Origin of the sequence: Schaalia turicensis (genome assembly GCF_019380255.1) — a bacterium.
GTDB lineage: Bacteria > Actinomycetota > Actinomycetes > Actinomycetales > Actinomycetaceae > Pauljensenia > Pauljensenia turicensis_A.
Window position 1 is genome coordinate 1267555 of sequence record NZ_CP048928.1, and the last position, 230686, is coordinate 1498240.

The following is a 230686-nucleotide window of genomic DNA, read 5'->3' on the forward strand; positions in this document are numbered from 1 at the left end:
CCCCTTATGCCCCCGTCAGCGTAGGAAACTCCTTACGAAAACAAAAACCCGGAACCGCAAGGTTCCGGGATTCATCTGGGTGGCTGACGGGACTCGAACCCGCGACGTCCTGGACCACAACCAGGTGCTCTACCAACTGAACTACAGCCACCATTGAAGCGCTTAGCGCAACGGAGAAAACTCTAGCAAATAAGTCACCTCAAATGAAAATCATACTGGGTACTAGCGCGTGTCATTCGCCACGTCGCCCCCAACAAGCGCAAAGCCACACCAAGCAAGGCGCCACATCACCAACCGCACCCAACGCGACAAAACCGAACTTTTAGACCCACATCCGTCGCACCAAGCGCACCTGGGAACAGAAAAGACTCAGCCAGGCACCGATGCAATATCGGAATCAGACCCTTGAGACCCTAACCACCTAGAATTAAACCAGTCCAACTTCCGGGGGCTAGTTCACCAACTGCCGGGGGCTAGTTCAGGCCTTCGGGGCGTCCTCACTCAAGCGAGATGCTCACCAGTGCGCACGCACCGAGATTGCATCAGCAAAGTTTCCGAGCGCTTCCGGCGTTGCGCCCAGGTACAGGTCAGCATCAACCAAAGACACTTCCATGACCAAGAACGAGCCCTTACCGTCCGGCACCAGGTCCACGCGGTTGAACAGGAACTGTTCGTCGCGTCCAATGCGTTCCTTCACGTATGCGTGCAGGTTACGGCGGATTTCTTCGCCCCACTGCCATGCGACAGAGTCGGCTGCCTGAGCGGTGACAACTGCTTCGTGCATGCTCGGGTCGGTGACGGATGCGGGGTGCAGCTGCGCACGCTTCACCACAGCGTGCGAGACCAGACCATTGAAGAACACCAGCGAAATCTCACCGTTGGTGTCGATTTCTTCGAGGTAGCGCTGAACCATGACCGCACGTCCCTCGCCCAGCAGCTGCTGGACCTGCGCGATGGCGGCTTGACGCTGCGGGGTGGAAAGAGTGGTGTATCGGCCGATATCACGCACGCCGGACGAAACGGCGGGCTTGACAATGAACTCACCAGAGGCCGGGAATCGTGTGTGGATCTGGTGCTTCGACAGGTTCTGCTCAGGTTCCAGCCAGGTGGTGGGAATGGTGGGCAGACCGCGCTTCGCCAGCGAGCGCAGGTAGGTCTTATGCGTGTTCCACTCGAGAATGTCGGGGTGGTTCAGGATTCGCGGAACCTTCTTGGTCCATTCGAGGAAGGTGTCGCGTTGCAACGGGTAGTCGCTGACCGAACGAACGATGACCATTCCGGCTTCGTTCCAGTCCACGTCCGGGTCATTCCAAACTTTAATTTGGGGGTCGCATCCGCGTTCCGCGAGAGCATCCAGCAATCCTTCCTCACCGTGGTAGAGGTTCGGCATTGCAGATGATGTCACCAGCGTGACTTTGGGCTTGGTCGTCATAGTTCCAAAGATACCGAATCGGCGCATGCTTGTGGGAGTTAAGTCCTGAGAGCCAGCGCACGCCACAGTGGTCGTTTGTTCGCTCAGCGACGAGGCCGCCTCCACTTGGAAACCGTCTCACCACTACAGGGGCGGGGGCACACTCGCGTCTAAGATCAAGGAGGGGCGTACTCAAATCTGCGTACGCCCCTTCCCGTTGTCTTTATCGGTTCGACACTTATCGCAATCCGAGTTCCCGATCGAGCGCTTCTTCAAGAAGTGTGTCAATCAAGCTGGTGTAGTCGAGTCCTCCCTTTGCCCACATTTGCGGGAACATGGAGATCGGCGTGAATCCGGGCATGGTATTCACTTCGTTGATGATGACGGATCCGGTTTCTTCATTGTGGAAGAAGTCGACGCGTGCCAGACCTTCGCATTCCAAAGCGTCGAACGCGCGGGCAGCCGTGTCGCGGATCTTCTTTTCGAATTCGGGCGCCACGTTTGCCGGGCACACGAGGCCGATGGCTTCGGTGTCGACGTATTTGAGTTCGTAGTCGTAGAACTCGCCTTCGGGGACCTCGATTTCGCCGAGGGGCGCGGTGCGCGGGTGTCCCGTGGCGGATCCGAGGACGCCGCATTCGATTTCGCGTCCAACGATTCCGGCTTCGACGATGACGCGCGGGTCAGCGTTTTGCGCTTCCTTCATGGCGACTGCAAGCTCGCCCGCGGAATCGACTTTGGTGATACCGATGGAGGAGCCTGCGCGACAGGGCTTCACGAACACAGGGTATCCAAGTGCGCTCACGCGGTCGGTGCATGCCTTGGGGTCTTCTGCCCATTGAAGAGCGGTGATGAGTTCCCACTGCCCCACGTCGATTCCGGCTGCGGCAAGCACGGTCTTCGTCAGGTGCTTGTCCATAGAGATTGCGCTGGAGGTGACGCCGCATCCGACGTAGCGGACGTTCGCCATCTCGAAGAGGCCCTGGATGGTGCCGTCTTCGCCGTAGGGTCCGTGCAATAGAGGCAGGACAACGTCAACATGTCCAAGGTCTTCAACGCCGGAAACATGGGAATCTAAAGCCGAGGGATCGCCTTCGTAGGTGACGTCAAGCAGCGACCCAGAACCGGGAGCAAGAACAACGCGCGAGGCGCCGGCCGTCACGCTCTGGCCGTGTCCGTCTTTGAATTCCAACGCCGAAGGGTCATCGGCTACGCGCACCCATTCCCCATCGTGAGTAATACCGACGGGCAGAACATCCCACTTCTCGCGATCAATTGCGCGCAGAATTCCGGCCGCTGTCGCACACGAAACCTCGTGTTCACCTGAGCGTCCACCAAAAACGATGAGGACGCGACGCTTTTCAGTTTCAGTCATGCGTTAAGAGTATCGCCACCGCGCGCCCGTTCGACTACGCGGTGGCGGTGTGCCCGTTTACTCGCATTGCCGAAGCTGCGCTCGGCATATTTTCACGCTACGCGTGAACGCCACCCGAACAAGGGCGCGAATCGGACCCTCAGAGTAGCGAGATCTCCCAGCCATCCATCTTCTGCGGGCGCGCAAGGAGCATCTGCCCCATCTGTTCGATCGTGGCGTCACCGCTGACAACGGCTAGAACGGCTGCGCTGATCGGCATATCGATGCCCAGCGAATCAGCGACGGCAAGGATCGGCTCGGCAGAACGCACACCTTCAACAACGCCAGGTGACAACGCGAGGGCCTTGTCCAAACTCAAGCCCGTACCCATACGATGACCCAAGGAGAAGTTACGTGACAGGCGCGACGAACAGGTTGCCATCAGATCACCAATACCGGCGAGTCCAGCAAATGTGGCGGGGTCTCCCCCAAGCGCTTGACCCAGGCGAGTCATCTCAGCAAGACCTCGTGTAATGAGAGTCGCGCGGGTATTGAGCCCCAGCCCCATCCCCTCTGCAGCGCCAATAGCCACGGCAATGACGTTCTTCGTCGCGCCCGCGATCTCACAGCCAATAGCGTCCGTCGAGACATACGGCCTAAAGTACGAGGTGTGACACGCCTTCGCAATATCGATAGCCAACTGCTGGTTCGTTGAGGCAACGACTGTGGCCGTCGGCTGATGCTCGGCGATTTCACGCGACAGGTTCGGCCCGGAAATGATAGCAATACGATCTTGGCCTAGTCCCGAGGCTTGTTCGATAATCTCGTCGACGCGCAGATGACTTGCAAGCTCCAAGCCCTTCGCAAGAGACACGATCACAACATCATCACTCAAGCATGGGCGCGCAGCCTCCAGAGTCGAACGCACACCGGCAACCGGCACAGCGATAACGATCAGTTGAGCGCCGGTCACAACCTCTTCGATAGACGTCGACGCACTGATCTGATCCGACAGTTCAATACCGGGAAGATAGGTCGCGTTCTCACCCGAGTTGATGAAGTCAACCGTGGTAGCTTTCCGACCCCACATTGTTACATTGAGCCCAGCATCCGCAAGAATCTGCGCAAAAGTAGTACCCCAAGCGCCGGTACCTAAAACCGCCGCGCGCGTAAACACACGTTCCTTACTCATATGTGAGACCCTACTAGCACCTCGACAATTATGGCGGTGAAGATTCAATGATGTCTCGTAAGCGTGTGATTGGCGTTGCCCTGCTGGCATCCTGCGGTGTGATCTTGGGCGCATGCGCACCTCAAGCCGACGACACTATGAGTGATGGATCGACACCACAACCGATGCCCTCACAATCTGGCCAGTCAGGCCAGTCGGGTGATGCCACCCCAGAATCTGGCCCTGACGCACAAGAACAGGACACGCAGCCAATTAACGGCGACGCTTGGGTCAACGAGTTGGAAGACGCCCCGTCTCAACCTGGTAAAATCCCCGCAATCTTCCACGATATGCGTGTTGGCGAACACGACACTTTCTATCGCATTGTCGTTGAGTTCACCGGCGAGGCCACCCTGGGCTACCACCAATCGTGGGCCGACAAGCCGATCGAACAGGGACGCGGACAGGAATTGGACGTGGAAGGCGTCGCCTATCTTGATTTCGTCCTGACCGGAACATCAATGCCAATCATGGACGGACAACTCGAGCAGTATTATCAGGGGCCACAAAACCTGCAGGTTGGTCCCTTGGACGTACGCGAAGACGGAACCTTTGAAGATTCAACCCACATCGTGATCGGTATGGATCACGCGAGGAATTTCCAGCTCGGCTTCCTGACACATCCGCTTCGAGCAGTAATCGACATCCAGAAATAGCAAGCAGAGCGAGAGCCTCGGGAGCGCTTGTCTCCCCCAGCCTATTTGCCTGCCTTCTTCGCCTTCTTCTCTTCGAGCTTCTTACCTTCTTTTTCCCACCACGGGCCGGCCTTCGTCTTCGCCTGCCACATACGAGTCGGAGGTTCAAGGCCGCGCAGTTGTGCCACTCCCTTGGTCAGCGCAGTGTGCATGCGCGAAGTCGCTTCTTTCACTGCCTCGTGATTATCTGCCCCTTGGTCACTCATCAGATCCGACAGGTCAACAGGAGGCATGATCTGGTAGCGAATCGTGCGCCCAGGGCGGAAATCAATCTTCGACGAGTACGGGCCCTTGACGAATTGAGCACCCCATTGGGCAATCGGAACCACCGACACACCGGTGTCCAACGCCAGGCGCGCAGCACCCGTCTTGAACGACATCGGCCATTGATCGGGGTCTTGAGTGAATGTGCCTTCCGGCCAGATAGCGACAATATCGCCGTCTTTCAGAGCCTCGGTGGCAGCTTCCAAAGACTGAGCGGGATTCACTTCGCGGTCAACGGGGATCAGCCCCATGCCCGCAAAAATTGTGCCCATCACCGGCACAGAGAACATCGACTTCTTCGCCAGAAAACGAATCTTCGTCTTGCGCTTCATGTAGAACCAGCAGAGACTCAGCGGATCAACGGCTGACAAATGGTTCACAATCAGCAAATACGGGCCGTTTTCCGGGATGTTTTCGGTACCCTGCGCATCAATCTTCACCCACGGTGTCATGATCGGACGCAGGACGTTCTGGGCGAAGCGGTAGACGCCAGTGATCTTCGTGCTCATGGATCGAAGTCTAACGTGAGAACAGGCACTCACCGCGGAATGTCAGGGTGCTGTCCACCTGCACCTTTGCGTCTAAGGTCGGCGAATGGGTGCAAGAGCGATCCGCCACGCCTTACGCCGACTACGTTCCTCAGACCAGAACGTCGACGATGTGCGGCGCCGAAGTCACGGTGAAGGGAATCTCGGCCACCTTATCGCCGTCCGCCATGGCAACCATGCCAACGGGCTGGGTAATTTCAATCGACGAAGCCGGCTCCACATGGATGACCTCATGCCCCTGCGAGCGGCCACCCACAACCTTCGCCAAGATCGGAAGAGCCTTCAACAACGGGATGTCTTCAACGTGGCACAGTTCCATGATCCCGTCCGTCATATCGGACTGAGGAACAAGGCGAACGCCACCACCCAATCGTCCAGAGTTAGAAACGGACGTGATCCACCCAGTAAGCTCGCGTTCTTGCCCATCAATCTTCAGCGTAATGGTGGAAGGGCGATGGGTTGCGAGAGCAGCGAACGCTCCATAGCCATATGCGATAGGACCAGACGTAAACATTGACTCGTTCGCCAATAGATTCGCCTTCGCATCCAAGCCCAAAGAGACCAGGCCCAAAACCAGGGAATGAACAGTTCCGTCTGGGGTGGTCACCCACATTCCGTCCATCGGACGAATTCGCGAAGCAAATAGCTCGTCGCTTTCTTCGTTCACAAAACCCAGTTCTGCCAACTGTTTCGCGCGAGCTGACGCATCGGGGCTGATCCCAAGAGCTCGACACAGATCATTGCCTCGTCCGCCAGGAATCGGCGCGAACAAGGTGCCAGCTTCGTGGGCGCCTCGTGCGATCGCCGAAATGAAACCGTCACCACCCAGGGCGCCAATCACATCCTCGGTTGTTGCAGACGCAATCTGACAAGGGTCATCTGACGCTCTGGTGACGCTGACTCGGACCGCCCAACCGCCGCCACGTAAAATGCGGACAACTTCGGGGCCGACGTTCACTGAACGACCACCGGCTGACATAGAAGAAATCAGCAGATGGATTGATCGCCTCTCCGCCGTAGTGTGCGCAGTCATTGATTCGCTTACTTCACGTAGTCGACGCGAGCATCCAGCTGGTTCAGCTTCTTCGTAAAGTGCTCATAGCCTCGAGCAATCACGTCAATGCCAGCAACCGTAGACGTTCCCTGAGCGGCAAGCGCAGCAATCAGATGCGAGAAGCCACCGCGCAGATCAGGAACCTCGATGTCCGCACTATGCAGCGGAGTGGGGCCGGAAATAACAGCAGAGTGGAAGAAGTTACGCTGGCCGAAACGGCACGGTGTTCCGCCCAAGCACTCGCGGTAGACCTGAATATTTGCGCCCATCTTGCGCAGGGCCTTCGTGAACCCAAATCGGTTCTCATAGACGGTTTCGTGAACGATGGACAGGCCTTCAGCCTGAGTCAAAGCAACGACAAGAGGCTGTTGCCAGTCGGTCATAAAGCCCGGGTGTACGGCCGTTTCAAGGGCAATCGACTTCAGTTCGTCACCGGGATGGTAGAAGCGGATGCCGTCAGAGTCGATGTTGAACGCTCCACCAACCTTGCGGAAGGTGTTAAGGAAGGTCGTCATGTCGGGCTGGTGTGCGCCACGGACATAAATATCACCGCGGGTTGCCAGCGCAGCGGCGCCCCATGATGCAGCCTCAATACGATCAGGAAGTGCGGTATGGTGGTAGCCCTTCAGCGTGGGCACACCTTCGATGCGGATCGTGCGGTCCGTATCGACGGAGATGATGGCACCCATCTTCTGCAGGACGTTAATGAGATCCATGATCTCAGGCTCGATCGCCGCCCCCTTCAAGGTGGTAATACCTTCAGCACGAACAGCGGTCAAAAGGGTCTGCTCGGTGGCACCGACTGAAGGGAATGGAAGCTCAATAACCGCACCGTGCAAGCCCTCTGCGGGCTTCGTGATGTGGACGCCGTCAACACGCTTATCGACGTTCGCGCCAAACTTGCGCAGGCCTTCAAGGTGGAAGTCAATGGGGCGACCACCGATGTTGCACCCACCCAGTTCCGGGATGAAGGCTTCACCGAGCTGGTGCAACAACGGACCGCAGAACAGAATCGGGATGCGCGAAGCCCCGCCGAGGGAATCGATGTCAGAGCGCGACGCAACCTGAACGTTCGTCGGGTCCAGCGTCATCACACCGGTTGTTTGGTCGAAATCAACAGTCACGCCGTGAAGGCGCAACAGGTCCGACACAACATCAACGTCGCGAATCAACGGCACGTTCGACAGCTGTGACGGAGATTCACCAAGAAGCGACGCAACCATCGCTTTGGGCACGAAGTTCTTGGCACCACGAACAGTGATTTCACCGGTTAGCGGGTGACCGCCTTCAACGCGAAGCACGGAGGGCATGAATCAGGCTCCTCAAAAAGATGAATAGTCTGCCTCAACTTTAAAGCACGGCGTGCCGTGAGCGTCTGCAAAGGAGAGTCACGTCTCCCACAGATTCACTCACGGCACAACACACTCAGATGAAACCGAGTTTCGAAGTATTCAGTGATCCGAACTCATTCAGCGAGCGGACGGCATTCCCAGTCCAACAGGACGAGCAGGAATGACCTCTTCCTTCGGAAGATACTTCGCCGGAAGCGTCTTCGGCTTGAAAGAAGGACGGCTGGTTTCGTAGGCGTCGATTGCGTCTTCGTCGCGGAGAGTGAGAGCAATATCGTCGAGGCCCTCCATCAGGCACCAGCGCACGTAGTCATCAATCTGGAAGGACGCGGTGACCGGACCGGCGGTCACCGTCTTGTTTTCAAGCGAAACAGTGACTTCTGTGCCCGGCTCGTTTTCGAGGATCTTCCACAGGGACTCACAGTCTTCTTGAGAGATCACGCCAGCAACAAGACCCTGCTTACCCGCATTGCCTCGGAAAATATCGGCAAACTTGGCAGACAGGACGACGCGAAAACCGTAGTCCTTCAACGCCCATACCGCGTGTTCACGCGACGAACCGGTACCGAAGTCGGGGCCGGCAATCAGGACAGAGCCAGAGCGGTACGCATCCTGGTTCAAAATGAACTCGGGATCGTTACGCCAAGCAGCGAAGAGAGCGTCTTCGAAGCCGCTGCGAGTAATGCGCTTCAAGTAGACGGCGGGAATGATCTGGTCGGTATCGACGTTCGAGCGACGAAGCGGAACACCAACACCGGTATGGGTCGTGAACTTCTCCATGAGTGTTATCTCCTTCTTCGTTTCTTACAGATCAGCGGGGCTGGACAGGGTGCCTCGAACCGCAGTTGCAGCGGCAACCAGCGGGGAAACCAGGTGGGTGCGACCACCCTTACCCTGGCGACCTTCGAAGTTACGGTTCGAGGTGGATGCTGAACGCTCCCCTTCCTTCAGCTTGTCGGGGTTCATTGCCAGGCACATCGAGCAACCGGCATTACGCCATTCGGCGCCGAAGTCGGTGAAGATCTTGTCCAGTCCTTCAGCTTCAGCCTGCAGGCGCACGCGAGCAGAGCCGGGCACGACCAGCATGCGCAGGCTGTCTGCCTTCTTACGACCCTTGATGACGGCTGCCGCTGCACGCAGATCCTCGATACGACCGTTCGTGCACGAGCCGAGGAAGACGGTATCGATCGGGATTTCACGCATCGGAGTGCCCGCCTCGAGCCCCATGTATTCAAGCGCACGCTGGGCTGCCATCTTGCCAGTCTCATCGGTGAAGTCATCCGGATTCGGGACAGTGGCTGAGAGCGGCACGCCCTGGCCGGGGTTTGTGCCCCAAGTGACAAATGGTTCAATATCGGCTGCTTCGAGGATGACCTCGTTATCGAAGACGGCATCATCGTCGGATCGCAGAGTCTTCCAGTATTCGACTGCGCGTTCCCATTCTTCCCCTTCGGGAGCGTGCGGACGTCCCTTGATGTATTCGAAGGTGGTTTCGTCGGGAGCAACCATGCCGGCGCGGGCGCCCGCTTCAATCGACATGTTGCAGATCGTCATGCGGCCTTCCATCGACAGCTCGCGGATTGCTTGGCCTCGATATTCCAGAACGTAGCCCTGGCCACCGCCGGTGCCGATCTTTGCGATGACAGCGAGGATGATGTCCTTCGCAGTCGACCCTGCAGGCAGGGAACCGTTGACGGTGATTGCCATGGTCTTGAACGGAGCCAGTGGCAGGGTCTGGGTTGCCAGAACGTGTTCGACCTGGCTGGTACCGATACCGAATGCGAGTGCGCCGAATGCACCGTGCGTCGAGGTGTGCGAGTCACCGCAGACAATTGTCATACCCGGCTGAGTGATACCCAGCTGCGGGCCGACAACGTGAACGATGCCCTGGTCGGCATCACCCAGCGAGTGCAGACGAATACCGAACTCTTCAGCGTTCGAACGCAGAGTGTGAATCTGTGTACGGCTGGTCTCATCAGCGATCGGCAGGTCGATATCGAGGGTCGGGGTATTGTGATCCTCGGTGGCGATCGTCTGATCGGGACGACGAACCTTTCGCCCTGCCAAGCGCAGCCCTTCGAAAGCCTGGGGACTGGTCACTTCGTGAACAAGGTGGAGGTCAATGTAAAGAAGGTCAGGGGCGCCACCTTCGCCCTTTTTCACAATATGGTCTTGCCAGACCTTTTCGGCCATTGTGCCGGTCATGTTTCCCCCTTGCGTGCGTTCAAAATAGTCCTGAACAGCGCTTACTTACAGGCAAACGGTCACCGAGCGACTTATTCGCTTGCTGTTTCCTTGTTCATCGTCTGCCGTTTCAGCATGCGAAGAGTTGCAGTCTCATTGGTTGAGATGGCAAACTTTTGAATATGGAGGATTCAACGACTAGTGGAGTCGGAGTTCTTGACAAGGCAGCACTCGTTCTCGGCGCGCTTGAAGCCGGACCTGCTACCTTGGCTCAACTCGTCTCCGCGACAGGTTTGGCCCGACCCACCGCGCACCGTCTAGCGGTTGCCCTTGAGTACCACCGCATGGTTGCTCGCGACATGCAGGGACGTTTTGTTCTCGGTCCCCGCCTCCAAGAACTCGCTTCGTCTGCTGGCGAAGACCGTCTGCTTGCGGCGTCGATGCCCGTCCTGAAGGCTCTTCGGGATCATACGAAGGAATCCTCACAGATCTTCCGTCGCCAAGGCGACTACCGTGTCTGCGTTGCCGCATCCGAACGTGAGATGGGTCTGCGCGACTCCATCCCGGTTGGCGCAACTCTATCGATGTCCGCCGGTAGCGCAGCACAGGTTCTGCTTGCATGGGAAGAACCCGACCGCCTCCACCGTGGTCTTTACGGAGCCTCCTTCAACGCAACGACGCTCTCTCAGGTTCGTCGTCGCGGGTGGGCACAGTCTGTCGGCGAACGCGAGCCGGGAGTCGCGTCAGTTTCCGCTCCGGTACGAGGCCCCTCGGGTCGAGTCCTCGCTGCCCTGTCGATTTCCGGTCCGATTGAACGCATGGGGCGCCAGCCCGGTCGCCAGCACGGCCCGTCCGTCGTCGCAGCGGCAAACCGCCTGTCTGACTTCCTGCGTAGTGTCGAAGACGGCGAGCTCTAACCTCCTCTTCCGCCTTTAACCTCCAACGCATAAAAGTGTGAGTCCCAAGAAAACTCTTGGGGCTCACACTTTTGACTATCGAGTCGTCAGCAGTCCGTTGTCGTGTTCAGACGCAGGACACCGTAGGTCCAACCGTGTCGGTGGTAGACGACGCACGGTTGCTTCGTTTCCTTGTCAATGAACAGGAAGAACGGGTGGCCAACCATTTCCATCTGGTTGAGTGCTTCATCAACCGTCATCGGTTCGGCTTCGTGAACCTTTTGACGAACCAGGATCGGAGTATCGCCAAGCTGCTCTTCGCGCGCTTCACCAACCTTGAGGTCTTCCGCAGAGCGAAGTTTGAGCGGAGCGGCCTCTTCGATGGTATCTTCAACCGGCGCAGGTTCTTCGAGGAACTCGACCTCATCCATCTCGTGAGAGTAGCGACGACGATGATCCTTGGCGCGGTCACGCAAGCGACGGAGGCGTTCGAAGAGTTTACCGGCCGCAATATCTACAGCTGCGTAGCGGTCGCCGGATTCTGCTTCTGCTCGAATGATTGGACCCTTGCCGTAGACCGTGAGCTCAATTCGCTCGGCGGTATCTGCTTGGCGAGGATTACGTTCGTGTGTCAGTTCCACGTCGACGCGCTGAGCGCGCGGGTAGAACAGGGTAATCTTCGAGACTTTCTCTTCGACGTACTCACGGAAGTTCGGGTGGATTTCCGCGTTGCGTGCGACGACAGTGATGTCCATTTTTCCTCCATGGGAAGCTGGCGAGCTTCGTTGCTCGCGGGGTTGAATGTCCGATTGCCTCATCGCATCGGACGGTGATCGTAGCTATCACCCCCAGTCGCTGGGCAAAGACGCCATTCTTCGGGTCATCTTTGCTCTATCGGTTATACGCCTATCATACCCCTTTTGCGTGAGCTGCGTCATAGAAAGGCTAAACTCGGGCACATACGCCGACCGCGTCAACCCGTCCAACAGCGCGCGCCACCTCACGGCATGTCGCTCCTGTTGTCAACACATCATCAACAATCACTACCGCCACATTGGCGGGAATATGAAGCCGCCGGCGCATGGATCCGGCTCGATCGAGACGGCGGCCTCGTCCCCCACGACCCGCTTGAGAGCGCACGCCAAACCGCAAACGAACGGCGCCAACCACCCGCGCTGGCCGTCCACTGACCTGCGCAAGCCCTAACGCAACACCCCGAGCAAAAGCGCCGGTCACATTCTTACCGTGAAGCACTCGTTTCCAGCTCGACGGCGCAGGAATCACCCACCACGGCTCATCGCCTGGAAGCGCAGCGGCAAGACAACGCCCCACACTTGCGCCCGCGTCATATAAGAAGTCGTCGCCACGAAAGGTCGGCGAATGTTTAGAGGCGATGATGATGTTCCTCAACTCGCCGTCATACCTTCCGATAAACCCCATCGGCACGGTGGCGCCACTTCCGTCATTATCACAGGGCGCGCATGGCATTCCCGTTTCGCTCTCCCCTAAGGTGACGAGGCCGATCCGCTCTAATCGAGCGGATCGAAGCGCGATACTACGACAACGCGGACACACGACATGATCCCAGACCATACAACCCGCACATTGAGCAGGCATCAGTATTGACAGCAGGGACAAAACCGCGATGCGTAAACGCTGAAGAAACTCCATTTCTCCATCATGTGCCTCTGCTTCAAGGAGGGCGAACGGGGAATCTGCATTCTGTGGATAACCCGCCTCAATTTGCTACGGTGTTTAACAATTGTTCACTTTGACGTGAAAACGAAACTGAAAATGAATCAGATGCGCACTCTAGCCGGGGAATCGCACGTCGGCGAAAGTTGCGGGCATAGCCTGCCATAAAGCACCCGTTCGACACATGACGCTACCCGAACGGACCTTCACACACACATTCGCCGTCGTCAGACCAGCACTGACTGCTAAGGCCTGATCTGGAACCTCGGACTGGGAAACAAAGCCACCAATCGCAACTTCATCGAGTTCCATATCGTCACTATCAGCCGACGATTCAGCCGAACGAACAACCACATAGGACGACGAACCAGCCCACGAAAGATCAGCAATCTGCCCGTGAATACCGAGAATCGCCTGACCGTCTTCAAGGCCTAATGGCACACCGCTACTATCTCGCGCAACCGCGAACATCCAAGCGGTCGCGTTCGACGGCGTTCCAGACAAAACAAGAGCTCGCGCGCCATCGGGCGAAATGGCAACGCGAAGCACGCTCACAACACCTGTTTCATTCATGGGAACACGTCCAACCTGGCCGTCGGGAGTCGTTGCAATGATCGGTCCGCTTGTTGAAGCGGGCGACCAGACCCAGCCGAAGCGGTCAATCGAAGGAGCCCCGGCCTCGTTCCCCGACCCCACGTCCACCGACGAATGCGCGCCTTGAGCACCCGAGGCGGACACGACCAGCGAATTTCCTTCGCGCCATGCCACAACATCGCGGTTAATCGGTGACACCGCCGGATACGACGCGGAAGACGCAGGAGAAATCGGCAAGTCAAACGGTGTCAGAGTAGAGCCCGCCAGCGATCCAATGCGACCTGCCTGCAAAGCAATTCGCGTATCCAACGAATAGGAGGGCAACGCCGGAGTCTCGACCCCTTCAAGAGAAACCCCGGAAAGACTCAGATCCACTGTGGAAATCTGCGAATCCTGAAGGAGGGTTTCCGTCACCTCCCACGCAAGAAGCTGACGTGGGGTTCCCTCGCCAACCGTGGGGGCGCTCAGATCCACTTTCGCGATCTGATCACTGATTTCAACACCCTGAGCCGGGAACGTCGTTCCACCGGGAATCGCATTCGTGACCGCCGCTTCGATTGTTTGGCTCGGCCCAGCGATCAGACCTGAGAGCAGATGCGAGGCAAGGCGACGCGAAGGATACCAACGAGGATCCGCAACCAAGGCATCCCCGGTCCTCGCTGGGAAATAGAGGTTCGCTTGTTCATAGGCAGCGCTGAACGCCGTTTGAGAAACGATGAACGCATCTTCGGGGGAATCGATGCGCCACTGCCCGTCCTCTTGGACCAGGTTGAACGTCGACGAGATCATGGAGTCTTCGCTCCGCGTCATCACGCCTTCACTGTTCACTGACGCGACAGCGGGAACAGTCACCGTTGCTGTTAACGTTCCCGATCCCTCATCACCTTTAATTGAAATCGACGGCGACGAAGCAGTGTCATAGATCAGAGCCTCATCATCTGGTGCCCACGCCTGCTGGGAAGCAGCCGTTAAAAACAAGCGCGCAGTCGCAAAATCATCATTCGGTCCCGCAGCGCTTGCAAGAAGAAAATCAGAAATCAACGTCTGCGGATCAGAATTCTTCAAAGGCCCATCAGCAGCAAATTCAACGGGATCAACGTCAGGAACAGACACCTCAAAGGGCGCTGGATCCGATGCCAGAGGCAAAGCAATACAGCCGGCAAGGCCAAACATGAGGATTCCGGACAATAATCCGGACGCGCATCGTCGCTTGAGGGCACACCTCATCATGTGGCTTCCTCCCACAATTCAAGAGGAGTCGACACTACGGTCCCACCCGCCACCTTCGGCAGGGTCATCACGAACGAGGCTCCTTCGCCAATCTTTCCTGTCGCAACCAAAGTGCCCCCGTGAAGCGCCACGTCCTCTGCAGAAATGGACAGACCCAACCCGGTACCACCCGTTGTGCGTTTACGCGAAGAATCCGCGCGGAAGAAGCGGTCAAAAACATGGGAGGCTGTTTCCTCACTCATACCGGCGCCATGGTCACGCACTCTGACAGCAACGTCTGTTTGACTCTGAGCGACCGTAATATCAACCGGAGTTCCTTCGGCGAATTCAAGAGCATTCACGAGAAGATTGCGTAGCACGCGCTCGATACGACGCACATCAATCGGGCACGCGCACCGTTCTTCGCCCGCGTGAAGTGCGACGGGTACACCCAGTCGATATGCCAGCTCAGTATTAGCTTCAATAACCCTGGCAACAACCGTCTTCAGGTCCGTCATTTCAGCTTCAAGATCAGCTGAGCGAGCATCGTAGCGTGAGATCTCAAGCAGATCGGTAAACAGTGAATCCATTCGTTCTGTCTGATCGTGGAGAAGTTCAGCCGATCGTTTCGCCGGAGCGGGTAGGGCATCCCGGTTATCCCAGATGACTGAATCCGCCATCTTGATTGTCGTCAAAGGCGTTCGAAGTTCGTGGGACACATCGGAAACGAAGCGCTGCTGAAGCTGTGAGAGCTCGTCGTATTCTTCGATCTTTAATTGTAAGGATTCAGCCATCAGGTTGAAGGCCCCCGACAGCTGAGCCATTTCGTCACTGCCCTTCACGTCAAGACGAACGTCCAGATCACCGGTAGCAAGTTTCTTCGCCGCATCTGCCGTTTTGCGAACGGGACGAAGCAACTGAAATAGCATCCAAAACGCGCCAACTGGCAGAGCAATCATCAAGGGAGTGGCGGCGACCAAAAGGACACGCATCACCATATTCACCTGGCGCTGATCGGAGGCAAGGGAATAGACGATGTACAGTTCGTGCGTTCCTGCTCGAGGAAGACGCACCGTCGTTCCGACAAGGATTCCCGGATCCACGTGATCGCCGTTGGCTGGGATGGCAACAGACTTCCACTGAGCCTGTCCCCCGTTTTGCACGGCATCGCGCATTTCGGTGTCGATCAACGCATCAACATTCGCGTCGACGATCTGGTTGATACGGAACGTCGATGTCGAGGTCTGAGAACGCAAGAGAATAACAGAAACAGCACCCGCACCACCGGCAGATGTCCGAATGTTCTGAACAACCTGACGGGCAGCTTCCTGAACCTGATCGGGAGTTGAAGCCGTTGACTGGTCGAAAACAACCTGGGCGCTTGAAAAACGCAGGGCTGCGTCTTCGAGGATCTGAGTTCGACGCGACTCAAATGCGGTATCTTTCAACTCAGCAGACACGAGCAGTCCGAAAACAGTGATCACTCCGAGGGCTGCAACCGTGATCGCTAAAGCCGAACGAAGTGATAGCGAGGCGCGGACCGCGCGCGCAGGCCCAGAGCGATAGACGGCTGTGTAGACACGCGAGTTCGTCCACTTACGCACACGTGAACGAAGGCTCTGAACCCACTTCTTCAGCCACGGGTACTTGTGATAAGGCGTGTCAGGCGAGCTGGCAACATCGCTGGTTGAAGCCACCGCGTCATCTTGAACGAGCTCCGAGTCAGTGTCGCTTGCCACGCCACGGTCAGGCGCCTGCGCCGGCACGGTAGCCGACTCCCCTCACCGTGATAACAACTTCAGGCTTTTCCGGATCTCGTTCGATCTTCGAACGCAGACGCTGGATATGAACATTCACAAGACGCGTGTCCGCCGCATGGCGGTACCCCCATACCTGCTCAAGAAGTTCTTCTCGACTAAACACCTTCCACGGTGCTCGCGCCAGCGCGACAAGAAGATCGAATTCAAGCGGGGTCAGCGAAATTGCTTCGCCCCCACGCGTGACCTCGTGCCCAGGAACATCAATGTCAACGTCATTAATCGACAGCTTTTCGTCACCTGAGTCGTCACGCCCACGCAGACGTGCACGAATTCGAGCAACAAGCTCCTTCGGCTTAAACGGCTTTGCCACATAGTCGTCCGCACCTGCTTCAAGGCCAGCCACAACATCTGACGTATCCGTGCGAGCAGTCAGCATGACAATCGGAACATCTGACTCCAGACGAATCTGTCGGCAGACTTCAATTCCGTCGATGCCGGGCAACATGAGATCCAAGAGGATCAAATCAGGATTCGACGCGTGGAAAGCCGCGAGCGCTCCGCTTCCATCTGGGCAGGTGGCAATAGCAAATCCTTCGGCTTCTAATACGATGCCAATCATCTCTGCAAGGGCGACGTCATCGTCGACTACTAGGATTCGCGAAGTCATATAACGATCGTGTCACGATCGAACGGTTTTTGTGACTCGACTCGCCAAATGGTTCAACGTTACCCCTTTTCACTGCCCATTTTCCTTATCTTTTTATCGTCTCATGCCATACTTTTTTCATCTTCATTGATTGAAGTGACCTCCAGAGAGCCGTCATGACTGATTCAAACGACTTCCACCACCTCCACGTGGGTTCATGGGGAGAACCGGATTCTCCGAACACTCCACAGTTCCACCCACAGGACAATGCCACTGTGTGTGCCTCTCAAGATCCTTCGTCCACTCAGGGCTTCAATCAGCCTCCCATTCAGGCAATGAACTCCACGCCAATGTCGCCCGGTTCTCCCTCCCCAGTTCAGCCCGGAATTGTCCCCCTGCGCCCACTGGGCGTGGGTGATCTGTTTTCTGGAACGTTCGAGGCTCTTTCAAAGAACCCGTTCGTCTTGTTCATTCTTCCCGGAATCGTCACGATTGTTGCTGGGATCATTACGCTCGTCACGATCTATTTCGCGTTACCGAATTTCACGTCGCTTGTTGATTTTGACGGTCGCATATCGACCGATGACCTGTCGACAATCGGGATGACGATGGCGCTTCGTACTATTCCCTTCGTTCTGATTCTGCTTGGTCTAGCTGGCTTGTTCCCAGCGATCGTGGTTCCAAACGGTACGGCTGACGCGATCATCGGTAAGAAGCTATCTGCCGAAGATGCCTTCAAGCGTTTTAAGTCCAGACTGCTTGCCATGATCGGTTTAAACATTCTCTGGACATTCCTCTTCACCCTGATCGTCAGCGTTACGTTCGCCGTATTCTCGCTGGTCGCCCTAGGCGTGACAGGCTACGTCACCTACCGTAGCCACACTCAGATGATGATGGTTTTCTTGCTCTTCGGCTCAGTTGGAGCGATCACGACATTCCTTGTGTGCGTGTTCTTCCACGTTCGGTTCATTTTTGCTCAAACGGTATGCGCGGTAGAAAATCTCTCCCCATTTAAAGCGTTGAAGCGCTCGTGGAAGCTCACACAAGGCGTAGCGTTCAAGACTCTTGGACGCACCATCCTGATTGCAATGGTGATGGGCGCGATCGGAAGTATTTTCTCCGGAGTACTCTCCACATTCACTACGTTCACCATCAGTACCGACTTCACTTCATTCACCATCAGTACCGATCCGCAGATGTATCTGACCGCAATTCCGTTAGCGGCAGTAGCATCCACGATCGTGCAGATGCTTGTCATGCCTCTTTCACAGACATACATCGCGTTGATGTACGTCGACGAACGTATCCGCAAAGAAAACTTCGCGTACACGTTGATGGAGCAGATTCGTCACTGAGCCTGCTGAGCGCGTCCGTTTAGTGTGAGTGCGGAGCGTCAGAATCAGAAATAACCGTGAACTGAGCCCTGCGTTTCGCATACGGAGACTGCGGGTCAAGAGGGCTTGAAGTATCAGGATCGTGGGACGTAAACGGACCTCGTTCGCAGGCCTCGTAGGTTCGCGGTCTGGAACTACGCGATGGCGAATCCGTTGCCTGAGAGGCGGACGAACGCGGAGGAACTCCAGCCTGCGATGCTTCGGATGACGAGGTAGGCGTCTTGGCGGCCTGGCGAACCGCGTCCACAAGGGCAAGCAGATCGTCGCCCGAAGGCGGAACCGAATCAAAATGGGTGACAAGTCGGATGAGCTGCCAGTCCTGAGGCGGATTAAAGCGGTTCGCGTGGTCTTCGCACATGTCATACGCATTAGGTTGCGCATATGTTGACAGTGGGCCGAGGACAGCCGTAGCGTCCGCATAGTCATAGGTCAACGTGGCAACTGCCGGACGCGAGCATCCTGGCTTAGAACAAAGACGAGCCGAAATCACCCCCATAGCCTACGCCAGGATTACCCATTCGGGGCGTTGGCACTCTGGCTAAGGCGAAGCACGTTAATGTTGTGGGGTGCCTAGTCGAATTCATCATCCTCGTCGCGATCCTCATGGTCGTGGTGGCAGGGGTCCCGTCTTTTTCCCGGGAACACCCGCATGGCGAACCAGGCGCGAAGCCTTCGATGAAATGATCGGCGCGCACATCGTAGAGCTCACTCGACGCTGGCCCGAAGTGGCAACAATCGAATTCGCTACCGAGGATGTTCCTCCGTCAAATCCAGCTCCGTGGGAATCTCACGCTGAAGTGCTTGCGCGCATTTTCCACGCTGATCGCAGGCGAGGTCTTCGAGACAGAATTGTCATCTATCGGCTTCCGATCGTTCTTCGCGCAGGCGATCAGGACATCGTGAAGATTACACGTCAGATTCTGGTCGACAGGATCTCGCACATCTTGGCGATTCCGCCGGATGAATTAGACGAATACCTGCGCTGACAGGTTGAAGACACACTGTCAGCCGAACACGTTGTCAGCGCGTCGGCTAATATGCGTGCCTTACCTAGTTGAAAACACACTGCCAGCCGGGACGCCGTCAGGGGCCGACGTGGACCCTAGCTTGTTGCGTTGCCAACCCTCCGGTGCCGACATTCCACGTTGCATGCACAACACCATTCGGAGTTGTTGCGCTGACAACGATGGAGGCGTAAATCTGCTGATCAGATGTCACCTTGCCGTCATCTCTAGGAAGATCAACGACGGTGGATGTGCCCGCAGGAACTTGGACTTCCCGACCAGCAACGCTGACCGTAGCGTCTGAGGACGCATCCGTGAGAGGATTCACCAGTACCATCTGCGCAGTCACGTCGCTCACACCGGAGTTACTTTCCAGAGACGTTGCGCGCAGAGGCGTGGCACTCAGTTCCTTTGTTACCAGATCACTCAGGGTTGTTAGCCCTGGAATATCTGCCTTCGAGAGAGCGTTCGCAGTGGCGATACTCGACAGGATCGTCCACGTCTGATCCGTCTGCGCCCACTTTCCGCCATCCCACGATTGTTCAATGGCACTCACGACCGGCGCATCGGACGTGACCATAATGCCACTGGCGGCTGATGCGATACCCGTCAGTGGAATATCCAGAACGGTTTGGGCATCAATTTCCAGTTCTGTTCCTTCGACAACCTTTGACCCGTCCTCGCCGATCAAGGTGACCTGAATCGACGCGGGGTCTTCCCCGGGGACACCGATGCGGAGAAGAGACGCTGTTTCGCCACCAAGACCCGCGAACACTACTTGTGTCGCAGGTTTCGTCGACGCACTCCATGTGGCGCCAGCGGGGATTTCGCCATCCAATCGGGAAGTTTGAGCCCACGCGGAGATGCCCACCGAATCGGACTCAATATGCAGGGCGATTCTCTCTTCGTCGGGGTACCAGCCCGAGGGCACGACGGTGATCGTTTTCCCAGCGGGCACGGTGAGCGTGTGCGGAGCATCGTCCAGCAATCCAATCGGCCCATAGCCGGTCACGGAAACGGTTGCTGGGGTTGCGCTGGGATTGGCCAGAGCAAGAACAACGTCATTACCCGCATACGTCGAGCCCGTAAGAATCCATTGATCGCCGCTGGGAAGTGAGCAGCCCGTGGCTGACAATCCCAGTAGTTCTCCGCCACCTTGGCCAGTGATGACAACACCTGTAGGAACGCCGATTTCTTCATTTGGCGCCCCTGAGGCAGTGATCGATCGGGCCAGTTCATCACCGTCTGTGGGGGCAAGAGTCGACCAGATGTGTCCTGCAGTCGTGGTGGCAGGAGTCGACGCGAATGGGTCAATGATTCCCGGTGGACATGCAAGCGTCACCGATGACGGGGCAGCCGTGATGACGGGTGTTTCAATCGTCGTGGGTTCTTCACCGGACAGGAACGTTGTAGCGCTAGCGGCAAGCCCCAAGAGTGCAAGCGCACCAAGGGAAGCGAGCAGTGCGACCGGTTTGTTCATGCGTTCAGTCATGAGCGACGCTTCCTCCACGGCATACCGGCCAAGAACGCGAATCCTAGAGCCACCAGTGATGCGATCATCCACGGGAGTTGCCACCAGCTTTGATGCCACACGTGAAGCTCTCCGTCGGTAACCCCACTAAATGCTTGCGCCCAGCCATTGGAGGCCAGCTGCGGGGTGAGCTCGGTTCCGTTCACTGTTGCTTTCCAGCTGGAATGCGCGCGTTCTGCCAGCTGCACTGTCGCATTCGTTCCGGTGTTTTCAACCGTTCCACGCGCATCAAGCAAGCCGGAGTCGAGGCTGGCGACGGTGTTGAACGCATTCAGTGTCACCCGCGCAGGGGTACGGCCTTGCGGGCGGATACGCCACAGGTATCCCGCATCGGTTTCGCCAACGCGTTCAATGTCGGGGGCAGATGCCAGTGCTTGCACGAACTGCTGGACTTGTACAGAATCAGAGCGCACCAGAATCGAGTCGATTCCGTGCTCACCGATTGCCTGGACTGTAGAGGCGTCAGGGTAGGAAACGAGCGTGAGCACCAGCGTTTGAAGGTCTGCTGTTGCTGCGTCCGATGGTGCACCCGAGGTGGCCTCGTGGTAGGCGATCGCGCGGGTAAGCGCTGTTGAGTCGGTGAATGACGGTCCGTTTGCGCGCCACACGTTGGCATCAATGACGAAGAATGTTGCGTCTGCGTCCAGGACAAGAACGCGTCCTGCAGTTTCGGACGTTTGCGCCTGCTTGGACACTGCCGCGATCACATTCGGGTTGGCGACGACGTGGTCTGAAGTCAAGCGTTGAGTTTGCGTCAAGTCGCCGTCAGCGCCAAGCGCACGAATGTGAGTGAAAGCAGGAAGCACCCCACCGGCGACGATTCCGATTGTGCCGATGAAAGCGACCAGTTTCAGCCAGAACGGTGCTTTGGCGTCCCACGTCTTGACGTGAGAGGACGAAAGTGCAATGGCAACAAGCATGCCGACCGCGCCAAGCGAGAAGTAAGTGCCAGTCCAGATAGTTGTCGTGGTTGCTCCGCTCAGGCCTGCATCGAGTCTGGAGGCGAAGGGTGTCGACGCAAGAATCAGTGCACTGGTGAACACGATCAGTGGGACGACGCGGTTGCGACGGTGCGCGCTAAGCGTCGACGAGGTCATGACTGCGAAAGAGCATGCCACTCCCCCGATGATTAAGAATGCCGAAGGCGCGACCCAGATGCTCATTTCAAGAATCGACGAGGCCGCGCTTCCCAATCCGAGCACCGTGAACCACGAGGGCGCGGTCATGGAAGCAAAGGTTCCGCCCGAAGCGTCCAGCAAGGCTCGCCAGCCTCCGGGACTGGTCAGGGCGAAAGCGTAGAGCGGAGTGACAAGAGCGACCGAAGGAAGAAGAGCGAGCAGAGCGCGAACCCATGGCAGGCGCCGGGTTGCGGTAGCCACAATCAGTACGAAGAGCACTGCAAGAAGCCCGGAAGGAAGCGCTGCAACAAGGAAAGCCGAGGTCAACGCAAAGCGCGCTAACGCACCGGTTCGTTCTGACCTGAGCAGTTCCACGGTGCCTTGCGCTCCGGCAATTCGCAGAGGCTCTGGCGCAGTGAGAACGCGGAACCATTGGTCAACGGCAAGGGGAAGCAGGACGTGGAAGAGTGCCGGTCCGATACGCCCCTGCGAGGCGGCAAGGCTGAGGGACGGAAGGAATGCCCATGCGAGCGATCCCAGGGCACGCACTGCGATGGACTGAGTCAGACGACCGGTCAGGTGCCATGCGCTCAGGCAGGAAAGTGGCCCGGTGAGCATCGCAATGATGCCGATAACGGTAGTCGGTTCGATGCCGGCAAAAGAGAAAGGCCACGTAATAAGTGCGAAGGGAATCAACAGCGGATCGTTAGGGCCGGCCATACCATCGCCACCGGGGATCCATGAAGCCCATGCTGCGTCCCAAAGATCGCTCCACGACGAAGGGAGAGTACGCCACGCGCCACCACTCACTGACGAGGTACGTCCCCACCAGAAGGCCACGCCGAGGGCGATCGTGGCGAGCATGATGGTCGCGAAAGCTACGCGTGAGCGCGAACGATACTGAGCGCGCGATGCGGTAACCAGCGGGTCTTCGTCTTTGTCTTGACCGATTGCCTGACGTCGTCTGCGCGCACTGTCACGCACCTGTCGACCGCTTACGTACAGCTCGCGAAGAACCTTGACGGGAACGATACGACTACGTGCTGCACGGTGACGCGCTAAGAGCAGGTGCGGGGTTATCGCAATCAGAGCCAACCATGCCCGCAATTCAGGCCAGAACAGTTCACCGCGACCGCTGACTAAGCGCCCAAAAGCACGCGCGGGCGACCAGAAGGCAAGCCAGAGCGCCAAGAATGGCAAAGTGAAGACTCGCACGCCCTTTGCCCAGTTATAGAGCTGGGCAAAGCGACGCTGGCCAAAACTCATATCGCGGGGGACGCGCGCGGAAATGGAGGAAGGCTGGTTGAACAGATCGAGAACGCGGGCATCGTCACTCGCTGTTGCAGGCTGGTCGTCTAAAGACTCTTCAGTGTTTTCGCTGAGCGCCAGTAGTGTCGGAGGAATGTACGAGGTACGAAGGTGGCGAATCCTCGCTTTGGGCGCTACAACAACGCGATAGCCGGCAAGGTGCAACCGGCGGGAGAAATCGAGGCCTTCTCCGAACGGACCGAGAGCAGTGTCAAATCCTCCCACTGCGTTCCAGGCAACGGTGGAGACGAGCATTCCCGCAGTGCCGACGCCCAGGACATCAGAGGTTGAGTCGTATTGTCCTTGGTCGATTTCGCCACGGAGAATTCCGTCAGCTCGACGCGCGCTGGACGTTGCCTGAATACCGCATTCAATGATGTGGGACCCATCGGAGCACATTTGTTTTGGACCGACGGCACCGATGGTGCGTGAGCGGTCTGCATGTGCCCAGAGGGCATTCAAGCAGTCTGGTTCAGGAATGGAATCGGAGTGAAGGACCCACGCCCACGCGTAGGTGTTCAGAGCAGCGTCTTTATCGGCGAACGCCCGGTTGAGAGCCTGCGAAATGTTCTTGGCGCGGGGCGCGCTGATTCTGTGGGCCGTGGGAGCAATGCGGCCAATGAGCCCAGCAATTTCAGTGTCTGACGCTGGAGAACAATCAATAACATAGGTTGCACCAGGCTTCATTGTCTGGGCTTGAACAGCAACGAGGACGTCGCTGAGGATTTCCGTGGCCTCGTGAGCAACAACGAGAGCTACGAGAGAGGAGCTCACTGGAGAGTCATCTTTCAGATAGCGAGGCGACGCATACGACGGCGTTCGCGCTCTGACAGCCCGCCCCAAATACCGAATCGCTCGTCGTGGTCGAGAGCGTACTGCAAGCATTCTTCACGAACTTCGCAGGACTGGCAGACAGCTTTTGCTTCGCGTGTTGACCCGCCCTTTTCGGGGAAGAAGGCTTCCGGGTCGGTCTGAGCGCAGAGTGCGTGCTCTTGCCATGCAAGAGGACCGTCAATCGACGCGTAGAAGTCAGCATCGAGTGCTTCAGACCAAGAAATCGGTCCGTCACCGAGAATGTTCCACACGCGAATATCTCCTTGCAGTTTTACATCAATATAAGAATTACACGCGTGTCATCTTCATAAGTCAAGCCCGAGGGAGTAATTGAGAAATCCTTGCCTGCCAGTTGCAAGAAGTGAACTATTGTGGTTAGCCAGTATTTGTGCGCCTCAAGCAGGTTTTCGGCAGGAATCCGGCATTGTTATTCGATGAGCTTGGAGAACATCTGTCCACTACGATTCCACTTATGACCACTTTCCCGCAACTCATTTCGCTTCTGGCAACACGTCCATCCCCGCAAATGACGATCTATTCGCACGAACGCGTTGAGTTCAACGGACCGGTCATTGCCCGCTGGTTCGCGAAGGTCGCCAATCTTCTGGGAAGCGACCTTGCTCCGAACCTGTTTGATGGCCCCTTTGGCTTCGAAACTCCCTCGACCGTCTCTTCTGACTCCAACAATGAGACGCGCCAAACACTGTGCCTCGCCGTGGGCCCGTGGCAGAAGCTCACGTGGAGCGTTCCCGCGCTTGCTATGGGATTGAAGCTCTGCAGTGATTCAGCAACGCTAGGTGTTTCCGACATCCTTGTGACAGATTCGGTTGACGAGGCCTCACGCGACGCGCTGAAGCGCGGCGCGTGGGTGTTAGCCCAACCAAGCACCTACCTCACGTTTTCGTGGAATGGAGAGCCCCTGCCTGATGGAGTGCTCGATGCACTCATGGAGGTCGGCGCTCAAAGCGACGCACTCGAAGTACCCATTCCACAGCGGGCACCCACATCCGTTGAAGAAGCGTGTGGCATCACCCACCCGCTTCCACCAGACACCGCGTCTTCTGAATCGCAACGCATTGCCCTTTATCAGTTGGATCATTGCGCCCCCATCGCAGTCACGCACTGGTTAACTGGGCGCAGCCTCGTACTTATTGATCCGAAACTGTATTCCGAGCAAGAGGCACAACGAATCGCTCAGTCAGAAGGCGCATCGCTCCTTCACGACGGCGCGCACTGAACGCGACCGAACAATCGGCGACTACCACACGCCCAATACGTGTGCGAGCGCCAGCTGGAAACCTTCACGAGGCTTGCGTCGAATCTGACGCCAACGACGAGCGAACTTCAGACGACCAGAAACAGACGTGTCCTCAAGCTCGCCGATCAGTGAGCTCAGATCCGCCATCACCTGATCGTCGTATCGTGCCACCTGACGCACAGCACGCGCGACCGCCAAAAACTGACCACGATAGAAACCGCTACGCAGACGCGCAAAACGGTCGGCATACGCTCCCAATCCCCTATTCGCGCCCTGCACATTCGCTTCATGCTGACGATAATCCAGGGTCGGCGTCGCACTCACAATCCACTTGGCACCAATCGCACGCGAAATCGCATACACGTACCAATCGTGGACACCGATGGCAGAGTAGTCCAAAAGCTCTAGAGCATCACGAAGTTTTTCATGGAATTCCGGCGTAAAAACATAGGTCGACCCCGGTCCGGCAGCCTCAAAAATGTGGTCCCACCGTTGCATGGCACCCGCTTTATCAATCAGAGTCTTCTTCCCCGACTGATCGAAGCTCGTGACATTCGAGGATGTCACATCCGCATGTTCAGCTTCAAGAATCGCAATCTGTCTGGACAACTTATCCAGATGCCACACATCATCTTGATCCGTAAACGCAACATACGAACCATCCGGACGATGCGTCATGAACAGATGAAGGAAATTCCCCGTCACACCCGGCGTACCGTCGCGAGGCGGAAGAAGGCGAATACGTCGATCCTGACCAGCGCGCTGTGCAACGTGTTCAACAGTGCCGTCTGTTGACCCGTCATCAGAAACGAGCAACGTTACGTCGACTCCCCTCTGATCAAGGATTGAATCGATCTGTTCGTCAATCCACGTCCGACCGTTGTAGGTCGCCATTAAGACCGTGACGCGCGGGTTTTCACCCAACGCGCCACGTGCGTGGCTATCCACGAATCAGTGACCTTCAGCCGCGTACTTCGCTTCGACGGCTTCCTTCAGCGGCGCCCACCATGCTTCGTTATCGGTGTACCACTTGATCGTGTCGGCAAGACCCGAGCGGAAGTCCGTAAAGTGGGGCTCCCACCCAAGTTCTTCGCGGAGCTTCGTGTTATCGATCGCGTAGCGCAGGTCGTGGCCAGGGCGATCGGCGACATGATCGAAATCGTCTGCCGGGTAGCCCATCAGTTCGTTCAGGATCGTGACAACATCATGGTTGTTCGTTTCACCGTCAGCGCCGATCAGGTATGTTTCGCCGATACGACCCTTCATCAGGATGTCCCAGACCGCCGTGTTGTGGTCGCGAACATGGATCCAGTCGCGAACGTTCAGACCATCGCCGTACAGGCGCGGACGGACACCGCGCAGACGGTTCGTGACCATGCGAGGAATGAACTTCTCGATGTGCTGGTAGGGACCGTAGTTGTTCGAGCAGTTCGAAATCGTTGCTTCCACACCGAACGAACGCACCCACGCGCGAACCAGATGGTCCGAGCCGGCCTTCGATGCCGAGTAGGGCGACGAGGGGTTGTAGGGAGTGGTCGGCGTGAACTTAGCGGGATCGTCCAGTTCCAGATCGCCGTAGACCTCGTCGGTTGAAATGTGGTGGAAACGAACCTTGTGGCGTCGGACTGCTTCAAGCAGGGTGAACGTACCAACCAGGTTCGTCTGAATGAACGGCGACGGATCGTTCAGAGAGTTGTCATTGTGCGACTCGGCAGCAAAGTGCACGACAGCATCAGCTTTCGCAACGACTGAATCGACAAGATCAGCATCCGCAATGTCGCCTTCAATGACGCTCAGACGTTTCGCCATGTCCTCGGACACGTCGGTCAACGAGCCACGGTTGCCTGCGTAGGTGAACGCATCAAGAACAACAACATCCACATCCGGATGGTCTTCAAGAAGAGTGTGGACAAAGTTGGCTCCGATGAAACCAGCACCACCAGTAACGACGATTCGCACGATGAACTCCTAACGAATAAACAGTTATAGGCAATTATGCCGTACGAGGACAGTGAATGAACCTCAGACGCACCATCAATAGGAAAGAGAAGCCGAGGGAGGCACATTTCTTGATGCCGTGCCTGCGAGTAAAAGAAGCCCCGGCCCCGCGGGGAGAAACACGCCCTCCCCTGATCCCCATCAGCAAGATGTGCATCTCAGGAATCAAAGCTCCGCAGAAGATCACGACCGAACGCCCAGATACCCCGCGAATACTTCGAGTAGTTGCCTTTAGACGCCTCCCCCATAAGCGATGGGATCCGAGAAAGATGCCCTTTGGGCATGAGTGAACGAGCCTGCTGATGCTTCACAGCTTCTTCAAGGCGGTGTCGTTGTTCGGCTGTGCCACGCTGTGTTGTATTGACGAAGTGGGATGCGCTGAGGGCTCGCGTCAAGCGCCGCGCATCATCATCAGAGTCTGCTGAAATCTTGCGTTTGATCTGAACAAATAACGGTTCTTTTTTCGCGCCGATTTGGTTGTTCTCATGCTGGCGATAGTCCGTCAGAGCTTCTGGAAGAAGAACCAGCTGACAATCGAAAGCGGCAATGAACCCAAGCCACTCGTCGTGGATCCAGCCGTCAGGAACCGGCATAATACTGCGCGCGAATTCCCCCTTCACCGCAGCCGTTGCGCCCGTAACAAGGTTCCGCTTGAGTAGTACCGCGAGCGCATCGCCATCGACGAGGTTCCGTTTCTCCCACGCGCTGACGTTGAGCTCTTCAAGAAGCGCCGATCCCTTTGGATTCCCCTCAGCGTCGACAAGGCGGGCATCAGAATGAACGAGCTCTTTGTCGTCAAGAGTTTCAACTAGTTTCTCAACTTTGTCCTGATGCCAGACATCATCCTGATCGCACAAAATAATGACGTCACCGGTCGTCGCGCTGATTGCATCAGCAAAGTTACTCCTGACGCCAAGGCCGGGATTATGACGCCGGACCATGAGGTCGATGTTTGTTCCAGCAACACGCTCTTCAACGATCTGAACTGTGTTGTCACTAGAAGCGTCATCGCCCAGAACAATTTCATCCACCGGCATGGATTGAGCCAGAATCGACTCAATCTGCTGAGCGATAAATCGTTCGCCGTTATACGTACACAGGGCGACGCTGATGCGCGGAGAATCAATCATTGAAAGTAATTGTTGGCATCATCGCAATCGGCCCCGTACCTGCATAAGGCCCAGCAACGATCAAGTCCCACGCGTTGTGGCGATGATTGATGGTCCTCCCAAGTCCATCTGCAATCCCCGCATGAAGGCGATACATTCCATCCCCAAGAGGAAGATTAGGAATCGAGAATGTGACTCGATTCTGACCCGTAACTGAAGGCATCACCGATTTTGAGGCATTGGTATCAAATGTAAACAAGTGCTGACCAAGATTGGTCTCGAATGTAATACCAACCAGCCAGTCATCCATTTTCTCTTCAGTGGTGAAAACCATCTGGACTTTCATATCATCGCCAGTATTCAGGCGATGAACACGATTACCGTGTGCGTCCTCAATATAAACATCATCGAGACGGACTTTGCCAAACAAGTAATCTGAAGGATCGCTTTCCTTCTGTTCCCTATCGGCAAGCTCAAATGCTTCACGAAGAGCATGAACTGCTTCTTGCGTATTACCGTCAAAAACAACGTGTCCATGATCGAGAACAACACCGCGGTCACAGACCGCATTCACTTGATCTGCTGAGTGCGAGACAAGAAGAATCGTTCGTCCTTCACGTTGAAATTCGGAAATCTTATCCATGCACTTTCGTTGGAATGGCTCATCACCAACCGCAAGGACTTCATCAACAAGAAGAATGTCCGGATCCGAGTGAACCGCAACTGCAAAGGCTAGGCGCACATACATTCCGGAGGAATAGAACTTCACCTGAGTGTCGATGAAGCGTTCGATTCCAGAAAAGGCAACGATCTCATCGAACTGTCGTTCAGTCTCCACGCGAGTCATGCCAAGAACTGATGCATTGAGAAAGACGTTCTCTCTACCAGTTAAATCCTGATGGAAGCCAGCTCCAAGCTCAAGTAAAGCCGCCATGCGCCCACGTGTAGTCACCGTTCCTATCGTCGGACGAATGATCGAGCCCATGATTTTAAGCAGTGTAGATTTACCAGAACCGTTGTGTCCCATCAGACCGACTGTTTGATTCATTGGGATCGACAAAGAAACGTCTTCCAACGCATTAAACTCTTCGATATGAGCTTTTGAAGAATGGACGACTCGATCCTTTATCGACATATCTCGATGGATCTTAAAAGATTTTGACACATTATCTACACGGATAACATCTGGATAAGTCTTAGCCATTATCACAGCTCCTGTGCGAAGTTACCTTCGAGACGCACAAACACGCGGTGCGCTCCGAAAAGAAGAAGAATTCCGACAATCAAAGCAATTGTCATGCGGAGAATCATATGAGTGGGATAGGGAGCATCGACTCCTGCCGCCCACATTGTCCTTTGGAACCCAAGAATTGCTAGGGTAATTGGATTAGCCAGGTACAGTTCAAGAATCCATCCGGAAACTGTGTTTGCTACGAAAGAATAGGAATAGACAATAGGGGAAGCCCAGAATCCTAGAAATGTAATCACTTCAATCAGATGTTGAACATCACGCAAGTAAACATTTATTGCTGAGAGAAATAAGCCTCCAGCCAAGCCGTAAACGATAAGGAGAAGAAGGGCTAGCGGAAAGAATACGAGTAAATGCAGATGCGGGAATTGAAAAGTACATACGACAGCAATCAGGAGGATGATGAACTGAGTTAAGAAGTTAACAAGCGCATTTCCTGCAACAGATAGTGGGAATACCTCACGTGGAAGGTAAACCTTCTTTACAAGCCCGGAATTTGCGACAATTGATCCGGTTCCTCCATTAATGATGTCAGCGAATAGCGTCCATGCTGTCAACCCGGAGAAGACGAAGATAGCAAACTGCGGGATACCTCGCGCTGCTCCAAGAAAATGACCAATAACGATGAAGTAGATCAGCAATTGTGCCAGTGGCTTCACTAGCGACCAGGCAAAACCGAAAGTTGAGTCCTTGTATTTTGCTTTAAGCTCTCGTCTGACAAGGTAACCGAACAGTTCTCGACGTCGCCACAGATCTCGGACAGCCGTCCGCGTACCTTTGATAATTCCCGTCTTGTCCCCGAGCTCTTTAAGAGGTTCTTGAACCAGGCGTGCTTCCCGATCAGCAACGATCTTGTCGAGTGTTTCTGGTGTCATCCCTGATAATTCGGCTCCTGATTCAGAGGGGCTATGAAACTCTGAGTTCGCTCTTGTAGTCACTTCACTCTCCCCCTCATTCTCCATAGCGCTTCAACGCTGAACGCACTCCTCGACGTACGCCTCGCCAGCGCTGGACATGATAGGCCGGGTTCACAAGCAATCCGTGAAGCTTGCGTTTGGTTGTAACCTCGCGATCACGAACTAAACGAACAGCATCCCGAAGCACTCCACCAACAACAAGCTTTGCGACTGTAGGAATCGACGGAAGGGCTACATCAATCCCGACTTCGCGAAGGCCCTGCGTTTCTTCGAACATACGATCGTCGTATTCTAAGATCGTCATCTCGTTAGAGTGCCAAACGACAGCTCGCGGAGCGTACGCCTTAATATAGCCAGCATCAATGACATCTCGGCCAAGCAACTGATCCTCGGCATACGAAACATCGCGGTAAGGAATCTCGCCTGTGAGAACTGAACGACGAGCTGCCGAATTCACGTCGGAATAGAAGGTCACCGCATTACGCACGCCCTCGTCCTGAATGAAATCATCGTCGTAGAACAAGGTTGTACCGTGCATCGGCCCAAAACTGGCAAAGGTGTTTTTCACGTCGTAGCGCAGCAATGGGAATGCATCTGCACGAGGCACTTGAGAACCCATAACTGCAACAATGCGCTCGCTAATATCAAAGGGAGCAGTGATCTCATGAAGCCAGCGATCAGATGCTGGAGTCGCATCGTGAGTCAGGTAGACAACATAGCGCCCCTTAGCCAAGTGGGCACCAAGGTTGCGTGTTTTTCCATGACCAAACTCGCTATTCGGGATCTGATGAAGCCTGACCCACGGATTCTTCGCGATGATGTCGAGCGTCGAGTCTGTGGATCCCGAATCAATGACGAGCGTTTCAAACGTGCCACCATAGCGCTGAGCATGAACCGCATTAAGAATTTCCTCAAGGTGTTGCTCACCGTTATAGGTCAGAATGACGACTGTTGCGTCGAATTCATATTCTTTTTCAGAAGCCATGTTCACAAATCTCCTGCCACGTACGTTGAATACCGACCTCAAGTTCAGTCATTTCGAACGGTCCGAACTCGTTTTGGATGCGTGTCGTGTCAAGAACGCTACCGTGGACATAGGTGCTGGGAACGTCACGGTATTCGATAACAGGATGTCTACCCGTCACGTTGACCATCGCGTCGACAAGTTCGTTCACCGTAGTGCCACGTCCCGAACCAACGTTGTATACCGGCTGGCTTGGGCCCGTCGAAATCATCGTAGCGACGATATTCGCGAAATCTTTGACATAGATGTAGTCACGGAACATCGTTCCGTCTCCCATCACTGTCAGAGGCTTATTGTTCAGAATATTCCTCAAGAAAATCGGAATAATTCCCTGGCGCTTATGCGGGTTTTGACGAGTCCCATACGGGTTCGAAATACGGAAACTCGTTGAACGCAAACCATATTTCCGTTCAAAGAAACGCATGTAGTTTTCGATGGCAAGCTTTCCAATGCCATAGGGAGAAACTGGAAGCGTCAGATCCTCTTCGGAAAAGTTTTCTTGATCGCGGTCTCCGTAGATCGTGCCACCTGAAGAAGCAAAGTAGACATGCTCAACTCCCTCGTCAGCACAGATCTGGAACAACTCAACCGAGCCAAGAATGTTCGTGCGAATATCCACGATCGGGTCATTTTCTGCTGTTGCAGGATCCGTCGTCGACAGCATGTGAACAACAATCTGCTTGCCGCGAACCGCCCGTCGAAGATCAGCTATGTTCAGAAAATTTCCGTCAACGATATCAACGCCTTCCGAGGCCCAATGGGTAGTCCCCGAAAACATGTCGAATACGGTGACACGATGCTCACGCACTACGAGAGCATCCACGAGGTGGGATCCAAGAAAACCGTTTCCGCCAATGACGAGAATGTTAGCCACGCATTGCCTCCTCGAAGGCGGTGACAAATTGAGCCCCCGCATCGTCCCATGAGAAATCCGAAACGGACGAGGCTGCCTCGCAAGATTTTTCAATCTGCTGAGAATCATCGAGAATTTCAACGATCTTGTGCGCCAATGCCTTTGGCGACAGTGGCGTGTATGCGATATGCGGATTAGCTGAAACCAGACGGTTATTCTCTGCGTCATTGACGACCGGGATCGTTCCACACGAAAGCAATTCAAGTGGGAGCAACGACATGTTCGTCAGTGACATCACCAGAGCGGCCGCACATTTGTTGTAGAGAGGACTCAAATCACTGATACTCATCGCACCATGATCGATAAAGTCGAATGGCACATCCCAACCACCGAGAGGCCATCCTGCCATGTGAATCGTTGTTAGAGGACGTAGCCGTTTCACTTCAGCAAGAGTCATGACCCCCAGCTCAAACCCTCGACGAGCCGTCACTGGTCGCGCATAGAAGAACACATCTGATCGGCGCTGTTCATTCGTTCGCTTATAGAGTGAAAAATCTGCCGCAAAATCGAAGGGATGTGTTTTCATTCCGTAGTCAGTGGAAAGCTTCTTTGCAAGCCAGCGTCCAGCAGTGAAAGCTTCAAAGCCAAAGCGGTACGTATTTTCGGCAAGCACGGATTCGGAGCCAACAGAGTAGAACGACGGCTCGAAGTCCTGCACAAAGTAGTATCTGCGCGCATTCGAACGGTCGAGGTACGAGGGGTATGCCGTCTCCCAACCGGTGGAGAAGATCGCGTCGACTTCTTCGCCGACTCCAGCCGATGGCGAATACACCTCGATTGAAGCATTCAACTGAGGATAAGCAACCGAATCACGAAGTATCTTTTGGATGCCCTTGATGTTGATCGGCAGGGGGTTAGAGGAATAGAGAAAGATCTTGACCGTATGTCCGGCTTGTTCCAAGAAAGAAAGGAAACGGAATATATTCTGGTGTCCACCTGAATGCTCTCCGGGGGGAGACATAATCCAGGCAGTCGTAAATGGGCCGTCTCCGACCGATCGAGGCTCTTGTTTCCACTGCGGAGCTACTGTCCAGTCAGCAACCGCCGCGTCCTCGAACTTCACCAACGAAGCATTCCTTCGTCCGCTGAGCCCACCCGCATTTTTGGGAGAGGATAAGTGAGTGCCCACTCCAAGGAAGAGGCGCCCTACTGTCAGTCGTGCGCCGTTACGTTTGTAATACGAGGCGCCCAGCTTTGAATAGTTCGCGAGCTTCTTCATTCCATTCATACGCGTCAGTGTATATGTCCGAGGCCTTGATACAGGGCAGTACATACACAGGTCTGCCAGTTCCCCATCACACGACGTTGACGGGAAACTGACAGATCAGATCACTTCAACAGGTCCAGCAGGTACTGCCCGTAACCGGACTTCACCAGCGGTTCAGCGCGCTGACGCAGTCCTTCATCATCAATGAAGCCCATACGCCAAGCCACTTCTTCAGGAGCTCCAACCTTCATCCCCTGGCGTGCTTCCACTGTACGAACGAAGTTCGTTGCATCAGCAAGGGAATCAAATGTTCCAGTATCGAGCCAAGCAGTACCTCGAGGGAGAACCTCAACTTGAAGCTTTCCTGCTTCAAGGTAAACCTTGTTCACATCCGTGATTTCGTATTCACCGCGTACGGAAGGCTTGAGATTCTTCGCGATCTCTACGACGTTATTGTCGTAGAAGTACAGACCGGGAACCGCATAGTTCGACTTCGGATGAGCAGGCTTTTCTTCAATAGAAATTGCGGTGTAGTTATCATCGAATTCAACGACACCGTACGCGGTTGGATCTGCCACATGGTAGGCGAACACTGCACCACCATCAGGATCCACATGACGGCGAAGCTTCGTGCCCATACCGGGACCGTAGAAGATGTTGTCACCAAGAACGAGAGCCGCGGGGTCAGTTCCAACATGATCAGCACCAAGGACAAATGCCTGGGCAAGTCCGTTCGGCACTTCTTGAACAGCATACGAGATACTGACACCAAGCTGTGAGCCATCGCCCAGCAGGCGGTGGAAAGCTTCGGCATCATGAGGTGTCGTAATGACAAGGACGTCTTGGATACCTGCAAGCATCAGCGTTGACAACGGATAGTAGATCATCGGTTTGTCATACACCGGGACAAGCTGTTTTGACGTTCCCAATGTAATTGGATTCAATCGGGTTCCTGATCCGCCGGCAAGGATAATGCCCTTCATCGTTCCTCCGCAGGTTGAGTGCGCGCACTGATCGACTTACTTGTGCACCTTGACGCTCATTATGCCAAGACTTTTTCTAATGTTGCGCATCACACTCACACATGTACCAGAGTGCAACTGAGGAATATCACCGTCTGCTTCACCGATAAACGGCCCCCTATCACCTAAACTCGTTCCAGTACTAGTTTCCACTCAGCGCCAGCCATGGATGTAGGAGCACGATTCACGATGACGACAGCGACCCGAAAAGCTCTTGGCATTGAAGAAACCCCTATTCCTGGCTTCCTACGCATTGATCTCACCGTGCATGGAGACAACCGTGGCTGGTTTAAAGAAAACTGGCAACGAGAGAAGATGCTTGCTCTTGGGTTACCTGACTTTGGCCCCGTGCAGAACAACATTTCTTTCAACGATGAAGTTGGCGTAACACGCGGTATTCACGCTGAGCCGTGGGACAAGTTTGTTTCGGTCGCAACCGGCCGAGTCTTCGGCGCGTGGGTAGATCTGCGCGAAGGCCCTTCGTTCGGAACGGTTTACACGACTGAAATTGACCCCTCGGTTGCAGTCTTCGTTCCTAGAGGCGTGGGCAATTCATACCAGACTTTGGAACCAAATACCGCATACACCTATCTGGTGAATGACCACTGGTCTGCCGACGCAAAATACACCTTCTTGAACCTCAACGATGAAACTGTCGCAATTGATTGGCCAATTCCGTTGGAGGACGCGATTCTGTCCGATAAGGACAAAGCTCATCCCAAACTCGCAGATGTTATTCCTTTCCCTTCCCCAGATACGCGACGTGTTTTGGTAACCGGAGCAAATGGTCAGCTTGGACGCGAACTCCTCAAGCAACTCCCCGAAGCTGGGTACAACGTGACGGGTGTCGATCTTCCAGAATTTGATATTGCTGACGATGCCGCCATGGACGCGCTCGACTGGTCGCAATACGACATCATTATCAATGCAGCAGCGTGGACAAACGTCGACGGAGCAGAAACACCTGAAGGACGCCCGCTTGCTTGGCGAGCCAATGCCCATGGACCTGCGAATCTCTCTCGAATCGCAAGCAAACACCACTTGACGGTGGTGCATATTTCTTCCGAATACATCTTCGATGGTTCAGTGGAATTTCACACGGAGACCGAGAATCCAAGCCCTCTAGGCGTGTATGGTCAGTCGAAAGCTGGTGGCGATGCAGCAATTGTCACCACTCCCCAGCACTACTTGGTTCGGACCAGCTGGGTTGTTGGCGATGGAAAGAACTTCATTAAGACGATGAAGGGTCTTGCTGATGAAGGTGTTAATCCCACCGTTGTCAACGACCAAAAAGGGCGTCTTACCTTTACTACCGACCTAGCAGGTGGCATCATTCACCTTCTTTCAACTAACGCCGAATACGGAACATACAACCTTTCTGGTGGAGGTCCCGTTGTCTCGTGGTGTGACATCGCGAAACGAGTTTTCGAGTTAGTCGGTCGTTCGCCAGACGACGTTATCCCCGTAACAACCGTTGAGTATTACGCAGGAAAAGAACAGATTGCTCCCCGTCCTCTCAACTCGACGCTTGATTTGATGAAGCTTGAACAGACAGGCTTCACACCACGAAACTCGATGCAGGTTCTTACAGAGACTCTCAGCTGACCGCAACTTACGCGTTATGACCGCCCTGGATACCAAACCAAGTGAAGGCACTCGCACCATCATGAACATGAAACTGTATCGGGATGCTTCTGAGGCGCCACTGTGGGTACGAACTATTCTTTTGGCTCTTATCTTTACGGCGCTCTCAGCGCTCGTCGGTTATCGCTATATTTCGGAGCATAGTGCGATCTCCCCGCAAGACGAGTACGTATATATCGACGCTGTTGATAAAGCAATGCACGGCGAAGTTACTCGTCAATACTCTGAAACGGACGAATACGCGCGTTCGCTCATTACATGCGTAGGCATCGAGATTTACGGCCGGCAAGGTCCTGCCTGTGGTGACACCAATGCGCCCTCTGAAGATTATCCCTTTAAAGGCTATTCAACCGCTTCAGTTCACTCACCTCTCTATTTCTTTATCACTGCTTTCTTGACGAAGATTCTTCTCTTCCTCGCTCCCGGCAAACAGATGTATTTGTTAGCCAAGTTCACCGGTACTCTATGGCTCGGGCTGGGATTAACTGCGACATGGCGCCTTGCGCGATACCTCGGCGGTTCACGCCTTATCACGGCATCAGTGACCGCTCTTATGCTTGCAAGTCCCGCGATCAGGTGGGCGAACTTCTATATCACCCCTGACTCGTTCAGTTTGCTCGCAGGTTCATTCATCTTCTTATCTACGCTGAAAATGGTCCGCAAAGAATGGACTTCGATTCCCCTCATCGTTGCCTCGATTTTTTTTGGTCTGATTAAGTTCCAGATGCTCTTTGCAACGGGTGCAGCACTGCTGTTTATCCTCATCTATTTCATACGCGTTAAAGAGGAACGCTCTTCACTCAAGCGACCAATTCTTCTTACATTCTTGGCGCTACTTTTGGGCCTTGTCGCTCAGTTTGCCTACCAGCATTACAGGAACGTCACTGCAATCCACATCGCCGAAAATTATTCAATCGATGCGCATGTTCCCTTCTCACCGACTTTTGCGGTCGAGCAACTGGATAATTTCCTTACCTACCTTTACATGGGCCCTGTATCACTCAATGGCGGCTTAATCGGCGCAGTCGGGCTCCCTTATGCTTTCACAACGTTATCTTCCTTGCTTCTGGTTTCAGGTCTCGTTGGAGCAGCTCTCTTCGCTGTTAACACTGAAGTACTTAACCAATCATTCGCGCTTGCCCTATTGTTGGCCTCAATCTTCGTAGCCCCCGCGTTCTACATCTACCTGAACCTCACAATGGGTGTTGGGTTTGACCTTGCTCCGCGATATGGTGCCGCTCTTCTACCGGCTCTTGCGATAGGTCTACCCGTGACAGTAAAGTCCAAGACTTCTTCGGTTCTAGTGGCAGTATTCGCCGTGTTTGCACTCGCGTTTGCTCTGATTGCAAACAGTATTGTCTAGGTCAGTACATTCACTATGCACTTAACACCGACGAGCAGAAAGTAACAGATAATGGCTGAAGCAAAATCACGAATCTTGGTCATCGTTCCGGCATGGAACGAAGAAGCAGTCATCGGACCTGTGCTTGAAGAACTTCGTAGCGAAGTCGGCTCGATGGCTGATATAGCTGTTGTCTCTGACGGCTCCGGCGATCGCACAGCAGCAATTGCCAAAGAACACGGCGCGATAGTTCTTGATCTGCCAATCAACCTCGGTGTCGGAGGAGCGATGAGGACAGGTTATTCCTATGCTCAACGCAACAACTACGACTATGCTGTTCAGCTCGATGCAGACGGGCAACACGACCCCAAGGAGATCTCGAATCTCTTGGCATCCGCGAAGAAAACGGATGCCGATGTTGTGATCGGCGCACGCTTCGCAGGAAAAGGCGACTACACCGTTCGAGGCCCCCGTCATTGGGCAATGAAAGTTCTCTCCACAATCCTTTCGAGAGTATGCGAAACAAAATTGACTGACACAACGTCGGGCTTCAAACTAAGCAACCGAAAAGCTATCGCTTTGTTTGCACGGAACTATCCGGCTGAGTACCTGGGTGACACAATCGAAGCACTTGTCATCGCAAAACGTCACGGTTTATCGATTCGGCAGGTCCCCGTAGAAATGCGTCCCCGTGCTGGAGGAGAACCCTCACATAATCCTCTTAAAGCTGCTCGATTCCTGATTCGTGCATTCATTGCACTGTCCGTTGCCTTGACACGCCCCTCTGTTGGCTGACGAGTGAGAGAAACTGGAGATCAGAAATGACATCAACATACTGGCTCGGCATCCTTTTCGCGCTCGTCATCTTTTACGCAATCTTCATCAAGATGCGCAATGCTGGAATGAAGGAACGCTACGCGACGTGGTGGTTCGTCATTGCAATCGGGGTATTGATCGTTTCCTTGTTCCCGAAGGCCCTGAGCTTTGTTGCTCATCTCTTGGGTGTGCAGGTTCCTCTCAACCTTGCTCTAGTGACTGGAGCAGTTGTTTTCATGCTTCTTACACTTCGAATGAGCGTTGATCTTTCTCATGCCAGCGAAGAGCGACGAAAGCTCACTGAAGAAATCGCAATCCTCAACTACGAGCTCGAGATCATTAAATCCCAGCAAGTTGGAAAGCAATCAGATCACTAAAGCCATTCAACGTGTTATCTCGGAGAGCTAAGACCTCACTGGCAACGTGACGAGCACCAATCTTTTCGGTAAGAAGAACTTGAGATCAGTCAGGTAGGCTCACAACATGAATGTGCAGTTCCTAAGAGACTCCGTGCGCGCCACGGCGCTTTTTCTGTTTTCTCTGATCACAGTTGCTCTGTTCGGAATGGTCGTCAAGACCGGCATCGCCTTGGTATTCTGGACAGCCGTCATCGTTGCGCTTGCCCTTCTTGGCGTCGTCATCTATCGGAACTACCAGACACTGACTCGTCGGTCTTTCTTCACTGCACTCGCAATTCTTCTTCCCTCTCTTGTCGGTATCGCTTCAGTCGTCTATTTGCTCTCGTACTATGACGGTGGCGTTCCGGTTCAGTTCACGCGTAACGATATGGTGATGAATACCATCGAAGCGCTGACAATCCACCAGAACGGCGGACTAGGCTCCGGCGATGAGGTCAAACCTGTCTTCCTTACTTCGGTTATCACCTCAATTTTCTATGGGCCAGGTACTTCCTTCAGCCCGCTTCTGACGATGCTGTATGGCAATATCGTTGCGGGTCTCGTTGTATGTTGTCTCGCCAGTATGTTTACCGGCTGGTTGACGTGGGCGTTGTTGCCAAACGCTCCATGGCCCCTACGTACAGCTGCCGTGTTTGTTATCGGATGGGTCCCCTTTACTCGTAATATTTTTGGCGCGGTTGAATTTGATGGCTACCTCAACATCCCAGTTATCTATTTGATCTTGATCCTTTCGTGGATTACCTATCGGACCCTCCGTCCTGCCCAAGCACTCATTTGGCTTCCTGTGCTACTGGTCGCCACACTTGCTACGTGGTCTCCAGCTTCCCTGATGCCTGGCCTGCTGCTATTAATGGCACTTGTACGTTGCCTTCATAATCTTCCCGTTCATCACCCAACGTCACGAGAGTTGATTTGGATCGCACTGACTTGGCTCTGCGTTGCAGTATTCTTCTTCGCTTGGTCACTGCCAGCACTCCGCATCGACGGTGATTACCTCTCTGCTGGTCCCGGCTATTTTGCTGGTGAGATAAGCGACCACCTTACAATTGCCAGCATTCTTCTGCTTCTCCTGCTCTTCGTTTTCGTTGCCGCCTTTCCCCGGCATCGCTCGCCCGAGACAATGGGACTTGGTGCCTTTGCAGTTGGCGGTTGGCTCGCGACTTTCTTCCTCCTCTTAATGCGAGAATCTGGCGACTCTCGCTGGGGCTACTATCCCCTGAAGATGATGTGGATCTCAACGATCACATTTGCAACCATCATGACGATTGAAGCGCTCCGCCAAGCGTTTACCCATCGGTCAGCATCTGACCGACGCTCCTACGCATGGTGGCGAGGGCGTTTTGTTCAAGTCGCCTTCTTCGTTCTGTCGGTAGTCATCATGGGTGTAGGCTCTCTTCTCCCATTTGAACATTTCGGTCGGGGTGGGACTCTCTTCCCCACCCTTCCTCGCTACGCAACAATGCCCACAAATAAAGACCACACAATGCCGACCGCTGAGGAAAAGAAACTGTACGACCAGTTGGTTGAAGTTTTTGACGAAAACCAGGGCGCTCCTGTCGTATTTATTCGTCACGCGTCCAACCGCGCATACGATGGCGATCGAAATCGCTACCTTATTCAATTCTCAGCGCCTACCAGTTATGATGTGCGTATTCACGCATACCGCGAATGGCAAGGCGACTACTACGGAATGCTATGCCCACTCCTACGCGCTTGGGATAAAGAAGCGACTGTTATTACGTCCACTGAGGGCTACGAAACTACGCGTGAGCAGATTGACTACTGTGGCCTATCGGATCGCGTCAAACTCATCACCCTCGACAACTGATTCAGTCTTGTCTTTAGCTCTTTAGGAATCCATGCTCGATAAGCTACGAAAGACCTTCGTCCAAAAAGATCTCAGTTCTCGAGATAACTCGCTGAATTTTCTACGTTTGCTCTTCGCTCTACTCGTCGTCTTCTCCCACGCGCAGATTCTCACCGCTACAGGTGATGGCGTCGTTGTTCTAGGACAACACCTCGGAAGCTGGGCAGTTGTTGGATTCTTTGGAATTTCGGGTTACCTCATTACCGGAGCCCGAGTCCGAAGCGATGCGGGAAAATATCTGATTAACCGCGTCGCCCGCATCTATCCTGCATTCCTTGTAGCACTAGCATTCGTCGCTTTCGTGCTCGCTCCTATTGCCCACGTGATTGAAAAGGGCACTATTGACGGATATTTTGGTTCTTCCCCTACCCCACTTGACTACGTTTATAGCAATATCCTGCTGAAAGTCAGCTACTACCACATCGGTACAACCCTGTCAGATCATCCGCTTACGGCGTGGAATGGGTCGCTGTGGACGCTCTCATATGAATTCTGGTGCTACATCATCATCGGCGTATTCATGTCCTGGGCATTTATGCGCAAGCATGTCTGGCCAACTGCCGTTCTATTCGCAGTTTCAGTGTTGGCCCACGCTGGTATTGGACGCCTCAATCCCTACATCGATAGCAACTACGATTTGGGACTACTCATTTTCATGCTTCCCTATTTCTTGGGCGGTGCGCTGATTTTCCAGCTGAAAGACACTCTTCCAATGCGTGGTCGCTATGCACTGATCGCTGCTATCGCTTCAGTTGGCATCATCTATGCCCTGCCAGACTTCGGTAAGCAACTCGCCTCTCCACTCATGGCATACTTCGTTCTCTACCTAGGTACGATCGTGCCATCACCACGTTGGGTGAAAACACATGATATTTCGTACGGGATCTACGTATTCCACTTCCCCATCATTCAGTTCCTGATCACTCTTCACCTAGACAAACTCGGATTCATTCCATTCTTGATTGTCGCTGCACTTATCACGATGACACTGGCGACTCTCAGCTGGTTTGGAGTCGAACGTGCTGCGATGCGGTGGGCACGTGGAAAATCACCATGGGGTGGCCTAAAGAAGACTTCTTCTATTTCTCCGGTGCCAGCGAGTGAACACACAACCGAAGACAGCTCTGTTGTACGTTAGAATCTGCTTTCCCTCACCGGGAATCTAGCTCGAAACCACAGCTGAGATTCCAAAAGGGTACTCAGATCATTAGACTCGCCTTATGGGATCTCATCGCATTCGCTCTGTTGCGTCACTGTGCTTCGCGCTGACACTGCTACCTTCAATGGCACTTTCTTCCAGCGCTGCACCAACTCCAGCCTCCCAGGACGGATGGTCACTCCAGGACAATAGTTGGGTGTTCACCCGTTCGGGACACATTCTGCAGGGCTGGTTCCAAGATCGCGGTTCTTGGTATTGGGCTGACTCAGAAGGTCGAGCCGTCCTTGGATGGAAGCAGATCAATTCTTCGTGGTACTACTTCAGTTCCTCGAACGCGATGACTACTGGCTGGCAGTCCATCGGTGGCAAATGGTATTACTTTGCCACCAGTGGCGCCATGCAAACTGGGTGGCTCCACAATGGAAACACGTGGTACTACCTCGACTCTTCCGGAGCAATGGCCACCGGCTGGACCCTCGTCAACAACACCTGGTACCACTTCACCCAGAGCGGCGAAATGAAAACCGGCTGGGTCCACAATGGAAACACGTGGTACTACCTCGACTCTTCCGGAGCAATGGCCACCGGCTGGACCCTCGTCAACAACACCTGGTACCACTTCACCCAGAGCGGCGAAATGAAAACCGGCTGGGTCGACAACGGTGGCACGTGGTACTACCTCACCACCTCCGGAGCAATGGCAACCGGTTGGCGATCAGTGAACGGAACCTGGTATTACTTTGAAGCATCAGGCGCCATGAAAACCGGTTGGCTGGAAAACAACGGCACCTGGTACTACCTAGCCCCTTCAGGAGCAATGGTCACAGGCCAGCAGGACATTGATTCGGCCACCTACTACTTTGCCTCCGACGGAACGTGGTTTACTCCTACGCCGATCATGGGAGCCCCCCACACAAACCGTGCCACAACAATCCAAGCAATGCTGAACGCATACGCCCAATCGGGTCACTCCTATCCCTCGGGTGCACTCAGCATTGGGGGCGCTCCCACCGCTTTAGACTTCTTCTCGATCCTCTATGACGAGGCAATAGCCGAAGGCATCAACCCGGAAGTTGTCTTTGCCCAGTCCATGCTAGAAACCGCGTGGCTCTCATTCGGTGGCGACGTCAAGATCCAACAGTTCAACTTCGCAGGACTTGCCGCAACAGGTAACGGAGCACAAGGCAACGGCTTCCCCGACATGCGCACCGGTCTGCGGGCACAAGTCCAGCACCTACGCGCATACGCTGACCCACATGCAACTGAATCTAGTCTTGCCTACCCCTTGGTAGATCAACGGTTCGCCTACGTTTTAAGGGGAAGCGCGCCCATCGTTGAATACCTCGGCATTCAAGAAAATCCCCAACACCGCGGGTGGGCGACCGCCAAAAACTACGGGTTCCACATCGTTGCCCTGATGAAGCGGTCTTTCAGCTAAAAAGTGAACAGAGTGTACCCCGCGTTGGGATTGAAGTTGTTTCGGCTCTCACATACGACTACTGTTCGACGGCTTTCTTATCCCTGTTCGCCACCAGTACGAGTCCGAAGATCATGGAGAGCACGGTCATCGCTATCCCATAGGCAATCGAAGCACCCATAATCTGATAACGCGGGATCAGAATGGGAACAAGAGCTGCAATCGTCAACGCTGACACGGCGTACCCTACAAAGACCAGCTTCTGCTGGCGCATCGTCGTAATCGCGTAATAGAGAATCACACTGGCAGAGTTCATGGCTCCACCAAAGACAAGAACGATCAGCTCCGTTCGATATGGAGCAATATCTTTACCGAAAACAAGATTGAGAATCGGAACACCAATAAAGTAGGTCACAATCGCAACCGCGACAAATGCGCCCGCTGTAGCGGTAAGCCCGCGACGCACGATCCCAACAAATCCTGACCAGTTGTGGCGAACCCAATGATGAGCCATCTGTGTCAGAAGTGGTCTAAAGACAACCAATGCCAGCAAATTGATTGCTACCGCAGGCATGTAAAGAATTGCGAAAATACCCTGTTCTGTCAGGCCCAAGTAACGGTCAATACCGAAACGTGGAGCATTCGCAAGATACATGGAAATAAACGATGCAAGAGCAAGCGGTAGACAATCAATGAGGAGAGCAGAAATCTCGCGTTTTGTCCATAGCGGTTTGAAAGCAAAAAGTCGCACGCTCTGAGGAACAAATAGAACGATCATCGCTACGAGCGACGCAACCAAAGTTGCAATTACTGTTATCCAAAGGTTCTGCGTAATGACAAGCCCGGCGCTAAATACAGCTGTAGTGACAAAAGTACGCCAGAACCCTGCTGCACCAGCAATATCCAGATGGCCACTACGTTGAAGCTCGCAGTAGTAAACATCTTCGAACGCATCAAAGACGCGGATCGAGGCAACCAGGATCATGAGCATCACAGCGGAGAGCCCATCGCCACTCACAACCGCGTATCCTGCAATGCCAATAATCATTGCACCGACGGTCAAGATTCTAGTTGCATGATAGGTGCCGAAAGTAAACTTCCCCGACGCATCTGTCACATGGTACGTGCGTACTTCAAACATTCCCAGCGTCTGGAATTGTTGACCGACCGCAATTGCTAACGAATATAAGCCGGCAATCTCAATACCGAGAACACGAGTGACAACGATCAACATGACTACCGTCGCAGCAGACTGCATCAGAGAATATGCAGTATTCCAAAAGTAGTCACGTTTGAGAGAACTACTGGCACTGGCGTCCGACATGGACTCGTCCTTCTCTCAGGCGAGGCTTTCGTAGGGACCGAAATCGATTTCTACCGGCTTATGGTTACGGCGCTTCTCTTCCGGTGGCATCTGCATGTAGTCGCCGTACGAACGTGTCAGAACCGCGTCGTACTCGCGCTGGAGTTTGACCGTAATGTCTTCAAACGGAACATCCAGAGCTGGGAAGAGCTCCTCGCGAGTCACTGTCCAGTTCCACGGATCACGCATCGAAAAGTCAGCGTAGATCCCTGTATCAACCGATTCGAAACGACGAGCAGCCTTATCCCACTTGTTCTGCAACATTTGTGGGGTTACACGGAATAAACGCATAGCCCAATGAGCAAGCGAGGTTGCACTGTGGATCGCAAAACGCTTGAAGCCGTGTGTGTCAATCAAGTAGGGAGTCGGGGTTCCCTGTACGTAGAGCAGACGACCCCACACCCATGTTCTGCGACTCATTGCTTTAACCGCTGCAGGATCATCGCCCGGAACATTATCGAGAGGGAGTAGATCGATTGCTAGGCGCATCCGGTACTTCGAGTCCTTGCCAAACTCAGGAATGAAGACAGTTCCATCCAGCCCAAGTTTGGTAAACATGAAGGGATATTCTGGCACCGTACGCGTATTGTCGAAACGATAGTCTTTCGACATAATCTTCGGCGCCTCGGCAAGGAAACGCTCGTAATCGGCACGAGTCATAAGCACGTCAACATCATCGTCCCACGGGATGAACCCCTGATGCCGCACAGCCCCAATAGATGTTCCACCGTAGACCGTGTACTCGACCCCAAGCTCGCGACAGGCTTGATCAAAATCCTTCAGAATCTTTAGGAGAACTGCCTGAATCTTCGCAAGTTGCTCCGGATCTGAAAATGCATCAGGCGTTGCCATACGTTGTCCTTAAACTCGAGCATCATTCCAACTTGATCGTTACCCGATTATCGCACAGGAGAGTATTTCAGCCGAGAAACACATCGTGCTTCAACAATGATCCCAGACTCGTTACGCCACAAGAATTCACATGCACATCCACGTTGTTCACCGCTGTCGTAGGTTGCACACGAGAAACAAGAGTCGATCAAGGGGAGCCAGATATGCGTCCATTACACTAAGTGACCATGCATCTGCCCCAACCATATACGCGAGATCTTGGCTCTCGCGATAACGCCCTCAACCTCCTGCGATTAGCCCTTGCGTTTCTGGTTGTGTTTTCTCACGCCCAGATTCTGGCAGGTGTTGGAGATGGTGTTGTCTGGCAGGGACAACACCTGGGTAGCTGGGCAGTCGTTGGTTTCTTTGGTATTTCCGGCTTTCTTATCACGGGCGCACGAACTCGAAGTAATGGCGCACACTATTTGATGAATCGCATTACTCGCATCTATCCCGGATTCTTGCTGTCCCTCGTTGCGGTTGCTTTCATCTTCGCACCGATTGCCTATTACGTTGAAAAGCACTCGTTCGACGGGTTCTTCGCAACTCCGACTACGCCACTCCACTACATTTACTCGAATATCTTCCTTTTAATTAATCACTACGATGTCTCGGGCACTCTTGCATCGGTGCCTTATCCGTCGGCTTGGAATGGTTCCCTCTGGAGTTTGTACTACGAGTTCTGGTGTTACATCATCATCGGTGTCTTCCTGTCATGGGCGTTCACAAAGAACCACGTGTGGCCAACAATCCTGCTATTCCTCGTGTCGGTAGCAATTCACGCGAGAATCGGTTGGTTCCTTCCCTACGTTGGAAATAGTGGCGATTTTCAGCTACTCATCTTTATGCTCCCGTACTTCCTTGGGGGCGCGATTATCTTCCAGCTAGGCGATAAGTTGCCAATGAGATGGGAGTACGCTTTTGTTTCCCTCATCCTTGCGCTTGTGTGTATCTACGGTTCGGACGGTTTCGGTAAGCAAGCAGCATCACCATTTATGGCCTACGTGATCCTCTGGCTGGGAGCTGTTCTCCCCTCTCCGAAACTCATTCAGGTTCATGACATCTCGTACGGCGTGTATATTTTCCACTTCCCCGTCCTTCAGCTTCTTATCCTGTTCGGCGTTCACACGATGGGGTTCTGGTTCCTTTTAATGGTTGCCACGTTCATCACTGTCATCTTGGCGACAGCGAGCTGGTTGGGTGTTGAACGTGCAACGATGCGTTGGGTTCGCGGAAAATCCCCCTGGGGAGAGCTCTCCTTAGCTGCTCGTTAGTAAGCCTCAGCAAACAAGGCTTTTCGCTACAGAGAACTCACTTCCCTCATTTCCGCCATTGCCTTCCAACGAAGTGATAGCCATTCACTGAAAGAGGTTGGTGGGCGCTTTTCAGAAGCACCCACCAACCTCTTTCAGTGTGCTCTGACACACTACGAAATCACATGCTTCAGAAGTTGCGAGACAGCCGCGTTATCCTTCTGCTTCAAGGCTTGGGGAAGCAAAGTCAGAGCATGTGCTCTCGACGTTGAATGAATACGCGCAGCACGTGCAGCGCGCCTCCAGCCATTCTTCAATACGAGCTTCTCGGCAATCGCAAAGTAATCGCGTTCTCCTTGGAAACGACGGCCATCAAAAAGTGCAGTCGACGATGCAGATTCAGCGTGACGACGGTATGCAAAACATACATAGGGATCGAAGAGCAGAGAGCCTCCAGCCACGATGACATCCATGACAAGCGCAAGATCCTGAATAATCGGGAAACCCGGACGGAACTGCGTTGTTTCAAAAACCTCACGCTTGAAGACGAGCGAAGGCCAGTACAACCAATCGGCTCGCAACAGCGATACGGCAAGATCCTCACCGGACAACAGACGAGGCCGCTGCGCATCAGGTCGCAGTAGGGACTTAACCCGGTCGACAACAGGAGTGACCGCAGAGCTGCTCTCATCAATGATTCGAACTCCCGGCTGGATAATGGATGCAGAGGGAAATTCAGAGTGAAGCTTCAAGATTCGTTCGACGAAGTCGCGTTCTGGAACATCATCGCATCCAAGCAACATAATGAGCTCCGCCGAGGCAAGTTCAACGCAGTGCTCATAGTTCTGGGTGATGCCCAGATTGTTTTCATTGCGAATATAAGTCACGCGCTCGTCATCAAGGTGCGAGAAGTACTCGCCCACCTGCGGATCTGGGTAGCAGTCATCAACAACCGTCAACTTCCATCCGCCCACGCTTTGGTTACGAACGGCCTCTACTGTTTCAAAGAGGTACGACGGTTCGCCCCAAAACGGCAACATAATGTCGAGGGTATGCATAGCTCAATCTCTCAGATTCTTCGGGGGAAGGTAGACAACGGGTCTGGCTTCTACCTTTCAGATAACTCCATCTTAGTTGCTCGATTATTATCTCGGCAGAACCTACAGGGAACGCCAAGATAGTGCGCGAACCCTCACCTATATTTTTCAGCTCACGGTGTCTGATTTAGCTCGTTTTATACGAGGTAATGGCAAAGCCAACTGATACCATCACACCTATGCGAAAGACTGTTCTCGTTACTGGTGCCGGTGGCTATATTGGTCGCCATGTCGTCGACGCTCTGCTGAAGCATGACGTCAATGTTTCTGTCGTGGATTTGAAGTTTGACGGAATCGATGAACGCGCCAAACGTCTGAACGTCAATATCTTTTCAGGCGACGCTGACATCTACGAGCAGCTAGGCAAGCCCGATGTTGTGCTTCACATGGCCTGGAGGGACGGTTTCAAGCACAATTCTCAGGCGCATGTGGACGATTTGGCTTCCCACTACCACTTCATCTCAAATCTGCTTGAAGGTGGGTTGTCTCAGATTGCAGTGATGGGCTCAATGCATGAGGTCGGATATTGGGAAGGCGCTATTGATGCTGACACCCCCTGCCACCCCGCGTCCCTCTATGGAGTAGCAAAGAATGCTCTGCGTGATCTCACCGCTATTCGCGCTTCTCAAACTGGCTCATTGATGCAATGGATCCGTGGCTACTACATCGTCGGCGATGACAAATTCGGTAATTCCATTTTCAGCAAGCTTCTTCAGGCTGATGAAGAAGGCAAGACATCTTTCCCCTTCACCATGGGAAAGAATCTGTACGATTTCATTTCCGTTGATGGTCTAGCGCAACAGATCGCCGCGATCGTGACGCAGGATGAGTACACGGGCATCATTAACGCGTGCTCGGGTCAACCGATCTCATTGGCTGACCGCGTTGAGGCATACATCAAGGAAAACAATCTTTCTTTGACACTCGAGTACGGCGCCTTCCCCGATCGTCCTTATGACTCCCCCGGCGTTTGGGGCGATCCAACGATCATCAACCAGATCATGGCAAAGAACTGACTTCGCGTTCACATAGGTGTGGCCTCCCTACAGACAGGGAGGCCACACCTTTTTGACCAGGATCCTATGTGAACTGCGAACGCAGTTCCTTCCAGTTCGGCGTAGCAGCCAGAACCGTACCCACCAAGATAACCACACAGCACACGATCTGTAGGACGCTGGGAACGGTCCCTTGCAAAAGGAATGCGAAGATCACCGCCCACGCAGAGTAAGAGATGTTCAGTGCCATCCCTCGCGAGGCGCCGACTGTGTCGATGGCCTTGTAGTAGAAGAGATACGAAGCCGTTCCGGCGATTGCAGCAATCGCGATCACACCAGTTCCCACCGTCGGGATTGCACGGAGGGTAAACCCGACGACCCCAGCGATCGGAGCAACAACAATGACATACACGAGCGCCGATGTTGTTTCACGAATATGGAGGGCAGTCTCGTTGTCAACGGCATCGTCACGCATTCCCCACGCGAGAATGACAGCTTCGGAGCCCCAACCAAAAACACAGGCAAGAGCGGCAATGACGCCAAGGACAGGGTTGCCCTCGGTAACCGTCTGCGTGGACGAATAGCCGATCATCACAATGGCTCCAAGAGCTACGAGCAAAGCAATAATCTGCTTGGGGCTCATACGTTCTTTCAGGAATACGAACGCCAGAACGGTACCCACGGCCGGGTAGAAGGTGGAAATGATGGCCGTAAAGCCCGGCCCGATGTGATTGATCGCAATCAGGTACCCGGTCATACCGAACGGACCACCCAGCAATGCGCCGAGCATGACGGCTCGACCCGATCGAGTCTTCACCGCAGCTAAAGAGTCACGTAGACGACCTCTCAGGCCCATATAAACAAGCAGGACCAGGGCGGCCGTCACATCGTGCAGTAGCGCGGATGAAAGCGATGATTCTGACGCATCGAGGAACGGGACAAAGACTAGTGCGAGAGCCAGGATCGACGTGTCCAAGCCCCAGAGAGCACCCGAAAAAATACCCCACTTCATTGCGTGTCTCCTCTTCAGTTATCCAGCTCGGCGTTCTCGTACGCAGCAAGTAATTCGTTGAGCTTTCCGGTTGCGTGCGAGTAGTAGATGTACAGCCATTCACCGACGTTGTCGCCCTCTGCTTCCTTTACGAGGGACCAGATGTACCAACACCACCCAGCAAAGACAACGTATGACCAGAAGTGACGCTGTTCGGTTGGGGTGGGTGTTCGGCCAAAATAGTATTCGAGGGCTTGGGTAGCAAGCTCATCGGTGAGATCGGTCGCGCAAACGACCATTGTCCCGAAGTCAGCAGCGATATCGGACATCCCCGCGTATTCCCAGTCGATCAGGTCAAGATGCCCGTTCTGAGAAACAAGGAAGTTCAGGTTGAAGAAATCGTTGTGGCTGGGACCCAGCGGGAAGTTGTCCGCATCGGCGTGTGTCTTCAGCCGAAGGACCTTGGTGCGAAGCTCCTCATATCCAGGTACGTCGATGGGACCAAACTGTTTCAGAATCTCTTCGTATCGCAGACCTTCAGTGACGAAGTCAAAGTTGCGAGTGAGAGTCTTCCCACTGTCATGTAGGCGTCGGGACATCTGCATCGCGCGACGAAGCTCGTCGGGATTCGTCACGTCAAGGTTGCGACAATCGGGGATAAAGCGAGAGATCTTCCATCCTTGAATCGGGTTGGAAGCAAGGAATGTCGAGTCTAGTTCCAGTTCACTCGCCAGATTCAGTGCTTCGCTTTCGGCTTGTCGGTCCACGATCTTGTCAGTTCCCAGGCCCGGATGGCGATAGACATACTCTTTGTCTCCCACAGCAAAGTGGCATGACAGATTAGTAATTCCCTGCTTGAGGGGGTAGACATCCTGGATATCATTCACATCGCAGTTCAATGTTGCCGTGATGTTGTCAAAAATCTCGGAGTCAACATTCTCCATGAAGAACGGGTCAAAAGAGCGAAGTTCATCAAGAGAATCAAATTCGTTAATCAGGCCAGCAGGGTATGTGCGCATGACCATCGAGAACTGCTTGATGTTGTCGACATAGATCTGTTCCCAGAGCTTCGGGGTGGTTTCTGGAAGGTGATAAACGCGCTCGAGGATCTCCACAAACGTGGCTGAGAATTCACGGTCGAAGTAGACGTGGCCAAGCATGATCCACGCGTCATGTCCGCCAACTTCAACGCCGGTAATGCGACCGCCAGCGCCGGTTGTCAGACACCACTCATCGGTCTCACCTTCAACATACTGGGCCGAGTAGTAGGCGCGGTAAACGTGGGATTCGAAAGGATTCTCGGTGAAGTAATCGTCGGACGAGCAGACGTAGGTATTGGCCAGTTTGTCGCGTACCAGCCACAGCGAACCATTGTTGTTTCGCGTGGCGTATTCGGAGTTCACAACGATTTTCACGCCGTATTTTTCGACGAGGTAGAAGAAGTATTCCTTCCTGTAACCGACAACGACGGTGATGTCTGTAATTCCGGCTTCGTGGAGCTGCTCGATCTGGCGTTCGATCAGAACCTCTCCATGAACACGCAGGGTCCCCTTCGGTCGTTCATAGGAGATGGGGGCGAAACGTGATGAGAGACCTGCTGCCATAATGACTGCGTTATCGACAGCATATGGCGCGAGAGCTTCCAGGCCAGCGTCAGTGATCTGACGGGCCGCAAGATACCCGCTCGCTTCAAGCTCACGAACAGCCGAGTTCACACGTCCTAGTGACATACCCGTTATTGCTTGGATCTCACGCTGAGTGAGCGTTCCTTCGTTACAGTTCACTGCGTAAAGAACATCGAATTGCGCGTGTGACAGTGGTGCAGACATCAGCCATCCGTTCAAGAATTGTTTTCCGAGACTCACGTTCAAACATAAGCCTTGTGTAAATAATTATGAACATACAGCGTGGTGATGTCACGCATTTTTGCGTATTTCACATATTTTCAATCGACTTCAACGAAGCAAATACGTGCACTTCATCGACTTTCTGGCACGTTATTCACCAATAACGACGCGTGGCACCCCCGCCCACAACTCGGGTGAGGTCACGCGACGCCCATCGAGTAGCAGACGAATTCCTGGGCAATCCGCTGGGGTGAGCGTGCGGTACAGTGCATGATCGGCCTGAACAATGGCGCAGTCGCACGCATCAGCCCCCAGATGATACGGCTCCCACCCGAAGCCTCGTAACTCATCGTCTGAGTACATCGGATCATGAACGGCGACGTTTGCCCCGCGAGTGCGCAGAGACTCAACCGTGGCGAACACGCCGGAGAACGCCGTCTCTTTCACTCCCCCCCGGTACGAGGCGCCTAGAACCGCAACTCGTAGCCCCGCTAGCGAACCCAGCACGGACTCCGCGCGAGACACAACGTATTCCGGCATCGTCGCGTTGTAGGAACGCGCAGTGCGCACGATCGATGCATCCGGGTCGGTCGACAGGTAGAGGCGCGGGTAGACGGGAATACAGTGCCCTCCCACTGCGATCCCCGGACGGTGGATATGCGAGTAGGGCTGGGAATTGCACGCGTCGATCACTCGCTCAACATCAATCCCCACCTTGTCCGCATAGACTGCAAACTGGTTGGCCAAGCCAATGTTGACATCGCGGTAGGTAGTTTCAGCGAGTTTCGCCATCTCTGCAGCCTCGGCGCTTCCCATATCCCAGACTCCGTTGGGGGAAGGCAGGTCAGCGCGCTCATCGAAGTCGAGAACCGCTTCATAGAAAGCGATACCCGCTGCTGTTCCCGCATCGTTCAGCCCACCAACCAGCTTCGGGTATTTACGCAGGTCAGCAAAGACTCGTCCGGTCAGCACACGTTCGGGCGAGAAGACGAGATGGAAGTCTTGCTCTTCCTTCAATCCCGAAATCGACTCAATCATTGGCTTCCACCGGTTGCGGGTTGTACCCACGGGCAGCGTGGTCTCGTAGGAGATAAGAGTATTCGGAGTGAGATGCGTGGCCAGCGAGCGCGTCGCATCATCCATCCACCCGAAATCCGGCTCCCACGTCGTGTCATTAACGAAAAGCGGAACAACAAGGACAACAGCGTCAGCGCCGGGAATCGCTTCTTCATACGACGTTGTCGCACGCAAGCCCCCTGAAGCAACAACGTCGCGCACGTATTCATCAAGGTGCGCTTCACCTGGGAAAGGTTCGACGCCCTTATTCACCAGGTCAACGGTCGTTTCATTCACGTCGACGCCGATGACGTCATGCCCTTTCATCGCATACTGCACGGCCAGTGGCAGTCCAATTTTTCCGAGGGCAACAACAGCGATACGCACGGGTACTCCTTCAGGGCTCTGTTCGCCATCAAGTATGCGCTGAAGAAGCCGTGACTCTCTTGATTCACGCGCGGAGCGCCGGTATCCGTGGGCGCACACAACAGATAGATAGAATGAATTCCATGTCGCGTCCCCAAATTCTGGTCCTCTCATTTTCTCCGCTTATGCGCGATGCCCGCGTACTGCGTCAGCTCAGCGTCGTTGCTGAGTTTGGTGACATCACGACCTGCGGATACGGTCCTGCAACGCCCTATTCCACGCATCATGTTGAAATCCCAGCAGGCGCGGCCTCGTTGCCCCAGACTCCCCTGGGAGTTGCGTGCTTGGCACTTCATTGCCACCGCGCATCGGACTTGGCAGCCCCCGGCACGCGCGCAGTCATTGACGACTTACGGGCACGTCACTTCGACGCAGTGATCGCCAACGATGCGCGCGCACTTCCGCTTGCGTACGAGGCCGCCCAGTCTGCACCGATCTGGGCTGACCTGCACGAGTGGGCACCTGAAGAGCGCACCCACGTTGCAGCGTGGAGGATCCTTATTGCGCCGTGGATCGATTCGGTCTGTGAGCGTTATCTTCCCAGGGTCGCGAATGCGACGACGGTTGGCACAGAAATTATGAAGCTCTACGAGCGCCGTTATGGTGTTCGCCCGCAGCTCATGCGTAATGCCGCTCCTTTCGCGGACCTCACGCCATCAACTACTCCTACACACAGGCCACTACGCATCGTCCATTCGGGTGCGGCAGTGCCCGGGCGTAGCCTCGAAACAACGATCGACGCAACCCTGGCTACGGACGGCGATTTCAGCCTTGACCTGTACGTGGTGCCCGGTGGGGATAAGGGCGCTTATCTCAAAGAATTGAAGGCGCGAGCATCCGGTTCGGACCTCGTTCGTTTCCACGATCCTGTCGCTCCCGCTGACCTGCCGGCCACCCTGAACGCCTACGACATTGGTGCATTCTGGATGCCACCGGTGACAACAAACGCACGCCTCACGCTACCCAATAAGTTCTTCGACTTTGTGCAGGCACGTCTTGCCCTGGCAATTGGGCCGAGCATTGAAATGACCGCTTTACTCGAAAAACACGAACTGGGCGTCATCTCCGCCGGGTACGAGGTTCCTCAAATCGTTGATTCCCTGCGCCAGCTGACACCAGAAGTGGTTGACCAATTCAAACAGGCTTCGCACACCGCCGCACCCGAGCTCTGCTTTGAGAAGGAAGCTGAAGTCGCACGCGGAATCATGCGCGACATGTTGGGATGTTCTTAACGAATAGTTCGCTCCCACATCAGCACATTGAGTCGCAGGTTCCCCGAAGTGACCCCCTGTTGAAACTCAGCGTGAAGATTGAGCCACTTCCAGCACGATTGCGGTAGCTCGCGCAGATGAGACCGCAACCGATCGGTGTTCTACAACCCAGCGATGAAGGCGCGCACGATCACAGCGCGGATCATTGTCATCAAGAGTTGACAGCTCAACCATCGCATCACACACCGCATCGACATCTACATCAACTGCGCACCCCAGGTTTGCTTCCGCCACGTCGAGTGCAGCCTGCCCGGGACCAGCAAAAATAACAGGAGTTCCCGCTGAAAGGGACGATAAAATCTTCGTCGGATACGCGTAGTCGTAGGCGCCGGGCTTCATTGAGGCAAGCGACGCAGTGGCGAGCGCGTACCAGCGTTGGGCTTCCTCGGCGCTGACAGTTGGGTGGAATTCAATTCCAGCAATCCCGCGAGCGCGATCGCGCAACTGCGCCCACGCACTCCCCTGCCCTAAATAAATGAGGCGCGCCTCCGGAAGCTTCTCCTTCACCTTTTCGAACGCATCGATAAAGATCTCCGGAGCGAGCCACTGGGCGACTGTGCCCGCGTAGAGGAAGACGGGGCCTGAAGTTTGGGGGAATCCTTCGGGGACGAGGCCACGATCCCCGCTCAATTTGCCGTCGCTTGTTTCATCGCGGGTCGTATCAATGCCATTGGGGACGACGACTGCTTCCCGACCTGAAATGGCCTGGACTCGATCCGCGACACCCTGGGATACGGCGATGACTGCCGTTGCTCGCTTCATTGCGGTTCGTTCCATCCACGTCACCGCGTCAACGACAAGTCCAGTGGTTCCTTGGGCGCGCGCCGCGTCCGACACGATATCCGCCGCAAAGTAAATGTGAGGAATACGCCGTATACCGCATGCCATAGCGGTAACAAGACCGGTGGTCGGTGGCGGTTCGTTGACCACTGCATCTGGGCGTTTCGCCGTTAGCAGGCGGAAAAAGAGCGGAACGTCGAAAGATATATAGGGAACGTATCCGCGTACTGCTCCCGTTGCGTCACGAAGAACCGGCCAGCGCCTGACGTCGATATCGTTCATCCACGATGGGAGTGGGAGGCTCCGCAGTGATTTTTCGGGTTTTGAGGTGAAAACACTCACCTGAGCCCCGCGCGCATGCAGGGCACGAGCGAGAGCACTCAAGCGAAGTGCCGCGGCAGCTGGATCAGGCGTAAAAGTACGGGTCGCAATAACGACACGAGCCTTTGATCGCGATGGTGAGCGTCGTCGTTTCACTCTTTAAGTGTGCAGCACTCTCCCCTGATACTCCAAGCAGACACCGTAATGGCACAATTGCACGTATGGGTCCGTCTATCCTGCGTCGAATGCGAGCTGAACATCCTCAGCTGGCACATATTTCGACGCTTCTGACGGGAACCGTCATTGCACAGCTGATTGTCCTTGTGACAACCCCCATCATCGGGCGCCTCTATACTCCCGAAGATATTGGATCATTTGCTGCGTTCCTTGCTGTTGCGCAGATTGTCGCGGGCGTGAGTGCTGGCAGATACGACATGGCAATCGTGCTTCCCGACTGTGACAACGAGGCGCGACGCCTTGTCCGCGTTTCGCTCACGCTGACATCCATCGTTGCAGTACTGACATCCGTATTCTGTTGGATCTTTGCCCGCCCGATTTCCCGCGCTTTAAACCACGAGGAATTGGCGGGGATTCTTGGCTGGTCAGGCATTGTTGTCATGTGCCTTTCCGTCACGTCAGTGATGAATTACTGGCTCACTCGAGTCGAACGATTCTCAGTCATTTCATCAAATAGGGTGCTCAATTCTGCCGGTATTGAGTTGAGCCGCATCGGAGCCCCGTTTGCTGGCTTAGCTCCCCTAACGGGTCAGCTTTTCAGCCAGTTCTTCGGGCAGGTCCTCTCTACTTCTACTCTGCTGTATCGTGGCCGATCGAGCCTCGTCGCCCCCGAGACTGGCGGACGCACCACGAAGCAACTCCTGCGCCGCTATCGGCGAATGCCGTTACTTAACGCTCCCAATGCGTTGGTTGACGCTGTGCGAGTCAACGGAATCGTCCTGCTCATTGGCGTGTGGTATTCAGCTGATCCGCAGGGGCAGTTTGCCAAAGCGTGGCTCCTCATGCAAGCGCCCGTAGCTCTGATCACCAGCGCAGTTTCTCAAGTGACCTATCGTTCCCTCGCTGTTGCACCCCGCGGAACGCTGTTGATGACAGTCCGTAGATCGATCCGTTTATCCTTCTTCGCCTCCATCGGTCCCTTCGTTCTGCTTGCCTTGATCGCTCCTTCGTTGTTCCCCTGGTATTTGGGGGTCGGTTGGGAACAGTCTGGGCTGATTGCTCAAGCCCTCCTCCCCTGGCTTCTGCTCAATGTCGTGACATCGCCGATTTCAACGGTTTTCGTTGTCACAGACAGGCAAGGTCTGATGCTCGCATTCGCGTGCGTGTATGCGACAACTCCCCTTGGAATCATCCATATCATGGGTGGCGCAGGCTTTCCGATCGTCACCACGCTCTGGGTTGTCTCCATCGTCCAGGCACTGTTACTTGCCGGCCTCACCGCGCTCACGGTTCGCGTTGCTAGAGTCTGGGATAAGTCTGACAATACGGAGTCTTACCCCGTTACGCCACGCACTAGTGTCGTGGCGCCCATGACCGTTGAACAGGCAGATACCGAATGAAAGTCACACTGACCAAAGGCACTCTGTCGATTCCTCCCACGTATTTCGCCACCGCCCATGCGCTCGCAATGCCGGATATCGACTGGACCATCGTGACTCGTACGGCGTTCATCGATGATCCATCAATGAGCATTCCTGTTCTCCAGGTGGTTCCCGATCGTCTTGCCCCTACAGTTCAACGCGCTGCGAAATGGGCGTATGGGCACGCCATGACACGCATGATTGTTGCCAGCCACCCCGACATCATTCATCAACAGCAGGCAACGTGGTCTCTTCCAGCGGCTCGAGCATCACGCAAGCTCGGTGTTCCACTGGTGACAACCGTGCACGGCGGGGATGCCTATCATCATTCCAACCTTGGAATCCATCTTCCCTCTATACCGAGAAGAGCCGGCGCATATTGGAATGACCTCAATATTGAGGCTGCGTTCCATCAATCTACACAGGTGCTCGCCGTGTCGAGGTTCCTTGCTGACAAAGCTGTTCAATCTGGAGTAGATGCCCGCAAACTGACTGTTCATTACCAAGGCGTCGACACCAGCTGGTGGACTCCCGCCACTTCTTCCATCACCGGCGAACAATCTCCGCTTGCCACCGATGATCCAATCCTGCTTTTCGTCGGAGCGCTGAGCGAGCTCAAAGGGATCCCCGACCTGCTTTCTGCTCACGATTCCCTCTTAAGTTCGTACCCCCATCGCCTTGTCCTGATCGGAGATGGGCCGCTACGTTCTCAAGTCGACAAGGCCGCTTCCGCCGACCCATCAATTCACGTGCTCGGACGCGCAACAAAGGAAGAGGTCCGCAAGTGGATGCGTTGCGCGACCGGCCTCGTACTCCCCACCCAAACAACGAACGGTAGAGCCGAAGCCGCCGGACTTGTCCTTCTTGAAGCGCAAGCGTGCGGGACCCCCGTTATCGCGAATCGGGTCGGTGGAACTCCTGAAATGGTCGCACCATCGTGGAGTGAACATCTCGTAACGGAGCGCGATGTGCAATCCCTTGCATCCCAGATGACAGCCCTGTTGAGCATGAACGAATCTGAGCGTGAAGAACGCGCTCAGCATGCGTCACGCTGGGTCAAAAAGAATCGCAGTGTCACACGCGCAATCGAACAACTACGGGATATCTACAGTCAGCTCACACACTCAACAGCCTTCTGAGCGCGCGGAGTCCGAAAACACCGTGGGCGTTGTGAGGAATTCTCCTTTCGCGCCCACTTTGCTGTTTCTGGTCACCTACTTGCGCACATCCGGGCTTTCATGAGAACTTCGTCTGAAACAGCACCGGTTCCGCCTAGAGCGACAACCTTCTTGGGTTTAACGTCCTTCAAGTAGTCGCAGACACTGGAGGGCAGTGAAGCGGTTTCGGTCAACAGACGAGGACCATCCGTGAGGGTGCCTGATGCAACACCATCCATGAAAACATCGCCGCGGACAAGATAGACAATTGAAGGCTTTGTCGGATACGAATGACGCGCTGAAGCAACCGACGTGGAGTACCGGTCTGTCCCTCCGAGCGAGGTGGCACCAGCAGCTAGCGACACCGAGCCCAGCTGATACCTCTTTCCACCCAGCTTTGATGCCAAAGAAGCAGACGCACTATCCAAGCCAACTCCCGGCTTCGCCAAGAGAATCGGCCCGTCTTCGGCGTTTGCAGCAACCAGAGCGTCAGCTGAGCCAACGCCGTTCACACCCAAGCCATCTGCAACGTAAACCGCTGCGGATGTCGTGGGAAACACGTATGAAGCAACACGACGAGCAGTATCAAAACGATCAGTTCCGCCCAAGCGCACTCGAGAAACACCCGGGAGCGAGTTCCAGAGCGAATCTGGCAAGACTCCGGTTCCACCAACCATGACGACCTTTGAAACACCAAGGCGTCTCATTTCGTTGACTGTTTCAGGCTTCACTCCCCCGCGTGAAGCGAAGAGAATTGGCCCGTCTTTAACGACGCCGGCAGCCAAAGCATCAACCGGCGACAGGCGGTTCACCAGATAGGCTGTCGTCGCTCCCGAGGGGAAACGCGCTTGCGAAATGGCAATTGCGGTGGAATCGCGGTCTGCGCCCGAAAGACGTCCGCCTTCAGCGGGAACAGCTCTGGGAGTCTCCTGAACATTGCCTGCTCCGTCAATCCAAGCGTTGTTGCCTTTAACGAGGCTGGCAACAACCTTACGCAGACGCGGAAGCTTGTCATAGAACGCTTGACCTGGGCACTCTGTTCCCCCGACGTCACGGTGACCCGACAATGCTGGAATCCAACGACCACCGGCTGGCTGCCCCTGAACCCAGATGCCCTTGTAGGGATCCTCGATACCGATTCGTTTAAAGAGCCACGCAGCGAGCTTTGCCACGGAGTTCTGAGCTACATATGGCGGTTCTTCGTAGACGAAGTTTCCGACAACAGAAATGCCCAGCGTGTTCGTGTTCGCACCGTAGGCATGACCGCCTTCGTAGAAGCCAGTCAAAGATCCTTCGCGACCTTCATATACGGTGCCATAGCGATCAACGAGGAAGTGGTAGCCCACATCACCCCAACCATTCACGTTGGTGTGAAAATTCCAAATACCCTTCACCGTCGCCGCGGCGCTTGCCTTAGAGTAGCTGTTGTCCGAGGCAGTGTGGTGGATAACAACACCCTGAGGCCTAATCGCTTCAGGAGTCCAACCTGACGACCATGGCAGACCGTATTCGCCACGGGACAAAATATTCAGTCCCTGCATTCCAGTGTTGTACGAGGCGCCTCGTACACCAGTATTCACTGCACGCGCGCCCGGTTGCTCCTTGAAGTCAACCTTCTTCAACGAAGAATCAGAGCCAAGTTCATTTTCCTGGGTTTCGGTGTACACCACGCTCACATGAACGTTCCCCAGGGCCTGGACATCAGTATCAGTGCCAGGCGCCGCTTTCACGACAGCTTCGATTTTCGAGGCATCCTCAAGATAAATGGGATTCGTGCTCTGCGTCATTGTCTCAGCAACAGCATCCTCAAGTTCGACGTCTGTCCAGCCAGACCACATACCATCGGCTTCGCTTCGGTATGCGATCGTGACTGCGCCTTCTTTAATACCGTCTTCGAACACAACACCGGCAATAACAACACCTGAAGGAAGATCAGACGCGACGTGCAGAACAGATTCTTCATTCTCTTCGGGAACTACTTCGGAAGCATTGTGAAGAGAGCGCTGTTCAACCTCAACAAGGAACGGATCTTCACTTTCACCAGTTCCGTATTCACTTGGAGCGACTTTTTCTTCCATGGGAGCTTCAGCGATGTCTTCCATGCCATGAATATCAGCAATGGAAACCGTGGCAGGAGCAACATCCATGTCAGAGGGAAGAACTAAGTCAGTAGCAGTCGAAGGCGTCGATGGCTGAAGGGCAAGAGCAGCAGCTAACGCGCCCACACTCAGAAGCGACACAATAGACAATCGGCGCACAATTACTCCAAAACGCGGTGACAGATGTTGCTAGTGTGACACATGTTGTTAATGGAAACAATGTGAATTCACCAGTATCACGCCATTGAGCCCCTATTTGTTACAGGGTCACCGCGTACCCTTCGCGCGCAGACTCCAGTATCGCTTCCGTGATTCGTAGGGTCTCTAAAGCTTCACGCATCGAAACATGATTCGCCCCTATACCGTTGATCGCATCGCGGAAGTTCTCCTGTTCAACAACAAGAGGTTCACGCTTATCAATCGCATAGCGAGTCACTGTTCCCTCACTGACACCCCTAAAAGCTGCCACTTGATCCCACTGAACGCGTGTTGAGCCGTTTTCGTAGAACGTCAGGTCCGCCATCGCAGTATCGGCGACCAGGGCCCCCTTCTCTCCAACGACAATCGTCGTGCGATCTTTATAGGGAGAAAGCCAGTTGATCTGGTGGTTGACCAAGATGCCATTATCCAAACAGCCCGAAGCAACCAGCATGTCTTCATCTTCGCGCCCCGAACGATACGCCGTTTGGGCAAAAATTGTCCGATAGCTACTCCCCGTCACCCACTGCGCAAGATCAATGTCGTGCGTTGCCAGATCCTTCACTACACCGACGTCGGAGATGCGCGCCGGGAAAGGTGATTGCCTCCTGGTTGAAATCTGAAAAATTCTTCCAAGCTGACCGCCAGCGATGCGCTGACGCATTTGCATGAGCGCAGGGTTACAGCGCTCAACGTAGCCAACAGCACCGATAACACCAGCATTATCGAATGCTTCAACGATCTTCTTGCCCGCTTCGTATGACGTGGCAAGTGGCTTTTCAACCAATGTGTGAACACCAGCGTCAGCAAGGCTCAGTGCCACTTGCTCATGGAACACCGTCGGTACAGCAACGATCGCCGCATCAATACCTTGGGAAATCATGTCATCAACGCCAGGCAGAACTTTCATGCCATTGCCGACACCAAAGCGATCTCCTGCTGGATCAACAAGGGCAACCAGCTCAACTCCATCGGTTTGTCGAGCAATGCGAACGTGATGGCGCCCCATTGAGCCAACGCCAACGATACCCAAACGAATAGTCATCGAAACCTCACGCCCCAGCGCGAGCAAGCGTGTTCACGGCTTCAACGATGCGTTCACGTTGCTGGTCGATCAAGGATGGATATACGGGCAACGACAATACCTCGCGCGCAGCGCGAAGCGTATTGTCGAGTTCGGTCGATGGCGCATAGGGTTTCAATGACTCAAGCCTATGATTCGGAATCGGGTAATACACTCCGCTTCCCACTCCCCATTCCTCAGCCAATGCCTTCATGAAACGGTCTCGATCAGTATCAATCAGACGAATCGTGTACTGGTGATATACGTGAGTCGCTCCCTCAGCGACACGAGGAACAATTACTCCTTCTAAATGAGTGTCAAAGAATGCGGCATGAGCTTGACGTTGCTTGGTCCACTGTCCAACTTTCGTCAATTGCACCCGCCCGATTGCCGCATGGATGTCGGTCATGCGGTTATTCAAGCCAACCAGCTCATTCGCATACCGTTGTTCCATACCTTGGTTACGCAAAAGACGAACGTTTCGTGCAATCGTCTGATCCGTTGTCGTCACCATGCCACCCTCACCGGATGTCATGTTCTTCGTCGGATAGAAACTGAAAGCTCCAAATGCTCCAAATGTTCCAACGAATTGACCATCAAGCTGAGCCCCGTGTGCTTGGGCCGCGTCTTCAAAGAGCATAAGCGAGTATTTGTCCGCGAGCGCTTTCAGCTCATTCATCGGCGCCGGATGACCATAGAGGTGAACCGGCATAATGGCTTTCGTTCGCTCAGTGATTGCATTTTCAACCGAAGCGGGACTCAGACAGAACGTATCAAGATCAATGTCAGCAAAAACAGGCGTTGCTCCGGCGAGTACAACTGCATTGCCCGTTGCCGCGAAAGTAAACGACGGAACAATAACCTCGTCGCCGACGCCGACCCCCGATGCAAGAAGACCCAAATGAAGCGCAGAAGTTCCTGAATTAACGGCAACGGCATTGGCGCCACCAGCAAGCTGAGCTGAAAACTCGTTTTCAAATGCGGCGACTTCTTTACCCTGGGCAAGCATTCGAGAACGTAGAACTCGGCAAACAGCGTCTACTTCCTCTTCGCCGATAAGGGGATGGGCGGCAGGAATCATTGCAGGCATCAGTCATCGTCTTTCGTCAGGACAGTATCGCCAACGACAGTGTAGGTTTCACCCGTCTTGGGGCAACGCAAACGCGACGGTTGTCCCTCAATCTCTTTCAGTGGAACGCCAGCCGTTCCTACCCAGCCAACCTGTCGGGCAGGAACACCAGCGACAAGGGCATAGTCTGGAACATCTCGCGTAACAACAGCGCCTGCTGCAACCATCGCCCAACGACCAATTGAGACGGGAGCAACCACAACAGCTCGCGCGCCCACCGAAGCTCCATCACCAATTGTGACGCCGACAGGTTGCCAATCATCAGCAGATTTGATGGAGCCATCTACGTTCACTGCTCGTGGAAAATGATCGTTTGTCAGGACGACTGCTGGCCCAATAAAAACTCCGTCACCCAATAGGGCAGGTTCGTACACCAAGGCATAGTTCTGAACTTTGCAGTTAGCTCCCAGCCTGACACCTTCGCCGATATACACGCCGCGACCGATGATGCAGTTCTCGCCCAGAATCGCGGCCTCGCGAATCTGAGCGCAATGCCAAACCGCGCACGAAGGCGGAACTGAGGCGTTCTCGCTCACATCCGCGCTTGCTTGAATACTCACCGGTCATCCTTTCATAGGCAACACTCCTACTGTACCGGCGACGTTTCTTTCCTCTCAATGCTCTTCATCCCCATACACTCACGTCGCCACGCTGCATATAAGAGTGCGAGAATAGCGGTCATGAGGATTGATGACGATACGTGGATCATCATCCCTACGTACAACGAGGGACAGATGATCGGCACCGTTATCGATGCTTTGATGCCTTATTTTTCTCGGATTCTCTGTGTAGACGACGGGTCAAACGATGATTCTGCCAAGGTCGCCCGCTCACATGGAGCCACTGTCATTACCCACCCGATCAATCTTGGTCAGGGCGCAGCTCTGCAAACAGGAATCGAATGGGTGAAGACTCATACATCGGCGCGCTGGATTGTCACTTTTGATGCTGACGGTCAACACGATCCGAAAGATGCTCGTTCAATGGTGGAATACGGGAAAGAGAATCAGCTGGGTTTCGTGCTTGGATCTCGTTTCTTAGGAAGACACGGCAAGTCCGTTCCGCTACTACGTCGCGTTGCGCTAAGAACAGTGGCATTCATTTCCGGTCTACTCGGGGGGCTTCGTCTGTCGGATGCACACAACGGGCTTCGAGCTCTGAACCGTGATGCTTTTAGCCACGTGCACCTGCATCACAACCGCATGGCACACGCCTCGGAGATTAATTCTCAGTTGGCACGCACTCACTTGCCTTATGCTGAGTACCCGGTCCACATCACGTATTCGGACTATTCGCAAGCTAAGGGACAATCCCTTTTAAACGGCGTCAATATTCTTGTTGATCTTATGTGGGAGCGATGATGACAGAGTATTTTCTTATCCGCGCCCTACTGATCATCGGTCTTGCCCTTGTCACGTGGCTACTGGTTCGCCCAGTTCAAAGCCAATCGCATCTTGCCGCCCAACGGCTACTGATCCTCGTCATCGTTATCTTTGCCATCATCACAATTGTGTATCCGCCACTTCTGAACCAGATTGCGCGGGTTGTCGGTGTAGAACGGGGCATTAACCTTTTGGTCTACGCCCTCATTATCTGTGTACTCGCCCAGATGAGCGCGTCGTATCGCAATTCCATGGCGCTGGAAAAACGAATCACTCTTCTTGCCCGCCAAGTCGCGCTTAGCAACGATCCGCCTTCGCAGGAATCCCCTGTGACGACGCATACTCACACCAACGACGACTCTGGGAATCCTTCAAATGAGACAAGTAGCACTCTGCACAACACGGGCGATTAAAAACGCCACTTTTGGGTGCCCAACCGCCGAAAACGCTTCTATTCACGCTACGATCGACACCGATGAGTAAAAAAACGTTGAAGAATCGGGCAAACCTGGTTCAGCATGCCGCACGGAACCCCTTCCGTTTTGGTGTTCTGCGAACCGTGCTCGCATCTCTTTTGACCGTGACGCTATTCGTTGGCTCCACTGCGGCTTTCGTCTATCGGAGCCTTGCCAATCAGGTAAAGAACGCGTCGCTGGATATTTCCGCGCTTGAGGCACCTCAATCCACCAAACCAGAACCAATGAAGCTCATCGATGCTTATGTGGGACAACCGATCAATATTCTTGTCTCCGGTGTCGACTCACGCTATAACCAAAGCTCTGACTACGGTGACGCCGAAGAACTGACGACGATTCAGTCCGACACGACGATGATCGCCCATATTTCCGCCGATCGTTCGGAAGTCACATTTGTCTCCATTCCTCGCGATCTTCTGACCCATATCCCTTCGTGTATGCGTTCAGATGGTTCGATTACGTCGTCGTACTACGGAATGTTTAACTCAGCATTTGCAATGGGTGCCGGCACAAACGATCTGGCAGGTGGCGTTGCCTGTACCAAAGCAACGGTCGAAGAACTGACTGGTTTAACGATTGACGGATTCATTGTTGTTGACTTCACCGGCTTTAAAGGGTTGATCAATGCTGTCGGTGGCGTGTGGCTAGATATTCCTGAAGAAATGTACGATCCCGCGTCCGGTCTCGATCTTGAGGCAGGGTGCCAGTACCTCGACGCGAATAGCGCGCTAGCGTACGCGCGCGCTCGTAAAAATGTCGGCGACGGTTCAGATATCTCTCGTATTGGACGCCAGCAACAGCTGATCGCGGCAGCGCTTCGTGAACTTTTGTCCCGAAACTTTATTACTGATTTCCCCGCCCTGATTTCTTTCGTTCAGGCAGCAATTGCTTCTCTTACAGTGTCACCGAACTTCGGCGACATTAACGCTGATGCCGGTCTGTTTGCCTCCATGCTGAAGTTGCAGGCATCGAACATTCGCTTCACAACGATGCCGTGGGCTGAAGCCCCCGAGGATCCCAACCGAGTGATTGAGATTGAATACCTTTCGCGACCATTGTGGCAGGCATTAGCAACTGACACTCAGCTACCGGGAGGTACAGAGTACACCGACGGGACCGGGGCTCAAATGACGATCCCTTATGAAGACGCACCTGCTGATTCCACTCAATCAGTTGCTCAGGCTTCTTCCTCCTCTTCCGGCGGAGTCATTGAAGAACAAGATGAATCTGACACGACTGCCGTGTCAGGTACTGCATCATCTGCTTCCACCGACACCGCTCAACCTGTCCCTGCAACCTGTCCCCCGAACCGATGAGCACCGAACCTCCCTCTTTCGTCCCTTCATCTGGTCGAAAGCGTCCTACACGCGCGGATGTAAAGAAGGTGAATGGCGAGACACGCCACCCTGATTCTCCGGGCATTCCTCGCCTCTCTGTCGAACAGCGAGCTATTTCGTCCTCAGAATCGGGAGCAGATTCGAAGGATCAGGTTCTTCAGCGCCCCGTTATTCGGCTCCGTGAACGCCCTCGTGTCAGCGGTATTGCGGCAGACGATGCCGAACCGCATGCGTGGCGAATCGGATCAGAATCAGCAGATGAACAGATGCCGAAGCGTTCTTTGCTCCCAACAACCGCTGACCAACCTGCTGAAAATCTTCCTCCATCTTTTGCTCCCGGACGCAAACATCGCGTGGGGCGAAACTCAGATTCAAGCGAGCATCGGCAAACAGCAAATCCCCCTGCTTATACTCCGGGTCGCACGATGTCGAAGCCTAGCGGGATCACTCATACTCCACCTACTCAGGAATCTCGCCAACGTGGAATGTCAACAACCACGTCTTCTGTTCAGCGCTTTCAACCACGGGGTCAATCAACGAACGCTGTCTCTTCGAAAGCGTCACTTCGTCACCCTGTAGCACCAAAGAAACGTTCTGCTCATTGGGGACGCAAACTCGTCTCCCTTGTGGTCGCCCTTCTTGTCCTGATCGTTGCGTGGGGAGCTTTTTTGGTGTGGGATGCTAATTCTCACCTTGGTCGAACAAACGCTTTGACAAGCGGAGCGAACACGCCCGGTACAACCTATCTTTTAGCGGGATCTGATTCCCGCGCAGACGGCGCAGTGCAGGATGATTTTGACGGGAATGATCGCTCGGACACCATTATGTTGGTTCACGTCGCTCAGAATGGTCAAGCAACAGCCCTCTCCATCCCGCGCGACAGCTACGTGGAGATCCCCGACTATGGCTGGGACAAGATCAATGCTTCTTTCGCATATGGTGGAGCAAATCTGCTGACACAGACAGTTGAAAATCTGACCGGATTGCACGTTGATCACTATGTTCAGGTCGGCATGGGTGGCGTTGCGAATATTGTCGATGCCGTTGGCGGAATCAATGTATGTTTCGACGGTGATGTCAGCGATGATCCTTCTGGGCTTGTCTGGCAAGCTGGATGTAGCGACGTTGATGGGATGACAGCCCTCGCCTTCTCACGTATGCGCTACTCGGATCCGAAGGGCGATATTGGTCGTGCTGAGCGGCAACGTCAGGTGATTTCAAAAGTTATTGACAAGTCCGCAAGCACCGAAACATTTGTTAACCCTGCACGTACTTTACGCCTTGAGCGAGCTGGCTCTGAGTCCTTCACTGTTGATGAGGATTCGTCCGTTGTCGATGTTGCGAAGCTTGTTTTGGCCTTCCGCTCTGCATCGAATAACGGATTGATCGGTGCGCCCCCAATCGACGAGGTTAACTATCAGACTGATATGGGTACCTCTGCTGTCCTTCTTGAAGGAACAACAGCTCCTGATTTCTTTGAGAAGCTGCGTTCAGGCGCACTCTCCATCGAAGATTTCAATATCATCAACGGTTAATTCTCAGTTTCAAGCTGAAGATAATGCAACGGTGTGTGGGGGATGGTCGTAACGACCATCCCCCACACCGCAAGTAATCGAAGACTTACTTCATATACTTTGTCACGTCGATACGGCGAGGTCCGGCCTGCCAGCCGGAAAAACTTGACTCCAAAATATCGTGAAGCGTATGGCGTGCTACCCAACCGAGTTCTTCACTGATCCGTGTTGCGTCCCCAACAAGGACGGGGGGATCACCCGCACGCCGCGATTCCTCAACGACTTCGAAATCCCAACCGGTAACACGGCGCAGTCCGTCAATGATTTCGCGGACAGAAGTGCCCCTCCCGGTTCCAACGTTGAAGACGTTATGTTGAAGTGGACGAGAATCAGCAAGAGCATCGAGGGCAGCGATATGAGCTTCTGCAAGATCTCGAACGTGGATGTAGTCGCGAACGCATGTACCGTCCGGAGTCTCATAATCCGATCCGAAAATCCTGGCGGGCTCATCGCGTTCAACACGATCGAGAACCATCGGAACCACGTTCAAGATTGCCAGATCTGCTAGATCATCCCAGCCAGCACCGGCAACATTAAAGTATCGCAACCCGATCCATTTGAGGCCCCATGCGACCTCGCAGTCATGCATCATCCACTCGCCTATAAGCTTCGTTTCACCATAGGGATTAATCGGATGGCATTCGGTATCTTCGCTAATGATATGAACGTCCGGCATTCCGTAAACAGAGGCTGACGATGAGAAGATGATCTGTTCAATACCAGCATCGTTCATGGCGCGAAGGAGATTCGCGAGGCCACCAATGTTCTGCTGGTAGTACCACATGGGGCGTCGAACCGACTCCCCTACCTGCTTTCGTGCTGCACAATGAACAACGGCAGTGACGTCTTCATCCAGCATGACGTTCGCAAGATCTGTGCTTGCGCTATCGGTAGCGATATCAAGAGTGATGAGTTTTGCGCCTTCTACCCTTGATGCTGTGCCCGTTGAAAGATCATCGACAACGATGACCTTTTCGCCTCGTTCCAATAGCAGTCGGACTACGTGGGATCCGATATATCCAGCGCCACCAGTGACAAGAATGCTCATGCTCTCATCCTAGTCACCGTATAGCCGCCTCAAAGGACTTCGTCGGTTTCTTCCGCCTTTGTCCACCTATTGGCGAGGCCCAGCTAGGTCGTACTTCCGTCACACACAATGCGAGCCACGATGCCCGCGGGAATCTTGCGGAGCCACGTTTGTCTTGGCGTTAATGCTTAGCTCAACGAAGCTTTCACTGTGTCAGCTAGGGCGCTCCCCTTTGCCGTTGCAACGTCGCGCAGAGCAACTTGGAATTGACGCATTTGGGCGCGCAGTTTCTCGGCCTGGGCTCCTTCACCTGCTCCAAGGATTCGTGCTGCCAGAAGGCCAGCATTGCGCGCACCGGCAATCGAAACCGTAGCAACGGGAACGCCTGCCGGCATCTGGACGATCGAGTGCAGGGAATCGACACCATCAAGGTGTTTGAGAGGAACGGGAACACCGATGACTGGAAGTTCCGTAAGGGCTGCGAGCATACCCGGCAGGTGCGCCGCACCGCCTGCGCCAGCGATGATGACGCGCAAACCTCGAGCAGAAGCGCTTCGCCCGTACGCAACCATGTCTTCGGGCATACGGTGTGCAGAGACCACACCGACCTCGCAGGCGATAGCGAATTCTGCGAGCGCAGCAACAGCGGGTTCCATGGTGGGCCAGTCGGAATCGGATCCCACGACGATACCGACTGCAGGGTTGTCTCCGGTCTTTGTCAGAGTGATATCGAGCTGGTGTGTTTCGGTTGTCATCGATGGTTCCTTCACTAAAACGGTCAATGGGTCATGTATGCGGGCATGATTACGGATCGGGGGTGTGAGTGCCGCCCGGCCTCGTCGGTGACGAAGAACGAGAGGCGAAATATGTGAGCGTTAGCCACGCAGAGTGGCGACAACGGCTTCAGCTTCGGCGCGCGCAACGGCTGGGTCCTTGTCGACGACGGTGACGTGACCGAGTTTGCGCCCGGGGCGAACCTCTTTGCCGTAGAGATGCACTTTGGCGCGCGGGTGGTCTGCGAGCGCAGAGGCAAGGTGGCGTGCTGGGTCGACGAATTCGGAGCCAAGCAGGTTCACCATGACCGCGTGTGTTCCAGGATTGACGAGGTCTGTTGAACCGAGGGGCAGGTCAAGGACAGCGCGAAGATGCTGTTCGAATTGGCTGGTGAACGCCCCATCGATCGTCCAATGGCCGGTGTTGTGTGGGCGCATCGCAAGCTCGTTCACAAGGACGTGCTGGTCGCTTCCTTGTCCGACGACGAACATTTCGACGGCTAGGACACCCGTGACGCCAAGTTCACGCGCGACCGTTTCACCAATCGATGTGGCCTGGGCACGTGTTTCCTCAGTCAGGCCTTGAGCAGGCGCGGTAACCACGGAGCAGACTCCGTCCACCTGTTCGGTGGATGCGACCGGCCAGGATGCGATCTGACCGGAGGGAGTACGTGCGCTCAGGGAGGCGACTTCTGAGGTGAAGGGGACGCAGTCTTCGGCAAGAAGAGTTCCTTTGGCAAGCCAATCGACGGCGTCTTCAGCTTGGTGAATCACTCGTACACCGTGGCCGTCATATCCGCCGACCGGAGTCTTCACGACGATCGGCCACGTGCCAGCATCACCGAAAGAGGCGAGTTCTTCAAGGGTGGACACTTTCGCCCAACGGGGACATGGAATGCCCAGCTCGGTTAACTTTTCGCGCATTGCAAGTTTGTCTTGGGCATACAGCAACGCGGCTCGCGGGGGCTCTGCTGGAAGGTGGCCCTTGGCGACATCAAAGACCGAAGCCGGAATATGTTCGTGTTCGAACGTGACCACATCCGCACCGTCAATCAGCTGTGCAACGGCGTCGGTATCGTCTGGCATTCCGACGATCGACGTGGCGAGTGCCTGTCCTGTTGACCCATCCGAGGATTCAACAAGCGCACGAAGTTCAAAGCCTAGGGCGATCGAACTTTCCGCCATCATTCGGGCAAGCTGCCCACCGCCAATTACTGCAACAACCGGACGAGTATCCTTGGCCTGATCCATGGCTCTTAATCTAGTCGCAAGGGGCTTATGGGCGCACCTACGTTCACGGCGATGTCAGAGCCTCATTGTTCTTCCATTGGGATGCGCGCGAAAGCAACGCCAATTTCAGAAGCGACGAGAACGACGCCCCATCGAGACAACCGATCCCTGTGGCATGACGTGATCCGGGTCCATCGAAGCAGGAATCGCAGAAAGCGAAACGGTGAAAACCGGAGGATGGTTCTGTGTCAGTTCCAGACGCCCACCCATCGCTTGAGTCAGGTCTTTCGCCAGCGCTAAGCCGATCCCCGTCGAACCGTGGCCGGAAACTCCCTTGGCAAAAATATCGGGAGCAAGATCATCGGCAACACCCGATCCTTCGTCTGAGACTTCGATAATGACTCCGCGCTTGTTCGCCGACTTCCGTGCGACGACCAGGGTTGTGCCTTCACCGTAGTTCAGCGAATTTTCAATCAATGTGGCAAGGACCTGGGAAAGCTTGCTGGCGTCGGCAAGCAACGGCAGTTCAGCTTCGTCGGTGAATACGAGGCTGCGCCCGGCTTTTTCGAACGCGGATTCCCATTCTTCGCGCTGTGTGTTGAACGCTTCAAGAATGTGGATTGCTTCAGTTTGCGCAGATGCTCGGGCGTTCGCATCAAGGAGTTCAGCCACAACGCCCGTGAGGCGTTCGACCTGTTCGAGACAGTTGCGAGCTTCTTCTTGTACCTCGGGTTCAGTGGAGATCATTTCAATCTCTTCGAGGCGCATGGAAAGTGCAGTCAGTGGAGTGCGAAGCTGGTGTGACGCATCGGCCGCGAACTGACGTTCGGCAGCTAGCCTGCCCGCCATGCGTTCACTGGTACGCGACAGTTCTTCTTGGACCAAGTCGATTTCTTCGATGCCCGAAGGTTTGACCTGAGCACGAACCTGGCCCGCACCGACCTGCTCAGCGTGGGCTGCCAGGTAGATGAGGGGCGCGGATAGCTGGCGTGAAAAGCGGAGGGCAAGGGCTAAACCAACCAGCAGGCACGCTGCGATTCCGGCAATAAAGATTCCGAACACGAATGCGATACGTTTCAGCGTTTGTTCTGCGGATACTTCCATGCGGATCGACGTTCCCGCCGTGGATGACGCATGCACGACGAACGACATTCCCCGGGGTTTTTCCCCGGCAAGCATCAGTCCGTGTTGGCGCGTGTTCACACTGATATAGGCATTACCCTGCATGTCGGTCACTGGTTTCGCCAAAGAAGTGACCGTGTCTTGATCGACATCTGCACCAGTCGCTATACGACGATCGATTGTGTTCACAATCGTCTGTGCCCTGGATTGGACGCGATCCCAATCAGAGTTCCACACAATGGTGGACGTTGCGACCGCACCGGGAATACCCATCAGGAAACACACCACTGCAACAGCAGTGACAATCATGCGAACGGCTTTTTTACGCATGGGTCCCTTTCATTCCCTACGATTCCCGGCGAAGCGATGCTGTCAGATCGTTCCCCTGAAATAGGTTACCCGCGGCGAAGGATTCGCCGCGGGCCCCATAAGGTTGTCAGTGTGTCAGCGAACTTCGAAACGGAAGCCCATACCCCTGACGGTGGTGATGTAGTGCGGTTTGGTCGCATCATCGCCAAGCTTTCGACGAAGCCATGAGACATGCATGTCCAGAGTCTTCGTGGATCCTGTCGGGTCCGATCCCCAGACCTCACGCATCAGAGCGTCACGTTCGACAACGCTTCCCGCGTCGCGAAGCAGTACGCGCAACAGGTCGAATTCCTTCGCCGTCAGTTGTAATTCTGTTGAACCAACGAAAGCACGGTGAGCGTTCACATCAACGCGAACATCCTGAGCGCCCAGGTCACCCTCGACGCTTTCGGTTCCCGTGCGACGCAGAAGAGCACGGACGCGCGCAAGAAGTTCTGCAAGGCGGAAAGGCTTGGTCACGTAATCATCGGCGCCGGTATCCAAGCCAACAACCATATCGACTTCATCAGTGCGCGCCGTCAGGATCAGAATCGGAACGCTCTTTCCCGACGCACGAATTTCACGCGCGACATCCAGACCATCCATGTCTGGAAGGCCAAGGTCAAGCAGAACGAGGTCAGCGCCATCTACTTCAGCGAGTGCGCCACGACCGGTGCCGTGCGCACGCACTTCGTAGTTCTCGCGGCCAAGGGCGCGAGCGAGAGGTTCGCTGATCGCGGGATCATCTTCAACGAGCAGAACAGTAGTCACGTACCCCATCATATACTTTCAAGATAATTTCTTTCAGATTTCTTGACCTTTTGGACACGGGTTTGTTGAGAAGCTCATGCACGTCAAAGTGCCCGGCCTCGTACCTAAAAGCGGCACCCCTTAGTCTTGGAGCGTCAGCAAGTAGGGGGAAACCGGACCAAATCCGTGGAGGTCCGCGGAGGGGAATTCCTCCAAGCGATACCCATCCCCCGCCTTCGAAGCAACGGCAGTAGCGGTCGCTGGGTCCGTCAAAATCTGACCGACCGGCGCAATATCAACCAAACGAGAAGCCAAGTTCACCGTCGGGCCGAACACGTCACCCGAACGTGAGAAGACATCGCCACGGACGAAAGATGCACGAACAGGAAGAATCGTATCATCCGCATTCAAGCGCTCAATCAGCGAAAAAATCACGTTCAAACCGGTCTCAAGATCATCGGCAATGTACAAAACAGCATCGCCCAGCGTCTTCACCACGCGACCGCCAGCCTGCGTGATCGCCTGACGCGATTCGGATTCAAAGTGCTCGATCAGTTCGACGACCTCACCACCCAGGATTGTCGACGACGACGTGTAGGACACCATGTCAACAAAGCCCAACGAACGATTGAGTGGGAACCGAGCCTTGGAGTTCTCGTGACCGCGCTGGGACACTTCCTTATCCAAGCGCGACAGCAATGCCTCCATCTGACGCTGCCACGAGTGAATGAACATCCTCTCGAATGCCTCGACACGGTCCTTCATATGGTCTAGAACGTAGAGGCGAGCCGTCGTGTCATCCAAGCCTAGGCGTCGCACCGCGTCTTCAACAAGCGCTTCACACTGCCACAGCGCTAGACGATCGGCCAAGTGGGAATTCGCCCTCAGAAGCGAATGGCTGGTTGCCGTGTCAATCGCCTGTGAATCAATCATGTCGTTCCACGAGACGAACACGTCCAGATCACGTTCGGTGAACGTCTTTTCGCCAGGCTCAGGGGGGCGGAATCCCAGTGAATTCCAAAAGTCATTGATTTGTTCAACGGTAGTACCAGCGTGCTGGGCAAGCTCGTCGGCACTCATCGTCAGAGGACCGCCCAAAAGGCGGGGAACGTAGCGTTTAACGGTCTGGTGATCGTCCGAAGTAGGGGGCTGAGACTGGTGAGCTTGAGCTTCACCATTGGGCACAGCGCTGTCCATCTCTCCCCTTCACATACAGATCCACACAGATACTTTAGTAGCGTACATCACGTTTGACAGATTCGTGCAGTTACTGCACACAATTATCAAGATGTATCAATTGCCGATTGAAAAGGCAAAATAGACCTATGCGTTTTCTTCTTGCCTCAAAGTCACCGGCTCGCCGAGCAACTCTGATTTCCGCTGGCATCACACCTATTGTTCGCATATCCGACGTTGATGAAGACCTCGTGCTCGCCGACTTCTGCGCGCGTAGCGCCGGCGTTCCTTCGCCCGGCGATCAGGTGACAACCCTGGCAGACGCGAAGTGCGGTGCGGTCATTTCCGGCTTAGTCGATGGCACGATTGTGACCGACGAGGCCCACTGCGAACGCCTCCTCGTCGTTGCGTGCGATTCGATGCTGTTGCAGGACGGGCAGATGCTGGGCAAGCCCCACACTGCAGAAATTGCACGCGAGCGCATCCGAGCTTTCAGAGGCTCCGAAGCAATTCTGTGGACCGGCCATAGCGCAGCGCTCGTCGAGCGAGACCCCTCTACCCCGCTAGATTCCTACGCTCTGATTGCGCGCACCCACGCCTCGACTTCAACCATCGTCCGATTCGGCTCAATGAGCGACGCCGAGATTGATGCCTACGTAGACTCCGGCGAACCGCTCCACGTTGCGGGGTCTTTCACGATCGACGGCCTTGGCGGGCCCTTCATTGCTGGGGTCGACGGCGATCACCACAACGTTGTCGGGATTTCACTCCCACTGGTTCACACGATGGCTGAAGAAATTGGTGTTTTCTGGCCGGATCTCTGGGATCATCGCCAGCCTCGCTGAACTTTCCCAGCATTTGGGAGCACTCATCACACCTTGCAAACCTGCCGAAAGGCGGAATGGGCACCCCACAGCGGGCACTCTCGCTTTACAGTAAGCCCATGGATACGAATCAGGCATGGGGCATTGGCCTCGCAACAGTGACGAAGAACGGCGAGACTCTCGACGTCTGGTACCCGCGCCCACACCTGGGTCAGATGGAACCTGGCGATGACACAGATCTGCTCGACACCCTGACTCACATGCAGCGCCACAATGATGCGCGCGGTGTTCGCACCACGGTTGTCACCTGCAGGTCAGATCTGGACGATCAACCGCAGTCCACTGCGGATTCCTACCTGCGCCTCCACCTGCTTTCCCACCGAATGAAAAAGCCGAACACCATCAATCTTGACGGTATTTTTGCTCGCCTCCCCAACGTCGTATGGACCTCCGAGGGCCCGTGCGCAGTCGCAGACTTCGAAGAAACACGTCTGCGTATGCGCGCTCACCTTGGCCACCCGGTCACCGTGATCGGCGTCGACAAGTTCCCCCCGATGGTGAACTACGTCGTACCGAAGGGCGTGCGTATTGCAAACGGTGCAACCGTACGCCTGGGCGCCTACCTGTCTGAAGGAACAACCGTCATGCACGCCGGTTTCGTGAACTTCAACGCCGGCACCCTCGGTCGATCCATGGTTGAAGGCCGTATCTCTCAGGGCGTTGTCATCGACGACGGTTCCGACGTGGGCGGCGGCGCATCCACAATGGGCACCCTGTCCGGCGGTGGCCGCCAGCGCGTGAAGCTTGGTAAACGGTGCTTGCTCGGCGCAAACTCCGGTCTCGGAATTCCTCTTGGCGACGACTGCGTCGTCGAAGCTGGTCTGTACTTGACCGCAGGAGCAAAGGTTGCCGTCATGGAATCCGGTGGCGTCGTCCCCGGTTCGAACGGCCTCTTCGCAGAACCTCGGACGGTTGCAGCGCGCGAGCTTGCAGGCGCATCAAATGTCTTGTTCCGACGCAATTCTCAGTCGGGTCGAATCGAAGCACTGGCCCGCGGTGGCAAGGGCATCGAATTGAACGATGAGCTACATGCAACCAACTGATGAAGGCTCGATCCTTTTCATGCTCACGGGGGTGGCAGACCACGGTCTACCACCCCCGTTGACGTTCAGTTGATCGGCCTCGTCCACGCGCGGCAAGGACTTTGGCTATGCGCCGAGCGCAAACCCGACAGCGCGTTAGTCAATCACGCGAGCCGAGCGCTGGCGAAGAAGCACATAGTCGCGTTCAGTCGAGCCAACGTACACCTGACGCGGGCGACCAATCTTCGTCGACGGATCCTCGGTCATTTCAACGTACTGCGCAATCCAACCGGGCAGGCGACCAAGTGCGAACAGTGGCGTGAACATCTTGGTCGGGAATCCCATCGCCGAGTAGATCAGGCCCGTGTAGAAGTCGACGTTCGGGTACAGCTTGCGCTCCTTGAAGTAATCGTCATTCAAAGCGATATCTTCAAGCTCCATCGCAATATCCAGGAGCTCGTCGCGCTTGCCGAGGCGAGACAGAACATCGTGTGCGGTTTCCTTCACCAGAGCCGCGCGCGGATCGTAGTTCTTGTACACGCGGTGCCCGAAGCCCATCAGACGTACACCTTCCGCCTTCGACTTCACCTTGTCCACATAGCTCTGGACCGACTCACCAGTGTCGCGAATCTGATTGAGCATGCGCAGAACCGCTTCATTCGCGCCACCGTGCAACGGGCCAGCAAGCGCGCCCACGCCGGCCGCAACAGACGCATACAGGTTCGCTTGCGAGGACCCGACCAAACGAACGGTCGAGGTCGAACAGTTTTGTTCGTGATCAGCGTGAAGAATCAGCAACATATCGAGTGCTCGAACAATCGCAGGATCAATGTCGTACGCCTGATAGGGCATGCCGAAGGTCATGCGGATGAAGTCTTCGGTGTAGCTACGTTGCGAGTCTGGGTACAGCAGTGGCAAGCCTGCGGCACGCTTCGCGATGTAGCTGATCATGGTCGGCACCTTCGCCAGCAGAAGCACCAGCGCGGTATCCAGCTGAGTGCGGTCGCGCGGATCAAGCGTGTCTTCGTAGTAGGTTGCCAGGCCTGCGACACCCGCTTGGAGAATCGCCATGGGGTGGCCCCTGTGCGGGAACGCGGTGAAGAAAGCCTTGAAGTCTTCGTGAAGCAAGCGGTGACGGTGGACGGCGCGAATGAAGCTTTCCAGTGTGGAGGCATCAGGGAGTTCGCCGTAGATCAGCAGGTAAGCAACCTCTAGGAACGACGAGCGCTTTGCCAATTGTTCGATCGGGTAACCGCGGTAGCGCAGAATTCCCGCACCACCATCGATGTAGGTAATCGCAGACTGGCATGACGCTGTGTTCGTAAAACCGGGGTCGAGGCTGACTACGTCGCCGTCGGCGAGCAAGCGGGAGACGCTCAAGCCATCATTACCGACGGAGGCGCTGGTGCGCGGGAGAACGATCTTCTTTTCCCCGACGGTAAGCACACCGTCGGAAGTAGTGTCGACCGATTCCACTTTTGCCTTGGCCATGAGGACTCCTTAACGCGTTGGGCAATGCGGAGCCATGCAAGCACACAGGTTGGAAGAATGCGCGACAGCGCTTTCGTTCTCAACGAGTCGCTTCACTGCGACCACAATCACCACTTAGGACGAAAGTCCGTTATTTCTGTCACTCTATACGCCACTGTTCGGCCTGTAAAGCGCTAGAACATCAAACTTTCTCCAAAGTTATTGTAAAGGACTAGTCAACAACATGCTAAGTGTGGGCCATTATTCGAAAACAGGAAGACACCACGCCCGGGAGAGTTTCCCCTTACGCAAGGAAATTGACGCACGTTTCAAGGCGCTGCGAGGCAGCCTCGATTCGCTCATCACTTGCCGTCAGAGCCACTCGCACACGCCCCTCCGCAGCCTCCCCATAAAAATCGCCGGGGGCAACCAGAATTCCCAGTTTCGCGAACGCGTCAACCAACGCCCACGAATCCTGCGTGCGCGGATGTGCGAGCCAGAGATAGAGTCCGGCAACAGAATTTTCATCATTCACGAGGCCAGCTTTACCGCACGCTTCGACCAGCCTCTTACGTCGCCGTTCGTACACAGCACGCTGAGCCTCGACATGCGCCTCGTCGCGAAGAGCGATTGCCATCGCATGCTGAACGGGAGCAGGAACCATCAGTCCAGAGTGCTTGCGGACCTCGACGATCGGGGCGACGAGCTCAGGATCCCCGTAGACGAGTGCGGCGCGATACCCCGCGAGGTTCGACTGCTTGGAGAGCGAGTAGAGGACGAGGAGGCCGCTCGGGTCGCCCTCGCACACGGTCTCGTCGAGGAGGGAAGGGACGCCCTCCGAGATCCAGGGCTCGGCCCAGGGCAGGGCCGCGTAGCACTCGTCGGACACGACAACGGCATCGTGCTCACATGCCCACTGACGAACGGCACGAAGTTCGTCAGCTGACAGGACATGACCATCCGGGTTTCCAGGAGAATTGAGGAAAACAAGAACGGCATCCGGCCACGTATCCGGCTTCCTAGGATCAACTGGAACGGGGGTCGCGCCCGCGAGACGCGCACCAATGTCATAGGTCGGATAAGCAACCTCTGGGACAAGCACCGTATCCCCCGGGCCAACTCCCAGCAGACGCGGAATCCAGGCAACCGCTTCCTTCGAACCGATGGTGGGAATAACGCCGGACAAGCCAACGTCCACCATATTGCGACGTTGCCCCCATGCAAGGATCGCTTCGCGCACTTCCCGAGTGCCAATAACCGTCGGATAACCGTGAGCATCCGACGCTACCGAAAGTGCCTCGCGGATAAAACCCGGCGTCGAATCGACGGGGGTTCCCACCGAAAGATCGCAGATCCCATCGGGATGCGACGAAGCAAGCGCCTTCGCGGGAGCGAGGAGGTTCCAGGGGAACTCGGGCAGTCCGAGCGGGCGGGGCAGTGTGATCATCACTGGTGCGACTCGAGGTAGTCCGCATTCTGCGGGGGCAGCGCGGCGACCATCTCGTCGTCGAAGTCCTGGACACCGGTCTTCTGCGCGCCACCGGGGGAACCAAGATCCTTGAAGAAGTCAGCGTTTGCTCGGTAGTAATCCGACCATTCCTCGGGCAGATCGTCCTCGTAGAAAATTGCCTCGGTCGGACACACCGGCTCGCACGCACCACAGTCCACGCATTCTTCGGGGTGAATGTAGAGAGTACGCGCACCTTCGTAGATGCAATCGACCGGGCACTCATCAACGCAAGCGCGGTCCTTCACGTCAACACAGGGCTGTGCGATGACGTAGGTCATGGCAACTCCTCATTGGAATCGATAGGGAAGCTTCTGCCCTCTATTATCTCCTTTATGAGTCAAAGTGCCCCAATTGAAAGCGCCAATGCGCATAATCGCGCCGAAGACAAGGCCTCGTCCCCCACGAGCGAGACCAACGCGAAGGCGCGATTTTCCAAAGACCCACGGGGCGCAATTCCTGCCAACATAACCGAAGGCGCGAATCTACCACCACTCCCATGGCTCGCATGGATACCTGGCGAACGCGTTGTTGTCCGCTACCGTTTAGCCGACGGACTCCATGACGCTCTTGGCACCCTCAAAACAACGTCCCGCGACTACGTCGAGATTGAAACCCGACGTGGACTGGTCCGAATCGATGCCGAAACCATGGTCACGGGTAAAAAAGTTCCGCCCCCACCAGCCTTCGGATCGTTTCAGAAGGAAAACTGACGGGGACGGAATCTATAGCTGAGCTAGTAAAGCATGGTCGCGCCACTCACTTCGCTGCGCGACGCTCGCGTGCTGCGATCTTGAAACGTTCCTGCGCATCCAAGACGACCTTGCGGACGCGAACCGCTTCAGGCGTGACCTCGACACATTCGTCGTTAGCCGCAAATTCAAGCGACTCTTCAAGAGTCAGCTTGCGCGACGGAGTCAGCGATTCGTACACATCAGCGGTAGCTGAACGCGTGTTCGTCTGCTTCTTCTCACGGCAGATGTTGACGTCCATATCTTCGCCACGCGGATTTTCGCCAACAACCTGGCCTTCGTAAACCTCGGAAGAAGGCTCAACGATGAAGGAACCGCGTTCCTGCAGATTCGTCATCGCATACGGAGTTGCCTGGCCTGCACGGTCAGCAACCAGCGAGCCGGTCAGACGCTGCTCGATGACACCCTGCCACGGGGCGTAGCCGTCAGCGATCGACGATGCGATACCGGTACCGCGCGTTTCGGTGAGGAAGCGGGTACGGAAGCCGATCAGACCGCGCGCCGGAACGACAAACTCCAGGCGGATCCAGCCCGAACCGTGGTTCGACATGGTTTCCATGCGACCCTTACGGGCTGCCATCAGCTGCGTAACGGAGCCGAGGTACTCTTCGGGAATGTCGATAGTCATACGTTCCATCGGCTCACTGCGAACACCTTCAATGTCCTTCGTGACAACCTGAGGCTTACCGACGGTCAGTTCGAAGCCTTCGCGACGCATCTGCTCGACCAGGATGGCAAGAGCCAGCTCCCCGCGCCCCTGAACCTCCCAGGCATCGGGACGCTCGGTCGGCAGAACCCTCAGAGACACGTTGCCCACCAGCTCGCGGTCAAGACGATCCTTGACCTGACGTGCGGTGACCTTCGCACCCTTGACACGACCAGCCATCGGCGAAGTGTTGATACCGATCGTCATCGAGATCGCCGGATCATCAACGGTGATCAACGGCAGAGGACGAGGATCTTCAAGGTCGACCAGCGATTCACCGATCATGATGTCTTCAATACCGGCAACAGCGACGATATCGCCGGGGCCAGCAGTCTCAGCAGAAACGCGCTCCAGGCCTTCAGTGCGTAGCAGTTCGGTGATACGCACGGAACGAATGGTGCCGTCATGGCGGGCAAGACCCACATTCGCACCCTTGGTCAGCGTGCCATTGTGGATACGAAGCAGAGCAAGACGACCTAGGAACGGCGATGCATCAAGGTTCGTAACGTGTGCCTGAAGCGGAATGTCCTCTTCGTATTCTGGGCCGGGGATACGGTTCAGAATCGTTTCAAACAGGGGCTCGAGATCCTCGGTCGGAAGCTGGCCGTCACCGGGGTTTTCCAGCGAGCACACGCCAGCCTTGGCGGACGCGTAAATAACGGGCACATCGAGCAGAGAATCAACATCGGTTTCAATACCGTCATTCAGCAGATCTTCACCCAGCGACAGCAGAAGGTCGGTCGTTTCAGAAACGACCTCTTCGATACGCGAGTCCGGGCGGTCAACCTTATTCACAACGACGACAACCGGGAGCTGTGCCTGCAGAGCCTTACGTAGAACGAAGCGAGTCTGAGGAAGCGGCCCCTCGGAAGCATCGACCATCAGGACAACACCATCAACCATGGACAGACCACGTTCAACCTCGCCACCGAAGTCAGCGTGACCGGGGGTGTCAATAACGTTAATGGTGACGCCGTCTTCAAGACCGAGCTTCTGAGCGGCTGGACCACGGTAGTGGACAGCTGTGTTCTTCGCGAGGATCGTAATGCCCTTTTCGCGTTCAAGATCGCCCGAGTCCATGACGCGCTCGCCCGTCTTCTCGACGGTGTCACGGTCAGAAAAAGCGCCGGACTGCCAGAGCATCGCGTCGACCAGGGTTGTCTTACCGTGGTCAACGTGCGCCACGATTGCGACATTACGCAGGTCAGAGCGGGTTGGCATAGATGAACTCCTCAATAACACGATGGCCAGCAACACCTGAATCAGTCAGTGCGAGCATGGCCGGTGGGTACACATTCGACCCACAAAATAGCTGAAACCAGAATATCGGCTTAACGCCGGCATTCCCCTACCCATACCTGCGACGTTCACCACGTCATGTGGGACGCTCATGCACGCTCGCGAGCGGGCGTACTACCGTTAGAGAGGAAGTGAGACCGCATGATGCGCCTCGTCGCCTATCATTGTCGAACACCACACAACCACCCCGAAGCACCCACCATCGAGAGGGACACTGTGCGAATACGCCCGCTGATCGCCCGCACGTACATGAAGTTCTCGCGTTGGACTCTGTCCGCCGAACCCCTGCCTGAAAAAGTCATGGTCATCGGCGCACCTCACACGTCCAACTGGGATGGCGTTTTCATGGCGCTCGCATTCTGGTCGATTAACCGCGAGTTCACGTTCCTCGTCAAAGACTCCGTGGTGAAGGTCCCCATCTTCGGCAGGTTCGTCAAGTGGATCGGCGGACGTGCGATCGATCGCAGTGGCGCACACGGTGTCGTTGGGCAGATTGTGGAGCAGTCGAACGCCGTAGATGAGTTCACCATCGTGCTCACCCCGAAGGGTACGAGGTCCCCGCGCGACTACTGGAAGTCCGGTTTCTACCGCATTGCGACGGGCGCTCACCTGCCTGTTCAGCTCGGGTTTGTCGATAAGAAGACAATGACTTTCGGATGGGGTCATAACATCACCCTGACCGGCGACGTGCGCGCTGACATGGAGGTCATACGCGAGTTCTACGCCGACAAGGTGGGCGTGAACCCTGAAATGGCGTCGGTTCCGCGCCTGCACGCTGAGGACGAAGAGGCCTAACCCCCTGGTTTTTTACGGGCAGAACGCCGGATTGTGTGGCCTCGTCTCCTATTTTGCGTTGAGAGAAGTCGCTCCCTTGGGGCGCGCAAGGCACCGTCGCAGGCCTCGAGTCCGGTGGTGGCGGAACGGTCGCAGTGGCCATCATTTCGATCCTTCTGATTGCGTTCTTCTGGCTGCCGCAGGCAAACGCATGGTTCATCAGGAGCACTGAAGAAGCTGACCGGGCATCGGGCATGACCACCTAACCACACAGCTGATTTCAGAAGCAGCCGAAGAGCGTTCCCTAGTCGATGACGAGGGAACGCTCTTCGCTTACAACGAGCACCTCGGCCCCCTTGAGGGCCTCACCGAGAACGTCGTTGACCGCCCACTCAAGAGAGTCAAGGGCGTCTTCTCCCCCGCTGATGGCCTCAGCCTCGCAGTCGTTGACCCGGATGAGCGCAGCCCCGCCGATTGGCACAACACCCTCGGCATCAGAACCGTGCTCTTCAACAATGCGCGCCCACGCGGAGTCCAGCGCTTTCGGCGTTATGACACGCACCCGGACTCGGTATGCCAGGTCTTGGGTTGTGTGCCGATCAAACCAGTCATCAGACACTTTCCACATCGTCATGCTTCAAGTATCAGACCGAGCAGCAGAAAACTGCAATGGGTGGGGCATTCCGCTCAACGTTGAAGCGGAGCTCAACCACGTTTCGCACGAGACGAACGTCATAGCCTCTATTAGACTTCTTTGATGTAAGCCCCGTTCGGAACTTGGTCAGAGGTTCAGACGTTGAACCTGAATTCGACGATGTCGCCGTCAGCCATCACGTAATCCTTGCCTTCCATGCGGACCTTGCCGGCCGCGCGGGCTTCCTGCATGCCACCGTATTTGATCAGGTCGTCATAGGACACGATCTCAGCTTTAATGAAGCCCTTCTGGAAGTCCGTGTGAATAACCCCAGCAGCCTGCGGAGCAGTATCACCGCGATGGATCGTCCACGCGCGTGATTCCTTCGGACCTGCCGTCAGATAGGTCTGCAAGCCAAGAGTTTCAAACCCCACGCGCGCCAGCTTGTCCAAGCCAGCTTCGCTCTGTCCGGATTCTTCCAACATCTCGCGCGCATCGTCTTCATCAAGCTCAACCAGTTCGGCTTCGAACTGAGCGTCAAGGAAGATGGCATCAGCCGGAGCGACCAGCTCACGCAACGATGCTTGCAGGGCCTCGTCTTCCATCCCCTTCGCGTCCATGTTGAACACGAAAATGAACGGCTTGGTCGTCATGAGCTGGAACGATTTCAGCGCATCGGGATCCAAGTCAGCGCCCGCAGGGCCCGACAGGAGCTCGCCACGTTCGAGGATTTCAAGAGCTGCCTTGGCTGTTTCAAGGACGACCGCTTCGGTCTTCTTACCTCGTACCTCTTTTTCGAGGCGCGGGATCTGCTTTTCCAGCGTCTGGATATCGGCAAGAATCAGCTCGGTCTGGATCGTCTCAATGTCGGAAGCAGGATCAACCTTGCCGTCAACGTGCACGACATCCGGGTCTAAGAATGCGCGAGTCACCTGGCAGATCGCGTCGGCCTCGCGAATATTTGCGAGGAACTGGTTGCCCAGGCCTTCACCCTCAGACGCACCTCGGACGATACCTGCAATATCAACGAAGGAAACCGTCGCGGGAATGATCTTCTCTGAATGGAAGATATCCGCCAGCACCTTCAGGCGAGGATCCGGCAAAGGCACAACGCCAACGTTCGGTTCAATGGTTGCGAACGGGTAGTTCGCCGCCAGAACGGTGGCGCGAGTCAGAGCATTGAACAGGGTCGACTTGCCGACGTTGGGCAGTCCTGCGATTCCGATAGTAAGAGACACGCTGACCATTCTAGGTCAGCGCGCCATCGTATGGAGTATCAGCTGGTGTGATCAGGGCCAGCCTTGCGCGGTGCGTGCGGGCGCGCGTCGACTAAGCCGTTCGCTTTCAGTTCCGTTCGCAAATTACGAGGCAACGCGAAGGTGATCGTTTCCGTTTCAGTTCGAACAACGTCAACCGTGGGGAACCCACGAGGTTGCAACCACTCAATAACATCGCGAACCAGGATCTCAGGCACGGAAGCACCCGAGGTCAGACCGACCACCTTGGCGCCTTCAAACCAGACTTCCTGCAGTTCTTCAGCCTTATCCACGCGATACGCTGCACCGGCACCGGCTTCAAGAGCGACTTCGACAAGGCGCACCGAGTTCGAGGAGTTCGCCGAACCGACAACCACCATGACGTCAACCTTCGGGGCAATCGTCTTAACGGCAACCTGACGGTTTTGGGTCGCGTAGCAAATGTCGTCCGACGGCGGGTCAATCAGATTGGGGAAACGCTGACGCAGACGGTCAACCGTTTCGCGCGTCTCGTCAACGGACAGCGTGGTCTGTGAAATCCACACGACACGGTCAGGATCACGAACCTCAACGTTTGCGACCTCGTCGGGTGTTCCCACGACCTGAATATGCGAAGGGGCTTCACCGAAGGTACCTTCGACCTCTTCGTGCCCCTGATGCCCGACCAGAATGATGTCGTAGTCTTCCTTCGCGAAACGCACGGCCTCGCGGTGAACCTTGGTCACCAACGGGCACGTCGCATCAATCGTGGCAAGCCGACGGCGTTCAGCTCCATCACGTACTTGTGGCGAAACACCGTGTGCACTGAAGACGACGCGAGCTCCTTCGGGGACCTCGTCAGTCTCTTGGACGAAAATCGCGCCACGCTTCGTCAGCGACTCAACGACGTATTTGTTGTGCACGATCTCTTTACGCACATAAACCGGCGCACCGTAAAGGTCCAAGGCCTTTTCAACGACATCAACAGCCCTGTCCACTCCGGCGCAGTACCCACGTGGGGCGGCCAAGTAGATATGGCCGGTCTCGTTCCCCGATTCCTTCGAAGAAGCGGAGCAGGTCGAATCGATGGCGGGAAAAGCATCCGTCAGGTCACTCATGCTCTCAATTTACCGACATCTGGGTCGTGAGTGCGCGCTGAACGGGGCTTTGAGCACAGCTCCACATTTCTGCAATTCGATTCACCCATGGTCTGTGGCATTCTTGGATGCGTGACGAATCAACCTCTGGCACTTCGGGCCGCGGACACAACCGCAGATAACCCCTGGCCTCTCCGCAAGCTAACGGAGAACATCAAAATCTACGTCGAACGCATGTCTACGCTCTGGGTCGAAGGCCAGATCGTTGAATATAAGCCACGCGCTACCTCGAAAATCGCATTCTTCGTCCTCCGTGATGTTGAGACCGACACTTCGATGACCGTCACCGCATGGCCGGGGATGCTGAAGGAACTTGGTGGCGCTTTCACAGAGGGCGCACGGATCGTCACGCGTGTTACCCCTCAGTTTTGGACATCAAAGGGTTCCCTGAATCTGCGCGCACAAGAAATCCGTATCGCGGGCTCGGGCAATCTTCTGCTTCAGATCGAGCAATTGCGCGCTCAGCTTCAAAAAGAAGGACTCTTTGCGCTTGAGCGAAAGAAGCCCATCCCCTTCCTGCCCGGTCGAATCGGCCTAATCTGCGGGTCGAACGCGAAGGCGAAAGACGATGTCCTTGTCAACGCCACAGACCGCTGGCCCGTGGCCGACTTCGAGATCAGGGAAGTCGCTGTTCAGGGCGAGCGCTGCGTGCCAGAAGTCATGAGTGCTCTCAGGGAATTGGACGCACGGCCCGATATTGATGTCATCGTCATTGCACGCGGTGGCGGCTCCGTCGAAGACCTTCTGCCGTTCTCTAACGAGCGACTACTGCGCGCCGTCGCGCTAGCTTCCACTCCGGTCGTGTCGGCGATTGGGCACGAGGCCGACGCTCCCCTGCTGGACTTTGTCGCCGATTTCAGGGCGTCGACTCCGACGGATGCCGCGAAGCGAATCGTCCCGGACTATGCAACTGAGCAAGCGCACATTCAAACAGCAATCGACACAATGCGCGGAGCCATCATGCTTCGATTGGGCCGCGAGCGCCAGCTCATCGATTCATACGCTTCTCGCCCGGTTCTGCTCAGCCCGGGGGCGGTCGTCGATACGCATCGCGCGGGGCTTGCTCAAACGCTCACCGGTTTGCGACATGCAGTCGAGCGACGTCTTTCAACTGAAACAACCGCACTGGGACGGATGCAGGCAACACTCACTGCTCTTTCCCCGCAGGGAACACTCGATCGCGGATATTCAATTCTGAAGCTTCCCAGTGGAGCAATCATCAAGGATGTTGCCGACGCACCAAAAGGTAGTTTGATCGAAGGCATCCTTGCATCGGGCCGAATGGTCGCTCAGGTTGTGGGAACTACGCCAGCGTCGCCGACAGGCCAAGCGAACGGATAAATGGGCGCGGCCTCGTCCCCCTTTCTTTGCACATCAACCATTCACTCTCACATCGACTGTCATACCCCGGAGGTACATATGGATAACGAACTGGCTCCCGTCGAGTCACTGTCCTACGAGCAAGCACGCGACGAACTCGTGCAGATCGTCAAGCAACTCGAATCGGGTCAAGCACCGCTTGAAACGACTCTGTCTCAGTGGGAGCGCGGGGAAGCGTTGGCCGCTCACTGCAAGCAGATTCTTGATGTTGCCGCGTCTCGTCTGGATAAGGCTGAGGCCCCCACACAGTAAGCTGGCAGGCGCGAATGATGGTTCGTGTAGAGCTTGTATCAGATTCGTTTGGGAGTCTTTGTGGATGTGCTTGAGATCCAGTTGATATCCGCTTTGGAGACGAACACGGCGACCATGGCGGGCAACAGACCAACACCCTGCGCACAGATGCCACACGCGAGCATCGATTGGGCACGTTGATACCCTGCTCAGACTAAAATCGGTACAGATCGCGCAGCCTGTCTGCGCACCCGACAAAGGATGTGCCATGGATCTTGCTCACGAGCCTCATATTCTCGCCATCGGCGAAGCGCTCATTGACATCGTTACGCCTATTTCTCACCCTGAAGATGCACGCGAAATCCCCGGTGGTTCGCCAGCGAACGTCGCTATGACCCTCGGGCGTCTGGGACGCCCGTCGGTGCTCTCCACGTGGTTTGCAAACGACCCGCGTGGCAAGGTCATCGAGGAACACTTCACCGCTTCCCACGTGGTCATCACCCCCGAATCGCGCGGGGCTCACCACACGACCACTGCTCTTGCATCCATTGATGACAAGGGCGCGGCCACCTACACCTTCGACTTCGACTGGAACCCCACCAGCCCGATCCCCGTTTCTGACCAGGCGCTGATCGTGCACGCAGGCTCGATTTCCGCGGCCGTCCAACCCGGTGCCGACACCGTGTACGAGGCCCTGAAAACCGCGCGCCCTCACGCACTGATCACCTTCGACCCGAACGCTCGTCCTGCCATTATGGGCTCGCCAGAAAAAGCCATGCCCCTGGTCGAAAAATTTGTCGCAGTATCGGACGTCATCAAGGTGTCCGACGAGGATCTTGAGTGGCTTACCAATGGTGAAGACCTCGATCATGTGATTGCCCGTTGGCTTGACCTTGGGCCTTCGTTGATTATCGTCACTCGTGGCAAGAAGGGCGGTCTAGCCGTTTCGAAGTCAAGTGTCCGCGTCGAAGCTACCCCCGGCGATGTCAAGGTCGTCGACACCGTTGGTGCCGGTGATTCGTTCATGGGTGGCATTTTGGATGCAATGTGGGGTCTTCAGCTGTGCGGTGCTGAAGGACGCGTCGCTCTTGAGACAATTGATGCTGACCAGGTCCAAACAATTCTTGACCGCGCTTCCCGCATCTCTGACGTGACCGTGTCACGCGCGGGCGCTAACCCACCGTGGTCGTACGAAATCGACTGACGCGCTACGTACAATACGGGCGATACCTCATGAAGTATCGCCCGTATTCTTTATCCAACAGGTGGCTTCACTCCACCGGTGTCACACTCCGACGGATCTATTTTCCCAGCCTGCGTTCACGTTGAGCATAGGAGCGCAGAGCACGCAGGAAGTCCACGCGCCTAAAGTCCGGCCAATAGGCCTCGCAGAAGTAGTACTCCGAATGGACTGACTGCCAAATCATGAACCCGGACAGTCGTTGCTCGCCGGACGTGCGGATCACCAAATCGGGGTCCGGTTGGTCTTTCGTGTACAGGTGAGCAGTGATATCCGCATCGGATAGACAGTCTGCGACTTCGTCAAGGTTCTTCCCCTGGGCCGACGCCTCACGCATGATCGCGCGAACAGCTTCGGTGATTTCGTGGCGTCCTCCGTAGCCGACGGCAACGTTGACTTTCATGCCCCGAACGGTCGCGGTCGATGCAACCGATGCGCGGATCCGCGCTGCTACGTCTTCGGGGAGTAGGCCCAAGTCTCCAACGACGTTGAGATGCCATTTTCCTTGCATAGCCAAGTGGTCAACGGCGTCGGCGATGATACCAAGGAGTTCGGTCAGTTCCTCTGATGTGCGAGAAAGATTGTCGGTCGACAGCATCCACAAGGTGATGACTTCGACGCCGAGTTCTTCTGCCCAGACGAGGAATTCGGAGATCTTTTCGGCGCCGGCACGATGACCTTGCGACGCTTGTTTGCCGGTGGATTTGGCCCAACGACGGTTTCCGTCAAGAATGACACCAATGTGTCTGGGGATGGCCGACTGGGGAAGCTGCTTGCGCAGACGTTCCTCGTACAGGTCATAGGCCAGAGCGAGTCGCGCCATGGTCCCTCCCATTTCCGGCTACCGGTAGCAGTTGACAGTGTCGTAACCGTTAGCGACACCGTATTGGGCAACCGCTAGCGATCGTTGATCTGCGTTAAGGGTAATCGTTTTTCATAATGAAAGTGACCTCACCTGCACGCATATGCACAGTGGAGGTGCGCGATGACCACGATTGTTGGAACCGAACACCTTGGAGGCCTTGGAAGATGTTCATCTGCTGAATTGCCCCTCGTACACAATCGCTAACTTACGGTAACGTAGGTTATGTGGATATCAGCGTGAGACTGACAGCCACGGTTTGAATTAATTCGCGTTTGAATTCGTTGTGGGAGGCATCATGAAGGTCGCATCGCTTCATCCGAAGTCGTGGGTTCCAAACCAGTTGATCGCTATTAAGCCTCACCTGCGAGGATGGTTGCATCTTGTTACAGCCCCACTCTCGCTAGCGGCATCAATTGTGCTGATCTGTCTTGCCCCAACGACTCCGACAAAGTGGGCATCAGCGGTTTACCTTGCCTCGTCTCTTCTTCTTTTTGGCATCTCGGGTCTCTATCATCGCTTCTACTGGAAGCCGAACTGGGAGCTCGTGTGGAAACGGCTTGATCACTCGAATATTTTCCTTCTCATCGCCGGCACATACACTCCCTTGTCGGTTGCCTTGCTCACCAGGCACGATGCAATGGTTCTGCTGTCGATTGTCTGGATTGGGGCCATCATCGGGATCCTCATCAACCTTTTCTGGCCGACCGCCCCGCGGTGGCTCTCAACGTTAATCTACGTGGTTTTGGGATGGACTGCTGTCGCATACCTCCCTCAGCTCTGGAGCGCTGGTGGCCCGGCTGTGGTCTGGCTGATCGTCGCGGGGGGCATTCTTTACACGCTGGGCGCAATAGTCTACGCAACAAAGCGTCCGGATCCTTCCCCAACGTGGTTCGGGTTCCACGAAATCTTCCACGCTTTCACCGTTGCCGCCTGGGCATGCCACTGCGTGGGCGTGTACTTGGCCGTTCTTCTCTGATTTTCTCTGCCCGTGTTGACGAGGCCGGACGGCTCATCTGCACGTTACGTTTGCGCCCGGATTTTACCTGACTACTTCGCATTCAGGCAGGAATGCTTTGGCATTGCTAGACTGACTGAGTCTTAGCGCCGGTACCATCGTTCCGGCTATCGTTTTTGGAGGACACTCATGGCCGACACTCAGTGGCTAACTCAGGCTCAGTACGACCTTCTACAGAAGGAGCTCACCGAGCGCATTGAAATCAAGCGCCCGGAAATTGCGAAGCTGATCGATGCGGCTCGCCAAGAGGGCGACCTGCGTGAGAACGGTGGCTACCACGCTGCACGCAACGAACAGTCGATGAACGAAACGCGCATCCAGACTCTCCAGGAGATGCTCGCTTCAGCAGAGGTTGGCGAAACGCCCGCTGATGACGGCATCGTTGAACCCGGCATGGTTGTGACTGCTCTGGTTGGCGGACGCGAGATGACGTTCCTGCTCGGTTCACGTGACGCTGGTGGAGACTTGGGCGTGCAGGTCTTCTCTGCGAAGGCTCCTCTGGGTGCCGCGGTCACCGGGCACAAGACGGGCGACAAGGTGTCATACGAGGCTCCAAATGGCAAGGAGATCGAGGTCGAGATCCTCACAGCAAAGCCTTTCGCGGGCTGATCCGCTCTAGAGCGCCCCTTCATTCCTACTCTTTCACGGTCAGCGTTTCAAAGAGGATACGCTTCCGTAGAACACCCGGAGGGAAATAGCGCCGAAGCATGTGTGGCGGGGTCAGTAGTCTTTGGCTACTGACCCCGCCACACGTGTTGAACAATCTTAAACGCTACCTAGCCTCCCCTGGACTTTCCATGCTCTGGGCACTTTCAGTGCCGTCCATATCCGGTTTTTCCCCTGGAACGGGGGCCTCACGCCTAGAAGTGGACGCAACCGATCCGTCAGCCACGATCTGAGACGCCGCGTCTTGGGATGAAGATTGAGCGGGGGCCTCGTTGACGTGCGTCTTCGACGCGTACGATGCTGCGACCATTTCATCGAGCATTCCAGGAGGACCGCCGGGACGATCCTGCTTTGTTGCCAGCTCTGGCATGGAGTCATATCCGTGCAGGTAGAGGAACGTGGCATTCAAGAACGCCGCAATCGGAACACCGAAAACAGCGCCAGGAATGCCGCCCAGCGAACCAGCGCCTGCCACGACAAGCAACACGGCTATCGGGTGAAGAGAAACAGCGTGAGACATCAACAGAGGCTGAAGAAGATTCGATTCGACCTGCTGAACAACCAAGATAACAACCAGCATGATAACGCCAGCCGTAATCCCCTGATCAACCAAAGCAACCAAAACAGCGATGGCACCAGACACCATTGCGCCAGCAATCGGAACGAAGGACGCAAAGAATACGACCACAATGATCGGAAGAACCATGGGGAGCCCTAAGAAGAAGGCTCCCAAACCGATACCCACCGCGTCGATAGCGGCAACTTGAATCTGGGTTCGAACGTACGAACCGAGCGTCACCCAGCCACGAATCGCAGATTCGTGCAGAGGAGTACGTGCCGGAGCTGGGAACAGTCGCACAATCCACAGCCAGATTGTGCGTCCCTCTTTAAGGAAGAAGAACAGGCAGAACAGCATGATCAGGAAGCCGGAAACCAGCGATACCACCGAGGATGTGACCGAGTAGGCCTGGCTGAAAATCTGCTGCACGTTCTGCTGCACATAGTTGGTAATCTGAGTCATCGCACTGGTGACAACGTTGTCGAAGACCGTCATGTCGATCTTCCATGGCAAGTTAGCCAACCAGTCACGGAACGTATCAAGACCACCGCTAGCCTTCCTCATCAGGTCAGGCAACTGCATGGCAATTTCTGTTCCCGCCTGAGACAGAGCACCGGCGACAAGCGCAACCAGAAATAGCAGACCCAGAGCTGCTGCCAGCGTCCTCGGGAGCTTTGCCTTTACGGTCAGCCAACGCACAAGCGGTTCAAGTAAGACAGCAAGAAGCAAAGCGATCGCGACGGAAATAATCAGCGTCCAGATCTTGGAGGCAGCCCACGCAATACCCGCAGTTGCGATCGCAACGACAATCAGACGCCATGACAGTGCGGCAGATAAGCGAAGGGGCCAGGGAACGGACCTTGTTGCATCGCGTTCACTTTCAAGCGTATCCCCGCGGTGAAACTCCATCGTGGGCTCTTCTGCGCCGACGGCATTCTTGTGCTCCGCTTCTGACGCAAACCGAGCAACAAACGCACCAAGGCGCGCTTTGTTCCGTCCGCTGCGATCAAACATCGCGACCCCTTTCACTGTTGAACTGTTTCAAGACTACCCAAGACCATGTACAAATTCCTTTGTAGCCTATTTCCTCCTCCTGTCGCGCCTTGGCGTATTCAGTGTTTGGATGAAGCCATGAAAAACCTGACTGACCTTTTCAGCGGTGGCAGTTTCATTGCCCCTGTCGCTCTCAACGCTCCCATTCACACCGAGCCCGGAAAAAACGAAGAAATCATTTATTTTGCAGCGGGGTGTTTCTGGGGAGTCGACAAAGCCTTCTGGAATACTCCGGGGGTCGTTGCAACCGCAACGGGCTACATGGGTGGCACGCTGGAAAACCCCTCCTACGACGACGTCTGTAGCGGGCTGACCGGCCACGCTGAAACCGTGCGTGTTGTCTATTCAACCGAAAAGACCAGTGTGGCTCAGCTCATTTCCCTCTTCTTTGAGATTCACGATCCGACTCAAGTGAACCGCCAGGGTAACGACCGTGGGCCCCAGTATCGCGGTGCAATCTGGATTTCGACGGATGAACAGTTGGCAGTGGCTCTCGCTGCCCGTGATGCGTATCAAGAAAAGATCAGCGAAGCTGGCTTCGGCCAAATCGCAACTGAGATCGCCCCCGCATCCGAAGCCGGTCAATTCTGGTACGCAGAGGACTATCACCAAAAGTACCTGTTTAAGAATCCCAACGGATACGAATGCCACGCACGAACAGGGATCCCCTGCCCGATCGTCTAGTCACCTCGCATGTCAACACCCAACGTTTTCCGTTCGGCTTGTGCGCATATATACGAGGCCGCGCCCGCAGCAACGCATTGTGCTTGCTACGGGCGCGGTTCGTTGTCTCTGAACTCAGGCAACGCCCATGATGTCGGTGACGAACACCAGCGTGTCACCGCCACCGATACCTGCCTGCGGAACACCACGTGCGCCATAGCCGTATTCCGGCGGAATGGAGAGCAGAACGCGCGAACCAACGCGGTGGCCCAGCAGGCCCTCGTCCCATCCGCGGATGACCATGCCAACGCCGATCTGGAAACTCAGGGCCACCCCGCGATCGTAGGAGTTGTCGAAGATATCGCCACCGAACACCTGGCCAAGGTAGTGGCAGTGGATGGTGTCTCCGACTTCAACGACATCGCCGTCGCCTTCTGTCAGGACCTCGACAAGAAGTTCGTCGGAGGGAGCATTTTCGAAGGCGAGCTGAGGCTTACGGGCAAAGTCGCCGGTAACAGTGATGTTTTCCATGAGGATTCCTTCAAGATTCGTGATGCACGGTAAAGATTCGATTCCTTGCGTTGGAATCGGAGAGAAAGAGTCAGTTGTCCCTGAATGCTGCGATGAGTCGCAGAATCTCTAGGTACATCCACACGACGGTGACCAGAATACCGAAAGCACACATCCACGCATACTTTGCAGGAACGCCCTGCTCTACACCGATTCGCGCTTGGTCAAAATCGCCGATCAGACAGGCTGCTCCAACGAAGACAGCCAGCAGACCAACGACAATGCCCAGCGGAATACCCATCACAGTAATCGAGTCGAAGCCACCGGAGGAAAGGACACCCGTCAGGGTCAAAACCCATGACAAGAGTCGGTAAACGAGGATGCCGATCAGTGCAATCAGCGTGAACTTCATCAGCTTCGACGAATTACGGACCTTACCGGAAGCAAAGAGCGCAAGGGTCACACCGAAGACGGCGGCCGTCGCAACGAGTGCTTGAACGACGATTCCGGGGTACATCAATTCGAAGACGGCAGAAACTGCGCCAAGAGCCAAACCCTCGAAGGCTGCATAAGCGAGGATCAGAGCGGGACGAATCGTCTGAGAGAACGAATTCACCATCGCCAGAATGAAGCCAACAAGCACGCCAACACCGGACAGCGCGATCGCCATCGACGGGTTCACGGCAGACAGCATCCACGTTGCCGTAGCGGCAACCAGCAGGACACCCAGGGAAATTCCGGTCTTCATAATGACGTCGTCGTAGGTCATCACTCCACGGTCAACAGCATCCGCGGCCGGCGCTTGGTACATCGACTCCATCTGAGACTGCGTGTACTGCCCGTAGTCCATCGACGAGGCCGACCCAGCTTGGGTGGAATACGAGTTCGCCGTCGAATATGGGTAACGCTGATCCGCAGCGTTAGCGGCGCTCGGTTGCGATGATGGAGTGTATCCGGGCATTGTGGGGTATCCCGCCGGCGTGTACTGCGATTCCTTCGCCCACTGAGTTTCAAGCTTGTCAAAAACTGGGTTAGACAACTTCTGGCCTCCTAGGTCTTACGTGTCTATCTCTATTGTCCCATGACTATCACGGACTTTCCCTAGAAGAAACCGCACAAAACCGCCACAAAACCTGTGTCTTTCCTGAAAACACTCGTCCCCCACCAGACGGAGAAGGCCTAAGAAAGCGGTGAACAAGCGCGCATGGCCGGCAGATCCTTATGCTCAGGCAGTGCGTTCTTTAGGTTAGAATGAGACGCGCACATGCGCGGCCCCCATGGCCCAATTGGCAGAGGCAACCGACTTAAAATCGGTGTGTTGTCGGTTCGAGTCCGACTGGGGGTACTTTTCACTCCCCACCTATCTCAGGCAATTCCTCTGGGCCTAGGCAAGCGATATGGCAATGCCATCAAGAATGTCATGCTCGGACGTCACAACATGGTCAATGACACTCCCCTGCTCAGTTGCGCGAGCAACAACACGCTTGACGATACGGCTCCAAATCAGCGCACCCGCCGCAATCACATCTTCACGCCCCTCAGGCATAAACCCGAGAGCGGCCTTCACCTTCGTCGGTTGATCCACCATGAAACGCACCGCTTGATCAATCTGATCAAGACTCAACGACGCACCGTGAATGAGTTCCGGCTGGTATGTCGCAAGCCCCAAAGCCTGAGCGGTCAACGTCGTGACAGTGCCAGCAACACCCACCAATGTCTTCACACGCTCAAGGTCAACAACCTTTTGCGCCCCATCGAGCTGTTCATCAATCCACTCGATTGCACGCTCTTGAATAGCAAGGGGAATTCCCGCTTCCGGATCACAGTCAGCAAAGAATTTTTCTGTCACGCGCACTGCACCCATATCGACAGAAATTGCCTGACGAACCTCAGTATCGCCCAAGACCAGTTCGGTCGAGCCACCACCAATATCGACGACAAGCATCGGGCTTTCGACGCCTGCCCCTAGGTCAGAGACTGCGCCCGAGAAAGACAGGGCGGCCTCGAGCGTTCCTTCAACAACCTCCGGCTCGATGCCGAGAATCGAACGAACAGCATCGATAAATTCATCACGATTGGACGCATCCCGCGACGCAGACGTCGCCACAAACCGCACCTTCGACGCACCCAGGCGGGAAATCATGCGCTCATACTCAACAACGGCATCAATTGTGCGATCAATCGCAGCCGGATCGAAACGACCCGTCTTATCTACTCCCTGCCCCAAGCGAACAATACGCATCTGACGAGTCAAATCAGTCAGGCGCACACCGTTTTCATCACGCTCCACATCGGCAACAAGCAACCTGATGGAGTTCGTTCCACAATCAATACCAGCGACACGATTCATTAAATACACATTCCTTTTCGGGGCACACTCCCAAGCTACGCCGTCACCTAATCAACGACACCATCATTGCCACACAACAACCGCCGGTCGGAAACCACCAATTAGCAGGAGCAGTGCTGAGCGCTCCACATCCCTCGTTCTTCCATCATCGCTAACGCGCGATCACCAATCGGATTCACACCGGGACCCGCTGCCAGGGCATGACCAACCAGAGCATGAAGGCACTTGACACGCGTCGGCATGCCACCAGCGGAAACACCCGAGATTTCAGGAACATCCCCCAATTCGAGACGACGTTCAATATAGTCATGATGAGCTGCCTGGTACTGAACGGCAACCTCTTCATCATTGGCCAGCAGGTCATTGAAATCTTCCATGACATGCTCGGCCTCGAGCGTTGAACACGCCTTCACGATCGGAGGGCTGGTCAGATAGAACGTCGTCGGGAACGGACTACCGTCTTCAAGACGCGGGGCCGTCTTCACGACAGTCGGACGGCCGCACACGCAACGTGCACCAATACCGACAACACCACGAGGCACACGATCCAACTGCTCACGCAAAACATCCAGATCTGCTTCGGTAGCGATCGACGGGTCTTTCCCCACTTCGGTCACGATAACGTGCTCCTTACGATTTGGCCGCGACACGCGGCTATTGAGATTGAGCGCTTTGCGCGCCACTGGGCGCTGGCTGATCACCAGACTGCGATGGTACAGCCTTCGACTGACCCACTTCAGCTTCGTCAGCTTCTTGAATCAGTTTACCGACAACTTGAATCCACGGCCTTGCTGGACCTTCAGGCGACGCAGCGTTGATCTGCGCTTTGTCCACATACTCCTCGCCAGGATCAACCACCGCGTACTGCACCTCACCCGGCTTCACGTACCCGAGTCGTTCACGAGCCTGCGAGGCAATGAACTCCGGGTCGCTCCACAAGTCGAGCTGCTCACGCATCTGAGCATTCTGTTGCTTCGTCTGTTCTACCTTCGCGGTGATGTCGCGAAGCTCCTGCTCCTGTTTCCACCACGCATACAAATTGGGGACGAGCAATGCCCCAAGCACACCAACAAGAACAACAACGGAGAGCAAACGCGTCGAAAGCTCCAGACCGCCAACAAGGAACGTCTTTCCTTCAGCAAGACGGCGTTCTTGGCGAGCTTTCTTCTCTTGACGACGCTCGCGAACTTTAGCTCGACGGCGTTCTTCACGACTCTGCGGAACACGTGCAGGACGGAACTGATGAGCTGAAGCGGCGACATTCGCCTTATGAGCGCTACGAATCTCCCGTGCTCGCTCTAGGCGTTCTGCGGGAGAGGGTGGCACCTGCACATCTGCCTGCACCTTTGCGCTATCAGACTTCTTGGAGCGCTTGAACAAGGATGATTTTTCTGAAGCCTTCTGATCCTTTTTGGGCGCGGTTCCACGCGATAGACCACGATTGTGGTCTGGTCGTCGGGGCGCTTGGGGGCGCTCACTGCGTGGATTACGAGGCATGCTTCTAATGGTGCCCCACTTCGGGCTTTGGCGCGCGTCAGCCTAACGGCGAGCCGAAGCGTGCACCTGTGATGTGCTCCAACTTTTAGGTTTCATTGACTTGATACAGCAGTGGGCCCCGAACCGACGGTTCGGGGCCCACACGTCGCCTCAGCGCGTGAGCACATCGTCGACGAAGCGTTTTTCCTAGCTACGCTCAGTTCAGCGACCGAGGCGCGGGAAGGAGGAACGGCCAGCGTAAACAGCTGCATCGCCGAGTTCTTCTTCGATGCGCAGAAGCTGGTTGTACTTGGCAACGCGCTCGGAACGAGCCGGTGCGCCAGTCTTGATCTGACCGGAGTTGGTGGCAACTGCGAGGTCAGCAATGGTGACGTCTTCGGTCTCGCCGGAACGGTGCGAGGTCATCGAACGGTAGCCGTTACGGTGTGCTTCCTCAACCGCATCGAGGGTTTCGGTGAGCGAACCGATCTGGTTGACCTTAACCAGCAGAGCGTTGGCGGCGCCAAGCTCGATGCCCTTGCGCAGACGCTCCGGGTTGGTAACGAAGAAGTCATCGCCAACGAGCTGGACGCGATCGCCGATCTTGTCGGTGAGGGACTTCCATGCATCCCATTCGTCTTCCGACAGCGGGTCTTCGATGGAAACCAGCGGGTACTTCGAGATGAGGTTCTCGTAGTACTCAACCATGTACTCGGTCGTGCGGCCTTCGCCTTCGAACTGGTACAGGCCGTCTTTGAAGAACTCAGAGGAAGCAACGTCGAGGGCGAGAGCAACGTCTTCGCCGGGCTTGAAGCCGGCCTTTTCGATTGCTTCGATGATCAGGTCGAGTGCTGCAGCGTTGGACTCGAGGTTCGGGGCGAAACCGCCTTCGTCACCGAGGCCGGTGGACAGACCGCGTTCCTTGATGACGCCCTTGAGGGTGTGGTAGACCTCTGCGCCCCAACGGAGGGCTTCGCGGAAGGTCGGTGCACCGATCGGAGCGATCATGAATTCCTGGATGTCAACGTTGGTGTCGGCGTGCGAACCACCGTTGAGGATGTTCATCATCGGGACGGGCAGAACGTGAGCGTTCGGGCCACCGAGATACTGGTAGAGCGACAGGCCAGCGGACTCAGCTGCTGCGTGTGCAACGGCGAGGGAAACACCGAGGATGGCGTTTGCACCAAGCTTGCCCTTGTTCGGGGTGCCGTCGAGATCCAGCATGATCTGGTCGATGGTGCGCTGATCTGCAGCGTCCTCGTCGATCAGTTCGGGGGCGATGATGTCGTTCACTGCGTCAACGGCGTCCTGAACACCCTTGCCCAGGTAACGGCCCTTGTCGCCGTCGCGACGCTCAACTGCTTCAAATGCGCCGGTGGAAGCGCCTGAAGGCACGGATGCACGTGCAAGCGTTCCGTCTTCGAGCAGGACCTCAACCTCAACGGTCGGGTTACCGCGCGAGTCCAGAATCTCGCGAGCTGCAATAGCCTCAATCCTTGCCACGTCATTCTCCAATCGATCAATTTCGTGGACTGTTGTCAGTCATAACGGTAGTACGTTTGCGGCCGTTCGGCCTAGTTGCAGACGCAAATCTGAACAAGCATTCACGTCTTGTGGGGTGCGATGATCCGTTCAGCCGCCTTTGGTCCCGATCTTTGACGGAACCAAGGAGGAATGGATCACACGATCACTCGCCAGACCCAGCTCCACCACCGGTCTGGCCAGCCGTGAAAACGGAAGCATCCACAACGTCACCGAAGATCGGTGACTTGAGGCTGCCATCTTCTTCAATCGTGCCGTAACGAGGGTTGATGTCAACCTGCTGCGTAGCAGCGATTTCCTTGTAGTCCTCAGCGAGGGTGGCAAGCGCATCCTGGCCCATCTGGTCCAGCTGAGCTTTAATCACCGAGTAGCGAAGAATCTCGGTCAGAACGGGGCTGAAGTCACCGGATGGAGCATGAATACGTCCCTGGTCAACAAGCGACGCAACGAACTCATTCACCTGCTCATCGGTTGCAGAAATCTGGTTCTCATTAGCCAGCTGCGTGAACTTCAAAGCATCGGGAAGCATGGCAACAAGGGTTGCGCGACCCATCGGCTGGCCGGTCAACTCAGCGTACTGGGAAAGGGCGTCTGAAACATCAGCTTCGGAGTAGTTGACGCCGTTCACTGAAACTGCGGTGCCCGGGTGTGCCGAGCATGCTCCGAGTCCCAGGATGGAAATGCTTGCTACAGCAACCATTGCTGCTTTCTTTACGCTGAACACGTAGGTCCTCCCTGCCGTATAGCCCATGTTGGCCACGATTATTTTATGACACGTTCCTTTAAAAGTGCTGAAAGCGCCATGATGATGAAATCAGGCGTTAAAAGGGACAAGAATCTTCGTTACCAAAGTTTCAACCCAATCCAGCAACGCTTCATCCGTGAGCGGTTCTCCGCCGATTCGACTAGTCATGGGAAGGGGAACCATGACCTGTCGAACAGCAGCTTTAATGACCGCACCCGGGTGTAAACGCTTCAAGCGAAGAACCTGAGACTCGCGCAGGTCTACCGGACCAACACGCAGATACTTGCCCTGGGTCACGATCTCTTCAATACCGGTTGCGCGCACGATAGTGCGAAGGCGAGCAACATCGAACAGCAATTCCACATTGCGGGGCAACGGCCCGTATCGGTCAATCAGTTCCTCGCGCACATCGGCTGCTCGCTCGGGCGACGTGATCGACGCAATCTTGCCGTATACCTCCAAGCGCAGACGCTCACCGGGCACATAGTCCTCAGGAATGTGGGCATCAACGCTCAGATCCATCCGCAGGTCGCTCTTCTCTTCAGGAGCCTCGCCACGATAGGCTGCGACCGCATCGGCGACCATCCTCACATACAGGTCGAAGCCAACCCCTTCAACATGACCGGATTGAGCCCCGCCCAGCAGGTTGCCGGCACCTCGGATCTCTAGATCCTTTTGTGCGACAGCAAGCCCTGCACCCAGGTCGGTATTCGCAGCGATAGTCTTCAGGCGCTCATGCGCGGTTTCCGTCAGAGTCTTGTCCGCCGGATAGAAGAAATACGCATACGCACGCTCGCGGCCTCGTCCCACTCGACCACGCAACTGGTGCAATTGGGACAAACCGAACACATCGGCGCGATCCACGATCAGCGTATTCGCATTGGAAATATCCAAGCCGGTTTCCACAATGGTGGTACACACCAGAACGTCGAACTCGTGGTTCCAGAAGTCGACGATCACGTCCTCTAGCTGGTGTTCGCTCAGTTTTCCGTGAGCGATCCTCACGCGCGCCTCGGGAACGAGTTCCTGAATGTGGGCTGCGACCTTCGAAATTGAATCCACGCGATTGTGGACAAAAAACACCTGTCCGTCACGCAGCAACTCACGGCGAATTGCCGCACTGACCTGCGCATCCGTGTACGCTCCAACAAAAGTCAAAACCGGCTGGCGTTCTTCTGGTGGAGTCTGCAGAATCGACATCTCGCGAATACCTGACACTGCCATTTCCAGCGTTCTTGGGATCGGCGTGGCCGACATCGACAGCACATCCACGTCGGTGCGCAGCGCCTTCAGCGTCTCTTTATGCTCAACGCCGAAACGCTGTTCCTCGTCAATCACGACAAGGCCGAGGTTCTTGAACACCACCGTTCCCGTCAGCAAGGAATGAGTGCCAATCACAAGGTCAACGCGCCCCGAGGCAAGCCCCTCTTTCACCTCTTGCGTTTCCTTCGGCGTTGAAAAACGCGAGAGGGACGCAATGGTCACGGGGAAGCCCGCGTAGCGTTCGGTGAAAGTTTCGACATGCTGTTGTACAAGCAGGGTCGTCGGAACAAGCACAGCAACCTGCTTGCCATCTTGAATTGCTTTAAACGCAGCGCGAACAGCGATTTCGGTCTTTCCGTATCCGACATCGCCCGTCAGCAGGCGATCCATGGGGATCGGCTTCTCCATATCAGCTTTCACTTCATCAATCGTCACCAGCTGATCGGGGGTTTCCACATATGGGAATGCATCCTCAAGTTCGCGTTGCCACGGAGTATCGGGGCCGAACGCGTGTCCTTTGGTTGCTTGGCGAGCAGCGTAGAGGCGAATAAGTTCCTTGGCAATCTCGTTGACCGCTTTCTTCGCCTTCGCTTTCCGCTTCGCCCAGTCAGCTCCACCCATCTTCGTCAGCGTCGGCTGATCCGAACCCGTGTACTTGGAAATCTGTCCAAGGGCATCGGTCGGAATAAACAGCTGATCCCCACGCTGGCCTCTCTTTGAAGGCGCGTACTCCAAAACCAGATAGTCACGGGTGACAGATGCGGAGCCACGTCCCACGGTGCGCGAGACCATCTCAATGAATCGGCCGATACCATGTTGCTCGTGGACGATGTAGTCACCCGGGTGCAGTGACAGCGGGTCGACACCCTTCTTGCGACGCGAGGGCATCCGTCGCATGTCCCGGGTTGTAGAACCCGTACGACCCGTCAGATCCGACTCCGTGAGGATAACGAACTGCTCACCCGGCAGGACAAAACCCTGTCCAGCTTGCGCGGTCGTAACGGCAACCGAACCGGCTTCGACAGGAGTCTCAATATCATCACGCAGAGTTGCCCGAACCCCTGCTTCAGCCATAATTGTGCGGATTCGGCGTGCAGGACCGGGGCCTTCAGTTGTGATGACAATCCGCCAGCCCTGCGACGCAAGCTGCTTCAAATCTGCGCTCGCCGACACAAAATCGCCCCTGTACGAGCGTACGTCACGCGCTCCCATGCTCATCAGAGTTGGGGACGCAACCACTGCCTTCGTCTCTTCCGCGAGCGCGTCGGAAGTGTCCTCGCCAAGCGCGTCGGCAAGTTCGGGTGGGGGGAGCGTGGTCAATTCCCACCAGGCACGATCGTCCGACTTCCAGATGTCCTCGTAGTGAAGGAACGAGGCCTCGCCTGCTTTAATGGGCACTTGTCCCCCACCGGCGGCGGTGGACCAGGCGGCCGCTAAGAATTCTTCGGTCGTTGCGATCAGGTCTTGGGCGCGGGCAGCAATCCTCTCCGGATCGCAGGCGATAATCGGGCTATCTGCGGGCAGAAGATCAAGCAGACGATCCATGCCGGAGGTCAGAACCGGTGCCAAGGATTCGATGCCGGGCGCCGCGATTCCCTCGGAAGCGAGTGCCAGCATTTCGGTAGCGCCTGGAAGCTCGGTGGCCAGTTCGCGTGCGCGAGCTCGCACTGCCCTATTGAGCAGGAGCTCACGGCATGCGGTTGCCCAGAGGCCGTCCGGTGCTTCCCCTAAGGTTCGCTGGTCTTGAAGAGAGAAGGCACGAATCTCATCGACTTCGTCCCCCCACAACTCGATGCGTAGTGGATGCGCTTCCTGAGGCGGGAAAACGTCAAGGATTCCACCGCGAACGCTGACTTGTCCGCGAGATTCGACCATGTCGGTGCACTGGTATCCCAGTTCAGTCAGTCGGTCGACAAGATCCGTCAAGTCAACACGATCCCCGACTTTGACGCGCACGACTTCAATGTCAGCCACACCTCGAATAATTGGCTGGAGAAACGCGCGGATCGGGACAACAAGAACCGAAAGTGGACCCGCATGCGGATCGCCTGCAACGGGATGAACCAGCCTGCGGAGCACAGCAATACGACGGGCCATCGTGTCGACCTGAGGTGAAAGACGCTCATGCGGGAGCGTTTCCCAGGAAGGGAACATTTCAACACTGTCCGTCCACGACCTCAGGGCAGCAGTCAAACGTTCAGCTTCCCGCCCTGTCGCAGTCAGGGCAATCAGTGGCTGTGCCTGTCCGTATTCGCTTAGAGCAGCAAGAACGGGAGGATGCGCGCCAGCGGGAGCAACAAAACAACCGTTCCGTGCCGACGAGATCGAACCGCATGCCTGATCAAGTGCAGAATCTGAGGCAATGATGCCTTTTAAACCGGTAAGGTTCACTCTTTACTTCCCTGAGTTCGCTGAGTGCAGAGCCATCTGAGTCGGAGCAAAACCGTTTGTCACGATGGATTCGACAACATCGGCAGCATTTTCAAAGGTCACGTCCCATTCGGGGCGGTCTTTGGCGCTCAGACGAGCAAGAACAAAGTCTGCGGGGGCCTGCCTGCCCGGCGGGCGACCGATACCAATACGCAGGCGATGATAGTCCTTCGTTCCAAGGACCTGAGAAATGGACTTCAACCCGTTGTGGCCACCTTCGCCACCGCCCTTTTTCAAGCGAAGCTCATGCGCAGGAAGATCCAGATCGTCGTGAATGACTAGAAGATGACCGGCATCGATTCCAAGGAACTTCATCAGTCGGCCAACCGGGCCACCCGAGGTGTTCATATAGGAATCCGACTTTGCAAGCACAACCTTCGGGCCGGGCACACCACCAGGAAGAATTCCAAGACGCACATCCGCTACGTGGGTGCCACTTCGATGAGATGACCACGATGCACCTGTACGTTGGAGCAACACATCTTCGGTCAACTGACCGACATTGTGACGGGTCACAGCATACTGCTCCCCCGGATTACCAAGGCCAACAACAAGCCACGCGGATGAAGACGTCATACGTCGATTCTGCCATTAGCGTCCACACAATGACGTATAAGGCGTTGCACACCACGCGGACCGAAGTGGGTTAGCGGGCATATGCGTTGCTCACGTAGGCTTGTCAACAGCTACTCCGTTTGTTCACCATCTACCCTAGGCATTGCAATGTTTCTTCCTCAGCGTTCCCCCGGCCAAGACTGGCTCGGTGTCGTTGTTGCAATCCCGGAGCCGTGGGTCACACAGCTGACAGAACTTCGCTTGAACCTCGGAGATCTTCAAGGGTCGATGGTGCCGGCGCACATTACGATCCTTCCGCCGACGCCGTTCCCCTCGGGCGAGCGTCCCGAAGTCATTCGTCACCTGCGTGAAGTGGCAAAACACCACCGCCCCTTCCGCGTGGCCCTCAAAGGCAGTGGCTCATTCCGTCCGATTTCACCGGTTGCCTTCCTCAATGTGGATCACGGTGCGCGTGAATGTGAAAGCCTCGCCGACGAAGTCCGCACTGGGCCGCTGAACATCGAGCAACGTTTCCCCTACCACCCGCACGTCACCTTGGCGCAGGGTCTTGAGGATCCTGTGCTTGACTTGGCCGAAGATATCGGCGATACCTTCGAAGCCTCGTGGATTGTCCCCGGATTCCGCCTCGACAAAGTCGATGAACGAGGTATGTACTCCACCATGGCCCTATTCGACTTCGAAGCAGCCACACTCTAATCTCTTCACCCCCTCGCTCAGGGGATCCGTCACGTTCGTTGTGTCCACTCATCCGCCACCGTTACGGTGAATACATGACGAAAGAACAGGTGGCCTCGTCCCCTCAAACACAAGAGGATGCCATCCCCACTTCCGCACCCCCGCGTCTCGGCGACGCGCTCCGCGCCCCGACCCTGGGCGATAAGGTCGCCCAACTTGGCGCCTGGTGGGCACATACGCGCCTGGCGCGCATGCTCGCACGCTACAACGGGGTCTCCGGCAACCTAATTTCTTCAGGCATGGCCCTGACCGCAATCCTGTCATTGACCGCCGCTTTGACCGTTCTTGTCACTGTTTTCCTGTCGATCATCGGCGACAATCAGGAGCTCCGCACCGCATTCTTCGATGCGATTGCGCATGCCATCCCATCCCTGATCCAAACAGATGACAACCCGAACGGCATGGTCAGCCCCGATGATTTCGTGATGACCGGAGCCGTGTCGATCACCGGCATCATCGCTCTTGCGATCATGACGTGGAGTGCCATCGGCGTGATTGGACAGCTCGCGAATTCGATTCGCAAAATGTTCGCGATCCCCACGGTCCCCGACAATCCGGTGATACAGATTCTGCGTAACGCGCTGGGGGCACTCGGCCTTGCGCTCTCCATCATTCTGGGCGCCGGCCTTGGCATTGTCGTCGATCTTGGTGGCCAGTGGATCCTAGGCACGATTGGTTTGTCTTCCGGACCCGTTGCCACCGGCCTGCTGAAAATTGCTTCCTACGTGGTCGCTTTCGTCGTCTATGCGCTGGTCACATGGCTTCTCATCTGGGTTGTCGCACGCGTTCATCCTCCGCGCAAAGACCTGATCTGGGGGCTGGCAATCATCTCAGTCGCATCGATCGTGCTACGAATTCTTGGCACGTCTGCAGTCAGCGCTTCGTCGAGCCCACTCCTTGCGGCGGGCGCTTCCATCATCACGCTGATCCTCTGGATCAACCTACAAATGAGAGCTTTCCTGATGGCATGCGCGTGGATGGCAAACCCGCCGGCACCCGGAAAGCCCGCGGATGCTGACGAAGTCCATTTCACAGAACGCCCGAACTACATCACCTGCTCGGATCCGCGAACACTGCTCTGGCCACACCACCCGATTTCCGGGGAAGTTCGCCCCGACCCGTTGTATTCGGCAAGCCGTGACTTGGAGTGGCAGACGATCAAGTAACTGCCCTCCGCCGTTAGTTCACGAGGCCGGGCAGGCTGAATACGACTGTGGGGGAACACCAGATGGTGTTCCCCCACTTCGCTTGTTCATGCTCGAGTTGAAAAGAAATCCAGAAGATTCCCTTCCGGGCCCCACGACAGCCCTAGCGGTCAAACCTGGTAGGTCACGGTGAGTGGTGCATGATCAGAGAATCGCTGGTCGTAAGCCTGAGCACGCCCGATCGCGAATGTAGTCGCGGTCGATGCCAGAGTCGGAGTTGCATAGTGATAGTCGATGCGCCAGCCCGTGTCGTTATCGAAGGCTTTGCCTCGCCACGACCACCACGTGTACGGCCCCTGCACGTCACCGGCTAGGTCACGAACAACGTCATGCCAGCCGGCATCGACCCAATCGTTTAGGAATACGATTTCCTCGTCCAAGACACCCGCACGTTTATTGTGGTTCGGCATCCAGTTCTTTATGTCCTGACGTGAGCGAACAACGTTGTAGTCACCGCAGACGACAGCCTTTTCACCCGACGCAAGAATCTCAGCCATGCGCTCGCCAATGCGAGGCAGATGAGCCATCTTCGCTTCTTGCTTCGGCGTATCCTTTTCACCCGAATGGAAGTATGCGGACACAACACGAACACTCTGAGAGTTCGCGGTGACAACGGCTTCAATCCAACGCCCAGAGTCAACGTCAGTGTCCGCGTCCCCCAACCCTGCGCGAACATCATCTAGGGTTGCACGGCCTCGTCGCACTGCAATCGCAACACCCGCGCGACCTTTGATGCGACACGGCTCGGTGGCAAGCAACCACTCTTGCCCCAAGATGTCTTCGGTGATCTGAGTATCGGCGCGCACTTCCTGCATCAGCAGAACATCCGGGTCTTCGACCGCAATCCAATCAAGAAAACCACGTTTTACCGCTGCGCGGATCCCGTTCAGGTTAATGCTTGTAATCTTCACGCTTATCCCTTGTGCGTTGAATTCGGCAGGGTGTCAGTCGCCCAGCGTGGCAACCATGACCGCCTTGATCGTGTGCATACGGTTTTCTGCCTGATCGAAGACGATCGAAGCGCCTCCTTCGAAGACCTCGTCGGTCACTTCGATACCATCCATACCGGTGGCTTCAAACAGCTGCTCACCGATCACGGTCTTACGATCGTGATACGCCGGCAGGCAGTGCATGAACTTTGCCTGCGGGCCAGCCTTTTCCATCAGCGAAGCATTCACCTGGTAGTCACGTAGCATCTCGATGCGTTCATTCCAGACATCTTTCGGCTCGCCCATCGACACCCAAATGTCAGTGTGGACGAAGTCAACACCCGCAACACCTTCATCAACCTTGTCGGTCACCGTCACCTTCGCACCGGTTTCTTCGCCAATACGGCGTGCGTGAGCGATGCATTCTTCATCCGGCCAAAGTTCACGCGGCGCAACAATGCGGACATCAGCTCCGATCAACGTGCCATTGACCAGCAGGGAACGACCCATGTTGAAACGAGCATCACCAACGTAAGCGTAGGACACCTGATTCAGAGGCTTACCCGCGTGTTCACGCATGGTCAGTGAATCGCAGAGCATCTGAGTCGGATGCCAGTCATCGGTCAGACCATTCCACACCGGAACACCGGAGAGCTCCGAAAGAACCTCAACCTTTTCCTGCTCATCACCGCGGTATTCGATACCGTCAAACATGCGACCCAGAACGCGAGCGGTATCAGCAGTCGACTCCTTGTGTCCCATCTGCGAACCGGAAGGATCTAGATAGGTGGTGTGTGCCCCCTGATCGAAAGCTGCCACCTCGAAGGAGCAACGCGTGCGCGTCGACGTCTTCTCGAAGATCAGCGCAATATTGCGCCCCTTGAGGTGCTGAACCTCGGTACCATTCTTCTTCGCGGCTTTGAGTTCAGCTGCCAGATCAATCAAAGACAGCCATTCGGCAGGAGTGAAGTCGATTTCGCGGAGGAACGGACGACCATGAAGAGCGTGAGGCATGGATGCTCCTTGTGAGATTGTGTAGGTCTGAAAGTAGGAACGTTGAACGTTCGAGGCGTCAAACGTTAAACGCGTGCGGGTAAAGTATCGCGCACAATCGGGCAAGTCATGCAGTGCGCCCCGCCACGTCCGCGGCCAAGTTCATTGCCGGGGATCGTAATGACCTCGAAACCCTGGTCCGAGAAGTAGTCGTTCGACACCGTATTTCGTTCGTATGACATGACGACACCGGGCTCTAGGGCAAGGAGATTCGAACCGTCATTCCACTGTTCGCGTTCGGCGGTCAAGGAATCCGTGGGGACCGTCAGCACGCGGATGGAATCGAATCCCAATCCGGCAGCGATGACGTCATACATCTCATCAGCTTCGTGAACGGTGATATCCAATTCGCCAGCAGCACCGGGGCGAATCACCTGAGTACGAACCTTCCCCAACCCGGCATAGGCAGTAAATGTTGCTTCATCGAGCATCGTGAAAATCGTGTCGAGGTGCATCTGAGCACGCTTCTTTTCGATCTGCAAAACAATCACGGTGGACGCTACTTCGCCGGCAAAAAGCCTGCGAGCAAGACGTTCAATTCCCTGTGCAGTCGTACGTTCTGAGGCGCCAATAATCAGTGTGTCGTTTCCAGCGTTAATGATGTCGCCACCTTCGATTGTGGCCTGGCCGTCAAGAGTCCCGTGATTCCAGAAGGGGATGTTGAGATCAGCGAAACGCGGGTGCAACCGGTAGACGATCTCTTGGTTGATCGTTTCGCGACGACGAGCCTGTTTCCGCATAGACAAAACCGCAACTCCCCCGCCGATCCACGACGAGGTGTCACGAGTGAACAGGTGGTTCGGCAACGGGGCAAGAATGAAGTCATCCAAGTCCATTCCGGAGATCCAGGCGGACTTCGGTTCATCGATCTGTTCTAAAAGCTCACGCTTCGTCATGCCGGCAATCAAGATCTCGGCAAGGTGAGACGAATCCAGTCCGGCTGTAAAAGCGCGGAGTGAATCCAAAGCTGCAGGACCAACCGTTTTATCGGTGAAAACGAGTTCCAGGGCTTCATCACGACCGCCTGGAACTTCGAGGGCTTCAGTCAAAAGAGTCGAAAAATCAAGAACCTCGATGCCATGACGACGCATCTTTGAGGTCATCGCATCGTGTTCTTCTTGGGCGCGCTCCAACCAGATCACGTCATCGAAGAGGAGTTCTTCCATGTTCGTTGGCGTAATACGCGACATTTCGTTACCGGGACGGTGAACGAGGACTGTCTTCAGCGCACCAACTTCAGATGTGACTGACGGATTCAATGAACTCACTATCTTCAACTCCAACATATGTGGCACTGGGGCGGAGCCTCAACGCCAAGGCTCCACCCCACCACCACAAACAGTTACGCGAGGCGCTCTGCTGCCTCGACAACGTTCGTCACCAGGAGCGCGCGAGTCATGGGACCTACGCCCTTCGGGTTCGGGGACAACCACGATGCGACCTGGTCAACACCGTCTGCAACGTCGCCGCGCAGGCGAGCCTTACCGTCTTCACCTTCAACGCGGGATACACCAACATCGAGCACTACTGCGCCCGGCTTCACCATGTCTTTGGTGATCAGTCCAGCACTACCCGCTGCGGCCACGACAACGTCCGCCTGACGCACGTGAGCAGCAAGATCCTTCGTGCCGGTGTGGCAGACGGTGACGGTTGCATTGATTTCCTTGCGGATCAGTAGCAAACCAATCGAACGGCCAACAGTGACACCGCGACCAACAACGCACACATCCTTGCCACGAAGGTCAATGCCGTGTCGTTCCATCAGTTCGATGACGGCGCGAGGCGTGCACGGAAGCGGAGTATCGATCGGCCCAGAGCCACGAAGAACCAAGCGACCAAGGTTCATCGGGTGCAGGCCATCTGCGTCCTTCGCAGGATCAATGCGTTCTAGGATCGCGTTCTGGTCGATGTCCTTCGGCAGTGGCAACTGAACGATGTAGCCCGTGCATGCCGGGTCAGCATTCAACTGGTCAATCGCTGCTTCAATTTCAGCCTGCGAAGCCGTTTCCGGCAGGTCAACGCGGATGGATTCGATACCCACTTCAGCGCAGTCGCGATGCTTACCCGCAACGTAGGACACCGAACCGGGATCTTCACCGACGAGGATCGTGCCAAGGCCGGGCACAACACCACGAGCGCGGAGATTCTTCACACGCTGGGCAAGTTCCGCCTTGATTGTGGCAGCTGTACCCGCACCGTCGAGGACCTTAGCGGGCCCTTCCCAGGGAGCCCTCATTCGCCAAGTCCAACGTAGAGCGGACGAGCGTCGGTCAGAGCCTTCACGCGTGCGCACAGGCCGTCAACGTCAACCGATGCGCCCGATGCCCCCTGAACCAGCGTGGTGCCGATGATGTCGGCGACCTCAGCGAAGTCCTTGGCGTCGAAGCCACGGGTTGCTAGAGCCGGCGTGCCGATACGCAGACCGGAGGTGCGCATCGGGGGACGCGGATCAAAGGGAACTGCGTTGCGGTTGACGGTAATGCCGACCTCGTGCAGAAGATCTTCTGCGTCGCGACCGTCCAGCTTCGATTCGACGAGGTCAACGAGGACCAAGTGAACGTCGGTACCACCGGTGACCAACTTGATGCCGGCTGCTTTCGCATCGTCTGCATTGAGACGATCAGCCAGTAGCTGAGCACCTTCGAGAGTGCGACGCTGACGATCCTTGAATTCTTCGGTCTGCGCGATCTTCATGGCGATTGCCTTTGCGGCAATCGCGTGCATGAGCGGACCGCCCTGCTGGCCGGGGAAGACTGCGGAGTTAATCTTCTTGCCCCACTGCTCGCCACGAGACGACAGAATCATGCCCGAACGCGGGCCACCGATCGTCTTGTGGACGGTAGTGGTGACAACGTCAGCGTGCGGGACTGGGCTGGGGTGCAGGTCTGCTGCGACAAGGCCGGCGAAGTGTGCCATATCGACCCAGAGTGCTGCGCCGACCTCGTCAGCGATCTCACGAAATGCCGCAAAGTCCAGATGACGCGGGTAGGCGGACCAGCCGGCGATGATGACCTTGGGGCGCTCACGCAGAGCAGCTTCGCGCACCTGCTCAGCCTCGATACGCATGGTCTGACGGTCGACCTCGTAGGCCACCGCGTTGTAGTTTTTGCCGGAGAAGTTGATCTTCATGCCGTGGGTCAGGTGACCGCCGTGAGCGAGGGACAGGCCAAGAATCGTGTCGCCCACGTTTGCCATCGCCATCAGGGCTGCAGCGTTTGCTTGCGCGCCGGCGTGTGGCTGAACGTTGACGAAGTCGGCACCCTTGAAGACCTGTTGTGCGCGCTCGATCGCAAGGTTTTCTGCGACGTCAACGGCTTCACAGCCACCGTAGTAGCGACGACCCGGGTAGCCTTCCGCGTACTTGTTCGTCAACACGGATCCCTGCGCTTCTAGGACTGCGCGCGGGACGAAGTTCTCTGACGCAATCATTTCGAGGGTCGCCCGCTGACGTGCCAGTTCAGCGTCGAGCACAGCCTGAATCTCGGGATCCAGCTGGGCAAGGGTCATGTCATTAAGGGAATCCATTGGGTTCTCCTGCTCCTTGAACTGCCGATTTCTCGGTCGGCGCCTTAGCCCAGGCGGGCGGCTATGGTGCCTGTTCATCGCTCCCCGGTGGTTTCCCACCTGTTCGCCAGTCACGACTCATCCACCATATCGCGAAGCGACCAGTTCGCGCACTGCCTTCCCACGTACGAGGCCGCCTCCATCTAGGCACTCCCCGCCTGCTATGGGGCGGATGTGGCGAAAGCCGAAACCGTCGCTCACACTCACCAGCGAGAAGCGGTCTCGGCCTCGTGAATCAATTCCTCAGCAGTGCGTGCGTCACACATCCGCCTGGGGAATAGACGAAAACTAGCGGGAGAACACCACGGTTCGCGTGCCGTCCATGAGGACGCGACGCTCGGCGTGCCAGCGGACTGCCTGAGCCAAAACGCGACGTTCCACGTCCTGGCCAAGCGCCACCATGTCCGGCGTGGAGTCGGCGTGCGTCACGCGCGTGACGTCCTGCTCGATGATCGGGCCCTCGTCCAGGTCGGCGGTCACGTAGTGTGCGGTCGCACCAATGAGCTTCACGCCACGATCATGCGCCTGCGCGTACGGGCGAGCACCCTTGAACGACGGCAGGAACGAGTGGTGAATATTGATGACGCGCCCCTGCATTTCTTCGCAGACCTTCTCAGACAGAATCTGCATGTAGCGTGCCAGAACAACTAGCTCCACCTTTTCCGAGCGGACCAGGTTGAGCAACTCACGCTCAGCGTCAGCCTTCGTTTCCTTCGTCACCGGAATATTCAGGAAGGGAACGCCGTAGAACTGAGCAACGGGAGCAAGATCCGGGTGGTTACCCACGACCGCGACAACCTCGATCGGCAGGCCCTGGCTACGCTGACGGTAGAGCAAGTCAGTCAGGCAATGGCCCTCGCGCGACACCATGATGACCGTACGCAGGCGACGACCGAGGGCATCAATATGCCAGGTCGCATCAAAAGTCTTCGCAACCTTCGCCAGACCTTCTTCGACGGGACCTCGACCGACCGGCGAGTCAACCTCAATACGCATGAAAAACAGTCCCGAATCCGGATCCCCGAACTGCTGGGACTGAATAATATTGCCGTTCACACTGCCGATCACACCTGTCACCGCGTGGACAATACCTGGCTGATCCGGACAGGACAGCGTGATGACAAGCTTCGTGTTTTCTACGGTCGATTCACTCATGGGTACAGATTAGCGGGTTTACTCATCGCCCAGTATCCACGGCCATAATGTCCTTAGTCAGCCCTGATAATCCAGTTCCTCGTCACGATCGAGAATCGCTTGAGCAAGGTCTTCACAAACAATCAACGAATGAGCAATGCCACTACGCAGCGACACCAGTAACGACAATGCGCAGACCCATGTGATGGCCTTCTTGCTCAACAAAACGCTCGTTCTTTTCAGAGCGTTTCTTCGGGTGTGCAAGTAATATTTCGTATTTCACCCAGGCCATGAGCGAAATGCATAGGAGAGCGAAGCCCACTGGGATACACAAATTGTTGGGCACGATATTCGTTGCGCATGTGCAGGTTTTTCACGAATTGCACCCATAACAGCTGAACTTGATGCTGTGGCTACATTGATGCTGGTCAAAGGCTTGTTTCGTTCATTTTGTAGATAGACGCGTGGTAGCGAATCGGGGTGGTCACGCGGTGAGCTGAGCAAATAAGAAGTGGCCACGAGCTTAGCCCGTGGCCACTTCCTTCCCTGTCAATCAGACAGGATCAGCGTTTCAACGAATCGCGTTGATGCTCAGTTCACTTGATGAAACCGAGAGCCTTCACTGCGTCATACTCTTCCTGCAGAGCCTTGATGTTGTGATCGATGCCTGCGCGAGTTGCCTCGGAGATCTCCAGACCGTCGACAATCTGCCACTCGCCACCGTCAGAGGTGACCGGGAAGCCGAAGCAGAGGCCTGCTGGGACGTCGTAGTGGGTGCCGTCGGACATGACGCCCGCAGTGACCCATTCACCCTCGGGGGTGCCGTGGATCCAAGAGTACATGTGATCGATTGCTGCGTTTGCAGCCGATGCTGCTGAGGATGCGCCACGAGCTTCGATGATGGCGGCGCCACGCTTTGCGACAACCGGACGGTAGGTCTCAGAGAGCCATGCTTCGTCAACCAGGTCAGCAGCCTTCTTGCCAGCAACGGTCGCGTAGGAAACGTCCGGGTACTGGTCTGCGGAGTGGTTGCCCCACACGACAACGTCCTTAATGTCGGCAACTGCTGCGCCGGTCTTGTGGGCCAGCTGAGCAACTGCACGGTTGTGGTCAAGGCGCATCATTGCGGTGAAGCGGGATGCCGGAACATCCGGAGCAGCGTTCTGAGCAATGGTGGCGTTGGTGTTGGCCGGGTTGCCAACGACGAGGACGCGGATGTCGTCTGCTGCGCCATCGTTGATGGCCTTGCCCTGCGGGCCGAAGATGCCTGCGTTGGCTTCCAGCAGGTCTGCGCGCTCCATGCCCGCCCGACGCGGCATTGCGCCAACGAGGTAGGCAACGTTGGTGCCTTCGAATGCCTTGGTGGCATCGTCGAAGATTTCAACGCCGGCAAGGGTCGGGAATGCACAGTCATCGAGCTCCATTGCGGTGCCTTCAGCGGCCTTCACGCCCTGGGGGATCTCAAGAAGGTTGAGCTTGACGGGGACATCGGGACCGAACAGCTGGCCGGAGGCAATACGGAAAAGCAGGGCGTAGCCAATGTTGCCGGCGGCGCCGGTGACGGTAACGATGCGAGGTTCTGCCATGATTCGGCACTCCTTCTTAGTTTGTGTGCGTCGGCGGTGTTCGCCGTCGCCTGGTGGCGGTTTCGCCACATACTGACGTTCCAAGCCTAAACGCTTTCGGCGTGGGAAAACAGGGCTAGCAGTCCTACTTTTCATATACGCAAGCACGTGATCTAGACCATGATTAGAGTTGCACATACGTACATTCGTTTTCGAGCCTTGCATTTTCTAGGTTGCGTCGAGGTCACGCGGTGGAGGTCATCATGGAATCGAAAGAAAACACAGGTCAGGAGTCACCTGAAGACACCATGACCTACGTGTCTGGGCCGTCGAAGTATTGGACAGGTGATCCGCGCGATCTGCTGGTTGCCTCTGAGGCGTTCGACCTGAATTCCTTCATTCGTGACGCCACGCCCGGTTGGGGCGCAAGCAAAAAGAAGGCGTTGAAAGCGATGGCTAAGCGGGCAGTTGATTTTTCTGAACTCCAAGAACGCCTGTATGCCGCGTCGAAGGAAGGTGCGTCGGATTCAGTTCTGTTGATCCTTCAGGGTTTAGACACGGCTGGTAAGGGCGGAATCGTTCGCCACGTCATCGGGCAAGTGGATCCGCAGGGTGTTGCTCTGAAAGCATTCAAAGCGCCCACGGAAGAAGAGCGTGCCCACGATTTCCTTTGGCGTGTCCGCCCACACTTCCCCCGCCCGGGATACATCGGTGTTTTTGACCGCTCGCACTATGAGGATCTTCTGGTTCCCACCTCCGCGCGTAACGCCAACCAAGAATCTATCTTCACCGCTGATGAGGATGAGCTAAACCGTCGCTATCACGATATCTACGAGATGGAATTAGAAGCCGTTCGAGCCGGGATGAAGGTCATTAAAGTCTGCTTGGTCGTCTCCTATGAAGAACAGGGGGAACGTCTGATGGAGCGCTTGGAGCGCCCAGATAAGCACTGGAAGTTCTCCACGGGTGATCTCGATACTCGCGACAACTGGAGCGCCTACCAAGACGCTTATTCCGAAGTGATTCGCCGGACCTCGACGCGTATTGCTCCGTGGTATGTCATTCCTGGCGACCACAAGTGGTATGCACGCTTGGCAGTCCAAGAGATCCTTGTCCGTACGCTCGAAGGCATTAACCCCACATGGCCACAAGCCGATTTTGATGTCGATGCTGCGAAAGATCGTCTTTCGGCTTCGCTCACTCCTGAGGTTCTGTCATCTCATGCCCACGAGAAGTCGGGTGACGCGGGATCCCAAGATAAGAATGAGGGCGAATCAAAGTCCAAGAAATCCAAGAAATTCGACAAGAAGAAGTCGGACTCTTCCGCTTCACAAGATGCGCCCCACATTTCCGTGAGCGCCTGGGGATAGGTGCTCCCCGCTCACTCCCGGCTATGAAGGGAGAGAGCGACAATAAAGTTTCGGCCTCGTCGATAATGAAATCAACGAGGCCAAAACTGTGGCGCTACGCTTATCGCGCACAGCCGTCAAACCGGCGCAGCACTTAAGCTGAGAAGGGTCACTTGCGGTTCTCGCGGTAGTACTCGATGAGAGCCTTCGTGGAGGCATCCTGCGCGTCGAGTGCAGCCAAGTCACCTTCGATGGCCGGCAAGATCTGCTTGGCCAGGACCTTGCCTAGCTCTACGCCCCACTGGTCGAAGGAATCGATGCCCCAGACGGCGCCCTGGACGAAGGTGATGTGCTCGTAGAGAGCAATCAGTTCGCCAAGAACACGCGGGGTCAGGGCCGGTGCCATGATCGACGTGGTCGGCCGATTACCGGTGAAGACGCGAGCCGAAACGATGGCCTCCGGGGTGCCCTCGGCGCGAACCTCGTCCGAGGTCTTGCCGAATGCCAGAGCCTTCGTCTGAGCCAGGAAGTTCGACAGGAACAGCTCGTGCATGTCAGCCTCGCCATCCTTCAGGGGCCACGCCGGGTTAGCGAAGGCAATGAAGTCGGCGGGAACCATGCGGGTGCCTTGGTGAATCAGCTGGTAGAAGGCATGCTGACCGTTGGTTCCCGGTTCGCCCCAGAAGACCTCGCCGGTCTCGTAGGTGACGGGAGCACCATCGCGCCGGACGGACTTGCCGTTCGACTCCATGGTCAGCTGTTGAAGGTAGGCCGGGAAGCGGTGCAAGTACTGCGAGTACGGCAAGACAGCGTGTGTGTCGGCACCGAGGAAGTTCGAGTACCAGACATTCAGCATGCCCATGAGGATAGGCAGGTTTTCTTCCGGCTTCGCGGTGGCGAAGTGGACGTCCATCGCGTTGAAGCCCTCAAGGAATTCAGCAAAGCCATCCGGGCCGATCGCGATTGCCAGCGAGGTGCCGACAGCGGAATCCACGGAGTAGCGGCCGCCCACCCAGGACCAGAAGCCGAAAGCATTGTTCGGGTCGATGCCGAACTCAGCGACCTTGTCCAGAGCGGTGGACACGGCGACGAAGTGCTTGGCGATGGCGCCCTTCTCGGTTGCCTCGTCGGTAACGATGCCACGGTCGCGCAGGGCGCCGAGGAACCAGTCGCGCACAACCTTGGCGTTCGTGATCGTTTCAAGCGTCGTAAATGTCTTCGACGCAACAATAACCAGGGTGGTTTCCGGATCGAGATCCTTCGTGGTCTCACCCGCGTCGGTCGGATCAATGTTCGAGATGAAACGGCATTCAAGACCATCCTGAACAAAGGGCTTCAGGGCCTCGTAGGCCATGACCGGGCCCAGGTCCGAGCCACCGATACCAACGTTGACAACCGTTTCAACCGGCTTGCCGGTAATACCGGTCCACTCGCCGGAGCGAACGCGCTCTGCGAAGTCGTAGACCTTGTTCAGAACCTCGTGAACGTCCGCGATCGCATCCTGGCCGTCAACGGTCAGCTCGTCGGTTGCCGGGCGACGCAACGCGGTATGCAGAACAGCGCGGTCTTCGGTGACGTTGATGTGCTCACCGGCGAACATGCGATCGCGCAGGTCGTAGACACCAGTCTGCTCAGCAAGAGCCAGCAGGTCAGCAAGCACGCCTTCGTCAATCAGGTTCTTCGAAAAATCAACGTGCAGGTCGGCGCCGTCAATCGTCCAGCGAGTTGCGCGGTTCGGATCAGCTCCGAACCAAGCGCGAAGATCCGGGTCAAAAGCGTCGGCACGTCCGTCCAGTGCTTCCCACGCGGGAGTCATTGTGGGGTCAACGACCGGATTGTCAGTCATGAATTCTCCTGTATCAATGGATCTGCGATGAGTTCGCGGTTCTTGAATGAAAAAACAGTTTTGGTCGAATCAGACGATTCGGCGATGTCTTACTCGGGATCTGCGTCTGCGATGGAAATCTCGACAGCGGGCTTACCCGAATCCTTCATCGAAACGATGCGCTGAACCGGGCTGAGCTCTCGCCACCACTGATCGAACGGACGACGATTGCGGATATCCAGATCCTCAAACATGTTCTTCACCAGGCGAGCTTCGATCTGGTTGCGTACCTGACCGATGTACACGCCCTCGGATTCGCCACGATTGAACTGGTTGTTGATGTGGTCGAGCGCGCGGTGAGCAAGACGCGTTGCCAGCAGGCGGTCGAACGGGCTGGGCGAACCCCCCTGTTGCAGGTGGCCGAGCGCCGCATGACGCACGTCGTATTTGCCGTCAGATTCTGCCTCGTACACGGACGCAAGGAATTCGCGGTCGTAGTACTTCGACACTGCCTCGTTGACGAGGACCAGGAACAGACGGCGTCCTTCAGCGAAGGAATCAACCATGCGCTTCGTGTCATCAGCGATCTCATTCAGAGTCACATCATCTTCGTTGAGATAGATGTACTCAGCACCGGATGACAGTGACGCCATCAGCGTCAGGTACCCGCAACGTCGTCCCATGATTTCGGCGACGAAACAACGCTTGGTCGCTGCGGCGGATTCCTTGATGCGGTCAAGCGCCCAGGTGGCATTGTTGATCGCGGTATCGGCACCGATCGATAGTTCCGAACCGGGCAGATTGTTGTCGATGGAGGCGGGAACCAGAACGATCGGGATACGGAAAGCCGGGTAGCGGTCACGCTCGGAGATCATCGAGTGGACAGCAAGGTAGGCGTTGAGGCCGCCAATAACAATCAGCGCATCCAATTCGTTACGTTCAATAGCGCGTCCCAGGGCGTAGAACTGCTCAACTTCGGGGACATCGCGCCTCGTGCCGAGTTCCGCGCCACCCTTGAACGCCCAGCCTTCAACGTCAGCCCAGGTCAGTTCTTTGACCGCGTTATCGGCCAAACCCTTCCACGAGCCTTCGATTCCCAGCATCGTCCAACCGCGAGCGATGCCTAGGCGGACTGCCGCGCGCGCTGCCGTGTTCATGCCAGGTGCAAGACCGCCAGCGTGCAGGATACCGATTCGACGAGGCTTTTCAGTAGGTTCGGGCGTCAGCTGAGGCGGAGTCGAAAGGATCGTGTTAATTTCGACCATCGTCGTGAAAGAAACACCGCGCGAAGCCTGGGCAGCTTCATAGTCGCCGGCCACAATCAGGTGCTTGACCGCACGAGTATCGTGCACCGCCTTCATCAGCGGAATACGGGTCACGCGATTGTGGCGGACACCCAGAACATTCGGGGTGTTTTCCGGCGTTGCTGAAAGCATTTCCTGAACAGCGGCGTAGCCAAGCAACGATGACATCCAGCGGTCATAGGCTGACGGCGAGCCACCACGCTGGACGTGGCCAAGGATCGTCACGCGAGCGTCTTCACCCGTGCGCTCAGTAATCACATCGGCAATGTGTTGAGTGGTCAGTACATTACCCTCGCGGTCGGTTGCACCTTCGGCGACCAACACGATGGATTCGCGTCGCCCTGCTTCACGACCCAAACGCAGGTGTTCAGCGAGGTCTTCTTCCCAGCCCGGTCCAACCGGATCTTCGGGGGTAAACACGTAGTCAGCACCACCGGCAACCGCTGCCATCAGGGGGAGGTAGCCACAATGGCGACCCATGACCTCGACAACGAAGGTGCGCTGGTGAGATGCTGCCGTGGAGGTCAGCTGATCCATCGCGTCCAAAATGCGATGGAGTGCAGTATCCGCACCGATTGTCATGTCGGTGCCCACCATGTCATTGTCGATCGAGCCGACAAGACCAACAACCATCAGAGCCGGATGCTTTGCCGCTTCTTCTTCACTGAGCACGCCTTCATCAACGAGTTCGCGAATGTGCTGCGACCATTCGCCTCGGAATTCATCCGTGCCAGAGAGGGAGCCATCGCCACCAATAACGACAAGGTGGTCAATACCGTGTTCGACCAGATTCTTCGCGGCCGCATGCCGGCCCTCGTAATCGCGGAATTCTGGACACCGGGCCGTACCGATGACCGTGCCGCCCTCGGCGAGGATTGATGAGACATCCGACCAGCAGAGCTTCTTGATCGCATCTCCGCCTTTAACGGCGCCGGCCCACCCTTCCATGACCGCATAGGGTTGGGCGCCCACGGCAAGCGCGGTTCTCACGACGGCGCGGACGGCCGCATTCATTCCCTGCGCGTCACCGCCTGATGTGAGAACGCCGATCTTGAAGTCAGCAGGGGCTTTGAGCGGTTGCGGAGTAGCCATTGCGTGAAGCTCCATTCCTGTTCACGGTCTGAAAGTGTTACCAGCTTCGTCCAGTTTACGTTTCGTCCAGTTTACGGCGAAGCGGGAAGTGATGGGTAGACCAATCGGGTATTCAGGGTTGTCAGAACACTTTTCGGGAATAAAAGAGTGGTGGCCCGCATGTCTCATTGCGGACCACCACTCTGAAGGGGCATGTGAGCTCGTGCGTTGAAGAATCAGCGTCTATTCGTTTGATGACGAATAATGACGGGTACGCGCTTGAGCCAATCCGTCAGTTACTAGCCGACGGGTTCGCAGCAGCAGATGCAGCGAGGTCTTCGGCGCTGACAACGCCTTCGACCGAGACGCGGTCAAGGTAAGCCATGCCGTCGAAGGAGAGCTCGCGAGCGTTCTCCGGATCGCCTTCTGCGCCGATCTTGCCACCGGCCATCCGGTCAACGATGATCGCGATTGCGCCGTCACCGGTCACATTGGTTGCGGTGCCGAAGGAGTCGAGGGCGATATAGGTGGCGATCATGAGGGCAACCTGGGCATCGTCGAAGCCAAGCATCGACGAGAGTAGACCGGTTGCTGCCATGATTGCACCGCCGGGAACGCCGGGGGCTGCGACCATCGTGATGCCGAGCATGAAGATGAAGCCAACCCACTGTACAGGGCCGACATCGATGCCCTGGGTGATGACGATAGCGAACGCGAATGCGAAGATCTTCGAGGTCGAGCCTGCCAGGTGGATCGTTGCGCAGAGCGGAATGGTGAAGGATGCAACGGCGTCGGAGATGCCGTTCTTCTTTGCCTGACGCAGAGTAACCGGGATAGTCGCCGCGGACGACGAGGTGCCGAGTGCCGTCAGGTAGGCGGGCATCATGGTGAGTAGCGACTTGATCGGGTTCTTCTTGCCGATTGCGCCAGCAACGATGTACTGCGTGAGCAGGATGACGACCTCAAGCAGGAGGACGACGACAACAACGCGGACCAGGGTGCGCATAATGTCCCACGCCTCACCGGTGTAGGTGAGGTTCAAGAAGATACCAAAGATGTGCAAGGGCAACAGCGGGATGATGATGCGCTCGATGAGCTTGGTGATGATGGCACGGAATTCAATGAAGCCCTTACGCATAACGCCACGCGGGATCATTGCAAGTCCGATGCCGACCACGAAGGAGAGCAACAGCGCGGTCATAACCGGGACAGCTGCAGGCATTTCGATGGTGAAGAACGATTCGAGTGCCGAGCCGGGCTCGGTAACATCAGCAAGACCGTTCGAAAGGAGCTTCGGGAAGACGGTTGCTGCGACCAGGTAGGTCAGGAAGCCTGCGAAAAGAGTCGAGGTGTAGGCCAGCGCGGCGGTAACGCCGAGCCACTTGCCCGCGCCACGTCCGAGATCAGCAATAGCCGGAGTGACCAGACCGATGATGATGAGCGGAATCGAGAAGGACAGAAACTGGCTGAAGATAGCTGAGAATGTCGCGAAGACTCGTCCAACTGCGACAGGCACCAGGTGCGAGTCACCCACTTTGGTGGATCCCAGCACGAGGGCGAGGATGATTGCGACGAGCACCCACACGAGGATGCTGCTCTTCTGCATAAACTTTCGCATGATTTTCCTTGAGTCGTTCGACTGATCGGGATACGTACAGGATGCCCACAGACCGCATTCCGATTAGTTTTCGTTCACTATTCGAACATTCCGACACCGCTACTCGGGCAGTTTCACGCGCTATAGAGACGAAACCGGGGCGGGCAAGCCGAAGCTCACCGCACCCCCGTTTCGTTGAGTGAGCAGATCAAGCGAGGGCTTTCGCCAGATTATCGTCGAGCGCTACAAGGAACTCTTCGGTGGTGAGCCACGGAGTATCGCCACCGACCAGACGAGACAGATCGCGCGTCATCTTGCCTGAAAGAACCGTGTCAATGATGACCTTCTCAAGCGTGTGGGAGAAATCGATAATCTCAGGCGTATTATCAAGCATTCCTCGGTGAGCAAGAGCGCGGGTCCAAGCGAAAATCGAGGCAATCGGGTTGGTTGACGTTGGTTCCCCCGCCTGATGCTTGCGGTAGTGACGGGTAACAGTGCCGTGAGCGGCTTCAGCTTCCATCGTGCGACCATCTGGGGTCATCAGGACGGAGGTCATCAGACCCAGCGAACCGAATCCCTGAGCGACAGTATCTGACTGAACATCACCGTCGTAGTTCTTGCACGCCCAGACGTAGCCACCTTCCCAGCGCAAGGACGAGGCAACCATGTCATCAATCAGACGATGTTCGTAGGTCAAGCCAACTTCGGCAAATCTGTCCTTATATTCGCGCTCGAAGACATCGGCGAAAATGTCCTTGAACGCACCATCGTAGGCCTTGAGGATCGTGTTCTTCGTCGACAGGAAGACCGGATAGTTGCGCTTGAGTCCGTATTCAAAGGATGCTCGAGCGAAGTCTGCGATCGATTCGTTGAAGTTGTACATGCCCATCGTGACGCCACCACCTTCAGGCATACGGATCACTTCGTGCTCGATCGGTTCCGACCCATCGTCGGGAGTGAAGGTCAGCGTGATGGTGCCCGCTCCCGGAACCTTAAAGTCAGTCGCACGGTACTGGTCGCCGAATGCGTGTCGACCGATAACGATCGGCTTGGTCCATCCGGGGACGAGGCGCGGAATGTTGTCAATAATGATTGGTTCACGGAAGACAACGCCACCAAGAATATTGCGAATCGTGCCGTTGGGGCTACGCCACATCGTCTTCAGGCCGAACTCTTCAACACGCGCCTCGTCGGGAGTGATTGTCGCGCACTTGACGCCCACGCCATGCTCTTTGATCGCATTGGCGGCATCAATCGTCACCTGGTCGTCAGTCGCGTCGCGATTCTGGATCGACAGGTCGTAGTAACGCAGATCAACATCCAGGTAGGGGTGGATCAGACGGTCTTTAATGAACTGCCACATGATGCGGGTCATTTCGTCGCCATCGAGTTCAACGACCGGGCCTGCAACCTTAATTTTCGACATCGTTTCTCTTTTCGTCGGGCGAGCTGGCGCTACGCGAGAAATTATCTTGACATCGAGATTACTTGATTAAATACACTCGCGCTCATAGATGAGACAGAAGAAATACGTTCGCCAACCCAAAGACCCCGACAGCACAACCATGTCGGACCGAGCGGTTAGGACAGAAGGTTCATCGTTGCCGTGAACGGCGAAAAATACCAAATACCAAGCGCCAAGAAAGCGAGCACCACGGCATCCATCCACCGATTACGTGAAGCAAACCATGGGCGTCCTGGCAAAACAAGACGCGCACCGGCCATCACAAGCAACGTGCCAGCAAGGGCATAGACCGCACGATGAGGGTGGTTCAAAAGCGCCAAAATCGCCGTAACACCAACACCGACGAGGACGAAAATGATCGTCCCCCAGTACGCATACGACGGCGAAGTATTCATTCGCACCTGCTTCTTCACACTGCAAGCCTACGGGGTAATGCATTATTCACACATCTTCACGTCTTAATTTGCCTCCGGAGCGCGCTACCATGTTCATGCGACCGTGCAGGCCGCGCACATTTTCACGTGTTGAAGGAGCATCAGTGACTTCCCGTTACATCGTTGTCGGGCCCGATTCCGCAAATGCTGCAACAGACGCAGCTCACGAACTTGCCACCGCGCTTTCAGCGCGTGGAACGCTTGCGCGCATGAACGCGCTCGCTGGCACGACCCCATCCGCAGCAGCGACCTCCGGCACCTCGGCTTTGCCGGCAGCTGTCGAAGCTGTTCGCGCAGCTGACGCAGACTTCGTCCTCATCGACGGAGTTGTCGCCGGAGAAGCTCGCACGTTCGATGCCATCCGTTGGAACGTGAACCTGGCAGCATCGGCTCGCGCAAACGTCATCTTGGTCCTCGACCCCGAAGGTGTTCCAGCCGAACTGCTCACCGAAGAAATCAACGTTTTCGCTACCCGCTGCAAGTCGCACCAGGCGCAGCTCGTGGCAGTGATTCTGCCCGGCACCCCCACTGCTCTCGGCGTCGACGTCCCCGTCTTCTCCCTTCCCCTTTCCGACGAGGCAATCAAAACCCTGGTTGAGGCCCCCGCCCCGACCGCAGTCACTCCCCTCGCTTTCCAGGCAGATCTGATTGACCGTGCACGCGCAGACCGCAAGCGCATCGTCATGCCCGAACCGGAAGACGATCGCGTCCTCCTAGCAGCTGGCGAGGTCCTCGCTCGCGGTATCGCAGATGTCATCCTCGTTGGTGACGCAGCTGCCGTTGCAACCCGCGCAGGTGAACTTGGTATTGACCTCACCGCAGCATCCGTCGTCTCCGTAGACGACCCAGAACTGTCCGAAAAATACGCCGTTGAATTCGCACGCCTGCGTGAAAAGAAGGGCGTCACCGTCGAGCAGGCTCGCGAAAAGATCAAAGACGTGTCCTACTTCGGCACGATGATGGTCCACATGGGCGACGCAGACGGTATGGTTTCCGGCGCATCTCACACGACCGCGCACACGATCGTTCCCTCCTTCCAGATCATCAAGACCGCTCCCGGCGTCTCGATTGTTTCTTCTATCTTCCTCATGCTGATGAAGGATCAGGTGTGGGCATTCGGCGACTGCGCCGTGAACCCAAACCCGACTCCGGAACAGCTTGCCGACATCGCCATCTCCTCGGCACGCACCGCCGCTCAGTTCGGTGTCGAGCCTCGCGTTGCAATGCTCTCCTACTCCACCGGCACTTCCGGCTCCGGCCCGGACGTCGACGCCGTTGTGGAAGCAACCCGCATTGCTCAGGCAAAGGCTCCAGAGCTCGCTCTGGAAGGCCCGATCCAGTTCGACGCAGCCGTTGACGTGGCCGTTGCTTCGAAGAAGCTCCCCGGCTCCCCCGTTGCCGGCAAGGCAAACGTCTTCATCTTCCCGTCACTATCCGCAGGCAACATTGGCTACAAGGCCGTTCAGCGTTCCTCCGGTGCCGTTGCTGTCGGCCCGGTTCTGCAGGGTCTGAACAAGCCGGTCAACGATCTGTCGCGTGGCGCACTGGTCGAGGACATCGTCAACACCGTTGCTCTGACCGCCGTTCAGGCACAGGGCTGAAGCTTCCAAGTTTTTACCGATTACTCACAGGAAAGGCGAACTCGTGTCCCAGACCGTTCTCGTCATTAACTCCGGCTCTTCATCGATCAAGTACCAGCTGGTCGATCCCGAAACCGGTGAAGCAATCGCCAAAGGCCTTGTCGAACGTATCGGCGACCCGGTCGGCAAGATCAAGCACACCCACGGTGACGACGTCACCATCGAAGAAATTCCGATCGCAGACCACGAAGTTGGTATGCGTGAGGTTCTTCGCCTCTTCGACAACAAGGGCCCGAAGCTTGCAGAAGCTGGCATCGTTGCCGTCGGCCACCGTATCGTTCAGGGTGGCAAGTACTTCGATGGCCCGGCCGTCATCAACGACGAGGTCCGTAACCTCATCGAAGAACTCTGCCCGATGGCTCCCCTGCACAACCCCGCACACCTCAAGGGCATCGACGTGGCTCGCGAGCTCATGCCGGAAATCCCTCACGTTGCAGTCTTCGACACCGCGTTCTTCCAGGCTCTTCCCGAAAAGGCCTACACCTACGCACTCAACGCCGAAGTCGCTGAGAAGTACGCTGTTCGCCGCTACGGCGCACACGGCACCTCGCACCAATTTGTTTCCCGCGAGGTCGCAAAGTACCTGGGTCGCGATGATCTCAAGCAGATCGTCATGCACCTCGGAAATGGCGCTTCCGTGTCCGCAGTCCTCAACGGTAAGCCGATCGATACCTCCATGGGCTTGACCCCGTTGGAAGGCCTCATGATGGGCACCCGCACCGGCGACATCGATCCGGCCGTTGTCTTCCACCTGGCTCGCCAGGGTGGCATGACGATTGACGAGATCGACACGCTGTTCAACAAGCAGTCCGGCATGAAGGGCCTGACCGGCGAATCCGACATGCGTAGCGTGTGGGAAATGATTTTCAACGATGACGACAAGGAAGCGCAGCACAAGGCTCGCGTTGCCATGGACGTCTACATCAACCGCCTGCTCAAGTACGTTGGCTCCTACACCGCTGAACTCGGTGGCCTGGATGTCATCACCTTCACCGCTGGCATCGGCGAGAACGACTGGGATGTTCGTAAGGAACTCGCCCAAGCATTAGAGCCCTTCGGCGTGAAGATCGACCTGGCAGCAAACGACGGTCGTATCGGCGAGCCTCGCGTGATCTCCACCCCCGATTCGAAGGTCACCCTGCTGGTGTACCCAACGAACGAAGAGTTCGCGATCGCGCGCCTCGCACGTGAGGTGATCTGAGTTCTGCTCGCGCCTCGCACGTGATGAGCTGTGGTGGGCTGGCTCGAAAGAGCCAGCCCACCATTGTTTTTCCTGCCATCAGCTTTGAGCGTAAGCGCGTGGGCAAACGGATGGGTCATGGGAGACAATAGAGGCAACACTAGGAGGAAAGTTGAACTTCCATTCGCTTTACGATCAGGGCTTCGCGCGCGTTGCTGCGGTGACGGTTCCTGTTCATCCCGCTCAGCCACTTGCTAACGCTAACGAGGTCATTGACGTTGCTCGCGAGCTTGATGCCAAGGGTGTTGCCGCGGCCGTCTTTCCCGAGCTGGGCATTTCCGGCTACGCCATTGATGATCTGTTGCTTCAGGATGTCGTGCTGGATGAAGTGACTGAGGCTCTGCATCGCATTGCTGTTCAGACGAAGGATCTGTTGCCGATCCTCATTGTTGGTGCCCCGATTCGCAACGATGGTTCCCTCTACAACTGTGCGGTAACGATCCACCGAGGCAAGATCCTGGGTGTCACCCCGAAGTTGCACCTGCCGAACTATCGCGAGTTCTACGAGAAGCGCCATTTCGTGACTCCCGGTCCGACAACTCCTTCCTTCATTGACACAACCGCGTGGGGTTTTGTCGACGATGACTGTGCTTCGGCATCCGTTCCTTTCTCTCCGATCACAATCGATGTTGAGGATGTTCCTGGCCTCGTCATTGCCCCCGAAGTGTGCGAGGACATGTGGGTTCCGCTCACCCCGTCGACTCTTGCTGCTCTGAATGGCGCAACGGTTCTGATGAATCTTTCCGCTTCGCCGATCACCGTTGGTCGTGCGGAAGACCGCCGACTGTTGGTTCGCAGTTTGTCAGCGCGCCTCAACTCCGCCTACGTGTACTGCGCGTCGAGTGCGGGCGAATCGTCAACCGACCTGTCATGGGACGGCCAGACGATGGTGTACGAGGCCGGTGACCTGCTGGCAGAGGGTGAGCGTTTCAAAGCCGGCGGTCGTCAGATCACGATCGCTGACGTGGACATTGATCGTCTTGTCACTGAACGTACGCGCCAGAATTCGTTTAAAGACAACGCGGATCGCTACCTGGGCGAGGATCAGGGGCTGAAGGCAACCGCTCCTATGGACGTCTACACCCAGCTGAACCCACCCCGCACGGATCTTGGTTTGGAACGCCCCGTTGATCGTTTCCCCTTCGTTCCCGACGATCCGGAGCGCCTGGCTCAGGACTGCTACGAGGCCTACAATATTCAGGTTCATGGTCTGGTTCAGCGCCTCAAGGCGATCGGTAATCCGAAGATCGTTATTGGTGTTTCCGGTGGCCTCGATTCCACGCATGCTCTGATCGTCGCGGCGCGCGCAATGGATATGCTGGGTCGGGCGCGAACGGACATCTTGGCCTACACGATGCCCGGTTTCGCAACGTCCGATCACACGAAGTCGAACGCGATTGCGCTGTGCGAAAGCCTCGATATTCCCTGCCAGACGATCGATATTCGCCCGGCGGCTCGCCAGCTGTTGGCCGACATGGGGCATCCCTACGCCGACGGCAACGACACGTATGACGTCACCTTCGAGAATGTTCAGGCAGGTCTGCGCACCGACTACCTGTTCCGCATTGCCAACCACAACGGCGGAATTGTTCTGGGCACGGGTGACCTGTCCGAGCTGGCGCTCGGCTGGTGCACGTACGGCGTGGGCGACCAGATGAGCCACTACGCCGTCAATACGGGTGTTCCGAAGACTCTGATCCAGCATCTGATCCGCTGGGTTGCAGCTTCCGGCCAGTTCTCCGATCGTGCGGGCGAGGTTCTGACCTCTATCCTCGGCACGGAGATTTCTCCCGAATTGGTTCCCGCTAAACCCGGTGAGAAGATGCAGTCCACGCAGGACAAGATCGGCCCGTACAACCTGCAGGATTTCAACCTGTACTACGTGTTGCGTCGAGGGGCTCGTCCGTCGAAGATCGCCTTCCTTGCTGAGAAGGCGTGGGCTGATGTGAATGCTGGCGAGTGGCCGGCCGGGTTCCCCGAAGGCGACCGCGTCGCCTATTCACTCGAAGAGATTGTCAAGTGGGAGACCCTGTTCCTGCGCCGCTACTTCACGCAGCAGTTCAAGCGTTCTGCTCTGCCAAATGGCCCGAAGGTTGTGGCTGGTGGCGCCCTATCGCCTCGTGGTGACTGGCGAATGCCGTCCGACGTGACTGGTGCACGGTGGATCGCAGAGTTGGAAGAGGCCGTCGCGGGCGTTCCTCACAGTGGTGTTCCGGCTACTCAGACGAAGGAGAACTGATGACGACGCTGACGTTGACCGGCGTGATCGGTTTTGCCGTGATCGCGTGTGTTTTCGGCTTGGTTGCCCTGAAAGGCAGGGCCGGCACTCTGGCACGAGGCTCAGGCTTGGGTCTTCATTCGGCAGTGTTGGAGTCCTCCGACAACGCATGGAATACGGGTCACGAGGCCGCCTGGCCGATCATGGCCATGGCCTGCGTTGTGGCGGTGTTTCACGCGGTTGGCTGCGGTCTTGCTTCACTCATGGGCAATGACGGCGAAGCCTTCCTTCACGTTCTGTTGATCTCCGGGATTATTGTGTCCCTCGCTCTTGGGGCGTTGGCGCGCGCGGCCGCGATTAACGCGGCAAAGCGCCAGGCGGAGTCTGATCAAGCCGAGAGCTGATCTTTATCCTTGATACGGCGCGCCCCCCGGGTTTCTACCCGGGGGGCGCACGCTATTTCACAGTCAGTGTTTAACGCTCAGTGTCAGCCGGTGGCGCATACGCTGACATCGGGGTGAGCGCCGATTGCGGGGTGTTCACTTCTGCGTTTATACCTGCCGGCTGAATCATATGAGGAATCCGAGGCACCGGATGAGTGCCAGCGCTTCGTGCCACTGCGCGACGGAGAAGAACCTCCAGGGGACCTCGTTGATATCCCTTCGATTCGAGCACCCAGCAGAACAGCGCCATCAAGGTCCAGACCGCGAGCGCAATAGCAAGCCCGAGGGTCTGGGAAACTCCTCGAATACCCGCCAAGCCGAGAGCAATGAACGTGGCAAGGAAAAGAACGGTCTGGCCAACATATGCGGTCATTGAACGCTTACCAACCGCGATAAAGAAGTGGCGCACTCCCCCGAGATTTTCGCGTGCAGGACCGGCAAGCAACCCGAGCAGGGCCAGCCAACCTGCAGCTCCAAGCAAACCAGTAATCTCGTGAAGAGCGTCCTGACCGAAGAAGTAGGAATCCATCAGGCCCGAATCCTTCAAGGAATAGGACAGGCCACCAAGGGCACCCAGAGCAAGACCCAGGAACGCCACCAGCATCAGGCGCCCCTTGTGAACGTCCGGGCGCGAAATATAGTCCGTGGTGGCCAGCCAAGCACCGAAGACGGTCGCAGGAAGGATGGTCGTCATGATCAGCCCAAGGAGCGACGAGAATACCCAGCCAAATACGCTGATCAGCGGGTAGTACCAGCCGAGCATCAGGTCGGCGGGAGCGTTCGTCATCTGCGTATTGGTTGCGCCACCAAACCCCTTCAGGCTCTCGCCCCAGTTCACGAACGATTCGGCTCCAAACTGGCTGAGCGTCATGACGGTAAGGACGATGAGAGCAATCACGGTCAAGATCGTGAAGCGTCGCCGCGCAATGAGTCCTGCGAAAACAATCGCAACCAGCGCATACGCGCCGATAATGTCGCCGGAGAAGAAGAGTGCGTGGACAAAGCCGAAGAGGAGCATCCACCAGCCGCGCCTACGGATCAGACGGCGAGAGTCATCAATACTCTCGTTTTCGAATCCTGCGATCCACGTTGCGCGCACCTGCTCAGGCATTCCGGGCAGGTTCTCATCAAGTTCGTCGATTCGACGTTCCACGTATGCGCGCTGGCGTCGCAACACCATCGTCATCAGACCGAAACCGAAAAGCATCGAAAAGAGCGGATACGAGCGGTGGTCGATGAACATTCCGCGAATGAACACCCACCACTGATCGCTCAGTGAGTATTCGGGATTGTCGGGGAAGAAAGAAAGCCAAAACGGCACGTTTGCGACCGCGATCAGAATCAGCATGAAGCCGCGTGCAAGATCCGGCGCGGGATAGCGGACAGAGTTCTTCGGGGTAAACGAGGCCGAGCTAGACATACTCGAACACTATCCAAGGATTCGGGCTCGCTTCAATCAGGTGTCTCCCTGATTTGCTTGTAGGCGCTCGCTGAACAAGCGCGACCGCAAGCTAAGCAAACGGTGAACAAGCGCGACCGCAAGCTAAGCAAACGGTGAACAAGCACGGTCGAGCAAGGTAGCGAAAATAAAGGAGGCGCGGCCTCGTCGAAGACAACACGACCGCGCCACATTGAAACTTTTCGCTCAGGCGAACAGCTTCTCACCCACGTAGGTGTCGGAATCCTTCACGCCCGGCAACACAAAGTACATGCCGGTCGCGATGTGCTGGAGGTACTCCGTCATCTGGTCGTTCACCATTTTCGACAGGATCGGAATGAAGTTCGTCGAAGGATCACGGACGAAAGCGATGAAGAACAGGCTGGCTTCGAGGCGACCCAGCTTGTCCACCTGCTCTTTTACCGCGCTTGTTCACCACCACCCGCTCTTCTACCACGCTTGTTCACCACCACCTGCTCTTTTACCGCGCTTGTTCACCACCACCCGCTCTTCTACCACGCTTGTTCGTCGCTTCACCCCTCCAATCAGGCAGGAAAGGTTAGGCAAACCGTAGAGATATCCGCAAAATACGTAGCCCGTTAAGCGTCGCAAATCCGCGCCACAGACAAGGAAAGACACGAGGAATGTGGGCGCGGCCTCGTGAATTCATCAGTGCACGTCACCGAATTATTCGCACCAGCTTGCGAAAAATAAAAGGCGAGAAAAACACCAAAAGATCTGACGCTTTCAAACGGGACAACGGTCCCGAATTGGTGAACAAGCGCGCAATAGCGTGGGGACGAACACGGCGTTTTCTGGGCGCAATCCAGCACACGGAAACTGCCAGATCTACTGACTGACACATTCCCTTCCAAGGAGTCCTAATGACCGAGTTCTTCTACGAAGACATGCTGCCGCTGGGTGAAGACACAACCGAGTACCGTCTGCTCACCACCGAAGGCGTCGAAACCGTTGAAGGCCCTGACGGAACACAGTTCCTCAAGGTTGCCCCCAGCGCACTCGAACTACTGGCGAAAACCGCGTACCACGACATCTCGTACTACCTGCGCACCGCGCACCTCGAACAGCTGGCGAAGATCCTCGAAGACCCGGAAGCATCCGCAAACGACCGCTTCGTCGCACTCGACCTACTGAAGAACGCAAACGTTGCCTCCGCAGGCGTTCTGCCGATGTGTCAGGACACGGGCACGGCCATCATCAAGGGCGAACGTGGCCAGCGCGTCATCACCGAAGGTGTGGACGGCAAGCCCCTGGCGCACGGTGTCTACGACGCCTACACCGAGCTCAACCTGCGTTACTCACAGAACGCTCCGATCACCATGTACGAAGAGAAGAACACGGGCTGCAACCTGCCGGCGCAGATCGAACTCTACGCGGACACGCAGGTCGGTCACGAGCTCGACTACCACTTCCTGTTCATGGCTAAGGGTGGCGGTAGCGCAAACAAGTCGTACCTGTACCAGATGACGAAGGCAATCCTTGATCCGGAACACATGATGCAGTTCCTGGAAGAAAAGATTCGTTCCCTCGGCACCGCAGCATGCCCGCCGTACCACTTGGCGATCGTCATCGGTGGCACCTCCGCTGAATACGCGCTCAAGACCGCGAAGTACGCGTCCGCTCACTACCTCGATACGCTACCGACCACCGGTTCGGAACTGGCGCACGGTTTCCGCGATGTCGAGATGGAAGACGAGGTCTTCAAGCTGACCCAGCAGATGGGCATCGGCGCCCAGTTCGGCGGCAAGTACTTCTGCCACGACGTCCGCGTCATTCGCCTCCCTCGCCACGGCGCATCCCTACCGGTCGCCATCGCGGTATCCTGCTCAGCTGACCGCCAGGCAAAGGCAAAGATCACGCCCGAGGGTGTCTTCTTGGAGCAGCTCGACTTCAACCCCGGCCGTTTCCTGCCGGCAACCGACCCGTCTGAGCTGGGCGAAGACACCGGCGCCGTGTCGATCGACCTCGACCGCCCGATGAGCGAAATCCTTGCCGAACTGTCGAAGTACCCGGTGAAGACGCGCCTGTCCTTGAACGGCACGATGATCGTTGCCCGCGATATCGCCCACGCGAAGATCCGCGAGCGCATCGAAAACGGCGAGCCGATGCCGGAATACATGCTCAAGCACCCCGTCTACTACGCGGGCCCAGCGAAGACTCCGGAAGGTATGCCGTCCGGCTCCTTCGGCCCGACGACCGCGGGCCGCATGGACTCCTACGTGGATCAGTTCCAGGCGCTCGGCGGATCCATGATCATGGTCGCGAAGGGCAACCGCTCCAAGCAGGTCACCGACGCCTGCCACAAGCACGGCGGTTTCTACCTCGGCTCAATCGGTGGTCCGGCTGCTGAACTGGCCGCAAACTGCATCAAGAAGGTCGAACTTCTTGAATACCCGGAGCTCGGCATGGAAGCCGTGTGGAAGATCGAAATCGAAGACTTCCCAGCCTTCATCGTCGTCGACGACAAAGGCAACGACTTTTTCGCGGGCACGCAGGAGGTCACACTGACGATCGGCAAGCGCCCCGGCATGTGCTGATTGTGTTTCTGCCGGCGGGCATCGCGGTTGCGTGGTGTCCGCCGGCAGTGGCGTGTCGGCTTCGTGATTGAGATGAACGAGGCTGTCGCCACGCCCTACCTCGCGCTTGTTCACGGGCGGAGCGAAAACCGACGAGCATGAAAATGGGCTGCGGCAAATGCGCGCTTGTTCACGTTCCTTCCGGTTCAAGTGCGCGCTTGTTGACCACTCAATCAACCTCAGAGGGGAATGACATCACCGTCGGCGGTGAACAAGCGAAGTCCTCAGCAAGTAAGTCGGTGAACAAGCGCGGTCGGGACTAAATTCCGATCGCGAGCGCGAACTCGGCCTTGATGGTTTCGAGTCTCGCCCGAGCCTCGTCCCACGGCACTTCTCCGCCACCTGGAGCATCGAGAATGACCTCAAGGTAGCACTTGAGCTTCGGCTCGGTGCCGGACGGCCGAGCGATGACGCGGTCGTTCGCCTCAGTGGTGACCATGATCGCGTTCGTACCCGGCAGGCCGTCCCACCCCTGAGACATGTCGACGACGGAGACGACCGACGAGCCCGCGAGCTGCGACGGCGGGTTCCCGCGCAGACGATCCATGCCCTCGGCGATGAGACCGAGATTCTCGACGCGGAAGGTGAGCGGCATCGTCACGTAGCAGCCGTAGGCGCGAGCCATTCGCTCGAGCTCGTCCTGGCCGGTGTGGCCCTGCGCCTTAAGCTCGGCGAACAGGGAGGCGGCGACGACCGAGGTCGAGATGCCGTCCTTGTCGCACACGTGCTCGGGATCGGGGCAGAAGCCGATGGCCTCCTCGTAGCCGAAGACGATGCCCGGGGTGCGGGCGATCCACTTGAATCCCGTGAGGGTGTGGCGGTAGTCGAGGCCGTGCGCCAGGGCGATCCGCTCGAGCTGGCGGCTCGACACGATCGAGTTGGCGAAGACCCCGCCCTTCGGGGCCCGCCCGGCCAGGAACTCGCCGAGGATCGAACCGGTCTCGTCGCCGGTGAGCTGACGCCATCCGCTCGCCGAGGCCTCGTCCGGAATGGCGAGGGCGCAACGATCGGCGTCGGGGTCGACTGCGATAATGAGGTCCGAGCCGTGCTCGCGCGCATGCGCCATCGCCAGATCGAGGGCGCCGGGCTCCTCCGGGTTCGGGAAGGAGACGGTCGGGAAATCGGGGTCGGGCGCCGCCTGCTCGGCGACGAGCGACACCCGGGTAAAACCCGCCTCCTTGAGGACGCGCTCGGTGAGCGCTCCGCCGACGCCGTGCATCGCGGTCAGGGTGATCTTGAGGTCTCCCCGGTGGTCGCCGGCGGCCAAGGCCGCGGCGACTGCAACGTAGTCGTCGCGCGGATCGACCTGCTCAATGCGCTCCTCGTCCTGGGGGACCTCGTCGGCCGGGGCGGCTGCCGCGATGGCGGTGGCGATGCCAGCGTCGTGCGGAGGCACGATCAGGGCGCCCTGACCGGCGTCGGTGACGATGCTTCCGCCGAGGTAGACCTTGTAGCCATTGTCCTTGGCGGGGTTGTGCGAAGCGGTGATCATGATGCCCGCGTCGGCGTCGAGGGCGCGCACCGCGAAGGAGGTGAGCGGGGTGGGGTGCGAGACGGGGAGGGCCAGAGCCCGGCAGCCCGCCGCCGACACAACGCGCGCGGCCGCACGGGCGAAATCGACGGAGCCGTGCCGGGCGTCGCAACCGATGACGACGCGAGGTTCGCGCTCGGTTTGCGTCTTGAGGTAGGCGGCGAGGCCCGCGGTCGCACGGATGACGACGGCGAGGTTCATCCGAGATTCACCCGGGCCAATCTCGCCGCGCAGACCCGCGGTGCCGAACTCAAGGGGCCCGTTCATCGCGGCCCGCAGTTCGGCCAGGGCGCCCTCGTCACCCGCCGAAGCGGCCTCGACGGAAGCGAGGAGCGCTGAGGAGGTCTGGCCGTCCGGATCATGGGTGGCCCATTCGCGGGCCGTCGCGAGAAGCTGATCGTTCATCGTCTCACTCTTCGATCCCCTCGAGGATCGCGACCGTCGCAGATACGCCGAGACGCGAGGCTCCGGCCTCAATCATGGCGAGCGCGGTCGTGGCATCGCGGATCCCGCCCGAAGCCTTGACGCCAAGGCGGTCGCCGACCGTTTCGCGCATGAGCTTAACGGCGTGCACCGAGGCGCCACCGGCGGGGTGGAAGCCGGTGGAGGTCTTCACGAAGTCGGCCCCCGCGTTCTCGGAGGCGCGGCAGGCCATGACGATCTCCTCATCGGTCAGAGCAGCGGACTCAATGATGACCTTGAGGACGCGTGGAGCGGGGACGGCGTCGCGCACGGCGCGGATCTCAGCTTCGAGCTCAGCCTCACGGCCTTCTTTCACGAGGGCGATGTTGATGACCATGTCGACTTCGTCGGCGCCGTCCTCAACGGCGCGCGTGGCCTCGGCGGCCTTGATCTCAGGCTTGACAGCGCCCGAGGGGAAGCCCGCGACGCAGGCGACCATGAGGCCCTCGGGGGTCTCGAGGGGCAGCATGGAGGGCGAGACGCACACCGAGTAGGTGCCAAGCTCGGCGCCCTGGGCGACGAGGGCCGCGACATCGGCGGCGGTCGCCTCGGGCTTGAGGAGGGTGTGGTCGATCATCTGGGCGACTTCAGTCTTCTTCATGGTGGTGCCTTCCTCAGATCTGCGCCAGGGTAGCGCGAGTTCCATCATCGGGGTGAACGCTGTCTCGCGTTCCTTTTCGGTTGTGGCTTCGCCCGGGACGAGCGAAGCCAAGACGGTGAACATGCCGAGCGCTTCGACTTCGGCGTGCGCGGCGGTGGCGTACAGACCCGCGGATTCCATTTCGACGGCGAGGATCCCCATTCTCTGCCAGCGTTCGTTGAAGGTCTCATCAGCGTTGACGCCGACGGTTCCTGTGCTTGTCGTTCCCGCTGCAAGATATCCGGCAATATAGCTGGGGTACAGGGTGTTAAAAACGATGGTGCGTAGATTCACTGCGTATTGCGTGGGCTCCGGCTCGGTCACGTTGCGGTAGTCCTGCGCATCGACCAGCACGAACTTGGTCTGGTCGAACTCATCTGCGAGGGCTTCTGCCTGCTGATCGATGTTCGAACCCGACAGGATGATCAGCTGGCACCCGGCAAGCGCCAATATGATTCCGCCGCTCGCCACCATGATCGCGGTTGCACGCTGAAGGTGAGTGCGCATTGATTCCTCAGCTGGTTAGGATTGTGAGCGCTTGACCATCGTGGGGAGAGCCGCGGTGGACATGTTGGCGCGTGATTCATTGAGCCTATCAAAAACCGGCTTTCCAATGATTCACGAGGCCGGGCCAGCCTCACGTTTACACGCGAAACTGCCCCGGAGCGTAGCGCATCTGACGCTTGGCAGAACCAGGCGCTACAAGTGAGCGCAAACGGACAAAACAGATAAATCAGTGACCGCTTGGCTGATAGGGCGAGACCACCACATCCACCTTCTGCAAGTCTTTGACTTCCGAATAGCCGGTCGATGCCATGGTTCTCTTCAGGGCACCAACAAAGTTCAGGGAACCGTCTGCACGCGTCGAAGGACCGTAGAGAATCTGCTGCAGGCTTCCGGATGTGCCTACGTGAACACGCTGACCGCGAGGCATGTCTGGGTGCGTGGCCTCGGAACCCCAATGCCAACCGCGCCCGGGCGCTTCTTCCGCGCGAGCCAGAGCGGCACCCAGCATGACCGCATCCGCACCACAGGCGATGGCGCGCGATAAATCACCAGAACGCCCGATGCCACCGTCAGCAATGACGTGAACGTAGCGTCCTCCGGATTCATCCATGTAATCGCGACGCGCAGCGGCCACATCGGCGATTGCTGTTGCCATCGGGGCGTGCACGCCGAGCGATTGACGGGTCGAGTGTGCCGCTCCCCCGCCAAATCCGACAAGAACACCGGCGGCACCCGTGCGCATCAGATGCAACGCTGCCGTATTCGTGCAGACTCCACCAACAATGACGGGGACGTCGAGTTCATAGATGAACCGCTTGAGGTTGAGGGGCTCAGATCGGCTGGAAACATGTTCTGCAGAGACTGTTGAGCCTCGGATGACGAAAAGGTCCACGCCCGCATCGACGACTGCTCGCCAGTACTTTTGGGTACGCTGAGGCGACAACTTACCTGCAACAACTACGCCGGCTTGCCGAAGTTGAGCGAGGCGAGCAGTGATAAGCGACGGCTTAATTGGTTCCGAATAGATCTGTTGGAGTCGCGCAATAGACTCGTCTTCTCCAAGATGGGAGATTTCTTCGAGAAGCGGCTCCGGATCTTCGTAGCGCGTCCATAGACCGTCCAGATCTAGAACACCCAACCCGCCGAGTTTTCCGAATGCGATTGCTGTTTCGGGGCTCATGACCGAGTCCATGGGGGCAGCCATGATCGGAATATCGACGTGGTAGGCGTCGATTTGCCAGCCGACGTTCACATCTTCGGGATCGCGAGTGCGCCTTGAGGGAACCAGGGCAATATCGTCCAGACTGTAAGCGCGTCGCGCACGCTTTCCACGACCAATTTCAACTTCGTTGCTCACGACTTGATACTAACCACTTTGGGGCGCTGACATGCGCTTTTGTTGATGATTGCAGCGTGGGTGCGATGAGGTAATCGACGAGGCCGGCTTCGCCGACCTGATGATTGCCATTTTGTTTCTCCATGGTTTAGGCGACACTAGTTCCATGAATGAAAACACTTCTTGGATTGATCAGCCTTGGCTTGGTTTCGACACAGAGACAACCGGCACAAATCCTCTTTCGGATCGCCTTGTCACTGCTGCGCTTGTTTTGCGACGCGGGGGTATCAACCCGTCTGGCCCTGACGAAGTTGTCACATGGCTAGCTAATCCCGGGGTAGAGATCCCTGAAAGCGCCAGCGCTATTCACGGGATTTCCAACGAAAAAGCTCAAACCCAGGGACGGAATATTTCCGAGGTTTTAAATGAGGTTGCTGATTCTTTGGTTGCGCACTGGCAACGCGGATTCCCTGTTGTTGTCTTCAATGCGGCGTTCGATATTACGTTGATGAATGCCGAGCTCACTCGCCATGGTCTGCAGACTTTGGAAGAACGCCTTGGTGGCCCTGTTGGACTCATTCTTGATCCGATCGTCCTTGATCGTCACTTCGATAAGTACCGGAAGGGAAAGCGAACCCTGACCACCATGGCACCGCACTACGGTGTGGATCCGGATCCGAATGCTCACACGGCAGAAGTTGACGTTTCGATGACATTAGACGTGTTGGCGAAGATTGCCCAGGCGTTTGGCGCTCCGCTCACGCTAAGCAGTGCTCATGCGTTGATGGCATTGCAGGCCAGCGCTTTTAAAGAATGGGCTCAGGGTCTTGAAACCTACTTTGCACGTCAGGGTAAACCCCAGCAGATTGATTCCCAGTGGCCACAAAGGGCTCTCAATAGCTGAAGGGGTTAGCATCCCCATCATTAAACGGGTCGGTTAATGAAAGAGGTCGATGACCCAATAGAACGCCCTTGTTGCTATCGGGTCACCAGTCTTCAGCGCGCTGTAACTTCCATGTGCGGGCGCGACTTCGTCCCATAGGTGGGACTGATTGGACGCGTGGTGGTCAGCGCTAAGCGCTGACCACCACTGTGACGTCACTTGGTATCGATCAGGTCTTTCCATGTGCGCTTCTCACCGACCAGAAGGCTGAAGTGCTTGTTCTGTTCAGCGATCGCCGCATCGGTTGCGGGATTCTTAATCAGTGCCGCAAGAACCTCGGGGGCAGCAGTGATAGCACCAACGCCCTGGCGGACCAGTTCAAGAACCTGTTCAGAGTTCTTGAAGGACGCAGCTAAAACATCAGCTTCCATCCCATACGACTTCAGCGTGCGGTGGATTTCGCTAGCAACGCGAACACCATCAATGCCGTAGTTATCCATGCGGTTCACGTAGGGAGCAACATAGCGGGCACCAGCCTTTGCTGCCATGAATCCCTGCATCGAAGAGTGAATGCCTGTTGCCGTCACCTGCATGCCCTCTGCGACAATGCGAGGAATTGCCGCGAAGCCGTCGCGAGTGACAGGAAGCTTCACAAATAGGTTGCCACCAATTTCTTCCCGCAGAGCACGCGCTTCGGCAACCATATCGTCGGCTCGTTCCGACACGATCTGAACATGCAACTGCGACCCATAGGGCAGCAAATCTTGGATCTTATGCAGAACATCCAAAGGCTCTTTGCCCTCGCGGTACAAGATGGTCGGGTTAGTCGTAACACCGTCAATCGGAAGGTAGGACAGTGTCTGTTCAATTGCTTCGACGTTTGCATAATCGATCAGGATGAGCATGTGCGCGATCCCCTTTTCAACAGTGTGAAAACATGTTCCGACAGGTTCAGATTAATGCCCATTTTGGCACAAAAATAGGACCCCCGTCGCATGCGTGAAACCGCCTGCGACGAGGGTCAATACCTGTCAAACGTTTATCAGCGAGAAGACCCTGACGAATGGTAGTTCGGAGCCTCGCTGGTCATCTGCACATCGTGCGGATGAGATTCGCGCAGACCTGCAGATGTGATTCGAACAAAGCGACCATTCTTCTTGATCTCCTCGATCGACGAAGCACCCAGATAGAACATCGTCTGATGCAGGCCACCAACAAGCTGGTAAATCACCGAGGCAAGTGAACCAGTGAACGGAACCTGCCCTTCAATACCTTCTGGAACGATCTTGTCATCACTGGTGACATCGGCCTGGAAGTAGCGGTCCTTCGAGTAGGACTTGCGACCACGCGAACTCATTGCGCCCAGCGATCCCATACCACGGTAACGCTTGTACTGCTTACCGTTCGTGAAGACAACCTCACCCGGGGACTCTTCACAGCCGGCCAGAAGCGAGCCGAGCATGACCGTATCAGCACCGGCCACAAGAGCCTTACCGATATCACCCGAGTACTGCAGACCACCGTCAGCGATCAGCGGAACACCGGCGGGCTTACACGCTTTAGCAGCCAAGTAAATTGCAGTAATCTGCGGGACGCCCACGCCAGCAACCACTCGGGTGGTGCAAATCGAGCCCGGGCCAACACCAACCTTCACCGCATCGACACCGGCATCAATCAGCGCTTGAGCACCTTCAGTGGTTGCGACATTGCCACCGATGATCTGAACGCCAGCGAACAACGGATCCGCCTTAATACGGCGAATCATATCCAGCGCAAGCTGGGCGCCACCGTTAGCCGTATCAACAACAAGAACGTCAACACCTGCTTCAGCGAGCGCGGTTGCACGTTCCCACGTATCACCCCAATAACCAACAGCAGCGCCGACAACCAGACGACCACGGTCATCCTTCGTCGCGTTCGGGTACTGCTCGGTCTTCACGAAGTCCTTGACCGTGATCAAGCCGGTCAACCTATTATTCTCGTCAATAATCGGAAGCTTCTCCACTCGATGCTCAGCCAGCAAAGCCTTCGCATCTTCACGAGAAATACCAACCTGACCCACAACAAGATCCTCGCGCGGGGTCATGCAATCGCGAACCTTCAGCGTTGCCCACTGGGATTCAGGGACAAAACGCAGGTCACGGTTCGTGATGATGCCAACAAGACCATTTTCTTCGTCAACAACAGGAAGACCAGACACACGATAGTGACCGCAAAGCTCATCAAGCTGTTCGATGGTCGCATCGGGACCAACAGTCACAGGATCTTCAACCATTCCAGATTCGGAGCGCTTCACCTGACGAACATGCTGCGCTTGTTCTTCAATCGAAAGATTGCGGTGAAGGATGCCAATACCACCCTGACGAGCCATGGCAATCGCCATACGAGCTTCAGTCACAGTATCCATTGCTGCAGAAAGCAACGGAACACGCAGGGTAATTTTCTTCGTCAGCCGCGACGTAGTGTCAACAGTGGATGGAACGACGTCAGTCAGCTCTGGGAGCAGAAGAACGTCATCGTAAGTAAGGCCAGTCAGTGAGAACGGATCATGCTCTAAAAAGTCTCCCATGAGCCAAGTCTAGGCTGTGGCTCAAGCCGGATAAAAACTTCGGACGAACCTCACAATTCCGAGTGGTCGTGTGCCCTCACCTGCGCTAATGCCGCCGCGAATCCCGGATACAAGCCAATACGAGGCAACAGCAACATCTGACCGACATGGTAGGCATCAGCCTTGCCTGCCCAGACAGTTTCACTCTCGTGTCCATCTGCGTCGACTTCATGGATCCAGCGTCCCGGGCCAGCATGAATGACCTGATCCGCCCACGCCACATAGCGAGCGAAACGCTCCGACTGGACCATGACGTCGTCATCATTACCTAGTTCTTCACTGACTTTACCCAGAGCGAGCGTTGCATTCACAGCTTCGCAAGCAACCCAGTGCATGCGAGTATCCACAACAGTCTTTCCATCAAAGTCCGTCGTGTAAACGATCCCACCCTTTTCGCTGTCCCAACCATCCTCATCCGCTCGATCAACAAGGCAATGCGCAACGTCATACATCCATTCACTCGGAGTATCCCCGCACGCAATGAGTGAGGCTCGACCATGCAGGATCAAACGCGCCCACTCAAACCCGTGTCCCGGAGTTGCACCGTAAGGACGGAAAGGATCAGCGGGATTTTCAATGAACATCTCGGGACAAACAACCCAGTTTTTATCGAAGTGCTCAGGCAAGCGCCAACCAAAGCGAGCACCAAGATCGGCAACAAAACGCATCATTTCGCGCGCACGATCCAACCAACGTCGTTCACCCGTCGCATCGAAGGCAGCAAGATACGCCTCGACCGTGTGCATATTCGCGTTCAGACCTCGATATTCTTCACACTCGCTCCAGTCGCGGTTCCACGAGTTCGCGACGCGCCCATACGACGGTTCCCACCAGTGCGCATCCTGATCGGCAAGCGCTTCATCAAGCAACGCCCGGCCTCGTTCATGCCCAGCCAAATAGGAAGCGGCAGTCGCGAGAATCACGAACGCGTGCGCATAGGCTTCCTTGCGGATCGGCTCAACCGGGCGAGCATGTTCCCCAGTCGCATCCAGAGCGGAGAACCACCCGCCGTATTCATCGTCATGCAACGAGGTGGACAGCGCATCAAGCCCGTGCTCGACAAGACCAGACACTCCCTGGACACCACGCATCTCAGCAAGTGCAAACACGTACGTCATTCGACACGTAATCCACAGCTCAACGCCCTTGGACTCTGTAATAGCACCATCGGCATCCAGATAACCGAAGCCAGCAGGGCACGCTGAAGCTGAAGCGAACTCAACAAGCGCAGAGAAATCAGCATCAAAAGCGCCGATAAGAGCGGAATCATTCCAGGGGGTCTTCATTGTCACTCCCGGTCAAAAGATGTGCGTAACACCGATAAAGGTATCACTGCCTCAAGTTTCGATGAGAGGTTCTATGGGACTTGTTAAGACACAACCGAGGAAAGATCAACACCGGGCGCAAGTACCGCAAGAGTTTCTTCTACGCCGGCAGCAATTGTGCGCACGCGCAGGACGCGCTCATCAACGACCTTCGGAGCATCCGCGCCAACCAGCATGACATCAAGGTCAAGATCAGTAGTAAGACCATGAATAAATTTCTCGCAGGTTGCTCCAGAACCCATGACAATAGCCAACACGACCGGGCGTTCTTCGGTATGAAGCGCAACGCGAGCACACGCTCCCTGATCATCAACTGTCGCAGTCGAAACGACGCGCACATCGATGCCGTACCAGCCAAGAGCAACACCAAGAACGTGCGCTCCCAGCTCGTGGACAACGTCCGTAAGAACAACAACAGCCCCCGGGGCTGTCTGAGGAGAAACGCACTCGCTAGCAAACTGAGCAAGCACATCAAGGAAAGCGTTTTGAAGAATCGTAGACGGCGCACATCCAGGTTTCTGCCCGCATGTGGAGGCACGCAAGGTGTCGAGCGCTGGGCTGACTAAGCGACTCCAAGTATGAACAAGCCCCTCGTCGCCCACCGCGGAACGAAGGACATTCTTCAGCTGATGCCCGTGGCAGGCTGATACACAATTCAGTAGTTCAGAAACCGTATGAGGAACGGGCAGGTCTTCTTGACGTGAACGCGCAGGGGCCGTCGCCAACACGGTAGCGGCAGCATCTGCGGGAGAAACCCCCTGATGCACAAGGTCAACCATCGCGGTCAAACGCGCAACATCGCTGGCACGATAGCGACGATGAGTTCCTGCTTGGCGTTCATCTGGGCCAAGACCATAGCGTCGTTCCCAGGTGCGAAGAGTCGAGGGGGAGATTCCGAGACGAACGGAAACAGCAGTCACTGTCAGCGGAGCATCGACGCCTGAATCAGCTGAAGACGCAAGATGTGCGCGAGGCATGTCGTTTCCTTTCCGCTCGCCAGCTACCAACGTTTTTATTCAACGTTGTTCACCCCTACAACGATTGTTCACCGAAGAGCGAGCTTTCGCCACCGGAGCGAAGAAGATGTGTCAAGTAAGTGAGACAAATCTTCTTCATGGCATTCCGCATGTTTTGTAGCGATATATTCAGATTTTTCTCAGGTTTATTGCCTTTTCTGAGAAATAACTAAGAATGTATGAACGGGTCTTGAACAACTTACGAACAATATCTAAACTGATGGAGGCTGCTCGCGAAGAAGTACTTCGACTGGCAGTCACCGAATGAGAGGTACACATGTCTGACGTTTCACGTCTCCCCGGCCCAATGATCGACGCTTGGGATTGGCAGTACGACGGCGCATGCCGTGACCTCGACACCGAGCTCTTCTTCCACCCTGAAGGCGAACGCGGTTCAACGCGTCGCCGTCGCGCAGCAAACGCAAAGGCAATCTGCGCAACATGCCCCGTGATCGACCAGTGCCGCGAATACGCGCTGGCATCACAAGAGCCCTACGGCATCTGGGGCGGAATGACAGAAGAAGAACGACGCGAAGAAATACGTTCATCGCATCGTCAGCGTCGAGCGTCGTAATCTACCCCAGTCTTACAGAGGCGTCGCGCACATAGCGCGACGCCTCTTCACTTCTCATGCCACACTAAAGAATCATCGATAGTTTTCACTATTCCCCAACAACCAATCGGAAGCGAAGTCGTGACATCACCAGTTGTTTCATCCCAGCCACGCCGTAAATCCCGATCGCTCATCATTTCGATCGCACTCATCATCATTGCAGCATTCGTCCTTGCCGTCAGCATTTGGACAACTAGTGGAAACAAGCAAGCAGATTCGGCAGCATCAGCGCAATCGTCAGACTCGACGCACACTCAATCTGCCCAATCTGCATCAGCGACGCCAGGAGCCTCGTCCGCTGCCGCGGCGGCCGCCGACGTTGACCCGAACGTCGCAGCACCCAGTGAGAAGAACGCAGAGCTCCTTGCAATCATTCGATCCGCACCCAAGCGCGACGCCAACGACAATCAGGCCAAAGGCGCTCTGGGCGCTCCGGTTGTCCTCACACTCTTCTCTGACTTCTCCTGCCCCTACTGCACGCTGTTTGCTAAAAAAATCGAACCCCAACTTGCCGATCTGATCGAAGACGGAACTCTTCGCATCGAATGGCGCGACCTGGCACAGATCACCCCCACGTCCCCCTTAGCAGCTCAAGCGGGACGTGCGGCAGCCGATCAGGGCAAGTTCTGGGAATTCCACGACCTGCTGTATCAGGCAACCAACGAACACGAACACCCGGAATACACCGAGGAATCTCTCGTCGCATTCGCTGAACAAGCTGGCGTTTCAGACATCGACACCTTCCGCGCCACGATGAATGCGGCCGAAACCGTTCAGGCTGTCGCCAACGCGAAGAAGGAAGCCTACTCCATCGGCATCACCGGCACACCTTTCATGTTCATTGGGGACACCTACATTTCGGGCTACCGCGATTACGAGTATGTGCGCACAACGATTGAACTTCAGGCGGAGGCCGCCCGTTCATGACTTTGACCCCATTGGCTGCCCTGCTCGGTGGCGTATTGACGGTCTTCGCCCCCTGTTCGGTGATGATCCTGCCAGCATTCTTCGCATACGCATTCCAGTCGCGTTCTGCACTGCTACTGCGCACCGGAATCTTCTGGCTGGGTTTGCTGACTTCTCTTCTGCCTTTGGGCGTACTTGTCGGCGCGGCGGGATCAGCTCTGCGCGATCACCTGGATCTGATCACACGCATCTGCGCCTTCATCATCATCATTCTTGGCATCGTTGAGATTATCGCTCTTGAAATCCCCACGCCCCATCGCAAGGCGTCGGCGGGAGTACGCAAAGAACGTGATCGCACTCATCCTCTGTCGATCTACCTTTTGGGGCTCACCTATGGCTTTGCCGGTATCGGTTGCGCTGGGCCAATCCTAGGGGCCGTTTTGGTGGCCGCAGGTATCGGAGCTTCGCCGGCAACAGGCGCTGCTCTGATGGCTCTGTACGCCACTGGCATGGTTGTTCCTCTGGCAGTGCTCGCATTGGCGTGGCAGTCTACGAATTTGTCCTCAAGCACCTGGTTGCGTCCCCGCCCCCTTCGACTATTCGGTCGCGATACAACGTGGACGAACGTCGTCTCAGGCATCGTTTTGGTTGCGCTGGGCGCGGCGCTTCTGGTCGCTGGCATCGCGAATCCACTTGGGGGATTGATTTCAGCAACGACCTTGGCTTCGTGGGAACAGTCTCTGATGCGGTTCGGTTCGACGATTCCTACGTGGGCAATGATCACAGTTGTTGTCTTGGTGATTGCCGCCGCGTGGTTCGCGTGGCCTCGTCGGACAAAGGAGACGGAAACAAACGCCGCGTAGTTCTTTGCTGTTCTCGATACAGTGTGGGCCTGGCACCTGAGGTGCCAGGCCCACACTGTTTGTCAGTGGTGAACTCTAGGTTCAGCGCTCAACGATTGCGAGGACGTCGCGTGCGGAGAGGATCTGGTATTCCTTGCCTTCGTACTTGACCTCGGTACCACCGTAGCGCGAATAAATCACAACGTCGCCGACCTTCACGTCGACGGGAACGCGGTTTCCATTGTCATCAACGCGGCCAGGGCCGACTGCGATAACTTCGCCTTCCTGTGGCTTTTCCTTGGCGGTATCCGGGATAACCAGGCCAGAGGCGGTGGTCTGAACTGCCTCGACCTGCTGGATAACAATACGGTCTTCGAGGGGCTTGATGGAGATCGACACTGTCGCTCCCTTTCTTCTTGAAAGTTTCCGTCATCCCTTCCCTGCCGTCGCGGGGGTCAGGGGCAGGATCGCTTCGCGGTTTTCACCGCTTCATGCATGAGCATATTCCGCCTCTGGCACTCGAGCAACCTGAGTGCCAAACAGTTCACTTTCAGCAGATTTCCCACCGCGCTTGTTCACCAAACCACCCACCTCCACCACCGCGCTTGTTCACCAAACCACCCACCTCCACCACCGCGCTTGTTCAAGAAAAGCAACCAGTTCATGTGCGCGGCCTCGTCCCCAACATCTGAAATCCAGACGCACTAACGCTGAACAAGCGCACTCAATCGGGGAAAGCAAATGCCCAACGATGTGCGTAAACGTCGAACAAGCGCGGTCCGTGGCAGAATCGGAGGGTGAATTCTTCCCTCGATCCTGTTCTGACGCGCGAGGGGTGGGACCTGCTTACCCGCCTGCAGGCCCTCCCGCACACAACAGAAGCAGACCAGGCACACTTGAACGCGCTCTTACGGAAAGAAGGGATCGAGCCGGCACTCGTGTCAGCGCTCCTCACCCAATTGGATCTGCGCGTTCACGCTCACACGAAGTTCGGCGAATTTGCCAACCATATGATTTTCACGCGCGACGGACTGGAGCAGGCAACGCGCCTCAATGTCGCCGCACACCACGCTGGGCGGTTTCGGGACAGCGGAGCAACCTACGTCGCAGACCTCGGATGTGGGATTGGTAGTGACTCGCTGGCGATTGCCGGCCTAGGATTAAAAACGCTCAGCGTCGACCTGAATCCCGATGCCGTCGCATGCGCAGCAACCAACCTGCGCGATTTCCCGGACAGCGACGTGTTACTTGGGAATGTCCTGGATCTTGACATTCATGAGCTTGCCGACCGTGGCGTCGACGCCATCTTCGCTGATCCTGCACGACGCACCGGAGCAAAACGCGGATCCAGACGTCTCATGAATCCTGAATCCTGGTCTCCCTCACTTTCAACGGTACTGGGCTGGCGCGAGGCAATTCCCCGCGTTGGCATCAAAGTCGCGCCCGGAATCACCTATTCGGCTCTGCCTGAAGACGCGTGCGTGCAGTGGACAAGCGTCGATGGATCCATAGTCGAGGCGGCAATTTGGACTGGCCCGCTCGCCCACGATGGCTCGGGTCGGGTTGCGTGCGTCATCAAGGGATCGCGGACGTTCACCTTGCGCGCAATTCACGAGGCCCCAGCAAACGCTCCACTTATCCCGACCCCTGTCGGGAAGCTGGCGGATTACTTGGGTGAACCCGACGATGCAGTGATTCGAGCCGGGCTCATTTCAACGCTCGCCGACCAGTTGGATGCACACCTGATCTCTGAGTCGATCGCGTATGTGAGTGCGACTGAGGCAACGCCGAGCGAATTCATCCGCTGGTTCAAGGTCGAAGATGTCGTCACGTTGAAACCGAAAACAATTTCCGCTGCTCTTCGAAGCCTTGGCATCGGACGCATTGAAGTCAAGAAGCGAGGCGCCGACATTGACCCTGCGACACTGAGGCGTTCACTCAAGCTCTCAGGCGATAAGGACGGCGTCGTCATTGCCACGCGCATCGAGGGACGTCACCGCGCGATCATTGCAACGCGTGTCAGCTGATCCGCGCACACATGCGCAGTGATGTGACGGTAAGTGGCCTCGTCAATTAACGTCTTCGCGCCACCGACGCGCCAACCTGAACGGTGAACAAGCGCGACCTCACCCCACACAAACGGTGAACAAGCGCGGTGGTGATTAGGCGCAACCGATAGCAAAGAGGAAGATCAGGCACTAGGCAACATTGACGTCTGCGTCAGAGGCATGCCCGAATCTGGCGAGAAATTCCAATCCGACGGAGCAACACCTGCGCGAACAAGCTCCGACCCCATCGCAGCGATCTGCGCACCGTTATCCGTGCAGAAACGCAACGGGGGCAGGCGAACCTCAAGCCCAGAAGCCTCAGCACGCTCAGCAAGAAGCGCACGCAGACGAGAGTTCGCAGAAAAACCGCCACCCACAACGATCGTCTGGCACCCCGTGTCCAACGCCGCGCGCACTGCTTTAGCGGTCAGAGAGTCATTCACTGCCTCAGAGAAGCCTGCGCACACGTCTTCAGCGTTCACAGCTTCACCGCGAGCCTCGGTACCCTCTATGTAGCGAGCAACAGCGGTCTTCAGACCGGAAAAGCTGAAATCGTACTTGTGACGCTCTTTATCCTTGCCACCGGACAAACCGCGCGGGAACTTAATGGCATTCACGTCGCCAGCCTGGGAGAGCCGATCGACGTGCGGCCCACCCGGGTAAGGCAGATTGAGCAGGCGTCCAACCTTATCGAAGGCTTCGCCGGCAGCATCGTCAAGCGTGCCACCCAGTTCTTGAACGTCGGTTGCAATGTCGTTAACCAGCAAAATATTCGAGTGACCACCGGAAACAACCAGACCGATAAAGCGCTCAGGGAGCGGGCCGTCAGCAAGCTTATCGACAGCAAGATGGCCGATCACGTGGTTCACACCGTACAGGGGCTTACCAAGGGACGAGGCAAGCGCCTTCGCAGCACAAATACCGACCGTCAAAGAACCAACGAGGCCCGGACCACCAGCAACAGCAATCGCATCCACGTCATCAAGCGTCACGCCAGCTTCATCAAGCGCCGCATTCAAGGTTGGGATAAACGATTCAAGGTGAGCGCGCGACGCAATTTCTGGGATGATACCACCGTAGCGGGCATACTGATCCATCGATGTGGCCGTGCGGTCGACGAGCAGTTCGCACCCGCGCACAAGACCAATGCCAGTTTCGTCGCAGGTGGATTCGATTCCGAGGATGAGTGGTTCCTTCACCCTTCCAGTTTATGCCGGCAAAGAACGAGGCCGTGAATCCAAATGTGTGACATCTGCGCCGTGGCACGGACCGCCATCACTGTGAGTTTTCTACGGGGTCATCATCCTTCAGTGGAGTCCGCTTGTTGGCAACGATCATCGCAACACATGCAACGGCGAAGGCAACAAGCGACCAGGGGAGTGCTTTATCCGCGGTGACCTTGATTGCATCCGAGCCGAACACCAAGCCGAGCAGAAGCAGGATCGACAGAATCGCGAAGACAATCATTGCTCCGATAGCAATCGATGATGAAACCTTGTAGCGACGAGTGTGAGTGTTCGGGCCTGTTTCGTCGAATTTCTCCATTGAAATCACCTTCCGCATCGACGCCGAACAATGGCGCTGACCAGCAGTTTTACCTGCTCTTATTCTAGTCTCTTCTGCATTAAGTAGTCGGCGAGATAAGGTCATCCATCCGCAGTTCGACGCTTGATCCCAAGTCGAATTCGGTGAACATGCGCGTCTGACGGTTCAACATCAACACAGGCAAGCTCCCCAGAAGAAAGAAACTACCAATCCAACTTCTGGGGAGCGTGTGCTTCAGGGTTTGAGGTTGTTTTCAGCAGAGTTAGTGACGCTTGCGGGCTAGCACGAGCATTGCTCCGGCCCCCAGCAGAACGGTACCGAGAAATGCAGGCAGATCATTTGCACCAGTCTTGGCAAGCTGCTTGTGTGGCTTCGATGCAGGGGCAGGAACGTCCCCACATTTCACCGGAATCGTCAAACCGGCAGACGCTTCAATGACCGGACCGAAATCAGTCTCGACAACAACCGGAGTTGCCACGATTTCTCCGGATTCCTTACCTTCACAGGCACCGTTTGCAACAACAGAAACAGTCGCACGTCCCGCACCATCGGTAGTGATCACGGAACTTTCATCTGAAGAGTGTGCTTCGACGAGCGAATTATCAACATTTTCTTCGGAAGCCTCCCCTCCAATCGCGACTCGCACCTTCTTTGTGATCGAAGGACCTTCAGAGAAGGACAGCCCGCGCAGAGCAATGTCAACTGTGGCACCATTCTCAACGGGCCCCTCAGGGAGGGTGATACCGATAGAGGACTTCAGCGCACGCGGAGCCACATTCTTATTCGAATGCTCACCGAGATACTCATTGAACTTATCCCGATCCAAATAGCCACTATTCATAAAGGCGCCCTTCTTAAACGCGTCAAAGGAATCGCCACCCGTCAGGATGTAAGAATTCGATCCGATCGTGTATTCCGTTGTGTCATTAAGAGGCTCGCCATTGATAGTCACTGAGGTGATACGGTGTCCCACCTCAGCGAGAGGATCATAGGTGTAGTGAACGTTAGAAGAAAGGCTGAGCTTGAGAAGCGGTCGAGAATTCTGCTCTGAGAGGGCCTTCCACTGCTGCTCGAGCGCAAGTTTGAAATCTGCACCTGTCAGTGTCACATAGCCGAGTTCGTTCGACCACGGCAAGACATCATATGTTTGCTTGTAGGTAATTTCCCCTGCTTCGTTCGGAACTAGATCCGCACGCAAGTCACCGGCAACGACGACACCGATATCTACGCCCTTACCCGAAGTGGTCGTGATCTTATCCTTGAACATGTCAGCGACGAAATCGCCGAGGCTCGATTCGATACCACGGTTTGAGCCAGCAACCGGATCCTTGTCGGGAGCAGCGAAAACTCCTCGATTGAAACGCTGTTGATAGCCTGTACCTACAACGCGATTGCCCGCTTGTGCGGACTTGCTGACAGCGTCGTCAACGATTGCCTGTGTCACTGCGTCATCTCCACAATCAGCGACTGTTGCAGCGGAGATGATCTGAGCGTCTGCCTTGACTACCTTATTATTCGTAGTGTCGTAGCTGATACGAATCAGACCGAGATTGTCTGTGTAGGAGCCCGAAGCAACACCAGCAAGCAGCGAGTTCTGAGAATCAAGTTTCTCTACAGAGTCAACCTTGTCGAACTCGTAGGGGACGTGCGTGTCACCACCCATGATGCCATCAACGTCAGCAGACACCTTCGGATAGTTGTTTTTCACATCATCATCAAGCATGGCGATGACAACCTGTGCGTCCCCATCAGACTTGAGCGAAGCAGCAAGGCTATTGATCTTCTCGATCGGATTCGTGAACGTGAGTCCATCGGTTACCCCTGGGCTCAGCTTGGAAGGAACATCCTCAGCAATGGCACCGATGAACGCGACCTTGACGCCCGCCGGAGAATCCCAAACCTTGTAGTCACCGAGATAGGGTTTCGTTCCTGAATCCCAAGTCCCCATTCCCTGAACGTTGGCCCCAAGATAAGGGAATCCCACCTGAACGTATTCAGCGGGGTTCGAACCATCGACGCGCTGTTTGAACACTGCTTGCCCCATGTCGAATTCATGGTTGCCAATGGTAGAAGCGAGAGGATCAAGCGTATTGAGGGCCGCGATCGTCGGATTGTCCTTCAATGAACCAGAGGTGTAGGGAGAGGCTCCGATATTGTCACCAAGCAGAGTAAAAGAGGAGTTCGGGTTATCGGTGCGTGCTTTCTTCAGATAGCAACTCATCGCCGAAAGCCCGGCCTCTGTGACTTTTCCTGATTTGTCCTTCACTTGCTCGATATGCCCGTGAACGTCAGTGAGGGTGTAGAGGTTGAGCGTGACAATGTCTCCCCCTGCGCGTGCTGGCTGAGGAGCTGATTCTGTTTCAGAAGAGGTGACTAAAGCACCAGAGTCGGACTTCTCTTCTGCTGGGGTATCCGGCTTCCCAGATTCGGGCGCAACAGGGAGCACATTATCTTCAGAAAGAACAGGGCTTACGCTTTCTTCAGTCTTCGCCGGACTTTCAGGCACCTCAGCATTGGGGGTAGCCTGCGCAGCAAGTGGAGCTAAGACGAGCACCGCGCTGGCACATCCGCCGATCAACGCTTTCGTACGAGTTCTCATATGCTTTCCTTCTTCGTGTGGCTCGCATCTTCACGAGCCTCTCTGTGTTGTATGGGCAAATGCCCAGGGATTGAAGTATGCGCTACTGCAAGCAAAGGTGAAAGGTATATTCTCGCGAGTTAGAAATAGGTGGTTGATCGAACTGTTGAAACATCCGGAATACACAGACCTGCAGTTAAAGAAATAGGCAAATAGAAAGGGATAATGTGGCCGCTTCCGATTCATAGCGGCTCATGTTCACAGACAACCTCTTGAACTGTGGGCAAGGCAAAATGCACGCCGAAATCCTCTCGATTATCATGTCGTTCCCTTACGAAAGCAACTGATTTGATACGTAAGTGTTACCTTACTCACCACCTGTGAGGGTAACAATAACTCGCTTGCTAATGAATAACAATCGAGGCCAGCACACACCCACTCTTCAACCTCCCTCTCGGTAATGCATGCAAACATAAATGAAAGCGGGGTCCCGGTGGAAAACCACCGGGACCCCGCAAAGGCCACGAGCCGGATCAGATGCCCTTCAAAGCAGCCTTTCCGAGCTGACGGTTCAGCGTGGAGATGACGTCAAGCGGGATCTGCTTCGGGCAGACCGCAGCACACTCACCGATGTTGGTGCAGGAGCCGAAGCCCTCTTCATCCATCTGGTTGAGCATGTTGACAACGCGCTTGTAGTTCTCCGGCTTGCCCTGGGGCAGAAGCTGGAGGTGTGTCACCTTAGCCGAGGTGAACAGCATCGCCGAAGCGTTCGGGCAGGCTGCCACGCAAGCGCCACAGCCGATGCATGCAGCCGCTTCGAATGCGCGGTCTGCGTCCTGCTTCGGGACCGGGGTTGCGTGAGCATCCGGGGCCGCACCGGTGTTGACCGAAATGTAGCCACCAGCCTGGATGATGCGGTCCAGTGCGGAACGGTTGACAACCAGGTCCTTGATGACCGGGAATGCTTCTGCACGCCACGGCTCAATGGTGATGGTGTCACCGTCATGGAAAGTACGCATGTGAAGCTGGCAGGTCGTGGTGACCTCTGGGCCGTGGGCAATGCCGTTGATGACAATGCCACACTGACCGCAGATGCCTTCACGGCAGTCAGAATCGAATGCGATGGGTTCTTCACCACGTGCGAAGAGTTCCTCATTGAGGACGTCGAGCATTTCAAGGAAGGACGACTCCTCGGAGATTCCCTTCACCTGGTACTCGTGCATCGCGCCACGGTCCTCGGGACCATCTTGGCGCCAGATCTTCAGTGTCAGGTTCACTTGTAGCTCCGCTGCTTCAGCTCGATGTTGTTGTAAATGAGGTCTTCCTTGTGGAGGATCGGTGGCTGGTCTTCGCCACCCCACTCCCACGCGGCGACGTACAGGAACTTGTCGTCATCACGAAGCGCTTCACCTTCGGGGGTCTGTGACTCGGCGCGGAAGTGGCCGCCACAGGATTCCTCGCGGTGAAGAGCGTCGATGCACATGAGTTCACCAAGCTCCATGAAGTCGGCAACGCGACCAGCCTTTTCGAGGGACTGGTTGAGCTCACCAATGGATTTGCCAGGAACGCGAACGTTCTGCCAGTAGTCTTTGCGAAGTTCGCGAATCATACTGATTGCCTTCTTCAGGCCTTCCTCGGTGCGCTCCATACCGCAGTATTCCCACATGATGTGGCCGAGTTCCTTGTGGAAGGAATCAACCGAGCGGGAACCGTTGATCGACATCAGGGTGTCGATGCGCTTCTGAGCCACAGAGAGAGCTTCGACAACGTCAGCGGACGATTCGTCCAGCTTCGGCAGATTAAAGCACTTGGAGAGGTAATCGTTGATTGTGTTCGGCAGGACGAAGTAGCCGTCCGACAGCCCCTGCATGAGCGCGGATGCACCCAGGCGGTTGGCGCCGTGGTCGGAGAAGTTGGCTTCGCCAGCAACGTACAGACCGGGAAGGTTGGACTCGAGATCGTAGTCAACCCACAGCCCGCCCATGGTGTAGTGGACTGCCGGGTAGATGCGCATCGGCACCTCGTAGGGGTTGTCGCCCGTAATGCGCTCGTACATATCGAACAGGTTGCCGTACTTCGCAGAGACGGCGGCCACACCCATGCGCTCGATCGCATCGGCGAAGTCGAGGTAGACGCCGCGGGCGACGCCGGCGATCTTCGGGCCGACGCCACGACCTTCGTCACACATGTTCTTTGCCTGACGCGATGCAATATCGCGGGGAACCAGGTTGCCGAAGGACGGGTAGATGCGCTCCAGGTAGTAGTCGCGATCCTCTTCGGGGATCTGACGCGGGTCCTTTTCGCAGTCTTCAGCCTTCTTGGGAACCCAAATACGACCATCGTTACGGAGGGACTCCGACATGAGGGTCAGCTTCGACTGCTGATCGCCGTGCTGCGGGATGCAGGTCGGGTGGATCTGCGTAAAGCAGGGGTTACCGAAGTAGGCACCCTTGCGGTATGCGCGCCAGATTGCGGTGGCGTTACACCCCATCGCGTTGGTCGACAGGAAGAAGACGTTGCCGTAACCACCGGTTGCCAGGACAACTGCGTCAGCGACGTAGGTTTCCAGCTTGCCGGTTGCCATGTCACGGGCGACGATGCCACGGGCGCGACCATCGGAAACGATGATCTCAACCATTTCGTGGCGCGAGTATTCCTTGACCGTGCCGGCTGCAACCTGACGTTCCAGCGCCTGGTAGGCGCCGATCAGGAGCTGCTGACCTGTCTGGCCACGCGCGTAGAACGTACGGGAGACCTGGACACCACCGAAGGAGCGGTTGTCGAGCAGACCACCGTATTCGCGCGCGAACGGAACGCCCTGTGCGACGCACTGGTCGATGATGTTCGCGCTGACCTCTGCCAGACGGTAGACGTTGGTTTCGCGGGCGCGGTAATCACCACCCTTAACCGTGTCGTAGAAGAGGCGGTAGACGGAGTCATTGTCGTTGCGGTAGTTCTTCGCAGCGTTGATACCACCCTGCGCAGCAATAGAGTGCGCGCGACGAGCGGAGTCCTGGTAGAAGAACACGTCGACGTTGTAGCCCATTTCGCCGAGCGAAGCGGCAGCAGCGCCACCCGCAAGGCCGGTGCCTACGATGATGACACGGAGCTTACGACGGTTAGCCGGGTTCACCAGAGCGGCGGAGAACTTACGCTGTTCCCAGCATTCGGCGATTGGCACATCAAGAGGAGCCTTGGCGTCAGCGATCTTCTCGCCTTCACGGTAGAGGCCCTTGATCAGGGTTTCAGTCATGAGTAATCAGCTTCCTCAAGAGATGAATCCGGCGGCGATTGCGATCGGAGGTGCCATGAACATCACGAAGATGATGGCGCCAACGAGGCCGGAGAGGACGATCATCGGCTTACGAGTCGCGGGGCGAACCCAACCGAGCGTCTGGAACATGGACCAGAAGCCGTGCGAAACGTGAATGCATGCAAGACCGACGAAGATTGCGTACACGATGACGAGCAGCGGCGAGTTGAACGATGCAACCATGCGCTCGTAAGGTGTCGAATCAGCGGTGAAGCCCGTGCGGACAGTGCCGGTCGTGAAGTGCAGGATGTGGAAGATGAAGAGGAACAGGATCAGAACGCCGGACATGCGCATGGTGCGCGCGGCGTACGAATCGGTAACGGACTTCTTCACGACGTAGCGGGTCGAACGTGCGCGACGCGAACGCTTCCACGTGTATGCAGCTGCGTACACGTGGATGACAAGCATCAGGAGCATCGCGGCGCGGAATACCCAGATGAATCCGCCGTGCGGGAAGATCGGCACGAAAGCCTCTTCCTTCAGCCAGTGTGCGTAATGGTCATACGCTTCCTGACCGAGGAACATCTTGAGGTTGCCGTAGGAGTGGAACAGCAGGAAGAAGACGAAAATGAAGCCCGAGATGGCCATCAGCTGCTTAATAAAAACACTGGTGGTCCACGCGCGGCGCTTCTTCGTTGCGACATTTGTAGTGGCCATGTCCCAAGAATATCCACACGTCTTCGAGCGTTTTAGGACTGTTGTCCGCCCTTGGTCCTAGATGAGCGTTTTGTCAGCTCAGTTTTCCGCGTAATTTAGCTAAATTCTTAGGGGTATCCTTAGCGTTTTGAGGGCTGTTTGTGCGCGTAGGACAAGCGTTTCAAGGCAGTGTTGACTGCCTTTTACCTAACCGTCCTGTTTCAAATTTCGGGCATATGACAGTTTTGAGAAACCCGTCGTAAAACGCAGGTGCGCGCCTACTTGTGTGCTCTCTTCCGCCACCATCACGCTCGACATTGAAGGGACGAGGCCACCCACACTTTCAGTTCGTCAGATCCAACCGCATGGCGATGCCGTCTTCGAGTGGATTCTTGAAATATCCCCTCACGCGGTCCAGGACGATAAAACCTGAGCGTTCGTAGAGGCGTCGCGCAGCTTCATTCGACTCGCGAACTTCAAGGAACACGTAGTCCGCTCCAGCTTCACGTGCGCGAGATACCAGCAGGTCGAGGATCTGTTTACCCAGGCCCTGGCCTCGTACATGGGGGAAAACGCCGATTGTCATAATGTCGGCGCCATCGCCCACCACTTTCACTCCCCCGTAGCCGACAACCTGCAGGTCAGGGCCATCTGGGAGCGCCACCAGGTAGTAGGTGGAAAACGGGGAGGCCAGCTCGTCGGCGATCATTCCCCACGTCCATGGGTCCTCCGGGAAAAGAGCTTCTTCAAGCGCAACCAGGATCTCTTCATCCCCCGGCTTTGCCTGATGAAACTCAACCGGAACGCCGGTCACATGCGCTCCATCGGCTGGCCGTGAATCTCGGGACGGCGCAGGTAGAGCGGCTCGGTGCCGAGTCGGTCTTCTTCACCCCTGGCCAAACGAGCAGAAACAATACGCGACAGAACTGCCGGATCTCCATCAACGATCGGCCCCTTACCCGCGGGGGCAAGGCAGTCGACGGAGTGAGCGGGAAGTTCACCCGCGCTGATGATCAGACCGTCCGCATCATGCATCGAGTTGAGCAGGCTCTGAGCCGTGCCGACCTCAAGGCGGCCGATCAGACGCACATCATCGGCACCTTCTGCGACGTAGTGTCCCCAGTACAGTTCCTTACGGCGCGCATCAGAAACGGCGTACACGTGGGTGTCCGGGGGAAGCAAGTCGAGTGCCTGGCGGGCAATGACATCCAAGCTTGAGGCTCCGTAGACGGGCGCGCCTGTCACGAGCGCAAACACTCGCGCGGAGACGAGGCCCGCGCGCAGACCGGTAAACGGTGCAGGACCCGTACCAACCAACACGCGTTCAATACCAGCGTCCTTCGCCTCGACCGGCAGACCGGCTTGACCGAGTGCCTCGCGGACAAGCTCGGTGATCGATTCAGCGTGGTGACGCGTTGATTCGTTGTGAGCGTGTCCCACCACGTTTCCGTCTTTCAAGACGGAAACGATCGTGGCGGCGGAGGTATCAAGGCTCAGTTCAATCACAGGGGTAATCCTACTCGTCGGATCAGCGAGTCACGATGTGAGCTTCGGGAGCGGGCGCCCCCAAGAAACGCGGGGCTTGCCAATCAGTCTTCGTCCAAGGTGGCAATCAGCTCGCTGGCGCGTGCCATGACTGCGTCGAGAACGCCGTCCCAGCGGTTGGAGTGCGGGTGGAGCGTAATGGTGCGCTCGCCGTCATCCATCGTTTCAAGGTCGATCGCATCTCCGTCGTGGGCAGCTTCACCACCGGTCTTGCGCGTGACATCAATTTCGAGGCGCTCATCAGACAGGGCTTCCGTCTTACCTTCGCCCCATTCGACGACGGTCACGGACTCTGCCAGAGAAGAATCGAGGTCCAGGGTTTCGAGGTCTTCGAGGTCGCGGATGCGATAGGCGTCGGCGTGGATCAAGTCAGGACCGTCGCCGAGGTTCGGGTGAACGCGGGCCACGATGAACGTCGGGGATGCCACACGGCCTCGTACCCCGATTCCTTCACCCACGCCTTGAGTGAACGTCGTCTTACCCGCGCCCAGACCGCCACGCAACATGATGAGATCGCCGGCACGCAGGTTTTCACCCAAAGCGCGCCCGAGGCACCGCGTTTCATCAGCGGAAGCAGACACCAACGACTGGGGTTCAGCGGTCATGAACAGTTCTCCTCACGTCGAGCCGCGCCAATATAGAGGCGCGGGATGCGTTCGCCCAAGCGGGCAACGATTTCGTAGTTGATGGTGCCGGCTTGGCTTGCCCATTCGTCAGCCAGTGGCGCACCGGTGGCCGGGTCACCGAAAAGGATGACGCCGTCGCCAACCTGTGCGGGCGCATTCTCGGTGCGGCCAGTCGGCAGACCCGCCTCACCCGATGCCGGGCCAAGGTCGATGATGAACTGGTCCATACACACTCGGCCCACAATATGCGTGCGAATCGACTCCCTATCCGTGTTGACAAGGACGGGGGCACCGTTCGATCCGGCGCGCAGAATACCGTCGGCATATCCGAGGGGCACCAGACCAACCCAACGCCTCGAGGATGAACGCCACGTGCCACCATATGAAGCAGGGGTGTCCTCTTCGATCACTTTGACACTGGTCAGTGGCGCTTGCAGGGTCATCGCGGGACGCAACCCCAAGTCAGATGCGGACGCCACGGCGGAGTTGGGGCTCAGTCCGTACATACCGATGCCGGCGCGCACCATGTCGTAGTGCGCTTCGGGATGCCAGAGGATGCCTGATGTGGCACTCAGGTGGCGAAGTTCCGGCCTAATTCCAGCCTGCGCCAGAATTGTGCAACCGGCCTCGAAAATGTGGACATGCGAGGCGGTCGATGCATTGCCCTCGTCGCTGGGGTCGTCCGCGCGCGACAGGTGACTCCACGCGCCGATCACCTCAACAAGACCCTCGTCGCGGGCCATCCGCACTGCCGAAGCAAGCGCCGGCAGATCCGCAAGCGTCGAACCCGCGCGCGACATGCCCGTATCGATCTTCACGTGAATGCGCGCCTTCTTACCCGTTTCGCGTGCAGCCGCGCAGATCTGGGCCAGCACCCAGGTCCAGGACACCGACAGATCCAAGTCTGCTTCGAGCGCCTGCGCCCAGTCAGCTCCCGAGGGGGCGATCCACGTCAGAATCGGCGCTTTCTCACGTGCTATTCCAGCTTCGTCGAGCGCGTATCGCAGAGTGAGTGCTTCACCGAGTTGCGCGACACCGAGCCACGAAGCTCCTGCCTCAAGCGCAGTCATCGCAACGGGAAGAATTCCATGCCCGTAGGCATCTGCCTTGACAACGGCCATCTGAATGGCCGTCGGCGCAGATTGTTTCAGCACCGCCAGATTGTCGGCAATGGCGCTGAGGTCAACGACAGCGCGCGCCGGGTACTGGGCGAAAGCGGAAGACTCTTCGTTCATCACGCTTCTAGTATCGCACCGGTGAACAAGCGCGCGTTACGGAGGGTCATCATTGTTGCGTCCGCCTTCAGATTAGCGCGTCTCCCACCGCGCTTGTTCACCGTTTACTCGTCAAACCACACCGTGCTTGTTCACCAAACCCACCGTGCTTGTTCACCGTTTACTCGTCAAACAGCACTGCGCTTGTTCAAGAAAACAGCTCGTCAGCACCAATTTGTTGAAACGGAGCACTGAACAAGCGCGGTAAAAATCAGGCGAGCAACTCCCCGATCACGCTCGACACGCATTTTGCAATCTGGATTGCGGTCACCGGGCCACCACTCACACTCACCTTCGACGCAGCGCGTTCGCCGGCACGCGCGTGAACAAGCGCGCCCGCAGCCAGAGCTTCAACAAGCGAAGTAGTTGATGAGCCTCGTTCACTCTTCGCACCCCACTGTGCCGCAAAGCCTGCGAGCAGGCCCGCCAGCACATCGCCACTTCCTGCGACTGCGGCCCAGCCACTCCCTCGCGGAACAACAACGATTTCGCCTTGCGGTGTTGAAAGAATGCACGAGGCCCCTTTCAGCAACACATTTGCTCCACTGAGCTTCGCAAGAAGACGCGTTGCCTCTACCGGGCACTGCTCAACCCACCAGCGAGGGCGCTTCTGGCCCCATTGGCTGAACATAGCCTCGGCTTCGCCTGCGTGAGGGGTGAGGAGCACCCGCTCCAATCCTCCCACCGTCGCCATTTCTCGGACAAAGGACAGGGCACCAGCATCAACAATCAGGGGAAGATGCGAGGCAACGCAGAACTTTGCCAGCTCGAGCGCGTTCACACGCGTATCATCATCCATTCCCGGACCAACCAGACCCGCCTGGATTCGACCACCGACACCAACGATCCCCGGCTCGAGCGTCAACACCAAGTCAAGGACTTGATCGGGCGCATCCAGACGCACCATGCCCACGCCGGAATAGCTGGCACCCAGACAACTCAGAGCGCCTGCTCCGGGGTAGGTTTCTGAGCCGACTACCAAGCCTGCGACTCCGCGCGTGTACTTGTGGTCCGCCCAATCGGGGCGAATGACAGTGCGGGCAACATCTTGGTCGGTCACGACTCGAACGTCTGATTCTTGGGCGTTAAAACCCAGCGGAACACACTGCAGAGTCCCCGTGTAATAGGCGGAGGGAGGAAGGACGAGTGGTGTCTTCAGCAATCCCATAGTGACGGTCGTTGTCGCAGACACTACTGGCCCCGTCACTTCCCCATCATCTGAGAACTGCCCGGAAGGCACGTCGACCGCGACGACCTTCACTCCCCGCGCTTGTTGAAGCTGGGCAAGCTCCTCGATGAACGAGCGCGCCGGTTCCCGAAGCTCGCCTGACGCGCCAATTCCAAGAATTCCATCGATCCAGATAGGAGCTTCCAAAGCCGTAGCAATGTTTGAAATGTCAGTGAGCGCCCACAACTTCGACCGCGCTTGTTCACCGTCAGCGCCACCGGCTGGATCCTGCTGATCGGCAAGCTTTTCCTGAACAAGCGCGTAAGCATCAAGAATCTGCACACCTGCCTCAAGCGCAACTGATCGGCCTCGTGAATGAGACTTCGGAGCAAGAAGTAGAGCCGAGCAGGAAAACCCCTGTTCAGCTAGGTAGGCGAGCGCATACAGAGCATCGCCTCCGTTGTCCCCGCCTCCAACAAGCGCGCACACGCGAGGAAGCGTCAGATAATCATCGCTTTCAACGCATCCGGGTGAAAAGGCGGGTGAACGGTGAACAAGCGCAGTGTTGCCGCGGTGAACAAGCGCGGTCACGGCTTCAGCTACTGCGTGTGCCGCTCGCTTCATTAACCAATCCGGATCGCCATCTCCAGCATCGGTGTGGCGCGCTAAAAAGTCAGCCTCAATGGCACGCGCAGTCGCGCGATCGTTCACGAAGATCATGCAGCGATAGTGTCACCCCTTTGGGTACGCATCAACCTATTGCGCGGATTGTCACGGTTTCTTCAGGCTCAGGGGTCGGTGCCGCACGGTGAACAAGCGCGGTCGTATACACCCCAAATGGTGAACAAGCGCGGTGGTACAAGACCGGGGATGTGCGCCAAGGCGCGGACGAAAAGGCCTCAGGCGGCGTCGAGCCCCTTAGCGACCCCCGCAAGCACCGCGCCGACGATAACCAGCGCAACACCAATGACAGTCCAACGCAGTTCGCGACCCGCGCGGTGCTCACCCAGCCAGAGGATACCGAGAGGAGTCGAAATCAGAATGCCCAGCTGCGACAGAGTGAAACCGGTCGCGACACCGACGCGTCCAGCGCCGACCTGGAGTAGGACGACGGCGGCACCCCACATCAGGCCGAGTGCCGTCATTTGCGCCATTAGGAGACTCACTAGCTTCGGAGCCTCGTCCCCCTTCCGGCGCGCGTCAACGGCGTACGCGATCAGGGCAACAAGGAAGTAGCCCGTCGCCTGCGGCAACAGGATCGAGGGACCATCCAGCCCAAAGGCACGACCGATCAACACGTAACTCGAAAAAGCGAAGGTCGACGTCATCAGCAAACGCGTTCCGCGCGCCCAATCCAGGTTCTTCGTATCGGAGCCTTCCTCGGTGCGTGAGACGAACCAAATACCCAGAATGAGGACGATAATCGCAGTCGCACCGACCGGGAGCGCCCCACCGTGACGCCATTCGCCGAACAGAAGAACACCACCCAGCGAGATCGCTGCCAACTGCCCGCCCGTCGACACCGGCATCGTGCGCGAAACACCCAGCACGTTGAAAGCAGCGACCTGGTCCACCAAACCCCAGCCGACAATCAATCCGGTAACAAAAGCGACGATCACATCGCGCACATTCCACTGAACCCCAAGGAAGGGCGTGACGGCGAGCGCAAAAATAAAACCACCCATCGTCAAACCGAGAACACGCTGCTGGTCAGTTGTCTTGACCGCGCCGGTGATGGTGGTTTGAAGGCCAAACAAAATCGATGGAACGAGCGCCCAGAGAATGTCGATCACGATAATCTCAATCCTGTTTTGGTGTACGAGGCCGGGCTCGCATACTCGGTCAACAAGCGGATACAGCCCGATGGTAGTGGGATTTGTCCCACGAAAGCGAAAACGTCCGCACAAAACGAATCCTGCGTCTGCCACGACGGGTGGCAGACGCAGGAAAAGTCCAGTCAGGGATGTTTACTCAACGGTCACAGACTTAGCGAGGTTGCGTGGTTGATCGACGTCAAGGCCCTTCACGGTTGCGAGTTCGCAGGCGAAGATCTGCAGCGGGACAACCGTTAACAGGGGCGCGTACAGCGTCGGGATCGGAGGAATCCTGAACACGATTTCAGCGAATTCGTCGACGGAGGTGTCGCCTTCTTCAGCGATGACGATGGTCTTTGCGCCGCGAGCGCGAACTTCCTGAATGTTTGCCAGAACCTTGTTGTGCAGTTCGGGACGACGCGGGGTCGGAACAACGATGATGACCGGCTGGCCTTCGTCGACCAGTGCGATCGGGCCGTGCTTGAGTTCGCCGGCCGCAAAGCCTTCTGCGTGGATGTAGCAGATTTCCTTGAGCTTCAGGGCGCCTTCAAGGGCAACCGGGTATCCGACGTGGCGACCGAGGTAGATGACGGACGTCGCGTGTTTCATGGTGCGAGCAAACTGTCGGACAGTCTCGCCCTGATCGAGGATCTTCTGGATCTTCGCCGGCGCTTCAGCCAGCTTTTCCATGTAGTCGATGATCTCGTCGGAGTACTTGTTGCCACGAACCTGGGCAAGGTACAGGCCCAGAATGAAGCAGGCGGTGACCTGAGACGTGAACGCCTTGGTAGAGGCGACAGCGATTTCCGGGCCCGCGTGGGTCAGTAGAACAGCGTCGGACTCACGCGAAATAGTCGAGCCCGGAGTGTTCACAATTGCCACGACCTTCGCGCCCTGCTCGCGAGCGTGACGGATCGCCTGGATCGTGTCCATGGTTTCACCGGACTGCGAGATGGCCACAACCAGTGTTTTTTCGGTGACGACTGGGTCGCGGTAGCGGAACTCAGAGGAAAGCTCGACCTCGACGGGGATACGGCACCAGTGTTCGATCGCGTACTTGGCGACCTGACCGGCGTAGGACGCGGTACCGCAACCGATCATGACGATCTTGTCGACGCCACGCAGGATATATTCGGGGATACGGACCTCGTCGAGTGCAAGGTGACCGGTGGAATCGATACGGTCTTCCAAGGTTTCGCGAACACCACGGGGCTGTTCGTGAATTTCCTTTTCCATGAAGGTCGGCCAGCCGTCCTTCGTCGCGCGATCCGAAGTGAAGTCAACTTCGTATTCCTTGAGCGGAACAACATTCCCATCATGGCCAAGAACAGTCACGCCACGAGCCGTGACAACAGCCATCTGATCCTGATCGATCTCGACAGCGCGGTTCGTGTGCTCAATGAATGCCAAAACGTCAGAACCGAGGAAGTTTTCGCCGTCACCCAAACCAACAACCAGAGGCGAAGAACGGCGTGCCGCAAGAATAACCTCCGGCGCATCGGCTGAAACGAGTAGCAGCGTGAATGTGCCCTGCAGGCGCTCAGTAACAGCGCGCATCGCAGCAATCAGACGACGAACAGTATCTTCGCCAGCGTGCACTCCGGCAAGAGAGCCGCCCCACTGCCCAGCAGTCCCGGCCTCGTACATCTTGGCAATCAGGTGGACGACAACCTCAGTATCCGTATCGGACGCAAAAGTGACGCCATCGGCGCGAAGTTCGGCGCGCAACGCGTCAGCATTTTCGATGATGCCATTGTGTACCAGAGCGAAACGACCGTCTGCGGACGAATGCGGGTGAGCATTCGCAACAGTCGGACGACCGTGCGTCGCCCAACGAGTATGACCGATCGCAGCGAAAGCATCGGCAGGCTTGAGGACCTCGATCTTGTCAGCAAGGTTCGCGAGCTTACCGACTGCGCGAATCACCTTCAGGCCGTCCGGAGTTGACAGAGCCAAACCGGCAGAGTCGTATCCGCGGTATTCCAGGCGAGCGAGGCCCCCCATGACGACCTCACGCGAACGAGCCGACGGGGTGCAACCAATATGTCCAACAATTCCACACATGCAAGCAATTCCAGCACATCGAGCGGAGTTGCGCTCGTCGCCTTGCCCATGTCCGACAGATACCCGCCATTCTTCACACTTTTGCCTCAAAGGTGCATTCGAACAAGCGAGTGCGAGACAATGCCATCGTGACTTCCCACAACGCACACGCCTACTCTGCGATCTCCCCTTTTACGCGCATTGAACGCGCCGATTGGGATAGGTTGGTCGACCACACTCCCCTGCCGTTGACGCAAGAAGACATCACCAGGATCGCTTCCTTGGGCGACCCCATCGACATGAGCGAAGTCGACGCGATTTATCGCCCTTTGTCTGCGCTCCTTCAGCTGTACGTTGACGGCAGGCGACGCACCGCCCGCGAGCGCGCCACCTTCCTGGGCGAGCAAACGCCCACACCCACCCCTTTCGTCATCGGAATTGCCGGCTCAGTTGCCGTTGGAAAGTCAACCGTCGCCCGTCTTCTGCAACTTCTGCTCCAGCGTTGGGAGCACACCCCGCGCGTCGACCTGGTGACAACCGACGGCTTCCTCTATCCGAACGCCGTGCTCGAAGAAAAGGGCATCATGGCACGCAAGGGCTTCCCGGAGTCCTACGACCGTCAGGCTCTGCTGAATTTCTTGGCCGCCGTGAAGTCGGGGGCGGGCGACGTCACTGCTCCCGTGTACTCGCATGTCATCTACGACGTTGTCCCGGGCAAAATCCTCCACATTGAGGCTCCCGACATTCTGATCGTCGAGGGAGTGAACGTTCTGCAACCCCCGCGCCTCCACCCTGGGGCGCTCGGTGTTTCCGTGTCTGACTACTTCGACTTCTCGATCTACGTCGATGCTGAAGAATCCGACATCGAGCAGTGGTATGTCGACCGGTTCCTCACTCTTCGCCAAACTGCCTTCTCGCGTGAAGATTCCTTCTTCCGCACTTACGCCAGTTTGACGGACACGGAGGCCGAAGCGACAGCGCGCATGGTCTGGTCGGCAATTAACTTGCCAAACCTGCGTGAAAACATCGCTCCCACTCGCGAACGCGCCACGATGATCTTCCACAAAGACCAGGATCACCGCGTCGATTCGTTGCTACTGCGTAAGGACTAGCGACCGCCTTTCCCAGTTCGTGTCAGGGGCGACGAGGTCCCTTCTGAGACGCTGAACGCCTCTGGTGGTGAAGACAAAGCTCAACGGGCTCAGTAGAGGATTCCCCTACCGAGCCCGTTGATTGTCTCAGTCACGCCCCTCAGCGGATGCCTCGTATCAGATCGCCAAGTTTTCCTTCACCACGTCAGCGAGTGAGGCTGCGACAGAATCAGCCTGTTCCTGGGTGGCGGCCTCAACCATGACGCGCACCAACGGCTCGGTGCCCGACGGGCGAAGAAGAACACGACCGGTATCGCCGAGCTGTGCTTCAGCAGCCTTGACAGCCACCGCAACAGCTTCGTTCGTCGCTGCACTGCTACGGTCAACCCCGCCCACATTGATGAGTGTCTGGGGTAAGCGCTCAACGAACGCAGTCAGATCCGCCAGGGAGCGACCGGATTCCTTCACCATGCGAGCAACCAGCAGGGACGACAGGATGCCATCACCCGTCGTTGCATGGTCGAGATCAATAATGTGGCCGGACTGTTCGCCGCCCAGCACATAGTTGGAGGCGCGCATTTCTTCGAGCACGTAACGGTCGCCGACTGCGGTCTGAACCGTCTTAATACCTTTGTCACGCATCGCGAGAATCAGACCAAGGTTCGACATCACGGTCACGACAAGGGTGTCTCCCTTGAGCTTGCCACGCTCACGCGCATCCACCGCGAGTGCGCCCATGATCTTGTCACCGTCGATCAGGTTGCCTTCAGCATCGACTGCCAAGCAACGGTCTGCGTCACCATCGTAAGCGACACCGAAGTCTGCCTTGTGCTCGACGACGGCCTTCTGCAGGCCTTCAGGGTGGGTTGAACCAGCATTGAGGTTGATATTGCGGCCGTCGGGTTCAGCGTTGATCACGATGACCTCGGCACCCGCTTCACGTAGCGTTAGCGGACCGAGCTCGAAGGCGGCACCATTAGCGCAGTCAACGACGATTGTCAGACCATTCAAGTCCGTGTTCACAGACTTCACCACATGGTCAACGTACAGGCGCTTCGCCTTCTCATGTTGCTCGTCGACCTCGCCGACACCGTCGCCGGTCGGGCGATCCCACTCGGTTCCGATCAGTGCTTCAATCTCATCTTCAACCGCGTCGGGGAGCTTGTAGCCACCCTGCGCGAAGAACTTAATGCCGTTGTCAGCCATCGGGTTGTGTGACGCCGAGATCATGACACCCAAGTCAATGTCGTCCTGCGAAGCAGTCAGGTAGGCAACGGTCGGAGTCGTCACAACGCCAAGAAGAGTCACGTCCATGCCTGCGCTTGCAAGCCCGGCAGCCAGAGCGTGCTCAAGGAACTCACCCGAAATGCGCGTATCTCGACCAATGACGACACGCGCTTTCGTCCCGTCACTGCGAAGCGCACCAAAGTAGCGAGCAGCAGCTTCACCGATCTTCAGCGCCAGGTCAGCCGTAATATCAACATTCGCGAGGCCACGGACACCGTCGGTGCCAAACATTCGTGCCATTTTAGTTCCTTCATTCACGCCGGCATCGCGCCGGAAAGCGTTGTGTCAGTTGTCCCTAGCGTACCCGTGGCCCCGGCGAGTTCGGTTCTTCTGCGGCCCCGTCTGTCACTTTGCGAGAATTTCCACCCTCGCGTATTTCCGGTATCGCAAAGGACCACGAGGCCCGGATTCCGCTCTTCCCACCGCGCTTGTTCACCGCCAACACCGCAAAAACAGCGCGCTTGTTCACCGCCAACACCACAAAAGCAGCGCGCTTGTTCACCGCTGACACCCAAAAAGACCGCGCTCGTTCACCACTAACACCCAAAAAGACCACGCTTGTTCAGTGCGAGGCATCAACAAGTACGCGGCCTCGTCAATGAGAGACCACGCACACGACAAAGCCGGATGCCGTGAACAAGCGCGCTAGTCGCCGAGTAGCACGATGCCCTAAAAACACTTGTGGCCCCGCTCCACAAGGAGCAGGGCCACAAGCCAAGAAAACGAAGGATCAGCGCTTCGAGAACTGCGAAGCCTTACGTGCCTTCTTGAGGCCTGCCTTCTTACGTTCGATGACGCGAGCGTCACGAGTCAGGAAGCCAGCCTTCTTGAGTGCCGGGCGGTTGGCATCGCGGTCGATCTCATTGAGAGCGCGCGAAATGCCGAGGCGCAGGGCGCCTGCCTGGCCGGAGATGCCGCCACCGTTGATACGGGCGACAACGTCGAAACGGCCATCAAGGTCAAGAAGGACGAACGGGGACTTCACGAGCTGCTGGTGCAGCTTGTTCGGGAAGTAATCCTCGAGGGTGCGTCCGTTGATCTTCCATTCGCCGGTTCCAGGAACCAGACGAACACGGGCAACGGCCTCCTTGCGGCGACCAAGGCCCGCGCCGGGCGCGGTGATGGACTGGCCGGCGCCTGCGGGCGCGGTTTCAGTCTCAGTGGTGTACGAGCTAGGGGCGTTCTCCTCATCCAGCTCGACGATTTCGGTGGTCTCAGCCACGGTTCTCCTCAGTGCTTATGTCGATTATTCAGTGGCACGAAGCTCACTGAGCAACCTGGGTGATCTCGTAGGGAACCGGCGACTGGCCGGCGTGGGGGTGCTCAGCACCGGCGTAAACATGCAGCTTCTTGAACTGCATACGGCCGAGGCTGGTGTGAGGAAGCATGCCGCGAACGGCCTTCTCAACCGCGCGCTCAGGCGACTTGGCCATGAGGTCACGGTAGGAGGTTGAGGTCAGACCACCGGGACGACCAGAGTGGCGGTAGGCCATCTTCTGTTCGAGCTTCTTACCGGTCAGAACGACCTTGTCCGCATTAATGATGATGACGTTGTCACCCATATCCATGTGAGGGGCGAACGTCGGCTTATGCTTCCCACGAAGAATGGCGGCAACCTGAGCCGCCAGGCGGCCGAGGACGACGTCAGTGGCGTCGATGACGTACCACTTCTTGTCTGCGTCCCCAGGCTTGGGTGAATAGGTGCGCACGGGCGTAACCTTCAATTCTTATCAGTCATGGAGCATCAATCCCCAATGTCAGGATCGCGCTCGCGATGTAACGGTTCGCGCGAGGCGTCAGTTGCAACTCAACGGCGAGTGGGAATACACCGAGGGCGCTAGCTAACGCACAGCGTCATCAAGTCTATCGGGCAGGATTGAGCCGGTCAAAGTTGCCGGGCCTTTGTGTCCGATTCCTCAGTTGCTACTCCCTACCCCCACCGCGCTTGTTCACCGTGCGGGCAACCCGAAGAAAACCGTTCCGGTGATGATCCCGGCCCCGTGAATTGGTGAACAAGCACGCACGAACGCTGGCGCACCAAGGCAGACTGGGCCTAACTCCCGTCGCCACAACACGAATCGCGACGCGACCGCGCTTGTTGAGCGCGCGAGGCCCACTGATCCGGCGCCGGATAGTCCACGCCCTCCAAAGTCAGTCCGTGCGCAGGAGCAATCGGCGCCGCGCTTGTTCGAGAGCAGGCTTGAAGCAGCTCATACGGCCAGTCGACGCTCCGGCGCCCCAGACCCACTTCAACAAGCGCGCCTACAAGCGAACGCACCATCGAGTGGCAGAACGCATCAGCGTCGACAAAACACTCAACAAGCGCGGACTCTGACGCGCCCTGTTGGGGAGTAAGCGCGGTCGAACGGTGAACAAGCGCCCCCGAATGGTGAACAAGCGCTGTCGAAGACGGCTTGAATTCCAGGCGCGTCAGCGTGCGAATCGTTGTGGCTCCTTCGCGTGGCCGGCAGTACGACAGAAAATCATGCTCGCCAAGCAATGGGGCTGCTGCCCGATTCATCAAGTCAACATCTAGAGGTTGTTCAAGACTCAGAACATCAAAACGGCGGAGCGGATCGACTGCCCCGCTCATCAGCCGGTAGCAGTAATGACGTCCTAGAGCAGAAAAACGCGCATCAAAATCCGACGAAACAACATGCGCCTCGCGGATCACAACATCGGCCGTACCTTTGGGCGCATTCAGGGCTCGATCGCGCATCCACTGCCCATACGCGCGCGCAATCACACCGTTCAATCGGCGAACAAGCGCGTTCGCACAGGCCTCCGCAGTCGCTTCCGCCCCTCGAGGCGCGAGCTTTTCCCACCGCGCTTGTTCAACGTCGAAGTGGACCACTTGATGGCGCGCGTGCACTCCGGCATCCGTTCGCCCAGCGACCGTCAGCACAGTTGGGCACCGAAGTACGAGGCCTAAGCCAGCTTCAATTTCACCTTGCACGGTTCGTTGGCCTGGCTGGGAAGCCCACCCGTGGAAATTCGTCCCGTCGTAGCTGAGGTCAAGACGGATGCGAAGAGTGTGAGGCGCTTGAACAAGCGCAGCGGATTCTTCAACAAGCGCGACAGGTTCGTGAACAAGCGCGGTAAAAGCTAAGGGGTCGGAGTTGCTCATAGAGACCACGCGCGCACTCCCCCGATGATGCCTGCATCATTGGGCACGATGATGACATCGTCACCTAGGCGGGCGCGATGTCCGCTTGTAATCAGCTTCGAGTTGCCGCCTCCAAGGTAGAGACGGTCCCACATGTACATGGGACGAAGTCCATCGATGACGCGACGGACGCGACGCGACCAGTGTGCATCGCCAAGTCGTAGCCGTTCGTGTTCCCCGATGTAATCGTCGTAGGTCAGGCCCCAACGGACGAAGCCCTGCGACACTTCAACGTGAGGTGCCAGCACTCCGGAATCAAAGACTGCATTTCCGAGGCCCGTCCCCAGGGTGATGATCATTTCGAGCCCCGTACCGGTAATGACACCGGCTCCAGCAACCTCGGCGTCATTCAAAACCTTCGTGGGCAAGCCAAGCGCCCTTTCGATGCCTCCTCTCATGTCGAAATGGTCCCAACGTTCAACAAGTTCGGGAACCACTTTGGAGCGAGGGCCGGAGCGCGTGATGTAGTGCGGGGTAGCCACAACCACTCCGTGTCGGATCATTCCAGGCATTCCCATAGTCACACGGTCAGCTTGAGGGAGCTTGTTCGCCAGATCCTGCGCAACTTCGATCAAGAGCTCCGGCGGTAGCGGGTACGGCGTAGGCGTGCGAATCGCCGGTGCGATCATCGTGCCTCGTTCGTCAACGACGGAGCCTTTAATTCCGCCACCACCGCAGTCAATTGCGAGCGTCATGGGTTCAGACATGCCACCAACTCTAACGATCCACCGCGCTTGTTCACCGATTTAGTCCGAATTGTCGTCGATTCCCACCGCGCTTGTTCACCGCCATGGGCCCGCCTGCATATGCCCGATAGTCGGCCTGAGCATGAACAAGCGTGGTCACAAAACACCCCAAACGTGAACAAGCAGAGCCACAAAAACACGCCACGCCTGAACAAGCGCGGTGGACGCAAACAAAAAGGTGGGGCCGGAAACGCATCAGCGTCTCCGACCCCACCTCAAAAGTGAGAGTCAATCACGGGCAAGCCCGCGACCTAGTCACTCAGCTTCAGATGCCTCAACCTCGGTCTCTTCAGACTTGGGGGCTTCCTCAACCTTTTCAGCAGGCTTTTCAGCTGCCTTGGCGGCAGTGTCTTCAGCCTTCTTCACAACAGCCTTCTTCTCGAGCTTCTCGAGAACGATTTCGATGCGCATGAGAGGAGCGTTGTCACCCTTACGGTTACCAACGCGGATGAGGCGGGTGTAGCCACCCTGACGCTCAGAATCGATGGCCGGCGCAATCTCGTCGAAGAGCACGTAGAGTGCTTCCTTCGAGGTGATCTTCTTAGCAACCGTGCGACGAGCGTGCATGTCGCCACGCTTTGCCTTGGTCACGAGCTTCTCGAAGTAAGGCTGCAGAAGCTTAGCCTTGGCTTCGGTGGTCGTGAGTGCGCGGTGTTCGATGAGCTGAGTCGCGAGGTTCGACAGGATCAGCTTCTGGTGTGCCGGGCTTCCGCCCAGACGAGCACCCTTCTTGGGGGTGGGCATTGTGTCTCCTACGGATTAGGTGCGTCCATCGGACGCATAAGGGTCAGATGGACTGTTCGTCGCTGAACTGGACCGAACCAGACTCAGAGGCACCCGGGATCGGCATAACCGAATCCTTGAGTGTCATGCCGAGAGTGGCCAGAGATTCCTTGATCTCTTCGATCGACTTGGTGCCGAAGTTACGAATATCAAGAAGATCAGCCTCGGAGTGAGCGACAAGCTCGCCCACGGTGAGGATCCCACGACGACGCAGCGCGTTGTAAGAACGAGACTGCAGGTTCAGGCTTTCGATCGGCAGAGCAAGGTCTGCTGCGAGGGTTTCGTCGGTGGTCGACGGACCCACTTCGATGCCTTCTGCTTCCTCGTTCAGTTCGCGCATGAGGCCGAACAGTTCAACAAGGGTCTTACCAGCCGATGCAAGAGCATCACGCGGGGTGATCGCCGACTTGGTCTCCACGTCGATGACGAGGCGATCAAAGTCGGTACGCTGCTCAACACGAGTTGCCTCGACCTTGTAGGTGACCTTGACAACCGGCGAGTAGATCGAATCGATCGGAATCCGCGAGATTTCAGCCTGAGGATCCTTGTTCTGCGCCGCGGAAACGTAACCGCGTCCACGCTCAACGGTCAGTTCGATCTCGAGCTTGCCCTTGTCATTGAGGGTGGCAAGGTGAAGATCCGGATTGTGGATCTCAACGCCTGCCGGCGGGGTGATGTCGCCAGCGAGGACGACACCGGGGCCGGCCTTACGCAGGTACATCACGACGGGTTCATCCATCTCAGAGGAGAGGACGATCTGCTTGATGTTGAGGATGATCTCTGCGACATCCTCCTTCACACCTTCGATAGTGCGGAATTCGTGGGCAACGCCATCGATACGGATGGACGTAACCGCCGCACCCGGGATCGAAGAGAGCAGGGTACGACGCAGGGAATTACCCAGCGTGTAACCGAAGCCCGGTTCGAGGGGTTCGAGTGTGAAGCGTGAACGGTGTTCGCTGACTTTTTCCTCGGTGAGGATTGGTCGCTCTGCAATGAGCACGTCTTGGTCCTTTCTTCCCGGCGCCCGCCATATGACGCCGGACAGTGGATCCCACATGAGTGGGACGGAGGGTGTGAGCACGACCGAATGGTGTACTCAGACGTGGGGATGCGATGCCGGACGGCAAAGCATCCCGGTGCGACGAATCAGACGCGACGACGCTTCGGGGGGCGAGCGCCGTTGTGTGCCTGAGGGGTAACGTCCTGGATCGAGCCGACCTCGAGGCCAGCGGCCTGGAGGGAACGGATCGCGGTTTCACGGCCGGAGCCGGGCCCCTTAACGAAGACGTCGACCTTCTTCATGCCGTGTTCCTGGGCGCGACGCGCGGCCGCCTCTGCTGCAAGCTGCGCAGCGAAGGGGGTGGACTTACGCGAACCCTTGAAGCCGACCTGGCCAGACGAGGCCCAGGCGATAACGGCACCAGTGGTGTCGGTCAGGGAAACGATGGTGTTGTTAAACGTCGACTTGATGTACGCGTGACCGTGGGTGACGTTCTTGTTGAGCTTGCGGCGCGGCTTACGAGCAGCACCGGAGCGCGAAGTTTTTGCAGCTGCCATTGTGTTTAACAGTTCCTTCTTCAGTCGTATGAAGAACTATCCGCCGTAAAGGCTGGAAGTCCTTAGGCCTTACTTGGCCTTCTTCTTGCCTGCAACGGTGCGCTTCGGGCCCTTGCGGGTGCGAGCGTTGGTCTTGGTGCGCTGACCATGGACCGGCAGGCCACGACGGTGGCGAAGACCCTGGTAAGAGCCAATTTCGATCTTGCGGCGAATGTCAGCCTGAACTTCGCGGCGAAGGTCGCCCTCAACCTTGAAGTTCGATTCGATGTATTCACGGAGCTTGACGAGATCTTCCTCGGTGGCGTCCTTCACGCGGACGTCCGGGCTGACACCCGTTGCTTCGAGGGTCTCGGCCGCGCGGGTGCGACCGACTCCGTAAATGTAGGTAAGTGCAATCTCCAGTCGCTTTTCGCGGGGGAGGTCGACACCGGCAATACGTGCCATGTTGTTGGTGCTCCAGTAGTTCTTCGGAGGTCGTCATCACATCTTCCGGATGAGCTATCCGGCCTCGGCCTCCGAACCGAGGGTCGCGTATTCGCGCTTGATGTGATCCTGTGGGCTGTTGTGCCCGGGTCAGCTACGTGAGGATTTCAGCCCTGACGTTGCTTGTGCCTGGGGTTGTCGCAGATGACCATGACATTGCCGTGGCGACGAATCACCTTGCACTTGTCACAAATCTTCTTGACACTCGGCTTGACCTTCATGGTTATTCCTCCACCGTCCGTAGACGGTCGTGTCGGGGTTTACTTGTAGCGGTAGACGATACGGCCTCGGGAGAGGTCGTAGGGGCTCAGTTCGACGAGAACTCGATCCTCGGGGAGGATTCGAATGTAGTGCTGTCGCATCTTTCCTGCAATGTGGCCGAGCACAACGTGCCCATTGGCCAGTTCCACACGGAACATCGCGTTCGGCAGGGCCTCAACGACCGTGCCTTCCATTTCGATGACGCCGTCTTTCTTTGCCATATCCTCCGTCTGTCCTCTACGTTCTTCGGATGAGTCATGGCCCAAGGGCCACGGGGCGCATGCAACACGTACGACACAGCCGACATGCGACACGCCCGAAGATCTAGAGTACAGCAAAAGCACATCCCTCTGGTAGTTGACTGCCCTGTCGACTGCCTCACCTTCGGCCGGATTCATCGACAAGGAGGGAAGCGCTGGCCAAGTTCATCGACGAGGACTCGAGCGCGGGCCGAGTTCATTGACGAGGACGAGAGCACGAGCCGAGTTCATCGACAAGGAGGGAGCGGTGCAGCGGACGAGACAAAAGGCTTAGTCCTTTTCTCCCCTACTGTGATGCCTTGCCGTTTCAATGACACCTGGAAGCTACGACACCTGGGAGCTGCACAGAGCATCACCATCCCCGCATCCCACACAGCATCTTCTGTAACGAAAGTGGCCCCTCCGTCTTGAAAACATGGAGATACTGGGATCACCTGCCTCAAATCAACAAAGGAGTTGTCATGACGCACAGACTCAGACGCGCGGTGGCGTCATGTTCATAAACGGCAGAGCATCAACCGGTAGCGCTGCCTGGTGGAACGTCGGCTTCGCCCTCTGTCTCGTAGGCGTCGCGTTGACTGCACCGCGCTGGAACTGGATCTTCTGGGTGGGCGCCCTCGTCTACATCGTCCGCGCCTTGGTCATCGTCGCGAAGAGCCACAGCTCCTCGAAGAAATCGGGACATTCCACGGACGAGCACTCCCCCCGCTAACGGATCGGTCGGCCTGGGCTCAGTCGATCACCGATAGCCCAACCTGATACTCCGGCAGGAGAATCGCAGAGTCGCGGGGCACGGACAAAGATAAGTATCCGCGTCGCTGTGCGCATTGTCGCACCACGCTTACGGCGCTGACTTCGCCTCGAGGAGCAGAGCCAGCGTTGCGACATCTGTGTCAGAGCTCGATCGGTTCGACCCCGAAAGGCGCGAGCCCGGCCTTTCCATAGTCGGGGGCGGTGAGCACGCTGATGCCGTCGTCGAGGATCGCGACCGTGTGCTCCCAATGGGCGGCGTCCGAACCATCGACGGTACGGACAGTCCATTCGTCAGACTCAGTGAGGGTCTCGATCGAACCCGACGTCAGCATCGGCTCAACCGCAAGGACCATACCGGGCTTCACGCGCGGGAAGATTCCACGAGCGTCATAGTTCAGGACCTCGGGATCCTGGTGCATCGCGGTGCCGATACCATGGCCTGTATATTCCTCGATGATGCCGGCTTCCCAACCGAACTCGTCGTCATACTTGGCAACAACTTCTTCGACGGCGCGACCGACGCTGGAAATGCGACGCCCCTTTTCGAGGGAAGCGAGAGCTGCCCACAGAGACTCGCGCGTCACAACGTCCAGTTCACGGCGACGCTCCATCGTGGCCTCGTCAACTCCCTGAGGGTGAGCACCCGAGCCACGCTTTCCTGCCATGAAGGACTCGTCGTCCACCCACTCGTCACCAACGATGATGGAGAACGCCGCGTCACCATGCCACTGCTTGCCACCGTGAGACACCCACGCACCGCAGTCGAAGGAGACGATGTCCCCATCCTTCAGCTTCTGCTTGCCGGGAATACCGTGGACGACCACATCATTTACGGAGATGCAGACCGTGGCTGGGTAGCCGTAGTAATTGAGGAAGTTCGAGGTCCCTCCCCCGCGCCTAATCGCGTCGGCAGACACTTCATCCAGTTCAGCCGTAGTCACACCAGCGCGCACCGCTTGGCGCAGGCTCGCGTGAATGTCAGCAACAATCAAGCCAGCTTCACGCATCCAGCGGATCTGGTCTCGAGTCTTCAACTCAATACGCTGCATAACGGTCAGTTCTTCGCGACAGAATTGAGGACAGTGAAAATACGCTCGGTCACTTCGTCGATCGAACCCGAACCATCAACAACCTGAAGCAAATCATGGTCGGCGTAGTACGCCGCAACCGGTTCTGTCTGCTGGTGATAGACCTCAAGGCGGTGACGCATGACAGGCTCAGTATCATCGGTGCGATGCTGTTCCTCGGCACGCTTCATCATGCGGGTCACAACTTCGTCCTCATCAACCTGGATTTCAAGAACCAGGTCAAGCTTGATGCCGACCTCTTCGCACATGTCGGCAAGCACATGAGCCTGCTCCACGTTGCGCGGGTAGCCGTCAAGAAGAAAACCGTTCGCAGTGTCCGGAGCAGACAGACGCGCCTTCACCATCGCATTGGTCACCGAGTCAGGAACGAACTCACCACGGTCGATGAATGCCTTGGCCTGCAGGCCAATCTCAGTGCCTTCAGACATATTCGCACGGAAAATCTCTCCGGTAGAAATAGCCGGAATACTCAGCTTTTCCGCGATGCGAGTAGCTTGCGTCCCCTTGCCTGCTCCGGGCGGACCCAGAAGAACCATGGCGGTCATTGTAAGAATCCTTCGTAGTGATGCTGCTGAAGCTGAGTATTAATCTCCTTCACGGTCTGCAGACCGACGCCCACAATAATCAGAAGCGTCGTGCCCCCGAACGGCATCTGCGACTGCGAAATCTTCAGGGGGATAATAAGGAGTGACGGCAACAGGGCAACGATCACAAGGTAGAGTGCGCCGGCACTCGTAATGCGGTTGATGACGTAGGACAGGAACTCAGCGGTCGGACGACCTGCGCGAATACCCGGAATGAAGCCACCGTAGCGCTTCATGTTGTCAGCAACCTCTTCGGGGTTGAATGTAATCACCGTGTAGAAGAAGGCGAAGAAGAGAATCAGGAGTGCATAAATCGTGAGGTAGACCCACGATCCCTGATGTAAGTTCGCCGAAATCCACTGAACCCAACCGTCGGTCTGGGTACCAAACTGAGCAATCATCAACGGCAACGCAAGAATCGACGAGGCGAAAATAACCGGGATAACGCCAGACATATTGATTTTCAGCGGGATGTACGTCGTCGTGCCACCGTACTGGCGACGACCGATCATGCGCTTCGCGTACTGAACTGGAATGCGACGCTGAGCCTGCTCAATGAACACCACGGCGAGCGTAACGGCGAAGAGGAGCAGAAGGATCGCGATCACGGCACCCCACTTGCCAGACTGACCGATGGCCAGCATCTGGGAGGGAAGACGGGCAATGATCGAAGTAAAGATAAGGAGCGACATGCCGTTGCCGATGCCACGCTCGGTGATCAATTCGCCGAGCCACATGACCACGCCGGTACCCGCCATCATGATGATGATCATGATAAGGAACATCCACCAAGAGTCATCTGCCAAAACGTTCGCGGAACAACCGGAGAACATACGTCCGGTGCGAGCCAATGTCAGTGTTGTCGTGGCCTGTAGAACGCCCAGGAAGATCGTCAGGTAACGCGTGTACTGCGTCAGCTTGGCTTGACCGGTTTGTCCTTCCTTATGGAGGTCATCGAAACGCGGAATGACAACACGCAAAAGCTGAATGATGATCGACGCTGTGATGTACGGCATGATGCCGAGTGCGAAGATCGATAGCTGGAGCAACGCGCCACCGGAGAACAGGTTCACGAGGTCAAGAAGATTCGCTTCTTCCTGCTGAGCCAGACATTGTTGGATCGCGGTCGAGTCAACGCCGGGGGTCGGAATGTATGAACCCAGGCGGAACATCGCCATGATAAACAGCGTAAACAGCAGCTTACGACGAAGGTCAGGGGTGCGGAACGCCTGTGCAAATGCACTAAGCAAGGCTTCCTCCTACGGGTAATGGGAATGCTGGAGCATGTGCCCTAGCGACCGTGTCAGACTACCGGAAAAATGGCTCCGTGTAGACATCGGCCTTGGGTTCAAAGGTTCTGCGAGGAACCGTCTATCAGTTTAAAACACTAAAAGGGGGTGATCCGGATTGATGCCGGACCACCCCCAATCAGCTGTCAGCGTGCGGAAATGGTTCCGCCAGCTGCGGTGATCTTCTCCTGAGCAGAAGCTGACCAGGAGTCAACTTCGATCTCAAGCTTGACGGTGAGCTCACCGGTGCCGAGCACCTTAACCGGAGCGCCGTCACGAACCGCGTGCTTTGCGACAAGATCCTCGACCGTCACCTTGCCACCCTTGGGGAACAGTTCCTCAAGCTTGGCAACGTTGACGACCTGGTACTCAACGCGGAAGGGGTTCTTGAAGCCACGGAGCTTGGGCAGACGCATGTGAATCGGCATCTGGCCACCTTCGAAGCCTGCAGCCACCTGGTAGCGAGCCTTCGTACCCTTGGTACCGCGACCAGCCGTCTTGCCCTTGGAGCCTTCACCACGACCAACGCGGGTCTTGGCGGTCTTGGCGCCGGGGGCTGGACGGAGGTGGTGCAGCTTAACGATCTGCACCTTTTCGCCTGTTGTGGACTTGGAGTCCGCCATGGTCAGTCGACCTCCTCAACGGTCACCAGGTGACGAACCGTGTGAACTGCACCGAGAACGGTCTCGGTGTTCTCACGGACGACGCTCTGGCCGATCTTACGCAACCCGAGGGTGCGCAGAGTGTCCTTCATGTTCTGCTTGGCGCCGATCGACGACTTGGTCTGCGTGATCTTGATGTTCGCCATCACTCATTCACCCCCGCGGAAGCCTTTTCTGCCTCAGCCTTTTCAGCCTTGGCCCGCTTCTCAGCTTCACCCTCTGCGCGTGCGCGGAGCATCGAAGCCGGAGCAACGCGCTCCAGCGGAAGACCGCGACGTGCTGCAACAGCTTCAGGCTGTTCCAGTTGCTTGAGGGCATCAACAGTCGCGTGAACAATGTTGATTGCGTTGTCAGAGCCGAGCGACTTGGTGAGCACGTCGTGCACGCCAGCTGCCTCGAGCACTGCACGAACCGGACCGCCGGCGATAACGCCGGTGCCCGGTGCTGCCGGGCGCAGAAGCACGGTGCCGGCGGCATCGTGACCCTGAACCAGGTGCGTGATAGTGCGACGGATCATCGGAACGCGAATGAAATTCTTCTTCGCTTCCTCAACGCCCTTGGAAATGGCCTGGGGAACTTCCTTGGCCTTTCCGTAGCCAACACCGACGGTGCCTTCGCCATCGCCCACGACAACCAGAGCGGTGAAGGAGAAACGACGTCCACCCTTCACAACCTTGGAAACGCGGTTGATGGTCACAACACGTTCGATGTATTCATTCTTTTCGTTGCCACGACGTGTATCGCGGTCGCCACGACCATTACGGCGGTCGCGACGCTCGCCGTCGCCCGAACGCTCAGAGCCTTCCTGACCGTTCCTGCCTCGCTGCGGTGCAGCCATCAGATGATCTCTCTTTCCTTCGATCCGGTCACAGCTCGAGGCCACCCTGACGGGCAGCTTCGGCGACGGCCGCAACGCGGCCGAAATACTTGTTGCCACCACGGTCGAAAACGACGGCGGTGATGCCGGCCGCCTTCGCACGCTCTGCAACGAGAGCGCCAACCTTGGTTGCCTTTTCGGTCTTCGTGCCAGTCATGGTTTCGACGCCGGACTCGAAGTCGGAAGCAGAAACCAGGGTGTGACCGACGGTGTCGTCGATAACCTGAGCAACGATGTGACGATTCGAGCGGGTGACGACCAGGCGCGGACGCGCCGGGGTACCGTTGATCTTCTTGCGAAGGCGAATGTGACGACGCTTGCGAGCGACGAACTTGCCCTTGCCCTTGACCGTGTACGCCATCACTTACCAGCCTTTCCGACCTTGCGACGGATCGTTTCGCCCACGTAGTGGATGCCCTTGCCCTTGTAGGGTTCAGGCTTCTTCAGCTTGCGGATGCGAGCTGCGGTTTCGCCAACGAGTTGCTTGTCGATGCCGTGGACCGTGAACTTGGTCTGCGACTCAACGGTGAACTCGATGCCTTCCGGAGCTTCGACCGGAACGGTGTGCGAGAAGCCGAGAGAGAACTCGAGGTTCTTGCCCTTGGCGACCACGCGGTAACCGGTACCGGTGATTTCGAGTTCCTTCTTGTAGCCCTCGGTCACGCCAACGATCATGTTCGCAATAAGGGTGCGAGTCAGACCGTGGAGCGAACAGGAAAGGCGCTCATCGTCCGGACGGGAAACCAGAATCTGACCGTCTTCAATAGCCACCGTGATGGGGGCTGCGACGGTGTGTGAAAGTTCGCCCTTCTTGCCCTTCACCTTAACGTCTGCACCGTTAACGGTGACGTCGACGCCTGCGGGGATAGCAATGGGTTGCTTACCGATTCGCGACATTGTTCAGCCTCCTGTTCACCAGATGTAGGCGAGGACTTCCCCACCTACACCCTTGTCGGCTGCCTGACGGTCGGTGAGCAGACCGGAGGACGTGGACAGAATTGCCACGCCCAGGCCGCCGCGAACCTTAGGCAGGTTGGTGGACTTGGCGTACACGCGCAGACCCGGCTTGGAAACGCGCTGCAGACCCTGGAGAGCCGCTTCGCGGTGCGAACCGTACTTCAACGTGATGGTGAGGGTCTTGCCCACGCGGGCATCCTCAACCGAGGTCGAAGCAATGTAGCCCTCTTCGACCAGAATGTTTGCGATCGCGTTCTTCATCTTGGAGTACGGCATGGAAACCGTATCGTGATGCGCACGATTCGCGTTACGCAGACGCGTCAGCATGTCTGCAATGGGATCAGTCATTGTCATTGGGGAAATTCCCCTTCCTCGTCGTGGTTTCTCCTTTTGAGACCTACGACGTCAGTGTTTTACCAGCTGCTCTTGGTGACTCCGGGGAGTTCGCCAGCAAGGGCGAGCTCTCGGAGGCAAACGCGGCACAGGCCGAACTTGCGGTATACCGAGTGGGGGCGACCACAACGGTTGCAACGCGTGTATGCACGAACGCCGAACTTCGGCTTACGTGCGGCCTTGACCTTCAGGGATGTCTTCGCCATGGGTCAGTCCTCCTTGAACGGGAATCCGAGATGACGCAGGAGCGCACGGCCCTCATCATCGGTGGAGGCCGAGGTAACGACGGTGATATCCATACCGCGAACTCGGTCAATCGAATCCTGGTCGATCTCGTGGAACATGGACTGTTCCGTCAGACCGAAGGTGTAGTTACCGTGACCGTCGAACTGCTTGGCCGACAGACCGCGGAAGTCGCGGATACGCGGAAGAGCAGTTGAGAGAAGACGATCGAGGAATTCCCACATACGATCGCCACGGAGCGTGACGTGAGCACCGATGGCCTGGCCTTCGCGTAGCTTGAACTGTGCGATGGACTTCTTTGCCTTGGTGGTCACGGGCTTCTGGCCAGTGATAGCGGTGAGGTCGCGGATTGCGCCCTCGAGTGCCTTCGAATCGCGAGCTGCCTCACCCACACCCATGTTCACGACGATCTTGGTCAGACCGGCAACCTGCATGATGTTCTCATGCTTGAACTCGGTGCGGAGAGCGTCACGAATTTCGGAGACGTACTTTTCCTTGAGACGCGGGGTCATGTTCAGATCTCCTTGCCCTGCTCGATGCCGCGCTTGGCGCCACCGCGGGTCACGCGAACGCGGACGGTGCGGGTGCGGCCATCGCGCTCGACGACATCCTCGCGGAAGCCGACGCGCACGCGCTGCTTGGTTTCGGGATCGACCAGTGCGACCTTTGCGATCGAGATCGGGGCTTCGATGGTCTCGATGCCGCCGGTCTGCCCCTGGGTCTGGCCCTGGCGAACGTGACGGGTCTTCAGGTTGATGCCTTCGACGAGAACCTTGCCCTCAGCCGGGAAAACCTTGATGACGCGTCCCTGCTTGCCCTTGTCGCCAGCCTTGAGGGGTTCGAGGCCCTCGGCTGCACGGCGGGCGTTGCGCTCTGCGAGCTTCTTCTCGTCGGATGAACGACCGCGAACGACCTCAACCAGGTCACCCTTACGGATCTTGGCTGCCATCAGATCACCTCCGGTGCGAGCGAGACGATACGCATGAAGCGCTTGTCGCGCAGCTCACGGCCGACTGGGCCGAAGATACGCGTGCCACGCGGTTCGCCGTTGGAATTGATAATGACGGCTGCGTTCTCATCGAAACGAATGTACGAACCGTCGGGACGGCGGGTTTCTTTGCGAGTGCGGACTACGACTGCCTTGACGACTTCGCCCTTCTTGACGTTGCCGCCGGGGATTGCGTCCTTGACGGTGGCGACGATGGTGTCGCCAATACCCGCGTAGCGTCGAGCCGAGCCACCGAGCACGCGGATGGTCAGGATTTCCTTTGCACCCGTGTTGTCGGCGACCTTAAGTCGCGACTCCTGCTGGATCATTTTCTATTGACTCCTGTTGTCGAGCTGGTTCTGTTGGGAGCATTACTTCCCTCGAGCCTTGCCGAACGTGCATGAACTATTGCGCATCGATGCCGACAATAGTGAGAACGCACCACAGGATTAAATATGGTGTTGCTCGCTCTCACTACCGACGCGAGGCACAGTGCACCTTGCGTCACGCAACCCTCCAAGAGTACCCCACTTCCCCACTGACTTGAAACCGCCAGTTTCGTGAGGTGTGCCCCATCCACCGCGCTTGTTCACCAACATCCCCTCCCTCCACCCCGCGCTTGTTCACCGTTTCGGGTTCACGAGGCCACGCGGCTTCATTAACCAACACACGCGAATAGGCGCGAAGAACGATGTTCGATTTCTTGAACAAGCGCGGTCAAAAAAGAGGGTGACCAACAGTGAACAAGCAGGTTCAAGCGTGAACAAGCGCAGTCACCTTGAGGCGCTATTTCGTGAACAAGCGCGGGGAAAGCGCGCAAAACAGCAGGGAGCCCGGCTCCCCAAACCGGGGAACCGGGCTCATTACAAACCTCAGTGACGAATCACTTGGCCTTTTCGATGATCTCCACTACTCGCCAGTGCTTGGTAGCGGAAAGCGGACGAGTCTCCATGATGCGAACGCGGTCACCAATGCCACATTCGTTGTTCTCATCATGAACCTTGACCTTCTTGTTACGGCGCATGACCTTGCCGTAGAGGGCGTGCTTCACACGATCCTCAATCTGGACAACGACGGTCTTATCCATCTTGTCAGAGACAACCAGGCCAATACGAACCTTGCGGTCGTTACGCGCGGTGCTATCTGCCATCAGAATCACTCCTCAGTGCTCGGGGCGGTGCGGTAGCCAAGCTCCCGCTCACGCGCGATCGTGTAGATACGGGCGATGTCACGGCGCACGGTCTTCATGCGGCCATGATCCTCGAGGTTGCCAACAGCCTGTGCGAAGCGCAGGTTAAAGAGCTCGGCCTTAGCCTTCTCGAGTTCCTTGGACAGCTGGGCGTCGTCCATGGCATCGAGGTCGGAAGGGGTAAGTGCCTTTTCCGCCATCAGATGTCACCACCCTCTCGGACCACGAAACGGGTCTTCATCGGAAGCTTGTGCTGAGCGCGACGCATAGCTTCGCGTGCAAGCGCCTCGTCGACGCCACCCAGCTCGAACAGAATACGACCCGGCTTGACGGGGGCAACCCACCATTCAACCGCGCCCTTACCGGAACCCATTCGGGTTTCAGCCGGCTTCTTGGTCAGCGGACGGTCCGGGAAGATGTTGATCCACACCTTGCCGCCACGCTTGATGTGACGCGTCATAGCGATACGAGCTGCCTCGATTTGACGGTTGGTCACGTATGCGCCGGTGAGTGCCTGGATACCGTAATCGCCGAACGCCAGTTCGGTGCCACCGGTTGCATTACCGGTACGGTGCGGGCGGTGCTGACGGCGCCACTTTGTACGACGGGGAATGAGCATTGGGCTCAGGCCTCCGATCCGTTTTCAGTAGCTGCGGGCGCCTCGGTTGCGGGCGCCTGCTGCTGAGCGGTCTCCTGGTTCTGGCGTCCGCCGCGGCGCTGGCCACGACGATCACTGCGACGTCCGCCACGGTTGGCCTGCTCGGCCTGCTGGCGTGCGAACTCGCGCTCGGTGATGTCGCCCTTGTAGATCCACACCTTGACACCGATACGACCGAAGGTCGTGCGTGCCTCGTGGAATCCGTAGTCAATGTTCGCGCGGAGGGTATGAAGCGGAACGCGACCCTCACGGTAGAACTCGGAACGGCTCATTTCGGCGCCACCGAGGCGACCGGAAACCTGAACACGAATACCCTTGGCGCCTGCACGCTGCGCGGACTGAATGCCCTTGCGCATTGCACGACGGAAGGAAACGCGAGCAGCGAGCTGTTCTGCAATGCCCTGTGCGACAAGCTGAGCATCCATGTCGGGGTTCTTGACCTCGAGGATGTTGAGCTGAACCTGCTTGCCGGTGAGCTTTTCGAGGTTCTGGCGGAGGCGATCAGCCTCTGCACCACGACGACCAATGACAATGCCCGGGCGAGCGGTGTGGAGGTCAACGCGAACGCGATCACGCGTACGCTCAATATCGACCTTCGAGATGCCTGCGCGCTCGAGGTTCTCGGTCAAGTTCTTGCGGATTGCAACGTCCTCTGCAACGTAGTCAGAGTAACGCTGTCCCTTGGTGGTCGAGTCGGAGAACCAGCGGGAGCGGTGATCCGTGGTGATTCCCAGGCGGAACCCTGTGGGGTTAACCTTCTGGCCCATTTCAGCGGACTCCCTTCTTCTTGTCTTCCTTGGTACCGACGACGAGGGTGATGTGGCTCGTGCGCTTCAGGATGCGACCTGCGCGTCCCTGTGCACGCGGGCGGAACCGCTTCATAGTCGGACCTTCATCGACGAATGCTTCGATGACCAGCAGGTCTGCCTCGTTGAAGGTTTCGCCAGCCTGTTCGGCCTTGACCTTCGCGTTGGCAACGGCGCTCATGAGCACCTTGCGGACATCGGTGGCGACTGCCTGCGGTGCAAACCGCAGGATGTCAGCGGCCTCCAGAGCAGCCTTGCCACGAACCTCGTTCACGACACGGCGGGCCTTCTGGGGCGTGACGCGGACAAAACGCGCCTGCGCCTTAGCTTCCATTTATCTGCCTCTTCTTCCGTGGAGGCCGGCTCAGCGCCGGCGTCCCTTTCGATCGTCCTTGTCGTGGCTGCGGAAAGTACGCGTGGGAGCGAACTCGCCAAGCTTGTGACCCACCATCGACTCGGTGATGAAGACGGGAACATGCTTGCGGCCATCGTGCACCGCAAAGGTCAGACCCAGGAAATCCGGGGTGATGACCGAGCGACGCGACCAAGTCTTGATGACATTCTTTGAGCCGGATTCGATTGCGGCGTCGACCTTCTTGAGCAGGTGGTCGTCGACGAACGGGCCCTTCTTCAAACTGCGTGGCATAGTTATCGACTCCTACTCAGCGGTTCTTACCGGTCTTGCGACGGCGAACGATCAGACGATCGCTGTCCTTGTTCGGACGGCGGGTACGACCCTCAGGCTTACCCCACGGGCTAACCGGATGACGGCCACCAGAGGTACGACCTTCACCACCGCCGTGCGGGTGATCAACCGGGTTCATAACAACACCACGGACGTGCGGGCGCTTGCCCTTCCAGCGCATACGGCCGGCCTTGCCCCAGTTGATGTTGGATTGTTCAGCGTTGCCGACCTCGCCGACCGTTGCACGGCAGGTGATTTCGACGTTGCGGATTTCGCCGGACGGCATACGCAACTGGGCGAAGCGGCCTTCCTTGGCGACGAGCTGAACGGACGAACCGGCGGAGCGGGCGATCTTTGCGCCGCCACCGGGCTTGAGTTCGACAGCGTGGATAACGGTACCGAGCGGGATGTTACGCAACGGCAGATTGTTACCGGGCTTGATATCGGCGCCGGCGCCTGCTTCGATGCGGTCACCCTGGTTCAGCTTGGCCGGTGCCAGGATGTAGCGCTTTTCGCCATCTGCGTAGTGCAGAAGGGCGATGCGAGCGGTACGGTTCGGGTCGTACTCGATGTGAGCGACGACTGCCGGGACGCCGTCCTTGTCATGACGACGGAAGTCGATGACGCGGTACTGACGCTTGTGGCCACCGCCACGGTGACGCGAGGTCACGCGGCCGTTCGAGTTACGTCCACCGGTCTTGTGCAGCGGACGAACCAACGACTTCTCGGGCTCGGAGCGGGTGATCTCAACGAAATCAGAGACCGACGCGCCACGACGACCCGGGGTCGTGGGCTTGTATTTGCGGATTCCCATTTTTGTCCTCTACCTCTCCGGTTTTCAGGCCTGATCGCCGAAGATGTCGATGGCGCCTTCACGCAGGGTCACGATTGCTCGCTTGACGTCCTTGCGCTTGCCCTGACCCGTGCGGGTCCGGTAGGTCTTGCCCTTACGGTTCTGAGTGGCCACCTGACCGACCTTGACACCGAAGATTTCTTCGATGGCAATCTTGATTTCGGTCTTGTTGGCGCGCGGGTCAACCTCGAAGGTGTACTTGCCTTCATCCATGAGGATGGAGGATTTCTCGGTGACGACGGGCTTCAGAATGATGTCGCGCGGGTTCTTGCCCGCTTCGAGGGTGCTCACTTAGTCTCCTCCTTGGTGCCGAGGAAGGACTCCATGGCTGCCAGGGTGAACACGATATCGTCGGCGTCAAGGACGTCGTAGGTGTTCAGCTGGTCTGCCCAAAGGACGTGAACCTCGGGAGCGTTACGCAGGCTGAGAGCGGTGAGCTCATCGTTACGCTCGATGACGACGAGAGCCTGACGGTCCTCGACGATCGCGCGAAGCGCTGCGAGAGCGGACTTCGTCGACGGCTTCTCACCTTCGATGAGAGCGGTGACGATGTGGATGCGACCTGCGCGTGCACGGTCAGACAGAGCGGAGCGGAGTGCGCCCTGCTTCATCTTCTTGGGGGTGCGCTGATCGTAGTCACGTGGCTGCGGGCCGTGGACGATGCCACCACCGGTGAAGTGCGGTGCACGGATCGAGCCCTGACGAGCGTTACCGGTACCCTTCTGGCGGAACGGCTTCTTGCCACCACCAGAAACCATGCCACGCGTCTTGGTTGCGTGCGTACCCTGTCGGGCAGCAGCAAGCTGTGCGACGACGACCTGGTGCATCAGCGGAATGTTCGTGGGAACGTCGAAGATCTCTGCGGGGAGGTCAACCGAAGCTGCCTTCTTGCCCTTGAGATCGAAGACGTCGATGGTCTGAACGTCAGCCATTTCACGCACCCTTCACGGACGAGCGAACCAGGACCACGGAGTTCTTCGGACCCGGGATGGCGCCACTGATGAGCAGTAGGCCTTTCTCGGTGTCGACTGCCTGGACCTTGAGGTTCTGGACGGTACGACGAACGCCACCCATGCGGCCGGCCATGCGCAGGCCCTTGAAGATGCGTCCGGGGGTTGCGCAAGCACCGATCGAACCGGGCTTGCGGTGGTTACGGTGTGCACCGTGCGAAGCGGAAACGCCGGCAAAGCCGTGACGCTTCATAACGCCTGCAAAGCCCTTGCCCTTGGTGTTGCCGGAAACGTCAACAGCCTGTCCAGCCTCGAAGGTGGAAGCGTCGAGTTCCTGACCCACCTCGTAAGAGTCATGGGCGGAGGTGCGGACCTCGGTCAGGTGACGACGGGGTTCGACGCCAGCCTTTGCGAAGTGGCCTGCGAGAGGCTTGGTGACCTTGCGTGCTTCGATTTCGCCGAAACCGATCTGAACGGCGGAGTAGCCGTCGACCTCTTCGGTGCGAACCTGGGTCACAATGTTAGTGCCGACCTGCACGACAGTGAGGGGCACGAGGCGGCCGTCAGCGTCCCAAACCTGGGTCATGCCGAGCTTGCGGCCGAGCAACGCCTTAATCGGCGCAGCTGCGTGCTGCTTGTTGTCAGTAGTCATTGCAGATGTCCTCAGAGCTTGATCTCGATGTTGACGTCTGCGGGCAGGTCGATACGCATGAGCGAATCGACAGCCTTCGGCGTCGGGTCGATGATGTCGATGAGCCGCTTGTGTGTGCGCATCTCAAAGTGCTCGCGGCTGTCCTTGTATTTGTGGGGCGACCGAATGACGACAAACACGTTCTTTTCGGTCGGCAGTGGAACCGGGCCCACAACAGTGGCACCTGCTCGTTGCACGGTGTCCACGATCTTGCGCGCGGAGCTGTCGATGACCTCGTGGTCATACGACTTCAGCCGGATGCGGATCTTCTGTCCCGCCATGCCGTCTTACCTCTTCTCGTACAGATTCGTCACCGGTCCCCGCACTCGGGCGTGTCGCTTAAAAAAGTGACACACATATTGCGCGGTTCCTTCTTATGTGAAGGTGGACCGTTGTCTTGTCCAAAGATCACGGGCGTTTCAGCCCAGTCCGCAGAATCCCTGCGGAACCGCCCCACGGGTCGCGAGGCAACCGTTCAAGTCTGACAGAGCCACACCTTTCCTAGCAAGTTTGAACTCGCCATCTGGAGTGTGAATCCTCATACATTACACGGACGATTAAATTACTTGTCAGCCCCCATGCGCTTCGACTTGGAGCCTTTAGCCCACAGGTGCTTGAAGCACCGCGAATCAGTGTACCCGCACTCGGGCGTGTCGTCTACCTGGGGGTGTACTAGCACGAGGCGCCTGCGGGGCACCGACCAGAGGTTCAGTGCTCCACAGGCACCCTGGTGTTCGCTAATGGCGCTGGACGTCTCAGTCGCGTTTCTGACGAACTGCACACACACCCGCAACCAGGCAGAGGATTCCGAGTCCGCCAAAGAGCGTTCCATTGAAGCCGGTCTTCGCGATCTTTCGCGGCCTCGAATTGGTGGTGTTCGAGGGTTCAGACGGCGTCGGGTTGTTCGGCCCAGCCGGGGCGGCTTGTACTTCACCGTGCACGTAATACCCGCCTGAGTCTTCGCATCCGCACCCTCAGGCGTCTGCTCACCAGTCCAGGTGAACTTGAACTGAATATCACGACCACCCGTCGCAGGCGACTTCGACGCCAACGCAGCAAAGTGCCCCGACACCGCCCCTTTAACCGTGTACTCCGTATCCGCCGTCGACGCCGCCCCGACGAACAAGCACACAAACAACCACGAACAAGCACGCACAAAAAGCGAAAAGGCCACCACCCCCTGACGGGGATGGCGGCCCTTCGAGGTCCACTGGACCGAAGCTCTCACCCGGTCCGGACGACCCGCCTCAGCGGAACGCCCGACCGGAGTCGATCACTTCTCGATCGCAGTCACACGACCGGAACCAACCGTGCGACCACCCTCGCGGATCGCGAAGCCGAGGCCCGGCTCCATAGCGATCGGCTGGATGAGCTCGACGGTGATCTCGGTGGTGTCGCCAGGCATGACCATGTCGGTGCCCTCGGGGAGGGTGATGACGCCGGTCACGTCCGTGGTGCGGAAGTAGAACTGCGGACGGTAGTTCGAGAAGAACGGGTTGTGACGACCGCCTTCTTCCTTCTTGAGGATGTAGACCTGTCCGGTGAAGTTGGTGTGCGGGGTGATCGAACCGGGAACGGCAACGACCTGACCGCGCTCAACCTCATCGCGCTTGGTGCCACGCAGGAGGAGACCACAGTTCTCGCCTGCCCATGCTTCATCCATGGACTTGTGGAACATCTCGATACCGGTAACGGTGGTCTTCTGCGGTTCGCGGATACCGAGGATTTCAACCTCAGAGTTGATCGGGAGCTTGCCACGCTCAACACGACCGGTAACAACGGTGCCACGGCCGGTGATGGTGAAGACGTCTTCGATCGGCATGAGGAACGGCTTGTCCATGTCGCGCTCAGGAGTCGGCACGAAGGTGTCGACTGCCTCCATGAGCTCCTCGACCTTAGCAACCCACTGCGGATCGCCTTCGAGAGCCTTCAGCGCGGAAACCTGGATGATCGGGGCGTCGCGATCGAAGTCCTGGGACTCGAGCAGGTCGCGGCACTCTTCCTCAACGAGCTCCAGCATTTCCTCATCGTCGACCATATCGGCCTTGTTGAGGGCAACCAGGATCGTCGGAACGCCCACCTGGCGAGCAAGCAGAACGTGCTCGCGGGTCTGAGCCATCGGGCCGTCGGTGGCGGCGACAACGAGGATTGCGCCATCCATCTGAGCTGCACCGGTGATCATGTTCTTGACGTAGTCGGCGTGGCCGGGGGCGTCAACGTGTGCGTAGTGACGCGCCTCGGTCTGGTACTCGACGTGGGAAACGTTAATCGTAATGCCACGCTCACGCTCTTCAGGAGCGTTGTCGACGTTTTCGAACGGGGTGAACTCGTTCAGTTCCGGGTACTTGTCGTGCAGAACCTTGGTGATTGCTGCGGTAAGCGTGGTCTTGCCGTGGTCAACGTGACCGATGGTACCGATGTTGACGTGCGGCTTGCTGCGCTCGAACTTGGCCTTCGCCACTTGTGTCCTCCTGGACTCGGGTAGTTTTTCTAGCCTTTGGCTACGTGCAACTCTAACACCCAGCCGGCCGAAACCTACATGGAAATTGTTGGTATGTGAGGCGGGTCGCTACGCTCGCGCTAATTTCTTAGCGCGAGCAAGCGAAACGCGACGGATCGGGACTCACTCGCCCCGGGACTTGCCGACGATTTCGTCAGCGACGTTACGCGGAACTTCCGCGTAGGAGTCGAACTCCATCGAGTACACTGCACGGCCCTGCGTCTTGGAACGCAGGTCGCCAACGTATCCGAACATTTCAGAGAGCGGAACCTGTGCCTTGACGACGCGGATACCGTGCTGCTCATCCATGGACGAAATCTGTCCACGACGGGAGTTCAGGTCGCCGATGACGTCGCCCATGTACTCCTCAGGAGTACGGACCTCAACGGCCATGATCGGCTCAAGAAGAACCGGGCTTGCCTTCTTCGCGGCTTCCTTCAAAGCCATCGAACCGGCAACCTTGAACGCCATTTCCGAAGAGTCAACTTCGTGGTACGCACCATCGAGGAGCGTTGCCTTGATGTCAACCATCGGGTAGCCGGCGAGAACACCGGACTGCATGGCGTCTTGGATACCAGCGTTAACCGAAGGAATGTACTCGCGCGGAACGCGGCCACCAGTGACCTTGTCCTCGAACTCGTACTCTTCCTCGGAGCCTGCGGGGATAGGTTCGAGAGCGATGATGACACGCGCGAACTGACCGGAACCACCGGTCTGCTTCTTGTGCGTGTACTCGTACTTCTCGACCTTCTTGCGGATGGTCTCGCGGTAGGCAACCATCGGAGCACCGACGTTTGCTTCAACCTTGAATTCGCGACGCATACGGTCAACGATGATGTCCAGGTGAAGCTCACCCATACCACCGATGATCGTCTGGCCAGTCTCAGCGTCGAGCTCGACCGTGAAGGTCGGGTCCTCTTCGGCGAGCTTCTGAATTGCGACGCCCATCTTTTCCTGGTCAGCCTTCGACTTCGGCTCAACCGCAACCTGGATAACAGGCTTCGGGAACGTCATCGATTCGAGAACGATCGGCTTGTCGATTGCGCAGAGCGTATCACCAGTGGTCGTGTCCTTCAGGCCGATAACCGCGTAGATGTGGCCAGCATGTGCCTGATCCACGGGGTTTTCCTTGTTGGAGTGCATCTGGAAGATCTTGCCGATGCGTTCCTTCTTGCCCTTGGTGGAGTTCAAGACCTGTGCGCCAGAGTCCACCTTGCCGGAGTACACGCGGACGAAGGTGAGCTTGCCGTAGAACGGGTGAGCAGCAATCTTGAATGCAAGAGCTGCGAACGGTTCGTTCTCGTCAGGCTTACGGGACTCGGTCTCTTCTTCGGTTTCCGAACCGGGCTTGAAGCCACGGACGGACTCAACGTCCAGCGGAGACGGGAGGAAGTCAACAACCGCGTCGAGCACGGGCTGAACACCCATGTTACGAAGAGCGGTACCGCAGTAAACCGGGAATGCGCGACCAGAGATCGTCAGCAGGCGGATGCCTTCCTTAATCTGCTCGACGGTCAGCTCACCATTCTCCAGGTATGCCTCGGTCAGCTCGTCGGAGCCTTCCGCAGCAGCCTCGATCATGAGTTCACGGTATTCTTCCGCGCGTTCCTGCAGATCCTCGGGGATCGGGCCACGAACAACGAGGGAGCCGAGGGTTGCCTCGCCCTTGTCGTCTTTTGCCGGGTAGCGCAGGGACTCCATCGAGAGCAGGTCAACCTGACCCTCGAAGTCATTCTCTGCACCGATCGGGAGCTGCATGACGATCGGGGTCGCGTGGAGGCGATCCTTAATCGTCGAAACGGAGAAGTAGAAGTCAGCGCCCATCTTGTCCATCTTGTTGATGAAGCAGATACGCGGAACCTCGTACTTGTCAGCCTGACGCCACACGGTCTCAGACTGTGGCTCAACGCCTTCCTTACCGTCGAAGACTGCAACAGCGCCGTCGAGCACACGCAGGGAGCGCTCAACCTCAACCGTGAAGTCAACGTGGCCGGGGGTGTCGATGATGTTGATCTGGTTGCCGTTCCAGAAAGAGGTAACAGCGGCGGACGTAATCGTAATGCCGCGTTCCTTTTCCTGTTCCATCCAGTCGGTCGTCGAGGCGCCGTCGTGGGTCTCGCCGATCTTGTAGTTAATGCCCGTGTAGAACAGGATGCGTTCCGTCACGGTCGTCTTGCCGGCATCAATGTGAGCCATGATGCCAATGTTTCGAACCTTGTTAAGGTCGGTAAGCACGTCTAGTGCCACGAGTGCGATCCTTCGCTCGAAGTGATTGTGAATTCGCGGGCAAAATTAAGGTTGACGAAGACCGAAGATCCCGGCCTCGTCACCCAAAATCACCAGCGGTAGTGAGCGAACGCGCGGTTCGACTCGGCCATCTTGTGCATGTCCTCACGACGCTTCACGGCGGCGCCGAGACCGTTGGAGGCATCCAGGATCTCGTTCGCGAGGCGCTCGGTCATCGTCTTTTCGCGACGCTGACGCGAATAGTCAACCAGCCAACGCAGGGCAAGGGTCGTGGCGCGCGCGGGGCGAACCTCAACCGGAACCTGGTAGGTCGCGCCACCAACACGGCGGGAGCGAACCTCAAGGGCGGGACGAATGTTGTCAAGAGCGCGCTTCAGAACCGAAACCGGTTCCTGCTCGGTGCGCTCACGCACGGTCTCCAGTGCACCGTAAACGATGCGCTCTGCAACGGTCTTCTTACCGTCGAGGAGTACGCGGTTGACGAGCTGGGTCACGACCTTCGAGCCGTAGACCGGATCGTCGACGAGGGGACGCTTAGGAGCTGGGCCCTTACGAGGCATTACTTCTTCTCCTTCTTCGCGCCGTAGCGGGAACGAGCCTGCTGGCGACCACGAACACCCTGGGTGTCGAGGGAGCCACGAACGATACGGTAACGGACACCCGGGAGGTCCTTCACACGACCACCGCGAACGAGCACGATCGAGTGCTCCTGCAGGTTGTGGCCTTCACCGGGGATGTACGCCGTAACCTCAATGCCGGACGAAAGGCGCACACGAGCAACCTTACGGAGGGCTGAGTTCGGCTTCTTCGGGGTGGTGGTGTACACGCGGGTGCACACACCACGTCGCTGAGGCGAGCCCTTAAGCGCTGGGGTCTTCACCTTCGAGCGCTTCGAGCTACGACCCTTGCGGACGAGCTGCTGAATGGTAGGCACTGGTTCTCCAGTTTCTTTCCGTCGGAGGCCTTTCGATTGAGCAATCGCGAAAGGCCCTTGTCTAGTCATCCATGGCTTGACGAATCCCCTTACGGACACACGCATGTCCGCCAAGGGGCCGGTGCGCCATGATAGCCACCGTTCGGCTGGCCAGAGAATGACGCCCGGAGCTCCGACGGACGGAGCCCACTGTCAGCGAAAGCTGACGAAAGAGAACCCGTAAATTCACGGGAACCTCGTCTAGTTTACGAGGCTTGGGGTTTCTTGGTCAAAGGCACAACTCGTGAGGTGCGCCCCACTTCCCCCACCGCGCTTGTTCACCACCGCCCGCCCCACCCACCGCGCTTGTTCACCACCAACGATCCCTCATTTAGGGCACCGCGAACCCTTTTCCAAACGCTGACGGACTTGAACGCCTAGGAGCGCTTTGCTTCAACAAGCGCGCCAAAGTCGCAAAACTACGCGCTTCCCTCCCCGTATTGAGTTCCGCAACGGTGAACAAGCGCGGTAGTTTTCCACAGTTTTCACACACCCCGACTTATCAACATTTCGCTCTAGGGAGCCTCGCACATTCCTCCTCCATCGCGGAAGCTAGACACCTACTCCCCCCTCAGCCCACAATCGAGGTCCCCATGCACCGTTTCCAGGCGCCTCGCATCCGCGACGTCCGCAAGGCAATGACATTCACCCGCCCGCACCGAGCTTCGCGCGACGAACTCATGTACAACGTCGAAATACGAAGAGGGGCTTTCCTGAGCGTCACCTACCTCTCGACACTTCCTCAGCATTGGCAACGTGAACAGGCCGTCCAACTCGCTCGCATTATCGCTGTTCAGCACACTCATCCGCGATGCGTTCCAACGGGTATATCAGCAGCGTACTTACACGGTGCCCGCGCGTTTGATTACCCCGGCGACGTCCATATGGCTTCCCTGTCAAATTCAACGCGTTCCGCAAAGGCGTTACCAGCGGTCACTCTCGGCGAAGAAGTACTAGCCAGTCGCGCCACAATCGTGTTTCACCGGATGCTTCCTATCGCCAATCACACGTGCAGGATTGATGGAGTGCGGAGTTTGACCTTACATGACGCGCTGTTGACGCTCGCAGTGCAGGAGTGCGGTGCGCTAGCTTTCTCGATGGCTTGCTCGGGGATGCGCCTGTTGATTGAGAACACACGAAGCAGAAGCATTGGATTCAAAAAACGCCTTCGAACACTCAGGCAGTCGTTGATCGCTCAGTTCAAACAGCTCGAATCGGGCCACCGCCATCGCGCGGACGGCTCTTGGCTGTTCACTCACGCCGATGCCGCGTGCGAGAGTCCTGGAGAAAGCCACATCCTATGGATTCTGCGTTCAAGCGGACTAGCTGGCATTGAAACGCAGTACGAAGTCACAAGTAACGGCAACCGCTTCTTCTTCGATCTCTGCTTTCCTGAGGCTCACGTCGCAATCGAGTTTGACGGGCGTTTCAAGTATGGAGACAGTGACTTAGAGATTGACGAGGCTACGGCCAAGCAAGTTCAACGACAGACACAATTAGAGGCTGACGGTTGGCAGTTCATCCGTTTCCGTTGGGAAGACTTGCCAGACTGTTCGAAGATATTGAATTCCGTGTTCACGCTACTTCTGCAGGTTGACGCTTGTCCGGCCACTATGAGACGCGCTCGCGTCCACGCCTGACACCTCGCCTGTCTCTACTGACCGAATCAATCCACCGTTTTACTGACATTTCCGCCCTTGCCACTCGGCACCCCTGCCACTGCCTAGGCACTACGGTGTCGCCTCGCGTCTGATACCGCTTCCTCATCCCCGCGCTTGTTCACGATTTACAGTCACATTTCGTAACTTCTGTGTCCCGCGCTCGTTCGACGGCGCACCAAATACAACCTGTTCGCTCTGAGCGAACAGGCGCTTGTTCACCGTTCGCCGACGGTGAACAAGCGCCGAAAGGCAGACGACAACATATACAAAGCGTGGCGCCCGAGCGAACAAATCACATCAAGCGCCACGCCTCGTATTTAGCCGGTCATTGCCTGGCTAAAGAGCAACTACTACTCACGGAACGACATACCGAAGTCGATCGCACCAAGAGCATCGAGGAAGTCCTCGGAAACTCCACCATCCTGGAAGTCCATCTGCGTGTAGTTCGAAGCAGCAAGCGCTTCCGCAGTCGGCTCAACGGTGACTCGGTTGTAACGCGACAAGCCGGTACCAGCCGGGATGAGCTTACCGAGAATAACGTTCTCCTTCAGGCCAACGAGCGAATCAGACTTGCCGTTCATCGCTGCCTCAGTGAGAACCTTCGTCGTCTCCTGGAAGGATGCCGCCGACAGCCACGAGTCGGTTGCCAGCGACGCCTTCGTGATACCCATAAGCATCTGACGACCGGAAGCAGGTTGCCCGCCCTCGGCAGCGACCTTGCGGTTCTGCGCCAGGTAAGCCATACGGTCAACAAGCTCGCCGGGCATGAAAGTCGTATCACCGGGCTCAAGGATGGTAATTCGACGCAACATCTGGCGAACGATGACCTCAATGTGCTTCGCGTGGATACCGACGCCCTGATCGCGGTAGACCTTCTGGACCTCGTCAACAAGCTGCTTCTGCGCGACGGAGCGCCCCATGATGCGAACGATTTCCTTCGGATCAAGCTGCCCCTCAGTCAGAGGCTTACCTGCCTCGACATGCTCGCCTTCAGAAACAAGAAGCTCCTGACGACGCGAGACCTCAATAACGTCATCTTCCTTCGCGTCATCACGAGTGATGATGATGCGACGAACCGACGGATCCTCGTCATCAATGTGAACGCGACCAGCGGCCTCGCTCATCTTTGCTTCCATCTTCGGACTACGAGCCTCGAAGAGTTCCTGAACGCGTGGCAGACCCTGGGTAATATCAGCTGCAGATGCGGCGCCACCGGTGTGGAACGTACGCATCGTGAGCTGAGTACCGGGCTCACCAATCGACTGAGCGGCGATAATGCCAACTGCTTCACCAATATCAACCTGCTTGCCGGTAGCCAACGAGCGACCGTAGCAGGCAGCACAGGTGCCGACCTGCGATTCACAGGTGAGGACGGAACGGCAGGTGATCTCTTCAACGCCTGCTTGCGCAAGTGCGATGAGCTCATCGTCACCAAGATCGGTGCCTGCGGGCATGACGACCTCGCCGGCTTCGTTCACAGCATCGCGGGCAAGGTTACGCGCATATGCGGTGGTCTCAACCGTTTCGAGAGCCTCCCAAACGCCGTCGACCTTCTTCGCGATCTTGATCTTGACGCCCTGGCGGGTGCCACAATCCTCTTCACGAACGATGACGTCCTGCGAGACGTCAACCAGACGACGAGTCAGGTAGCCAGACTCTGCGGTACGAAGTGCCGTATCAGCAAGACCCTTACGAGCACCGTGCGTTGCGATGAAGTACTCGAGAACGGTCAAGCCTTCGCGGTAGTTCGCCTTGATCGGACGCTCAATGAGCTTCTGCTTCGGGTCGGACACCAGACCACGCATACCTGCGATCTGCTGGACCTGCGACCAGTTACCACGCGCGCCCGAGTTGACCATGCGGTACACGGTGTTGCGATCGTCGAAGTTACCGCGCATGTCATCTGCAACCTTCTGGGTGCATTCGAGCCAAAGGTCAACGAGGTCCTTGTAACGGTTTTCTTCGAGGATGAAGCCTGCGTCGAAGTCTTCCTGAATCTTGGCTGCGCGAGCCTCGTATTCAGCAAGAATTTCTTCCTTGCGTGGCGACGCCTGGATGTCGGAGAACGCGATCGTGATACCCGACCACGTCGACCAGTGGAAGCCGGCCGACTTCAGGGCATCGAGGCATTCTGCAACCAGAACGTTCGGGTAACGCTGGGTCAGGGTGTTGACGATCTGACCGAGCTGCTTCTTGCCGACGACCTCGTTCACGAACGGGTAGTCAACCGGTAGCTGCTCGTTGAAGATTGCGCGACCGAGGCTGGTTTCGAGCAGAACATCGTCGCCCGGTTCCCAACCTTCAGGTGCTTCCCAATCGGCCGGCGGAACGATGCCGTCGAAGCGAATGAGAGCCTTCGCGTTGAGGTCAAGCAGACCCATGTCGAACGCCATAATCGCTTCAGCGGCACTGGAGAACGACGGAACGATGGGGTTGCCGGCAGAATCCTTGGCAACTTCGATCGTCGAATCCGGTTCCGAAGTCAGGTGGAACAGGCCAATGATCATGTCCTGTGACGGCATCGCAACGGGGCGACCGTCGGACGGCTTCAGAATGTTGTTCGTCGACAGCATGAGGATACGCGCTTCAGCCTGAGCCTCGGCACCCAGTGGCAGGTGGACTGCCATCTGGTCACCGTCGAAGTCAGCGTTGAACGCGCCACAGGCGAGCGGGTGCAGCTGAATGGCCTTACCTTCAATGAGCTGAGGCTCGAACGCCTGGATACCCAGACGGTGAAGGGTAGGTGCACGGTTCAGTAGCACGGGGTGCTCGCGGATAACGTCGTCGAGGACGTCCCACACCTCGGGGCGCTGACGCTCGACCTTGCGCTTCGCTGCCTTGACGTTCTGCGCGTAGTTCTTCTCAACGAGGCGCTTCATGACGAAGGGCTTGAAGAGCTCGAGTGCCATCTGCTTGGGCAGACCACACTGGTGGAGCTTCAGCTGCGGGCCGACGACAATGACCGAACGGCCAGAGTAGTCAACGCGCTTACCGAGCAGGTTCTGACGGAAGCGACCCTGCTTGCCCTTGAGCATGTCAGAGATCGACTTCAGCGGGCGGTTGCCCGGGCCTGCAACGGGGCGACCACGGCGGCCGTTGTCGAAGAGCGCGTCCACAGATTCCTGCAGCATGCGCTTTTCGTTCGCGACGATGACGTCCGGCGCACCCAGTTCAAGCAGTCGCTTGAGTCGGGTGTTGCGGTTGATCACTCGACGGTACAGGTCGTTGAGGTCGGAGGTCGCGAAGCGGCCACCGTCCAGCTGAACCATCGGACGCAGGTCCGGCGGAATAACCGGAATCTTGGTCAGGACCATCGATGCCGGCGAGTTGCCGGTCGCGATGAAGGCGTTGATGACCTTCAGGCGCTTGATGGCACGTGCTTTACGAGGCCCGGAGTCGGACGCAATGGTCTGACGGAGGGATTCAACTTCGGCTTCAAGATCGAAGGTTTCCAGGCGCTTCTGGATGGCAGCTGCGCCCATGTCGCCCTTGAAGTAGGTGCCGTAGCGGGCGACCATCGCGCGGTAGAGGCGCTCGTCACCGATCAGGGCACCGACCTTCAGGTTCGTGAAATTATCCCACACGACCTCAAGACCGTCGATGTCACCGTCGAAGCGCTTACGAAGGCGCGCCATGTCCTTCTCGGCGCTCTTGCGGAGCTTTTCGCGTTCCGCGGCGGAGGCGCCATCAGCTTCGAGAGCAGCGAGGTCAGCTTCGAGCTTCTCGGCTGCCTGGTTGATGGCGTCGTCACGGCGGTCTTCCATCTGCGTCTTCTGAACTTCGAGTTCAGCGCGCAGATCCATGAGGTCCTCGTCGCGGCCCTTTTCGTCGATTTCGGTGACCATGTATGCGGCGAAGTAAATGACCTTTTCGAGGTCCTTCGGAGCGAGGTTCAGCACGTAACCGAGGCGCGAGGGCACGCCCTTGAAGTACCAGATGTGGGTGACCGGTGCGGCGAGGTCGATGTGGCCCATGCGCTCGCGGCGAACCTTAGAGCGCGTGACCTCGACGCCACACTTTTCACACACGATGCCCTTGTAACGGACACGCTTGTACTTGCCACACGCGCATTCCCAGTCGCGTGTGGGGCCGAAGATCTGTTCACCGAACAGGCCGTCGCGCTCGGGCTTGAGCGTGCGGTAGTTGATGGTCTCCGGCTTCTTGACTTCACCGTGTGACCACGAAGCGATGTCATCGCTTGTGGCCAGGGTGATCTTCAGGCTGTCGAACGTTTTGGCGTCCAGCAAAGTCATCTCTCCCTATCAGATCGCGTCGATGGTCGCCGCAGCGTTCGGACGGGCATCAAGTGTGATGCCGAGGTCTTCGCGCGCGTTGAAGTCTTCTTCCTGGTCACGCAGGTCTATGGCGTTGCCGGCTGCGTCGAGAGCTTCGACGTTCAGGCACAGCGAGCGCATTTCCTGGATGAGAACTCGGAAGGACTCGGGGATTCCGGGCTCAGGAATGTCTTCGCCCTTGACGATCGCTTCGTAGACCTTCACACGACCGGTCGTGTCATCCGACTTGATTGTGAGGAGTTCCTGGAGCGCGTAGGCTGCACCGTAAGCTTCGAGCGCCCACACTTCCATCTCACCGAAACGCTGGCCACCGAACTGAGCTTTACCGCCCAGTGGCTGCTGCGTGATCATCGAGTATGGGCCGGTTGAACGGGCGTGAATCTTGTCGTCAACCAGGTGGTGGAGCTTGAGCATGTAGGTGTAGCCCACTGCGATCGGATACGGGAACGGTTCACCGGAACGACCGTCGAACAGGCGGGCCTTGCCCTGCTCGTTCGTCAGACGGTTGCCGTCGCGGTTCGGGTTCACGTTACGCAGCAGGCCTGCGAGTTCGTCGGCTTCAAGACCGTCGAACACGGGGGTTGCCACGAGAGTCTCAGGTTCGGTGGTGATGCCGTCAGCCGGGAGGTGACGGGTCCATGCTTCGCCGGCCTCGACAGCCTTGGAAGCATCCCAGCCCTGGTGAGCGAGCCAGCCGAGGTGGTATTCGAGTACCTGGCCGACGTTCATACGGCCGGGGACACCAAGCGGGTTGAGGATGATGTCAACCGGGGTTCCGTCTTCGAGGAACGGCATGTCCTCGACCGGCAGAATCTTGGAGACAACGCCCTTGTTACCGTGGCGGCCTGCCATCTTGTCACCAATGGTGATCTTGCGACGTTGGGCGACGTAGACGCGAACGGTCTGTCGAACGCCAGGGTTGAGTTCGTCTTCTTCGTCGTTGAATTCGCGGACGCCGATGACGATGCCTTCCTGGCCGTGAGGAACACGCAGGGAGGTATCGCGAACCTCGCGGGCTTTCTCACCGAAGATTGCGCGCAGAAGGCGTTCTTCGGAGGTGAGCTCAGTTTCACCCTTCGGAGTGACCTTGCCAACGAGAACGTCGCCAGCGGTAACCTCGGCACCAATGCGGATAATGCCACGTTCGTCTAGGTCAGCGAGTGACTCTTCGGAGACGTTCGGGATATCGCGGGTGATTTCTTCTTCGCCGAGCTTGGTTTCGCGGGCGTCGACCTCGTATTCCTCGATATGGATCGAGGTGAGGACGTCCTCTTCAACGACGCGACGCGACAGGATGATCGCGTCTTCGTAGTTGAGGCCTTCCCACGACATGTAGGCGACAAGCAGGTTCTTGCCGAGTGCGACTTCACCATTGTCGGTTGCCGGACCATCAGCCAAGACGGAGCCGGCCTCAACGCGGTCGCCTTCGTCGACGATGACACGCTGGTTGGTGCAGTTGCCCGGATTCGAACGTTCGAACTTTTCAAGACGGTAGGTGTCGCGACCGCCTTCGTCCGTGGAAACGATGATCATGTCTGCCGAAACTTCGGAAACAACACCAGCGTGGGTGGCGATGATCATTTCACCGGAGTCCTGTGCTGCACGACGTTCCATACCGGTACCGACCAGCGGCGCTTCGGTGGTCAGCAACGGCACTGCCTGACGCTGCATGTTCGCGCCCATGAGTGCGCGGTTTGCGTCGTCGTGCTCGAGGAACGGAATGAACGCTGCTGCAACAGACACCATCTGACGTGCGGACACGTCCATGTAGTCAACTCGGTCGCGCAGGATCAGTGTCGGGTCTTCGCCGGCGACACGGCAGAGGACATGGTCTTCTGCGAAAGTGCCGTCGTCGTTCAGACGGGACGAGGCCTGTGCAATGTAGTGACCGATTTCGTCGTCTGCGGTCAGGTATTCGACCTCGTCGGTGACTTTTCCGTTGCGAACAACGCGGTACGGGGTCTCAACGAAACCGAAGGGGTTAATGCGACCGAAGGTTGCGAGCGAGCCGATCAGACCAATGTTCGGGCCTTCAGGGGATTCGATCGGGCACATGCGGCCATAGTGCGACGGGTGGACGTCACGAACTTCCATGCCTGCGCGTTCACGGGACAGACCGCCAGGGCCAAGAGCCGACAGACGACGCTTGTGCGTCAGACCTGCAAGCGGGTTGTTCTGATCCATGAACTGCGACAGCTGGGAGGTGCCGAAGAATTCCTTGATCGCTGCAACAACCGGGCGGATATTGATCAGCGACTGAGGAGTAATCGAGTCGGCTTCCTGGGTCGTCATGCGTTCGCGGACGGTGCGCTCCATGCGGGACAGACCTGCGCGGACCTGCGCCTGAATGAGCTCGCCAACTGCGCGAATACGGCGGTTACCAAAGTGATCGATGTCGTCCGCTTCAACACGGAGTTCGACAACCTCGCCACCGTTGCGGGTGCCGAGGAAGGTCTTCTCGCCCTTGTGCAGAGCGAGCATGTACTTCACGGTTGCAACGACGTCATCGATGGAGAGAGTCGAAGCCTTCGGGTCTGCGTCGGTGCCGAGCTTCTTGTTGATCTTGTAGCGACCGACCTTTGCCAGGTCGTAGCGCTTCGAATCGAAGTAGAAGTTGTTCAGCAGGGTGCGTGCCGATTCGACGTTTGCGGGCTCGCCGGGGCGGAGCTTGCGGTAGATGTCGACGAGGGCTTCTTCCTGGGTCTTGACGGTGTCCTTCTCGAGGGTCTCGAGGAGCACCGGGTATTCGGCAAACTCTTCACGAATCTCAGATTCGGTCATGCCGATTGCCTTGAGGAAGTGGGTGACAGGTTGCTTGCGCTTGCGGTCAATACGAACGCCAACAGAATCGCGCTTGTCGATTTCAAATTCGAGCCATGCGCCGCGACTAGGAATGACCTTTGCGCTGAACGTTTCACGGTCGGTGGAACGCTCGGAAACGCGCTCGAAGTAGACGCCCGGGGAACGGACGAGCTGCGAGACGACAACACGCTCAGTGCCATTGATGATAAAGGTGCCACGCGGGGTCATGAGCGGGAAATCGCCCATGAACACGGTCTGACGCTTGATCTCAAGGGTCTCGTTGTTCATGAACTCCGCGGTCACATACATCGGTGCAGAGTATGTGTAGTCCTTGGTCTTTGCTTCTTCGATCGAGTACTTCGGTCGTTCGAGCTGGCATTCCCTGAACGTCAGGGACATGGTCTTGCCCAAGTCCTCAATCGGCGAAACTTCTTCGAAGATTTCTTCAAGACCGGAGACGTCGGGGACGTCGTTACGGCCTTCCGCCTTAGCGGCTTCGACGCGAGCCTTCCACGCGTCATTGCCCAGCAGCCAATCGAAGCTCTCGACCTGCAGGCCCAGAAGGTTCGGGGCCTGAAGCGGTTCGGCGAGCTTAGCGAATGAGATGCGGTTCCTGGGCTGGTTGGCAGTGCTACTGGCAGCCAAAGGGGATCCTTCCCTGCATTTTCGGTGCGCACACACGCCTTCGCCCATTATCTGACTCCGTCCATCCCGCTCAGCGCCTGATACAGCGGGGTGGATACGGATCACCTCGGGCATAATAAGGCGCAAGTATCAATGATAGGGAGTCGCGGCTCCTCACCTCAATATCTTTTGGCGTTTGTGCCGAGTTTCACGCAACTACCACGTTGGCGCGCCGATCACGCTCCAGTGTGCCGTGATCGCAGATTTATTCGTCTTCGATTCTGCTCATCGTGGTCGGAGTTTTCGACGAGGCCTCGCACATCACCCTTGCAGGGTTTGCCTGATTTCTTGAGCCATCAGGGCTAATGCCCGAAACTTCAAATTCAGTGAAAGATGTTTCACTTCCCTAGCGATGGTCGCTAGTGCCTGCAAAATTATTGAAGGATTATTAGCAATTCGCGAATTCACGGTAACTCGAGATGCTGAGAGTAGACAGCGGCAATCGCCTTCGACGCCAGCTTGGGAACAGCGTAAGTTAGAAGATTGCTTCGAGTTCTTAAAGAACAACACTCTTTCACGCACTGGTTTGAATGGAGAGAATGGCACTGCTCGCAATGTTCATTACGGAGATATTCTTATCAAGTTCGGTGATTGCCTCGATGGCGAACGAAGCGATTTGCATAATCACTCATGCTCACTACGCCAGGCAAGACATCCATGATGGATAAGTGAGGCATGACCATCACTCATCTAACAAGTCTTGACCCACAATCTGCGAAGCACCAGGCCGCCACGCCTCTGCATTCTTCAAATAAGCCAGGTTTTCCGGACGGAAAACGAGTCTGGCTAGGCGAGTTCGGCAAGTGAATCGGGAGCCTCAGCACCCTCGGCGGCTTCCTCTTCCTTCTCTTTCTTGCGCCTGGCAGCCGTGTAGCGGGCCACCTGGGTCGCGATCAGCAGCGAAATCACGATCGCAATCAAGAACAGGATCATCCACCACGACCACTGGGTGCCGTCGACCGCGGGGATTTGCGGGGTCGGCATGATTCGCTCGCCGGTCACCAGCAGCCGATGGGAGTTGATGCCGTAGGGCGTGCAGGTGAGCAGGGTGGCCAGATCCTTGTCCTTTTCGCGGCCGAGCAGGGACGGGTCATTGGGTTTCACAACGTCGATTCTGGTGACGCGATAACCGAATGATTGGTCTTGAACCTCGAGGAAGAACTCGTCGCCGATCTTCAGGTCGGTCAGCCGGTCGAACATGGTGGAAGTCGGCAGGCCGGTGTGAGCTGTAATGACCGTGTGTCGGTCGACACCGCCGACCGGCAGGTCGGAGCCGAACATGTGGCCGGCACCGGCACTCAAGGTGTCATGGTCGGTGCCGTGCCGTATCGGCAACTTGACCTGGATCTTGGGGATCTTGACGACGCCGATGATGCCGCTCGGCTGGTCGAGCACATTCAGGTATTCCTGGTATTCGGGCGAGTCGGGGGCCACGTTGCCCAGGTACGGGTCGAGCACCGGGAAGCCCTTGTGGGTGTCATTGTATTCCCTGGCACGCTTGATGTAGGAGTCTTTCAATTCCTGCGACTGCTTATTCACCTGGTCTTTGTAAGCCTCGCTGACGATTTTCTGCTGATGATTATTCCAGACCGTGGAGGTGATCGGGTATGCCAGGCAGAGCACGCCCAGCAGAATGAAGATTAGTGGTGTCCAGCGCTTTCGGCGATCTTTCTTGTCGTTGGCCTGGTCGTCCGAGCCGCGAATGGCTCGGTATTCGGGGTCGGGAGTATAAGCGTCGTCTGCAAGAGAGGTTCGCGCAGCCTTGCCGGTTGCCTCGTTGTGGCCTTGGAGATCTTCGTTCATTCTTCCTACCGTGTCTTTTCGCAGTACCTAGCCTGCGTGTGGTTTTAGAGAGTGTGGGGGGCTGACCGTTTGGCCAGCCCCCCACTGTTCAACGGCTATCTACCGCTGCGTTGTTAGGCGTCTTCACGACGACGCGAACGCAGGTGCATTGCGGTACCGCCAGCTACCAGGCCAGCGCCCAGCAGAGCGAAGATGCCAACACCGATGGCGCCGGTGCGAGGCAGGTTGAACCACTTGCCAGAGTCCTTGGTCCGGATGTTGGTGATACCGGTCTCGAAGATGTTGCTACCAGCAGTAACAGTGACCGCAGTCACCTTGTTGGAGAGGATGTAGCCCGACGGAGCCTTCTTCTCAACCACATAGAATTCCTGGCCTACCTTGGCTTTGTAAGCCTCAGTCTTGCCGTCAGTGCCGGTGGTCTTGGTGCTGTACTCAGCAGCAACTCCTGCACAGTTCGACCGATCGTCGGTCTTAACGCAGTTTTCGGCGTCAGCCTTCTGGGCGAAGGCGATGAACTCTGCGCCCGAAAGTGCAGCATTATCGGTGGCGTCGGTCTTCTTGATCTGGAAATCGCCGAACTTGATGGTCGGGTCTGTAGGGTTAGGGTTGTTCGGATCGGGATCGCCCGGGTTCGGGACAACCGGGTCGGAGGGGTTCTCGCCCTCACCGTTGCCGGGAATGAAACCGAACTTGTTGATTACGACAACGTTACCGGCATTATCTTTCTTCGCACCAGACAGATCGTCCTTGAGCTTCAGGTTGAAGACAGCGGTTACCTGAACGTTGGTGCCAGCTGCAGCGTTAGCGGCAGTGGCAATCTTGGTGAGGCCGGCGTCGGTGAAGGTCACCTGGACACGGGTACGCGTACCAGCGGTGTAACCAGCCGGGTCGGGTGTGACAGAAACAGTGTAATCATCGGTGAGAGTCAGCTTGGTGTCCCCGACCTTCACATCACCTACAACTGCCGCGGCGGGAGTTTCGAAAGCGTCAACCTGGACGTCATCGAAGATGGCGAAGCCCTGAATATCGGCCTTGGTCAGATCCTTGGCGCCCTGTTCGGTGCCCTTGGACTTGTTCAGCTTGGCGGTAACGGTGTAGCTGGTATTAGCTCCCGCGCCAACAATGCTACCCGACGGGTTGCTCTTGGTGACGTTGCCGGACTCGTTGACGTTCTTCGGGTTAACGGTTACGTCGTAGTTGTAGGTCAGGTTGGTCGAATCGGTGCCGGTGATTTCCGGGATGGTCATGTAGAACTTCTTGACATCCACGGTGTGGCCAGCAGGGATCGTGGTCTCCTCGACCTGGTAGAGGCCTACCGGGAGGTTAGAGAAGGTTGTCTCACCATTGGTGTCAGTCTTCTGCTCAGGATGCACAGTGCCGGGAGTAACGGTAGCGGTGCCCTTATTCATCGCATCGATGTTCTTGGCGATGGTCTCCCAGCCGGCGTAGGTAGTGGTATTCACGTCATCATTGCCGATTTTGGCGACCTGAGTGACGGTGAAGCCAGCGCCTTCAACCTTGGCGCCACCGTTCTTGTCATCTGTCTTGATGATCTTGATCGAGCCCGTGGTCGGTGCTCCGTCTGCCCAAGGGGCAGTGCCAGTGGGCGCAGCGTTCGCTGCTCCGCCAGCGCCCAGTCCGCCGACTAGCGTCAGCGCGAAAGCTGCTGCTAGCAGCTTTCGGAATGACTTTTTCTTAGCCATTTTCTTTCCTTTCAATGTCATTTTGACATCGGTTGATGTCCTTGCTGCCCGAAGTTTCGGGCCAGGCATCTTCCGATGCCCCTACTATGTCCAGGATTCGAATTGCTGGTTATCTCGTCCCAACTTGTGCGTGTCGGATCTCTCCAGCAGGCACAAGATGAGTTATTTGGCTTTCCAGCGATCGGCCAGTTTCAGCTGTCCTACCGGCGGACCCCATTTAAGCCCTGGACTCTCCACGTCTAGTCCGATACAGGTAGCCACCCCCTGCCAAAGCAACTATCAACAGCGCCGCGTAACCCGCGACGTAGTTGAGGCTAAACACGCCCGTCTTGGGCAGTACAGCCTCGACAACATGAACCGTGATCGGCTTACGCACCCAGTTGACACCCTCAATGGGCGTGCCGTCGCCACTCACCGTGCCGTCGTCATTCAGTGTGAAGCCCTCGCCCACTGCGTAGACGTAACACTTGTACGTGCCAACCTGGGCGTCGTTTGCGTTGCCGTCAATCTTCGCGACAGTACGCGCCTTGTAGCCGTCCAGACCGATCTGGTCGGCGTTAGGCGTTTCGACACCGAACTTGGTGTCGCTGATCCCCACCGAAGGCTGGCCGTTTTGATCGGAAGGTAGGCCGTCAACGGAGCCGTCAGAGGCCTGGGACGGGGCGCAAAGCGTCTGAACGTTGATCTTCGAGGGATTCCCGTGAGAGAAAGCCTCAACGTTCATCGGCCTGAACATCGGCGAACCCTTAACGATCGTCTCCTCGTCGGGCATAACGTTCAGCTCCAACGCCTGCTTGATGTTAAGCAGGAACGTGCGCTCGCCAAGCCAGTTCTCGTCGACATGAGTGGTCTTGTTCAGCGACTTGTTCGGGCTGAACTGCGTGGTGTTGCGATCTGTGTTGCCGGTGGCGTCGGTGAAGTTCACGTGGCACATGTATGTCCCCGCCGACTTACCCTCCGTGCCGACAGTCAGTTGCCACGGGTCGTTAACCACGTCGGTTGCTGGCTCGAACACGCCGCTGTCGTTGAGCCTGCCCTGCTGGCCGGTCAAGGTCAGCGTCTGGCCACCAACGTCCTCAGTGTATTCGATGCCTTGGTGGAAAACCTTCCTGGGTTTATTGGCAGTTCCGCCGTCACCCACAACGGGCGCGCAGAATGTGGCGCTAGTCAGGTCAGTGTCCGTCGCGCTATGGCCAGTTATCGCAACCGGGTAGCTACCCTTGCCGTCGTTGTCTTTGACATAGACGTTGTTGATAACTGTGTCGGCAGCAACCTGGCCGTTCTCGCCAAGGTAAACCTCTTGATCGTTTATCCCGTCGATATTCGGAGGCGTGGCGTCCTCAACCGTCACCGTTATCGGTAGCTTGGCGACCTTCACCACGGTGCCGTCCTGGTAGGTCCAGCGAGCAACCATCTTGTATTCGCCGACGTTATTCAGCTGACCCTTGAACACGACATCGGTTAGGTTGCCGCGGGCGTCGCGCACTTCCTCTAGCGAGAGCACCGGATATTTATTCAGCTCGGCCGCATCAGCCGGTGGCGTCTCGTATTCCAGCGTGAACCCGCTACCCTTCTTCATGTTGGCCGTGACGCCATTCATGCCAAACAGGGAGTACGACTTGTGCCCGTCTTTCGAGTTGATCGGCTTGCCAACGTAGTTGGTCTCGGTCTCCAACAAGGTGCCTGCTTCACCGGTTATTGTCTGCGCGGTAAGAACGGTCTCGTTGTTGGCGACCGTCATGTTGTACCTGGCGGTGACAGTTGCGGTCTTGCCGTCATTGTTGCGGACGGTCAACTCGACGTCAACCCAGGTTTGTTGTTCTTTAGTCGGCGTGCCGATGAAGTAGTAGCCGTACTTCTTACACGGCTCGCCTTCGCCACCTGGGATCTCGCATCTAGTGCCGAAACTGACGCCTTCGGGTAGCTGAGCAGGGTTCACCACTCTCATGGAGTCGAGCTTCTGGTCGGTGCCATCGGAGTTCTTGCCCAGGGTGTATTCAAGCGGGCCCCACGTCACCGGGTTGTTTACCGTGCCGTAGAAATCGGCAGGTTTAAGCGTCGGCTTTGCAGCGGGCTCGGCCAGTACCTCAATGTTCATGATGAACGAGATCTCTTCGTGCTCGCCGTGGTCGGACGAGTTGGTGCTGGTCGCCGTCACCTTGTACTGGTAGACGCCCAGCGTGGCATCACCCGCGACCGTGCCGTCCAGCTTGATAATGCGCTTATTGCACGTCGCCGGATCGCCAGTGGCAAGCAAAGCATCGCCCTCATCGGTGAGACACTTGCCGTTGTTAGCTTCACCGAGGTTCACGCCTTTAGGACGGTTGTCGCCCATCGGCTCGAACTTCTTGATCTGGTATGCCGCCTCGCCAGCCTTAGGCCCAGCCAAGAACTTCAGGTCGAAGTTATCTCCGCGATGCACACGATAGGTGTCACCCTGCTTCCAGACGGTGGTGCCCGAAGCAGGCTGCTCCCCATCCATAGCCGGTGAGAAAGCGCCTTCGCCGGTCCAGGCTGTAATGACGGGATCTTTCAGGTCGACGTCAGGAAGAACCTCGATGCGCCAAGGCTCGGGAAGCGTTATGCGACTATTGGGAGTGCCAAAGGCGAATTGCGGCTCGTCAATGACGTCGACCTGCAGGTCGTGGATGCCGAGCGGAGCGCCGTAGCGCAGGCGACCCGTGGGCTTATTAGCCGCGCTATGCGGATTGAAGTTGGCGGGTTTGCCGTTCCATTCGTCAGGTAGCGATTCCTCAAGATTCTTGTCGTAATTCTGGGCCTCGAAGCCTGCTCTACCACGAGTGTTTCGGTACTTATCCATGAAACTGCCCTTGGAATAGATCGGCACGCCGTCCTCGGCGTCTGTGGAGATCACACAGCCGACGCGTTCGCTGGGCAGGTTATTGTTATCGCCGTTGTACATAACCGTGACGATGTCGAGGCCAAGCTCACGCCAGAGCTTTTCCTGCTCGTATTTCGGAATGAACTTTAACTTCTGGTTGTTGTAGCCATTAGAAATGGTGCCAGCATAGTTGGTTCCGTTGTGGTAACGGAATATGTACTTGCAGAAGCTGCCTTTTGCATTCCAGTCGACAAGACTATCCGTCTTAAATACCTTATTTTGGGCGTCCCACGTCCAATCGGAGGTGTCCCACTGCTTCGAGGCCCAGTCGCCACCTTCGGTCTTGTCAGTGGATTTCGTGTTGAAGTCCTTGGTGTTGTACTGTCCGACAATCCAACGCCCGTCAAAGCCGACCGGCTCGCCCCAGTGGAACTGGTGCGGACGCGGGTTCGACCAGTTCTCGTTGTAGAACCTGCGGGCGTTGTAGGGAACCAACACAGCCTGTTTGGTCTGGGCCTTGGGTAAAGCACGCTCAGAGTTAACGCCCTTGTGGATCACCTCGTTGCCGTTTGAATCCAGCACGGGGTTGCCGTTCTTGTCCAGCACCTTCGTTTCGGACATCCACTCGCGACTGAGGTAGTCGCCGGCCTTCTGGGTCTGGTAGTCGAAGGTGAGCACCTGAACACCGACGTTCAGCTCGGACTTGTTTGGAGGAGTAACACAACCATCAGGTGTATTGAGTTTGCCGGTGATCTGGTCTACAGGAATACTGCCGTCATCATTCCTTTGCATCTTGGGGCTGCACAGGACGATGTCTTTGTTCGGCATCTTCTCGCCACCGGGACGAACCAGGAAGTAGCCGGGATCCTTGTTTGTACCGACCTCGTTTTCCCAACGTTTCTTATCACCTTGTAAGCCTCCCCAGACAGTCTTATTACTCCACCAGGTGCGGGAGTCGTCTGACCCGCCACCTGGCTGGTTTCCCCAGACAAGTGTCGGCCAACGCTCGCCCGTGTTTCCGGAGACAGCATCGTAGTATTTGCCGTTGCCACGCACGCGCCAAACTATGTCATTAAAACCATCGACTGGCTTGCCGGTGACTTTGTTGTAGAACTGCCATGCACCGTAGTCAATGTTCGAGCTACCACCGGCAGCCGATGAAAAGTCTCCCTTGGTTTGGACGCTGTTCTTCAACTTGCCGTCACTGTTCCACACGATCAACTGGCCGGAACTCTGGCTACCGCCCTTAGTACGATCACTTAATACGCTGCCGGGCTGGTAGTCTTTGCCGTCGCGCACCTCCACGCGAATCGGGCCGTTACGGTAAGCCTCTTTAGTGCCCGCAACAGCATTTTCCGTAGCAAGGGCACCACTGTTAAGGCTGCGGCGATACGGGGTCAGATAGACCGGCGTACCATACGGGGCCCCGTAGAGCTGCTGGCAAGAACCCTCGCCGGTGCCCTCCGTGCAGGGGATGTGGCAAAACGAGCTGTTATTCTTGTCTTGATCTCGATTCGCTTCACCATTAGTGTTCAGTTCGCCGACGGTCGGGTTCTCCACGCAGTTTGTTTCGAAGTCGGCTTCGGTAAGCGATTTTCCGGCATCTGCCGTTTCGGCATCGGTGCCTTTTTTGTTGTATCCGTTCTTATAGAAACCACCGTATTTAATGCGATTGAACTGAGTGTAGGTGTCGGGATCCGGTATTATCTCCGTCGCGTAATCGGCATTTTGCTTTGGCGTGTAGCCCAGGTGAATCTCGGTATAGGGCAGGACAATCTCCGGCTGATCCCACTCCCAGCCGTCACCCAGCGCCGACCCGCCGGTGGTTTCACACTGTTTCTGGGAAAGCACCCTCATCGAGTCGGTGTCTAGCTTCGTGTCACCCCGCGCCAGCGTCAACGCGCCGCGCCCGGTGTTCGCCTCGTTAGCGCGGATACCGTCCAGCTCTGCCTCAGTGAAAGTCACCTGCTGTGAGCAAATGCCGTCACCATCGCAAGACGCCGTGATCTGCTTGGAGATCTCGGTGCCGTCGCCGTTGGGCTTAAACGTGAGCGTGTAACTGGTGCCCTTGTGCAGGCCCTTTAGAGTCACGGAAACATCGCCGGCGGTCTTGCCGTCTTCGCCACACGGCTTGCTGACCGCATCGATGAACGGCTCAAGAACCGTGAACGGACGCTGATCGACGACCTCATCGCGCGGGATGGTCATGCCCTTGAGCGGGTAGTTAGTGCCTACGTCTATCGGCTTAGTAACATCAAAATCCTGCTTAGCTTTAGTGTGCACCAACCGCATCAGATAATTGCCCGCAGCAAGGTCGACCGGCACATTCCACTCGCCCATTGACTTGTGGGCGAACTGGTCTTCAATGACTTCAACTACGCCGTTGGCATTCTTCTTGGTGTCGGGGCGAATCTGCGAATCGACCTCGCGGCAGGTTGGCTTGCCTTCAGTCAGCTTCAGTTTGCCGTCGGCATCTGCATCGCACAGCTCGACGCGGTGCGTGCCCTCATCGGTGTCACGCGACTCGCCCAAATCGAGATAGCTGGTGTACACCTTCTGGCCAGGCAGTGCGGTGTAGCTGGCTTCGCCCTCCTGAGACTTGCCGTAAGCGTCGTCGCGGGCCTGCCGCGCTTTATCGTTCTCGGCGGCCTCGTCAGAACCCTTAGTTATATTGCCCGTGTAGGTGAAAACCTTGGAATCGGTGACCCGCAGTGGCGCGATATTGATGACGTCGTACTCAGTCTGGCCCTTTGAATTGCCCAAAGCATCCTTCTGCGGCTCGCGCTTGGAGACCAGCGCCATCTGGTAATCGCCGGTCGGGAATCCCTCCGGCACTTGCATCTTCATCAGGCCATTATTTTTGGTAGCCACATCCTCGGAGGTGACCCAACCCTCTTCGTTGGCGAAATACCAAGACCCTCGCTCTGAAGCAATGGAATCCCAGGAGGAACCACGCGGCACGGCGACCAAACGGTAGCTGAAGCCAGGCATCGGCACCCTGATATTCGCCCAGATAGTCTTAGCGTCTTTGCTCTCCTGCTCATCAATGGTGCTCTCGTTTGCCAGCACCGACTCGGTGGAGTGCCGCGAATAATCCACCTCGGGCAGGGTTGGGATCAGACCCAGATCGAGACCAGTTCCAGCCAACTGGTAGTTATTCTGACCCACAGCCTGCGCAACCTCCCAAACCAGGAGGTCGGGCAGACAGTAGCCTGTGCGGAACTCACAGGCGCCATCGACTGAAGAAACACCAGTGCCAAACGGGGCGCCTGCGTTACCATAAGCTGGGCGGATCGTGCCATACCAGCCATTGGCACCAACCGCGGCGAAACCTTCGGGCAAACCACTGCCCGAAGAACTTGCCTTCAGGATGCGGCTCTTATTTTCAGGCTTCAGCAGCTCGTTATAAAGCCCTTCCGACTTGGCTTTTTCGGTGCCAGCATCCTCAGCCTGCGGGCGACGATCCTTGTTAATCAATGCCTTGATATCGGCCTCTGCCTCTTCATAGTTCGCTGGCGGCTCGATGGTCACCATGAACTTGGCAGGCGAAGCACCCGCCGAAATCGGGCGGTTATGAACTTCGGATACATCGTCCCAGCCGATGCAGAACGCGCCGTCCATATCGGTGTAGTCGTAGCGGGTCTGCAAAATGTCCGTCGGCTTGCCGAGGCCGTCCTGGGCATAAGAAGAAACCACAACTCGCACGCCAGGCACAGCCGGGTCTTTAGCTGCAGTTCGGTCTCTCTTGCCCGGCGCGCTATCCCAGCGGTCAAATCTGAACGTGCGGTCGGCATAAACGTGGCCGCACAGGAAAAGGTTAGTGTCAACGTTGCGCTTACCTGGCGCAACGTGACGCGACGAAGGCACCCACTGGTTCTTCGGCAGGTGCTTGCCCTTCTTGTCGTACTCGTCGCCCAGCGGGTCGGCGGGAGACTGACGGCTGGCAGGGTGGCCGTTCACATCATCCTTGTTCCAAGCGTCGTTCTCGTCTGCGGCGGTCTTCGTTTTGGGGCGGAAAGCCATGTTGAAGTTCGAGATCGAACCATGAATGTAGTTTGTGGTTCCCAACCATGACAGGGTTAGCGTGTCAACGACGTTGAAGCGGCCGCCGCCGTTGAGGCGCTTGGGGGTGAAATCTGCAAGCGGGCCACCAGGGTTGTAGTTGGACTCATCAACCCAGACCCGAACCCGGTCGAAGCGCTCGATACGTACGCGCGGGTTCTCTGCATCGGCAGGCAAGTTATACGCTTCGCGCAGCGCTGGACGGAAGTTGAAAGTGTAGTCACCATCCGCGTTGGTGGTGGCCTCGAACGGCACCGGGTTGTTGAACTCGTCGCGAGACATAATCACCGTGCCGTCAGACTTAATCAGCATGGCCTTCATCTTGACGCCTGCGATCGGCCAGTCCTGCGGGTCGAGACGCGTGGAAGCGTTGTAGATCTCGGGGTTGTGGCGGTGGTCATCGTAAACCTTGCCCCTAATCGTGCCGGGTTGCCCGCCCTCTAAGCCATCGTTGCCCAGGGATCGCGGTGCCGCGATCGCCTCAGCAGGTGTAAGTGTTATCAGCAGCAGGCAGCAAAGAAGGGCTGCTAAAAGCCCGCTCCCCCTCATGCGGAAGATCCCCTCCTTAGGTCGAGCTGCCCTCAAACGCATCCCAAACGCCCCTTCTTTGTTGCTTAGAACGGTTCCATAGTAAAGGTACTCTTCCAAAGAGAAGTTCGCAAACCCCATTTGCGAACACCGATAACTCTATTGAGCCGGTGAAAAATCAAATTTTCACAGAGGCTCTTCCCAAAAAACCGGGGTTAATACCCAAAACTTCAAATTCAGTGAAAGATGTTTCACTTCCCTAGCGATGGTCGCTAGTGCCTGCAAAATTATTGAAGGATTATTAGCAATTCGCGAATTCACGGTAACTCGAGATGCTGAGAGCACACAGCGACAATCGCCTTCGACGCCAGCTTGGGAACAGCGTAAGTTGGGGGAGGTTGCTCATCGGGTGATCCGGAAAAACGAGGGCAACCAGTCCGACCTTCCCCTCACCATCTCGGCTCAGCATGGGCTTGTGGACCAGCGCGACTACTTCAACAATCAAGTCGCTAACCGTGATATGAGCGGGTATTACTTGCTGGAGAACGGAGAGTTCGCCTACAACAAGAGCACTTCGGGCGACAGTCCATGGGGAGCGATTAAACGCCTGACCAAGTACGAAAAGGGCTGCTTATCCACGCTGTACATCTGCTTCGGGCTCGATCAAGGAGACCCTGATTTCTTGGTAACGTATTACGAGACGAATCGTTGGCATGGTGCGGTTCAGATGATTGCTGCTGAAGGCGCGCGAAATCACGGGCTGCTTAATATTGCACCAGACGATTTCTTTGAAACCGCGCTCACTTTGCCATGCTCAACGGAAGAACAAAAGCAAATAGGATGCTTCTTCACTCAATTGAATTCCCTCATCACCCTTCATCAGCGTGAGCCACCCCCACATGATGAAAGAGGGTAAAAATGCCAATCAGTATCAATGAAGAGTCGCTTTTCTGCGATTACTACTCGCAATGGATTAGCGTCTACAAAGAAGGGGCCATCCGTGAGGTCACCATGGGAAAGTACCGTCTCACGCAGTCTTGGCTAGCCAAACTGATTCCAGACCTGAAGATAAAAGATCTGGACCGGACCTCGTACCAGCAGCTCATTAATGGTTACGCAGAGCACCACGAACGCCAGACAACCATGGACTTCCACCATCAGCTTAAGGGAGCGATCCTTGACGCAGTTGACGAAGGATTCATTCCCCGCGACCCTACGCGCAAGGCCATCATTAAAGGAAAACAGCCACGTGCGAAAAAGATCAAGTATCTCAATCAGTTTGAGCTTCATGCCATGCTCGGCGACCTTGATTTATCAGGCGGGCCGAGTTGGGATTGGCTTATTCTCATAGTCGCTAAAACGGGCCTTCGCTTCTCCGAAGCCCTTGGGCTTACCCCCGAAGACTTTGACTTCGCTCATCAAACGCTTTCGGTGAACAAGACCTGGGATTACAAGAACGGCGGTGGATTCGTCCCCACGAAAAACGCCTCCTCGGTGCGGAAGGTTCAACTCGACTGGCAACTCATCATGCAACTTTCTGGGCTACTCAAAGATCTTCCGCCGACTGAGCCCATATTTGCGAAGGGAAAGGTCTATAACTCGACGGCTAACAGCGTTTTAGCGCGCCACTGCAAAAATGTTGGCGTGCCTGCCATATCCGTCCACGGGCTGCGGCATACGCATGCATCACTTTTGCTGTTCGCTGGCGTATCCATCGCCAGCGTATCCCGAAGGCTCGGGCATGCAAGCATGACCACCACTCAGGAAACCTATCTGCACGTCATCCAAGAGCTCGAGAACAAGGACATTGACATCGTCATGAGGGCTCTTTCGACTCTTATTTAACCTGTATCAGCAAATCGTGGCTCACGCTGATGAAGGGTGATAAGGGAGTCGAGAGAATCCAAGACCTTGCCAATCTCAGCCTGTTCATCAACTTCGGGGAACAACAACGGCAGCAGCATGAACTCTTCTACGCTGATGCTTCTCCCGTCGCGAATGCCGTAGGTGACGACTGAAAGGCTTTCGATAAAGCGCTGGGACATGAAGCGGTGCTTCCAGAACCTGTCACTATGCATTTGAGGCTCTTTAGCTGCGAAGACAGTGTATGCAGGTGAAGTGATGCCTTCCAACGGAGAGTGCGCAAAACCTCCCTGGAACGACCTCAGATGAACCACATGGTCACCGGGTCTAACTCGTTTGTATCCTGTCTCGTTGCTTTTGTCGTGCCCAACATATCGGCCGGAATCGTCTCTCTTGATCATGCCTTGATCTTGCGTTGCAGACAAAACAGGAAGGTCCGGATAGCCTCGGTCGTCAACCGTCTCGAAGATATCGCAGGCCTTACGCTGTTCCCAAGGGTCAGTGAAACCCTTGAACCTGATCTTTGGTTTTCTGCTCTCCACGTTACTCACCACTTACTCACCACCAAGGAGCTTCTGAAGCTCAGCCAGTCCGGCCATGTCGAACTCGTCTCCCACGAGGTTGTCGATCATGGTGGAAAGCTCCCTCTCGCTCGCCTCGATCTGCTCGCTGAGGTCTTTCAGCGTCGTTTCGTATTTGGAGCTGAGGGCGTCTACCTTCGAGGCCAGGTCATCAACGAGGACGCTTGGCATTCCGTACACGGCGTTTGCGAACGGCGCAATCCATTTCTTGGAGAGAAGCTCTTGGACTTGCTCGTCAGTCAACGCTTCAATGGTCTCCTTGCATGATGCATGAAGCTCGGCCCCGGCAGTCTTGATCTGACCCTTGAGCTTCTTCTGCTCATCGATGAGATCCTGGACGCGTTTCAGCGTTGCGACATAGCCCTTGAGCTCGGGATCTGTTTTGACCTCAGCAGCAAGAGCCTTCGCGAGTTTCTTGACCTCGGCGACCTTCCACGCCGCATTGTCGTCGTCGAGCGCCTCCGAGAGGGCCTCGCGCTCCTCTTCGGAGAGCTCCTCGGCGCTTTGGTCGATGTCGGACGTGCATGCGCTCAGCTGTTCTTCCAGTGCCTTGATCGCATCGGATTGATCCTTGAGCAGCGTCGCCTCGATCAGATAGAACGGGATGACGCGCCCCTCCCAGCCGTCTTGAACCTCGACTTCCTTGTTGTTCTTCTTCTTGATCACCATGTGCGGGTCAACCTTGGTGGCGGCGGACATACCTTCGGTTTGGAGCACCTCCAGGTCGAGAGATACATTCGCTGTCCATGTGTCGTCAAGCGCTTGGTATGCAGCATACGGATCGGCAAGCTCGATGCCTTCGAGAGCCTCGAACAGCTTGGAGGCGATCGACTGCTCCATCCTTGCGGCATCTACCGCGCACGGGTCGGAGACAAGCGCATCGTGGACCCAGTCGATGACGGGCTCCATGCATGCGTTGAACGACTCGCGGTACGCCACCACATCAGGATTTGCCTCAATCGCCGCACGGACGTCCTCCACAGCGGGCATCACGTACGCGCCGTCGCCCGCGAAGAGCTGGTCGCGCAGGCTCGGCCAAGCATTCCAATACCGCTCAAGCTCATCGACTTCACTAGCGGGAATCCCGCCAAACATGCTCGCATAGATGTCCCAGCTCTCGGGTCTATCCGACGAGTCCACATAGCGCGGGATGTTCAGGTTGTAGTCGTTGGAGCGGATCTCATCAAGAGAGACGAGACGGCTGAAGCCTTCGACGCTCTTACGTTCACACACGACGTCGGAGATTCGCTTGATGTCACATGCGCGCAGTTTGTTGTTCTTGCCGACCTTCTCAAAGCCCTTGGAGGCGTCCACGATCAGTACATCGGACTCGTCGCGCTTCTGGCGCAACACCATGATGATTGTGGGGATACCGGTTCCGAAGAAGATATTGGCCGGCAGGCCGATGATGGCTTGGATATGGCGGTTCTCCAACAGGTTGCGCCTGATCTGGCCCTCCTCACCACCGCGGAATAACACGCCATGGGGCAGAACGATGCACATGATGCCCTCGGGGCGCAGATGGTAGAGGTCATGCAGGAGGAATGCATAATCGGCCTTGCTTTTGGGAGCTAAACCGTATGCATAGCGCGGATCAACCTCCTTGTCGGTAGGGTCCCAGCGCTGGGAATACGGCGGGTTAGAGACAACCGCGTCCACATAGAGCGGGTTGTAAGTACCCGCGGGATCCGACTCGTCGAAGTAGGGCCAGTCATCTTCCAGGGTGTCGCCATTTCGCGCGGTGATGTTTGAGGGAAGGATGCCACGCATGATCAGGTTCATGCGTGTGAGGTTGTAGGTGTTCTCCTTGAGCTCCTGGGCGAAGTACTTGATGCCGTCCGAGCTGCCCACGCGCTTGGCGACGGCCTTACCAATGTTAATGAGCAAAGAGCCGGAGCCAGAGGTCGGGTCGCAGATGGAGATCTCGCTCTTCTCCTTGCAGTGCTCAGCCACAATCTCGCTCATGAGCTGGCTAACTTCGTGGGGCGTGTAGAACTCGCCGGCCTTCTTGCCGGCGTTCGCGGCGAAGTTGGAGATGAGGTATTCGTAGATGAAGCCCAGGACGTCGTAGTCAGCACGGCCACCCATGGGGATATCCTTGATAGTGTCCAGCAGGTCACGGATGGCCTTCGTTTGAGCGGCGGCGTTCTCGCCGATCTTGGACAGGCCGGTCTCAAGAGTCTCGAAGATACCCTCGAACACCTTCTTGTGAGCCGGGTTAATGTTGCGATTGAAGGCCGAGATGGAGGTTCGCACGTCGTCGACGGAGAACTTACGACTTGTGTCTGCGAACTCCTCGGACAGCCAGGTGGAGAAGAGGCTCTCGTGTCTGATGAAGTAGCCGATGTTCTTCCGGATGTACTCAACAGTCTCGCGGTCGTCCTCGGAAAGCGCTCGGATGTCCTCGTCCTCGAAGTCGTGCGCCTTGCACCAGCGAATCTCTGTTTCCGACAGGAACTTATAGAAGATGAAGCCCAGGATGTAGTCCTTGTACTCGTTAGCCTCGATCTTGGAGCGCATCTTGTTGGCTGACTCCCAGATCTTCGATGCGAGCTGCTGCTTGTTCATTTACTCCATTTCTTTCCTGTAGACGGCTCTAGTGTGTCGCCGCTAGTGTTTATCCATTCTGTCCAGCCGTTTCGCCTTCCGCCCAACGCGAATACGGCAGTGGCACTGGGAGAATTGAATTCGAGATTGTCTTCGAGGATCGAAGATTCCTCTTTATCAGGGCCTATCTGGGAGTGAGGAATGTTCGCGTTGTCCGTTTCGTATGAGCCGTGGGAAGTGATGGAAGAAATCGATGTTGCCTCAAGAGCGTCGAGGACACCTCTGTCGATGCTGGCCTCGTGGTCCAGGAATATGATGGCCCTGTTCCAGATTGATTTCCTTGCCTTGTGCGCGTCCAATCGGGTCACGCCTTGAGTTGTCTGGCCCGTGTAAACGCGGTTTAGGTTCCCGTGGTCTTCATCGAGAAGGTAGCAGATCCCTCGAGGCGGGATATCCGGCAACTGTTTGGCCTCTAGGAGATTATCCCTGGGGATAACGCTGGTCACCAGAGACTCACCCTCGACACGGCAGATGCGAATGCCGTCAAGATCGCCTCCGATGAGCTGCATTGTGCTGGTTTCGAGGCTAATCATCGCGTCACCTCCTCAGCCCAATCAGCAAGTTGTGCGATAAGCCCGGCTCGGACCATCGCACTGAAGTTCGTCCCTTGGAGTGCAGCTGCGGCCTTTGCAGCATCACGTAAGTTCTCGGGAAGCCTGATGGTAATGGCAACCTGCTCACCTTGTGCGAGGTATTGCTGTATTTCAGCAGGATCAGCACCATTCTTCACTAGCTCTATGTAACTCATCGAATGCTCCCGAAACATTACTTTTGCAATACAAGATATTTTAACTCAAAGCAAACACCGCACAACATCGTTAGCGCGACATTCGACGACGAGCGCGGTCCGGTCTCGCGCTACATGAGGCGCATCGACACCGAATCGCTCGGGGACAGCGAGCTCGCTCGCGACCACAAGAGCGGAATCTGCTTCAGCAACCTCCTGTTCAACGAGGTTGATCGTTTCGCCAGCAGCAATCACAAAGGGGACGGGTTTTCGGATTACGAGCTTCTCGGCACTCCGGACGAAAAGGACAGGGGGCCTCTGTTCACGTGCCGCCTGATTGAAGAGCAAATATTTAGCCACGAGAACGGAAGGTTCCGCAACTGGTGGTACGCGGACATGTACGACGATCTCCTCGTCTTCTACTCGCCCCTCAAGGACGAAGAGAACAGCCCGACCCCCGTGAAGGCCTGGAGGCGCTACGACCAGATCTGGCGGGAAGAGCAATAGATCTACGTCCAAGACAGCAACCACCCCTGGCACGTCTGCCGTTACGGCTTCAGCGCCGACGTGATGGAGCGCTACGACTACCGCGAGGGTAAATGGGTCCGTGACCTCGACCTCTACGGCATCGCTGCGAGCAAGTACTGGGAGTTCGAGGAGATAACCGCCGAAGGGGCCACGGCGATCATCGGAAAGCGCAAAGAAGAAATGGCCCCAAAGGAAGAGACTCAAGAACCCGAGAAGCGCCCCCAATGGGAGCGCTTCTTCAGAGACGCCTAGCTCGCCCCGCCGTCAGATACCCCGGGCAAACCTTGCTACGGCCTCTTCGGCACGTGCGGCAGCTTGGCCCCGCAGGAAGAGCAGAACGCTGCGTTACCGGTCGCCTTGGCACCGCAATAGGGGCAGAAAGCCGCGCGCACCATGCGGTCCGTCGGCGTCCAAGTCCTAATCCCCTTGGCGATCAGGTCTGCCACGCGTTCGGCTATGCCCGAGTCATCGTTAGAGCTCGCTACGGTGTAGTCGCTCGTGAGGTGGCCCTTGTAGTCGAAGTCGATCACGAACTTCCACGAACTGATGCCGCTGAGCGAAGCGACGGTCCCGTAAACCTTGTGCCCGCTCACGGAAAGGGACTCGAGCCTTTTGACAGATCGCCCCGCGGCCGCGACGATCTCCTCGAACCCCTCCTGGGTCACATCGTCCCTGAAGCACTCGCTCGCGCGGTCCCACTCGGCTTTTGCCTTGACCTTCTCGAGCTCGATCTTCCGCTTATCCTGCCTATCGCATGCGAACAGTACGATGCCGAGAAAAGCAAGAGCGGGAAATAGGATCATCAGCATGTTGGCCAGAGCTTCCATTCGAGGTCCCCCTAAACAAGCCCGGCGCTGTGGGCAAGAAGAAACAGCGCGACGTGCAGGATGATGAAGGAGGGCAGCCCTGCCGTGAAATACCACTTGAGCGTCTTATGGTGGGCGACGCGCATCCCGGCGATGCCGCCGAGGGCTCCTCCTGCGAGCGAGAGACCGAGCAAAGCAGCTTCGGGGAACCTGCTGCCGCGGTCGATCGCTCTCTTCTTGTCCAGGCAGAAGACGGCGAACGTGATGACGTTGATGGCGAGAAGGTATACACCAAGAGCGACGATGACGGGCGCGTTGAACGAAGCGCCCGGCTCCAGATCGACGACGATGACGCCAGCCCAAACGAGCACGACAAGCACCCACACAATCAAGAAGACTATGGCACTGAACCACCAGGCGATGTTGTGCTTGTTCATGTGGTTCCTGGTGAAGAGCATGAGGGCAAGGAGCATCCCCAGGGCGCCGCCTGCTGCGGCGAACAGGGTCAAGATCCTGCCGTCCATGAGGCCGGTATCCTCGTCCTGGTTGTAACGGGTTATCGCGTAGTCGATCGCGAAGAGAATGAACGTGAGGGCGTTGATGCCCGCAAGATAGATAACGAAGGGGTGAACGCCCTGGACAGCACCACCCAGGGCAGATAGTACCTGCTCCATAAGAAGAACTCCTGCCTGAACAACAGGCCGCCATTATACAGGTAGATTGAACGCCCGATGCGCCTGGACCATTGATGCTGCGGGGATGCCGAGAAGAACCTTTCCGCGGCCGAACCCGCATGGCCAGCCGCAGGTCGCTCTAACCTCTCGCGCCATTCGTCTGCTTCCATTCGTCCGAAATGACAACCGCAGCAGGCCGTGTCCCAACGGATGGGTACCATTTACCCGGGTGCACCTGGGGCAACGGGCCGTCAGGCCCGCGCAAGGTCGCTCGCAGAACACGCAACATCAAACACGACAGAAGAAGCGAACGACAGATGCCGGACCCCGGACGACAGCACCGCGGAAGACGAGCATTCCGACCACAACCGAACAACTCCAGCTACTAGGCAGGCGCCCGCATGGGCGCCTTTTACTTTTCAGGGACTTAGCTGCGAGCTAAGGCACGCGGCTCATGGCCGTTTCGTGGAGGCCCGACCAGCTCGACCCACCTCGACCCGTCTCCGTCCCCGTCGTGCGCGCGACGCGCCATCAGGCGGTTCAATCGTCGCGCAGACGAAAAGGGACACTGTGCCGCGCGGCGTACCTGCGCGGCGCCGCATCGACACCGAACCGGAGGCCCTGGGCGCTTGCCCGGGGCCTCCCCTGCGAACGGAGGAGGACATGGACAAAGGGAAAGCCGCCACGGCGCTCGCCGTCATCGTGGCGTTGCTGGCGCTGGCGGCGCTCGCCGTCTTGCCGCAACCCGAGAAGAACCCGTACGGGGTGCACGAGGTGCCCGCTACGGAAGAAGGCACGGCAATGGAGGCGCAAGAGACGGGAGACGGCATCGACTGGGACGCCCTTCCCGTCTCCATCGTCGCATGGGTGCGCGTGCCGGGCACGACCGTCGACTACCCGATCGTCCAGGGCCGGCCGGAATCGCCCGACTTCTACCTCACCCATGACGCCGGCGGCGAAAGATCCGCGTAGGGCACTCCCTACATCGACGCCGGGTGCGCGCAGGGCGCCGCGAGCCCGCTCGTCATCGTCTACGGGCACCACATGTCCGACGGCACCATGTTCGCGCCGCTCGCTCAGTACTCTTCGCGCGACTTCGCCGAGGGGCACCGCGTCATCCGGGTCTACACCCGCGAGAAGGAGATCGAACTCGAGGTCTTCGCGGTTGACGTGGTCGACGCGAGCTCAGAGGGCAAGCGGACCGACTTCGGCGACGCGGCGGAGCTCGACGCCTACCTCGGGGACAAATTGTCCCGATGCGAGGTCGTCCTGGAAGAGCCGGCGGAGGTCGCCCAGGCATGGGCTTTCGTGACGTGCAGCTACCAGACGAGCAACTCCCGCACCGTGGTCTACGCGAAGGAGGTGGAAGCATGGGATTCGCGCCCTTCGGAATAGGGCTCCTCATGGGGCTCCTCACGCTCACGGCCTACGCCTGCTGCGCCGCCGGCGACGACGACCGTGACTAGCCGCCGACAAGACGAAACTACAGCCGAACAAAACCCTTCGACCCCTTACCGCCATATCTCGGCAAGGGGTCTTGCATATGGTGAGATAATTTACGCACTTGATGAAAACAAGACGCCGCCGGCAGCTGCTCAGTAAGCTCCCGGTTGTCCATGAACAGAGGTGCGCAATTGGGAAAGATAAAGCTGCAAGACGTCAAAAGGGTTATCGACATCGGGAAAGACGTCCGGCCCTTCGTTGAGCCCGCTGTGAACAAATACGGGCCCGCTCTAATCGACTGGGGGCAACAGAGGGGAAAGCAGGCGGCAGACAGCCTGGGAGAAGCCAAGGACTCATTCCTTTCAAAGGGCCAGGCAATCAAGGACAAGAAGGAGCAGAAAAAGTCACTCAAGGCAGCCCGCAAGAAGGCCGTGGCAAGCTCGATTGCGTCAATCTCCGCAAAGGAGTTCTTTGAGAACTTCGAGAACAACGTCTCCAGCGAAGCCGATCTCAGCGATGGGTACATGGCAATCGCCGGCTGCTACGCCGTCGTTACGATGAAATCGGCACGAGAGAAAGACCCTTCCGCCTACGAGGACGTCTATGTCGGTTGCGGCAAATCCATGGGCTTCAGCATCTACACCCAGCTTTGCGGTTTCGGCAATGTGGATGTCTATGCCGACTTCAAGTTCAAAAGGCCCATGATGATCTTGGTCTTCCCATGCGAGGAGAAAGACCTCGAGACCCGCTACGAGGCCCTCGTCAGGGATCTTCAGGCCGAGAACTCGTACAACAAATGGGACGTCCTGGCGCATTCCGACGAGGCGGAATAGGGCCGATGGCATGAGCGACAAAGAACTTGCGTCGATCAGCGTCGAGGTCGTTCCCGTCGAGGACTTGAAGAACATCAGGATCGTCGCGAACGCCGATGCGGGTAAAGAGGGTCACTCCGGCATCGGGGAGCGGGTGGACGCCGTTCTCAGCCTCGCCTCGGACGTCATAGGCCTCGCCAAGGGAAAGCACCTCTACAAAGTCGAGGTCCCCGAAGGCTACAGCCTTAAGGACCTCGTCGCCTCGAAAAAGGACCCGGAAGCGGTGAGGGCCCTCGTCCGAAACCCGAAAGGTCGCCTGAGCGGTGACGTCTCCCTCAAAGCCGCCGGGGTCAGCCCCGCGCAGATCGCCAGCGTCGGCCTTGCCGCAGCGGCGATGGTTGTCGGCCAGGCGTACATGACCGAAATAAGCGACAGCCTCCAGCGCGTCGACGCCAAACTGGAAGCGATCGCCTCCATGATCGCCGGCGATCAGAAGGCAAAGGTCAAAAACGCCCTGGACATCGCAAAGACCTACGCAGCCCTTCATGACGATTACCTCCAAAAGCCCGCCGAGGCGCGCCAGGCGGCAAGGAACGAGATCGAGGGCAGGTACAACGACGTCGGCCAGGTAATCGATTGGATTACCGAGCAACTCGCCGGCATCGAAGACAAGGCCAGAGACGCTGCAGAGCGCGAGAAGGACCTCGAACCGCTGCTTAAAGAGGTCCAATCCTACGAGGCTCAGTTCGGCATGTGCCTCCAGGCCCTATCGGCGCTCGCCATGACGCGCATGTACTACGACGGCAGCATGGACGACCGCAGCGCCCTCATCGAAGAGCAGCGGATTCTCGACAAATCTCAGGGCTTTCTGAAAAAGAGGCAGGTCCTCGCCGCGCTCATGGAGATGAAGATCGGAGGCATGAAAGGGGCGCCCATCGCGCTTCCACGCGGCGCCCAGGGGAACGCCCTCAAGAGGCTGGTCTCCCAGACGCCCAGGGCCGCCGCAAAGGAGCAGCTCCTCGAGGCCAAGGTCGAGATGCGCGCGAGCCTACGCTCGGGAGAGTCGAAACTGAGGTCCGAGGCCGAAGATCGAAAAGGCGAGATCGAACGCATCGCGGCGGCATCCCGGACAGCCAGGACGCTGCTCACGGACGGGACCGACTGCTGGCTCATCGACGATCAAACAGATTAGGAGAGACAAAGAGGCGGGCAATTTGCCCGCCTCTTCTCACATCACCCACTTGAACACAGCGCGGAACAGTCAGACGAAAAAGCCCAGCGTGACCTTCAGCGCCGCCTTGAGGAACCTACCAAGCCTCTTCATCGACGTCACCCCAATCTTCCTTGACCTTGCGGGCGCCCTCCTCGGCGCCCTCTTCCTTCTCTTCGGCGAGCAGCCTCGCCAGCTCGTCCGGCACGCCCGGGACCTCCGCTCTCCCCAGCGCGCGCTGCAGGTCCCTTATCTGCGACTTCAGCGGTTTTGAGGAAGGGCCTACGTGCTCGCGGTAGCAGGCGCCGATCGCGGCCGAGTCGCACAGGAAGCCGCGCACCCAGGCAAACGCCTCGTCGCCGTCGAGCAGGACGCGGCCGGGCTTGGGCGAGCTCGGCCTCCGAGGCCAGCATGAAGCGCCACCCGCGGGACCTGCGCGCCGCCGGGATGCCGTCCGCGGGCGCGTCGGCGCGCCAGTCGTCGCACACCTGATGCCAGTTCGCCGTGAGTCAGAGCCCCTTCTCGGGCTCCTCGCGCATCTCGAGCTCGAACTCCGTGAGCATGTTCGCGCCGGAGAACGGCGAGCCCTCCGTGAACGAGAGCGTGTCGAACAGCGTCGTCCTGCCGCCCTCGTACTCTATCCTCACCATCATCTCCGGCCCCTCTCCCTGCGCTGGTCCTGCCTGGCCCGCTGCCGCTCGGCGGTGATGATGCGCTGTTGCTCGTCCCCTCGGCGGCCCTCGCGTGGGTTGCCGCCGGCATCGACGCACCCGCCATCGTCCCCGTAGCGGGTCTTGAGCGGCATGAGCCCGTTCTCGGCCATGTAGGCGCGCGCAGCCTCGAGGCGGCGGTACCCCTCGCCACCCGCCTGGCCGCGCCGCTCCAGCGTCGCCATACTGAGCCCGAACTCCTCGATGGACTCGACGTCGAACTTCGCGCAGGTCTCGAGCGCCGAGGAGAGCCTGCTCAGCTCCGAGAGGTCGTTGAGCTCGAGGGCGCGCTCGGCGGAATCACGCAGATTTGCCACCAGCTCGTCAATTTGAGCCGCATTGGCTGTTCCCGCTTCACTCATACCGCAATCGTCTCCTTCACGAAGTGCGCCTCGGCTATGCCGTCGAGCTGGGCGCGGATGGCCTCGAACGGCTGGTTCAGGTCGAGCGTCTTCACGCTTATCCGGTTGCCGCTCATCTGGTAGGTGCTGTCCGGCTGGATTTCCTCATCGGTCTTGGCGTAGAGCAGCATGCCGGAGACTTCGTGTGGCACACCCGCCCGCTCAAGTTCCGCCTCCTTGTTCTTCACATAGGTGAAGATCTGGTACAGGTTGCCGGAGTGGATGGTATGGACATCCCAGCTCTCCTGCGTCGAGTGCGTGTAGTACTTCGCGTCGATGATGAGGATGCGGTTGTCCCGGCTGAGTACGATGTCGCTCTGCATGGTTGGCAGCATCGTCCCGAAGCCGCCATCGAGAGCCCACTTGATCTGCGGCGAGCTCGCATCGGCAATACGGCACTCGGCGGCATAGTACTCGAGGATGAACTTCTCGTAGAGGCGTTCCATGTATTTCGGTTTGATGTAGGTCATGAGGCGCATCTCGCCGCGCTCGCTCGTCAGCAGCATCCCCTGCAGCACGAGCTGGCACACCGACAGCAGCATGCGGTAGCTCTGCGTGTTGCGCGTGAATCGGATGGAAGACCAGCGGATGGCCGAAGGATCCACCTCTTCGACGCCCGTGAAGAACAGCATCCGCTTCTTCAGCTCGTCGCGGTGCTCGGCGCTCACGTTGCCGTGGCACAGCAGGATCATCGACGTTGTCTTGAGCACCTGGTTCAGCAGATTGTCCTCGGAAAGCTCGTCGAACTCGCATGAGACGACCTGCCTGTGGGCGAGCCGGTTCCTCAGCGTACCGGGCATGTCGACCTTGCCGCGAAGCGAGGTGAGGTCTTCGGCGCGGTTCAGGTACTCGCGATGCAGCCCCTGCTTGAGCTGGCGGGCTATGCCCTTCGCGAGAATCATCGCGAACAGGTCGTGGATGCGCTCGAACTCCTCGCCCGCGACGTCGTCCTCGCGGTCGGGTCGCAGGTCTTGGAAGGCGTAGGAGAGCATATAGTAGACGTTCTTGATGAATATGCTCTTGTCCTTGATCATCGCTGGAACACCCCGTGCATAACGTTTTCCCAACGCTTGACCTTGGCCTCGTCGTCGAACCAGTACTCGGAGAGCATGGGTAGGATGTCGTAGTCCACGACCTCCTGCAGCCACTCCTCATCGCACGCGTCGCGCCCGCAGAGATAGCTGTGGCCGATGCAGAATCCCGCGCCAAGAGACTTGTCTCGGGCGATTTCCGCATTGAGCTCCTTCACTTTGGCAATCAGCTCGTCGAACGTCTCGTTGTCTAAAGCCTTCTGGTAGGCGGCGAAACCCTCCGAGTCGAAGCCCGGCTCCATCTCGAAGAACGAGAAACGACGGCGCAGCGCGTAGTCGATCATCGCAAGCGAGCGGTCGGCGGTGTTCATCATGCCGATGATGTAGAGGTTCTCCGGCACGCTGAAGGGCAGCCCGTTGTAGGCGAGTGTCGCCTTGTGCCCACGGTAGTCCCGCTCGATGAGCATCAGCAGCTCGCCGAATATCTTGGACATGTTGCCACGGTTGATCTCGTCGATGATGAAGAAGAAGTCCTTGTCCGGGCGGTTTGCGGCCTTCTGGCAGAAGCGGTAGAACACCCCGTACTTCATCTCGAACGTCTCACCAGCGGGCTTGTAGCCCATCATGAAGTCCTCGTAGGAGTAATTCTGGTGGAACTGCACGAACTCGATGCGGCTGTCGTCCTTCTCGCCCATTATCGACCATGCCAGCCGGTTGGCGGCGAAGGTCTTACCCACGCCCGGAGCGCCCTGAAGGATGACGTTCTTCTTGTTCCTGAGCACTGCGACGAGGTGGCGGTACCGCTCCTCCGTCATGTAGACCTCCTCGAGGAAGTCGTCGGGCGTGTACGTCTCGACGGCCTTCTCGTCGGCGATGGGGTTCTCCTCGCGGATGAGGTCGAGGATGAAGTCGTACTCGCCGGGGGTAAGCTTGAAGAGGCTACCCTGCGGGTTGATGAAGTACTCCATCTTCTCGAGCTCGGGGCAGTCGTGCAACGTCTGGTAGTCGACGGGCGTTGCAAGCCCCTCTACCTTCTCGAAGTAGAGCTGCTCGCCATCTTGCTCGGACGTTATCTTGGCGATGGCCACGACCTGCTTCACGGGGTTGGACTCGTAGCCGATGACCATGTCACCGGCCTTGGCATCGAGGAAGTTCTGGAAGATGCGGCGCTTGTTGCCGTTCTCGTTGTAGAGGGTGTACGACTTCACCTCGCCGACCGGCAGCCCCGAGAAGCTCCAAATCTTGGGGTTGGCGTTGAGCCACCAGTAGCCCCTCGCGCCCTCGCCCTCGGAGGCGGCGACGAACAGAGCGACGCCATCGGTGTCGAAGCGTCCGAGCGCCTCGGACAGCTCGTCGCGCAGCCGCCAGATGTAGCTGCCCTCCTCGTCCTTCTCGGCGTGCCTGCCGGTGTAGAGCACCGGCCACCACTTGAAGTTCTTGGTGTCGCCCTGCATCACAGGGCATCCAGTCTTGTCCACAACGCGCTTGGCGAGCGCCACCGAACCGGACAGGTAGAAGTTGCTTGACTCGCCGTACTTCACCGAGAGCTGCTTGCACGAGGCAGCGCCGCCGTAGTCCTTCAGGCGCTTTACTATCTCGAGGCTGCCCTCGGTGAACACGGCCTCGTCGCCGAGCAACGCCAGCCATTCGTCCGAGGTGAGGCCGGGGTCGTACTCGTCCTTGGAGGGGAACCAGTCCGCCGCCGACGCGCCCCTCTGGTTTCCCGAGACGTAGCGGCTGATGTAGAAGCCCACGTCGATGGTGAGCGTGCGCAGCTGCGGGTCTGGGTAGCACTCAGACGTGAGCTGTGAGCGCAGCATGGTGCTAAGCTCGTCGTCCTTCTGCAGCTCCTCGCACAGCTCATCGTAGAACGCGAGGTGGCTGCGCACGTTGTCGGCGTAGGCACCCTTCTTGAAACGATAGCTCGCGTCGAGTCCGTCCGCCGCCTTCTTGACCTCGCCGAACTTGTAAATGTAGTACCTGTCCGGGTAGCGCAGCCACAGGTAGGTGGTGATGGCGTTCTCGTACTGGTAGTGCTGACCTGCGCCGTTGCCGTACTTCTCCAGCAGCGTGGTCGACCCCTGCTTGAACGCCTCTATGCGCTCGTAATAGTCTACGCTCTCGTCGAAGAGTGCGATGAACATCGACCGCACCTCCTCGGGCGCGGTGTTGGCGAAGTTCACAATCATCCGCGCCGGGAAGTTGTTCATCGATGCGAGCAGGTTGTAGGTCTTGGACAGCGACCGCTCGAGCATGCCTGCGAAGTCCGGCGCGTTCACGTCCCAGTTGTCCTGGAAGTGCTTCACGGCCTCCCACTTATACCGCTCGTTTCCCCATTGGGTGGCGACGAAGTCCCTTTTGTACTCTACGAGCACCTCTTTAAGTCGGAATGCATCGAACATGGCTAGCTCCTTACGCGCTTCTCAGGCTCTGGTATATCTCGTCGGTGAAAATGCCCAGAACCTGCCTCTTTATCTCGTCGTTGCTCAGCAGCAGCGAGAAGAAGTCCTGATTCTGCGAAAGCCCCTCGATGAGGGCGTCGTCGATGTCGTCGAAATAGGAGAACTCGAAGTCTTTCACCGTGTTATTCTTCGCGGACGCCTTGAGCTTTTCGGACTTGAGCAGAAGGTCGCGGATTTGCAGCATAGCCTTTACGGCAACGTCGTTGTCGTAGGACTTGCCGGTGCGACTGTTGATCTCGGCGATGATCTGCGAGAGCCGTTCCTCCTTGGCCTCGCTCAGCTCGAAAGCCTCCGTTGCTGGCGGCTTTGCTATGACTTTCATACGAAACGAAACTCAGGAGTACAGTGCGGCACTCAAAAGTGCAGGCCAGAACCCTATCAGCCTACTCCCACTCGACAAATTCAAGTATATGAGGAAGTATTTCTCTTGAATTTACAGGTAAAATATTCGCAAATTTGCTAATATTTTACCTGCTATTTTCGGCTGTCAATTTTCTTAGTATCAAAATAGTATCACAAGAGGCTGGAAAATGCAACAGAATTATGTGGAGCTCTACATAATTCTGTAACCTTCTTTGCTGTGGTGTATCAAGTAATCTTACTGAACATATGGCGCACCTTGTCCAGGCGGCTGTTTGGACGGCGGGGCTGGATGACCGGCTCGCCGACAGCGGCCTGATACCCTTTCAGTTCTGTAAGACATACGCTCCGCCCGTTGGTGTAAAAGGCCAGATCAGTACGGTATGCCTGTATATAGCGGGCGGGAATTTCGCCAGTAAAGACAACTTCATCCTTTTTTACCTGGGCCGTTTCGATAGCGGCACAGTATTTTGGCGCATCGTGATAAGCCCTGGAAAGGTATTCCTGGGGCGCATAGAGGGTGAACGAGAGATAAGGTTCCAGCAACTGCGTTCCTGATTTCTTCAATGCCTGTTCCAATACAATCGGGGCCAATGAGCGAAAATCCGCCGGCGTGCTGACCGGGCTATAATAAAGCCCGTATTCAAAGCAAATCTTACAGTCCGTTACGTTCCAGCCGCACAAGCCTTGTTCCAGCCCGTAACGGATACCATCCATGACAGCGTTTTGAAAACTCTGGTTCAAGTATCCCAGGGAAACCCGGCTCTCGTATTGTACACCGGAGCCAAGCGGGAGCGGCGTAACAGACAGTCCGATGGATGCCCAAAAT

208 protein-coding genes, 2 tRNA genes, 1 pseudogene and 1 riboswitch (1 of these 212 cut by a window edge) are annotated in these 230686 nt (G+C 56.9%); of the genes and pseudogenes, 56 read left to right on the forward strand and 155 right to left on the reverse strand.

The annotated features are described in order from the left end of the window. Positions 1-78: 78 nt before the first annotated feature. The 4 genes from G5S47_RS05585 to G5S47_RS05600 form a co-directional block, all read right to left on the reverse strand. A tRNA-His gene (locus G5S47_RS05585) sits at positions 79-151 on the reverse strand. A 363-nt stretch (positions 152-514) separates the two neighbouring features. Next, positions 515-1432: an ATP-grasp domain-containing protein gene (locus tag G5S47_RS05590; RefSeq protein ID WP_179369787.1), complete on the reverse strand. Its 918-nt coding sequence runs from the start codon at positions 1430-1432 to the stop codon at positions 515-517. A 217-nt stretch (positions 1433-1649) separates the two neighbouring features. After that, positions 1650-2786: a D-alanine--D-alanine ligase family protein gene (locus G5S47_RS05595; protein ID WP_006681317.1), complete on the reverse strand. Its 1137-nt coding sequence runs from the start codon at positions 2784-2786 to the stop codon at positions 1650-1652. Positions 2787-2925: 139 nt separating this feature from the next. Then, complete coding sequence (locus G5S47_RS05600) at positions 2926-3957, reverse strand: NAD(P)H-dependent glycerol-3-phosphate dehydrogenase (protein WP_219585300.1); 1032 nt, start codon at positions 3955-3957, stop codon at positions 2926-2928. 50 nt (positions 3958-4007) lie between these two features. On the opposite strand from G5S47_RS05600, the gene G5S47_RS05605 reads away from it, so the two are divergent. Next, the gene (locus G5S47_RS05605) at positions 4008-4652 is read left to right on the forward strand and encodes an AMIN-like domain-containing (lipo)protein (RefSeq protein WP_257878413.1); all 645 of its coding nucleotides are present in this window, start codon (positions 4008-4010) and stop codon (positions 4650-4652) included. Positions 4653-4693: 41 nt separating this feature from the next. Here the strand turns inward: G5S47_RS05605 and G5S47_RS05610 are convergent, their stop codons facing one another. The 5 genes from G5S47_RS05610 to leuC all read right to left on the reverse strand — a co-directional run bounded on the left by G5S47_RS05610 (position 4694) and on the right by leuC (position 10111). Continuing rightward, a complete protein-coding gene (locus tag G5S47_RS05610; RefSeq protein ID WP_006681320.1) occupies positions 4694-5464 on the reverse strand; it encodes a lysophospholipid acyltransferase family protein in 771 nt (256 codons plus the stop codon). A 130-nt stretch (positions 5465-5594) separates the two neighbouring features. After that, a complete protein-coding gene (locus G5S47_RS05615; protein ID WP_006681321.1) occupies positions 5595-6536 on the reverse strand; it encodes a diacylglycerol/lipid kinase family protein in 942 nt (313 codons plus the stop codon). Positions 6537-6544: 8 nt separating this feature from the next. Then, the gene (gene murA, locus G5S47_RS05620; RefSeq protein WP_219585302.1) at positions 6545-7867 is read right to left on the reverse strand and encodes a UDP-N-acetylglucosamine 1-carboxyvinyltransferase; all 1323 of its coding nucleotides are present in this window, start codon (positions 7865-7867) and stop codon (positions 6545-6547) included. Between the two features lie 159 nt (positions 7868-8026). Further along, the gene (leuD, locus tag G5S47_RS05625) at positions 8027-8686 is read right to left on the reverse strand and encodes a 3-isopropylmalate dehydratase small subunit (protein ID WP_006681323.1); all 660 of its coding nucleotides are present in this window, start codon (positions 8684-8686) and stop codon (positions 8027-8029) included. A 24-nt stretch (positions 8687-8710) separates the two neighbouring features. Continuing rightward, on the reverse strand, positions 8711-10111 hold the full coding sequence (leuC, locus tag G5S47_RS05630; RefSeq protein ID WP_219585304.1) for a 3-isopropylmalate dehydratase large subunit: 1401 nt from the start codon (positions 10109-10111) through the stop codon (positions 8711-8713). 161 nt (positions 10112-10272) lie between these two features. Here leuC and G5S47_RS05635 point away from each other — a divergent pair, with 161 nt between their 5' ends. Further along, entirely contained in the window at positions 10273-11007 is a 735-nt protein-coding gene (locus tag G5S47_RS05635) for an IclR family transcriptional regulator (protein WP_006681325.1), read from the forward strand. A gap of 86 nt (positions 11008-11093) precedes the next feature. Here the strand turns inward: G5S47_RS05635 and hpf are convergent, their stop codons facing one another. The 4 genes from hpf to mtrA all read right to left on the reverse strand — a co-directional run bounded on the left by hpf (position 11094) and on the right by mtrA (position 16911). Beyond that, positions 11094-11741 carry a ribosome hibernation-promoting factor, HPF/YfiA family gene (gene hpf, locus G5S47_RS05640; RefSeq protein ID WP_006681326.1) on the reverse strand — a complete coding sequence of 216 codons (648 nt, stop codon included), beginning with the start codon at positions 11739-11741 and terminating at the stop codon, positions 11094-11096. A 1057-nt stretch (positions 11742-12798) separates the two neighbouring features. After that, positions 12799-14505: an LpqB family beta-propeller domain-containing protein gene (locus G5S47_RS05645; protein ID WP_219585305.1), complete on the reverse strand. Its 1707-nt coding sequence runs from the start codon at positions 14503-14505 to the stop codon at positions 12799-12801. After that, positions 14502-16250 carry an MtrAB system histidine kinase MtrB gene (mtrB, locus tag G5S47_RS05650; protein ID WP_103631977.1) on the reverse strand — a complete coding sequence of 583 codons (1749 nt, stop codon included), beginning with the start codon at positions 16248-16250 and terminating at the stop codon, positions 14502-14504. Before mtrB ends, G5S47_RS05645 begins: the two co-directional genes overlap by 4 nt. Next, the gene (gene mtrA / locus G5S47_RS05655; RefSeq protein WP_219585307.1) at positions 16231-16911 is read right to left on the reverse strand and encodes an MtrAB system response regulator MtrA; all 681 of its coding nucleotides are present in this window, start codon (positions 16909-16911) and stop codon (positions 16231-16233) included. Before mtrA ends, mtrB begins: the two co-directional genes overlap by 20 nt. Positions 16912-17066: 155 nt before the next feature. On the opposite strand from mtrA, the gene G5S47_RS05660 reads away from it, so the two are divergent. After that, positions 17067-18245 (forward strand): DUF7847 domain-containing protein, encoded by a 1179-nt coding sequence (locus G5S47_RS05660; RefSeq protein WP_219585309.1) that lies wholly within the window; start codon positions 17067-17069, stop codon positions 18243-18245. A gap of 19 nt (positions 18246-18264) precedes the next feature. Here the strand turns inward: G5S47_RS05660 and G5S47_RS05665 are convergent, their stop codons facing one another. Further along, on the reverse strand, positions 18265-18774 hold the full coding sequence (locus tag G5S47_RS05665) for a DUF3499 domain-containing protein (protein WP_219585311.1): 510 nt from the start codon (positions 18772-18774) through the stop codon (positions 18265-18267). A 76-nt stretch (positions 18775-18850) separates the two neighbouring features. On the opposite strand from G5S47_RS05665, the gene G5S47_RS05670 reads away from it, so the two are divergent. Next, the gene (locus G5S47_RS05670; RefSeq protein WP_257878415.1) at positions 18851-19270 is read left to right on the forward strand and encodes a metallopeptidase family protein; all 420 of its coding nucleotides are present in this window, start codon (positions 18851-18853) and stop codon (positions 19268-19270) included. Between the two features lie 97 nt (positions 19271-19367). Here the strand turns inward: G5S47_RS05670 and G5S47_RS05675 are convergent, their stop codons facing one another. The 3 genes from G5S47_RS05675 to G5S47_RS05685 are packed head-to-tail and all read right to left on the reverse strand — an operon-like array spanning position 19368 to position 24330. After that, positions 19368-20780, reverse strand: coding sequence for a DUF5719 family protein (locus G5S47_RS05675; protein WP_179369793.1), 1413 nt, complete (start codon positions 20778-20780; stop codon positions 19368-19370). Then, positions 20777-24019, reverse strand: coding sequence for a glycosyltransferase family 2 protein (locus tag G5S47_RS05680; protein WP_219585313.1), 3243 nt, complete (start codon positions 24017-24019; stop codon positions 20777-20779). Before G5S47_RS05680 ends, G5S47_RS05675 begins: the two co-directional genes overlap by 4 nt. Positions 24020-24033: 14 nt before the next feature. Then, entirely contained in the window at positions 24034-24330 is a 297-nt protein-coding gene (locus tag G5S47_RS05685) for a WhiB family transcriptional regulator (RefSeq protein ID WP_103631983.1), read from the reverse strand. 221 nt (positions 24331-24551) lie between these two features. On the opposite strand from G5S47_RS05685, the gene G5S47_RS05690 reads away from it, so the two are divergent. Then, the gene (locus G5S47_RS05690; protein WP_219585315.1) at positions 24552-25316 is read left to right on the forward strand and encodes a hypothetical protein; all 765 of its coding nucleotides are present in this window, start codon (positions 24552-24554) and stop codon (positions 25314-25316) included. Positions 25317-25337: 21 nt separating this feature from the next. On the opposite strand, the gene G5S47_RS05695 is transcribed toward G5S47_RS05690, so the two are convergent. The 9 genes from G5S47_RS05695 to rfbA form a co-directional block, all read right to left on the reverse strand. Beyond that, on the reverse strand, positions 25338-26285 hold the full coding sequence (locus tag G5S47_RS05695) for a glycosyltransferase (protein WP_103631985.1): 948 nt from the start codon (positions 26283-26285) through the stop codon (positions 25338-25340). Between the two features lie 3 nt (positions 26286-26288). Continuing rightward, positions 26289-27296, reverse strand: a complete 1008-nt coding sequence (gene rfbB / locus G5S47_RS05700; protein ID WP_103631986.1) for a dTDP-glucose 4,6-dehydratase — start codon at positions 27294-27296, stop codon at positions 26289-26291. Between the two features lie 197 nt (positions 27297-27493). Next, a complete protein-coding gene (locus tag G5S47_RS05705; RefSeq protein WP_103631987.1) occupies positions 27494-28465 on the reverse strand; it encodes a glycosyltransferase family 2 protein in 972 nt (323 codons plus the stop codon). Continuing rightward, positions 28458-29648 carry an ABC transporter ATP-binding protein gene (locus G5S47_RS05710; protein WP_006681341.1) on the reverse strand — a complete coding sequence of 397 codons (1191 nt, stop codon included), beginning with the start codon at positions 29646-29648 and terminating at the stop codon, positions 28458-28460. The genes G5S47_RS05705 and G5S47_RS05710 overlap by 8 nt, the downstream gene beginning before the upstream one ends. A 2-nt stretch (positions 29649-29650) precedes the next feature. Next, the gene (locus G5S47_RS05715; protein WP_006681342.1) at positions 29651-30568 is read right to left on the reverse strand and encodes an ABC transporter permease; all 918 of its coding nucleotides are present in this window, start codon (positions 30566-30568) and stop codon (positions 29651-29653) included. A gap of 76 nt (positions 30569-30644) precedes the next feature. Further along, positions 30645-31595, reverse strand: coding sequence for a glycosyltransferase family 2 protein (locus tag G5S47_RS05720; RefSeq protein ID WP_006681343.1), 951 nt, complete (start codon positions 31593-31595; stop codon positions 30645-30647). Further along, the gene (locus G5S47_RS05725) at positions 31585-32508 is read right to left on the reverse strand and encodes an NAD-dependent epimerase/dehydratase family protein (protein ID WP_006681344.1); all 924 of its coding nucleotides are present in this window, start codon (positions 32506-32508) and stop codon (positions 31585-31587) included. Before G5S47_RS05725 ends, G5S47_RS05720 begins: the two co-directional genes overlap by 11 nt. Next, positions 32501-33775, reverse strand: coding sequence for a rhamnosyltransferase WsaF family glycosyltransferase (locus G5S47_RS05730; protein WP_219585317.1), 1275 nt, complete (start codon positions 33773-33775; stop codon positions 32501-32503). The genes G5S47_RS05725 and G5S47_RS05730 overlap by 8 nt, the downstream gene beginning before the upstream one ends. 101 nt (positions 33776-33876) lie before the next feature. After that, a complete protein-coding gene (gene rfbA / locus G5S47_RS05735; RefSeq protein WP_219585319.1) occupies positions 33877-34737 on the reverse strand; it encodes a glucose-1-phosphate thymidylyltransferase RfbA in 861 nt (286 codons plus the stop codon). Positions 34738-34965: 228 nt separating this feature from the next. On the opposite strand from rfbA, the gene G5S47_RS05740 reads away from it, so the two are divergent. The 7 genes from G5S47_RS05740 (at position 34966) to G5S47_RS05770 (ending at position 43461) form a co-directional block, all read left to right on the forward strand. Next, positions 34966-36381, forward strand: coding sequence for a sugar nucleotide-binding protein (locus G5S47_RS05740; RefSeq protein ID WP_219585320.1), 1416 nt, complete (start codon positions 34966-34968; stop codon positions 36379-36381). Positions 36382-36397: 16 nt separating this feature from the next. Continuing rightward, positions 36398-37783, forward strand: coding sequence for a hypothetical protein (locus G5S47_RS05745; RefSeq protein WP_219585321.1), 1386 nt, complete (start codon positions 36398-36400; stop codon positions 37781-37783). A gap of 51 nt (positions 37784-37834) precedes the next feature. Next, positions 37835-38557: a glycosyltransferase family 2 protein gene (locus G5S47_RS05750; RefSeq protein WP_006681349.1), complete on the forward strand. Its 723-nt coding sequence runs from the start codon at positions 37835-37837 to the stop codon at positions 38555-38557. 26 nt (positions 38558-38583) lie between these two features. Next, on the forward strand, positions 38584-38955 hold the full coding sequence (locus G5S47_RS05755) for a DUF2304 domain-containing protein (RefSeq protein WP_219585323.1): 372 nt from the start codon (positions 38584-38586) through the stop codon (positions 38953-38955). A gap of 106 nt (positions 38956-39061) precedes the next feature. Further along, complete coding sequence (locus G5S47_RS05760; protein WP_219585325.1) at positions 39062-40825, forward strand: hypothetical protein; 1764 nt, start codon at positions 39062-39064, stop codon at positions 40823-40825. Between the two features lie 31 nt (positions 40826-40856). Beyond that, complete coding sequence (locus G5S47_RS05765; protein WP_006681352.1) at positions 40857-42002, forward strand: acyltransferase family protein; 1146 nt, start codon at positions 40857-40859, stop codon at positions 42000-42002. A gap of 217 nt (positions 42003-42219) precedes the next feature. Next, the gene (locus G5S47_RS05770; RefSeq protein ID WP_219585326.1) at positions 42220-43461 is read left to right on the forward strand and encodes a glucosaminidase domain-containing protein; all 1242 of its coding nucleotides are present in this window, start codon (positions 42220-42222) and stop codon (positions 43459-43461) included. A gap of 58 nt (positions 43462-43519) precedes the next feature. Here G5S47_RS05770 and G5S47_RS05775 read toward each other — a convergent pair whose 3' ends face one another. Together G5S47_RS05775 and G5S47_RS05780 are read right to left on the reverse strand one after the other, a co-directional pair. Continuing rightward, positions 43520-44698 (reverse strand): lipopolysaccharide biosynthesis protein, encoded by a 1179-nt coding sequence (locus G5S47_RS05775; RefSeq protein WP_257878417.1) that lies wholly within the window; start codon positions 44696-44698, stop codon positions 43520-43522. Between the two features lie 81 nt (positions 44699-44779). After that, positions 44780-45655 carry a LicD family protein gene (locus tag G5S47_RS05780; RefSeq protein ID WP_006681356.1) on the reverse strand — a complete coding sequence of 292 codons (876 nt, stop codon included), beginning with the start codon at positions 45653-45655 and terminating at the stop codon, positions 44780-44782. 227 nt (positions 45656-45882) lie between these two features. On the opposite strand from G5S47_RS05780, the gene G5S47_RS05785 reads away from it, so the two are divergent. Further along, complete coding sequence (locus G5S47_RS05785) at positions 45883-46968, forward strand: acyltransferase family protein (RefSeq protein WP_103631996.1); 1086 nt, start codon at positions 45883-45885, stop codon at positions 46966-46968. A gap of 152 nt (positions 46969-47120) precedes the next feature. Here G5S47_RS05785 and G5S47_RS05790 read toward each other — a convergent pair whose 3' ends face one another. After that, entirely contained in the window at positions 47121-48005 is an 885-nt protein-coding gene (locus tag G5S47_RS05790; protein WP_006681358.1) for a glycosyltransferase family 2 protein, read from the reverse strand. A 218-nt stretch (positions 48006-48223) separates the two neighbouring features. Between G5S47_RS05790 and G5S47_RS05795 the strand changes: the two genes are divergently transcribed. Then, positions 48224-49060, forward strand: coding sequence for an NAD-dependent epimerase/dehydratase family protein (locus G5S47_RS05795; protein ID WP_179369806.1), 837 nt, complete (start codon positions 48224-48226; stop codon positions 49058-49060). 64 nt (positions 49061-49124) lie between these two features. Here the strand turns inward: G5S47_RS05795 and G5S47_RS05800 are convergent, their stop codons facing one another. The 3 genes from G5S47_RS05800 to G5S47_RS05810 all read right to left on the reverse strand — a co-directional run bounded on the left by G5S47_RS05800 (position 49125) and on the right by G5S47_RS05810 (position 53320). Next, on the reverse strand, positions 49125-50051 hold the full coding sequence (locus G5S47_RS05800) for a DMT family transporter (RefSeq protein ID WP_006681360.1): 927 nt from the start codon (positions 50049-50051) through the stop codon (positions 49125-49127). A gap of 14 nt (positions 50052-50065) precedes the next feature. Continuing rightward, positions 50066-51859: an NTP transferase domain-containing protein gene (locus G5S47_RS05805; RefSeq protein ID WP_219585328.1), complete on the reverse strand. Its 1794-nt coding sequence runs from the start codon at positions 51857-51859 to the stop codon at positions 50066-50068. 168 nt (positions 51860-52027) lie between these two features. Continuing rightward, positions 52028-53320, reverse strand: coding sequence for a nucleotide sugar dehydrogenase (locus G5S47_RS05810; RefSeq protein ID WP_006681362.1), 1293 nt, complete (start codon positions 53318-53320; stop codon positions 52028-52030). Between the two features lie 122 nt (positions 53321-53442). Here G5S47_RS05810 and G5S47_RS05815 point away from each other — a divergent pair, with 122 nt between their 5' ends. After that, positions 53443-54591, forward strand: coding sequence for a glycosyltransferase family protein (locus tag G5S47_RS05815; protein WP_257878420.1), 1149 nt, complete (start codon positions 53443-53445; stop codon positions 54589-54591). Positions 54592-54657: 66 nt separating this feature from the next. On the opposite strand, the gene G5S47_RS05820 is transcribed toward G5S47_RS05815, so the two are convergent. Further along, positions 54658-55887, reverse strand: coding sequence for a glycosyltransferase (locus tag G5S47_RS05820; RefSeq protein ID WP_219585333.1), 1230 nt, complete (start codon positions 55885-55887; stop codon positions 54658-54660). Between the two features lie 65 nt (positions 55888-55952). Between G5S47_RS05820 and G5S47_RS05825 the strand changes: the two genes are divergently transcribed. Both G5S47_RS05825 and G5S47_RS05830 read left to right on the forward strand, forming a co-directional pair. Next, positions 55953-57308, forward strand: coding sequence for a lipopolysaccharide biosynthesis protein (locus tag G5S47_RS05825; RefSeq protein WP_219585335.1), 1356 nt, complete (start codon positions 55953-55955; stop codon positions 57306-57308). After that, positions 57305-58468: a glycosyltransferase family 4 protein gene (locus G5S47_RS05830; protein WP_219585337.1), complete on the forward strand. Its 1164-nt coding sequence runs from the start codon at positions 57305-57307 to the stop codon at positions 58466-58468. Before G5S47_RS05825 ends, G5S47_RS05830 begins: the two co-directional genes overlap by 4 nt. A gap of 71 nt (positions 58469-58539) precedes the next feature. On the opposite strand, the gene G5S47_RS05835 is transcribed toward G5S47_RS05830, so the two are convergent. From G5S47_RS05835 to G5S47_RS05850, 4 genes are all read right to left on the reverse strand, one after another. Further along, entirely contained in the window at positions 58540-60744 is a 2205-nt protein-coding gene (locus tag G5S47_RS05835; RefSeq protein WP_219585339.1) for a cell wall-binding repeat-containing protein, read from the reverse strand. A 100-nt stretch (positions 60745-60844) separates the two neighbouring features. Continuing rightward, on the reverse strand, positions 60845-61828 hold the full coding sequence (locus tag G5S47_RS05840) for a Gfo/Idh/MocA family protein (RefSeq protein ID WP_179369815.1): 984 nt from the start codon (positions 61826-61828) through the stop codon (positions 60845-60847). 7 nt (positions 61829-61835) lie between these two features. After that, positions 61836-62936 carry a DegT/DnrJ/EryC1/StrS family aminotransferase gene (locus tag G5S47_RS05845; protein ID WP_103632005.1) on the reverse strand — a complete coding sequence of 367 codons (1101 nt, stop codon included), beginning with the start codon at positions 62934-62936 and terminating at the stop codon, positions 61836-61838. Continuing rightward, positions 62936-63535: an acyltransferase gene (locus G5S47_RS05850; protein ID WP_006681370.1), complete on the reverse strand. Its 600-nt coding sequence runs from the start codon at positions 63533-63535 to the stop codon at positions 62936-62938. The genes G5S47_RS05845 and G5S47_RS05850 overlap by 1 nt, the downstream gene beginning before the upstream one ends. A 120-nt stretch (positions 63536-63655) precedes the next feature. On the opposite strand from G5S47_RS05850, the gene G5S47_RS05855 reads away from it, so the two are divergent. The 4 genes from G5S47_RS05855 to G5S47_RS08535 all read left to right on the forward strand — a co-directional run bounded on the left by G5S47_RS05855 (position 63656) and on the right by G5S47_RS08535 (position 67705). Next, positions 63656-64336 carry a glycosyltransferase family 2 protein gene (locus tag G5S47_RS05855; protein WP_101627541.1) on the forward strand — a complete coding sequence of 227 codons (681 nt, stop codon included), beginning with the start codon at positions 63656-63658 and terminating at the stop codon, positions 64334-64336. Then, entirely contained in the window at positions 64336-64770 is a 435-nt protein-coding gene (locus G5S47_RS05860; protein WP_101627542.1) for a DUF2304 domain-containing protein, read from the forward strand. Before G5S47_RS05855 ends, G5S47_RS05860 begins: the two co-directional genes overlap by 1 nt. Before the next feature lie 62 nt (positions 64771-64832). Next, positions 64833-66149, forward strand: coding sequence for an LCP family protein (locus G5S47_RS05865; protein WP_103632007.1), 1317 nt, complete (start codon positions 64833-64835; stop codon positions 66147-66149). Then, positions 66146-67705 (forward strand): LCP family glycopolymer transferase, encoded by a 1560-nt coding sequence (locus G5S47_RS08535; protein WP_257878422.1) that lies wholly within the window; start codon positions 66146-66148, stop codon positions 67703-67705. Before G5S47_RS05865 ends, G5S47_RS08535 begins: the two co-directional genes overlap by 4 nt. A gap of 85 nt (positions 67706-67790) precedes the next feature. Here the strand turns inward: G5S47_RS08535 and galE are convergent, their stop codons facing one another. The 6 genes from galE to G5S47_RS05900 all read right to left on the reverse strand — a co-directional run bounded on the left by galE (position 67791) and on the right by G5S47_RS05900 (position 74191). Then, positions 67791-68792, reverse strand: coding sequence for a UDP-glucose 4-epimerase GalE (gene galE / locus G5S47_RS05875; protein ID WP_103632010.1), 1002 nt, complete (start codon positions 68790-68792; stop codon positions 67791-67793). A 167-nt stretch (positions 68793-68959) separates the two neighbouring features. Next, positions 68960-69526 (reverse strand): 5-(carboxyamino)imidazole ribonucleotide mutase, encoded by a 567-nt coding sequence (purE, locus tag G5S47_RS05880; RefSeq protein WP_219585341.1) that lies wholly within the window; start codon positions 69524-69526, stop codon positions 68960-68962. A gap of 120 nt (positions 69527-69646) precedes the next feature. Beyond that, positions 69647-70795: a 5-(carboxyamino)imidazole ribonucleotide synthase gene (locus tag G5S47_RS05885; protein WP_103632012.1), complete on the reverse strand. Its 1149-nt coding sequence runs from the start codon at positions 70793-70795 to the stop codon at positions 69647-69649. Between the two features lie 105 nt (positions 70796-70900). Further along, positions 70901-72226, reverse strand: a complete 1326-nt coding sequence (locus G5S47_RS05890) for an ATP-binding protein (RefSeq protein ID WP_219585343.1) — start codon at positions 72224-72226, stop codon at positions 70901-70903. Between the two features lie 114 nt (positions 72227-72340). After that, on the reverse strand, positions 72341-73015 hold the full coding sequence (locus tag G5S47_RS05895; RefSeq protein WP_103632065.1) for a response regulator transcription factor: 675 nt from the start codon (positions 73013-73015) through the stop codon (positions 72341-72343). A gap of 120 nt (positions 73016-73135) precedes the next feature. Continuing rightward, positions 73136-74191: an adenylate/guanylate cyclase domain-containing protein gene (locus tag G5S47_RS05900; RefSeq protein WP_219585346.1), complete on the reverse strand. Its 1056-nt coding sequence runs from the start codon at positions 74189-74191 to the stop codon at positions 73136-73138. A gap of 128 nt (positions 74192-74319) precedes the next feature. Between G5S47_RS05900 and G5S47_RS05905 the strand changes: the two genes are divergently transcribed. Further along, positions 74320-75015: a Maf family protein gene (locus tag G5S47_RS05905; protein ID WP_219585348.1), complete on the forward strand. Its 696-nt coding sequence runs from the start codon at positions 74320-74322 to the stop codon at positions 75013-75015. A gap of 98 nt (positions 75016-75113) precedes the next feature. After that, positions 75114-76097: a 2,3,4,5-tetrahydropyridine-2,6-dicarboxylate N-succinyltransferase gene (gene dapD, locus G5S47_RS05910; RefSeq protein ID WP_103632066.1), complete on the forward strand. Its 984-nt coding sequence runs from the start codon at positions 75114-75116 to the stop codon at positions 76095-76097. Between the two features lie 135 nt (positions 76098-76232). Here dapD and G5S47_RS05915 read toward each other — a convergent pair whose 3' ends face one another. From G5S47_RS05915 to fdxA, 3 genes are all read right to left on the reverse strand, one after another. Further along, positions 76233-77567: a citrate synthase gene (locus tag G5S47_RS05915; RefSeq protein WP_219585351.1), complete on the reverse strand. Its 1335-nt coding sequence runs from the start codon at positions 77565-77567 to the stop codon at positions 76233-76235. Positions 77568-77850: 283 nt separating this feature from the next. Then, on the reverse strand, positions 77851-78993 hold the full coding sequence (dapC, locus tag G5S47_RS05920; RefSeq protein WP_219585873.1) for a succinyldiaminopimelate transaminase: 1143 nt from the start codon (positions 78991-78993) through the stop codon (positions 77851-77853). Further along, on the reverse strand, positions 78993-79334 hold the full coding sequence (gene fdxA, locus G5S47_RS05925; RefSeq protein WP_103632018.1) for a ferredoxin: 342 nt from the start codon (positions 79332-79334) through the stop codon (positions 78993-78995). Before fdxA ends, dapC begins: the two co-directional genes overlap by 1 nt. A gap of 54 nt (positions 79335-79388) precedes the next feature. On the opposite strand from fdxA, the gene G5S47_RS05930 reads away from it, so the two are divergent. After that, positions 79389-79766, forward strand: a complete 378-nt coding sequence (locus tag G5S47_RS05930; RefSeq protein WP_257878423.1) for a 2-hydroxymuconic semialdehyde dehydrogenase — start codon at positions 79389-79391, stop codon at positions 79764-79766. A gap of 46 nt (positions 79767-79812) precedes the next feature. On the opposite strand, the gene typA is transcribed toward G5S47_RS05930, so the two are convergent. Continuing rightward, positions 79813-81732 carry a translational GTPase TypA gene (typA, locus tag G5S47_RS05935; protein WP_219585354.1) on the reverse strand — a complete coding sequence of 640 codons (1920 nt, stop codon included), beginning with the start codon at positions 81730-81732 and terminating at the stop codon, positions 79813-79815. Positions 81733-82026: 294 nt separating this feature from the next. Here typA and G5S47_RS05940 point away from each other — a divergent pair, with 294 nt between their 5' ends. Further along, on the forward strand, positions 82027-82605 hold the full coding sequence (locus G5S47_RS05940; RefSeq protein WP_373273802.1) for a 1-acyl-sn-glycerol-3-phosphate acyltransferase: 579 nt from the start codon (positions 82027-82029) through the stop codon (positions 82603-82605). 283 nt (positions 82606-82888) lie between these two features. On the opposite strand, the gene G5S47_RS05945 is transcribed toward G5S47_RS05940, so the two are convergent. The 3 genes from G5S47_RS05945 to G5S47_RS05955 form a co-directional block, all read right to left on the reverse strand. Then, positions 82889-83218 (reverse strand): XRE family transcriptional regulator, encoded by a 330-nt coding sequence (locus G5S47_RS05945; protein WP_101627554.1) that lies wholly within the window; start codon positions 83216-83218, stop codon positions 82889-82891. A 155-nt stretch (positions 83219-83373) separates the two neighbouring features. Next, positions 83374-84456, reverse strand: coding sequence for a redox-regulated ATPase YchF (ychF, locus tag G5S47_RS05950; RefSeq protein ID WP_219585357.1), 1083 nt, complete (start codon positions 84454-84456; stop codon positions 83374-83376). Positions 84457-84494: 38 nt separating this feature from the next. Beyond that, entirely contained in the window at positions 84495-85571 is a 1077-nt protein-coding gene (locus G5S47_RS05955) for a 4-hydroxy-3-methylbut-2-enyl diphosphate reductase (RefSeq protein ID WP_219585359.1), read from the reverse strand. A gap of 87 nt (positions 85572-85658) precedes the next feature. Between G5S47_RS05955 and xseA the strand changes: the two genes are divergently transcribed. From xseA to G5S47_RS05970, 3 genes are all read left to right on the forward strand, one after another. Beyond that, positions 85659-86951 carry an exodeoxyribonuclease VII large subunit gene (xseA, locus tag G5S47_RS05960; protein ID WP_219585361.1) on the forward strand — a complete coding sequence of 431 codons (1293 nt, stop codon included), beginning with the start codon at positions 85659-85661 and terminating at the stop codon, positions 86949-86951. A gap of 78 nt (positions 86952-87029) precedes the next feature. Further along, a complete protein-coding gene (locus tag G5S47_RS05965) occupies positions 87030-87242 on the forward strand; it encodes an exodeoxyribonuclease VII small subunit (protein WP_219585363.1) in 213 nt (70 codons plus the stop codon). A gap of 247 nt (positions 87243-87489) precedes the next feature. Beyond that, positions 87490-88425, forward strand: coding sequence for a carbohydrate kinase family protein (locus tag G5S47_RS05970; protein ID WP_219585365.1), 936 nt, complete (start codon positions 87490-87492; stop codon positions 88423-88425). 97 nt (positions 88426-88522) lie between these two features. On the opposite strand, the gene G5S47_RS05975 is transcribed toward G5S47_RS05970, so the two are convergent. Then, positions 88523-89284 (reverse strand): isoprenyl transferase, encoded by a 762-nt coding sequence (locus G5S47_RS05975; protein WP_219585367.1) that lies wholly within the window; start codon positions 89282-89284, stop codon positions 88523-88525. A 337-nt stretch (positions 89285-89621) separates the two neighbouring features. Here G5S47_RS05975 and trhA point away from each other — a divergent pair, with 337 nt between their 5' ends. Next, positions 89622-90302 carry a PAQR family membrane homeostasis protein TrhA gene (gene trhA / locus G5S47_RS05980; RefSeq protein ID WP_219585369.1) on the forward strand — a complete coding sequence of 227 codons (681 nt, stop codon included), beginning with the start codon at positions 89622-89624 and terminating at the stop codon, positions 90300-90302. Between the two features lie 168 nt (positions 90303-90470). Beyond that, positions 90471-90950 (forward strand): transcription elongation factor GreA, encoded by a 480-nt coding sequence (gene greA, locus G5S47_RS05985; protein ID WP_219585371.1) that lies wholly within the window; start codon positions 90471-90473, stop codon positions 90948-90950. Positions 90951-91113: 163 nt separating this feature from the next. Here greA and G5S47_RS05990 read toward each other — a convergent pair whose 3' ends face one another. Then, positions 91114-92580, reverse strand: a complete 1467-nt coding sequence (locus tag G5S47_RS05990; protein WP_219585373.1) for an AI-2E family transporter — start codon at positions 92578-92580, stop codon at positions 91114-91116. Between the two features lie 117 nt (positions 92581-92697). Between G5S47_RS05990 and msrA the strand changes: the two genes are divergently transcribed. Continuing rightward, positions 92698-93303 carry a peptide-methionine (S)-S-oxide reductase MsrA gene (gene msrA / locus G5S47_RS05995; RefSeq protein WP_219585375.1) on the forward strand — a complete coding sequence of 202 codons (606 nt, stop codon included), beginning with the start codon at positions 92698-92700 and terminating at the stop codon, positions 93301-93303. Between the two features lie 114 nt (positions 93304-93417). On the opposite strand, the gene G5S47_RS06000 is transcribed toward msrA, so the two are convergent. Together G5S47_RS06000 and G5S47_RS06005 are read right to left on the reverse strand one after the other, a co-directional pair. Beyond that, positions 93418-93813 carry an FKBP-type peptidyl-prolyl cis-trans isomerase gene (locus tag G5S47_RS06000; RefSeq protein ID WP_219585377.1) on the reverse strand — a complete coding sequence of 132 codons (396 nt, stop codon included), beginning with the start codon at positions 93811-93813 and terminating at the stop codon, positions 93418-93420. A gap of 70 nt (positions 93814-93883) precedes the next feature. After that, entirely contained in the window at positions 93884-94831 is a 948-nt protein-coding gene (locus G5S47_RS06005; protein ID WP_219585379.1) for a Bax inhibitor-1/YccA family protein, read from the reverse strand. 232 nt (positions 94832-95063) lie between these two features. Here G5S47_RS06005 and G5S47_RS06010 point away from each other — a divergent pair. Further along, positions 95064-95137: transfer RNA gene (locus G5S47_RS06010), tRNA-Leu, on the forward strand. A 39-nt stretch (positions 95138-95176) separates the two neighbouring features. Here the strand turns inward: G5S47_RS06010 and G5S47_RS06015 are convergent. The 7 genes from G5S47_RS06015 to pth form a co-directional block, all read right to left on the reverse strand. After that, positions 95177-96142 (reverse strand): Ppx/GppA phosphatase family protein, encoded by a 966-nt coding sequence (locus G5S47_RS06015; protein ID WP_219585381.1) that lies wholly within the window; start codon positions 96140-96142, stop codon positions 95177-95179. A 101-nt stretch (positions 96143-96243) separates the two neighbouring features. Next, positions 96244-96759, reverse strand: coding sequence for a DUF501 domain-containing protein (locus G5S47_RS06020; protein ID WP_103632071.1), 516 nt, complete (start codon positions 96757-96759; stop codon positions 96244-96246). Positions 96760-96796: 37 nt separating this feature from the next. Then, the gene (locus G5S47_RS06025; protein ID WP_181002096.1) at positions 96797-97522 is read right to left on the reverse strand and encodes an FtsB family cell division protein; all 726 of its coding nucleotides are present in this window, start codon (positions 97520-97522) and stop codon (positions 96797-96799) included. Between the two features lie 318 nt (positions 97523-97840). After that, a complete protein-coding gene (eno, locus tag G5S47_RS06030; RefSeq protein ID WP_219585382.1) occupies positions 97841-99121 on the reverse strand; it encodes a phosphopyruvate hydratase in 1281 nt (426 codons plus the stop codon). Between the two features lie 184 nt (positions 99122-99305). Then, positions 99306-99884 (reverse strand): hypothetical protein, encoded by a 579-nt coding sequence (locus G5S47_RS06035; RefSeq protein WP_219585384.1) that lies wholly within the window; start codon positions 99882-99884, stop codon positions 99306-99308. Between the two features lie 90 nt (positions 99885-99974). After that, positions 99975-103559: a transcription-repair coupling factor gene (gene mfd, locus G5S47_RS06040; RefSeq protein ID WP_219585386.1), complete on the reverse strand. Its 3585-nt coding sequence runs from the start codon at positions 103557-103559 to the stop codon at positions 99975-99977. A gap of 3 nt (positions 103560-103562) precedes the next feature. Then, positions 103563-104174 (reverse strand): aminoacyl-tRNA hydrolase, encoded by a 612-nt coding sequence (gene pth, locus G5S47_RS06045; RefSeq protein WP_179369857.1) that lies wholly within the window; start codon positions 104172-104174, stop codon positions 103563-103565. A gap of 147 nt (positions 104175-104321) precedes the next feature. On the opposite strand from pth, the gene G5S47_RS06050 reads away from it, so the two are divergent. Beyond that, positions 104322-104870 (forward strand): 2'-5' RNA ligase family protein, encoded by a 549-nt coding sequence (locus G5S47_RS06050; RefSeq protein WP_219585388.1) that lies wholly within the window; start codon positions 104322-104324, stop codon positions 104868-104870. Between the two features lie 74 nt (positions 104871-104944). Then, complete coding sequence (locus G5S47_RS06055; protein ID WP_179369859.1) at positions 104945-106075, forward strand: YhjD/YihY/BrkB family envelope integrity protein; 1131 nt, start codon at positions 104945-104947, stop codon at positions 106073-106075. 149 nt (positions 106076-106224) lie between these two features. Here G5S47_RS06055 and G5S47_RS06060 read toward each other — a convergent pair whose 3' ends face one another. The 8 genes from G5S47_RS06060 to G5S47_RS06095 form a co-directional block, all read right to left on the reverse strand. Beyond that, positions 106225-107031 carry an exodeoxyribonuclease III gene (locus tag G5S47_RS06060; RefSeq protein ID WP_179370290.1) on the reverse strand — a complete coding sequence of 269 codons (807 nt, stop codon included), beginning with the start codon at positions 107029-107031 and terminating at the stop codon, positions 106225-106227. A 27-nt stretch (positions 107032-107058) separates the two neighbouring features. After that, a complete protein-coding gene (gene argF / locus G5S47_RS06065; RefSeq protein WP_179369860.1) occupies positions 107059-108057 on the reverse strand; it encodes an ornithine carbamoyltransferase in 999 nt (332 codons plus the stop codon). A gap of 65 nt (positions 108058-108122) precedes the next feature. Next, a complete protein-coding gene (locus G5S47_RS06070) occupies positions 108123-109355 on the reverse strand; it encodes an arginine deiminase (protein WP_181002097.1) in 1233 nt (410 codons plus the stop codon). Between the two features lie 83 nt (positions 109356-109438). Next, positions 109439-110332, reverse strand: a complete 894-nt coding sequence (locus G5S47_RS06075) for a bifunctional methylenetetrahydrofolate dehydrogenase/methenyltetrahydrofolate cyclohydrolase (protein WP_103632043.1) — start codon at positions 110330-110332, stop codon at positions 109439-109441. Next, a complete protein-coding gene (gene glyA, locus G5S47_RS06080; RefSeq protein ID WP_219585390.1) occupies positions 110329-111621 on the reverse strand; it encodes a serine hydroxymethyltransferase in 1293 nt (430 codons plus the stop codon). The genes G5S47_RS06075 and glyA overlap by 4 nt, the downstream gene beginning before the upstream one ends. Before the next feature lie 40 nt (positions 111622-111661). Continuing rightward, positions 111662-111745: riboswitch (ZMP/ZTP riboswitch) on the reverse strand. Positions 111746-111948: 203 nt separating this feature from the next. Next, a complete protein-coding gene (purU, locus tag G5S47_RS06085) occupies positions 111949-112815 on the reverse strand; it encodes a formyltetrahydrofolate deformylase (protein WP_103632045.1) in 867 nt (288 codons plus the stop codon). Positions 112816-112872: 57 nt separating this feature from the next. Then, complete coding sequence (locus tag G5S47_RS06090) at positions 112873-113016, reverse strand: hypothetical protein (RefSeq protein WP_219585392.1); 144 nt, start codon at positions 113014-113016, stop codon at positions 112873-112875. A gap of 374 nt (positions 113017-113390) precedes the next feature. Next, the gene (locus tag G5S47_RS06095; protein WP_006681424.1) at positions 113391-114380 is read right to left on the reverse strand and encodes a malate dehydrogenase; all 990 of its coding nucleotides are present in this window, start codon (positions 114378-114380) and stop codon (positions 113391-113393) included. A gap of 242 nt (positions 114381-114622) precedes the next feature. Here G5S47_RS06095 and G5S47_RS06100 point away from each other — a divergent pair, with 242 nt between their 5' ends. Beyond that, positions 114623-115729, forward strand: coding sequence for a PPK2 family polyphosphate kinase (locus G5S47_RS06100; protein WP_219585394.1), 1107 nt, complete (start codon positions 114623-114625; stop codon positions 115727-115729). Positions 115730-115877: 148 nt separating this feature from the next. Here the strand turns inward: G5S47_RS06100 and pgi are convergent, their stop codons facing one another. The 5 genes from pgi to G5S47_RS06125 form a co-directional block, all read right to left on the reverse strand. Continuing rightward, complete coding sequence (pgi, locus tag G5S47_RS06105; protein WP_219585396.1) at positions 115878-117554, reverse strand: glucose-6-phosphate isomerase; 1677 nt, start codon at positions 117552-117554, stop codon at positions 115878-115880. A gap of 89 nt (positions 117555-117643) precedes the next feature. After that, positions 117644-119929: a 6-phosphofructokinase gene (locus tag G5S47_RS06110; protein ID WP_103631725.1), complete on the reverse strand. Its 2286-nt coding sequence runs from the start codon at positions 119927-119929 to the stop codon at positions 117644-117646. A 271-nt stretch (positions 119930-120200) separates the two neighbouring features. Further along, positions 120201-121526, reverse strand: coding sequence for a dicarboxylate/amino acid:cation symporter (locus G5S47_RS06115; RefSeq protein WP_219585398.1), 1326 nt, complete (start codon positions 121524-121526; stop codon positions 120201-120203). A 187-nt stretch (positions 121527-121713) separates the two neighbouring features. Further along, positions 121714-122931, reverse strand: a complete 1218-nt coding sequence (locus tag G5S47_RS06120) for an NADP-dependent isocitrate dehydrogenase (protein ID WP_006681429.1) — start codon at positions 122929-122931, stop codon at positions 121714-121716. A 155-nt stretch (positions 122932-123086) separates the two neighbouring features. Then, complete coding sequence (locus tag G5S47_RS06125; protein ID WP_219585399.1) at positions 123087-123365, reverse strand: DUF3017 domain-containing protein; 279 nt, start codon at positions 123363-123365, stop codon at positions 123087-123089. Between the two features lie 95 nt (positions 123366-123460). Between G5S47_RS06125 and pta the strand changes: the two genes are divergently transcribed. From pta to G5S47_RS06145, 4 genes are all read left to right on the forward strand, one after another. Beyond that, entirely contained in the window at positions 123461-125005 is a 1545-nt protein-coding gene (gene pta, locus G5S47_RS06130) for a phosphate acetyltransferase (protein WP_219585875.1), read from the forward strand. A 43-nt stretch (positions 125006-125048) separates the two neighbouring features. Beyond that, complete coding sequence (locus G5S47_RS06135; RefSeq protein WP_006681432.1) at positions 125049-126245, forward strand: acetate/propionate family kinase; 1197 nt, start codon at positions 125049-125051, stop codon at positions 126243-126245. Between the two features lie 151 nt (positions 126246-126396). Then, complete coding sequence (locus tag G5S47_RS06140) at positions 126397-128523, forward strand: NAD(+) synthase (RefSeq protein ID WP_006681433.1); 2127 nt, start codon at positions 126397-126399, stop codon at positions 128521-128523. Next, a complete protein-coding gene (locus G5S47_RS06145) occupies positions 128523-128906 on the forward strand; it encodes a hypothetical protein (protein ID WP_006681434.1) in 384 nt (127 codons plus the stop codon). Before G5S47_RS06140 ends, G5S47_RS06145 begins: the two co-directional genes overlap by 1 nt. Before the next feature lie 70 nt (positions 128907-128976). Here the strand turns inward: G5S47_RS06145 and G5S47_RS06150 are convergent, their stop codons facing one another. Continuing rightward, complete coding sequence (locus G5S47_RS06150; protein ID WP_219585401.1) at positions 128977-130365, reverse strand: DUF418 domain-containing protein; 1389 nt, start codon at positions 130363-130365, stop codon at positions 128977-128979. A 225-nt stretch (positions 130366-130590) separates the two neighbouring features. Beyond that, positions 130591-130794, reverse strand: a complete 204-nt coding sequence (locus G5S47_RS06155; RefSeq protein WP_006681436.1) for a Dyp-type peroxidase domain-containing protein — start codon at positions 130792-130794, stop codon at positions 130591-130593. 473 nt (positions 130795-131267) lie between these two features. Between G5S47_RS06155 and G5S47_RS06160 the strand changes: the two genes are divergently transcribed. Further along, positions 131268-132941, forward strand: coding sequence for a fumarate hydratase (locus G5S47_RS06160; RefSeq protein WP_006681437.1), 1674 nt, complete (start codon positions 131268-131270; stop codon positions 132939-132941). 298 nt (positions 132942-133239) lie between these two features. Here the strand turns inward: G5S47_RS06160 and G5S47_RS06165 are convergent, their stop codons facing one another. The 4 genes and pseudogenes from G5S47_RS06165 to G5S47_RS06175 all read right to left on the reverse strand — a co-directional run bounded on the left by G5S47_RS06165 (position 133240) and on the right by G5S47_RS06175 (position 137477). Then, entirely contained in the window at positions 133240-134916 is a 1677-nt protein-coding gene (locus G5S47_RS06165) for a phospho-sugar mutase (RefSeq protein WP_219585403.1), read from the reverse strand. A 4-nt stretch (positions 134917-134920) separates the two neighbouring features. Beyond that, entirely contained in the window at positions 134921-135574 is a 654-nt protein-coding gene (gene deoC, locus G5S47_RS08540) for a deoxyribose-phosphate aldolase (protein ID WP_006681440.1), read from the reverse strand. 27 nt (positions 135575-135601) lie between these two features. Next, positions 135602-136120 (reverse strand): annotated as a pseudogene (locus G5S47_RS08545) (BMP family ABC transporter substrate-binding protein); the annotation flags it as partial. A gap of 226 nt (positions 136121-136346) precedes the next feature. Next, positions 136347-137477 (reverse strand): GuaB3 family IMP dehydrogenase-related protein, encoded by a 1131-nt coding sequence (locus G5S47_RS06175; RefSeq protein WP_103631657.1) that lies wholly within the window; start codon positions 137475-137477, stop codon positions 136347-136349. 145 nt (positions 137478-137622) lie between these two features. Between G5S47_RS06175 and G5S47_RS06180 the strand changes: the two genes are divergently transcribed. Then, entirely contained in the window at positions 137623-138360 is a 738-nt protein-coding gene (locus tag G5S47_RS06180) for an exonuclease domain-containing protein (RefSeq protein ID WP_257878426.1), read from the forward strand. Positions 138361-138554: 194 nt separating this feature from the next. Here G5S47_RS06180 and G5S47_RS06185 read toward each other — a convergent pair whose 3' ends face one another. The 4 genes from G5S47_RS06185 to G5S47_RS06200 form a co-directional block, all read right to left on the reverse strand. After that, the gene (locus G5S47_RS06185) at positions 138555-139244 is read right to left on the reverse strand and encodes a transaldolase family protein (protein WP_040318656.1); all 690 of its coding nucleotides are present in this window, start codon (positions 139242-139244) and stop codon (positions 138555-138557) included. A gap of 137 nt (positions 139245-139381) precedes the next feature. Further along, complete coding sequence (gene guaB, locus G5S47_RS06190) at positions 139382-140908, reverse strand: IMP dehydrogenase (RefSeq protein WP_006681445.1); 1527 nt, start codon at positions 140906-140908, stop codon at positions 139382-139384. A 50-nt stretch (positions 140909-140958) separates the two neighbouring features. Next, positions 140959-142233 carry an AGE family epimerase/isomerase gene (locus tag G5S47_RS06195; protein WP_103631659.1) on the reverse strand — a complete coding sequence of 425 codons (1275 nt, stop codon included), beginning with the start codon at positions 142231-142233 and terminating at the stop codon, positions 140959-140961. 83 nt (positions 142234-142316) lie between these two features. Then, positions 142317-143249 (reverse strand): MerR family transcriptional regulator, encoded by a 933-nt coding sequence (locus tag G5S47_RS06200; protein ID WP_103631661.1) that lies wholly within the window; start codon positions 143247-143249, stop codon positions 142317-142319. Positions 143250-143565: 316 nt separating this feature from the next. On the opposite strand from G5S47_RS06200, the gene G5S47_RS06205 reads away from it, so the two are divergent. The 3 genes from G5S47_RS06205 to G5S47_RS06215 all read left to right on the forward strand — a co-directional run bounded on the left by G5S47_RS06205 (position 143566) and on the right by G5S47_RS06215 (position 145670). Continuing rightward, positions 143566-143862 (forward strand): WhiB family transcriptional regulator, encoded by a 297-nt coding sequence (locus G5S47_RS06205; protein ID WP_006681448.1) that lies wholly within the window; start codon positions 143566-143568, stop codon positions 143860-143862. 120 nt (positions 143863-143982) lie between these two features. Beyond that, complete coding sequence (locus G5S47_RS06210) at positions 143983-144828, forward strand: DsbA family protein (RefSeq protein WP_219585405.1); 846 nt, start codon at positions 143983-143985, stop codon at positions 144826-144828. Further along, a complete protein-coding gene (locus G5S47_RS06215; protein ID WP_006681450.1) occupies positions 144825-145670 on the forward strand; it encodes a cytochrome c biogenesis CcdA family protein in 846 nt (281 codons plus the stop codon). The genes G5S47_RS06210 and G5S47_RS06215 overlap by 4 nt, the downstream gene beginning before the upstream one ends. An 81-nt stretch (positions 145671-145751) precedes the next feature. Here the strand turns inward: G5S47_RS06215 and groES are convergent, their stop codons facing one another. Next, complete coding sequence (gene groES / locus G5S47_RS06220) at positions 145752-146048, reverse strand: co-chaperone GroES (RefSeq protein ID WP_006681451.1); 297 nt, start codon at positions 146046-146048, stop codon at positions 145752-145754. 398 nt (positions 146049-146446) lie between these two features. Here groES and G5S47_RS06225 point away from each other — a divergent pair, with 398 nt between their 5' ends. Beyond that, positions 146447-147676 (forward strand): THUMP-like domain-containing protein, encoded by a 1230-nt coding sequence (locus G5S47_RS06225; RefSeq protein ID WP_006681452.1) that lies wholly within the window; start codon positions 146447-146449, stop codon positions 147674-147676. A gap of 164 nt (positions 147677-147840) precedes the next feature. Here the strand turns inward: G5S47_RS06225 and tsaD are convergent, their stop codons facing one another. The 13 genes from tsaD to glmS form a co-directional block, all read right to left on the reverse strand. Further along, entirely contained in the window at positions 147841-148896 is a 1056-nt protein-coding gene (gene tsaD, locus G5S47_RS06230) for a tRNA (adenosine(37)-N6)-threonylcarbamoyltransferase complex transferase subunit TsaD (protein ID WP_103631663.1), read from the reverse strand. Between the two features lie 76 nt (positions 148897-148972). Then, on the reverse strand, positions 148973-149242 hold the full coding sequence (locus G5S47_RS06235) for a hypothetical protein (protein WP_103631665.1): 270 nt from the start codon (positions 149240-149242) through the stop codon (positions 148973-148975). Between the two features lie 262 nt (positions 149243-149504). After that, the gene (locus G5S47_RS06240; RefSeq protein ID WP_103631667.1) at positions 149505-151841 is read right to left on the reverse strand and encodes a bifunctional metallophosphatase/5'-nucleotidase; all 2337 of its coding nucleotides are present in this window, start codon (positions 151839-151841) and stop codon (positions 149505-149507) included. Between the two features lie 512 nt (positions 151842-152353). Next, positions 152354-153097 (reverse strand): succinate dehydrogenase/fumarate reductase iron-sulfur subunit, encoded by a 744-nt coding sequence (locus G5S47_RS06245; protein WP_101627616.1) that lies wholly within the window; start codon positions 153095-153097, stop codon positions 152354-152356. Continuing rightward, entirely contained in the window at positions 153094-155073 is a 1980-nt protein-coding gene (locus G5S47_RS06250; RefSeq protein WP_219585407.1) for a fumarate reductase/succinate dehydrogenase flavoprotein subunit, read from the reverse strand. The genes G5S47_RS06245 and G5S47_RS06250 overlap by 4 nt, the downstream gene beginning before the upstream one ends. A 15-nt stretch (positions 155074-155088) precedes the next feature. After that, positions 155089-155790: a succinate dehydrogenase cytochrome b subunit gene (locus G5S47_RS06255; RefSeq protein WP_179369885.1), complete on the reverse strand. Its 702-nt coding sequence runs from the start codon at positions 155788-155790 to the stop codon at positions 155089-155091. Between the two features lie 322 nt (positions 155791-156112). Then, positions 156113-156583 carry a ribosomal protein S18-alanine N-acetyltransferase gene (gene rimI, locus G5S47_RS06260; protein WP_219585409.1) on the reverse strand — a complete coding sequence of 157 codons (471 nt, stop codon included), beginning with the start codon at positions 156581-156583 and terminating at the stop codon, positions 156113-156115. Beyond that, a complete protein-coding gene (gene tsaB / locus G5S47_RS06265; protein ID WP_219585410.1) occupies positions 156580-157275 on the reverse strand; it encodes a tRNA (adenosine(37)-N6)-threonylcarbamoyltransferase complex dimerization subunit type 1 TsaB in 696 nt (231 codons plus the stop codon). Before tsaB ends, rimI begins: the two co-directional genes overlap by 4 nt. Before the next feature lie 83 nt (positions 157276-157358). Further along, a complete protein-coding gene (gene tsaE / locus G5S47_RS06270; protein WP_103631676.1) occupies positions 157359-157919 on the reverse strand; it encodes a tRNA (adenosine(37)-N6)-threonylcarbamoyltransferase complex ATPase subunit type 1 TsaE in 561 nt (186 codons plus the stop codon). Continuing rightward, complete coding sequence (gene alr, locus G5S47_RS06275; RefSeq protein ID WP_103631677.1) at positions 157916-159175, reverse strand: alanine racemase; 1260 nt, start codon at positions 159173-159175, stop codon at positions 157916-157918. The genes tsaE and alr overlap by 4 nt, the downstream gene beginning before the upstream one ends. 250 nt (positions 159176-159425) lie before the next feature. Then, positions 159426-161102 (reverse strand): bifunctional ADP-dependent NAD(P)H-hydrate dehydratase/NAD(P)H-hydrate epimerase, encoded by a 1677-nt coding sequence (locus tag G5S47_RS06280; RefSeq protein ID WP_219585411.1) that lies wholly within the window; start codon positions 161100-161102, stop codon positions 159426-159428. Positions 161103-161281: 179 nt separating this feature from the next. Then, complete coding sequence (locus tag G5S47_RS06285) at positions 161282-162175, reverse strand: GRP family sugar transporter (RefSeq protein WP_219585412.1); 894 nt, start codon at positions 162173-162175, stop codon at positions 161282-161284. 174 nt (positions 162176-162349) lie between these two features. Further along, positions 162350-164260, reverse strand: a complete 1911-nt coding sequence (gene glmS / locus G5S47_RS06290; protein ID WP_219585413.1) for a glutamine--fructose-6-phosphate transaminase (isomerizing) — start codon at positions 164258-164260, stop codon at positions 162350-162352. A 128-nt stretch (positions 164261-164388) separates the two neighbouring features. On the opposite strand from glmS, the gene coaA reads away from it, so the two are divergent. Next, positions 164389-165351 (forward strand): type I pantothenate kinase, encoded by a 963-nt coding sequence (gene coaA, locus G5S47_RS06295; protein WP_006681465.1) that lies wholly within the window; start codon positions 164389-164391, stop codon positions 165349-165351. A 156-nt stretch (positions 165352-165507) separates the two neighbouring features. Here coaA and glmM read toward each other — a convergent pair whose 3' ends face one another. The 11 genes from glmM to infA form a co-directional block, all read right to left on the reverse strand. Then, on the reverse strand, positions 165508-166857 hold the full coding sequence (gene glmM / locus G5S47_RS06300; RefSeq protein WP_219585414.1) for a phosphoglucosamine mutase: 1350 nt from the start codon (positions 166855-166857) through the stop codon (positions 165508-165510). A gap of 490 nt (positions 166858-167347) precedes the next feature. Continuing rightward, complete coding sequence (gene rpsI, locus G5S47_RS06305) at positions 167348-167839, reverse strand: 30S ribosomal protein S9 (protein WP_006681467.1); 492 nt, start codon at positions 167837-167839, stop codon at positions 167348-167350. Positions 167840-167882: 43 nt separating this feature from the next. Continuing rightward, entirely contained in the window at positions 167883-168326 is a 444-nt protein-coding gene (rplM, locus tag G5S47_RS06310) for a 50S ribosomal protein L13 (RefSeq protein ID WP_103631684.1), read from the reverse strand. Positions 168327-168670: 344 nt separating this feature from the next. Then, positions 168671-169753, reverse strand: coding sequence for a tRNA pseudouridine synthase A (locus G5S47_RS06315; protein ID WP_257878427.1), 1083 nt, complete (start codon positions 169751-169753; stop codon positions 168671-168673). Continuing rightward, positions 169741-170490 carry an ROK family protein gene (locus G5S47_RS06320; protein ID WP_006681470.1) on the reverse strand — a complete coding sequence of 250 codons (750 nt, stop codon included), beginning with the start codon at positions 170488-170490 and terminating at the stop codon, positions 169741-169743. Before G5S47_RS06320 ends, G5S47_RS06315 begins: the two co-directional genes overlap by 13 nt. Positions 170491-170784: 294 nt before the next feature. Next, positions 170785-171273: a 50S ribosomal protein L17 gene (gene rplQ / locus G5S47_RS06325; RefSeq protein ID WP_006681471.1), complete on the reverse strand. Its 489-nt coding sequence runs from the start codon at positions 171271-171273 to the stop codon at positions 170785-170787. Positions 171274-171316: 43 nt separating this feature from the next. Continuing rightward, entirely contained in the window at positions 171317-172315 is a 999-nt protein-coding gene (locus G5S47_RS06330) for a DNA-directed RNA polymerase subunit alpha (protein WP_006681472.1), read from the reverse strand. Positions 172316-172461: 146 nt separating this feature from the next. Continuing rightward, a complete protein-coding gene (rpsK, locus tag G5S47_RS06335; RefSeq protein WP_006681473.1) occupies positions 172462-172872 on the reverse strand; it encodes a 30S ribosomal protein S11 in 411 nt (136 codons plus the stop codon). Between the two features lie 69 nt (positions 172873-172941). Continuing rightward, positions 172942-173316, reverse strand: a complete 375-nt coding sequence (rpsM, locus tag G5S47_RS06340; RefSeq protein ID WP_006681474.1) for a 30S ribosomal protein S13 — start codon at positions 173314-173316, stop codon at positions 172942-172944. Positions 173317-173462: 146 nt separating this feature from the next. After that, entirely contained in the window at positions 173463-173576 is a 114-nt protein-coding gene (gene rpmJ / locus G5S47_RS06345; protein WP_003790577.1) for a 50S ribosomal protein L36, read from the reverse strand. A 39-nt stretch (positions 173577-173615) separates the two neighbouring features. Beyond that, complete coding sequence (gene infA / locus G5S47_RS06350) at positions 173616-173837, reverse strand: translation initiation factor IF-1 (protein WP_040318576.1); 222 nt, start codon at positions 173835-173837, stop codon at positions 173616-173618. Positions 173838-174369: 532 nt separating this feature from the next. Here infA and G5S47_RS06355 point away from each other — a divergent pair. Next, a complete protein-coding gene (locus tag G5S47_RS06355) occupies positions 174370-174588 on the forward strand; it encodes a hypothetical protein (protein WP_219585415.1) in 219 nt (72 codons plus the stop codon). A 181-nt stretch (positions 174589-174769) separates the two neighbouring features. Here G5S47_RS06355 and G5S47_RS06360 read toward each other — a convergent pair whose 3' ends face one another. From G5S47_RS06360 to rpsL, 28 genes are all read right to left on the reverse strand, one after another. Then, positions 174770-175678 carry a type I methionyl aminopeptidase gene (locus tag G5S47_RS06360; protein WP_103631686.1) on the reverse strand — a complete coding sequence of 303 codons (909 nt, stop codon included), beginning with the start codon at positions 175676-175678 and terminating at the stop codon, positions 174770-174772. A gap of 5 nt (positions 175679-175683) precedes the next feature. Beyond that, positions 175684-176262: an adenylate kinase gene (locus G5S47_RS06365; protein ID WP_006681478.1), complete on the reverse strand. Its 579-nt coding sequence runs from the start codon at positions 176260-176262 to the stop codon at positions 175684-175686. Continuing rightward, a complete protein-coding gene (secY, locus tag G5S47_RS06370) occupies positions 176259-177551 on the reverse strand; it encodes a preprotein translocase subunit SecY (RefSeq protein WP_006681479.1) in 1293 nt (430 codons plus the stop codon). The genes G5S47_RS06365 and secY overlap by 4 nt, the downstream gene beginning before the upstream one ends. A 185-nt stretch (positions 177552-177736) precedes the next feature. After that, positions 177737-178213, reverse strand: coding sequence for a 50S ribosomal protein L15 (rplO, locus tag G5S47_RS06375; RefSeq protein ID WP_006681480.1), 477 nt, complete (start codon positions 178211-178213; stop codon positions 177737-177739). Between the two features lie 2 nt (positions 178214-178215). Continuing rightward, the gene (gene rpmD, locus G5S47_RS06380; RefSeq protein WP_179369897.1) at positions 178216-178401 is read right to left on the reverse strand and encodes a 50S ribosomal protein L30; all 186 of its coding nucleotides are present in this window, start codon (positions 178399-178401) and stop codon (positions 178216-178218) included. After that, positions 178398-179090, reverse strand: a complete 693-nt coding sequence (gene rpsE, locus G5S47_RS06385) for a 30S ribosomal protein S5 (protein WP_006681482.1) — start codon at positions 179088-179090, stop codon at positions 178398-178400. Before rpsE ends, rpmD begins: the two co-directional genes overlap by 4 nt. Before the next feature lie 28 nt (positions 179091-179118). Then, entirely contained in the window at positions 179119-179490 is a 372-nt protein-coding gene (gene rplR, locus G5S47_RS06390; RefSeq protein WP_006681483.1) for a 50S ribosomal protein L18, read from the reverse strand. Beyond that, positions 179490-180026 (reverse strand): 50S ribosomal protein L6, encoded by a 537-nt coding sequence (gene rplF / locus G5S47_RS06395; RefSeq protein WP_006681484.1) that lies wholly within the window; start codon positions 180024-180026, stop codon positions 179490-179492. The genes rplR and rplF overlap by 1 nt, the downstream gene beginning before the upstream one ends. 15 nt (positions 180027-180041) lie before the next feature. Continuing rightward, on the reverse strand, positions 180042-180440 hold the full coding sequence (gene rpsH, locus G5S47_RS06400; RefSeq protein ID WP_006681485.1) for a 30S ribosomal protein S8: 399 nt from the start codon (positions 180438-180440) through the stop codon (positions 180042-180044). A gap of 59 nt (positions 180441-180499) precedes the next feature. Next, the gene (locus G5S47_RS06405) at positions 180500-180685 is read right to left on the reverse strand and encodes a type Z 30S ribosomal protein S14 (protein ID WP_006681486.1); all 186 of its coding nucleotides are present in this window, start codon (positions 180683-180685) and stop codon (positions 180500-180502) included. A gap of 3 nt (positions 180686-180688) precedes the next feature. Beyond that, complete coding sequence (rplE, locus tag G5S47_RS06410; RefSeq protein WP_101627638.1) at positions 180689-181234, reverse strand: 50S ribosomal protein L5; 546 nt, start codon at positions 181232-181234, stop codon at positions 180689-180691. A 2-nt stretch (positions 181235-181236) separates the two neighbouring features. Continuing rightward, positions 181237-181671: a 50S ribosomal protein L24 gene (gene rplX, locus G5S47_RS06415; RefSeq protein ID WP_006681488.1), complete on the reverse strand. Its 435-nt coding sequence runs from the start codon at positions 181669-181671 to the stop codon at positions 181237-181239. After that, on the reverse strand, positions 181671-182039 hold the full coding sequence (rplN, locus tag G5S47_RS06420) for a 50S ribosomal protein L14 (protein WP_006681489.1): 369 nt from the start codon (positions 182037-182039) through the stop codon (positions 181671-181673). The genes rplX and rplN overlap by 1 nt, the downstream gene beginning before the upstream one ends. 554 nt (positions 182040-182593) lie before the next feature. After that, a complete protein-coding gene (gene rpsQ / locus G5S47_RS06425; protein WP_006681490.1) occupies positions 182594-182860 on the reverse strand; it encodes a 30S ribosomal protein S17 in 267 nt (88 codons plus the stop codon). A gap of 5 nt (positions 182861-182865) precedes the next feature. Continuing rightward, positions 182866-183099: a 50S ribosomal protein L29 gene (rpmC, locus tag G5S47_RS06430; RefSeq protein ID WP_006681491.1), complete on the reverse strand. Its 234-nt coding sequence runs from the start codon at positions 183097-183099 to the stop codon at positions 182866-182868. Further along, positions 183099-183518, reverse strand: a complete 420-nt coding sequence (rplP, locus tag G5S47_RS06435; protein WP_006681492.1) for a 50S ribosomal protein L16 — start codon at positions 183516-183518, stop codon at positions 183099-183101. The genes rpmC and rplP overlap by 1 nt, the downstream gene beginning before the upstream one ends. A gap of 5 nt (positions 183519-183523) precedes the next feature. Further along, positions 183524-184324 carry a 30S ribosomal protein S3 gene (gene rpsC, locus G5S47_RS06440; RefSeq protein ID WP_006681493.1) on the reverse strand — a complete coding sequence of 267 codons (801 nt, stop codon included), beginning with the start codon at positions 184322-184324 and terminating at the stop codon, positions 183524-183526. A gap of 1 nt (position 184325) precedes the next feature. Then, positions 184326-184697 (reverse strand): 50S ribosomal protein L22, encoded by a 372-nt coding sequence (gene rplV, locus G5S47_RS06445; protein WP_103631691.1) that lies wholly within the window; start codon positions 184695-184697, stop codon positions 184326-184328. Between the two features lie 30 nt (positions 184698-184727). Then, a complete protein-coding gene (gene rpsS / locus G5S47_RS06450; protein ID WP_006681495.1) occupies positions 184728-185009 on the reverse strand; it encodes a 30S ribosomal protein S19 in 282 nt (93 codons plus the stop codon). Positions 185010-185025: 16 nt separating this feature from the next. After that, positions 185026-185862, reverse strand: coding sequence for a 50S ribosomal protein L2 (rplB, locus tag G5S47_RS06455; protein WP_006681496.1), 837 nt, complete (start codon positions 185860-185862; stop codon positions 185026-185028). Positions 185863-185886: 24 nt separating this feature from the next. Next, positions 185887-186192 (reverse strand): 50S ribosomal protein L23, encoded by a 306-nt coding sequence (gene rplW, locus G5S47_RS06460; RefSeq protein ID WP_006681497.1) that lies wholly within the window; start codon positions 186190-186192, stop codon positions 185887-185889. After that, complete coding sequence (rplD, locus tag G5S47_RS06465; protein ID WP_006681498.1) at positions 186189-186833, reverse strand: 50S ribosomal protein L4; 645 nt, start codon at positions 186831-186833, stop codon at positions 186189-186191. Before rplD ends, rplW begins: the two co-directional genes overlap by 4 nt. 1 nt (position 186834) lies before the next feature. Beyond that, on the reverse strand, positions 186835-187503 hold the full coding sequence (rplC, locus tag G5S47_RS06470; protein ID WP_006681499.1) for a 50S ribosomal protein L3: 669 nt from the start codon (positions 187501-187503) through the stop codon (positions 186835-186837). 11 nt (positions 187504-187514) lie between these two features. Next, positions 187515-187823: a 30S ribosomal protein S10 gene (gene rpsJ / locus G5S47_RS06475; protein ID WP_006681500.1), complete on the reverse strand. Its 309-nt coding sequence runs from the start codon at positions 187821-187823 to the stop codon at positions 187515-187517. A gap of 992 nt (positions 187824-188815) precedes the next feature. Beyond that, on the reverse strand, positions 188816-190003 hold the full coding sequence (gene tuf, locus G5S47_RS06480; RefSeq protein WP_006681502.1) for an elongation factor Tu: 1188 nt from the start codon (positions 190001-190003) through the stop codon (positions 188816-188818). Positions 190004-190165: 162 nt separating this feature from the next. Continuing rightward, complete coding sequence (gene fusA, locus G5S47_RS06485; protein WP_006681503.1) at positions 190166-192289, reverse strand: elongation factor G; 2124 nt, start codon at positions 192287-192289, stop codon at positions 190166-190168. Between the two features lie 89 nt (positions 192290-192378). Continuing rightward, complete coding sequence (rpsG, locus tag G5S47_RS06490; RefSeq protein ID WP_006681504.1) at positions 192379-192849, reverse strand: 30S ribosomal protein S7; 471 nt, start codon at positions 192847-192849, stop codon at positions 192379-192381. Beyond that, positions 192849-193223, reverse strand: coding sequence for a 30S ribosomal protein S12 (gene rpsL, locus G5S47_RS06495; protein WP_006681505.1), 375 nt, complete (start codon positions 193221-193223; stop codon positions 192849-192851). Before rpsL ends, rpsG begins: the two co-directional genes overlap by 1 nt. Positions 193224-193855: 632 nt before the next feature. Between rpsL and G5S47_RS06500 the strand changes: the two genes are divergently transcribed. Then, entirely contained in the window at positions 193856-194902 is a 1047-nt protein-coding gene (locus G5S47_RS06500; RefSeq protein WP_219585416.1) for a putative endonuclease domain-containing protein, read from the forward strand. A gap of 371 nt (positions 194903-195273) precedes the next feature. Here G5S47_RS06500 and G5S47_RS06505 read toward each other — a convergent pair whose 3' ends face one another. The 5 genes from G5S47_RS06505 to G5S47_RS06525 all read right to left on the reverse strand — a co-directional run bounded on the left by G5S47_RS06505 (position 195274) and on the right by G5S47_RS06525 (position 213783). Further along, positions 195274-199170, reverse strand: coding sequence for a DNA-directed RNA polymerase subunit beta' (locus G5S47_RS06505; RefSeq protein ID WP_219585877.1), 3897 nt, complete (start codon positions 199168-199170; stop codon positions 195274-195276). 15 nt (positions 199171-199185) lie between these two features. Next, positions 199186-202665, reverse strand: a complete 3480-nt coding sequence (gene rpoB / locus G5S47_RS06510) for a DNA-directed RNA polymerase subunit beta (protein WP_006681508.1) — start codon at positions 202663-202665, stop codon at positions 199186-199188. 825 nt (positions 202666-203490) lie between these two features. Then, complete coding sequence (locus tag G5S47_RS06515) at positions 203491-204507, reverse strand: class C sortase (protein WP_219585417.1); 1017 nt, start codon at positions 204505-204507, stop codon at positions 203491-203493. A 113-nt stretch (positions 204508-204620) separates the two neighbouring features. Continuing rightward, entirely contained in the window at positions 204621-206210 is a 1590-nt protein-coding gene (locus tag G5S47_RS06520; protein WP_006681512.1) for a SpaH/EbpB family LPXTG-anchored major pilin, read from the reverse strand. A 217-nt stretch (positions 206211-206427) separates the two neighbouring features. Then, the gene (locus G5S47_RS06525; RefSeq protein ID WP_219585418.1) at positions 206428-213783 is read right to left on the reverse strand and encodes a hypothetical protein; all 7356 of its coding nucleotides are present in this window, start codon (positions 213781-213783) and stop codon (positions 206428-206430) included. 124 nt (positions 213784-213907) lie between these two features. Here G5S47_RS06525 and G5S47_RS06530 point away from each other — a divergent pair, with 124 nt between their 5' ends. Continuing rightward, complete coding sequence (locus G5S47_RS06530) at positions 213908-214558, forward strand: restriction endonuclease subunit S domain-containing protein (RefSeq protein ID WP_219585419.1); 651 nt, start codon at positions 213908-213910, stop codon at positions 214556-214558. A gap of 2 nt (positions 214559-214560) precedes the next feature. After that, positions 214561-215487, forward strand: a complete 927-nt coding sequence (locus G5S47_RS06535; RefSeq protein WP_219585420.1) for a site-specific integrase — start codon at positions 214561-214563, stop codon at positions 215485-215487. Here the strand turns inward: G5S47_RS06535 and G5S47_RS06540 are convergent. From G5S47_RS06540 to G5S47_RS06555, 4 genes are read right to left on the reverse strand one after another with little or no spacing between them, the layout of a single operon-like run. After that, the gene (locus G5S47_RS06540; protein ID WP_219585421.1) at positions 215484-216056 is read right to left on the reverse strand and encodes a restriction endonuclease subunit S domain-containing protein; all 573 of its coding nucleotides are present in this window, start codon (positions 216054-216056) and stop codon (positions 215484-215486) included. The genes G5S47_RS06535 and G5S47_RS06540 overlap by 4 nt on opposite strands. A gap of 3 nt (positions 216057-216059) precedes the next feature. Then, positions 216060-218654 (reverse strand): type I restriction-modification system subunit M, encoded by a 2595-nt coding sequence (locus G5S47_RS06545; RefSeq protein WP_219585422.1) that lies wholly within the window; start codon positions 218652-218654, stop codon positions 216060-216062. After that, on the reverse strand, positions 218651-219226 hold the full coding sequence (locus G5S47_RS06550; RefSeq protein ID WP_219585423.1) for a DUF4357 domain-containing protein: 576 nt from the start codon (positions 219224-219226) through the stop codon (positions 218651-218653). The genes G5S47_RS06545 and G5S47_RS06550 overlap by 4 nt, the downstream gene beginning before the upstream one ends. Further along, positions 219223-219441, reverse strand: coding sequence for a hypothetical protein (locus tag G5S47_RS06555; RefSeq protein WP_006681520.1), 219 nt, complete (start codon positions 219439-219441; stop codon positions 219223-219225). The genes G5S47_RS06550 and G5S47_RS06555 overlap by 4 nt, the downstream gene beginning before the upstream one ends. 114 nt (positions 219442-219555) lie before the next feature. On the opposite strand from G5S47_RS06555, the gene G5S47_RS06560 reads away from it, so the two are divergent. Further along, entirely contained in the window at positions 219556-219927 is a 372-nt protein-coding gene (locus tag G5S47_RS06560; RefSeq protein ID WP_219585424.1) for a hypothetical protein, read from the forward strand. 60 nt (positions 219928-219987) lie between these two features. Further along, positions 219988-220200 (forward strand): hypothetical protein, encoded by a 213-nt coding sequence (locus tag G5S47_RS06565; RefSeq protein WP_219585425.1) that lies wholly within the window; start codon positions 219988-219990, stop codon positions 220198-220200. Positions 220201-220235: 35 nt separating this feature from the next. On the opposite strand, the gene G5S47_RS06570 is transcribed toward G5S47_RS06565, so the two are convergent. Next, complete coding sequence (locus G5S47_RS06570) at positions 220236-220775, reverse strand: zinc ribbon domain-containing protein (protein WP_219585426.1); 540 nt, start codon at positions 220773-220775, stop codon at positions 220236-220238. Positions 220776-220786: 11 nt separating this feature from the next. After that, positions 220787-221428, reverse strand: a complete 642-nt coding sequence (locus G5S47_RS06575; RefSeq protein ID WP_219585427.1) for a DUF1294 domain-containing protein — start codon at positions 221426-221428, stop codon at positions 220787-220789. 663 nt (positions 221429-222091) lie between these two features. Here G5S47_RS06575 and G5S47_RS06580 point away from each other — a divergent pair. From G5S47_RS06580 to G5S47_RS06595, 4 genes are all read left to right on the forward strand, one after another. Further along, positions 222092-222400, forward strand: a complete 309-nt coding sequence (locus G5S47_RS06580) for a sortase family protein (RefSeq protein ID WP_219585428.1) — start codon at positions 222092-222094, stop codon at positions 222398-222400. Positions 222401-222454: 54 nt separating this feature from the next. Beyond that, positions 222455-222823, forward strand: a complete 369-nt coding sequence (locus G5S47_RS06585; protein WP_373273803.1) for a sortase domain-containing protein — start codon at positions 222455-222457, stop codon at positions 222821-222823. A 239-nt stretch (positions 222824-223062) separates the two neighbouring features. Beyond that, complete coding sequence (locus G5S47_RS06590; protein WP_219585429.1) at positions 223063-223704, forward strand: hypothetical protein; 642 nt, start codon at positions 223063-223065, stop codon at positions 223702-223704. Between the two features lie 10 nt (positions 223705-223714). Further along, on the forward strand, positions 223715-224875 hold the full coding sequence (locus G5S47_RS06595; RefSeq protein ID WP_219585430.1) for a hypothetical protein: 1161 nt from the start codon (positions 223715-223717) through the stop codon (positions 224873-224875). Positions 224876-224990: 115 nt separating this feature from the next. Here G5S47_RS06595 and G5S47_RS06600 read toward each other — a convergent pair whose 3' ends face one another. The 7 genes from G5S47_RS06600 to tet all read right to left on the reverse strand — a co-directional run. Further along, a complete protein-coding gene (locus G5S47_RS06600; RefSeq protein ID WP_219585431.1) occupies positions 224991-225233 on the reverse strand; it encodes a hypothetical protein in 243 nt (80 codons plus the stop codon). Between the two features lie 169 nt (positions 225234-225402). Further along, positions 225403-225546 carry a hypothetical protein gene (locus G5S47_RS06605; RefSeq protein WP_219585432.1) on the reverse strand — a complete coding sequence of 48 codons (144 nt, stop codon included), beginning with the start codon at positions 225544-225546 and terminating at the stop codon, positions 225403-225405. After that, positions 225543-225965 (reverse strand): hypothetical protein, encoded by a 423-nt coding sequence (locus G5S47_RS06610; RefSeq protein ID WP_257878430.1) that lies wholly within the window; start codon positions 225963-225965, stop codon positions 225543-225545. The genes G5S47_RS06605 and G5S47_RS06610 overlap by 4 nt, the downstream gene beginning before the upstream one ends. Then, positions 225962-227038, reverse strand: coding sequence for a 5-methylcytosine-specific restriction endonuclease system specificity protein McrC (gene mcrC / locus G5S47_RS06615; protein WP_219585433.1), 1077 nt, complete (start codon positions 227036-227038; stop codon positions 225962-225964). Before mcrC ends, G5S47_RS06610 begins: the two co-directional genes overlap by 4 nt. Beyond that, complete coding sequence (locus tag G5S47_RS08550) at positions 227035-229437, reverse strand: AAA family ATPase (RefSeq protein WP_257878431.1); 2403 nt, start codon at positions 229435-229437, stop codon at positions 227035-227037. Before G5S47_RS08550 ends, mcrC begins: the two co-directional genes overlap by 4 nt. A gap of 10 nt (positions 229438-229447) precedes the next feature. Next, a complete protein-coding gene (locus G5S47_RS06625; protein ID WP_218840337.1) occupies positions 229448-229819 on the reverse strand; it encodes a hypothetical protein in 372 nt (123 codons plus the stop codon). A 266-nt stretch (positions 229820-230085) separates the two neighbouring features. Next, positions 230086-230686, reverse strand: partial view of a TetM/TetW/TetO/TetS family tetracycline resistance ribosomal protection protein gene (gene tet, locus G5S47_RS06630; RefSeq protein WP_219585434.1) — the end only. 1319 nt of this gene lie beyond the right edge of the window; only the last 601 of its 1920 coding nucleotides appear in the window; the start codon falls outside the window, past its right edge; the stop codon is at positions 230086-230088.

Coding starts and splice junctions, on each gene's coding strand:
- G5S47_RS05590 (WP_179369787.1), bottom strand. CDS start 1,432: ATGACGACCAAGCCCAAAGTCACGCTGGTGACATCATCTGCAATGCCG.
- G5S47_RS05595 (WP_006681317.1), bottom strand. CDS start 2,786: ATGACTGAAACTGAAAAGCGTCGCGTCCTCATCGTTTTTGGTGGACGC.
- G5S47_RS05600 (WP_219585300.1), bottom strand. CDS start 3,957: ATGAGTAAGGAACGTGTGTTTACGCGCGCGGCGGTTTTAGGTACCGGC.
- G5S47_RS05605 (WP_257878413.1), top strand. CDS start 4,008: ATGTCTCGTAAGCGTGTGATTGGCGTTGCCCTGCTGGCATCCTGCGGT.
- G5S47_RS05610 (WP_006681320.1), bottom strand. CDS start 5,464: ATGAGCACGAAGATCACTGGCGTCTACCGCTTCGCCCAGAACGTCCTG.
- G5S47_RS05615 (WP_006681321.1), bottom strand. CDS start 6,536: ATGACTGCGCACACTACGGCGGAGAGGCGATCAATCCATCTGCTGATT.
- murA (WP_219585302.1), bottom strand. CDS start 7,867: ATGCCCTCCGTGCTTCGCGTTGAAGGCGGTCACCCGCTAACCGGTGAA.
- leuD (WP_006681323.1), bottom strand. CDS start 8,686: ATGGAGAAGTTCACGACCCATACCGGTGTTGGTGTTCCGCTTCGTCGC.
- leuC (WP_219585304.1), bottom strand. CDS start 10,111: ATGACCGGCACAATGGCCGAAAAGGTCTGGCAAGACCATATTGTGAAA.
- G5S47_RS05635 (WP_006681325.1), top strand. CDS start 10,273: ATGGAGGATTCAACGACTAGTGGAGTCGGAGTTCTTGACAAGGCAGCA.
- hpf (WP_006681326.1), bottom strand. CDS start 11,741: ATGGACATCACTGTCGTCGCACGCAACGCGGAAATCCACCCGAACTTC.
- G5S47_RS05645 (WP_219585305.1), bottom strand. CDS start 14,505: ATGATGAGGTGTGCCCTCAAGCGACGATGCGCGTCCGGATTATTGTCC.
- mtrA (WP_219585307.1), bottom strand. CDS start 16,911: ATGACTTCGCGAATCCTAGTAGTCGACGATGACGTCGCCCTTGCAGAG.
- G5S47_RS05660 (WP_219585309.1), top strand. CDS start 17,067: ATGACTGATTCAAACGACTTCCACCACCTCCACGTGGGTTCATGGGGA.
- G5S47_RS05675 (WP_179369793.1), bottom strand. CDS start 20,780: ATGACTGAACGCATGAACAAACCGGTCGCACTGCTCGCTTCCCTTGGT.
- G5S47_RS05690 (WP_219585315.1), top strand. CDS start 24,552: ATGACCACTTTCCCGCAACTCATTTCGCTTCTGGCAACACGTCCATCC.
- G5S47_RS05705 (WP_103631987.1), bottom strand. CDS start 28,465: ATGATTGATTCTCCGCGCATCAGCGTCGCCCTGTGTACGTATAACGGC.
- G5S47_RS05710 (WP_006681341.1), bottom strand. CDS start 29,648: ATGGCTAAGACTTATCCAGATGTTATCCGTGTAGATAATGTGTCAAAA.
- G5S47_RS05715 (WP_006681342.1), bottom strand. CDS start 30,568: ATGACACCAGAAACACTCGACAAGATCGTTGCTGATCGGGAAGCACGC.
- G5S47_RS05720 (WP_006681343.1), bottom strand. CDS start 31,595: ATGGCTTCTGAAAAAGAATATGAATTCGACGCAACAGTCGTCATTCTG.
- G5S47_RS05730 (WP_219585317.1), bottom strand. CDS start 33,775: ATGAATGGAATGAAGAAGCTCGCGAACTATTCAAAGCTGGGCGCCTCG.
- rfbA (WP_219585319.1), bottom strand. CDS start 34,737: ATGAAGGGCATTATCCTTGCCGGCGGATCAGGAACCCGATTGAATCCA.
- G5S47_RS05740 (WP_219585320.1), top strand. CDS start 34,966: ATGACGACAGCGACCCGAAAAGCTCTTGGCATTGAAGAAACCCCTATT.
- G5S47_RS05745 (WP_219585321.1), top strand. CDS start 36,398: ATGACCGCCCTGGATACCAAACCAAGTGAAGGCACTCGCACCATCATG.
- G5S47_RS05750 (WP_006681349.1), top strand. CDS start 37,835: ATGGCTGAAGCAAAATCACGAATCTTGGTCATCGTTCCGGCATGGAAC.
- G5S47_RS05755 (WP_219585323.1), top strand. CDS start 38,584: ATGACATCAACATACTGGCTCGGCATCCTTTTCGCGCTCGTCATCTTT.
- G5S47_RS05760 (WP_219585325.1), top strand. CDS start 39,062: ATGAATGTGCAGTTCCTAAGAGACTCCGTGCGCGCCACGGCGCTTTTT.
- G5S47_RS05765 (WP_006681352.1), top strand. CDS start 40,857: ATGCTCGATAAGCTACGAAAGACCTTCGTCCAAAAAGATCTCAGTTCT.
- G5S47_RS05775 (WP_257878417.1), bottom strand. CDS start 44,698: ATGCAGTCTGCTGCGACGGTAGTCATGTTGATCGTTGTCACTCGTGTT.
- G5S47_RS05780 (WP_006681356.1), bottom strand. CDS start 45,655: ATGGCAACGCCTGATGCATTTTCAGATCCGGAGCAACTTGCGAAGATT.
- G5S47_RS05785 (WP_103631996.1), top strand. CDS start 45,883: ATGCATCTGCCCCAACCATATACGCGAGATCTTGGCTCTCGCGATAAC.
- G5S47_RS05790 (WP_006681358.1), bottom strand. CDS start 48,005: ATGCATACCCTCGACATTATGTTGCCGTTTTGGGGCGAACCGTCGTAC.
- G5S47_RS05795 (WP_179369806.1), top strand. CDS start 48,224: ATGCGAAAGACTGTTCTCGTTACTGGTGCCGGTGGCTATATTGGTCGC.
- G5S47_RS05800 (WP_006681360.1), bottom strand. CDS start 50,051: ATGAAGTGGGGTATTTTTTCGGGTGCTCTCTGGGGCTTGGACACGTCG.
- G5S47_RS05805 (WP_219585328.1), bottom strand. CDS start 51,859: ATGTCTGCACCACTGTCACACGCGCAATTCGATGTTCTTTACGCAGTG.
- G5S47_RS05815 (WP_257878420.1), top strand. CDS start 53,443: ATGTCGCGTCCCCAAATTCTGGTCCTCTCATTTTCTCCGCTTATGCGC.
- G5S47_RS05825 (WP_219585335.1), top strand. CDS start 55,953: ATGGGTCCGTCTATCCTGCGTCGAATGCGAGCTGAACATCCTCAGCTG.
- G5S47_RS05830 (WP_219585337.1), top strand. CDS start 57,305: ATGAAAGTCACACTGACCAAAGGCACTCTGTCGATTCCTCCCACGTAT.
- G5S47_RS05840 (WP_179369815.1), bottom strand. CDS start 61,828: ATGACTATTCGTTTGGGTATCGTTGGCGTTGGCTCAATGGGGCGCCAT.
- G5S47_RS05845 (WP_103632005.1), bottom strand. CDS start 62,936: ATGCCTGCAATGATTCCTGCCGCCCATCCCCTTATCGGCGAAGAGGAA.
- G5S47_RS05855 (WP_101627541.1), top strand. CDS start 63,656: ATGAGGATTGATGACGATACGTGGATCATCATCCCTACGTACAACGAG.
- G5S47_RS05860 (WP_101627542.1), top strand. CDS start 64,336: ATGACAGAGTATTTTCTTATCCGCGCCCTACTGATCATCGGTCTTGCC.
- G5S47_RS05865 (WP_103632007.1), top strand. CDS start 64,833: ATGAGTAAAAAAACGTTGAAGAATCGGGCAAACCTGGTTCAGCATGCC.
- G5S47_RS08535 (WP_257878422.1), top strand. CDS start 66,146: ATGAGCACCGAACCTCCCTCTTTCGTCCCTTCATCTGGTCGAAAGCGT.
- galE (WP_103632010.1), bottom strand. CDS start 68,792: ATGAGCATTCTTGTCACTGGTGGCGCTGGATATATCGGATCCCACGTA.
- purE (WP_219585341.1), bottom strand. CDS start 69,526: ATGACAACCGAAACACACCAGCTCGATATCACTCTGACAAAGACCGGA.
- G5S47_RS05885 (WP_103632012.1), bottom strand. CDS start 70,795: ATGGATCAGGCCAAGGATACTCGTCCGGTTGTTGCAGTAATTGGCGGT.
- G5S47_RS05890 (WP_219585343.1), bottom strand. CDS start 72,226: ATGCGTAAAAAAGCCGTTCGCATGATTGTCACTGCTGTTGCAGTGGTG.
- G5S47_RS05900 (WP_219585346.1), bottom strand. CDS start 74,191: ATGGACAGCGCTGTGCCCAATGGTGAAGCTCAAGCTCACCAGTCTCAG.
- G5S47_RS05905 (WP_219585348.1), top strand. CDS start 74,320: ATGCGTTTTCTTCTTGCCTCAAAGTCACCGGCTCGCCGAGCAACTCTG.
- dapD (WP_103632066.1), top strand. CDS start 75,114: ATGGATACGAATCAGGCATGGGGCATTGGCCTCGCAACAGTGACGAAG.
- G5S47_RS05915 (WP_219585351.1), bottom strand. CDS start 77,567: ATGGCCAAGGCAAAAGTGGAATCGGTCGACACTACTTCCGACGGTGTG.
- dapC (WP_219585873.1), bottom strand. CDS start 78,993: ATGATCACACTGCCCCGCCCGCTCGGACTGCCCGAGTTCCCCTGGAAC.
- fdxA (WP_103632018.1), bottom strand. CDS start 79,334: ATGACCTACGTCATCGCACAGCCCTGTGTTGACGTGAAGGACCGCGCT.
- G5S47_RS05930 (WP_257878423.1), top strand. CDS start 79,389: ATGAGTCAAAGTGCCCCAATTGAAAGCGCCAATGCGCATAATCGCGCC.
- typA (WP_219585354.1), bottom strand. CDS start 81,732: ATGCCAACCCGCTCTGACCTGCGTAATGTCGCAATCGTGGCGCACGTT.
- G5S47_RS05945 (WP_101627554.1), bottom strand. CDS start 83,218: ATGACGATGTGGAAAGTGTCTGATGACTGGTTTGATCGGCACACAACC.
- G5S47_RS05955 (WP_219585359.1), bottom strand. CDS start 85,571: ATGAGTGACCTGACGGATGCTTTTCCCGCCATCGATTCGACCTGCTCC.
- xseA (WP_219585361.1), top strand. CDS start 85,659: ATGGTCTGTGGCATTCTTGGATGCGTGACGAATCAACCTCTGGCACTT.
- G5S47_RS05965 (WP_219585363.1), top strand. CDS start 87,030: ATGGATAACGAACTGGCTCCCGTCGAGTCACTGTCCTACGAGCAAGCA.
- G5S47_RS05970 (WP_219585365.1), top strand. CDS start 87,490: ATGGATCTTGCTCACGAGCCTCATATTCTCGCCATCGGCGAAGCGCTC.
- G5S47_RS05975 (WP_219585367.1), bottom strand. CDS start 89,284: ATGGCGCGACTCGCTCTGGCCTATGACCTGTACGAGGAACGTCTGCGC.
- trhA (WP_219585369.1), top strand. CDS start 89,622: ATGAAGGTCGCATCGCTTCATCCGAAGTCGTGGGTTCCAAACCAGTTG.
- greA (WP_219585371.1), top strand. CDS start 90,471: ATGGCCGACACTCAGTGGCTAACTCAGGCTCAGTACGACCTTCTACAG.
- G5S47_RS05990 (WP_219585373.1), bottom strand. CDS start 92,580: ATGTTTGATCGCAGCGGACGGAACAAAGCGCGCCTTGGTGCGTTTGTT.
- msrA (WP_219585375.1), top strand. CDS start 92,698: ATGAAAAACCTGACTGACCTTTTCAGCGGTGGCAGTTTCATTGCCCCT.
- G5S47_RS06000 (WP_219585377.1), bottom strand. CDS start 93,813: ATGGAAAACATCACTGTTACCGGCGACTTTGCCCGTAAGCCTCAGCTC.
- G5S47_RS06015 (WP_219585381.1), bottom strand. CDS start 96,142: ATGAATCGTGTCGCTGGTATTGATTGTGGAACGAACTCCATCAGGTTG.
- pth (WP_179369857.1), bottom strand. CDS start 104,174: ATGACGTCTTCATCCGCGTGGCTTGTTGTTGGCCTTGGTAATCCGGGG.
- G5S47_RS06050 (WP_219585388.1), top strand. CDS start 104,322: ATGTTTCTTCCTCAGCGTTCCCCCGGCCAAGACTGGCTCGGTGTCGTT.
- G5S47_RS06055 (WP_179369859.1), top strand. CDS start 104,945: ATGACGAAAGAACAGGTGGCCTCGTCCCCTCAAACACAAGAGGATGCC.
- argF (WP_179369860.1), bottom strand. CDS start 108,057: ATGCCTCACGCTCTTCATGGTCGTCCGTTCCTCCGCGAAATCGACTTC.
- G5S47_RS06075 (WP_103632043.1), bottom strand. CDS start 110,332: ATGAGGGCTCCCTGGGAAGGGCCCGCTAAGGTCCTCGACGGTGCGGGT.
- glyA (WP_219585390.1), bottom strand. CDS start 111,621: ATGGATTCCCTTAATGACATGACCCTTGCCCAGCTGGATCCCGAGATT.
- purU (WP_103632045.1), bottom strand. CDS start 112,815: ATGAGTGAATCGACCGTAGAAAACACGAAGCTTGTCATCACGCTGTCC.
- G5S47_RS06095 (WP_006681424.1), bottom strand. CDS start 114,380: ATGGCAGAACCTCGCATCGTTACCGTCACCGGCGCCGCCGGCAACATT.
- G5S47_RS06100 (WP_219585394.1), top strand. CDS start 114,623: ATGGAATCGAAAGAAAACACAGGTCAGGAGTCACCTGAAGACACCATG.
- pgi (WP_219585396.1), bottom strand. CDS start 117,554: ATGACTGACAATCCGGTCGTTGACCCCACAATGACTCCCGCGTGGGAA.
- G5S47_RS06110 (WP_103631725.1), bottom strand. CDS start 119,929: ATGGCTACTCCGCAACCGCTCAAAGCCCCTGCTGACTTCAAGATCGGC.
- G5S47_RS06115 (WP_219585398.1), bottom strand. CDS start 121,526: ATGCGAAAGTTTATGCAGAAGAGCAGCATCCTCGTGTGGGTGCTCGTC.
- G5S47_RS06120 (WP_006681429.1), bottom strand. CDS start 122,931: ATGTCGAAAATTAAGGTTGCAGGCCCGGTCGTTGAACTCGATGGCGAC.
- G5S47_RS06125 (WP_219585399.1), bottom strand. CDS start 123,365: ATGAATACTTCGCCGTCGTATGCGTACTGGGGGACGATCATTTTCGTC.
- pta (WP_219585875.1), top strand. CDS start 123,461: ATGCGACCGTGCAGGCCGCGCACATTTTCACGTGTTGAAGGAGCATCA.
- G5S47_RS06145 (WP_006681434.1), top strand. CDS start 128,523: ATGACGACGCTGACGTTGACCGGCGTGATCGGTTTTGCCGTGATCGCG.
- G5S47_RS06150 (WP_219585401.1), bottom strand. CDS start 130,365: ATGTCTAGCTCGGCCTCGTTTACCCCGAAGAACTCTGTCCGCTATCCC.
- G5S47_RS06160 (WP_006681437.1), top strand. CDS start 131,268: ATGACCGAGTTCTTCTACGAAGACATGCTGCCGCTGGGTGAAGACACA.
- G5S47_RS06165 (WP_219585403.1), bottom strand. CDS start 134,916: ATGAACGATCAGCTTCTCGCGACGGCCCGCGAATGGGCCACCCATGAT.
- deoC (WP_006681440.1), bottom strand. CDS start 135,574: ATGAAGAAGACTGAAGTCGCCCAGATGATCGACCACACCCTCCTCAAG.
- G5S47_RS06180 (WP_257878426.1), top strand. CDS start 137,623: ATGAATGAAAACACTTCTTGGATTGATCAGCCTTGGCTTGGTTTCGAC.
- G5S47_RS06185 (WP_040318656.1), bottom strand. CDS start 139,244: ATGCTCATCCTGATCGATTATGCAAACGTCGAAGCAATTGAACAGACA.
- guaB (WP_006681445.1), bottom strand. CDS start 140,908: ATGGGAGACTTTTTAGAGCATGATCCGTTCTCACTGACTGGCCTTACT.
- G5S47_RS06195 (WP_103631659.1), bottom strand. CDS start 142,233: ATGAAGACCCCCTGGAATGATTCCGCTCTTATCGGCGCTTTTGATGCT.
- G5S47_RS06200 (WP_103631661.1), bottom strand. CDS start 143,249: ATGCCTCGCGCACATCTTGCGTCTTCAGCTGATTCAGGCGTCGATGCT.
- G5S47_RS06205 (WP_006681448.1), top strand. CDS start 143,566: ATGTCTGACGTTTCACGTCTCCCCGGCCCAATGATCGACGCTTGGGAT.
- G5S47_RS06215 (WP_006681450.1), top strand. CDS start 144,825: ATGACTTTGACCCCATTGGCTGCCCTGCTCGGTGGCGTATTGACGGTC.
- G5S47_RS06235 (WP_103631665.1), bottom strand. CDS start 149,242: ATGGAGAAATTCGACGAAACAGGCCCGAACACTCACACTCGTCGCTAC.
- G5S47_RS06240 (WP_103631667.1), bottom strand. CDS start 151,841: ATGAGAACTCGTACGAAAGCGTTGATCGGCGGATGTGCCAGCGCGGTG.
- G5S47_RS06250 (WP_219585407.1), bottom strand. CDS start 155,073: ATGACTGAAACCCTGATCAAGGGCCTCTACCGTGAAGGCGAGAAGATC.
- G5S47_RS06255 (WP_179369885.1), bottom strand. CDS start 155,790: ATGGCCACTACAAATGTCGCAACGAAGAAGCGCCGCGCGTGGACCACC.
- tsaE (WP_103631676.1), bottom strand. CDS start 157,919: ATGACCGCTGAACCCCAGTCGTTGGTGTCTGCTTCCGCTGATGAAACG.
- alr (WP_103631677.1), bottom strand. CDS start 159,175: ATGAACGAAGAGTCTTCCGCTTTCGCCCAGTACCCGGCGCGCGCTGTC.
- G5S47_RS06280 (WP_219585411.1), bottom strand. CDS start 161,102: ATGATCTTCGTGAACGATCGCGCGACTGCGCGTGCCATTGAGGCTGAC.
- glmS (WP_219585413.1), bottom strand. CDS start 164,260: ATGTGTGGAATTGTTGGACATATTGGTTGCACCCCGTCGGCTCGTTCG.
- glmM (WP_219585414.1), bottom strand. CDS start 166,857: ATGGCACGAATGTTTGGCACCGACGGTGTCCGTGGCCTCGCGAATGTT.
- G5S47_RS06320 (WP_006681470.1), bottom strand. CDS start 170,490: ATGTCTGAACCCATGACGCTCGCAATTGACTGCGGTGGTGGCGGAATT.
- rplQ (WP_006681471.1), bottom strand. CDS start 171,273: ATGCCCACCCCCAAGAAGGGTGCTCGTCTGGGCGGAAGCCCGGCACAC.
- rpsK (WP_006681473.1), bottom strand. CDS start 172,872: ATGGCAGCTGCAAAAACTTCGCGCTCCGGTGCTGCTCGTAAGCCGCGC.
- rpsM (WP_006681474.1), bottom strand. CDS start 173,316: ATGGCACGTATTGCCGGTGTCGACCTCCCCCGCGAAAAGCGACTGGAG.
- rpmJ (WP_003790577.1), bottom strand. CDS start 173,576: ATGAAGGTCAAGCCGAGTGTCAAGAAGATTTGTGACAAGTGCAAGGTG.
- infA (WP_040318576.1), bottom strand. CDS start 173,837: ATGGCAAAGAAAGACGGCGTCATCGAAATGGAAGGCACGGTCGTTGAG.
- G5S47_RS06355 (WP_219585415.1), top strand. CDS start 174,370: ATGTTCATAAACGGCAGAGCATCAACCGGTAGCGCTGCCTGGTGGAAC.
- G5S47_RS06360 (WP_103631686.1), bottom strand. CDS start 175,678: ATGCAGCGTATTGAGTTGAAGACTCGAGACCAGATCCGCTGGATGCGT.
- G5S47_RS06365 (WP_006681478.1), bottom strand. CDS start 176,262: ATGACCGCCATGGTTCTTCTGGGTCCGCCCGGAGCAGGCAAGGGGACG.
- rplO (WP_006681480.1), bottom strand. CDS start 178,213: ATGGCGGACTCCAAGTCCACAACAGGCGAAAAGGTGCAGATCGTTAAG.
- rpsE (WP_006681482.1), bottom strand. CDS start 179,090: ATGGCTGCACCGCAGCGAGGCAGGAACGGTCAGGAAGGCTCTGAGCGT.
- rplR (WP_006681483.1), bottom strand. CDS start 179,490: ATGGCGTACACGGTCAAGGGCAAGGGCAAGTTCGTCGCTCGCAAGCGT.
- rplF (WP_006681484.1), bottom strand. CDS start 180,026: ATGTCGCGAATCGGTAAGCAACCCATTGCTATCCCCGCAGGCGTCGAC.
- rpsH (WP_006681485.1), bottom strand. CDS start 180,440: ATGACAATGACTGATCCCATTGCAGACATGCTGACGCGTCTGCGTAAC.
- G5S47_RS06405 (WP_006681486.1), bottom strand. CDS start 180,685: ATGGCGAAGACATCCCTGAAGGTCAAGGCCGCACGTAAGCCGAAGTTC.
- rplE (WP_101627638.1), bottom strand. CDS start 181,234: ATGACCCCGCGTCTCAAGGAAAAGTACGTCTCCGAAATTCGTGACGCT.
- rplX (WP_006681488.1), bottom strand. CDS start 181,671: ATGGCAGCCAAGATCCGTAAGGGTGACCTGGTTGAGGTCGTTCGCGGT.
- rplN (WP_006681489.1), bottom strand. CDS start 182,039: ATGATCCAGCAGGAGTCGCGACTTAAGGTCGCCGACAACACGGGTGCA.
- rpsQ (WP_006681490.1), bottom strand. CDS start 182,860: ATGGCAGATAGCACCGCGCGTAACGACCGCAAGGTTCGTATTGGCCTG.
- rpmC (WP_006681491.1), bottom strand. CDS start 183,099: ATGGCGGAAAAGGCACTTACCCCTTCCGACCTCGATGCCATGGACGAC.
- rplP (WP_006681492.1), bottom strand. CDS start 183,518: ATGCTCATTCCCCGTCGTACAAAGTGGCGCCGTCAGCACCGCCCGCAC.
- rpsC (WP_006681493.1), bottom strand. CDS start 184,324: ATGGGCCAGAAGGTTAACCCCACAGGGTTCCGCCTGGGAATCACCACG.
- rplV (WP_103631691.1), bottom strand. CDS start 184,697: ATGGAAGCTAAGGCGCAGGCGCGTTTTGTCCGCGTCACGCCCCAGAAG.
- rpsS (WP_006681495.1), bottom strand. CDS start 185,009: ATGCCACGCAGTTTGAAGAAGGGCCCGTTCGTCGACGACCACCTGCTC.
- rplB (WP_006681496.1), bottom strand. CDS start 185,862: ATGGGAATCCGCAAATACAAGCCCACGACCCCGGGTCGTCGTGGCGCG.
- rplD (WP_006681498.1), bottom strand. CDS start 186,833: ATGGCTGACGTTCAGACCATCGACGTCTTCGATCTCAAGGGCAAGAAG.
- rplC (WP_006681499.1), bottom strand. CDS start 187,503: ATGACTACTGACAACAAGCAGCACGCAGCTGCGCCGATTAAGGCGTTG.
- rpsJ (WP_006681500.1), bottom strand. CDS start 187,823: ATGGCGGGACAGAAGATCCGCATCCGGCTGAAGTCGTATGACCACGAG.
- rpsG (WP_006681504.1), bottom strand. CDS start 192,849: ATGCCTCGTAAGGGCCCAGCTCCTAAGCGTCCCCTCGTCGACGATCCG.
- G5S47_RS06500 (WP_219585416.1), top strand. CDS start 193,856: ATGCACCGTTTCCAGGCGCCTCGCATCCGCGACGTCCGCAAGGCAATG.
- G5S47_RS06515 (WP_219585417.1), bottom strand. CDS start 204,507: ATGAACGAAGATCTCCAAGGCCACAACGAGGCAACCGGCAAGGCTGCG.
- G5S47_RS06520 (WP_006681512.1), bottom strand. CDS start 206,210: ATGGCTAAGAAAAAGTCATTCCGAAAGCTGCTAGCAGCAGCTTTCGCG.
- G5S47_RS06525 (WP_219585418.1), bottom strand. CDS start 213,783: ATGGGGTTTGCGAACTTCTCTTTGGAAGAGTACCTTTACTATGGAACC.
- G5S47_RS06530 (WP_219585419.1), top strand. CDS start 213,908: ATGGTCGCTAGTGCCTGCAAAATTATTGAAGGATTATTAGCAATTCGC.
- G5S47_RS06535 (WP_219585420.1), top strand. CDS start 214,561: ATGCCAATCAGTATCAATGAAGAGTCGCTTTTCTGCGATTACTACTCG.
- G5S47_RS06545 (WP_219585422.1), bottom strand. CDS start 218,654: ATGAACAAGCAGCAGCTCGCATCGAAGATCTGGGAGTCAGCCAACAAG.
- G5S47_RS06550 (WP_219585423.1), bottom strand. CDS start 219,226: ATGATTAGCCTCGAAACCAGCACAATGCAGCTCATCGGAGGCGATCTT.
- G5S47_RS06555 (WP_006681520.1), bottom strand. CDS start 219,441: ATGAGTTACATAGAGCTAGTGAAGAATGGTGCTGATCCTGCTGAAATA.
- G5S47_RS06560 (WP_219585424.1), top strand. CDS start 219,556: ATGAGGCGCATCGACACCGAATCGCTCGGGGACAGCGAGCTCGCTCGC.
- G5S47_RS06570 (WP_219585426.1), bottom strand. CDS start 220,775: ATGGAAGCTCTGGCCAACATGCTGATGATCCTATTTCCCGCTCTTGCT.
- G5S47_RS06575 (WP_219585427.1), bottom strand. CDS start 221,428: ATGGAGCAGGTACTATCTGCCCTGGGTGGTGCTGTCCAGGGCGTTCAC.
- G5S47_RS06580 (WP_219585428.1), top strand. CDS start 222,092: ATGGACAAAGGGAAAGCCGCCACGGCGCTCGCCGTCATCGTGGCGTTG.
- G5S47_RS06595 (WP_219585430.1), top strand. CDS start 223,715: ATGAGCGACAAAGAACTTGCGTCGATCAGCGTCGAGGTCGTTCCCGTC.
- G5S47_RS06605 (WP_219585432.1), bottom strand. CDS start 225,546: ATGATGGTGAGGATAGAGTACGAGGGCGGCAGGACGACGCTGTTCGAC.
- G5S47_RS06610 (WP_257878430.1), bottom strand. CDS start 225,965: ATGAGTGAAGCGGGAACAGCCAATGCGGCTCAAATTGACGAGCTGGTG.
- mcrC (WP_219585433.1), bottom strand. CDS start 227,038: ATGATCAAGGACAAGAGCATATTCATCAAGAACGTCTACTATATGCTC.
- G5S47_RS08550 (WP_257878431.1), bottom strand. CDS start 229,437: ATGTTCGATGCATTCCGACTTAAAGAGGTGCTCGTAGAGTACAAAAGG.
- G5S47_RS06625 (WP_218840337.1), bottom strand. CDS start 229,819: ATGAAAGTCATAGCAAAGCCGCCAGCAACGGAGGCTTTCGAGCTGAGC.